We start from the raw sequence: 230686 nt of genomic DNA, 5'->3' as shown, positions 1-230686 counted from the left end.
CCACGGCAACCGCTCGCCGCTTGCCGACCCGCACGCGGTCGGCGTCGTGAGCGGACTGACGCTGGATTCCTCCTTCGACAGCCTGTGCAGGCTCTACTGGCGCACCGCCGTCGGCATCGCGCTCGGCGTGCGCCATGTGCTCGAAGCGTTGAACGAGAACGGCTACCTGATCGACACGCTGCATGTCACCGGCGGCCACACTAAGAATCCGCTGCTGATGGAGCTTTATGCCGATGCCACCGGCTGCACCGTCATCGAGCCGCTGGCCGACGAGGCGGTGCTGCTCGGCACCGGCATGGTGGCGGCGACAGCTGCCGGTCTCTACCCCGACCTGAACGCGGCCTGCGTTGCCATGCAGCAGGGCGGCAAGACGCGTGCCTCGAACCCCGCCGCAGCCCCGCGCTTCGATCGCGACTACCGCATTTTCTTGGAAATGCACCGGCAGCGGCGCGCGCTCGACGCAATAGAATAGCGGACTTTCGCCGCCGGCCCACTCCCGCTGGCTCAATGGCTGGGCGCTCCTCCTGCTTGCCATTATGTCGCGTTTCGTTCACAAGACGACGCAAACGGCGCCCATTTTCGCCGTTTGCCTTGCGGCTTCCGGGCCTTTGTCCCGATGCGCCGCGGTCGGAAGAGCGGAAAATGTCTGTGATCGAAGCCGGCGCTCGCGCGCCGGAAAATCTTTGGCGTCAGGAAATCAGGGCGACGCTGGCGCTCGCCTGGCCGATGGTGCTCACCAATCTCGGCCAGACTGCCATGACCGCCACCGACGTCATGATGATGGGCCGTCTTGGCCCCGATACGCTGGCGGCCGGCGCGCTTGGCTCCAACATCTATTTCATGCCGCTGATCTTCGGGCTCGGCCTGATTTTGGCGACCTCGCCGATGATGGCGACGGAACTCGGTCGCCATCGCCATTCGGTGCGCGACCTGCGCCGCACCGTGCGCCAGGGTCTGTGGCTGGCGATCCTCGTTTCGGTGCCGATCTGGATCTTCCTCTGGCATGGCGAAGAGGTGCTGTTGGCGATGGGCCAGAAGCCGGAGCTGGCGCATCAGGCGGGCGTCTACCTGCATTGGCTGCAATGGGCGGTGCTGCCCTTCTATGGCTATATCGTGCTGCGCTCCTTCATCTCGGCGCTGGAGCGGCCGGGCTGGGCGCTGGCCATCGTCTTCGTCGCCGTCGCCTGCAACGTCTTCTTCAACTGGGTCTTCATGTTCGGCAATCTCGGCGTCCGCTCGATGGGCATTGCCGGATCCGGCCTTGCCACCACCTTATCCAGCACGCTGATGTTTGCCGGCTTGGCGGCGGTGGTGATGCTGGAAAAGAGGTTCCGCCGCTATCGCCTGTTCGGCCGTTTCTGGCGCTCCGACTGGCCCCGCTTCAAGGGTCTGCTTCGGCTTGGCCTGCCGATCGCCGGCATCCTCGCCTTCGAGGTGACGATCTTCAACGCCGCCGCACTCCTGATGGGCCTGATCGATGCGGACTCGCTGGCCGCGCACGCGATCGCCATTCAGATCGCCTCGATCAGCTTCATGGTGCCGCTCGGCCTCAACCAGGCGGTGACCGTGCGTGTCGGTCTCGCCCATGGCGCCGGCAATCCGCACGGCGTGTCGCGCGCCGGCTGGACCGCCTTTGTCATGGGCGTGTCCTTCATGGCGCTGATGGGGCTGGTGATGATCCTGTGCCCGCATCTTTTGATCAGCGCCTTCATCGACCTCGCCGATCCGGCCAATGCCAGGGTGATCACGCTTGCGGGGTCGTTCCTGGCCTTTGCGGCGCTGTTCCAGATCTTCGACGGCGCGCAGGCCGTCGCCGCCGGCATGCTGCGCGGCCTGCACGACACCAAGGTCCCGATGATCTATGCCGCGATCGGCTATTGGGGCATCGGCCTGCCGCTCGGCGTGCTGCTCGCTTTTCGTTTCGGCCTCCAGGGCGTCGGCATCTGGATCGGCCTGTCGTCGGGACTTGCCGTCGTCGCTGCCCTGCTGCTGGTGCGCTGGCTGCGGCGCGACCGCATCGCGCCTGCACTATCCTTCGGGCATTGAGAAACAAACGGCCGCGAGCCAACCCGCAGCCGTTTTCGTCTGGTCAGCTGCCGTCGGACGACATCGCGCCGAGCAGCCTGCGGATGTCGCCGAACCGCGCGATCGCGCCGAACACCAGCGCCGCCACCGCCACGAAGAACACCGACACCGCGGCCATGGTCGGCGTGTAGCCGTAGCGCAGCGCGTTGAAGATCTTGATCGGCAGGGTCTCGGTGGTGAAGCCGATCGTCATGTAGGCGACGATGTATTCGTTGAGCGACAGCACGAAGGCGAAGGCGTAGCCGGAGACGAGGTAAGGCAGGATCAGCGGCAGCACCACGGTCTTCAGCACCTTGCGGTCGTCGGCGCCCATGGTGGCGGCGGCCTCGACCAGCGAGCGGTCGATCGAGGCAAAGCCCAGCGACAGCGTCACCAGCGGCAGCGTCACGAAGAAGATCGCGTGGCTGATGATGGCGGTGAAGAACTGGCCGAACAGACCGACCGTCGCCCAGAAGCTGAGGAACCCGAGCGCCGTGATCACCGGCGGCAGGATGAAGGGCGCCAGCCCGAGCACCTGGAATATGTTCGCCCAGGGCGCGATCCGGCGCCACAGGAACCAGGCGAGCGGCAGCGCGATAGCGACTGCGATCGCCGCCGAGCACACCGCCAGTGTCACCGAATGGATCAGCGCCAGCCGCCATTCCGGATCGGTGAAGATCTGCGCATACCAGGCGAGCGAGAAGCCGACCGGCGGGAAGGTGAGTTCCTGCCGCGAGTTGATCGAGACGCCGGCGACGACGATGAGCGGCGCCGCCAGGAACAGCGCGACGACGGTGAAGTAAAGGCGGCGAAGCCAGGTGGCGGTCATAGCGCGTTCTCCTTGCGTCCGACGAGCAGCGTCATGCCGACCAGCGCCAATGAGATCAGCACCAGGAACACCGCCATCGCCGCCGCGAACGGCATGTTGGACTGGTAGATCGCCTGGTCGGTGATCAGCACCGACAGCGTCCAGTGCTGCGGCCGCCCGAGGATCTGCGGCAGCAGATAGGAGCCGAGCGCGAAAACGAAGACCATGATCAACGTCGCCACGATTGTGTTCCGGAGCGCCGGCGCAACGACGTTGAAGAAGGCCCTCACCGGCGAGGCGCCGAGCGTGCGCGCCGCCTCGAGCAGGGTCGGATCGAGGCGCACCAGCGCCGGGTAGAGCACCAGGATCGTGTAGGGCAGCGCCTGGTAGACCATGCCGGTCAGCACCGCGCCGAAGGTCGGCAGCAGCGCCACCGGCTTGTCCATCAAGCCGATCGCCACGAACAGGTTGGTGATCCCCGCGGTGCGCGAGAACAGCGTCGACCAGGCGAAGCCGATGATGACTTCCGACAGCGACAGCACCGAAAGCAGCCCGACCAGCCACAGGGTCTGCACATGGCGCGGCCGCTTGGTCAGGAGATAGGTGAAGGGAAAGGCGATCGCCACGCAGCAGACGGCGACCAGCACCGCCAGCATCAGCGAGAAACCGAGCACGCCGCCGAAGAAAGCGGACAGGAAGCGCGCGTAGTTGTCGATGACGAAATCCGGCGTGTAGAAGCCCGAGGGATTGCGCCTGAAGAAGCTCACCACGATCATCGTTGAGAACGGGATGACGAAGAAGATGATCAGCATCAGGCCCGGAAAGAACAGCGGCGTGTAGTCGGCTACCGACTTGGGGGTGTCGCGTCTCATGAGCCGAGCACCACGCAGCTTTCGGGCGGCAGCACGACGCCGACCTTGGCGCCGACCGGCACATCGTGACGCTGACGCGGTGTCGTCACCGCGACGATGCTGGTGCCGCCGACATCGATGAAGGTCTCGATCGTGCCGCCGAGATCGCGCACGAAGCTGACCTCGCCGTTGATACCACTGCCGGGCTTGCCCAGATGCACATCCTCCGGCCGGATCGACACCGAGGCTGTGCGCCACCCTGCCGGCATCGTGAGGCCTGGAATGGCGGTGCCGAGGATGGTGGTGCGCCCGGCGCTGTCGACCTCCGCCGGCAGCAGGTTGGTGATGCCGATGAAGTCGGCGACGAAGGCGTCGGCCGGCTTGCGGTAGATCTCGATCGGCGGCGCCGCCTGCAGGATTTTGCCGTGGCCCATGACCACGACGAGGTCGGCCATGGTCATGGCCTCGCGCTGGTCGTGGGTGACGACGATGGTGGTGATGCCGAGCCGCTGCTGCAGCTGGCGCAGTTCCACCTGCATTGCCTCGCGCAGCTTGGCGTCGAGCGCCGACAGCGGCTCGTCGAGCAGGAACAGCTTTGGCGACAGCGCCAATGCCCGGGCGATCGCCACGCGCTGGCGCTGGCCGCCCGACAATTTCGTCACCGGCCGGTCGGCGAAGCCGGGCAGATGGATCAGTGCCAGCAACTCGTCGACGCGCTTGCGCTGCTCGTCCTTGGAAGCGCCGCGGATGCGCAGCGCGTAGGAGATGTTGTCGCCGACCGACAAGTGCGGGAACAGCGCCAGCGACTGGAACACCATGCCGAGATTGCGCTTGTGCGTCGGCAGCGGCGTGATGTCATCGCCGTCGAGCAGGATGGCGCCGCTGGTCGGTTCTTCCAGCCCGGCGATCATGCGCAGCAACGTGGTCTTGCCGCAGCCCGATGGCCCGAGCAGGCACACGAAAGTGCCGTGCGGGACGTTCAGCTGGATATTGTCGACGGCGGCGAAGTTGCCGAATTTCTTGGTGATGCTGTTGATGTTGAGGCCGGACATGGCTCACCCCTCGTTGAACTGCGAGGACCGCCGGACAATGTCCGGCGGCCGGTCAGGTCGATGCTGTCAAGCGGCTCAGCCGACGATCAGCTCTGTCCACTTCTGGTTGATCCAGTCGGCCTTCGAGGTATAGAGGTCGTAGCGCGGGATGATCGGCTCGATGTCCGACGACACCGCGGCGAACTCTTCCGCCGTCAGGTCGAGCACCTCCTTCTTCAAGGTAGGCGTGGTGCCCACCTTGCGCGACATGACGCCTTGCATCGACGGCTCGCTCATGAAGTCGATGAAGGCGTGGGCCTCGTCGACCTTGGTCGAGGCGCGCGACAGCACCCAATTGCCGGAATCCTGGATGCCGCCTTCCTTCGGGAAGGTCGAGCGGACATGGAAGCCGTCGGCGGCGGCCAACCCGGTGACGTCGTGGTAATACTGGCCCATCGGGATCTCGCCCGACTTCAGCGCCTGCTCGAACTGCGCCTCGTCGCGATACCAGAGCCGCACGTTCGGCTTGACTTCGGCCAGCTTCTCGAACGCCTTGTTGAGCCCCTCCTCGGTATCGAGCGCGTTGGTGCCGCCCATGTATGTCTTGGCCGTCACCTCAAGCAGGAACGAGTTGGAGGCGAGCGCCAGCAGCCCGAGCTTGTCCTCATTGGCCTTGTCCCACAGGGCCGCCCACGACGTCGGCGCGTCCTTGTAGACGTCGGTGTTGGTGACCAGCGTGATCCACCAGGCCACCGCGCCGATGCCGGCGACGCGGCCGTCCGGATACTTGTTGACGAAGCGGGGCAACAGGTCGCCAAAGTGCTTGAACTTCGAGGTGTCGAGCGGCGTCCACAATTCGGTCGACTGGCCCTTCAAGGTCGAGGTCTGCGACATCATAGACAGATCCGCCGGCGCCTGGCCTGCCTTGGCCGCCTGCTCGAGCTGCACCAGCCAGGCTTCGCCGGTCGGCTCGGCGACGGATTCGATGGCAATGCCGGTCGCCTTGGTGAAGGCGGGGAAGACATGCTCGTCGAACGACTTCTTGAAGTAGCCGCCATAGACGCCGACCTTCAGCGACTTGTCTTGCGCCCGCAGGATCGCGGGCATGGCGAGCACGCCCGCCGCGGCCACGCCCGCGCCGAGCAGGCCGCGCCGCGTGATGGATTTTTCGATCAGTCCGTTCATCTCTATTCTCCTCTGTTTGTGCCGGTTGTCCGGCGGGTTCCCTCGGTTGCATTCCGCCGTCGGGCGGATCAGTGGGCCGCCGCTCGTTGCTCGAGCGCGCGGGCGTATTGCGTCAGTGGAAAGCACATGACGAAGAAGATCAGCGACACCAGCCCGTACACGGTGAACGGCTCGAATGTCGCGTTGTTGATGGCGTTGGAGGTCCTGACCAGTTCCTCGAAACCGATGATCGAGGTCAGCGCCGTCGACTTGATCAGCTGCACCAGGAAGCCGACGGTCGGCGCCCGCGTGATCGAGAAGGCCTGCGGCAGGATGATCAGCCTGAGTTCCTGCAAATAGTGCAGCCCGAGGCTGGCGCCGGCGTCCCACTGTCCGCGCGGCAGCGCGTCGACGCCGCTCCGCCAAATTTCGGCGAGATAGGCGCTGGCAAAGAAAGTGAGGCCGAGCACCGCCGCCGTCCACGGCTCGATGCGCAGTCCAAGCATCGGCAGGCCGAAGAACATCAGGAACAGCTGCATCAGCAGCGGCGTTCCCTGGAACAGCGCGATATAGCCGGAAGCGATGCGCCGCACCGTTCTGTTCTTGGCGATGCGGAAGAACAGGACCACCAGCCCGACCAGCGCACCGCCGACGAAGGCGGCGAGCGACAACAGCACCGTCCACCGGGCGGCGAGCAGCAGGTTGCGCAATATGTCCCAGAAGGTGAATTCGATCATGACACGCCGGCTCCAAGCGCGCGGCCGCCGCCGGCAACGAGCAGCCGGCGCAGTCCCATCGACAGGCCGAGATAGACCATGGTCACCACCAGGTAGGTCTCGAAGGCACGGAAGGTGCGAGCCTGCAGCATGTCGGCCTCATAGGTCAGCTCTCGCACCGCGATCTGCGAGACGACGGCCGACTCCAGCATCATGATGACGATCTGGCTGGTCAGCGCCGGGTAGATCACCTTGAGCGCCTGCGGCAGCACGATCTTGACGAACACCAGCCGCGGCCTCAGCCCGAGCGCGAGCGCCGCCTCCGTCTGCCCGCGCGGCACGGCGTCGAGCCCGGCGCCGACAATCTCGATCGTGTAGGCCGCCATGTTCAGCGTCATCGCCAGCATGGCAGCCAGGATCGGGTCGAGCCGCACGCCGAGGCTGGGCAGCCCGAAGAAGATGAAGAACAGCTGCACCAGAAATGGCGTGTTGCGCATCACCTCGACATAGACACCGATCGCCTGCCTGAGCAGCCGGGGGCCGTTCCTTTTTCCCGCCGCACCGAGGATGCTGAGGAACGTTCCCGCCAGCGTGGTGACGACGATCAAAAGCACCGTCGTCGCCGCGCCGCGCGCGATCGCGCCTGCCGCACCTGCAAGCCAGCCGAAGTCGAGGCTGTAGCCCATGGCGATGGATCCTGGCTTCCCTTCAAGCAATTCCAGGAAAATTGCGTCGCGGTTTTCCGTCCGGAATTGCGTAAAAAAATAGTTAGAGCGGTTCAGCGTTTCTTTGAAAGCTGAACCGCTCGAAGGCATCAATCCTTGAGGTTGTCGGGATTGAGCGGCGTCTTCAGCCAGGCCTTGGAGCTCTCGTCGAGCTTGCCGTCGGCCAGCATCTTGGCGACCGCGTCGTTGACCGCCTGCTTCAGCCGGTCCTCGTTCTTGTTGAGGCCGATATGCGAGGGCGAGGTCAGCAGCTGAAATTTCTGCTCCGGCTGCAGCGCGTCCTGCTTGGCCAGCACCTGGGCGCCGACGTCGTTGCCGACCACCATCAGCTGCGTCTGGCCGGCGATGAAGGCCTGGATGACCGAATTGTAGTTGTCGAAACGGCGGATGTCGGCGGAAGCCGGGGCCGCTTCGGTCAGCGAGGTGTCTTCCAGCGTGCCGCGGTTGACGGCGATCGACTTCTCGGCGAGGTCTTCCTTGCCTTTGACGGCGAGCGCGGCCGGGCCGATGACGGCGATGTAGTAGGGTGCGTAGGCGGCGGCGAAATCGATCACCTCGGCGCGCTCTTTCGAGTAGCCGACGCTCATCAGTATGTCGACGCGCTTGTCGGTCAGATACGGGATGCGGTTCTGGCCGGTGACGCTGACCAGGTTGAGCTTCACCTTCAGCGAATCGGCGATCGCCTGCGCGACGTCGATGTCATAGCCCTTGATGCTCATGTCGGCGCTGGCCGAGGAGAAGGGCGGAAAGTCCGAGAAGATGCCCACGTTGATAGCGCCGGCCTTGGTGATGTCGTCGACGGCATCGGCCCGCGCCTGCGTGGCGAGGCAGGCGGCCCCGAGCATCATGGCTGCTGCGAAGGCGGATTTCAGTGCGTTGTGAAAAGTCATGGTGGTTCCCCTGCTGGAAGCTTGTTGTTGAATCCGGCCGCCGGCTCCAGCGCGGCGGTCGTATTGGCTAGAGCAATTCCAGGAAAGTGGACCCGGTTCAGGCTTGGCGACTTCGCCATAGCTTCCGTCTGGAATTGCGTGAAAACAAAGAGTTGGTTCAGTCCTTCTTGATCGCCGGGCTGAACACCATCAGGCTCAGGATCTCGAACAGGACCTGGGCGCCGACATGGGCTGTGTTGGTGGTAGCGTCGTACTGCGGCGCCACCTCGACGACGTCGCCGCCGACGATGTTGAGGCCCTTTAGTCCGCGCAGCAGTTCCAGCACCTCGCGCGTCGTCAGCCCGCCGACCTCGGGCGTGCCGGTGCCCGGCGCGAAGGCCGGATCGATGCTGTCGACGTCGAAGGAAACGTAGGTCGGGCCGTCGCCGACTATTTTGCGCGCCTTTTCGATGATGGCGGGAATGCCGAGGCCGGTCACCTCCTCGGCGTGCACGACCGTCATGCCGGACTCGTAGGTGAACTCCCACAGATATTCGGCCGAGCCGCGGATGCCGATCTGGATCGTGCGCGACGGGTCGAGCACGCCGTCCAGCACCGCGTTGCGGAACGGCCCGCCATGGTGGAACTTCGTCATGTCGAACAGGCCGCTGGTATCGCAGTGGGCGTCGATATGGATCATCCCGACCGGAGCGTGCTTGCCCACGGCCTTCAGGATCGGGTGGCTGATCGAGTGATCGCCGCCGACCGAGAGCGGGATGACGCCGGCGTCGACGATCTGGTTCATTCGGCGCTCGATGTCGTCATGGCTGGTCTCCAGCCGGTACCGGCTCTGGAACGGCACGTCGCCGATATCGGCGACCTTCAGCTCATGCGTCGGTGCGCATTCCAGCACATGGTTGTAGGGGCCGATGCGCTCGATGGCGCGCAGCGCCCGCGGCCCGAAGCGCGAGCCCGGTCGGTTGGTGACGCCGAGATCCATCGGCACGCCGATCATCGCCACCTGCAGGTCGCCGAAATCCGGATTGTCGGCAGCCACCTGACGGTAGGGCGCGGCAAGGAAGGTCGGGATGCCCGAATAGGGCGCCAGCCGCGTCCCGCTCTTGTTGAAGATCTTGTCGGCGACCTTGCGGAACTTCGGATCGAACATTTCGCCGCCATGGCTCTCGCCATATTTGCGGCGCAACGCTTCGAGCTTGCCGCGATCGTAACCCATGCTCTGTCCTCCTCTACGACTGATGGATGCCTGTGCGGACCTCGCGGTGCCGACCACCATACGGGTCGGACCGCTGCGCGCAGGCTGCCTGCAGTTTTCACGTCATGAAGCTGTTATGGGCGAAGTGTCGGGCAGCTGCTTTCAAAAATCAATTGATATTGTTAGGGTGATCATTGTGAGAAAATCTCACAACCTTCTGGTGATTGCCGATGCCCAAACGCCTGCCGCCGCTGAACCCGCTGCGCGCCTTCGAGGCGACGGCGCGCCATGCCTCGCTGAGCAAGGCCGCGGGTGAATTGAATGTCACCCACGGCGCCATCAGCCACCAGATCAAGGCGCTCGAGCAGTCGCTCGGCGTCAGCCTGTTCGAGCGGGCCGGCCAGAGGGTCAAGCTGACGCCGCACGGCGCCGAGCTCCTGCCGGCCGTGTCGGCGGCCTTCGACGGCATTGCTGCCGCCACGCAGCGCATGACGAGGCCCGCCAGCGCCGGCACGCTCTCGGTCTCCTGCGTTCCGGCGCTGCTTCTGTTGTGGATGGCGCCGCGGCTGGGCTCCTTCACCGCCCGCTACCCGGACATCCGGCTGACGCTGATGCCGTCCAACGATGCCAGGGACATCCGCGCCCCGCACATCGACGTCTGCGTGCACTATGGCGATGGCAGCTGGACGGATTGCTGGATGCGCAAATGGTCGGGCCTCGAACTGTTTCCCGTGGTCAGCCCGACGCTGATCAACAACCGTCCGATCCGCAGCGTTCGCGACCTCGCCGACCATGTCTTCCTGCATGGCGACGATGGCCGCGAATGGCACACCTGGCTGGCCGCCGCCGATGCGCTCGATCTGGAACGCGGCCGCCGCCATCATCTGGGCGACGCACGCACGGCGGCGGAAGCCGCCGTCCACGGGCACGGCGTAGCGCTGGGGGACTCGGTAACGGCGCGTGCCCTGCTCGCCCGAGGCATGCTCGTCGCACCCTTCACGCTATCGGTGCCGGCGGTCGACGACTTCTACGTCGTCTGCCGCAACGAGATGCGCTTGACGCCGATCGTCCAGCTTTTCATCGACTGGCTGTTTGCCGAGAAGGAACAGGACGAAGGCCGCGCCGATGCGCCGGTCGCCGGCCGCCTGCCCAGCCGCAGGAAACGCCCAGCGCTCAAGGTCATCGGCGCCCGCACATCGTCCTGATCGCTGGACTTGCCCGGTTGCTTTTTGTCGGGCCAGCCCGCAAACCGGGCAGAACTTTCGAAAATTGGATGCTAAGAGGCTTTCGGAGCAGTTCCAGGAAATGTGTTTGGCAGGTTCCCTCCGGGGAATTGCTCAAACAAGAAGCTAGAGCGAACAGCGAAGGCGGCGGCAGGACATGGCAAAGACCGATATAGCGCGGCGCGTCTACAACCACACTTGGAAGCTCGATCCGATCGTCCGCAGCCTGCTGGACACCGACTTCTACAAGCTTCTGATGCTGCAGATGATCTGGGGCATGTACCCCAAGGTCGAAGCCACCTTTTCGCTGATCAACCGCACCACCTCGGTGCGGCTTGCCGACGAGATCGACGAGGGCGAATTGCGCGAGCAGCTCGACCATGCCCGCACCCTGCGCTTTTCCAAGAAGGAGATGATCTGGCTGGGCGGCAACACCTTTTACGGCCGCAAGCAGATATTCGAGCCGGAATTCCTGGCCTGGCTGGAGAACTTCCGGCTGCCGGAATACGAGCTTTCGAAGCGCGACGGCCAGTTCGAGCTCTCCTTCGCCGGCCCCTGGATGTACACGACGCTCTGGGAAATCCCGGCGCTCGCCATCATCAACGAGTTGCGCTCGCGCGCCGCCATGCGCTCCTTCGGCCAGTTCGCGCTCGACGTTCTCTATGCGCGCGCCAAGGCCAAGATGTGGGACAAGACCGAGCGACTGAAAGCCTTGCCGGGCATCCGCATCTCCGACTTCGGCACGCGCCGCCGCCACTCCTTCCTGTGGCAGCGCTGGTGTGTCGAGGCGCTGAAGGAAGGCATCGGCGAAGCATTCACCGGCACCTCCAACGTGCTTTTGGCCATGGACAACGACCTGGAGGCGCTCGGCACCAATGCGCATGAATTGCCGATGGTGTTTGCCGCTCTCGCCAATTCCGAGAAGGAACTGAAAGAATCGCCCTACAAGGTGCTGCAGGATTGGCAGCGCTACTATGGCGGCAATCTATTGATCGTGCTGCCCGACACGTTCGGCACATCTGCGTTCCTGCGCGATGCCCCGGATTGGATCGCCGACTGGACCGGCTTCCGCCCCGACAGCGCGCCGCCGATCGAAGGCGGCGAGAAGATCCTCTCCTGGTGGCGCGAGAAGGGCAGGGACCCGAAACAGAAGCTGCTGATCTTCTCCGACGGTCTCGAGGTCGAGACCATCGAGGAGACCTATCGCCACTTCAAGGGCAAGGTGCGCATGTCCTTCGGCTGGGGCACCAACCTCACCAACGATTTCGAAGGCTGCGCGCCGACCGAGACCAACAGCCTCGACGCCATCTCGCTGGTCTGCAAGGTCAGCGAAGCCAACGGCCGGCCGGCGGTCAAGCTCTCGGACAATCCGGCCAAGGCGACGGGCGACGAGAAGGAGATCAAACGGTATCTCCAGATCTTTGGCGAGAAGGATCGGGTGAGGCAGCTGGTCAAGGTGTGAGACCGCCAGCCAAATGGAAATCTCGCATAGCTTGAGTTCCCGCCCACCCCCCTCTGTCCTGCCGGACATGTCCGGCAGGACAGAGGGGGGTGCGAAGGATCTCGACTCGGCAGATAACTGCCCTTGGACATTCGCAGTAGTCGCTGCCCTCGTCCTCCCCACCCCCGCCTTCGCCCACGCCTCCGACCGCGGCCATGTCCTGCTTCTGCCGACCGGCTATTACATCGCCGGCGGTGCGCTGGCCGTGGCCGTCAGCTTCCTCGCTCTCGCGCTGCTGCCGCCTGCCGCCCTCGACCGCTTCTGGCGCAGACGCCTCGCCTTGTTCGTCTTCGCAGACAGCCCGCGCACGATCGTCAGCCTGCTTTCTTTTGCCGGCTTTGCACTTTTGATCGCTGCCGGCCTGTTCGGCAGTCGTGACCCGCTCTCCAACCCTTTGCCGCTGGTGATCTGGACCCTGCTCTGGGCCGGCTTCACGCTGCTGCAAGGCGTGTTCGGCGACCTCTGGTCATGGCTCAATCCCTGGTACGGACCGTGGCGTGTCGCTGCTCGCCTCTTCCGGCTTTCGGGCGACGGAACACAACAGTTACGCCTGCCGAGATGGTTCGGGGTCTGGCCGGCTTTCGTGCTGTTCTTCGCCTTCGCCTGGTTCGAGCTGATCGATCCGGCGCCCGACGATCCCTCCCGCCTGGCCTCGGCCGCCGGCGCCTACTGGTTGCTCAGCTTCGTCGCCATGCTTGCCTTTGGCTATGGCGACTGGAGCCGGCGCGGCGAATTCCTGACCATCTTCTTTTCCATGGTCGCCCGCTTCGCGCCTGTTCAGCGCGAAGAAGGCCGGCTCAGTCTCTGCTGGCCGGGCGCGAAGCTGCTCGCCGCCGAGCCCTTGCCGCTGAGCGGCATGGCCTTCTTGTTGCTGGCGCTGTCCTCGGTATCCTTCGACGGCCTGTCGAAGACGTTCTTCTGGCTTGGCCTGTTCGGCGTCAATCCGCTGGAGTTTCCCGGTCGCACCGCGCTGATCGGCATCGGCAGCCTCGGCCTGGTGCTCACCTTCGTCCTGCTCGCGGCCGTGTTCGCGCTCGCCGTTCTTCTCGGCCAGCGTCTTGTCGGTGGACGCTCGTTCAAGGAATCTGCCGGTCTGTTGGTGTGGTCGATCGTTCCGATCGCGCTTGCCTATCACATCGCGCATTACCTGACCGCGCTGCTGGTCGACGGCCAATATGCGCTGGTCGCCTTGTCGGATCCGTTCGCGCTCGGCTGGAACCTGTTCGGCACCGCCGACAGGCTGGTCGAGGCCGGCGTCGCCGCCGGCGCCGCGTCGGCCTGGTGGCTGTGGAATGTTCAGGCTGGCGTCATCATTGCCGGCCATGTGCTGGCCGTGCTTGTCGCGCATGGCCTCGCCTGGCGGCTGCATCCGCAGCCCTCGCGCGCCGCGCTCAGCCAGCTTCCGCTGACCCTGTTGATGATCGCCTACACCATCTTCGGCCTATGGCTGCTCGCCACGCCGACAGCGGGCTGAGAGTGTCCTTCGGGAAGCTCGCTTGCCACGTCGGAGCTTTGGTGATTTAGTTTGTACACATGCAATTTTCGTGTCCTCCGACAGAGGAGGATCGCGCCGCCTTATCGCTGGTCAGAACTGAAAAAACAGGGGAACGGACATGGCTGACAAGAACGGATTCTTCGACCTCTCCAAGACAAGGCTTTCCCGCCGCACCGCGCTGAAGGGCATCGCCGCCGGCGCCGGCCTTGCGCTTGCGCCCGGCTTCGTCCGCTATAGCCAGGCGCAGAGCTCGGCGCCGATCAAGATCGGCTTCCAGTCGCACCGCACCGGCATCGGCGCCGCCTACGGCCGTTGGTACGAGAAGACGAGCGCCGCCGCGGTCAAGGCGATCAACGACGCCGGCGGCATAGGCGGCCGCCAGGTCGAGCTGGTGATCGAGGATGACGGCACCGATCCCGCCCGCGGCGCCGAGGTGGTTGCCAAGTTCGCCACCCAGCACAAGACCGACATCGTCTTCGGCACGCTGTTCTCGCATGTCGTGATCGGCTCGGCCCCCGCCGCCGGCGAGAACAAGATCCCCTATTTCGTGGTCAGCGAAGGCCATCATGTCGCCTCGACCAAGCTCAATCGCTACGTCTTCCAGCCCGGCATCACCGATGTGAAGAGCCAGATCCAGTCGATGGCGCCTTGGATCGCCGCCAATGCCGGCAAGAAGGTAACGCAGATATTCCCCGACTTCGCCTTCGGCTACGACCATCGCGACTACCTGCCGCCGGCGTTGAAGGCGCAAGGCGGCGACGTCATCGCGCAGATCGCCATCCCGCCGACGGAGTCGTCCTTCACCAAATACTTCCCGCAGATTCCGGCCGAGACCGAGGTGATCTACCACGTCATGGTCGGCCCGGCCGTGCTCACCTTCGTCAAGGAGCTCGGCGAGTTCTACGGATCGAACCGTCCGCAGCTGTTCGGCTTCATGGACTCGCTCGAGGCGACCGACATCAACAGCCCCGGTCTCGAGTTCCTCGACGGCAGCCATTTCTGGGAGGGCTCGCCGCGCTATGCGCAGCCCGGTGACTCCGCCGCACAGAAGACCTACCGCGCCGCCGTCGGCATCGACGACAACGGCGCCGCCGTCGGTGATCCCAAGGACGTCTCCACCGCTTCGCACATGTTCGGCTGCTGGGAGACGCTCTACGTCGTCAAGAAGGCGATGGAGGACGCCGGCTACAAAGGGCCGGAAGACCGCGCCAAGCTGGTCGAGGCCACCGAAGCGCTGACCGAATTCGCCGAGGGACCGGAGCATCCGCAGGGTCCGAAAACCTTCAACGGCAAGATCCACCAATGCTTCGGCATCCAGAACATCTCCAAGGTCGAGGGCGGCAAGCTCAAGGTGGTGCACAAGACCAAGATCGAGGACGGCCTCTACGAGCCGGAAGGGGATTACACGACGCAGCCGCTGTGAGCGTTGACGTTTCACCGAGCGTGAGCGCCAAGCCACCCCCCTCTGTCCTGCCGGACATCCCGGCAGGGCAGAGGGGGGTGCACTCGGCGCCAGCCTGTGTGTAATCCATGCATTTCGGACCCCATCTCCTCCTTGCCGCGCTCGAAGGCCTCGTCACGTCCGCCGTGCTGGCGCTGACGGCGCTTGGGCTGTCGCTGGTGTTCGGTGTCATGCGCGTCGTCAACGTCGCACATGGCGAGTTCTTCATGCTGGGCGCGGTGCTTGCCTGGGCGATCTCGACGATGATCGCGGGCCATCCGGCGATCGGCTTCGTGGCCGCGCTCGTGATCGCGCCCCTGGTGGTCGGGCTGGTCGCGCTGATCGCCGAACGGCTGGTGCTGCGCCGGCTGAATTATAATCCTGAAGGCACCATCGTCGCCACCATCGGCATGCTCTACATCATCCAGCAGCTGGCGCTGACCTTCTACGGGCCGGAGGCGCGCCCGGTCGAGCCGCCCTTCAGCTATCGCATCCTGCTGCCGTGGTTCGGCTATTCCGGCTACAAGCTGTCGGTGGTTGCCGCCTCCGCGCTGCTGCTCGTCCTGACCTGGCTGGTGCTGACCCGCACCAAAATCGGCTTGGTCATGCGCGCCACCCAGTATGATCGCGAGACGGCGCAGGCCTTCGGCATCCCGGTCGAGCGCGTCTATGCCGGCGTCTTCGCCATCGGCGCCATGCTTGCCGCGACCGCCGCGGTGCTGATCGTGCCGATCAGCCAGGCGCATTACCTGATGGGGCAGGACCCGCTGCTGCTGTCCTTCATCGTCGTCATCATCGGCGGCTTGGGCTCGTTGCGCGGCACCGTGATCGCCGCCATCCTGATCGGCATCTCCGACGGCATCATCTCGGTGTTCTTCTCGCCGACTTTGGCCAAGATCATCGCCACGCTGGTGGTTGCCATGGTGCTGGTGTTCAGGCCGCAAGGGTTGTTCGGGACGACGCCGCGATGACGGAGACTTCGCCGGCAAAAATCTATGCGCTGCATATCGGCGTCATCGCGCTTCTGTTCGTGCTGAATTTCATTCTGCCGGACTACCATCAGGGTCTCTTTGCCCGCATCATGACGCTCGCAGTCTTCGCCACGGGCTATAATCTGCTCTTCGGCTATGTCGGCCTGCTCAGCCTCGGCCACGCCATGTTTTTTTCCGCCGGCCTCTACGGAGCGGGGTTGACCGTTTATCATCTCGGCTGGGGCGTACCGGAAGCCTTCATTGCCGGGATCGCCTGCGGCGCGCTGCTCGCCTTGCTCATCGGCCTGCTTGCGCTGCGCACATCGGGAGTGGCGTTCATGATCGTCACCATGATGTTCGCGCAGATCTTTTATCTGCTGATCCTGTATTTTGCCGCCTGGACCGGCGGCGACCAGGGCCTGGTCATCCAGCAGGCGGCGCGCACGCTGAGCTTCGGCGGCGCCTCGCTCGACCTCACCAACCCCAACGTGCGCTACATGAGCGCGCTGGCGCTGTTCTCGCTCGTGCTGATCGCTTCCCTTGCCGTCGTCCGCTCCCGCTTCGGCCGCGTGCTGGTCGCCATTCGCGAGAATGAGGAGCGCACCAAGATGCTCGGCTACGATACGGTCGCCAACAAGATCGCCGCCGTGGTCTTGTCCGGCACGATCTGCGCTGCCTCCGGCGCGGCCTATGCGCTGCTGTTCGGCTATATCGGCTCGAGTTTCGCCTCGGTGCAATATTCGATCCTGCCGCTGCTGTGGGTGCTGCTCGGCGGCGCCGCGACGGCGCTGGGGCCGCTCGTCGGCACGCTGTTCATGTATTACGTCACCGACATCGCCAGCAGCTTCACCTCAGCCTATCTTTTGATCGTCGGCATCGCGCTCATTCTGCTTGTGCTGTTCTTTCCGAAGGGCATTCTGGGCAGCATTCGCCAACGCTGGCTCGGGTGGTTGCCATGATGCCGCTGCTCACCACCAAGGGGCTGTCGCGCCATTTCGGCGGCCTGCGCGCCGTCGATGGCGTCGATTTCGCCCTGATGCCTGGCGAAATTCGCGCCATCATCGGCCCCAACGGCGCCGGCAAGACCACCTTCGTCAGCCTGCTCAGCGGCCGCATCCAGCCAAGCTCAGGCATGATCCTCTTCGATGGTGCCGATATCACCAGCATGGCGGCCTATCGCAGGGTTCGCCTCGGCGTCGCCTATACGTTCCAGATCACCAGCGTCCTCGCCAACCTCACGGCCTTTGACAATGTCGCGCTGCCGGTGCAGCGCACGCTGACCGACGGCCGCTCGAAGGGCGCGGTCAGGACCGGCGTCATGGCGGCGCTGGAGCGCACGGGGCTTGCTGACCGCGCCGGAACGCTTGCCGGGCACCTATCCTATGGACATCAGCGCTTGCTGGAAGTTGCGATGGGCCTGGCGCTGAAGCCGCGTCTGCTGATCCTGGACGAGCCGACGCAAGGCCTCGCCGACAGCGAGATCGACAATTTCATCGAGCTGGTGCGCGACATCGCCAAGAGCGCGACCGTGCTGCTCATCGAGCACAACATGCCGGTGGTCATGGAGCTTGCCGACCGGATCACGGTTTTCAATTCGGGAAAGATTCTCGCCGAGGGCACGCCGGAGCAGATCCGCGCCAACGCCCAAGTCCAGGATGCCTATCTCGGAGCGACCCATGGCTGATCCGCTCATGGTCGATCCCCTCATGGTCGACCAAGGTCTGCTCTCCATATCCGGGCTCGAATGCTTCTACGGCGAGGTCCAGGTGCTTTACGGCCTCGACCTGGTCCTCAACAAGGGCGAGGTGCTTTGCCTGTTCGGCCGCAACGGCGCCGGCAAGACGACGACGCTGAAGGCGATCATGGGACTGGTGCCGGCGGCGGCCGGCTCGATCAGGCTGGACGGCAAGGAGCTGACCGGGCTTGCCGCGCATGACGTGCCGAAGGCCGGCGTCGCCTATGTGCCGCAGGGCAGGCGGCTGTTCGCCGAGATGAGCGTGGCGGAAAACATCGAGATCGGGTTGATGGCGCGCGGCAAGGGCAAGGCGACGCGCGACAAAGTGCTCGATCTCTTCCCCTTGCTCAGGGAGCGGCTGAAACAGCGTTCCGGCACGCTGTCCGGCGGCGAACAGCAGATGCTTGCCATGGCGCGCGCGCTCTGCCTCGAGCCGCAGGTGCTGCTGCTCGACGAGCCGACCGAAGGGCTGATGCCGTCGATGATCGCCAAGATCCGCGAGACGGTGGCCAAGCTGCGCGGGCTCGGCGTCTCGACGGTCCTGGTCGAGCAGCGCGTCGACGCCGTGCTGTCGGTCGCCGACCGCGTCTGCTTCATCGAGAACGGCCGCAACCGCGAGACGGTCGACGTCGAGGAGCTGCGTGCCGATCCGTCGGCAGTCCGGCGATATGTGGGGGTTGGATAAGGCGTCGAGTTCGCTGTCCGTGCCAAGATTCTTCGAGCGTCGGGCTGCCCTCATGGCCCCTGCCGGGCATTTCTCCCTGTGAACGGTCTGTGAACGGGGAGAAAGAGGCTGGCTGCGGCCTCGGCGCCCATTCTACAGCGTCGGCGATGACAGTGCCCTTCTGTCCGTTCACGGGGAGAAGATGGCGGCAGCCAGATGAGCGGCGGCGCAGGCGGTGGAAGTTGAATAGCTCAGCTCACCCGAAAAACAAAAATCCCGCGATCAAAAAGGCCGGAATCAGCACCAGGCCCGACCAAGCCATGTAGGCGAAGAAGCCGGGCATCTTCACGCCGCTGTGTCGGGCAATGGCGTAGACCATGAAGTTCGGCGCATTGCCGATATAGGTGTTGGCGCCCATGAACACGGCGCCGGCCGAAATTGCGGCGAGCGTCGATGCGGCCTCGGTCATCAGGTGCTGCGCATCGCCGCCGGCCAGCTCGAAGAACACCAGATAGGTCGGCGCGTTGTCGAGGAAGGATGACAGCCCTCCGGTCAGCCAGAAATAGGCGAGGTCATTGGGCTGGCCATCGGCCGACGTGACCAGCGAAACCAGCGGCGCCAGCGCGCCGTCCATCCCGGCCCGCAGGATGGCGATGACCGGCACGATGCAGATGAAGATGCCGGCAAAGAGCTTAGCCACCTCGGCTATAGGCCCCCAGTTGAACCCGTTCGCGGCGCGATACTCCTTGCGCGAGACGGCGAGCGAGACGAAGGCGGTGATCAGGATGATTGCATCGCGCACGACGTTCTGCAGCTCGAGGTGAACGCCGAGGACCGGGATACTAACGCCCGGCTTCCAGCTCGCGGATAGCAGGATCGCGCCGATGACGCCGGCAAGCAGCGGCACATTGGGCAGGCCACGGATGCGCACCTTGGTGTCCGGGGTCGGGTCCTTGATCTTGGGCGCGCCGGCCTCGCGTCGGTGCAAGAGAATGTCGATCGCCAGGAACACCGCGAGCACCAGGCCGCCGACGAACAGCGTGTCGGGCAGAATGTGCACCGTGGTCCAGAAGAAGTCGACGCCGCGCAGGAAGCCGACGAACAGCGGCGGGTCGCCGAGCGGCGTCAGCGAGCCGCCGATGTTGGACACCAGGAAGATGAAGAAGATCACCACATGCGCGTTGAACGGCCGGTTGTCGTTGGCGCGCAGGATCGGCCGGATCAGGATCATCGAGGCGCCGGTCGTGCCGATCACCGAGGCCAGGATCGCGCCGACAAGCAGCAGGCCGGCATTGACCAGCGGCGTGCCGTGAATGTTGCCGGCAACGAGGATGCCGCCGGAAATGGTGAACAGCGCGAACAAAAGGATGATGAAGGAAAGATACTCGGTAAGCACCGTGTGCAGCACCGCCGCGCTTGCCGACGGGAGGCCGAAGGCAAGAGCAAGCGGAACGACGGCAAGTGCGGCCCAGGTGGCGGCGATCTTGCCGTAGTGGTGCTCCCAGAGATGCGCAAACAATAACGGTCCTGTCGCGATCGACAGCAGCAGTCCCGCAAAGGGCAGCGCCCACCAGAGCGACATCGCGGCGCCGGGGAGGTCGTGCGCCTCGGCGGCGAAGGCTGGTTGCGGAAAAACCGTCATGGCCGCGGCAATCGCGCCCGCAGCCAAAGCTCCCGCCATGTCTGTGAAGCTCCCTCGATGCCTCACAGTCGGGTCAGTCCGCCAAATGGTCTTCGAGCATCACGCCGGCATCGCGCATGCGTGAGAGCATCGTATTGACCGACCCGTTGAGATCGATGCCGCGGCAGGCGTCGAGCCGCACGGTCGTCCTGAAGCCCTGCTTCACCGCATCGAGCGCCGAGAAGGCAACGCAGAAGTCGGTGGCAAGGCCTGCCAAAGTGACCGCCTCGATCCCCCGTTCCTTAAGATAGCCGGCGAGGCCCGTCGGCGTCGTATGATCGTTCTCGAAGAAAGCCGAGTAGCTGTCGATTGCCGTGCGAAAACCTTTGCGGATCACCAGCTCGGCCTTGGTCCAGGCGAGGCCTGAATGGAAATCGGAACCGAGGCTGCCCTGGATGCAATGGTCCGGCCAAAGCGTCTGCGGCCCGTAAGGCATTTCGACGGCCTCGAAGGGCTGCTTGCCCGGATGGCTGGAGGCGAAGCTCGAATGGCCGGCCGGGTGCCAGTCCTGCGTCAGCACGACATGCTCGGACCGCCGGATCAGGTCGTTGACTAAGGGCACGATCTCGTCGCCGCCGGCGACCGCCAGCGCGCCGCCGGGACAGAAGTCGTTCTGCAGGTCGATGACGATGAGCGCTTCCTCGGCCATGGGGCTCCCTCTCGTTGGGCTGGGCTCCAGCAAAATGCCGCTGACGCGACCGGAGGCAGAACCTTGATCAGATGGCCGGCGGCGTCAACCTCTAAGGCATAACAAAGCCGTGGCTCTGGATCGGGACAGGTTCTTGCGCCCACATCGCTTTGACAATCGCGGCGAAGTTGATATCATTTGCATACGAATGAATTTGCTCGAGCTGGAGGCCGGCAGGTTCCCTCGGAAAGGCCCCTTTTTGGGAAGGCAAAGCGTGATCCGTTACGCGAAACCCACCACGGTCGACGAGGCGCTCGCTTTGCTTGGCGAGGACAGCTGGCGCATCCTCGCCGGCGGCACGGATTTCTATCCCGCGCAGGGCGCAAAACCTTTTCGCGACAACATCCTCGACATCAACGGACTGGCCGCGCTGCGCGGCATCGTCGAGACCGAAGAGCATTGGCGGATCGGCGCCCGCACCACTTGGACCGATATCGTGCGCCAGCCGCTGCCGCCGGCGTTCGACGCGCTGAAGGCAGCCGCCCGCGAAGTGGGGTCCGTCCAGATCCAGAACGTCGCCTCCGTTGCCGGCAACCTCTGCAACGCCTCGCCCGCGGCGGATGGTGTGCCGGCGTTGATGGTGCTGGATGCCGAGGTCGAGTTGCGATCGGCGCAGCAGACACGGCATCTGCCGCTCGACGGCTTCATCCTCGGCAACCGCCGCACCGCGCTGCACTCCGGCGAGATGGTCACCGCCATTTGTATTCCGAAGCGCTCCGCCGCCGGCGCATCTTCCTTCGTCAAGCTCGGCGCCCGGCGCTATCTCGTCATCTCCATCGCCATGGCTGCGGCTCGGCTCGTGACAGAGGGCGGCGTGGTCGCGGATGCGGCAATCGCCGTGGGTGCCTGTTCGGCCGTCGCCCGCCGTCTGGAGGGCGTCGAGGCGGCCCTGCGCGGCCAAGCCGTCACGCCAGCGCTCGCCGATGCGGCGTTTTCCGCACCGGTCGATGAGCTCTCTCCCATTGCGGATGTGCGCGGCAGCGCCGAGTATCGAGAGCACGCGGCGCGCGAGATCGTGGCCCGTGCTGTGTGTGCCGCCGCCGGCGTCGGTGGCGGCGCCAAGGCGGCGGCATGAGCCTCACCGATTCCAGCATGGAACGTGCCGACATTGCCTTCGAGGTCAACGGCGCTGCGGTCAGCGTGTCTGTGCCGCCTGTGCGGCGGCTGTCGCAGGTCTTGCGCGACGAGTTGCGGCTGACCGGTACCAAGGTCGGCTGCGACGCCGGCGATTGCGGCGCCTGCACCGTGCTGGTCGACGGCAATCCGGTCTGCGCCTGCCTTGTGCCGGCGGCCTCGGTGTCCGGTGCATCAGTCACCACGGTCGAGGGCCTCGCCAATGGCGGGCTCTCCGCGCTGCAGGCGTCGTTCCTCGAACACGGCGCCGCGCAATGCGGCATCTGCACGCCTGGCCTGCTGGTATCCGCAACAGCGCTGCTGCAACGCAATCCCACGCCGAGCGAGGCCGAAACCCAGGACGCGCTCGGCGGCGTGCTCTGCCGCTGCACCGGCTACAGGAAAATCGTCGCGGCGGTGATGGATGCCTGGCAGCATATGAACGGCGTCGACCATCGCTTGCCCGAGGCCGGGCGCGCTGTCGGCGCCTCGCTCATCCGGCTCGACGGCCTGCCCAAGGTTACCGGCGCCGAGAAATTTGGCGGCGACACCTTCCCGGCCGACGCACTGGCCGTTCTCGTGGTCCGCTCCCCGCACTACCATGCCCGCTTCAGTTTCGGCGATATCAAGGCCTGGGCCAAAGCCCATACCGGCGTTGCCGGCGTTTTCACCGCCGCCGACATTGCCGGCAAGAACTGCTTCGGCGTCATCGGTCCCTTTGCCGACCAGCCGGCCCTCGCCGAAGGTTTCGCCCGTTTCCGCGGCGAGGCGGTGGCGCTTGTCGCCGGGGAGCGTGAGGCGATCCTCGATCTCGACCTGACCGATTTCCCGATCGCTTGGACGGAGTTGCCGCATGTCCTGCAGCCCCACGAGGCGAAAGCCGAGCGCGCGGCGCTGATCCACCAGCACAGGCCGGCGAACCTGCTCACATCGGGCTTCGTCGAGCGCGGCGACCCCGACGCAGCGCTTGCCGCCGCCGCCGTCACCGTGTCCGGCGCCATCGAGACCTCGTTTGTCGAGCACGCCTACATCGAGCCGGAAGCCGGCTATGCTTACATGGATGACGACACGCTGGTCGTCGTCGCCTGCACGCAGGCACCCTATATGGATCGTGACGACACCGCCAAGGTGCTCGGCCTTCCTGTCGACAACGTGCGCATCGTGCCGACCGCCACTGGCGGCGGTTTCGGCTCGAAACTCGATGTATCGCTGCAGCCGCTGATCGGCCTGGTGGCGATGAAGACGGGACGCCCGGCGGCGCTCGCCTATACACGCAACGAATCGATGATGTCGACCACCAAGCGCCATCCTGCCGAGATGAAGGCGACCATCGGCGCGGATGCCGAGGGTCGCGTCATCGGCATGATTTTCGAGGGAGACTTCAACACCGGCGCCTATGCGAGTTGGGGACCGACAGTCGCCAACCGCGTGCCGGTGCATGCCTCCGGTCCCTATCTAACGCCGAACTACCGGGCGGAAGGCCGCGCCATCCACACCAACGGCCCGATCGCCGGCGCCTTCCGTGGTTTCGGCGTGCCGCAGGCGACGATCATGCAGGAGACCCTCTATGACGAACTCGCTGACAAGCTCGGCATGGACCGGCTCGATTTTCGCTTGAAAAATTGCCTTCGTAACGGTTCCGAAACAGTCACCGGTCAGCACCTTGCGTCCGGGGTTGGCATCGGCGATTGCCTGGAAGCGCTGCGCCCATGCTGGCAGCGCGCGCTGGCGGAATCGGAAGCCTTCAACGCTGCCAGCACGGCAAGCAAGCGTGGTGTCGGCGTCGCCTCCTGCTGGTATGGCTGCGGCAACACCTCGCTGCCCAATCCCTCGACCATCAAGGTCGGCATTTCGGCTTCCGGTGACGTCGTTTTGCACCAGGGCGCCGTCGATATCGGCCAGGGTTCGAACACGGTGATCGCGCAGATCTGCGCCGACGCGCTCGGGCTGCCGCTGGACAAATTCCGGCTGAAGAGCGCCGACACCGCCATCACGCCCGACGCCGGCAAGACATCCGCCTCGCGCCAGACTTTCGTGACCGGCAAGGCGGCGGAAAAGGCTGGCCGCACGCTGCGCGAAAAGATCCTGCGCTTCGCCAATGTGTCCGGACAGGCGACGATCGCGCTCGAGGGGGCCAGCCTCAATATCCGCGAGGGCGAGGCGACCCGGCGTGTCGATCTGTCGAGCTTGAAGATGGATGCCGACGGGTTGGTGTTCGTCTCTGAGGAGACCTACGACCCGCCGACATTGCCGCTCGACGCCAAGGGCCAGGGCAAGCCCTACGCCGTCTATGGCTATGGCGCGCAGATCGCCGAGCTCGAGGTCGATCTCAAGCTGGGCATCGTCAAGCTGATCAAGATCACCGCCGCCCACGATGTCGGCAAGGCGATCAATCCGCTGCTGGTCGAGGGCCAGATCGAGGGCGGCATCGCGCAAGGCATCGGCATGGCGCTGATGGAGGAATATATCCCCGGCCGCACCGAGAACCTGCACGACTACCTCATCCCGACCATCGGCGACGTGCCGCCGATCGAGCACATACTGGTCGAGGTTCCGGATCCGGAAGGACCCTTCGGCGCCAAGGGCCTGGGCGAGCATGTGCTGATCCCGACGGCGCCGGCGATCCTCAACGCCATCCGCCATGCTGCCGGCGTTCTGGTCACCAAGGTGCCGGCGACGCCGAGCCGCATCCTGGCGGCGATCCGCGAAAAGGAGGCACGCAGATGAGCGAGCTTGCCGAACGTTTCGAAACCCACGATCCCGGCGAGAAGCAGGTGGCGGAAAAGATCCGCTGCGACGCCTGCCCGGTCATGTGCTACATCGCCGACGGCCGCACCGGCGCCTGCGACCGTTACGGCAATGTCGGCGGCCGCATCGTGCGCATGGATCCGCTGACCATTCTCGATCATGCGGCCGAGACCGGCGGCGCGGTCGTGCCTTTCGTTGCCGAGGGCGAAGCCTGGAATGGCGAATTGGTCAACACCGGCCGCCGCTTCGTCACCGCAATAGGCGCCGGCACCACCTATCCGGACTATAAGCCGGCGCCCTTCATCGTCAGCCAGGAGGTCGAAGGCGTCGATCTCGTCACGGTCGTGACCGAAGGCATCTTCTCCTACTGCGGCGTCAAGGTGAAGATCGATACCGACCGCCACATTGGCGACGAGACGGCAACCGTGCGTTCCGAGGGCGAGGCGATCGGCCATGTCACCACCGGCGAATACGGTTCGCAAATGCTGTCGCTGGGCGGCGTCCATCACCTGACCGGCGGCTCGAAAGCCGAGGGCCGCGCCACCTGCGATGCAATGCTCAATCTGTGCAACAGGAAGCCGGTCGAGCTCACCATCGACGGCGGCGCGACGGTCGTTGTCGAGGCGGGCAAGGCGCCGGTCATCGACGGCAAGGTCGAGCACCGCATGCGCGTCGGCTGCGGCTCGGCCACCATCGGCATGTTCGCCACGCAATGGCGCGGGCTGGTCGACGAGGTGGTGGTGGTCGATGACCACATCACCGGGGTCGTCTCCGAGCACCAGGCCGGCAAGGTGTTGGGCTGGCAGGATACGGGGATAAAAATCATCGGCCGCCGCTCGACGCCCGGCCGCTACTTCAAGGTCTCCGAGCCAGGCCTCGGCTGGGGCGGCACCACGATTTCCGATCCGCTGTCGATCCTGGGCGACTGGAATGCCAAGAAAGGCGCCCGTCCCGGCCTGTCGCTGCTCATGGTTTCGACCACCGGCGAGCAGTTCGCGTATTACGAGCTCGACGACCAGCTCAAACCGGTGGAAAGGCCCTTCCCCGAACGGCTGCAGAAATCCGTCGGCCTCATCGAGGACAATTGCGAGCCGGCGCTGTGCACGGTTCTCTTCATCGGCGGCGCCGGCGGCTCGCTGCGCGCCGGTGTCACCGAGAACCCCGTCAACCTGACCCGCTCGGTGCAGGGCCTGAAGACCTATGTCACGGTCGGCGGCGCGCCGGTCTATGTCTGGCCGGGCGGCGGCATCACGCTGATGGTCGACGTCACTCGCGTGCCGGAAGGCGCCTTCGGTTACGTGCCGACGCCGGCGCTGGTGGCGCCGATCGAGTTCACCATGCGCCGCGACGATTATGTCAGGCTTGGCGGCTACGAGAGCGAGATCCGCAGCGTCGAGGACATTCTTGCCAGAGGCGGCGAATACCTCAACCCGCGCCGTGGTGCCGGCGCGCCGGCCGGCAATCCCTGGCCGCCGCTGGCGCAACTGCGCCGCGCCCGGGCCAGCGAGGCCGGGCAATGAACGGCCCGCAGGCGCATTGGCTCGCCGATGGCCGGCGGCTCCATCTCAACCATGGACCGATCGATCTAGTCATCGAGGCCTTCGGCGAGGAGGACGAGCGCAGGGCCGCCTATGGCCAGGCCGTCACCCGCTTCCAGACGATCCTGACCGAGTTGGTCGAGGAGCTCCCCGAACTGCGCCGACCTGCATCTTTGCGGCCGCGCGCTTTCGCCGGACCGACGGCGCTGCGCATGGAGGCTTCCGTGGTGCCCTTGGCAGAAACCTTCATCACGCCGATGGCAGCCGTTGCCGGTTCGGTAGCCGACGAAATTCTGGCCGCGCTGCTTGCCGGCCGCCGCCTCGATCGCGCTTACGTCAACAATGGCGGCGACAGCGCCATCCATCTCGGCCGGACACAGTCGATGATATTGGCAATTGCCGGCACCGGGCACGGCCTTGCCGATCGCATCGCTGTTCGCGCTGAGGATCATGTGCGCGGCGTTGCCACCAGTGGCTGGCGCGGCCGTTCCTTCTCGCTGGGCATTGCCGACGCCGTCACTGTGCTTGCGCGGACCGGCGCCGAGGCGGATGCGGCGGCAACGCTAATCGCCAACGCCGTCGACCTCCCCGGCCATCCGGCGATCCGTCGCGTGCGCGCATGCGATCTAGTGCCCGACAGCGATCTCGGCGAGCGACTGGTGACGCAAGGCGTCGGCGCGCTTTCGCCTCGCGAGGTGACTCGCGCGCTGGACAACGGCCTTGCCGTCGCCGAAGATTTTCGCCGGCGCGGCTTGATTGCCGCATCGGCGCTGTTTCTCGCGGGCCAATCCCGCATCAGTGGCTCAGTGGCGCTGGCCGCGCCCAACAAGCATAAGGTGAAGGAAACTGCTCATGCCTGACTTTCCGATCCGCAAGGTCGCGGTTCTGACCGAGGAGATTTTTCACGACGGCGGGCCGGTGGCCAAGGAGCCACGCCGCCGCGCCGCCGCCCTTGCCGTGGTCAGGAATCCATTCGCCGGGCGTTATGTCGAGGATTTGCAGAGCGCGATGGAGGACCTGAAGCCGCTCGGGCTGCTTTTGACCGACAGACTGATCGCCGCGTTGGGCGGCGACGTGAAGAAGATCGACGGCTACGGCAAGGGCGCCATCGTCGGTTCCGCCGGCGAGCTCGAGCACGGCGCGCTGTGGCACGTGCCGGGCGGCTATGCCATGCGCGAGCGGCTCGGCGACGCCAAGGCGATCGTGCCCTCGGCGAAGAAGGTCGGCGGTTTCGGATCGCGGCTCGACGTGCCGCTCGGGCACATCAACGCCGCCTATGTGCGCAGCCATTTCGACGCGATCGAGGTCGGCATCAGCGACGGCCCGCGTGCCGACGAGATCCTGTTCTGCCTCGCCATGACCTGCGGCCCGCGTATCCATGACCGCATGGGTGGGCTGGCTGCGAGCGACATCAAGGCATGGGACGGACTGCGGTGAGCGGCGAGGACAATCTGCTGCGGCTGGTCGAGGCCGAAGAGCCGGACGAGAACGGCTATCATCTGCAGGATCAGGTCGGCTTCATCCTGCGCAAGGCCCATCAGCGCCATGTCGCCATCTTCGCGGCCCACATCGCCGATCTGACGCCACCGCAATTCGCAGCTTTGGCCAAGCTCCACGACATCGGCGAGACCTCGCAGAACCAGCTCGGCACGCTGATCGCCATGGATGCCGCCACGGTGAAGGGCGTCATCGACCGTTTGAAGGCACGCGGCCTGGTCGAGCTCTCCAAGCACGAGGTCGACAAGAGGCGGCTGCTGGTCAATCTCACGGCCGAGGGTCGCGAGGCGATCGAGCGGCTGATCCCGCTTGCCCGCACCATCACCGAGGAAACGCTGGCGCCGCTCTCGGCCAAGGAAGTCGCGACGTTCCTGAGGCTGCTGGCGAAGCTGGCGTGAACGGATGCCGTGCGCGGAATGCCGCATCCAGGATGTCAGCCCGCAGGACTCGCGCCCGCTAGAGCTTCCGGCGAGGGGTGCAATGCCGGCATCGAACCGGCGGCGCCGAGTTTGGCTTCTATGCCCGCGGTGCGATGCCAGATCACGGCGACGACCAGCATCGCGATGTAGCCGTCGACTTCATAGTGCCAGCCGGTATAGACCGAACCGAACAGGATGAAGATCGCGAATGCCCATCCGGCCACGCCGAGCCAGCGGTTGAGCCGCGCAAGATAGAACGCGTTCAAAGTGGCGATCGCCACATGCATGCTGGGCATGGCGGATATGCCGGTGCCAAGAGCCGGCAGGTCCGCCCTGTAGCTGTCGAGCAGGTAGTCGGAATAGAGCAGCACATGCTGGTTGCCCGGTCGCTGCTTCAACACCTCCACGAGTTCCGCAAAGCGGGTGCCGCCAAGAAACTCATCGTAAAAGATCGGTCCGACGGAGGAAAACAGCGTCGCCAGAAGGGTTCCGACCACCATGGTGACAAGCGCAAGAGCGGTGAGATAGCGCAGGTGCACCAACTGATTGGCGCCTAGCGCCGCAAAGAACAGCAAACCGAACCATTCGACGAACCAGATCTTGGCATAGGCGACCGCCACCAGCATCGCCAAGGTGTCGGAATCGAATGCGTGAGCGATCCGCCATGGCGCTTGGCCGTGCAGGAACTCCCCGATATCGGCCAGAGCCCTGTCGCAATAAAATGGCACGATGTCCGGTATGTTCACCTTCCACGTCGTGAACGCCGCAAGCGACAGAATGAAGATCACAACGACAAGTGCCGCCCGCAGCCCGTTCGAGCGAAACAATCTCACCATGAACCCGACCGGCGCGTCCGGTGACAGGATCACGGCCGCCAGGATGATCATGACGAGGAATGAGAATGATCCCCGGACAGCCAGTTCCGACAAATACATCTGCGCCACGTCGGCGTATGCCGAAGGCCAGGCCAGAGCCGCTCCAAGGACATAAAGCAGGCACAGAGCGAGCAGTCTGCGTGAGACGGTGTCGACTTTTGTGGCGTCCACCGGCCGGCCAGTCTGAGCCGGCACGATGGCATGCCCCGCTACCCCACTGGATAAGTCCATGAACGCCCCCAGCGCTGTTCACCTTTTCATCTATGGGTGCAGAATTAATATCTCCTTATCCGGGTAGCTTGGTTTTGAGGCGCCTTTGGGCAACTGCTTGGTCTCGCGTGAGATAACCGCGAATTCACTTTTCGAGATCAAGGCCCCATTCGTCCCTGACCTGCTCGGCGGTATAGTAGCCAAGCCTGACATCTTCCGCGATCAGCTTCGGATCACGCTCCCGCGGGTCGCCATAGCCGCCGCCGCCTGGCGTGCCGACGCGCACGCGGTCGCCGGCCTTGAGCGCGATGTCTTGTTCTTTGGACAGATGCGGCGGCACATGCGCTTCGCCGCCCCGGAACACCGTCACGCTGTTCGGCGCGCCATCCCTGCCGCCGAGCGCGCCCTGCGGCCCAAAGCGGCCGTGGTCCATGACGAAGGAGGCCCGCGCCTCTCCGCGCAGGATCTCCACCTCATAGGCAAGCCCGAAACCGCCGCGATGCTTGCCCGCTCCGCCGGAACCTTCGCGCAGCGCATAATGCCGGTAGAGCACCGGAAAGGCCTGCTCCATGATCTCTACCGGCGGCGACTTCGAAATGCCGATGGTCGAGCAGCCGTTGCTCAAGCCGTCATGGCCGGCATTGCCGCCATAGCCGCCGCCGGAGATCTGATACATGACGTAGTCGCGCCCGCGCGCCGGGTCGTTGCCGCCGAGCGCGAAGTTGCCGCTGGAGCCGGCGGGCGCGGCCGTCACCTTCTCCGGCAACGCCTGCACCATGGCCGCGAACACGGCTTCCGCGATACGCTGCGAAACCTCGGCCGCGCAGCCCGACACCGGCCGCGGATACTTGGCGTCGAGGAAAGTGCCCTCCGGACGCTTGACGACCAGCGGCTCGAAGGCGCCGGCGCTGATCGGCACTTCCGGGAAGATATGGCGCATGGCGAGGTAAACGGATGACAAGGTCGTCGCCAGCACGCTGTTCATCGGCCCGGCGCAGGGTCTCGACGAACCGGCAAAATCGAAGGTCAGCGTGTCGCCCGTCTTCTCGACGGTCAGATTGATGTTCAGCGGCTCGTTCACCACTCCGTCGGAATCGACGAAGGCCTGCGAGCGGTAGACGCCGTCCGGTATGACCGCGATCGAGGCGCGCATCTGCTCGGCGGCGCGGCGGCGCAGTTCCGCGATCGCCTCGATAACGGTTTCGTCGCCGTAACGATCCAGGATTTCATTGAGTCTGTCCTGGCCGATCAGCAGCGCCGCCGCCTGCGCGCGGATGTCGCCGATGCGCTGGTCCGCGACCCGGATGTTCGAGCAGATGATGGCGTAGATCTCTGGATCGAGCGCGCCCTTCTTGAACAGTTTCACCGGCGGCAGCCGCAGGCCCTCCTGCTCGACCGCCGTGGCCGAAGCCGAGAAGCCGCCCGGCACCGAGCCGCCGATGTCCGGCCAGTGACCGGTGTTGGATAGCCAGCAGAAGATTTTTCCGTCGCGATAGACCGGCATGACGAAGCGCACGTCCATCAGATGCGTGCCGCCGAGATAGGGGTCGTTGACGATGTAGATGTCGCCGGGCTCCGGCGCCAGGCAGCGACCGTCGGCGATCATCTCGATCACCGTCTTGGTCGAATATTGCATGACCCCGACGAACACCGGCAAGCCCTGGCTGCCTTGCGCGACGAGCGAGCCGTCGGCGGCCGAATAGATGCCGTCGGAGCGGTCATTGGCCTCGGCGATGACCGGCGAGAAGGCGGCGCGGGAAAACGTCAAATCCATCTCGTCGCAGACCTGCTGCAGGGCCGCCTGCAGCACCGAAAGCGTGATCGTGTCGAGCTTTGCTGCTTCGACGGCCATTGTTCAGGCCTCGCCGATGTCGATGACGATGTTGCCGTCGGCGTCCGAGCGCGCCCGGTCGCCGGGTTCGAGCACCGTGGTGGCATCCATCTGCTCGAGGATCGCCGGCCCCTCGATGACGGCGTCGAGCGGCAGCTGTTCGCGGGCATAGACCGGTGTTTCGCGCCAGGCGCCGTGATACCAGACCGGCCTGATCTCTCGCCTTGCCTCGTCAAGCGTTGCCGCGCGCCCCGCCGGGTCGATCAGCCGCGACAGGTCGACCTGCGGCCGCACGCCGGTGACCGAGGTGTTGAGATTGACGAGGTTGGCGCGGATTTCCGGCAGTTCGACCTTGAAGCGCGCGAAATAGGCCTTCTCGAACAGCTGCTGCAGTGTCGTCCGCGTCACCGACGACGACGGCAGCGGCACGTTGATGATGTGGGTCTGGCCGACGAACTGCATGTCGGCGGAGTGCGTCACGCGGATCGCATCCGGCTTCACCGCTTCCTTGGCGATCAGCGCCTCGCCTTCGTACCGGTGCCGTTCCAACAATTCGCGAAGCTTTGCTTCGTCGAGACTGCCCACCGGCTGGTTGACCGTGTTGACGAAGTCGTGGCGCAGGTCGGCGACGACGCAGCCGAGCGCGTTGGTGATGCCGGGCCGGGCCGGCACCAGCACTCGTGGCAGACCAAGCTCGCGTGCGAGCGCCGTCGCATGCAGAGGGCCGGCGCCGCCGAAGGCGAACAGCGCGAAATCGCGCGGGTCGTGGCCGCGCGACACCGAAACCATGCGGATGGCGCCAGCCATCTTCATGTTGCCGAGCCTCAGCACGGCGCCCGCCGCCTCGACGCCGGAGAGGCCGGTGGGCTTGCCGATCCTGTCCGCGAAGATTGCAGTCACGCTTTCGACGGTCACCGGATTGTCGACGGCCAACAGCTTGTTCGGCGCCAGCCGGCCGAGCACCAGGTTGGCGTCGGTGATCGTCGGTTCCATGCCGCCGCGTCCGTAGCAGTTCGGCCCGGGATTGGCGCCCGCGCTTTCCGGGCCGATCTGGATCAGCCCGGCCGCATCGACGCGCGCAATCGAACCGCCGCCGGCGCCGACTGTGTGCACCGCCACCATCGGCACGTGGATCGGCATCGCATACTCGATCTCGATCTCGTTCGACACGGCCGGTTCGGCGTTGCGGATCAGTGCCACGTCGGTCGACGTGCCGCCCATGTCGTAGGTGACGAGATTGCCGAAACCGGCGCGCTTGCCGGTGTAGGCAGCGGCAATCACGCCGGAAGCCGGACCGGACATCACCGTCTTCGCCGATTCCCGGGTGACGAAACGGGCCGAAATCATGCCGCCATTGCCGTTCATGATCAGGAAGTCGCGGGCATAGCCCTTGGAGGCCAATTCCGCGCGCAGCCGCTCGACATAGCGTTCCAGGATCGGCTGCACCGAGGCGTTGACCGCGGCGGTCACGCCGCGCTCGAACTCGCGTGCTTCCGACAGCAGTTCATGGCCGCTGGTGATGTGACTATTCGGCCAAAGCTCTGCCGCGATCTCGGCTGCCCGCCGCTCATGCGCGGGATTGGCGTAGGAATGCAGGAAATGGATGACGAGCGATTCGCAGCCGGCGTCTAGAAGCCGCTTCACCGCCTCGCGCATCTGCGTTTCGTCGAGCGGCACACGCACGGCGCCCGAGGCTTCGACCCGCTCCGACACTTCGAGCCGCAGATCGCGTGGGATGACCGGCACGAAGATGCCGGTCATGCCATAGGCTTGCGGCCTCGTGCGCCGGCCAAGCTCGATCACGTCGCGAAAGCCGCGCGTGGTGATCATGCCGGTCCGCGCCAGCCGGCGCTCCAGCACGGCATTGGTGGTGGTCGTCGTGCCGTGCACGATGAGGTCGATGCCATCGACCGGGAAACCGGTGGCGGCCAGCGCCGAGACCACGCCAAAGGCCTGATTTTCCACCGTGGTCGGCGTCTTGGCGATATGCACCTTCCCGCCCGCCTTGCCGTCGATCAAAAGCAGATCGGTAAAGGTGCCGCCGACGTCGACGCCGGCAACGACACTTCCCGCCGACGCCGAAAATTTCTCATTCATCGCCGAAACCCGAAATGCCAGGACTACGGATATGCCTCGGTTTGGAAAGGCGTTTTACGCTGCCATCTTGACCTGAAGATCATTTGTATACTAATAAATTCACGACACAAGAGCTTACCGCTTGGCAGTGTGTGAGGAGCACGTCGGAACCTGACCGTTCGGACGCGCAGGGAAAAGTTTGGCGCCGGGGCCCAGCGTCTGCGCCGGAAGGTTGGGTTTTATGAACACGACATCCGCGGTCAACATCGCCGGCGCCCGCCCGCTGAAGTTCCCGATTCCGGCCAATGTCTATGCCGAGACCGTCGTTTCGGTGAAGCACTACACCGACCGGCTGTTCTCGTTCCGCATCACCCGCCCGCAGTCGCTGCGCTTCCGTTCCGGCGAGTTCGTCATGATCGGCCTGCCCAACGCCGAGAAGCCGATCTTCCGCGCCTATTCGGTCGCGAGCCCCGCCTGGGACGACGAGCTCGAATTCTTCTCGATCAAGGTGCCGGACGGCCCGCTCACCTCCGAACTGCAGAAGATCCAGGTCGGCGACACCGTCATCATGCGCCAGAAGTCGACGGGCACGCTGGTGCTCGACGCGCTGACGCCGGCAAAACGCGTGTTCATGATTTCGACCGGCACCGGCATCGCGCCTTTCGCCAGCCTGCTGCGCGATCCCGACACCTATGAGAAGTTCGACGAGGTCATCCTCACCCACACCTGCCGCGACAATGCCGAGCTCGTCTACGGCCAGGAACTCGTCGCCGCGCTCGAGACCGACCCGCTGATCGGCGAGCTGACCGGCGGTCGCGTCACGCTGTACAATTCCACCACGCGTGAGGAATCCGCGCGCATGGGCCGCATCACCGCGCTGATCGGCTCCGGCAAGTTCTATTCCGATCTCGGCATCGACAAGCTCAATCCCGAGACCGACCGCATCATGATCTGCGGCTCGATGCACATGCTGAAGGACGTCAAGGAACTCGCCGAAAGCCTCGGCTTCCAGGAAGGCTCGCTCAGCCATCCCGCAAGCTTCGTCGTCGAGCGCGCCTTCGTCGGCTGAGGCGCGTCGCAGCCTGTCAACATCGGTGCTTTGACCATACGGTCAAAAATCTGCTGCTTCGGCGGCCTTTTTCCGATATGACCCCTTGAAAGACTCGTGAAGCGTCGCTTCACGAGCTATCTTCCTGCGTGCCGACAGGCACGAAGGCATAAGGCGCGCTAGCGCGCTGAAATGAAAGGGCAGGAGATGAGCAGCACCATCCGCGAGGCCGGCGCCGGCGCGTCCAAGGTCATGCCGCTGCCGGCGCGGACTGCCGCCAACACGCCGCTGCCGCTGGAACACGGTTTTGCCCGCAATCCCGGCATGAAGCTCGATCTCGGCTTCCTGGAGTCGGTGCGCAGCGTCAACCGCTCGGCGCTGGAACGTCGTGTCGCCACGCTGACCAAGCGGCGCTCGATCAAGGCCGACAACCAGGCGGCCTGGCTGCTGCGCGCCATTGCCTGCATGGACCTTACCACGCTGAACTCCAACGACACCGATGAGCGCGTGCGCCGGCTTTGCGCCAAGGCGATCAGCCCGCTGCGCAGGGATATCGTCGAGGGTCTCGGCATTGCCGGCGAAAGCATCCGTCCGGCGGCGGTCTGCGTCTATCATACCTTCGTCGCCACCGCGGTCGATGCGGTACGCGGCACCGGCATCCACGTCGCGGCCGTCTCCACCGCCTTCCCGCACGGGCTCGCGCCGCTCTCGACCCGACTGCAGGAGATCGAGGCCTCGGTGCGCGACGGCGCCGACGAGATCGACGTCGTCATTCCGCGCGGCCTGGTCTACGGCGCCAAATGGCGCGAGTTGTTCAACGAGATTGTTGCCATGCGCGCCGCCTGCGGCGATGCCCACCTCAAGGTCATCCTCGGCACCGGCGACCTCGCCACGCTGCGCAACGTCATGCTGGCCTCGATGGTGGCAATGATGGCAGGCGCCGATTTCATCAAGACTTCCACCGGCAAGGAAAGCGTCAACGCCACGCTTCCCGTCGGCCTGGCCATGGTACGCGCCATCCGTGCCTATTTCGAGGAGACCGGCTATCTCATCGGCTTCAAGCCGGCCGGCGGCATCTCGACCGCCAAGGTGTCGCTCGACTGGCTGGTGCTGATGAAGGAGGAACTCGGCCGGCCGTGGCTCGAGCCGGATCTGTTCCGCTTCGGCGCCTCCAGTCTCCTCACCGACATCGAGCGCCAGCTCGAGCATCACCTGACCGGCCATTATTCGGCCAACCATCGCCACGCGATGGCTTGAACCGGGCTAGCAACCTTGAACGTCGAGTTCCTTCGCGCCCCCCTCTGTCCTGCCGGACATCTCCCCCACTTGTGGGGAGATTGGCTGTCATCGATGATTTCGCCAATCGCCGACATTGCAGGACAGCAGCAGACAGGCGCGAAGGCTGATCTCCCCCCTCGTGGGGGAGATGTCCGGCAGGACAGAGGGGGGCGCGAAGGAACGCCAGCCTTCAAGAAAATCTCCCCTTACGGAGCCGCCGCATGAACATCCTCGAACGCTATCACGCCATGGAATATGGCCCGGCGCCGGAGGCCCGCAACGAGGCGGATGCCTGGCTTGCCGGACGCGATTTCGCAAAAGCGCTGTTCATCGACGGGGCCTGGAAGGCGGCCGCGAGCGGCAAGACCTTCGACACCAGCGAGCCGTCCTCCGGCAAGCTGCTCGCCAAGGTCTCCGACGCCGGCGCTGCCGACATCGATGCCGCGGTTGCCGCCGCCGCCAAGGCGCTGCCGAAGTGGAGCGCCAGTTCGGGCTATCAACGCGGCAAGGTTCTCTACGCCATCGGCCGTGCCATGCAGCGCCACCAGCGGCTGTTCGCGGTGCTGGAATCGATCGACAACGGCAAGCCGATCCGCGAGAGCCGCGACATCGACGTGCCGTTGGCGATCCGCCATTTCATCCATCATGCCGGCTGGGCGCAGACGCTGGAGAAGGATTTTCCCGACCACAAGCCGGTCGGCGTCGTCGGCCAGGTCATTCCATGGAATTTCCCGCTGCTGATGCTGGCCTGGAAGATCGCGCCCGCGCTTGCGGCCGGCTGCACCGTGGTGCTGAAGCCGGCCGAGTTCACGCCGCTCACCGCCATCCTGTTCGCCGAGATCTGCGAGCGGGCAGGGGTGCCGAAGGGCGTCGTCAACATCGTCCAGGGCGGACCGGAGGCGGGTGCCGCCATCGTCAATCATCCCGGCGTTCAGAAGATCGCCTTCACCGGCTCTTCCGAGGTCGGCAAGATCATTCGCAAGGCAACGGCTGGATCGGGCAAGAAGCTGTCGCTGGAACTCGGCGGCAAGTCGGCCTTCATCGTCTTCGAGGATGCCGACCTAGACAGCGCCGTCGAGGGTCTTGTCGACGGCATCTGGTTCAACCAGGGCCAGGTCTGCTGCGCCGGTTCGCGTCTCCTGGTGCAGGAAGGCATCGCCGAGGCCTTCATCGCCAAGGTCAAGGTCAGGATGAGCCGGCTGCGCGTGGGCAGCCCGCTCGACAAGAACACCGATATCGGTCCGCTGGTCGACCGCACCCAGCTCGATCGCGTCAAGGGCCTGATCGCCGAAGGCGCGAAGCAGGGCGCCATCTGCTGGCAGCCGGACGCCGCCCTGCCGTCCTCCGGCTATTATCACCTGCCGACGCTCGCGACTGGCGTTTCGCCGGCTAATATCCTGGCGCAGGAAGAGGTCTTCGGACCGGTGCTGGCGACGATGAGCTTCCGCAACACCGAGGAAGCGATAGAGCTTGCCAACAACACGCGCTACGGTCTTGCCGCGTCCGTGTGGAGCGAGAACGTCAACCTGGCGCTGCATGTCGCGCCGCAACTGAAGGCCGGCGTTGTCTGGGTCAACGGCACCAACATGTTCGACGCCGCCTGCGGCTTCGGCGGCTACCGCGAGAGCGGTTTTGGCCGCGAAGGCGGGCGCGAAGGTATGTTCGAATATCTTGCGGCGAAATTGCCCGTCGGTCCGGTGATCAAGCCGGCGGCGCCGTCCGCCTCACCCGTCGAGCAGGCCGACGGCTCCCTCATCGATCGCACGGCAAAGCTGTTCATTGCCGGCAAGCAGGTGCGGCCGGACGGCAATTACTCGCTTGCCGTCGCCACCGCCAAGGGCAAGCTCGCCGGCGAGGTCGGCCTCGGCAACCGCAAGGACATCCGCGACGCTGTCGCCGCCGCGCGCGCCTGCAAGGCCTGGCCGGAGGCGACGGCCTTCAACCGCAGCCAGGTTCTGTACTATCTCGCCGAAAACCTGTCCGGCCGCGCCGAGGAGTTCGCTGCGCGGCTCGTGCAACTCACCGGCGCCACCGCAAAGGCCGCGCGGGAAGAAGTCGAGCAGTCGATCGAGCGGCTGTTCCTCTATGCCGGGCTGAGCGACAAGTTCGAGGGCCGCGTGCACCAGCCGCCGGCCCGCGCCGTCACGCTGGCGCTGCATGAGCCGGTCGGCGTCATCGGCATCGTCGCGCCGGACAATGCGCCGCTGCTTGGGCTGATCTCGCTGATAGCGCCGGCGCTCGCTATGGGCAACACCGTGGTGGCCGTGCCGTCGGAACGCCATCCGCTGCTTGCCACCGATCTCTACCAGGTGATCGAATATTCCGATCTGCCTGCAGGGGCCATCAACATCGTCACCGGCCGCAGCGCCGAGCTCTGTGGGGTGCTGGCCAAGCATGACGACCTCGACGGGCTCTGGGTCTTCGCCGACGCCGACACCTGCGCCAAGGCGGAGGCCGATTCCATCGGCAACCTCAAGCGCGTCTGGACCGGCAACGGCCGCAGCCTCGACTGGGCTTCCAACGATGCCGCCGGCGAGGTCTTCCTGCGCCGCGCCATCGAGGTCAAGAACGTCTGGGTGCCATACGGCGACTGACTGCGTTCGGCACGTTGGAACAGCTTCGATCTTCCCGTGTATCTCGCCGCGCCACCTGTACGTCCGCTGCGGCTTGCAGTATCGACGGCGGCGGGGCGGTCCAGGCAATCTCACTGAGGAGTAGAAGAAGATGAAACTGCTGCGCTATGGCGAGGTGGGGAGCGAACGTCCCGGCCTGCTCGATCAGGACGGGAAGATCCGCGACCTCTCGGCCCATGTCGCCGATATCGCCGGCACGGCGCTTCATCCGGCCTCGCTCGACATGCTGTCCAAGCTTGACCCGAAATCGCTGCCGGCGGTCTCCGGCAAGCCACGCATCGGCGCCTGCGTTGCCGGCACCGGCAAGTTCATCTGCATCGGCCTCAATTATTCCGACCATGCCGCCGAGACCGGCGCCCAAGTGCCGTCGGAGCCGATCATCTTCATGAAGGCAAGCTCGGCGATCGTCGGGCCGGACGACGACGTGCTTATTCCGCGCGGTTCGGTCAAGACCGATTGGGAAGTGGAGCTCGGCGTGGTCATCGGCAAGACCGCCAAATATGTCAGCGAGGAGAACGCGCTGGACTATGTTGCCGGCTATTGTGTCGCGCACGACGTTTCCGAGCGGGCTTTCCAAGCCGAGCGCAAGGGCCAGTGGACCAAGGGCAAGTCCTGCGACACCTTCGGCCCGATCGGCCCGTGGCTGGTGACCAAGGACGAGGTCGCGGACCCGCAGAACCTCGATATGTGGCTGACCGTCAACGGCAAGACGATGCAGAACGGCTCGACCAAGACCATGGTCTACGGTGTCAGATATCTGGTTTCCTATCTCAGCCAGTTCATGTCGCTGCATCCCGGCGACATCATCTCCACCGGCACCCCGCCCGGCGTCGGCCTCGGCATGAAGCCGCCGGTGTTCCTCAAGGCCGGCGATGTTGTGGAACTCGGCATCGAAGGCATGGGCCAGCAGAAGCAGACGTTCAAGGCGGACGAGTAGGGCGCAGACTTCCCCTTCTCCCCTTGTGGGAGAAGGTGGATCGGCGCGCAGCGCCGAGACGGATGAGGGGTGCTCCAGCGGAGTGCGCCCTCGAAGATTGAAGGATCCCGGGCGCTTAATTCTGCTACGGCGAGATCCTTCCAACACCCCTCATCCGGCCGCTTCGCGGCCACCTTCTCCCGCAAGGGGAGAAGGAGAAGTCGGCGCTACCTCAACACCTTGCCGTCCGCACCGAACCGGTACGTCTTCGCCGGATCCGGCGTCGCATAGAGCGTGGCCCCGGGTTCGGCATTGTAGACGCCGAAGATGCGCACGGTGATCAGCCCGGCCTTCTCGCAGTCGAGGTAAAGATTGGTGTCGGCGCCGAGATGCTCGGCATGCACAACCGTGCCTTTCCAGGCGCCCGACGTCGCATCGACGGTCAGATGTTCCGGCCGCACGCCGATGGTCTTGGCCGTTTCGCCCAATTTGGCGCCGTCGATGAAGTTCATCTTCGGTGAGCCGATGAAACCGGCGACGAATTCGTTGGCCGGCGAATTGTAAAGCTCCATCGGGCTGCCGATCTGCTCGATGCGGCCGGCGCTGAGCACCACGATCTTGTCGGCCAGCGTCATCGCCTCCACCTGGTCGTGGGTGACATAGATCATCGTCGCTTTCAGCCGCCGGTGCAGTTGCGCGATCTCCAGCCTTGTGTTGACGCGCAGCGCTGCGTCGAGGTTGGAGAGCGGCTCGTCGAAGAGGAACAGCTTTGGCTCGCGCACCACGGCGCGTCCGATGGCGACGCGCTGGCGCTGGCCGCCCGACAGTTCTGCAGGCCGACGCTCCAGATAGGGCTCGAGCGACAGCATTGCCGAAGCGATCTTGATGCGGCGCTCGATTTCGGCCGCGGGCGTGCCGGCCTGCTTGAGGCCGAGCGCCATATTGTTCCTCACCGTCAGATGCGGGTAGAGCGCATAGGTCTGGAACACCATGGCGATGCCGCGCTTTGCAGGCGGCGTCACCGAGACGTCGTCGCTGTCGATCAGCACGCGGCCGGAAGTCGAGTCCTCCAGTCCGGCGATCACGCGCAGCAGCGTCGATTTCCCGCAGCCGGAGGGACCGACGAAGACGACGAATTCGCCGTCATTGACCTCGAGGTCGATGCCCTTCAGCACCTCGACCGGCCCGAAGGCCTTCTTCACATTCTCGATCTTCAGCGAGCCCACGGCGTCGTTCCTGTTCTAGAGTTTTACGGCGGCGGCGCTGCGCACGCTTTCGTCGGCGGCAAGGCAGACCGCGAGCGACTTCACCGCGTCGTCCATGTGCCGGGTGAGGTCGAGATCCTCGCGGATGGCCCTGAGCAGGAAGGCCTGTTCGCGGTCGCATAGCTCCTGGTGGCCCGGCTCGCCTTCCATCGACAGCAGCTCGTCCTCTTTGGCGAACCTGCCGTCCGGCCCGGTTGCGGCGCTGTGCAGGCGGATGCTCGAAGTCTTGGTGTGGGTATCGATGTCGTCGGATTTGATACCCTCCTTCATCACGATCGACACGCAGCCCTTGGGCGAAATCACGTCCTTCACGAAGAAGGCGGTCTCCGAGATCATCGGTCCCCAGCCGGCTTCGTACCAGCCGACCGAACCGTCGTCGAACAGCACCTGCAGATGGCCGTAATTGTACATCGAAGGCGCGACCTCGTCGGTCAGCCGCAGGCCCATGCCGCGTACCTCGACCGGTCTGGCGTCGGTGATCTGCAGCATCACGTCGACATAGTGGACGCCGCAGTCGACGATCGGCGACGTCGTCTGCATCAGTTGCTTGTGCGTCTCCCAGCTGTGGCCGGAAGACTGCTGGTTGAGGTTCATGCGGAACACGTAAGGCCCACCGAGCTTGCGCGCCTCGGCGATCAGCCGCATCCAGGACGGATGGTGGCGCAGGATGTAGCCGATCACCAGCTTCCTGCCGTTGGCTTTGGCCGCGTCGACGACGCGCCTTGCGTCCGCCACCGTCGTTGCCAACGGCTTCTCGACGAAGACGTGGCAGCCGGCTTCGAAGGCTCGCACCGCGTAGTCGGCATGGCTGTCCGAATAGGTGGCGATCGCGGCCACGTCCGGCTTCTCGTCGCGCAGCGCGTCCTCGAAGGAGCGCCGGATGCCGTAGCCCGACAGCCCGTCCGGCAGAGGCACGTCGGAGCGGTTGACCAAAGCCGCGATCTCGAAGCCCGGATTGGTGTGATAGGCGAGCGCATGGCTGCGGCCCATATTGCCGAGGCCTGCGACGACGACGCGAAGGGGCTTTTCTGAACTCACTTGACGGCTCCCGAGGTGATGCCGCGGATCAGCTGCCGCGAGAAGATGACGTAGAGGATCAGCACCGGCAGGATCGCCAGCGACAGCGCCGCCAGGATCGCGTTCCAGTTGGTGACGAACTGGCCAAGAAAGAGCTGCGCACCCAGGGTCACCGTCTTGGTCTCTTCCGAAGGCGCCAGGATCAGCGGGAACCACAGATCGTTCCAGATCGGGATCATGGTGAACACGGCGACGGTTGCCATCGACGGGCGCACCAGCGGCAGCACCAGCCGGAAGAAGATCGTGTATTCCGACAGCCCGTCGATCCGGCCCGCATTCTTCAGATCGTCGGACACCTGCTTCATGAATTCCGACAGGATGAAGATGGCGAGCGGCAGCCCCTGCGCCGTGTAGACCAGGATCAGCGACGTCAGCGTGTTGACCAGCCCGCTCGCCACCATCAGCTGTAAAATGGCGACGGTCCCGAGCCGGATCGGGATCATGATGCCAAGCGCCAGGTAGAGTCCCATCATCGTGTTGCCGCGGAAGCGGTATTCCGACAGCGCGAAGGCGGCCATGGCGCCGAACAGCAGCACGAAGAACAGCGACGCGACGGTGACGACGAGGCTGTTCTGGAAATAATGCAGGAAGTCGCCCTGGCCGATCACGGTGGTGTAGCCGATCAGGTCGAAAGTCTTCGGCGTCGGCGGCGTCAGCGGCGCGCCGAAGATGCCCGCGCGGGATTTGAAGGAATTCATGATGACCAGGACCACCGGGAACAGCGCGATCGCCGTATAGGTCAAAAGGACCGCATGGGCGCCGATGGTGCGGGGAAGCGAATGGGTCGCGGTGCTCATTGGAAATCCTCCTGATGAGCTGCTTTCCCAGAGGATGACGCCAAGGCACCCCCCTCTGGCCTGCCGGCCATCTCCCCCTCAAGGGGGGAGATCGGCAGCGTTGAACTTGGCACCTGTTCTGCAGCGCTGAAGGGTTGCGAAAGCGACGACGACATCTGATCTCCCCCCTTGAGGGGGAGATGGCCGGCAGGCCAGAGGGGGGTAGCTAGGCACAACATCTCCAACCCTCAGAACTGATAGCGACGCAGGCGCGTCTGGATGAGGAACAGATAGACGCAGACGCCGGCAAGGATGATCAGAAACATCATCGTGGCGATCGTCGCGCCCATGTTCGGATCGCCGACTTGCAGCTGGAAGCCGAAGAAGGCGCGGTAGAGGAAAGTGCCCAGGATGTCGGTCGAATAGTTCGGCCCGGCAAGCGCCCCTTGCGCCGTATAGATCAGGTCGAAGGCATTGAAATTGCCGACGAAGGTCAGGATCGAGATGATACCGATCGAAGGCAGGATAAGCGGCAGCTTGATTTTCCAGAACTGCGCCATGCCGGTGACGCCGTCGCATTCGGCGGCCTCGATCACCTCGTCGGGGATCGACAGCAGCGCGGCATAGATCAGCATCATCGGGATGCCGACGAACTGCCAGACCGAGACCAGGCTGAGCGCGGTCAGCGCGTATTCTTCCTTGCCCAGCCACGGCGTGAACAGGCTCTTCAGGCCGACGAGGTTGAGCATGTAGGGCGCCACGCCCCACAGCGGCGACAGGATCAGCTTCCAAGCGAAGCCGACGATGACGAAGGACAGGATCGTCGGCACGAAGATCGCCGTGCGATAGAAGGTGGCGTAGCGCAGTCTCGGACTGGAGAGCAGTGCGGCCAAAAGGATACCGATCGGGTTCTGCACCAGCATGTGGATGATGAAGAACCAGACGTTGTTCCTCAGAGCATTCCAAAAGCCCGCGGACCAGTTGGGATCGCCGAACAGCGTGCGGAAGTTTTCCAATCCGACGAATACCTGGGACTGGCTGATGTTGCGGAACAGCGAGAGCTGCAGCGTGCCGAACAGCGGCAGGATCAGGATCGCCGTGTAGACAAGCACCGCCGGCGCCAGAAAGACGCCGATATGCCAGCGGATCGGTCTTTTGGGTCGTATTTCGGCCATGAGTTCGGTCTCCGCCGGCTCTCGGTTCCAGGTCGAATGATGCTCTAGCTGATGCCCCGATGCACGGCCCGATGGTCCCTCGGGGAGGACAAGGCCCGCTAATTGCGGCTTCGTCTTCCCCGCAACGATGAGGGTAAGACCGAGAGGCGGCGCCGACAATCGCTATTATGGGAGGCCGGCCGGGCAGGCGCCCGGCCGGTCCGATGCGAGTTACTTCGCCGGCTTGTACCAGCTATCGAGACCGTCTTGCAGCTTCTTGGCCGCGGCCTCCGGCGTGTCTGTGCCATTAATCACGTTGGCCGATTCAACCCAGGTCTCGTTCTCGAGGTTCGGCGTGCCGCGCCCCAGGATCTGGTAGGTCGAGCGGATCGTCGACTTGCACTTGTCGCGCCAGGAGACGAATTCCTGCGCCAACGGATCTTCCATCTTCACCGGCGTCTTGTTCAGGCTGAAGAAGCCCGGCAGCGCGTTGGCATAGATGGTGGCGAAGTCCGACGAGGCGACCCAGGACAGGAACTTCTTGGCCTCTTCCGGATGCTTCGAGGCCGCATTCAGGCCCATTCCGATGTCGGTATGGTCGGAAATGTAGCACGTGTCGCCTGCCTTCTGTACCGGCGGCGGGAAGGCGCCCATCTTGAATTGCGCCTGGGTGTTGAACAGCGCGATTTCCCACGAGCCGGCCGGGTAGATGGCGGCGCGGCCGAGCGTGAACAGGTTCTGGCTGTCCGGATAGGTCTGTGCCTCGAAGCCGTCGCCGAGATAGGGCTTCCACTTGGCCAGTTCCTTATAGGGCTCGACCCAGTCGGCATCGGTCAGCTTCTGCTCGCCCTTGATCAGCGCCAGGCGCCCTTCTTCGCCCTTCCAGTAGTTCGGGCCGATGTTCTGGTAGCCCATGGTAGCAGCTTCCCAGAGATCCTTGGTGCCCATAGCCATCGGTATATAGGTGCCGTCCGCCTTGATCTTGTCGAGCACGGCGTAGAACTCTTCATTCGTGGTCGGCACCTTGAGGCCGAGCTTGTCGAAGGCATCCTTGTTGTAGATGAATCCGTGGATGACCGAAGCCATCGGCACGCAGAACGTCGCCTTGCCGTCGTCGGTCTGCCAGGCCGCCTTGGCGACGGGCGAGAAATTGTCCATGCCGGGCAGCGACGAGAGGTCGGCGAGGTTGCCCTTCTGGAACAGCACCAGCGACTTGTCGAACGGCCGGCAGGTGATCAGGTCGCCAGCCGAGCCGGCGGTGAGCTTGGCGCCCAGCGCTGCATCGTATTCGGTCGGCGCCGACGGCGCGAACACCACCTTGATGCCGGGGTTCTTGGCTTCGAAGGCCGGGATCAGCTTGTCCTTCCAGATGGTGAGGTCGTCGCCGCGCCAGCTTTCGATGTTGAGCGTCACGTCCTCGGCCAGAGCCATCCCGGTCGTGCCGAGGATGCTCGTGCCGAGCAGAAGGGCCGTCAGTAGTTTGGTCGTCATCTTCAGTCTCCCTGTTGACCTTTTGCAGGTTCGGTTTTGATGAGAACGGAGGCCTAGCGCCCCTTGCTCCCCTCGATCGCGGAAAGCGCCGGCCTGAGCTTCTGGCCGGCTCCTTCCAGTATCTTCTCGGCCGCATCGGCGTTGGCAGCGCCCGCGGCGAGCAGAATGGCAGTCTTGACCACGCCGCCGCTCTCTTCGAGCAGGCGCGCCGCATCGTTGCGGCTGCGCCCGCTGATGGCGGCGACCATGCGCACCGCGCGCTCGCGCAGCTTAATGTTGTCGGCGGTGAGATTGACCATGTAGCCGTCATGGACATGGCCGAGATGGACCGCGGCCAGCGTCGACAGCATGTTGAGCGCGATCTTCTGCGCGGTGCCGGCGCCCATGCGCGTCGAGCCGGCGATCAGTTCCGGCGGCGTTTCGAGCAGGATCGCGACGTCGGCCTGCCCGAACAGCGGCGCGTCCTTGTTGTTGGCGATCGCGATCGTCGCCGCGCCCCGGCGCCGCGCGTCGCCGATGGCCCGGACGGCGTAGGGCGTCGATCCGCTGGCGGAGATGGCAATCAGGCAGTCACCCTCGCCGATGTTGGCGTTTGCCACCGCAGCGGCGGCTTCCTCGGTGTCGTCTTCCGGCCCGCCGGCGAGCGTGCGGAACGCCTCGTCGCCGCCGGCGATCAGGATGGCGATCCGGTCACGCGCGATGCCGAACGTGCCCGGAAGCTCCAGCGCGTCGGCAACGGCCATGAGGCCGGAGCTGCCGGCGGCGGCGTAAGCGAGCCTGCCGCCGCGCTTCAATTGCCTTGCTATGATCTCGGCCGCTTCGGCAAGGGCCGGAATGGCGCCGTGCACGGCCTTGGCGGCCTCGATCTGCGCATTGGCCAGAGACATCAGAATGGCATCAGGGCTCTGGATATCCAGTCCCTCGGCATTCTGGTGGAGCGCTTCGGTGCGCGTCTCGGCCATTTGTTGTCCTCCGACTGAGCGAACAATACCAAAAAAATACCACTTGTCCATATCGATTAACGAATTCCCTGTCGGGAAATCGACTGCTCGGCAAATTATCGCGCGTTATCAATAAAATATGCCTTAATCTTTTTGAAACCGAAATTAACTCTTGGCTATTGGTATTTTATTGGTATTATCCGTTCGGAGGAGAAATCGCGTGACTTTCGTGCTTGGCATCGATGGCGGCGGCACCAGCTGCAGGGCGGCCCTAGCGACCGTGGACGGCGTTGTCGTCGGCCGCGCCAAGAGCGGTGCGGCCAACATCCGCACCGACCTTACCGGCGCGCGCACCAACATCGTCGAGGCGGCGAGGCAGGCTTTCCTTGCCGCGGGCCAGGATCCCGAACTGATCCCGCACACGCCAGCCATTCTCGGCCTTGCCGGCGCCAATGTCGGCACCTACAGGCAGCAGCTGCAAGCGATCCTGCCGTTCAGCAAGAGCCGGGTCGAGACCGATGCCGAGATCGCGCTGGAAGGCGCGGTCGGCTCCGGCGACGGCGCCATGGCCATCCTCGGCACCGGCACCGCCTATATGGCGCGCAAGGGCGGCAAGTCGCGCGCCATCGGCGGCTGGGGCTTCCAGGTCGGCGACCAGGGCAGCGGCGCCCGCATTGGCCGCGACCTGCTCGAGCAGACGCTGCTTGCCTATGACGGCATCCGCCCGGCTTCGCCATTGACGGAGGCGATGCTTGGCGTCTTCCGCAACAATCCCGAGGACGTCGTCGAGTTCACCACCAAGGCCAAGCCCGGCGACTTCGGTGGTTTCGCGCCCAAGGTCTTCGAGCATGCGGCCAAGGGCGATCTCGTCGCCAACTGGATCCTCGACAAGGCGGTTGCCGACGTCGAGGCGTCGCTCGGGGCGCTCGACCTTGCCGGTGATGCGCCGCTCTGCCTGCTTGGCGGCCTGGCACCGCTTTATGCGCCGCGCCTGTCGGCGCGCTACCAGGCGCTGCTGAAAGCCCCGCTCGACGATGCGCTCGGCGGCGCGGTGCAGATGGCCGTGCGCATCTTCGCCCGTGATTCGGAGGCCGTCCAATGAGCGCCGCCGACCAGACCTTCGCCATGCTGCCGGAGGCGCCGCAATGAGCGCCGCCGACCAGATCTTCGCCATGCTGCCGGAGGCGCCGCGATGAGCGCCGCCGACCAGATCTTCGCCATGCTGAAGGAGTCCTCGCAAAGCGGCGCCCCGCTCTACCTGCAACTGCGAAGAAGCATCGAGGAAGCGGTCAATCGCGGCCTGATCGGTCCGGGTGACGCGCTGCCGTCCGAGCGCGACATCGCCAGCAAGGCCGACATCTCGCGCGTCACCGTACGCAAGGCGGTGCAGGATCTCGTCAAGGGCGGCATCCTCGTTCAGCGCCATGGCTCCGGCACCTTCGTCGCGCCGCGCATGGAGCGGGTCGAGCAGTCGCTGTCGCGGCTCACCTCCTTCACCGAGGACATGGCGCGCCGCGGTATGGCGGTACGCTCGGCCTGGCTCGACCGCGGCCTCTACGCGCCCTCTCCGGACGAGATGATGGTGCTCGGCCTGTCGTCGAACGAACTGGTGGCGCGCGTCGCGCGCCTGCGCATCGCCAACGACACGCCGCTGGCGATCGAGCGCGCGGCAATCTCGGCCAGCGTGCTCCCCGACCCTGAAGCGATCGGCTCCTCGCTCTACGCGGCGTTGGAACTGACCGGCAACCGCCCGGTGCGGGCGGTGCAGCGCATCTCCGCCGCCAATCTCGGCGACGAGGACGCGCAGCTCCTGGAAGTGCTGCCGGGGGTTGCCGGCCTGCACATCGAACGTATTTCCTATCTGGCGAGCGGCAAGGTGATCGAATTCACCCGCTCGATCTACCGCGGCGACGCCTATGACTTCGTCGCCGAACTCCGGCTGACCGGGCCGGGCGAGGAGGGCCGGCCATGAGCGCAACCGTCACCCATATGCGGCGCGAGATCGACGAGATCCCCGAAGCCACCGCCCGTCTGCTGGACGGTTCGGCCAAGGTGCTTGCCGAGGCCGGCCGCGCCATTCGCGAGCGCGATCCGCATTTCGTCGTCACCGTCGCGCGCGGCTCGTCGGACCATGCCGCAACCTTCATGAAATACGCGGTCGAGCTGACCGCCGGCCTCGCCGTCGCCTCGGTCGGCCCGTCGATCGCCTCGATTTACGGCGCGAAGCTGAGGCTGGCCGGCTCGGCCTGTCTGGCGATCTCGCAGTCGGGCAAGAGCCCCGACATCGTCGCCATGGCCGAAACGGCAAGGGCCGGCGGCGCCTTGACCGTCGCCATCACCAACACTGCCGATTCGCCGCTGGCGCGCGCTTCCGATTATGCCATCGACATTCTCGCCGGGCCGGAGCGCAGCGTCGCCGCCACCAAGACCTTCGTCAATTCGGCCGTGGCCGGTCTGGCGCTGATGGCGCACGCCACCGGCGATCAGGCGCTGCTTTCGGCACTCGCCCGCCTGCCCGAGCATTTCGGCAAGGCGATCGCCTGCGACTGGATGGCGCTTGCTGGCGCTTTGGAGACGCCGCGCTCGCTGTTCATCCTCGGCCGCGGCCCGTCGGCCGCGATCGCCAACGAGGCGGCGCTGAAATTCAAGGAGACCTGCGCCATGCATGCCGAGGCCTACAGCGCCGCCGAGGTGATGCATGGGCCTTTGGCCTTGGTCGGGCCGGGCTTCCCGGTACTGGCGCTTGCCGCCCGCGACGGCTCCGAGCCGTCGGTTGCCGAGGCCGCCGACAGTCTGGCCGGCAAGGGCGCTGCCGTGTTCGTTACCTCGAACAAGGCGACAAGCGCGCAACTGTTGCCGCATGTCGCGACCGGCCATCCGCTGACCGATCCGCTGACGCTGATCGTGTCCTTTTATGGCTTCGTCGAGAGCTTCGCCCGCCATCGCGGCCTCGACCCGGACACGCCGCGCAACCTGCGCAAGGTGACGGAAACCGTATGAGCGACCGTTTCGCCCTCACTGGCGCCCGCATCTTCGACGGCGCCGATTGGCACGACGATGCCGCCCTTGTCGTCAGGGACGGCCTGATCGAGGCCATTCTGCCCGAGACCGCCATCCCAGCCGGCGCCTTGCGGGTCGAGACCGGCGGCGGCCTGCTGGCTCCCGGCTTCGTCGACATCCAGGTCAATGGCGGCGGCGGCGTCATGCTCAACGACCATCCGGATGTCGCCTCGATCGAAACCATCTGCCGCGCGCATGCGCCTTTCGGCACCACCGCGCTGCTGCCGACATTGATCACCGACACGCCGGCCATAACCGCCGCCGCGGTCGCCGCCGGCGCCGAGGCCGCGCGGAAGAAGGTGCCGGGCTTTCTCGGCCTGCATCTCGAAGGGCCGCATTTGTCCGTCGCCCGCAAGGGCGCGCATGATCCGGCGCTGATCCGGCCGATGACCGATGCCGACGAGGCGGCGCTGATCGCCGCCCGCGAGCGCCTTCCGGTCCTGCTCACCACCATCGCGCCGGAATCGGTCGCGCTTTCCCGCGTCACGGCGCTCGCCGAAGCCGGTCTCATCGTCAGCCTCGGCCATTCCGACACCGGCTACGCCACGGCGATTGCCTTCGCCGAAGCCGGCGCCAAGGTGGTCACCCACCTCTTCAACGCCATGAGCCAGGTCGGCAACCGCGAGCCGGGGCTGGCTGGCGCTGCAATCGAGACAAATAGCCTCTATGCCGGCATCATCGCCGACGGTATTCACGTCCATCCCGCCACGATGATGCTTGCTCTGCGCGCCAAGCAGGGACCCGGCAAGATCCTGCTGGTCACCGATGCCATGGCGACCATCGGTACCGACATGACGTCGTTCACGCTGAACGGCCGCACCATCTACCGCAAGGACGGCAGCCTGCGTCTCGCCGACGGCACGCTGGCCGGCGCCGACCTCGACATGATTTCCGCCGTGCGCTTCGTTCATCGCGTCGTCGGCGTCGATCTCGACGAAGCCCTGCGCATGGCCTCGCTCTATCCGGCCGAGGCGATCGGCCAGGCGCACCGGCTCGGCCGCTTCGCCAACGGCACCGCCGCTGACATTGTCGGCCTGTCGGAAGGGCTGGAGGTCAGGAACGTCTGGATCGGCGGTGAGAAGGCTTTTGGAGCCTGAGCCTATTCCTTCTCATCCTCGGGCTTGACCCGAGGATCCATGCCGTGACCCCAGCCGAAAAATGCAGCGGTGCAGAATTCTGGACCGTCGCCGTGCTTTGAAGTCACGGAATGGATCCTATGGTCTGCGCCGCGTCGCTGCGCTCCTTGCTTCGCCATAGGATGACGAAGCGACAGGCGTTTCGGCCAATATCCGAGGTCTCGACGCGCTAACCGTTAGCCGGCTTTGACCGCCGCATAGATATCCTTGTACGTCTCGCGCAACACGTTTTTCTGCACCTTGCCCATCGTATTGCGCGGCAATTCATCGACGAAGATCACGCGTTTCGGATGCTTGTATTTCGCCAGCCGACCGGCGATGGCGCCGGAAATGTCGGCGGCGCTGACTGCCGATCCCGGCTTGCGCACCACGACCGCTGTGACGCCTTCGCCGAAGTCCGGGTGGGCAACGCCGATCACCGCGCTCTCCGATACCCCGTCGAGCGCGTCGATCTCGCTTTCGACCTCCTTCGGGTAGATGTTGTAGCCGCCCGAGATGATCAGGTCCTTGCCGCGACCGACGATGTGGACATAGCCATCGGCATCGATCAGTCCGAGATCGCCGGTGATGAAGAAGCCGTCGCCGCGAAACTCGGCCTTGGTCTTTCCCGGCATCCGCCAATAGCCGGCAAAGACGTTCGGACCCTTGACCTCGATCATGCCGATCGCGCCTTGCGCGAGCGGACTGCCTGTTTCGGGCTCGGTGATGCGCAGCGAAACGCCCGGCAGCGGAAAACCGACCGTGCCTGCGCGCCGCTCGCCGTCATAGGGGTTGGAGGTGTTCATGTTGGTTTCGGTCATGCCGTAGCGTTCGAGAATGGCGTGGCCGGTGCGCTTGCGCCAAGCCTTGTGCGTCTCGGCAAGCAGCGGCGCCGAGCCGGAGATGAACAGCCGCATGGCCTTGGTCGCATCCTGCGTCAGGCCGGGCTGCTGCAGCAGCCGCACATAGAAGGTCGGCACGCCCATCAGCACGGTCGCGCGGGGTAGAAGCGAGATGATCCGGCCCGGATCGAACTTCTGCTCGAACAGCATCTTGGCGCCGGCCATCAGGAGGACGTTGGTGGCGACGAACAGCCCATGCGTGTGAAAGATCGGCAGCGCATGGATCAGCACGTCGTCGGCGCCGAAACGCCACTGCTCGACCAGCACGCGGGCGTTGGAGGCAAGGTTCTCGTGGCTGAGCATCGCTCCCTTGGAGCGGCCGGTTGTGCCGGATGTGTAGAGGATGGCGGCAAGGTCGTCCGGTCCGCGCGCGACATTGTCGAAGTTCGTCGGCTGCGTCTCGGCGCGGTCCGCAAGCGTGCCCCGTCCATCGTGACCGAGCGTCAGCGTCGCAGCCCCCGCCGAGGCGGCAAGCGGGTCGATGTCGGCCGCTCTTTCCGGGTCGCAGACAACCAGCTGTGGCTCCGCGTCGCGGAAGAAATAGTCGAGCTCAGGCAGCGTATAGGCGGTGTTGAGCGGCAGGAAGACAGCGCCGGCGCGCACGCAGGCGAGATAGAGAAGCGCGGCTTCGGGACTCTTCTCGACCTGGACGGCAACGCGATCGCCAGGCTTCACGCCGGCCTGAACCAGCGCATGCGCCAGTTGCGCCGATCTCGTCAGCATGTCGCCATAAGACATCGAACGACCGTCGTCGGCCTCCATCAGGAGACGATCAGGCGCCGGCATGCGGGCGCGAAAGGCATCGAACAAATGGTTGATCATGATCCATCCTGGCCGTTGGGCTGGCGAAGCATTCGGCGCTCGTCGTCCCTCACGGGCAATATCAGATTTGCCCTTGAACGACAGCCATTTGCGACTGTGGCGCGCCCTGCCGGAGCCGGCCGAGCAAATCGGCCGCTTAGATGGCGGCCTTGTCGGCTGCCGAGCGGATCGCCTCTATGTTTGCCCGATAGGCCTCGACGCTGCCGCCCTTGAAGATCGCCGCGCCCGCCACCAGCACGTCGGCGCCGGCTGCGGTGACCAGCGGCGCCGTGTCCGGCGAGATGCCCCCGTCGATCTCGATGCGGATCGGCCTGTCGCCGATCATCGCCTTCACCCGCTTCACCTTGTCGACGATGGCCGGAATGAAGGCCTGACCGCCGAAGCCTGGGTTGACGCTCATGATCAGGATGAGGTCGAGCCGGTCGAGCACATATTCGATCGCCGATTCCGGCGTTGCCGGGTTGAGCGAGACACCGGCCCTCTTGCCGAGGCCTTTGATGGTCTGCAGCGAGCGGTCGAGATGCGGCCCGGCCTCGGCGTGCACGGTGATGCCGTCGCAACCGGCATCGGCGAAGGCCGCCAGGTATGGGTCGGCCGGCGCGATCATCAGATGGCAGTCGAAGAAGGCCTTGGTGCGGTTGCGGATCGCCTTCACCACCGGCGGCCCGAAGGTGATGTTGGGCACGAAATGGCCGTCCATGACGTCGAGATGAATCCAGTCGGCGCCCGCCGCCACGACGGCTTCGACCTCGTCGCCGAGCTTGGAGAAATCCGACGCCAGCACCGATGGCGCGATCAGGGTCTTCTTGCTCATGCTGTGGCTTCTCCAGGCATCTTTTCCATGCGCCTCCTCGCAGGGCGCCTTGTCTGCGCGTCTGCCTAGACCATCGGCCCGCCAAGGGGAAGCATGTTTGGCAAGCCGATGCCCCGCCGGCTTCTGGTCCGGCGGGGGTGGGCCTGCTACTGGATGTCGTTCGTCGCCGGATCCTGCTGCAGTCGCTGCGGCCGCCTCGGCACCACCTGCTGAAGGATGTTCGGGTTGAGCAGCAGGCCACGCTCGAACTCCAGGCTTGGCCGTCTGCGGATCGGGAAGCAGTCCGGATACTGTCCGGTCGTGCCGGCCGGACAGCGCCGCCTGATGATCGGCTGGCATATGCCGTCGATCATCTGCGAGCCCGGGGCGCATTCAGCGTCTTCAAACCTGCCGCATCTGCCGTCGATCACTTCGGTCCCGCGCGGGCACACGCAGGCGCCGCGCTTGTTGAGGACCTGGCCGCGGATGGAACACGTCTGCGGCTTCTTGACCGGCACGCAGGCTTTGCCCTTCAGCGCCGTCCCCCTCGGGCAGACGCAATCGCCGTCGGCATTGCGCACCTGGCCGCGGATGCGGCACTGGCTCGGCGGCTGCCGGTCGGGCACGCAGGCCTTGGCGACGCGGTCGAGATGCGTGTTGTCCGGGCAGGCGCAGCCGTCCGGTGTCGGCACCGCGCCGCGGATCGAGCATTTCGGCGGGACGACCTGGCACACGCCATTCACCAGTTCGCCACGCCGGCACACACAGTTGCCGTCCTGATCGCGATACTGACCGGGACGCAGCGTGCACGGCGGTTCCTGCGGCTGCTCGCTTGCCACGCACCTGCCGTTCTCCAGTTCGGTGCCGCGCGGACAGACGCAGCGACCATCTGCCGTGCGGATCTGGCCCTTGAGCAGGACACAGCGCTCCGGCACCGGAAGCGGCAGCAGCTTGGGGCCGCCGGAACACTGGCCGTTGCGGAAGCTGGTGCCTTCCGGACAGACGCAGCGCCCGGCCGCATTCAGCACCATGCCGTTCGAGCATTGGGCCTTCACCTCGCGCCTGATGCTGAAGGGATGGCACGCATAGGCCTTGCCGCGATCACCCTGGATCTGGCTCGGCTCAGACAGCACCTCGCCGCCGCCCTGCACCGGCGTGTTCGGAGAAAGCACGCCAACGCAGTTCTGGCCGTTGAGGCTGCCTTGCAGACTGGCGAGGCGTCCGTCATCGGGGAGGGTGACCGTGACCTGGTGCGTATGGCTTTCGCCGGCACCGAGCGTCAGGCTGGCGATGCAGGATGCCGGCAGCGTCGCCGGCTCCGGCGAGCAGCCGAAGGGCGGGTCGATCGAGGTGATCGCAACGCCCTCCAGGCGGCCGAGGCCGTCGATGCCGATCGCATCACCGATGCGAACCGGACCGGAGAAGGCGTTCGGCCCCTCATTCGTGATGGTGATCTCGAACGCGCAAGGCTGGCCCGGCCGGCACTCAGCATCGCCGGTCTTTTCGACGCGCAGCGTTGAACCGCCGCCGCCCTTGTCGCAGGCGCGGCCGATCGGATAGACGATGTCGTCTCCCGGTGCCGGCCCGTAGGAGCCGCGCGCGCAATTCTCGAATTCGCCCCTCGCGGAAACGGTCACGTCGAAATGCCGGCTCGCTCCGGGCGTCATCGCGGCGCCTGGAATCTGGCACGACAGCGTGTTGGCAGGGACCGGACCGCACATCCATTCCGCGCCGTCGGGGTTGACGGTCTGGATCGCGACCGGCGCGCCGCCCGCCACCAGCGTGGCGGCATCGTTGACCCGCACTGGGCCGGTGGGGGCAGCGGTGCCGGCGTTGCTGACGGTGATGCGGCATGAAACGGCGGCCGCGCCGGCGAGCGATCCCTCGCATATCTTGGTGATGTGCAGGCCCGGCTGGCCGTTCGGTCGGCGGATGCGTTCGCTCGCGCAGGCCCGGTTGTTGGTGAGGTCGACCTCACCGGGAATGGCCTTCACCTCGGCGCAGTTCTGCACCGCGTCCAACCGATAGTTTGCCGGCATGACCGCCTTGACCACGATCGACGCCGACGCGCCCGCGGGCAGCGTGATGCCGGCATTGTCGCAGCGGAACTGGCCGGGGCCGTTCGGTCCGCACGTCCAGGGCGGGCTCGGCCCGAAGGTCGAGGAGGTCGGCGCGCCGCCGGGATAGCTGTCGATCACCGTCAGCGGCCCGTTATAGCTGTTGGTGCCGTTGTTGATGATGTCGATCACGAAATAGCAGACACCGTTCGGCGTGCAGACCGGGACCCGGGCGCGCTTCTTCAGGATCAGGTCGACCTTCTTCTCGACCGGAGGCTGGCACTGCGGATCATGGTCGCCGCGGCGGCAGATCGGGATCGAGGCGCAGCCGCGGTCGTTCTGCTGGCTGCCGAACAGCGGCTTGCCGCTGGCGCGGTAGTCGTAGGTGGCGCAGTTGCGCAGCGCGCTACCCTGCCAGCCTCCCGCCGGCTTGAAGCCGAGGCTGAGGTCGACGGAGGCGCCGGGGCTGAGCGTGGTCACCGGATGGGTGCAGGTCATCGGCGTCGTCCCTGGCGCGCAGACCCAGGGCGCGTTCGGGCCCGAGGAGAGCACCGAGCCGGCCGGCAGCGTCACCTCGTCGAGCACGATCTTGCCGTTATAGGGACCGTCGCCGACATTGGTCACCGTGATGGTGAAATCGCAGCCGCCGGCCATCGTGCAGCGCGGAACGTCGGCGTGCTTCTCGACCTTGAGGTCGGGTTCCTTGTCCTTGGGCGGACATCTCTGATCGCTCGGAATGACGATGTCGATCGTCTGGGTGCAGCAGAGCCCCCAGCCCTGCTTCGGGCCGGCATAGGTCTCGATGCCGGTGACGACGAGATGGATGGTCTGGCCAGGCGAGGCGCCGATGATCTTCCAGTTCAGCACGCCACCGCCGGCAGGCACCGGCTGTATGTCGGGAACGATGCTGACGCCGGGCGTCGTCGTCGACACCTGCACCCATTTCCCGCTCATCTCGGGGCCGACCGGCATGTGATAGAGGAAGGCGCCGCCGCCGGGCACGCAATCGACCGTGCCGCGTTCGACCTTGAAGCATTCCTTGGCAGGAGGGGGAGGCGGCGGATTGCACTTGGTTGGGGCGATCTTGACCGAGGTCTTCACGCCGGTGAGGAAGTCATCGTCGTCGGGCTTGTCCGGGTCCTGCGAGGGGATGACGGTTGCCGGACCGCCCCTGAGCGACACCTTGATCTGGCCCTGGTTGTCGACTGCCGACGGCGCAGGAAACACCGCATGGTCTATCTTCGCCTTGATCCGGAAGGTGATGACGCGCTCATGTGCAGCGCCGACGCCGTCGAGGTTGGAAGCGCTGATCCTGAAATTGGAGACGGTCGCGGTGTCGTTCGGATCGGCCGACGTGGCGATCGAAGCGGCAGGCAGCGGCCCTCCCGAAGCGCTTGTGCCGTCGCCCGCGACATCCACACTGACGATCTGGAGGCCATGTGGCAGCTGGTCCTTGAAGTCGAGCCTTGTCGCCTTCAGCAGCGCCGCCACGCTGGGTCTGTCGAAGTCCTTCGGGTCGCCGCGGATGCCGAAGGTCAGGACATATTCGACCTCGTCGCAGCTTCTCTGGCCGCCCGATTTGGTGAAGAAAGGCACGATCCGGCCGAGCTCCGGATTGATGCCGCGCGGTCTGTCGCGTCCGCCAACGGATTCCGGACTGGCCGCCTGACTGGTCGCGGCCGGAGCCTTGTCCTGGGCGAGCGCCGACAATGCCGGCATCATGGCGAACGCGAGACCAGCCGCCATCAGCCAGCGCGCGCCGCGCCTGGCATATGACATGGGTTTCGAGATCGTCTCCATGACGGTTTTCGCGCTGTTCGAGGCGAAGCGGGGAAGGGCGAGAGTCTTCATCGATCCCTCCTCAGCGTTCGCAACTGACGGCCGGCGTTCTGAGCGGCAGCGTCATCTTGCAGCAAGGATAGTAACCGCCCTTGTCCTGGTCCGACTTCTTGTAGAAACACAGCCCGACATTGACGGTGTCGCCCGCATTGTGGCCGATGATGCCGATCCTGTAGGGCTTGCCCGGCGCATGCGACAGGGGTGGCGAGACCACCTCGACGCCAGGCGTCTTGGACAGGGCCTTGATCGAGTCGCCGCCGAAGCCGGCTGTGTCCCGAAGATAGAGATCGGCCGCAAGTCCGCGCGGCGTGCAGAAATAGTGAACATCATCGACGTCCAGGCAGGGAGGCAGGTTGCCGGGCGGCGGGAACTCCGGCGGATAGAAGGGGGGCAGGTAGCCGCCGGGGATTTCCTCATAATAGCCGGCGCGGCCCTCGCAGGGGCGCCACACCCTGACGTCGCCGACATGGCCCTCGACATCCGAATCTTCGAAAAAGCCGTCGAAATCGACGAACCACGAGCCGAAGGGCGGCATGTTCGCCGGCTTGACCTGCGCGTTTGGCGTCACCTGCACGCCATGTACGGCGAAGGGACCGCCGGCGGCGAGCCGCTCGGCAAGCTCGGGATTGTCGCGCAGCCTGTCGCCGGTGTTGACCAGCGTGTCGGTGCAGACGCTCGTGTCGAGATTGCCGTCGGCATCGTAGCCATATTGCAGGTCGACGCCGCCCGCCGACTGCCGGTTGCCCTGCGGGAAGCCGATTGCATATTCCTGCGGTTCTTCGACCCAGACCGATTCCGTCGCCGGATCGTCCGGATCCTCGCGTCCGTAGCGCATGACCTCGCCCTCGCCGGAATCGGCAAAGCGGCTGTAGTCGTAGCGGTTCTCGACCGGCCCGCGCTGAGCGAGATAGATGAAGCCCTTGTTGTCGAAGGCGATGTCGGTGACGGCATAGTCCTTCTCGGCCTTGACCGTCAGTTCCCAGCGAGGGTCGCCGGCGAAGCCTCCGTCGCTGGCGATGCCGACCGACCAGATCTCGGCTTTCTCGCCGACCGAATAGTAGAGCCGGCCGCCATGATAGGTGACGGCCCAGACACGCCGCTCGTCCTGGGTGTAGCCCCAACTGGCAGGATCTTGAGCATCGAAGGCGGCGGACTGGATGTTCATCACGGCGCCGTCGTCGGCGACCGGGGCAAGCCCATGCTTGGGGCGCCCGGCAACGCCATGGTCAAAGCTGTCGATCAGGTTGCCGTCGAGGTCGATGCGATGGATCAGCCCGGTGTCGAGATCCGAGGCGAAGAACTCGCGGTGCGTCGGATCGAAGGAAAGGTTGCCGATGCCGGGGCCGCTGTTGGTTTCGATGTCGGCGAATTTCGACACGGCGCCGGTGATGCCGTCGATCTTCCAGATCGTCCCCGGCCCGCCGCCGCTCTCGGCGCCGAACTGGCCCTCCATGAAAACGGCGCCCGCGGCGCCGTGGCGTTGCCGCTCGGGGCGTCCGTCATCATCGGCGTCGGGCTTCACGATCTGGATGCCGTGCAGCGAGGTCGCGGCCGCATAGAGGTTCGGAATCCCGGACGGCTCGCCGTCGCGCACGCCGTCGTCATAGGTGAGCCCGAACACCTCGCCGATTTGGCCGGCGGTCACCTCGAAAGGCGGCGGGGTGTAGACGAGCTGGCCGGAAGCCCGGCCGCCCAGATGCGAGACATCGAAGATGCGCAACGAGGGACGCGAGGTGTCGATGAAGGTTTCATCGACCGGATCGACGCCAGGCGGCAGGCCGCCCTTTTCGGAATCGGCAGTGTCGAAACCGGGAATGATGGTGCCGGGGAAGCCGGTCACCGCCATCGAGCCCGGATAGATGATTTGCGTTTCCTGGGCTTCGGCCGCGCCACCGAGCCAGAGGCCGGCGGACAGCGCGAGCGCAAGAATTCCGCTGCCTGTCGCGATTGTTCGGCGCAAGCGGGCGCCACGAGAATGCCTGAACGAGCCATGGTCGCAAGACATGGAACTCCCCCCGAAGTCGTCGGAAGAACCATCCGGTTTTGCCGCGCAAATCAGGGCAAGGCGCGGCGTTCCGGCTCGTTCGTCCCTGATAGAATTGTCTGTTTTCCGCCTGTTCACGATACGACGGCTCCCTGGCAGGGTCAACGGAATCAGCCGAAAGCCCAGCGCATCGACCCCGTCGCGCAGACGGTGTTCTGTTCTTCCCCGAGATCTCGGAGGCTCCAGGTTTTGGGTCATGGCGGTCCTTCCCGGTCGCACCGATGCGGCGCATTCCGTCAGTCGCGGGCAGACGCGAAAAGGTTCAATGCAGGGAGATCGATGAGCCGGGAAAGCAGGCGTCGCCGGTTGCGGCGCTCACCAGATCCAGCCGCCCTTGCCGAGCACGGTCACCGCCTCGACGATGCGCGTGAAGCTCGACCGCGCCCGGCCGACCGTGTGCCGGGCCCTCAGATAGCCGTGCACCAGCCCCGGCTCCTCGAGCCAGTAGGCATGTCCGCCGGCGGCGACGACGCGGTCGCGATAGGCCTCGCCGTCGGAGGACAGCGGATCGCATTCGGCGGTGATCAGCACGGTCGGCGGCAGGTAGGCGAAATCGGCATCGGCCAGCGGCGACAGCGTGATGTCGCCCGTGCGGTCCTCACCACCGGTACGGATATGCTTGTAGAACTCGACATCGCGCATGCTCAGCATCGGCGCCTCGGCATGCGTGACATAGGAGCCGCGGGAATGGTCGCCGCCAAGGCTGGGATAGATCAGCGCCTGGCCAAAGGGCTTCTTCTTGTGGCCGCGCGTCGCATGGGCGACAGCCGCACAGAGATTGCCGCCGGCGCTGTCGCCGCAGAGCAGGACGGGACGATCGTAGGTGCTGGCAGCCCACTCGAAGGCGCTCATGGCGTCGTCGAAGGCCGCCGGATGCACATGCTCCGGTGCCAGCCGGTAGTCGACCGATACGACCTCGTAGCCGGTGCGCGCGCAAAGCTCGGCGCAGACGTCGTCATGGCTGTCGAGCCCGCCAAGGATGAAGCCGCCGCCATGGACATAAAGCACCATCGCGGCCCTGTCCGGCGTCGCATTGCGATAGACGCGGACCGGGATGCTGTTGGCCGGCGTGGCGATGGCGGTGGTTTCGGCGCTGACGCCCTGCGGATAGCCGGCAAAGAATTCCCGGCACATCCGGTCGTAGATTTCGCGCTGCTCCGCGATCGTGCAGTCGATCGTGTCAGGCGGATAGTAGGAGTTGGTCCTCTCGATGAAGGCCCAGGTCTCGGCGTCGATGAGGGAGTTGTAGTCGGTCATGCTGGCCGGACCGACTGGCAAGGTTGAGCCCAGGTACCCCCCTCTGTCCTGCCGGAGATCTCCCCCGCAAGGGGGGAGATCGGATGTCGCGTTCGCTTTCGCCAATCGCCAACGTTGCAGGAAGAGCCCGGGCGATGAAACTGCCAATCTCCCCCCATGCGGGGGAGATGTCCGGCAGGACAGAGGGGGGTGTGACGGAACGCCATCGTCTGCGGTCTATCTGCCCTTCCACACCGGGTCGCGCTTCTCTGCAAAGGCGCGAAAACCTTCCAGATTGTCCTCCGAGCCGTAGAGGATATCGACCGTCGGCAGCTGCCGGCGCGTCACCTTGTTCATCGCTTCCTGGAAGGTCAGCGCTTCCGCCACGCGCGCCGTCTCCTTGATCGCCGCGAAGACCAGCGGCGGGCCGCTGGCCAAAAGCCGCGCGACCTCCCAGACGCGGTCTTCGAGCTTTTCCTTGGGCAGCACCTCGTTGACGAGACCCCAGCGATGCGCCTCCGCGACGTCCATCCAGCGGCCGGTGAACAGCAGGTCCATGGCGACATGGTAGGGAATGCGCTTCGGCAGCTTGATCGTCGCCGCATCGGCCAGCGTGCCGGCGCGAATCTCGGGCAGCGCGAAGGAGGAGTGGTCGGAGGCGTAGATGAGGTCGCAGGACAGCGCCAACTCGAAACCGCCGCCCACCGCCATGCCGTTGACGCAGGCGATGACCGGCTTGTTCAAGTCCCGCAGTTCCTGCAGCCCGGCGAAGCCGCCGACGCCATAGTCGCCGTCGACCGCATCGCCGCCCGCCGCCGCTTTCAGGTCCCAGCCGGCGCAGAAGAACTTGTCGCCGGCCGTCTTGACGATGGCAACGCGCAAACCGGGATCGTCCCGGAACGCCTTGAAGGTCTCACCCATCAGCCGCGACGTCTTGAGGTCGATGGCGTTGGCCTTCGGCCTATCGAGCGTGACTTCGAGAATCGTGCCCTCGCGGCGGGCGGTGATGACGTCAGCCATTCTTCTTTTCTCCAAGCACCAGCAGCGCGTCGGCGATCCAGGCGCCCTTGCCTTCGGCGCAGACGATCAGCGGGTTGATGTCGAGTTCCTCGATCTCGCCGGCGTTCTTCTGCACGAAGTCGGCAATGCCGGCGATCGCGTCGATGGCGGCCGCGACATCGGCCTTCGGCCGGCCGCGATAGCCTTCGAGCAATGGATAGAGCTTCAGTCCGCGCAAGGCGGCCTCGATGTCGTCGCGCGTCGCCGGCAGCATCAGGGTGACGCTGTCGCGCAAAAGCTCGACCAGCACACCGCCGGTGCCGAGCGTCATCACCGCGCCGAACATCGGGTCGCGGGTGAAGCCGACGATCAGTTCGGCGACGCCGTCGCGCACCATGCGCTCGGCATAGAGCCCGGTGCCGAGCGGCAGGAGGTCATGCGCGGCGTTGCTGACGGATTCGGCGTCCTTGAGGTTCAGCAGCACCGCGCCGACTTCCGACTTGTGGGTGACGCCCAGCGCCTTCAGCGCGACCGGGAAGCCGAGCGCCATGGACGAGATCACCGCCTCGACCGCGTTGCTCGCGCGCTCGCCCTTCGGCACCGGCAGGCCGGCCTTGATCAGCCGGTCCTTGGCCTCCGCTTCGTCGGGGGTTACATGCCCGCCGTCGGTCGCGCCGGCGGCCGTGGTGTCGACCGGCTGCGCCTCGGGCTCGCGCCAGGCCCAGCCGATGAAGGCTGCCGCCTGGGCGGCGTCCATCGCTTCCGAAATGCCGAAGAGCGGAACCATGCCGCGCGCCATCAGCCCGGCCGTGTATTCCTCCGGCAGGTTCTCGGGCAGCGAGGAGACGATCGCGCCCTGCGCCTTGTTGGTCTTCAGCGCCGCCTCGAAGGCGCGCAGCGTCGCCCACCAGTCGGTATCCGAGCAGCGGTCCGGACGCGGGAAGTCGAGCACCAGCATGTTGAGGTCGAAGCCGCCCGACACCATGGCGGTGAAGGTTGCCGTCATCGCCGGCTCGTTGTTCCAGATGAAGGTGTGGTAGTCGAGTGGATTGGCGACGGCGACAAGCGGCCCGAGCGTCGATTTGACATGGGCGCGATGCTGGCCGGTCAGACCTGGAAAATGCACCCAGCGCCCTTCCGCGGTGTCGGCCATGACCGAAGCTTCGCCGCCCGAGCAGCTCATCGACGACAGCCTGTTGCCGGGCAGGGGCCCGGTGATGTGCAGCAGCTTCAGCGCTTCGATGAAGGCCGGAATGGAATCGACGCGCGCGATGCCGAGTCGCCTCAGAAAGGCGCCCGACGCGGCGTCCGAACCGGCGAGCGACGCGGTGTGCGTCACCGTCGCCTGCCGCGCCTGCTCCGAGCGGCCGACCTTCATGGCGATGATCGGCTTCTTCAACTCGCGCGCTCTCGCTGCCAATCGCTCGAAGCCGGCGACCGAGTCGAAGGCCTCGATGTGCATGCCGAGCGAGGTGACGCGCTCGTCCTCGATCAGGCCGAGCGCCATTTCGGAGAGGCCGGTCTGCGCCTGGTTGCCGGCCGTCATCAGGAAGGCGATCGGCAGCCCGCGCTTCTGCATCGTCATGTTGATGGCGATGTTGGAGGACTGGGTGATGATAGCGACGCCCGTGTCGCCTTCCGGCAGCCGGATGCCGCCATGCTGGTCGGGCCACAAAAGCGCGCCGTCGGCATAGTTGATGAGCCCGTAGCAGTTCGGGCCGATGATCGGCATCTGGCCGGCGGCGGCGACGAGCTCGGCCTGCAGCCGCTCGCCGTCCTCGTCATAGGCCTCGGTCTCGAGAAAGCCGGCGGCAAAGCAGACGGCACCGCCGGCGCCGCGCTCGGCCAGGGCCTTGACGACCTCGATGGTGAGATGCCGGTTGACGCCGACGAAGGCGGCATCGGGCGCGCCCGGCAGATCGGCGACCGAGCGGTAGGCCTTGCGGCCCGCGACCTCGTCCTTTGTCGGATGCACGGGCCAGACCTCGCCGGCAAAGCCCATCTTGATCGATTGCGCCACCACGATGGCGGCCTGCGCTCCGCCGAACACGGCGATCGATTTCGGGCGCAGGAGACGTTCGAGTTTATGCATGGCCATCTTTTCGTTTGAGCGTGATTTTTTCCAAAAACCGGGTCCGGCTTTTGCTGATCATGCTCTAAGCGCCGAACGGACGCAGCAGCGCCCGCGAAATAATATGTCGCTGAATCTCCGAAGTGCCCTCCCAGATGCGCTCGACGCGCGCGTCGCGCCAGATCCGCTCCAGCGGCAGGTCGTCCATCAGCCCCATGCCGCCATGGATCTGGATCGCCTCATCGGCAACGAAGGCCAGCATCTCGGTGGCCTTCAGCTTGGCCATCGCCATGTCCTGATCGGTGACGGTGCCCTGATCGTACTTCCAGCCGGCTTCGAACACCATCAGGTCGGCCGCCTTCAATTCCGTCGCCATGTCGGCGAGCTTGAATGAAACGCCCTGGAACTTGCCGATCTGCTGGCCGAACTGCTGGCGTTGCGCGGCATACTCGATGGCGTGCGAAAGCGCGCGCTCGGCGCGGCCGAGGCAGGTGGCGCCGACCTGCAGGCGCGTCGCGCCGAGCCAGGAGTTCGCGACCTCGAAGCCTTTATGCACTTCGCCCAGAACCTGACTCGCCGGCAGCCGGCAGTCGTCGAATTCGAGGATGGCGTTGGTGTAGCCTCGATGCGAGACGTTGCGGTAGCCGTCGCGCACCGAAAAACCCTTGGTGCCCTTGTCGACGAAGAAGGCGGTGATCTTCTTGCGCTTGCCGCGCGGCGAATCCTCTTCGCCGGAAGCCATGAACACGATCGCGAAGTCGGCAATGTCGGCGTGACTGATGAAATGTTTCGTGCCGTTGAGCACCCAGTCGTCGCCGTCCTGCACGGCGGTCGCCTTCATGCCGCGCAGGTCGGAGCCGGCGCCGGGCTCCGTCATCGCCAGGCAGTCCCACTTCTCGCCGCGGATGCAGGGGAAGAGATATTTCTCGCGCTGCTCCGGCGTGCCGGCGAGCAGGATGTTGGAGGGACGCGCGACACAAGTCCAGTGCAGCGCGTAGTTGGCGCGGCCGAGCTCCTTCTCGTAGAGCAGCCAGCTGACCGTATCCAACCCCGCGCCGCCGACGTCGGCCGGCATGTTGGCGGCATAGAGCCCGGCCTCGATCGCCTTGGCCTTCAGCTCGTCAATCAGCTCGCGGCGCAGCACGCCGGTGCGCTCGACCTCGCGCTCATGCGGGTAAAGCTCATTCTCGACGAACGCGCGCGTCGTCTCGACGATGAGTTTTTGCTCTTCCGAAAGCCCGAAATGCATCGCCTCAGCCCTTCTTCTTGCCGACTTTCTTCGACTTTTCGGCCTTCACCGGCTTGGCCGCTTTTGCCTTTTCGGCAGCCCTGGAAACAGGCTTCTTCGCCGCCAGCCTGGCGAGCTGCCTGGTATAGCCCTTGTGCAGCGCGCCGGCGCCCCAGCCCTTGCCCTTGTTCTGCTTCGACAGCGCGTCCATGATCGCGACCAGATTGTCGTCGCGGATCTTTTCCAGCTCCCGGATCGACAGGCCATTCGCCTGCTCGTCCGACTGCGTTGCGATAAGGTCGACCAACTCGTCGTTGAACTCCGGCACGTCCATCAGCTTGGTCCATGGCCATTTCAGGCAGGGTCCGAACTGCGCCATGAAGTGGCGCATGCCGGCCTCGCCGCCGGCGACGCGATAGACCTGGAACATGCCCATCTGCGCCCACCGCAGGCCGAAGGAATAGCGCATGATATCGTCGAGTTCCTCGACGGTGCAGATGCCATCCTTGACCAGCCATAGCGCCTCGCGCCAGCAGGCTTCCAGAAGGCGGTCGCCGACAAACGCTTCGATCTCCTTGCGCACCACCACCGGCTTCATGCCGATCGAGGCGTAGAGTTCCTTGGCGACCTCGATTGCTTCCGGGAAGGTTTGCTGGCCGCCGACGATCTCGACCAATGGCAGCAGATAGACCGGGTTGAACGGATGCCCGACGACCAGCCGCTCCGGATGCTTCTTCATCGCCACCTGCATGTCGGTCGGCTTGATGCCGGAGGTGGACGAGCCGACGATGGCGTTCGCCGGCGCATGCAGGTCGATCTCGGCCAGCACCTTGTGCTTGAGGTCGAGCCGCTCCGGCACGCTCTCCTGGATGAAATCGGCGTCCGCGACCGCCTCGGCGATCGTCTTGGCAAAGGTGAGCCTGCCTTCCTTCGGCAGGCCGCCGGGCAGCATCTGCTTGTAGGCGCGTCGCGCGCCCTTCATCACCTCGCCGACCTTGCGCGATGCCTCGGGATCAGGATCGAAGATCGACACGTCGATACCGTTCAGGAGCAGCCGCGCCACCCACCCGGCGCCGATGACGCCGCCGCCGATGGCGGCCGCCTTGTTGATGATGCTCATGCTCAGGCTCCGGTTCTTGTCTTGGCTGTTTCGGGATCGGTGAGCGGCACGCGCTCGCCCGCGCGGATCACCGCAGGGTCGTAGGCCTTGCGCGCGAAGACTTCGAGCACGAAGGGCCGGAAGAAGTCTATCGGCAGCGTCTGGTAGTCGGGATCGAAGCTCGACTGGTCCCAGCGCTCGCAGAACTGGTCGCAATCGTCGAAATAGAGATGGCCGGCAAAGCGGTCGCGGGCATGCCGGTTGCCGCCGAGATGATGCGCGTAATAGAGGCGTTGGAAATCGCCGTGCTTTTCCACCACCCAGGTGCATTGCTCGCGCACGAAGGGCTTCAGGATCGTGGCGGCATATTCGTCATGATTATAGGGCGCGTAGATATCGCCGATGTCGTGCAGCAGCGCCGAAACGATCCAATCGGTATCGGCGCCGTCGCGCCAGGCGCGCGTCGCCGCCTGCAGCGAATGGCCGAGCCGGGTGATCTTGTAGCCCGACAGGCCCTCGTCGAGCTGCACAAGGGCATCGAGCAGCCGGTCGCCAGTCCTGGCGGCATAGTCGATCTCGTGGGCGGTCAGGAATTCGTAGTCTTCCCTGTCGCCGTCCTTCATCGCGGTGAACTTTACGGTACCCATATCGACACCCGACACCCGTTGTTCAATCTTGTTGGAGCATGATCTTTTCCGAACCGAAGGTCAGCGAAGCAAAAACCCGCTCCCACTTTTCGGGATAATGCTCATGCCGCGATCGGCGCCCGCTTGGTGAGGTTGAGCTTCTTGCGCACTTCGTCCGGACCAAGCACCCGCGCGCCGAGATTCGAAACGATGCTCACCGCCCGTTCGACGAGCTGCGCGTTCGTCGCAAGCACGCCCTTGTCGAGCCAGAGATTGTCCTCGAGCCCGACGCGGACGTTGCCGCCGGCGAGCACCGCCGCCGCCACATAGGCCATCTGGTTGCGACCGATCGAGAAAGCCGACCAGTTCCAGGTCGAGGGCACGTTGTTGACCATCGCCATGAAGGTGTTGAGGTCGTCCGGCGCGCCCCACGGCACGCCCATACAGAGCTGCACCAGAGCATCCGGCTTCAGCACCTGTTCTTCGACGAGTTGCTTGGCGAGCCACAGATGGCCGGTGTCGAAGGCCTCGATCTCGGGCTTCACGCCCATCGCCGTCATCATGCCGCCCATGGCGCGCAACATGCCGGGCGGGTTGGTCATGACATAGTCGGCCTCGGCGAAGTTCATGGTGCCGCAATCGAGCGTGCAGATCTCCGGCAGGCACTGGCGCACATGCTCGACACGGTTGGAGGCACCCCCCATGTCGGTGCCTTTTTCGTTGAGCGGCAGCGGACTCTCCGGCGAGCCGAACACCATGTCGCCGCCCATGCCGGCGGTGAGGTTGAGCACCACGTCGACGTCGGCCTCGCGTATGCGCTCGGTCACCTCGCGGTAGAGATGCACGTCGCGCCTGGGCTTGCCGGTCTCCGGGTCGCGCACATGGCAGTGGACGATCGCTGCACCAGCCTTGGCAGCCTCGATCGCCGAATCGGCGATCTGCTTGGGCGAGCGCGGCACATTCGGGCTGCGGTCCTGCGTGCCGCCGGAGCCGGTCACGGCACAAGTAATGAAGACCTCACGGTTCATCGCGAGCGGCATGGTCTTTCCTCCCAAATTCATATCAGACACCAACAATGCCCGACTTGCCGGAAACTGTTTTGCGTTTTACGAAGGCATCATGATAAAAAGCGAAAAGCCGACGATCTTTCGCCCCGAGCACGAGACGTTGAAAGTGACGTTCCTGGTGTTCTCTGGGGCTTCGATCATGTGCGTCGCCTCGGCCGTCGACCCGCTGCGCGCCGCAAACCGCATCTCCGGCGATACGCTATTCGACTTCAAGCTGGTCTCGGTCACCGGCGAGGCGCCGGTCACCACCTGCGGTCTGCCGGTGGCGGTCAGTGGCCGCTTCGACGCCGCCGAGCCAACCGACATGCTGGTCGTCGTCGCCGGTTTCGGCACGCAGAACTATGCCACGTCGGCGCTGATAGCCGGACTGCGCCGCGCCGCTCGTGCGGCGCGCGCCTGCGGCGGCGTCGAGGCCGGCACATGGCTGGTGGCGCGCGCCGGACTGCTCGAAGGGCGCAGCGCCACCACGCATTGGGAGGACATGGAGGATTTTTCCGCCGCGTTCCCCGGTGTCGACGTGCGGCCGGACCGCTATGTCATCGACGGGCCGGTCTTCACCTCCGGCGGCGCCTCGCCGACCTTCGACCTGATGCTGCATCTGGTGCGCACAAGGCTCGGCATGGCGGCCGCGCTCGATGTGGCGAGCGTCTTCATCTACGACCAGGCGCGGGCCGCGACCGACGCGCAGCCGCTGGTCTCGCTCGGCCGGCTCGACGGCTACGACCCGCGGCTCGCCCAGGCGATCCGCCTGATGGAAGCGCATGTCGACCAGCCGCTGACCATCGACGCGGTGGCGAAGCGGGCCGGCGTCACGGCACGCACGCTGGAGAGCATTTTTCGCAAGTCGATCGGCGAGACACCCGGCGCCTATTATCTGCGGCTGCGCCTCAGCGCCGCCCGCCGCCTGGTGGTCGACACGCGCATAGCGATGGCCGACATTGCCGGCCGTACCGGCTTTTCGTCCGCCGCGGCATTTTCCAGGGCTTTCTCCAGGACCTTCGGCGAAGCGCCGGTCAGGTTGCGGCGTGGCTAATGCATGTCGCCCAAAAGTGCGCAGCGGTTTTGGGGACACGACATGCATCAACCTAATGCATGTCGCCCAAAAGTGCGCAGCGGTTTTGGGGACACGACATGCATCAACCTAATGCGATGTCGCCCAAAGTGCGCAGCGGTTTTGGGGACACGACATGCATCAACCTAATGCATGTCGCCTAAAAGTGCGCAGCGGGCAACGACATGCATCGAACAAAGACTTCAAAGCGCTTCGCTCTCAGCGCGGCGCGCTTTTGAGTATCCAGTCGGCCGCGGCGGCAAGGTCGTCGACCACGGCCGTAGGCGCCGGCTCGAAACGCGTCTCATCATTCACGCGATACTTACCCGTCCGCACAAGCAGCGCGGCGCCAAGTCCGGCGCGCCGGGCGCCTGCGACATCGCTTTCGGCATCGTCGCCGACCATGACCGCATCGGCCGGCGGGCAGTTCAAGCCGGCGAGCGCCGAGAGGAAGAAATCCGGCGACGGCTTGCCCAGCACGACCGGGCTGCGGCCGCTGGCGAATTCGAGCGCCGCCACGAAGGCCCCTGCGTCGAGGCTGAGCTGGCCGTCGGTATCCTTGAAGGTGCGGTTGGTGGCCAAAGCCACGAAATCGGCGCCGGCAATGAGTTCGCGGAAGGCGCGGTTGAGGCTGGCATGGTCGAAGACCTCGCCGGCATCGCCGACGACGACAGCGCGGCCGCTGCCGTCTCCCACTTCGGAAAATTCGGCTTCCAGGTCGGGATGGACGAGCAGATGCGGCCGCCTGTCATGCATGCGCAGCCAGTCGACGGCCGCACGCGCCGGCGTCAGCAATTCCGCGTCCTCAACCGCAATACCCATGCCGGCGAGCTGCGCGATGATCGCGTTGCGGGCAGAGCGTGTCGTGTTGCTGACGAAGCGGAGAGGCAAGCCTGCCTTGCGCAGACGCTCGATCGCGGCCACGGCCCCCGGGATCGGAGCGTCGCCATCGTAGACGACACCCAGAAGATCCAGAAGCACCGCGCGTATCATGTCTGAAGGATGGAGAAACAGTCTCCGTTCGTCAAACCACGGAAGAATCAGACTACTGAAGAATCAGTCACGGAAGGCATCAGGCCGCGTCGCGATTGTCGCGCACAATGCGCGAGCGCATGCTCTTGGCCAGTGCTGTTTCGAGCCGCACGGCGACCGCGCGATCCCATTCATTCGTTTTGCGGGCGCCGTCCTTCGAATGCGGCAGCGCCATCAGCCGATCGATGATCGAACCGGCCTCGCCTGGCGAGAGCAGGGCGTCGATTTCGCGTTCGTGCTGCATGTGTTCGCCTCCTTCTATCCTTCCCGCCACATGTGCACACTATACGAATTCCGTGACGGCTGTTTGAAGGCAAGAGCGGGGCGATTGGAGGGCGGCGCGGGGCAAAACCTTGTCGTGGAGTCTTGCCCGGCGCAAAAAGGCAATTGCAGCCAGCCGCGCCCCGCGAATTGATGCGGGGACAGGCCATGAGCTGATTCGTCAGACGTAACGGTTGACGATGTTTTCCAGAAGCTCCTGGCGGCCGGAGCGCGGCTGCGGTTCGATCTTCTTCTTGACCACGCGCTCGGCGATGTCCTCCAGCGTGCGCTTGCCCGAGAGCATGGCCTTGCCTTCGGCCGTGTTCCAGCCGGCGTAGCGCTCGGCGAGCGGGCCGGACAGCGCCTTGTCCTCGATCATTCTTGTTGCCGCCTTGAGGCCGCGCGCGCAGGCGTCCATGCCGCCGATATGGGCGATCAGCAGATCCTGTGGATCGAGCGACTGGCGGCGCAGCTTGGCGTCGAAATTGGTGCCGCCGGTCTTGAAGCCGCCGCCTTGCAGGATCTGGTAGTAGGCCAGCGCCATTTCCGGCACATTGTTGGGGAACTGGTCGGTGTCCCAGCCCGACTGGTAGTCGTTGCGGTTCATGTCGATCGAGCCGAAGATGCCGAGCGCATTGGCCACCGCCAGCTCATGCTCGAAGGAATGGCCCGCCAGGATCGCGTGGCCCTGCTCGATATTGACCTTGACCTCCTTCTCCAGCCCGAACCGCTTGAGGAAGCCGTAAACAGTGGCGACGTCATAGTCGTACTGGTGTTTGGTCGGCTCCTGCGGCTTCGGCTCGATCAGGATCGTGCCCTTGAATCCTATTTTGTGCTTGTAGTCGACGACGAGGCTGAGGAAGCGGCCGGCCTGTTCCTGCTCGCGCGCCAAATCGGTGTTGAGCAGCGTCTCATAGCCCTCGCGTCCGCCCCACAGCACATAGTTCTCGCCTTTCAGCTTCTTGGTGACGTCGATGCATTTCTTCACCGTCGCCGCCGCATAGGCGAAAACGTCCGGATCGGGATTGGTGGCCGCTCCCGCCATGAAGCGGCGATGCGAGAACAGGTTCGCCGTGCCCCAGAGCAGCTTGACTCCAGTCTGCTTCATCTTGGCCGAAAAGTAGTCGGCGATCTCGTCGAGGCGCGCCGCGCTCTCGGAGAAGTCCTTCCCCTCGGGGCGAATATCGGCATCGTGGAAGCAGAAATAGGGCACGCCGAGCAGTGAGAACATCTCGAAGGCGACGTCGGCCTTGAGCTTGGCCAGTTCCATCGTGTCGACGCCGCCGGGTTTGGCGAACCAGGGCCGATCGAAAGTCTGCCCGCCGAAGGGGTCGCCGCCCTGCGCGGCGAAGGAGTGCCAGTAGGCGACGGCGAAACGCAGATGGTCTTCCAGCCGTTTGCCGGCCACGACCTCGTCAGGATTGTAGAACCGGTAGGCCAGCGGATTGGTCGAATCCGGCCCCTCATAGTTGATCTTCTCGATGTCGCCGAAAAAGCCGCTGCTCATGGTTTCTTCCTCTCCAGATGGTTCGCCCGATTACCTCAGGCGTAATTGGTTCAAGTAAGCGGGACGCCTCAGCTGATCTCCCCCCTTGAGAGGGAGATGCCCGGCAGGGCAAAGCGGGGTGCCTCGCGCCTCCCCATTCGACTACAGGGCCTCGCGCCCGCTCACGCCGTTGCCGCCCGGATCGCTGGATAAAGCGCGCGGTAGCGCTGATAGGCGTCGGCAAAGGCGCCGCCAAGGCCGGCCTCCGGCTCGATGGTGGCATCGGTCGCCGGCGCGGTGCAGACGGCAAGCGGATCGGCGCCCGTCGCGGCGATCAGGCCGAGCCGCGCCGCGCCGAAGGCGGCGCCGAAATCGCCGTCGGCCGGAATGTCGACCGGCAGCTGCAGCGCCGTGGCGATCGCCTTCAGCCAGTAGCGCGAGCGCGAGCCGCCGCCGATCGCGGTCACCCTGGTCAGCGTCGTGCCGGCCGTCCTCAGCGCTTCGAGACTGTCGCGGAAGGCGAAGGCGACGCCTTCGAGCACCGCCTGCGTCAGCACGGCCCGGCTCGATTGATGCGCCAGCCCGGCAAAGGATCCGCGAATGGCGGAATCATTGTGCGGCGTCCGCTCGCCCGAAAGATAGGGCAGGAAGGTGACGCCCGTCGGCGCCCTCAGCGTGTCGCCGAGTTCTCCGGTCAGGTCGCCGGCGCTCTTTCCGGTGATCTCCGACAGCCAGTTGAGGGAATCGGTGGCCGACAGGATGACACCCATCTGATGCCAGGTGTCGGGCAGCGCATGACAGAAGGTGTGCACCGCGCTTTCCGGATTCGGCAGGTAGGATGCGTTGGCGGCGAAGAGCACGCCTGAGGTGCCGAGCGACACGAAGGCGTGGCCGGCGCCGACTGTGCCCATGCCGCAGGCCGACGCTGCATTGTCGCCGGCGCCCCCGGCAACCGGGATGCCCGCCGCAATACCCCATTTCGACGCGAGTTCACCGCGCAGGCCGCCGGCCTGGTCCGTGCCTTCCACCAGCGACGGCATCTGCCTTTCGTCGAGCGATGTTGCTGTAAGCAGGTCGGAAGACCAGCGCCGCTTGCCGACTTCGAGCCACGACGTGCCGGCCGAATCCGACATCTCCGAAATATGCTCGCCAGTCAGCCAGAGCCGCAGATAATCCTTGGGCAACAGCACCTTGGCCACCTGGGCGAAGAGCGCCGGCTCGTTGTTCTTCACCCAGGCCAGCTTCGGCGCGGTGAAGCCCGGGAAGACGATGTTGCCGGTGAGCGTGCGGAAACGCGGATCGGCATCGAGCGCGGCCGCCTCGACATGGCTGCGCGTGTCGTTCCACAGGATGCAAGGGCGCAGCACCTTGTCGCCAGCATCGAGCAGGGTGGCGCCATGCATCTGGCCGGAAAGGCCGATGCCTTTGATCGTGGCGAGTTCCTTTGGGTGGGAGGCCTTCAGCTCGGCGATCGCGGTCTCGCAAGCCTCGAGCCAGTGCGCCGGGTCCTGCTCGGACCAGCCTGGATGCGGCCGCGAGACGTCGAGCGAGCCATGGCCGGAACCGATCACCTTTTGCCCGGCATCGATCAGCAGCGCCTTGACGCCCGATGTGCCCAGGTCGAGGCCGAGATACATGCTGTCCTCCTACTGCCTTTAATTTTTTCGGATCTCGAAAAAATCTGGCCAGCCAGTTCTTATGCCAAGATCCGTCTCGGGTCAATTCTCCGACAAATCGGCCGTTGTGTCTGGCTCTCGATAAGAACGAAAAGCGGGATTCGGCACCCCGGCCAGGCCCGGCCGAACGCCTCCATCGCCACGCCTCATCCTTGTGGTTGCGATTCGCTGATCGGGATCCGGCCGCCGCCCGGCCTCAATTTCCCGAGCGCATCGCCACCGTGGCGACGCCGGCGCCGACCAGCAGCGTCCCGCCGGTTCGGTTGAAGATGCGAATCGCCTTCGGATTGCGCACGATGACGCGCGCCCTCGATGCGATCAGCGCATAGCCGAAGGCATTGCTGAAGGCGAGCGCCAGGAAGGTCGTCTCGAAGATCAGCATCTGCGCCCAGAAATCGGCATTCCGGTCGACGAACTGCGGCAGGAAGGCGACGAAAAAGGTGATGCTCTTCGGGTTGAGCGCGGTGACCAGCCAGGCATGCGCCATCATCTTGGCCGCCGACACGGCGTCGGTGCGCGGCTCGGCTTTGAGCGCGCCGCCGGCGCGGAACAGCTTGATGCCGAGATAGATCAGATAGCCCGCGCCGATCACCTTCAGCACCGTGAACACCGTGGCTGACGCGGCCAGCAGCGCGCCGATGCCGAGCATCGACAGCGTCATCGCGGTGAAGTCGCCGAGCGCGACTCCGACCGCCATCGGCAGCGCGGTGCGCCAACCCTGGCCGAGCGCATAGGAGACGACAAGCAGGATCGTCGGCCCCGGGATGACGAGAAGAATGCTGGAGGCGAGGGCAAAGGCAGCCCAGTTTTCGAAGGACATTTCCCTACTCCTTGAGCGCAAAGAACAGGATAAATCCTGGGCTTGGCACGATTGTAAAGAGGCTTATGGAGAAAATCTGTCGCGCCGGCTTGGGCACTCAGGCCAAAGGCCTAGTAGCCGGTTAGGGTTAAGTCCGGTTCGAGGATTTTCACGCTTTTTCAACCATGACTGACGAAAATGCCTGCCATTCGGCCGGACCGTGCTTCCCGCCGACAGCGTAGGGTTTGGTGCATGCGCGCGTTGCCGCAGAATGAGCCGCCGCCTTCGAACGGCGGCACAATCGAGACCGAAGTTCAGCTGTCCCGCCGCGCCATGCTTTCCGGCGCCGGCGCGATGGCGTTGCTCGGCATGGCCGGCTGCAGCACCACCGATACGCTGCAGCTGCCGCAATTCCAGCTCGACGATACCACCACAAGTTCCGTTCCGATGCGCCCGGCGATCAGCGTCGACAGGAACATTACCGGCTCGGACGTCATGTATGCCTCGCTCACGGACGGCGGTTTCGAGGTGCCGGCCGTGCCGTGGCAGAAGGTCAAGCCGGAGTTCCGCCGCCAGATCGTCGTCGACAAGACCGGCGAGGCGCCCGGCACCATCGTCGTCCATCTGCAGGAGCGCATGCTCTACCTGGTCCAGCCGGGCGGCGACGCGATCCGCTACGGCGTCGGCATCGGCAAGGACGGTTTCCGCTGGTCGGGCCGCGCCAACATCCAGTACGGCAAGGAATGGCCGGTCTGGACGCCGCCGCCTGAAATGGTCAAGCGCAAGCCCGAGCTGGTGAAATGGCAGGGCGGCCAGCCCGGCGGCCTGACCAATCCGCTCGGCGCCCGCGCGCTCTACATCTACCAGAACGGCAAGGACACCGGCTATCGCATCCATGGTTCGCCCGAATGGTGGAGCATCGGCCAGGCGATGTCGTCGGGCTGCGTGCGCCTGATCAACCAGGACATCATCGACCTCTACAATCGCGTGTCCAAGAAGAACCCGGTCGTCGTCGTCTGATCCACGCCGCCTGTCTTCTTTTCCGACGCGTGCCGTTATCCCAAAACCGCTGCGCATTTTTGGGCGGCACGCATGAGCTTCTTCCGTTGCGCGATGCAGCAAGACAGGCCAAGGTGCTTTGGAAAACCTTCGCCTAGGGAGACATAAAGCATGGCCGGAACTTTCGTCATCGCGCAGGGCGGCGGCCCGACCGCCGTCATCAACCAGACGGTCGTCGGCGCGACGCTGGAAATCCGCAAGCGCCACCCCGGCGCCAAGGTGCTGGGCTCGATCCATGGCGTGCGCGGCATCCGCGACGGCAACTACGTCGACCTCTCCGCCATTCCGGAGGACCGACTGCAGCTGATCGCCGGCACGCCGAGCGCCGCGCTCGGCTCGACCCGCGATAAGCCCGACGCCGCCTATTGCGAGCTCGTTCTCAACGGCTTGAAGAAGGCCGGCGCCGATGCCTTCATCTATATTGGCGGCAACGACACCTCGGGCACGCAGCAGATCCTGACCGATGCTGCCGGCGGCAAGATCGCCTTCGTGCATGCGCCGAAGACCATCGACAACGACCTCGAGGAAAACGATCACACGCCGGGCTTCATCTCGGCGGCCGAGTTCGTGGCCGGCGCTTTCCTCTCGGTCGATCTCGATTTCCGCGCGCTGCCCGGCATCTATGTCGGCATCGTGATGGGCCGGCATGCCGGCTTCCTGACCGCCGCCGCGGCCGCCTGGCAGCTCGACCCCGACAGCGGTCCGCATCTGGTTTATGTACCGGAGCGCGCCTTCTCCGCCGAGCGGTTCATCGACGACGTGCGCAAGACGCTCGATCGCCACAAGCGCTGCATCGTCGCCGTGTCTGAAGGCGTCAGCACCGCCGACGGCAAGGCGCTGGTCGAGAGCCTGGTGCCGCCGGAGAAGCTCGAGCGCGACCAGCACGGCAACGTCAAGCTGTCGGGCAGCGATCTGCCGGCCGCGCTCGAACGCGCGCTCGCCGAAGGCCTGCCCGGCAAGCGGGCGCGTGTCGACGCGCTGGGCTACATGCCGCGCGGCTATGTCGGCGCGATCAGCGCCGTAGACGCCAGGGAGGCCTTCGACGCCGGCGCCTTCGCGGTTGCCGTCGCTGAGGAAGGCGGCGGCTCCGTGGCGCTGCAGTATGACGGATCAAAGACGGTGCTGAAGAAGGTGCCGCTGAAGGCCGTCGCCGGCAAGACGCGGCACATGCCGGATGATTTCATGAAGCCGGACGAGAATCAGCTCTCCGAGGCCGGCATGGCCTATCTGAGGCGGCTGGTGCCGGAGAAATACAAGGTCGGCAAGCCCTTCGTCTGATGGGCGACCTTGTGGTTGGCGACTGGTTCGGCAAGGCCGTCGTCGATGCCGCGACGACGATGCTGACCGAGCCCTTCGTGCATGATTTCGTGCGCGCCAACATTTGGCACGTCAAAGGCCGCGACGCCGATCTCCTGGTCGACACCGGCATGGGCATCTGCCCGCTGGCGCCTCACATCGAGACGCCGGCAGGCAAGCCGCTGATCGTCGTCGCCACCCACATCCATCTCGACCATGTCGGCTCGCTGCACGAATTTCCGCTGAGGATGGGGCCCAAGATGAGCGCGGCGCAGTTCGACGGCATGGATGACGCCGTCACCTACGCCTACATGTTCCACACTCTCGACAGTGCCGTATCGCTACTGCCGGCGCCGGATTGGAAGGCGGCCGACTACCGGATTTTGCCGGCGCCGCTGACGCGCGCGCTCGATGAGGGCGACATCGTCGATCTCGGCGACCGCAAATTCCGCGTGCTGCATCTTCCCGGACATTCGCCGGATTCGATCGCGCTGTTCGACGAGGCCGACGGCCTGTTCTTTGCCGGCGATGCCATCTATGACGGCATGCTGATCGACGATCTGCCGGATTCCGACCGCGCCGCCTACTGCCGTAGCATGCAGCGCCTGCTCGAACTCCCCATCCGGGTCGGTCATGGCGGCCATGGCCCGAGTTTCGACCGCGCCAGGATGCGCGAGATCGCCTCTGCCTATCTGCGCCGCAGGCAGCGGTTCATGAGCGCTTCCGGGATTAAATCTTCGTAAGGTCACGCCGAAACCCTAATTCGGGCCATTCCGGACCCTACATGCTTGGCGGTCGATCAGGCCGGCCGCCTGCATGGCGAGACGGGCATTCCCGGTCCTCGACACGCCGACGGCTGCCTCGAGAATCCCGCGGCGCAACGTCAACTCTCGCCCGGACAGAACGACCATGTCACCATCAAGCATTCTTCGCAGACATCGCGTCGCCGCCCTGCTGGGCGCTGCGCTGATCATTTCGCCCGTTGTCGTCACCTTCGCGCAAAGCGGCGGCAACGCCGGTCTCAGCAACGCGGCTGCGACGACCCAGACGCCCGTCCCCGGCATCACGGCTCCGAACGGCTCCTTCGCGCCGATCATTGCCACAACCAAGCCGGCGGTCGTCACGGTCACCACGGTCATGAAGGCGCAGCCCGAAGCGATGGGCGAGGGCTCGCCCTTCGACGGCAATTCGCCCTTTGACCAGTATTTTCAGCAATTCTTCGGCGATCAGGGCATGCCAATGCCGAAGACGCCGCCGCAGCAATCGCAGCGCGCCGAAGCCTTGGGCTCCGGCTTCATCGTCAGCTCCGACGGCATCATCGTCACCAACAACCATGTCGTCGACGGCGCGACCTCGATCAAGGTGACGCTCGACGACGGCACCGAGCTTCCCGCCAAGCTGGTCGGCCATGACGCCAAGAACGACCTGGCGGTGCTGAAGATCAAGGCGGACAAGCCATTGCCGACAGTGAAGTGGGGCGATTCCGACAAGCTGATGACCGGCGACCAGGTGCTGGCCATCGGCAATCCGTTCGGCATCGGCACCACGGTCACCGCCGGCATCGTCTCGGCGCGCGGGCGCGATCTGCACAGCGGGCCTTTCGACGACTTCATCCAGATCGACGCGCCGATCAACCACGGCAATTCCGGCGGTCCGCTGGTCGATGTGAGCGGCCGTGTCATCGGCATCAACACCGCCATCTATTCGCCCAATGGCGGCAGCGTCGGCGTCGGCTTTGCCATCCCCTCGGATCAGGCCGAAAAGGTCGTCGCCAAGCTGATGAAGGGCGGCGACATCGAGTATGGCTATCTCGGGGTCCAGATCCAGCCGGTGACGCAGGACGTCGCCAGCGCGATCGGTCTCGATCATCCCGGCGGCGCGCTGGTCTCGGCGGTCACCGACGGGTCGCCGGCGGCCAAAGCGGGCATCGAGACCGGGGACGTCATCACCGGCTTCGCCGGCCAGGAGATCAAGGACCCCAAGGACCTGTCACGCGCCGTCGCCGATGTCTCTCCCGACGTCAAGGAAACGGTGAACGTCTGGCGCAACGGCAAGGTGATGCAGATCTCCGCCGATGTCGGCCGCAACACCGAGGACCAGAAGACGGCGTCCAATGGCGACAGCGGCAAGCCGTCGGCCGAACAGGGCCTGCGCGTGCCTTCGCTCGGCCTTGGCCTGACCGATCTTACGCCCGATATCCGCGAGCAGCTCAACCTGGCCGACAATCAGCGAGGAGCCGTGGTCGAACGCGTCGACCGCACGCCGGTGAAGAGCGCCAGGCAGGCAAACCAGGCGATCGCGGAAGCCGGAAAGTCGGGCAGAAGGTCCGTGCTGCTGCTGGTCGACCGCGGCGACGCGCAGATCTTCATCGCCGTTCCTTTCGCAGCAGGCTGACGCGAGCAGGCCTGCCGGTGCGGCCGGCAGGTCACCCAATGTGGCGCTGGCCGAATGCTCTCGGCTTGCCCGCCATCGTGCCTGGACGCGGCCTCAAGGCGGCGCAAGGTATCCAAAAGTGACTATTAGCACATTCTAAAATCGAACCGAACGGTTCGTTTCTGTTGACGGAGCGTGCAGGACGGGTGAACACCGGCGGTGCGACTCCGCCGGTGAGCCAAACCGCGAACTTGACCAACGGATTGAAACAAAAGCGAAAATTGGAATTGGTGGGAGGCGCAGGTACAATTTCAAGATGTGGATTCTTGGTCCAGCCGGAACAACTTCGTGATTGGAATTGGCCATTCGGCTGACCCACATCGGGGCTGTCCGAACGACGCGAATTCATTCCCAAGACACGCCGCTAGACGGACGGAAATAATGATACTGGAGTACCAAAAATGAAAAAGATTGTTCTCGCTGCCGCCGCCCTTCTGGCAATTTCCGGCAGCGCCGTCGCCGGCAGCGACAATTACGGTTCCAAGGGTGCCGATCAGCAGGCTGTCGCCGTCGACAGCTCCTACACCGCTTCGATCAGGAAGTCCGAGCCCGCCGCCCAGCAGGGTGTGACCCAGGGCGCCGATCGCAACCTCTTCGGCAACAACTGACGGCGATTTTTCGGACAGCTGGCGGCTTTGCCCGCTGCTGTCGATTGAAGAAATTCAGGAGTAGCAAAATGAAGAAGATTGTTCTTGCCACGGCCGCCCTTCTGGCCGTTTCCAGCGCGGCCTTCGCGGCCAGCGACAACTACGGCGCCAAGGGCGCCGATCAGCCGGCCGCCACGGTCGACACCACGCGCACCTCGTCGGTCGGTTCCGACTCGCCGGTCTACAAGCTGCTGAACACGTCTGGCGACGTGCATAAGTCGGCCCAGCAGGGCAGCGACCGCAATCTCTTCGGCCGCTGACCGACCCTGGACAGTGCACCAATCGGAGCGGCGGGCCTGGCTCGCCGCTCTTTGTTTTAGCCGGACAGGATGCGGCTCCCGCCGCAATCGGCGACGTCAGGCCGCCTTCGCCTCAGGCCGATGCAGCGTGAAGGAATGGCCGTCTGCGTCGAAGATGTGCAGGTCGCCGGCGCTCGCGTTCAGCCGCAGCGTCTCGCCCCGCTTGACCTCGACATTGCCGGGCAGCTTGGCTACCAGCGGCAGGTCGGCACGGCCGATATCGACATAGACGAGCTGAACCTCGCCGAGCTGCTCGATATAGTCGACCTTGCCCTCGAACAGATAATCGGTGCCGGTCGCGATCGCGAGATCCTCCGGCCGCACGCCGAAGCTCACCGCCGTGCCACTCGCCGAGGCGGGCGTGGCGATCGGCACCGTCGCCTTGCGCTCGCCGACATGGCTGACCAGGGTCGGGTTGCCGGCTCTCTCGATCTTCGCCGGCAGGATGTTCATCGCCGGCGAGCCGATGAACTGGGCGACGAACAGATTGCCCGGGCATTTGTAGAGCTCCATCGGCGTACCGACCTGCTCGATGCGGCCCTCCTTCAACACCACGATCCGGTCCGCCAGCGTCATCGCCTCGACCTGGTCGTGGGTGACGTAGATCATCGTCGTGTTGGGCATCGATTCCTTGAGCTTGGCGATCTCGATGCGGGTGGCGACGCGCAGTGCGGCGTCGAGGTTCGACAGCGGCTCGTCGAACAGGAACACCTTCGGATTGCGCACGATCGCGCGGCCGATGGCGACGCGCTGACGCTGGCCGCCCGACATCGCCTTGGGCAGCCGGTCGAGATATTTGGTGAGCTGCAGGATTTCGGCGGCTTGGCGCACCCGCTTGTCGATCTCGGCCTTGCTCTCCTTTCCGATTTTCATCGAGAAGGCCATGTTGTCGTAGACCGTCATATGCGGATAGAGCGCATAGGATTGAAACACCATCGCGATGCCGCGCTTCGACGGCGGCACGTCGTTCACCACCTCGCCGTCGATCTGCAGCACGCCCGAGGTGATCTCCTCGAGCCCGGCAATCGATCGCAGCAGGGTCGACTTGCCGCAGCCCGACGGTCCGACGAAGACGATGAACTCGCCCGATTTGATGTCGAGGTCGATGCCGTGGAGAATGTGGATGTTGCCGTAGGATTTCTGCACCTGGTTCAGCGTGACATCGGCCATGATTTCGTCCTCCCAGTTGTCTGTTGCAAACTCAGTCGATACGCCCGAACCAGGCGCCATAGCCGCCGAGGCGGATGGGCCCTGAGCCAGTCTGTCCCGAAAAGCCGTGTCCCGACAAGGGCTTCAGCGTGGCTTTGCCGAGATCGACCTCGGCAGGCTTGCTGCCGAGGTTGAAGACGCAGGCGATGCGCTCATTGCCCTCGCGGCGGGTGAAGGCAACGGTGTCGCCATCGCTTGCGATGAACTCCATGTCGCCCTTGGCAAGCGCCGGGTGCTGGCGCCGGAAGGCAAGAAAGCGCCGGTAATGCTCGAGCAGCGAGTTCGGGTCGCCCTGCTGCACGTTGACCGCTTGCGACAGGTGCTTGTCCGGCACTGGCAGCCAGGGCTTTGCGCCCGAGAAACCGGCGTTCTTTGCGGTTGCATCCCACACCATCGGCGTGCGGCAGCCGTCGCGACCCTTGAATTCCGGCCAGAAGCGAATGCCGTAGGGATCCTGCAGGTCTTCGAATTGAAGTTCCGCCTCGCCGAGGCCGAGCTCTTCGCCCTGGTAGATGCAGACCGATCCGCGCAGCGACATCAACAGCGCCGAGATCACCTTGAGATAGGCGGTCGGATCGGCCTCGTCGGCAGCCCAGCGCGATGCCGGACGCATAACGTCATGGTTGGAGAAGGCCCAGCACGACCAGCCGTCGGTGGCGACCTTGCCGAAGGCTTCCAGCACCGTGCGCACCTTGGCGGCGCTGATCTTCTCGGGCGCCAGGAAGTCGAATGAATAGCACATGTGCACGCGCTTGCCGCCGGCCGTATACGCGGCGACCACTTCCAGTCCGCGCTGGGAGTCGCCGACCTCACCGACGGCGGCCTGGGCCGGATATTGCTCGAGCAGCGCGCGGAACCGCTCGAGGAAGCCGAGATTCTCCGGCCGGCTCTTGTCGTAGATATGGTCCTGGTAGTTGTAAGGGTTTACCGCCGGCGCCGTCTGGTCGTTGCGCTCTTCCGGCGGCAGCGGCGGATTGTCCTCCAGTCCCTGGCTGTGGAAATAGAAGTTGATGGTGTCGAGCCGGAAGCCGTCGACGCCGCGCTCGAGCCAGAAGCGGGTGACGTCGAGCAGCGCGTCCTGGACTTCGGCGTTGTGGAAGTTGAGGTCCGGCTGCTCGGCCAGGAAATTGTGCATGTAATATTGCTGGCGGCTGGTGTCCCACTGCCAGGCCGAGCCGCCGAAGATCGACAGCCAGTTGGTGGGCGGCGTGCCGTCGGGCTTCGCGTCGGCCCAGACATACCAGTCGGCCTTGGGGTTGCCGCGGCTCGAGCGGCTTTCCTTGAACCACGGATGGATGTCGGCGGTGTGCGACAGCACCTCGTCGATCATCACCTTGAGGCCGAGCCGGTGGGCTTCCGCCACCAGCGCACCGAAATCGGCGAGCGTGCCGAACATCGGATCGACGTCGCAATAATCCGACACGTCGTAGCCGAAATCCCGCATCGGCGATTTGAAGAAGGGCGAGATCCAGATGGCGTCGACGCCGAGCGAGGCGATGTAGGGCAGCCGCCGCACAATGCCTTTCAGGTCGCCGATGCCGTCGTCGTTGGAGTCCTGATAGGAGCGCGGGTAGATCTGGTAGATCACCGCCCCCCGCCACCAGTCGCGGTCGACAGCGGGGTCTGGTCTCGAAGTCGCCTTCAAAGCCGATTGCATTGTCTCAACCTCCTTTCACCGAGCCAGCAAGCAGCCCGCGCACGAAATAGCGCTGCAGCGAGAAGAACACGATCAGCGGCACGATGATGGTCACGAAGGCCGAGGTCGTGAGGATTTCCCAATTGCCGCCGCGCGAACCGAGCAGCGCATTGAGCTTCGCCGTCAGCACGATCTGGTCGGGTGCCGTGCCGAGGAAAACCATCGCCACCAGCAGATCGTTCCATACCCACAGGAATTGGAAGATGGCGAATGAAGCGAGCACCGGGAACGACAGCGGCAGCACGATCTTGACGAAGATCTCGAAATCGCTGGCGCCGTCGATGCGGGCCGATTCCATGATCTCGCGGGGCAGACCCGCGATATAGCTGCGCAAGAGGTAGATGGCGAAGGGCAGGCCGAAGCCGGTATGGGCCAGCCAGATGCCGAGATAGGTCTTCGACGGCACGCCGAAGAAGGCGCCGACGCCGTTATAGAGCTTGAGCAGCGGGATCAGCGACATCTGCAGCGGCACCACCAGCAGGCCGATGATGACGGCGATCAGCAGCGCGCGGCCCGGAAAGCGCATCCAGGCCAGCGCGTAAGCCGCGAAGGCCGCAATCAGGATCGGAATCACGGTCGCGGGGATGGTGACCGTCAGCGAGTTCATGAACGAGCGGCCGATGCCTTCCGAAAACAGCACGGCGTCATAATTGTCGGTGGTGAATTTCGGCGGCGCCGAAGAGGCGAAATAGACGCGCTGGCCGCGCTCGCCCTCGAAGGCTTTCGGCGAGGCAAGCACGAAACCGCCGTCGGCGTTCACCTGCAACGTCACGCCCTCGCCGAGATCGGCCGCCGTGCCGGCGGCGTATTGCGTCGGCGCTGCCGCCTTGACGCCGAAGGCGCTGATGTCGCGCTTGGGGCCGTCGCCGAAGATGTTGCCTTCGATGACATACTTGCCGTCCTTCTGCACCTGCGCCGAGGCGGCCGGCAGGCGGCCGGCCTCGGTCTGGCTGGAACTGGCGAAGGAATTCCACCAACCCGAGGCGATGATCTGGTCCTTGTCGCGCAGCGACGAAACAAGGATCCCGAGCGTCGGGATGGTCCAGATCACGACGAAGACGAGGACCGCGATGTGGACGCCGAAGCGGCTGGCGAAGGACTTTCCGGTCTTGGCGGACATCTTAGTGCCCTCCCGTCTCTTTGTTGGCCTGGCGGATGTTCCAGACCATGATCGGAATGACCGCGATCATGATGATGATGGCGATCGTGGCGCCGCGGCCGAAATCGCCGCCGCCGCGGAACATCCAGTCGAACATCAGATTGGCCAGCACCTGGCTGTTCCATTGGCCGTTGGTCATCGTCAGCACGATGTCGAACACCTTGAGCACCAGGATGGTGATGGTGGTCCAGACGACAGCGATGGTGCCCCAGATCTGCGGCACCATGATCTTCCAGAAGATCTGGAACGGATTGGCGCCGTCGATCACCGCGGCCTCCAGCGTCTCTTCCGGAATGCCGCGCAGCGCTGACGACAGGATCACCATGGCGAAGCCGGTCTGGATCCAGATCAGGATGATCATCAGGAAGAAGTTGTTCCAGAACGGCAGTGAGATCCAGACCTGCGGCTGGCCGCCGAAATACTGGATGATCGCGTTGAGCAGGCCGATCTGGACCTGCCCCTCGCCGCGATACTCGTAGATGAACTTCCAGATCACGCTGGCGCCGACGAAGGAGATGGCGAGAGGCAGGAAGATCAGGCTCTTGGCGATCGTACCCCACCAGATCTTGTCGGTGAGCACGGCAATGATCAGCCCGAGAAAGGTACAGGCCGCCGGCACCACCGCCAGCCACAGCACGTTGTTCAGGATGGAGTTGCGGAAATCGTGATCGCCGAACGCCCATTCGTAGTTGGCGAGGCCGACGAAGTTGGCGCCGCTGCGGTCGAGGAAGGAGAGCCGCAACGTCTCGATCACCGGATAGATCAGGTAGATGGTCAGGATGATCATCGCCGGGCCGACGAACAGCCACGGCCGCACCAGCCCCTGCCGGCGCAGATTGTCGACCGCCGCGGTGCCCGAGACCCCGCGCGAGGGGAAGATGATGTCGAGCAGTTTGTTGGCGCCCCAGAAATAGGCGACACAGCCGCCGACGCCGATGATGATGACGAATATGGCCGAGAAAATCTGAGCCGCCATGGGTCCCTCTCCCTGCGCATGATCGGCCGGGCCGAAGCAGCCCTGGCGATAAGGATGCGCCGATTCAGTTTATTCGGAACGAGCGAACGCAAACCGGTCCGGCGTCCATTGCCGGTCGGATCCGGGCCGTAGCCCGGATCCAGTAGGAGGATCAGGAAGGTCTAGCGTCAGGTCGCCACCGGCGGCCTACTTGATAGCATCCCAGCTCTTCTGGATGTCGGTGGCGACGTCCTGGGCGGACTTGCCGCCGACCAGGTCGATCATGCCGGTCCAGAAGGAGCCCGCGCCGATCTTGCCGGGCATCAGGTCCGAGCCGTCGAAGCGGAAGGTCGAGGCGTTGGCCAGGATATCGCCCTGCTTTTTCAGCGCGTCGCTGGCATAGGCTTCCTTGTTGACCGCCTTGAACGGCGTCACGAAGCCGCCCTGCGCCATCCAGATCTCATGCGCCAGCGGCATCTTCAGGAATTCGATGAAGGCGCGCGCCGCCTTGGAGTCCTTGGTGATCATGGCCAGCGTTCCGGCGCCGAGCACGGGCGTGCCGAGATCGGGCTTGGAGGCATAGGGCGGGAAGTAGAAGAAGTCCGCGTCCTGACCGAGCTTGGTGCCTTCCGGGAAGAAGGTCGGGATGAACGAGGCCTGGTGATGCAGGTAGCATTTCGGCGGCACCGCGAAGAGGCCCTTCGGGCTGTCGCGGAAGTCGGTCGCCGCGACCGCCTTGGCGCCGCCGTCGACCATCTTGTCGTCCGTGGCGATCTTGCCGAAAATGTCGATGGCATTGACCACGGCCGGATCGTTGAAGGGGATCTCGTTCTTCACCCACTTGTCGTAGACATCGGGGGTCTGCGTGCGCAGCATGATGTCTTCGACCCAGTCGGTCGCCGGCCAGCCGGTGGCGCCGCCCGAACCGAGACCGATGCACCACGGCTTGCCGCCGTCGGCGATGATCTTCTTCTCGAGGTCGGCGAGTTCTTCCTGCGTCTTCGGCACCTTGTAGCCGGCTTCCTCGAAATTGTCCGGCGAGTACCAGACCAACGATTTCACGTCGGCTTTGTAAGGGAAGGCGAAGAAGCCGGGCTTGCCGTCCTTGTCCTTGAACGTGCCGAGGTCGACCCAGGACTGGCCGGCGCCGTAATTGTCCTTGATCCACTTGGCGGTGTCGTCGCCGAGCGGCGTCAGCAGGCCCTTGGAGGCCAGGTCCTGGATGAGGCCGGGCTGCGGCAGAACGGCGATATTGGGAGGGCTGCCGGCCTGGGTGTCGATGACGATCTGCTGTTCGTAATTTTCGGACGAGGAATATTTGATCTCGGCGCCGGTGGCCTCCTGGAAATATTCGAGAACGGTGCGCACCAAGGTCTCGTCTTCGCCGCGCCACGGCCCGAAGATCGTCAGCGTTTCGCCCTTGAGGTCGACTTTCTTGAGGTCGTCGTAATTTGCCCAGTGGAAGCGCGGGTCCTCGCCCGGCTTGAACTTCAGCTCGGCATGCGCCGGCAGGCTGAGGGCGAGTGCGGCGAACGCGGCACCCAAGAGAAGCATCTTCTTCATCGCTGTTCCTCCCAGTGGTCATGAATGGTTCGGACAAAACCTCCATTTCGTCCGCCGACGCCCGCGGAAACTGTGACTCAGCGAGAGGAGAACCGCAACCTTTCGAAGAGCCTTCCAAAGCGCTTTGGCTTTTTTGATCTCGCCATTGAATCGACCGGAAGTCAAGGGGTCGCGGACATTAATCGATTTAAATTTCATCGCGGAGAGTACGAAAGTGCAGTGCAGCATGCTTTTTTGGCGGTGCAGCAGCAATTTCGGCTTCAAACGGGTCCACCCGGCCCCTATGGTCGAAAAGTCCAGCAGCGTCGTGGGGCTGTCATTGGATTGATTCAAATTGAAAGCGCTTTGAGGTGTCGGGGGCCTCCGTGAACCTGAAGCAACTCGCCCATATGCTGTCGCTCTCGCAGACCACGGTGAGCCGGGCGCTGAACGGCTATCCAGAAGTCAACGAGGAAACGCGGCGCCGGGTGATGGATGCCGCCAAGCGCCATGGCTACCGGCCGAACCCCAGCGCGCGCCGGCTGGCCACCGGCAAGTCGGGCATGATCGGCTACGTGCTGCCCACCGGCAATGCGGTCGACATCGATCCGCATTTCGTCGAGTTCCTGTCCGGCCTAGGCGACTATGCCCGCTCGCATGAGCTCGACCTCGTGCTCTCGCCGGCTGATGCCGACGACCAGGAGACCACCTACCGCCGCATCGTCGCCAACCGCCAGGTCGACGCCGTCTATATTTCATCGCCGCGTCCGGCCGATCGGCGGCTGGCGCTGGTCAACACGCTGGGTATCCCGTTCCTCGTTCATGGCCGCAGCGAGGGCCTTGATTTCAACTATCCTTATCTCGACATCGACAATGAGGGCGCCTTCCATGAGGCGGCAAGGCTTCTCGTCCAGCTCGGCCACAAGCGGCTGGCGCTGATCAACGGCGACGACCGTGAGACCTTCGCCATTCACCGCGAGCGCGGCGTGCGCCGGGCGCTGGCCGCGAGCGGGCTCGCGTTTGGCGAGCGCCACATCTGTTCCGCGACCATGACCGAGGAGAACGGCTACCGCGCCGCCCGCCGCCTGCTCGAGCAGGGCGAGCCGCCGACTGCGATCGTCTGCTCCAGCCTGATCATGGCGCTGGGCGTGGTGCGTGCCGTGCGCGACCTCGGCCTGACCATTCCGGGCGACCTGTCGCTGGTCGCCCACGACGACGTTTTCCCCTGGCTGCGGCCGGAGAATTTTCCGGTGCCGCTGTCGACGACGCGCTCCTCGATCCGGCTCGCCGGCGCGCGCGTCGCCGAACGCCTGGCGGCACGGATATCGGGGCTGGAGGAGGGGGCGCGCGGTGAGGTCTGGCCTGTCGATCTGGTGGTGCGAGGATCGGTCGCCGGCGCGCCGGGTTAGTGAGGGCGGCGGCGAAGATCATGGCCTTGAGTTCTTCAAGGGCCGGTCGAAGGCGCTGACCGTTGATGCATTTGACCCGCGGGGATCGCCGAAGCGCCGTTGCTTTTTTGGAACGCGGGGCATTGGTGAGGGTTTTCCGCTTTATAGTCGAATGAGTTCGGCATCATGCCGACAACCGGGACTTGGGAGGAAGATCGAAGCAAAGGTGACAACGCTATGCGTGTGCTGGTTCGAGTTGCGGCTATTGTCATCGTACTAGTGGCACTGCTGTATCTGGGATTGTGGTATTCGACCGGCGACTCGGGTTTTCTGCTTATCCTCGGCGGCACGCCAGCCCAATAGCTCCCCCGCACCCCGAAGCGTCGAGCGCCGACGCTTCGGGTCTGGGATCCTCGACCAATCGAAGAAAGCGCCTGCCCAGCCGGCACGAACCGCCGGTCAACGAAGGGGAGGCTCACATCCAGCCGACTTGCGCACTAATCAATGTGCAGATTGCGAATGCTCGCCGCCCGGCCGCGAGATATCGCGCAAAGCGTCTCCAGTCTCTGCAGTTTTGCCATTTGTCGCCAGATCGCCAATGGAAACGATGCCGACGAGCCGCTTGTCTCGATTGAGGACGGGGAGTCGGCGCACTTGCAAGTCGCCCATGTTTTCGAGCACACGCTCGACATCATCGTCATCAAAGCAGTATTTGACCTCCGGGCTCATCACATCCCCTACCTTGGCGTCAGGTCCTTTACCCGCCGCCACCCCACGGATGGCGATATCGCGATCGGTTATCATGCCGACCAGCCGATCACCGTCGGCCACGGGGACGGCCCCCGCGTCAAGCCTTTCCATCATCTGCGCCACGTCGCGAATTGACTGTTCGGGATTGGCAATCGTTACATCCTTTGTCATGCAACTGCGGATCTTCATTGTTCTCTCCCAGGTACGAAACCCTCCGCCGGATCGGTATTTGACCAGGAACTAATTGTTCGGCGGTAGCGTTCCATCACAAACTGGGTCTCCTGGTTCATCGCGACGAGCGAGCTATTATCCGGCGTCGACTCGCCGCCGCCGCTCGGTGGAGGCGGGTGCCAAAATCGCAAAAAGCACCGAACGACCGACTAGCTACTGACTTGGCATGAAACCGCAGCTTTCGCCGAAGTTGTGCAGGAAAGGGATCTGTCCGATGCCGAAATCAACGAAACAGGAAAAAGCACGGAAACCAATACCAGATAACCCCAATCCAAAGGACAAGCCGCCGAGGGACACGCGTGAAAACCCAGCCCCGAACCCAGATGGTCCCAGCGAACTACCTGATGCGAGCATGCGAGAAGAGGTCGAGGCCGTCAGTCCGAAGCGCCAGTGACCAACGGTGGTGCCGGTGCGCGTCGCCGAACGGCTGGCGGCGCGCATATCGGGGCTGGAGGAAGGGTCGCGGGGCGAGGTCTGGCCGGTCAATCTGGTGGCGAGGGGATCGGTGGCGGGGGCGCCGGTATAAAGTCAGATACGCCGGGCCGTCCTGGATTCCTTGCGAACGATAGCGTGCCAGTGCACATTGCCTCATGCATATGGCCGGACGCTACATCCTGCTCATCTCGGCAGCGCTCGCTCCCAGCGCTTTCCCAACATTTTCCGTTGCGGAGGAGGCCTCGCCTCCCATCCTTGCATCACCAACCACCCGCCTGATAGGCATCACCGCCACGGGGCCGCAAGCCGATTTGGATCGATTGCAGGCATTAACCCGGAAAAGCAGCTTTCCGAGCAAGCAAATGAACTCGCCCGAAGGATGGGAACTCTTTGTCGTATTTCCAGCAGGCAGCGATCCCTCTGCCGTTGCGGCTTTCCTCGATCGGTTGCGAAGCAGTGAGTTTGCGACGCTTCAGTTTGGGGCCGCAACCGCGCCTTTGGACCAGTGACCCAAACCGGCAAACGGTCCGTCTGACAACGCTACTTCGCCGCCTCAGCCGCCTTCGTGTCGATCAGCCCATAGCCGAAATCATTGTCGCGTCCCTTCGGCCCGAGATCCTTCGCGGTGGCGGCGAGCGCCTTCTCGATCTCGTCGGCCGACCGGTTGGGCGCGGCATGCATCAGGTTGGCGATGGCGCCGGACACGATCGCTGCCGCGAAGGAAGTGCCGGTCACCACCTCGGAGCCGGCGCCGCTCGGCGCCACCATCTCCACGCCCGGCGCCGAGATGAAGACATAAGGGCCGCGATTGGCCTGCGGCATCAGCCCGTCCTTGGCGTCGGTGGCGGTCACCGCGATGACGCCGTCGAAGGCGCCTGGATAGCCGTACGGCGCCTTCGGCCCGTTGTTGCCCGCGGCCGCCACCAGCACCATGCCGAGCGCGCGCGCGTTGCGGCAGGCGGTGCCCAGCAGGTCGTTCTTCGGGCCGACGAAGCTCATATTGATGATGCTCACATCCTGCTCGGCCGCCCAATCGAGCGCCGAAAGGATGACGTCCATGGTCGACTTGCCGCCTTCGAAGGCGCGCGCGTGAAAAATCCTGGCGCCCGGCGCCATGCCCTCCAGCGCGCCGACGCCGGCAATCAGCCCGTCGACCGAGGTGCCGTGGTCGCGCTTCTCGATCGGCACGTTGGGCATCGCGTCGAACTGCCCGGCGATGACCCCGGCCAGCGCCGGATTGCTGTCGTCGATGCCGGTGTCGATGACGGCGATGCGGACATTCTCCCCGCTCGCCTGCTTTGAATCGAGCGCGATGCGCTCGAAGGCATAATTCACGATGCCGGCCGCCTGCTGCAGCGAATAGATATGGTTGGGTTCGCGCCGCTGCGTGCGCCCGTCGGCGGCAAGCTGCGCCAACACCACGCCGACCGGTCGCCCGTCGGTAATGCCGAATCGCACCAGCGTTGAGCCGAGCAGCCGCGACTGGCGCTGCGAACGCACCTGCAGGCCGAAGGCGGTGGCGATCTGCTGCACCGCGCCGGCATCGCCGTTCACCGTCACCAGCACCTCGTCGGGCACGAACTCGCCGGACACGGCGCGCGGCGGCGCGGCCAGATTGAGACCGGTGGGCACTGTGACCGGCCCGCTTGGCGGGGACGCGGGTGGCAGCGCGTCCGTCGCGCCGCCCGGCTGCTGGGTTCCGCCCGGCGGGCCTGACGGCGCCGCACTCGCCGGCGGGTTTGGAAACAGATCGACGATCAGCGCCGGGATGAACACCGCGCCCCCGACAGCGCCGCCCTTACTGGTGCCGCCATTCTTGGCGCCACCGTCCTTGTCACAGTCCGCGCCCGCTGCGGTGCCCCGGTCGAGGCAGTCGACTTGTGTCTGGGTGAGCTTTGAATCATTGGTCTGCGCAAAGGCGGGCGCGGCGACGAATGCCGTCGCCGCAAGGATTGCCGCATGCAGAATGACCGCCTTAGCCGCCATCGGCCGGTTTCCTTCCCTGCACCACAGCCTCCGCGAAAGGCTGGGCGGCAATAAGGCCGACGAGCTTCTCGTAATCGGCTGCGCTGCTGGCCGGAATGGTCAGGTGGAACACGCCGTCGGCAGTCGGTCCGCCGGCGATCTTCAGCCCGTTCTGGCCAAGGAAGGCGGCGATCTCCGACATCTTGGCGTCCGCCTTGAACTTGACCAGCGCGAAGGGCAGCTTCGCCAGATCGTCCTGGGCGCCGGCGATCTCGAAATCATTGCCCTTGCCGCCCGGCTGCTCGAAGGACTGTACCAGGACAAGCGCCAGCAGCGCCGCGGCCGCGGCCCAGGCGACGCCGGCGGGCATTGCCGTCACCCGGCCGAAGACCTTGGCGAGCCAGGACTGGCCGGCAGGTGCGCGGGCCGGACCGGCTTCGGCGTCGAGCGCCCGGGCGAAACGCGAGAGCGCATCGGCGGGAGGGCGGAGCGCTTCGTTGGCGGCCGCGGTGCCGGAGAACTCTGCTTCCGCCTCGCCAAGCGCGGCAAGGGCGGCGGGATCCGTGGCCAGCCATTCCTCGACGGCCTCCAGCTCGGCGCCTTCCAGAGAGCCGTTCAGATAGAACGGCAGCAGCGTCTCCATCTCGTCGCGGCGCGACATCTTTTCAGCGGCGCTCATGGCCACCCCCTGTCGTAACCGGCGGCCTTCAAGGCCTCGCCGAGTTTCTTGCGGGCGTAGAACATCCTGGTCTTGACTGTCGCCACCGGAATGCTGAGCACCTCGCCGATCTCGGTCACCGACTGTCCGTGGTAGTAGGCAAGGTCGATCACCGTGCGGTGCTCTTCCGGCAGGGCGTTGACGAAGCGGCGCAAGGCGGCGGCCTTGTCTTCCTTCATGGTGACGACCTCCGGCGTATCGGCGCTGTCGGGAACCTGCGCCGCGTCATCGTCGTCGATCCAGTCTTCCTTCTTCTTGCGCAGCATCGACAGCGCCTTGAAGCGGGCGATGCCGAGCAGCCATGTCGAGACTTCGGAGCGGCCTTCGAAGCCGGGCGCCTGGCGCCACAGCTCGAGGAAGACCTCGTTGGTGATATCGTCGGCCATCATTTCCGATCCCGTCTGCCGCGCCACGAAGCGGTAGATCCGCGCGTGGTGACGCATGAACAGGAGCCGCACGGCAGCCCGGTCGCCCTTCGCGACCCGGTCTACGAGCGCGCGATCGGTTTCGGTCGCCGCATTCATGGCCGGTCGAGCCGCCTGGCTCCTCGTGGCTGTGTCGCTGATTGGATCAAAAAGGTTCATCCTCCGCCAAGGAATTTCCGGAAGCTAGCCGAAGAGCAGGGAGGTTGCCAGAGTGTCTCTCTTCTTCCCGTCACTATACGCGGAGAAGGTGCCGGCAGGCGGATGAGGGGCGGCTCCAGCGTTCCTGTCTACGCATCGACGCTGGCGCTGCCCTCACCCTCTCCCCGTATGGACGGGGAGAGGGCGCGCCGACGCTACCTTCATTCCAAAAACACCTTCGCCTTCATCGTCGGCGGTATCGCCACGCCGAGCCGGCGCAGCACCGTCGGCGCCAATTGCAACTGGTCGAGCAGCGTATCGGCTTCCGGTCCTTTCGCCGGGCCGAAATAATAAAGCGCGAAATCCTGCATCTCGTCGTCGTGACCGCCGTGGTGGCCGCGGTTCGTCTGGCCGTGGTCGGCGGTGACGATCACCTCGTAGCCGGCCCGCCGCCAGCCGGGCAGGAAGGCGGCAAGCATGCCGTCCGCCGCGTAGCAGGCATGGTCCATCTCGTGGCAGTCATGGCCGAAGCGATGGCCCATCGAGTCCAGCGTGCAACTGTGCAGGATTCCGTAATCGATGCCGTAACGCCTGGTCAGCATGGTCAGCGTCGCGAACAGGTCGACGTCGCTCGGCGTCATCTGGTTCTTCAGATTGTAGCCGGTCATGGTGTGGAAGCGGCCATGCGTGATCGGGCCGCCCGGCTCGTCATATTCCATGTCCTCGACCAGGTCGAAAGGACAGGAACGGAAGAACTCCGACCAGTAGGAATGGGCGACGGCGCCAGTCTTGCCGCCGGCCTTGCTGACCTCGGAGAAGATATCGGGCTGCTCGACCCGGAACCGGTTCTCGTTGGACAGAATGCCGTGCACTTGCGGCGAAACACCGGTGTGGATCGAGGCGTAGCAGCAGGCCGAGGTCGACGGCAGCACCGAGCGCATCCTCCACACCTGCGCCTCGCCCGACTGCACCCAGCCTTCCAGATTGCCCATCAGCCGGCGCCAGTTCCGGTAGGGCACGCCGTCGAGGATGACGAGCAGCAGTCGGGATTTGAGCGCCACGGGCTGCTCCATGCGGGCTTGCGAGAGGGCTGCGTCTGGGCCGAATGATCAGGTCCAAACGCTGAGAAAGACCTGGGCCCTAGTTGCCGGCGCTCGCCATGCGCCGCCCCGAGATGGCCTTCTCGAGCCAGCCAATCTCCATCTCCGGAACGGAGGACAGAAGGAGGTCCGTATATGCATCGAAGGGCGGCGTCAGCACCTTGCTCTTCGAGCCATAGCGGACCACCTCACCGCGATACATCACCGCGATGGAGTCGGCGATCGACTTCACCGTCGCCAGATCGTGGGTGATGAAGAGATAGGCGACCTTCTCGACCTGCTGCAGGTTGAGCAAGAGTTTGAGGATGCCGTTGGCGACCAGCGGGTCGAGTGCCGACGTCACCTCGTCGCAGATGATCAGCTTCGGCTTGGCCGCCAGCGAGCGGGCGATGCAGACGCGCTGCTTCTGGCCGCCGGAAAGCTCGGCCGGGTAGCGGTCGACGAAACCCTTGCCCATCTCGATCTGGTCGAGCAGTTCGGTTACGCGCTTGTCGCGCTCGCGGCCCTTGATGCCGAAGTAGAACTCCAGCGGCCGGCCGATGATGGTGCCCACCGTCTGGCGCGGGTTCATCGCCACGTCCGCCATCTGGTAGATCATCTGCAGCTGGCGCAAATCTTCCTTCGGCCTGTCGGCCAGCCGGTTGCCGAGCGTGCGGCCGTCGAACACGACGCTGCCCTGCTCGGGCGGCAGCAGGCCGGTTATGGCGCGCGCCAGCGTTGACTTGCCTGAGCCGCTCTCGCCGACCACCGCCAGCGTCTGGCCGGGAAAGATATCGACGGAAACATTCTTCAGCACCTTGATGTGGCCGCCGCCATAGGCAGCCGTCACGTTCTTCACCGACAGCATCGGCGCGTTGCCCGGCTGCTGCTCGTCATGCTTGATCTCATGCACCGAGACCAGCGCGTTGGTGTATTCCTGCCGCGGCTCCTTGATGATCTGGCGGGTGCCGCCCCATTCGACCAGCCGGCCGTGACGCAGCACCATGATCTCGTCGGCCACCTGCGCGACCACCGCGAGGTCGTGGGTGATGTAGAGCGCCGCCACATGGGTGTCGCGGATGGCATCCTTGATCGCCGCCAGCACGTCGATCTGCGTCGTCACGTCCAGCGCCGTGGTCGGCTCGTCGAAGACGATCAAGTCCGGCTCCGAGCACAGCGCCATCGCCGTCATCACGCGCTGCAGCTGCCCGCCCGAGACCTGGTGCGGGAAGCGCTGGCCGATCGTTTCGGGATTGGGCAGGCTGAGCTTCTTGAACAGGGCCACGGCACGCTTCTCCGCTTCGGCCCGCGTCGCCGTGCCGTGCAGAAGCGCCGCTTCCACCACCTGGTCCATCAGCCGGTGCGCCGGATTGAAGGCGGCGGCCGCCGATTGCGCGACATAGCAGACCTCGCGCCCGCGCAGCTTGCGGAAGCCTTCCTTGCCACCCTTCATGATGTCGCGGCCGTTGAGGATCACCTCGCCGCCGGTGATGCGCACGCCGCCGCGGCCATAGCCCATGGACGACAGGCCGATGGTCGACTTGCCGGCGCCGGATTCGCCGATCAGGCCGAGCACCTTGCCCTTTTCCAGCGTCAGCGAAACGTCGTGGACGAGCGTGATGGTCTTCGGCGCCTCGCCGGGCGGATAGACCGTCGCTTCGATGCGCAGATTGCGGATATCGAGCAGAAGGCCTGACTTCGCTTTGCCGTCAGCCATCAGCCGCGCCCTCCCTTCAGGCTCGTCGTGCGGTTGAGCACCCAGTCGGCCACGAGATTGACCGAGATCGCCAGCGCCGCGATCGCCGCGGCCGGGATCAGCGCGGCCGGAATGCCAAACACGATGCCGTCCTTGTTCTCCTTCACCATGCCGCCCCAATCGGCATCCGGCGGCTGCACGCCGAGGCCGAGGAAGGAAAGCGTCGACAAGAACAGCACCGCATAAATGAAACGCAGCCCCAGCTCCGAGACGAGCGGCGATAATGCGTTGGGCAGGATCTCGCGGAAGATGATCCAGCCGCTGCCTTCACCGCGCAGCTTGGCGGCCTCGACATAATCCATGACGTTGATGTCGACGGCGACTGCGCGCGAAAGGCGATAGACGCGGGTGGAGTCGAGAACGCCCATCACCAGGATCAGCGTCACCAGATTGGTTGGCAGCACCGAGAGCACCACCAGGCCCATGATCAGTGTCGGGATCGACATCAGGAGGTCGACGAGGCGCGACAGGATCGTGTCGAACCAGCCGCCGAACACCGCGGCCGAAAAGCCAAGGATGGCGCCGACCGAGAAGGACAGCGCGGTGGCCAGCACCGCGATGAACAGCGTGATGCGGGCGCCGTAGATCATGCGCGACAGCAGGTCACGGCCGAGATTGTCGGTGCCCAGCCAGTGGGCCGACGACATCGGCCCCCAGACGTCGCCAATGATCTCGGCATTGCCGTGCGGCGCGATCCAGGGCGCAAAGACCGCCATAAGCACGAATAGCGTTGTTAGCACGACGCCGACAAGAGCGGGGATGGGGATGCGTCTGATATCGAGCATATCGGTCGCCCCCTACTTCGGATGCCTGAGACGCGGATTGGCGACGATCGCCGCAATGTCCGCAATGATGTTGAGGCTGATGTAGACCGCGGCAAAGATCAGCCCGACCGCTTGCACGACCGGCACGTCGCGCTTGGTGACGTGATCGACGAGATACTGGCCCATGCCCGGATAGACGAAGATCACCTCGACCACGACGACGCCGACGACGAGATAGGCAAGGTTGAGCATGACGACGTTGATGATCGGCGCGATGGCGTTCGGGAAGGCATGCTTGCGGATGACGGCAAAGGCGGAAAGACCCTTGAGCTCGGCCGTCTCGACATAAGCCGATTGCATGACGTTCAGGATCGCAGCGCGCGTCATGCGCATCATATGGGCAAGCACCACCAGCGTCAGCGCCGAGGCCGGCAGCGCGATCGCCTGTATGCGCTCGCCGAGCGGCATTCCTTCATAGACGGTGGAGATGGCGGGGAACCACTGGTGCTGAACCGCGAAGTAGAACACCAGCAGATAGCCGATGAAGAATTCCGGGAACGAAGTCGAGGCGAGCGCCAGCCCGGAGATCAGCTTGTCGACCCAGCCATTACGGAAGCGCACCGCGATCAGTCCCAGCGTGATGGCCAGCGGCACGGCGACGATCGCCGCCCAGAACGCCAGGAACAGCGTGTTCCACAGCCGGTCCTTGATCGACGTCGCTATGTCCTGCCCGCTCGACATGGCTGTGCCGAGGTCGCCGGTGAGCACGCCGCCCAGCCAGTGAAAGTAGCGGATATAGGCAGGCTGGTTAAGCCCGAGCTGCTCGCGCAGGTTGGCGAGCGACTCCGGCGTCGCCGATTGTCCGAGGATGGCTTGCGCGACGTCGCCGGGCAGGATCTGGGTGCCGGCGAAGATCAGGACCGAAACGGCCAGCAGAAGGAGGATGCCCAGCGCAATGCGCTGGGCCACCAGTTTCACGATGGGCGAGGACATCTCCGCAAGGCCAGGCTCAGGCTTCGAGCCAGCACTTTGCCAGAGCGTAGCCGTTGCTCAGTTCCTGATGCGGATCGTCGACCCAGCCGCCCACCTTGGGGCCGGTCGCGTCGATGAACTGGTTGAACATCGGCAGGATCAGACCGCCTTCGTCGCGCACCATGACGGCCATGTCGTGGTACATCGCCTTGCGCTTTGCCTCGTCGAGCTCGGCGCGCGCCGCCAGCACCATCTTGTCGAAATCCGGGCGCTTGAAGCGGGTGTCGTTCCAGTCGGCGCTCGACAGATAGGCTGTCGAGTACATCTGGTCCTGCGTCGAGCGGCCGCCCCAGTAGGAGGCGCAGAAGGGCTGCTTGTTCCACACCTCGTTCCAGTAGCCGTCGCCGGGCTCGCGCTTGATCTCGAGCTTGATGCCGGCCTTGGCCGCGCTCTGCTGATAGAGCTGCGAGGCATCGACGGCCCCGGGGAAGGCGACGTCCGACGTCCTGAGAAGAATCGAACCGTCATGGCCCGACTTCTTGTAGTGGAACTTGGCCTTGTCGGGATCGTACTTGCGCTGCTCGATCTCTGTGAACAGCGGGTAAGACGCATTGATGGGGAAGTCGTTGCCGAGCGATCCATAGCCGCGCAGCACCTTGTTCAGCATCTCCTCGCGGTCGATCGCCAGCTTCAGCGCCATCCTGAGGTCGTTGTTGTCGAACGGCGCCGTGTTGCAGTGCATGATGAACACGTAGTGGCCGGGACCGGAGTGGTTGCGGATGGTGACGCCCGGCACGCGCTTGATCAGGTCGACGATCTTCGGCTCGACGCGGTTGATCATGTTGACCTGGCCGCCCTGCAGGGCCGCCGTGCGCGCCGTCGCGTCGTTGATGACGACGACTTCGATCTGGTCGGCGTGGCCCATCTTGTCGCCCTGCCAGTAGTTGGCGAAGCGCTCGCCGACATGGCGCACGCCGGGCTCGTTGACCTTGACCTTGTACGGACCGGCGCTGATACCCGCATCGGGCTTGTCCTTGCCGCCGTTCGGCTGGACGATCAGGTGATAGTCGCTGAGCAAATAGGGAAGATCGGCATTGGCCTCCTTCAGCGTCAGCACGACTTCCTTGCCGTTGGCCTTGATGGTCTCGATGCCCTTCATGTAGCCCAGCGCGCCGGACTTCGACTTCTCGTCGGAATGGCGCTCCAGCGTCGCTGCGACGTCCTGCGCGGTCACGGTCTTGCCGTTGTGGAATTCGACGCCGTCGCGGATCTTCAGTGTCCACACCTTGGCGTCGTCGGACGAGCCGATCTCCTCGGCGATGCGGTTCTCGAGCTTGCCGTCGGGCGACAGCTCGACGATCATTTCGCCCCAGCATTTGCCGAAGGCGAACGGCACCTGCGTCATCATCAGCGCCGGATCGAGGCTGTTGGTGGACTCGCCGCCGACGAGGCCGGCCTTCAGCGTGCCGCCCTTGACGGGACCGGCGGCGCGAGCCGCGCTCGAAAGCAGCGAATTGGCGAAGGGCGCGCTGATGCCGAGGGCGGCGGCGCGGCCGAGAAAGTCACGGCGGCTGAGCTTGCCGGCAGCGACGCGACGGCTGAGATAGTCGAGTTCATTGGACATGTTTTGGTTCCTCACTCTGATGGTTCGACCATGCGGTCGTTTCTTGTTCTTGTGAGGATAATGACCGCAACGGAAAGCTGTAACAAGACCGAATGCGACATACCGTGGCGTAAATGGCGCGTCGCAATTGGACTAACTTTGCCAGCGCTCAGACGAGGGCGCGGGGAATCGTCTGCTCGAAGTCGCGCTCGAAAACCAAAGTTTCTCCCTCATAGGCCTCGATTCTGGCCTTGAGCATGAAATTTTGCGCGTTCGCGCGCATCTCGGCAAAGGTCTCGGTCCGCACCCACCATTCATTTCGCGACAACGTTTGCGTCCAATGGGTGCTTCCCGTCGCCGACAGCGGATCGTCGGGATGGATCGTCCAGATCTCCCGGACGATGCTGCCATGGACCAGTCCATGTTCCAGGTCGCGCACCTCGCCGAAATCGTCGGTTATGGCGAGCGTGACCACACCGGTCTTTTCGTTGCGCTCGACACGGCGCTCGGAATTGGTCGGCCTGAGCGTTTCCGTTGCCCAGGGCGTGGCGCCTTCCGGGTCGGCGAAGGAGGTCTCGTCGCCTTTCGCCAGCGGGCGCAGCGGCAGCTTGAGTGTCGCCTTCGAAAGCTCGAGACGCACCGGCTCGGGCGATGGCCAGATCATGGGCCAGTAGGCATTGGAAACCGCGATCCTCAGCCGGTGGCCGGCCGGCATCCGGTAGGCGCACTGGTCGAGCACGACGCGCGCCGAGACGGTCTCGCCCGGTACCAGCGCTTCCGGGAATTCATGCGAGTTGCGATGCGTGAGGTTGAGCACGCCATAGGAGATCAGTTCCGAGGCGCCGTCGGGATGGACGTCGCAGAGCCGGACCGCGATGTTCGCCTGACGGCGATCGGAGGCGACCCGGACTTCAAGCTCCGGCGCGCCGACGATGTCGATCGCCGCCTCGAGTTCCGGCTGATCGAAGCACACCGACAATGCGTCGTCGGAACGCTGGTCGCCCGGCAGTTCCGGCCCGAAGGTGAACGGAAAATATTCGCCGCCGGCGAGCCCGCAGGTCTGCGGGGACGCCAAAATCGAAGGTCTGGTACCCTCCGGGATGAGCTCGACCGCCTCGACCTTGATGATGGGCGACGGCCACTCCTGTTCCGCAATCCAGCGGCCCGGCCGCTTCGGGTGCCACCGGGCGGGCCGAACGCTGTCCATCACATAGGCGCGGTAGTCGGGGTCGTGCTCGACGCCGGTCTCCTCGCCCTTCAACCAGCGGTCCCACCAGCGCAGCGCCTCCTGCAGGAAGCCGATGGCCGGCTTGGGGGCCGCGTAGTGCGGGTATTTGTGGATCCAGGGGCCGACGATGCCTTTGACCGGCGACTGGATGTTGGTGACCAAGTGCGAGATCGTGTTGCGGTAGCCGTCATGCCAGCCCCCGATCGACAGCACCGCCGCATGGACGGCCGAAAAATCCTCGCAGATCGAGCCGCGTTTCCAATAATCATCGCGATGCTGGTGGCTGAGCCATAGCGGCCCCAGGAACGGCTGGTTCTCCAGCCGGTTAAGCCAAAGATCGCGCCAGCGGTTGCCGCCGGCAATCAGCGGATCCGGCGGCCGCGACGAATAGGAAAGCATCGTCGAGGCCCAGCCGAAATTCTCCAGCAGCAGGCAGCCGCCCTTGTAGTGGATGTCGTCGGCATAGCGGTCCACCGTCGAGCACAGGCTGATCACCGCCTTGAGCGCCGCCGGCTGCTTCGCCGCCACTTGCAGGCAGTTGAAGCCGCCCCAGGAGATGCCCATCATGCCGATATTGCCGTTGCACCAAGGCTGCGCGGCCGCCCAAGCGATGACGTCGCAGGCGTCCTGCAGTTCCTGCTCGGAATATTCGTCGTCCATCAGCCCTTCGGAATCGCCGTTGCCGCGCATGTCGACGCGGATCGAGGCGTAGCCGTGGCCGGCGAAATAGGGATGGGTCAGTTGATCGCGCAGGATCGTTCCGTCGCGCTTGCGGTAGGGCAGGTGCTCGAGGATCGCCGGCACCGGATCGTCGGCCGCATCCTGCGGCATCCAGACCCGCGCCGATAGCCGGCAGCCATCCGGCATGACGATGCCCATATCGGGAAATTCGACGACCTTGCGGGGGAATTCAGTGACGGTTTTCATGGCAAGCACATGGTGGAGCCGCCGGCGCCGCGTCATGGGCCAGCCGGCGAAATCGGCTGGTCAACTCAGTTCCTGGTCAACTCTCAGTTCAACGGAATATCGTTCTCGCTCTTGCTCGCCTGATAGGTGCCGGAGAGTTCGTCATAGCGTGCCGAGATCTGGCCGATACGCGCCTCCAGCCGCTTGCGATCGGCTTCGGGCAAAGCGCGCACCAGCCTGCGGATCGAAAAACTCTTCCAGTAGGCGTTCTCCGCATTGTAGCCGCCGGGATCGAGGGTGAAGACCTCCTTCAGGATCTTCAAATCATGCGGGATGGCGAAGCTGTCGCGCGAATCCTCATGGCTGAAGAGATAGTAGAAATTGTCGAAGCCGGTCCAGGTGATCGCCGACAGGCAGAGCGAGCAGGGCTCGTGCGTGGCGATGAAAAGCGCATCCTTGGTGTCGACACGCTCGGCCCTCGGCATTTCGTAGAAGCGCTTCAGGCAATGCACCTCGCCATGCCAGAGCGGGTTTTCGATCTCATTGTTGGTTTCGGCGAGCACCAGCGAGCGATCGCTTTTTCGGAGGATCGCGGCGCCGAAGAGCTTGTTGCCGTGGGCAACGCCTTCGGCCGTCCTCGGCACGATGTCGAGCTCGATCACGTCGAGCAGGCGGTCGATCAGCGAAATGTCGGTCATGGGAAATCGGAGGCTTTCAGGGAAGGTGGATTTCGTAAGGGTGCGAGAAGTGAAACTCTTCGAGATTGGACCCCTCGCCGCCACGGTCCACGATCAGGAAATCCTGCTCCTCGCCGATCGGCGTCAGCACGCCGTGCCAGAGGTTGCGGCGATAGTTGATGCCCTGTCCGGGCGCGGTGATGAATGCATGCGGTTCGCCCGGTCCGTCCTTGGTGTCACGGCACACGACAACCAGGAACGGGCGCGGTGACAATGGAATGAAAGCCTGGCTGCCCAGCGGATGGCGCTCGACCATGGTCAGCTTCAGCGGCAACTCGTAAGGCGTGCCGCGCACCATAGAGATCAGCACGCGCGCATTCGGCCCGGCAGCCTCGGCCGTGGCGAGGTCGTGATAGCGCATCGCCTTGCCGCCATTGATCGGGTAGCGGTCGTCGCCCCCCATGTCGATGACGTCGCCGAACGGCGCGAAGTTTTCGCGCGTCAGCGGCCGGGCGACGATACGGGTCACCGCCCGCGGCCCCCAAGGGCGGCGCCGCCAAGCTTGGCGTGGCGGTTGACGTCCTTGTAGAGCAGGTAGCGGAAATTGCCGGGACCGCCGGCATAGCAGGCCTGCGGGCAGAAGGCGCGCAGCCACATGAAGTCGCCGGCCTCGACCTCGACCCAGTCCTGGTTGAGGCGGTAGACGGCCTTGCCTTCGAGCACGTAGAGCCCGTGCTCCATCACATGCGTCTCGGCAAAGGGGATCACCGCGCCTGGCTTGAGCGTCACGATGGTGACGTGCATGTCGTGGCGCATGTCGGCCGGGTCGACGAAGCGCGTCGTCGCCCAGCGGCCCTCCGTGCCGGGCATCGGACTCGGCGTCACCTCTTGGTCGCTGCTGAAGAAGGCTTCCGGTGTGTCGAGGCCATCGACGGCTTCATAGGCCTTGCGGATCCAGTGGAAGCGAACGGCAGTGGTGCTCTCGTTGCGCACCGTCCAGCCGCTTGCCGGCGGCAGGAAGGCGAAGCCGCCGGGGGCAAGCACGTGCGTATTACCGTCAAGCGAAACGCTGAGCTCGCCCTCGACCACGAACAGCACGCCCTCGGCGCCGGTATCGAGTTCCGGCCGGTCACTGCCGCCGCCGGGCAGCACTTCGACGATGTATTGCGAAAACGTCTCGGCAAAGCCGGAGAGCGGCCGCGCGATGATCCAGGCTCTGGTCTGGTCCCAGAACGGCAGCGGGCTGGTGACGATATCCTGCATCACGCCCTTTGGGATGACCGCATAGGCCTCGGTGAAGACAGCGCGTCCCGTCAAAAGCTCGTTCTGACCGGGATGGCCGCCATGCGGTGCATAGTAGGTTCGCTCGGCCACTTTCATCATATCCATGTGTTGAAACCTATTGTGGAAGCATGTCTCTCAGCCGAAGCAGCGCGATGCGCTCGACCTGTTTGCAGGCGGTGTCGAACTCCACACCGCGGCCATTGCCGATCCGTGCCTCGAACTCGGCCAGGATCTCGTCCTTGCTCTTGCCCTTGACCGCTATGATGAACGGGAAGCCGAAGGTGGTGACGTAGGCGGCGTTGAGTTTCGTGAACAGCTCGCGCTCCTTGTCGGTCAGCGCGTCGAGCCCGGCGGAGGCCTGTTCTCTGGCCGATTCCGGCGTCAGCCGCCTGGCCTTCGCCAGCTTGCCGGCAAGGTCCGGATGCGCATTGAGCACGGAAAGGCGCTCGGCTTCGGTAGCGGCGCGGAAGACGCGGCAGAGCGCATTGTGCAGGCCGCCGGCGCTGTCATGCGCCGGACCGAGCTCCAGCTCGTAGGCGCGCTCGGCGATCCACGGCGAATGTTCGAACACCCCGCCGAAGGCGTGCACGAAGGCCTCGAACTGCATCCGCGACGGACGCAGAACCGGCGCCTGGTAAGGATGCGTCTCGCGCCAGTGGCGCGCGATGTCGATGCGCCGGGTCAGCCAAACCTTATCGTGCGACCTCACATAGTCGACGAAGCGCTTCAGCGCTGCGGCGCGGCCCGGACGTCCGACCAGCCGGCAATGCAGGCCGATATTCATCATGCGCGGCCGACCCGCCTTGCCCTCGGCATAGAGCGTGTCGAAGCTATCCTTCAGATAAGCGAAGAACTGGTCGCCCGAATTGAAGCCTTGAGGCGTTGCAAAGCGCATGTCGTTGGCGTCGAGCGTGTAGGGAATGATGAGCTGAGGCTTTTCCAGCCCTTCGCGGTCGAACCAGTAGGGGAGCTCGTCGTCATAGGTATCGGAGACGTAGTCGAAACCGCCCTCTTCCGCCACGAGCCGCACTGTGTTGACCGAGGTGCGGCCGGTGTACCAGCCGGTCGGCCGCGTCCCGGTGACTTCGGAATGCAGCCGGATCGTCTCTTCGAGATCCCGCCGTTCCTCCTCCGCGCTATGGTCGCGATAGTCGATCCATTTCAGCCCGTGCGAGGCGATCTCCCACTCGGCCTCCTGCATCGCCGCCACCTGGTCGGGCGAGCGCGCGAGTGCGGTCGCGACGCCGTAACAGGTCACCGGTACCTGCGCTTCGGTGAACAGCCGGTAGAGCCGCCAGAAGCCGGCCCGCGCGCCGTATTCGTAGATCGATTCCATGTTCCAGTGGCGCTGGCCGGGCCAGGGCGCGGCACCGACGATCTCCGACAGGAAAGCTTCCGAGGCCTTGTCGCCATGCACAACGCAGTTCTCGCCGCCTTCCTCGTAATTGACGACGAACTGCACCGCGACATGCGCGCCGCGCGGCCATTTCGGGTCCGGCGGGTTGGCTCCGTAGCCGCGCATGTCCCTGTCGTAACGCATTGTCGCTCCTGCCCGGTGGTTGCACTGAAGATATCGAAAGCAGTGCTGGGACATTCCCTCGAAAATTTTTGAAAGTGCTTTTTGCCACGCTCCGCTCGACCGGGACTTATGCATCGCCTTTAATGGGCGCACAATTGATCTGAAAACATTCGACCGCACCGGCCAATCGGTCGTACTGGAAATGGGAGGCGGCCAGTGGCAGAAACGTCGAAAGCCGATGGCGGTCGCCTGACGACCCATGTGCTGGACACCGCGACCGGCAGGCCGGCAAAAGGCCTGTCGATCGAGCTTTTTCGCATCGAGCGCCAGGCCCGCACCCATCTCAAGACCGTCACCACCAATGATGACGGTCGCTGCGATACGCCGTTGCTTGCCGGCGCCGAGTTCCGCACCGGCGAGTACGAACTGGTCTTTGCCGCCGGCGATTATCTGCGCCGCCAAGGGACGAGCCTGCCGGAGCCGGCCTTTCTCGACACCGTGCCGATCCGCTTCGGCATGGCCGAGGAGCGCCACTATCATGTGCCGCTGCTGATCTCGCCTTATGGCTATTCGACCTACCGCGGGAGCTGAGACATGGCCAAGCCCAAGACCCGCAGCGAGATACGCTTCATCCTCAACGGCACCGACATTGCGCTGGCCGATGTCGCGCCCGACGCCACCTTGCTCGACTGGCTGCGGCTCGACCGCTCGCTGCGCGGCACCAAGGAAGGCTGTGCCGAGGGCGACTGCGGCGCCTGCACCGTGCTGGTCGGCAAGCTTTCCGCCGGCAGGCTGGTCTATGAAGGCGTCAATGCCTGCATCCGCTTTCTCGGCTCGCTCGACGGCACCCATGTCGTCACCGTCGAGCATCTGCGCGGCAACGCGGAAAAATTGCATCCCGTGCAGCAGGCGATGGTCGATTTCCACGGCTCGCAATGCGGCTTCTGCACCCCCGGCTTCGTCATGTCGCTCTATGCGCTGTGGATGCGCTCGCCCGAACCGTCGGACGCCGCAATAGAAAAGGCGCTGCAGGGCAATCTCTGCCGCTGCACCGGCTACGAGGCAATCATGCGCGCCGCGCGCGCCATCTCCAGCTACGGCAAGGCGGCCAAGGACCCGCTGGCGATGGAGCGCAAGGCGATCACTGCAAGGCTGCAGGCGATGCGCGACGGCGCCCGCGTCGAGATCGGCACGGGCAAGGCACGGCTCATCGTGCCGGCCGATGCCGATGATCTCGCCGGCCTTCTCGACAAGGAGCCGGGGGCGACGCTCGTTGCCGGCTCGACCGATGTCGGCCTGTGGGTCACCAAGCACATGCGCGACATCTCGCCGGTGATCTTCATCGGCGGTCTCGAGGGGCTTGGCACCATCGCCGAGGACAAGGCCGTGATCTCGATCGGCGCCGGCGTCACCTACACGGAAGCTTTCGCGACGCTGTCGAAGCGCATCCCGGCGCTCGGGCCGCTGTTCGACCGCATCGGCGGCGACCAGGTGCGCAACATGGGCACCATCGGCGGCAACATCGCCAACGGCTCGCCGATCGGGGACACGCCGCCGCCGCTCATCGCGCTTGGCGCGCGCCTGACGCTTCGCCGCGGCAAGAAGCGGCGCACGATCCCGCTGGAAGACTACTTCATCGCCTATGGCAAGCAGGATCGGCGTCCCGGCGAGTTCGTCGAGGCGGTTCATGTGCCGGTGCCCGCGAAGGGAACCAAGTTCGCCGTCTACAAGATCACCAAGCGCCGCGACGAGGACATCACTGCCGCCCTTGGCGCCTTCTATCTGACCCTGGCCAAGGACGGCAGCGTGGCCGATATCCGCATCGCCTATGGCGGCATGGCCGCGACGCCGAAGCGGGCCTTCGCCGTCGAAAAGACGCTGATTGGCAAGCCGTGGACGGAGGCTTCGGTTGAGGCCGCGATGGCCGAATACGCCAACGACTTCACGCCGCTTACCGACATGCGGGCAAGCGCCGAATACCGGGCGCTGGCGGCCAAGAATCTCCTCTTGCGCTTCTTTGTCGAGACCACCGGCACCAGGGCGCCGTTCCAGGTCTCACGCTACGAGGCTGCCTGATGACCAAGCACGTTCCCAACCTCAAGGCCCAAAAGATTTCGGGCGGTGTCGCCAGCGACCAGCGTCACGATTCAGCGCACAAGCATGTCAGCGGCACGGCACTCTATGTCGACGACATGCCGGAACCGGCCGGCACGCTGCATGGCTGCCTTGGCCTGTCCACGGCAACGCATGCGACGATCATCAAAATGGATCTGTCGGCGGTGCGCAGTGCTCCCGGCGTCGTCGATGTGCTGACGGCAAAGGACGTGCCGGGAGAAAACGACATCTCGCCGACCGGTCGCCACGACGAACCGGTGCTTGCCGAAGGCAAGGTGCAGTTCTTTGGTCAGCCGATCTTCTGCGTCATCGCCGAGACGCGCGAGCAGGCGCGCCGCGCCACCCGGCTGGCCAGGGTTGAATACAAGCAATTGCCTTTCGTCACCGACATCGGCGCGCTCGACCCCGTGAAGGACAGGCTGGTGACGCCGCCGCTGACGCTGAGGCGCGGCGACGCGGCGGCGGCGATCAAGGCGGCACCCCGCAAGCTCAAAGGCAAGATGCGCGTCGGCGGCCAGGAGCATTTCTATCTCGAAGGCCATATCGCCATGGCCGTCCCTGGCGAGGACCAGGACGTCACCATCTATTCCTCGACCCAGCATCCGAGCGAAGTCCAGCATATGGTGAGTCATGCGCTCGGCGTGCCGAGCAACGCTGTCATGGTCGAGATTCGCCGCATGGGCGGCGGATTCGGCGGCAAGGAAACGCAGGGCAACCAGTTCGCGGCGCTCGCCGCAATTGCCGCCAAGCGCCATCACCGCGCGGTCAAGATCCGGCCGGACCGCGACGACGACATGACCGCGACCGGCAAGCGCCACGATTTCCTCATCGACTATGAAGTCGGCTTCGACGACGACGGCAATATCCTCGGCGTCGACTTCATGTTCGCGGCGCGCTGCGGCTTCTCTGCGGACCTGTCCGGCCCGGTGACCGATCGGGCGCTGTTCCACTGCGACAACACATATTTCTGGCCGAACGTGCATGCGCAGTCGGCACCGCTCTACACGAACACCGTGTCCAACACCGCCTTCCGCGGCTTCGGCGGCCCGCAAGGCATGGTCGGCGCCGAGCGCGTGATCGACGAAGTGGCTTTCGCCGTCGGCAAGGATCCGCTCGAGATTCGCAAGAAGAATTTTTACGGCACCAATGACCGCAACCTCACGCCCTACCACCAGACGGTCGAGGATAACGTCATCCAGCGCGTCATCGCCGAGCTGGAGGCGAGTTCCGACTATGCGCGGCGGCGGCGCGAGATCAGTGCCTTCAACAACAACAGCCGCTTCATCAAGCGTGGACTGGCGCTCACCCCGGTCAAGTTCGGCATCTCCTTTACCGCCACGCACTACAACCAGGCCGGCGCGCTGGTGCATGTCTACACCGACGGTTCGGTGCATCTGAACCATGGCGGCACCGAGATGGGGCAGGGCCTCTACCTCAAGGTGGCCCAGGTCGTGGCGGAAGAGTTCCAGATCGACCTCGACCAGGTGAAGATCACTGCCACCACGACGGGCAAGGTGCCGAACACCTCCGCCACCGCGGCTTCCTCGGGCTCCGACCTCAACGGCATGGCGGCGCAGAACGCCGCGCGCCAGATCAAGGACCGGCTGGCCAATTTCGCTTCGGAAAAATACCAGGTGCCGCGCGACCAGGTGCTGTTCCTGCCCAATAGGGTGCGCATCGGCAACCAGGAGATTCCCTTCGGCGACCTGGTCAGGCAGGCCTACATGGCCCGCATTCAGCTTTCGGCGGCAGGCTTCTACAAGACGCCGAAGATCCACTGGAACCGCGACAAGGGCGAAGGGCGCCCCTTCTACTACTTCGCCTACGGCGCCTCCTGTTCGGAGGTGTCGGTCGACACGCTGACCGGCGAATATGTGGTGGAGCGCACCGACATCCTGCACGAGACCGGCCGCTCGCTGAACCGCGCCATCGACCTCGGCCAGATCGAGGGCGGCTTCATCCAGGGCATGGGCTGGCTGACCACCGAGGAGTTGTGGTGGGACGAGAAGGGCCGGCTGCGCACCCATGCCCCGTCGACCTACAAGATCCCGCTCGCCTCCGACCGGCCGAAGATCTTCAACGTCACGCTTGCCGACTGGTCCGAGGCGAAGGAGCCGACCGTGCACCGCTCCAAGGCGGTCGGTGAGCCGCCTTTCCCGCTGGGCATGTCAGTGCTGCACGCGCTGTCGGATGCGGTGGCGAGCGTGGCCGACCACAGGATTTGTCCGTGCCTCGACGCGCCGGCGACGCCGGAACGGGTGCTGATGACGATTGAAAGGCTGAAGCGGGAAGCGGCAAAGCCGGCCTGAAAGGTGCAATTCGGGTCGAAAAATCCTATATTTCGGCCCTGGAACCGCGAACGATGAACTCGAACTTGCAAAGTCTGAAGCAATTTCTCAGCCGCGCCGGCCATGTCGCGCATGTCGAGGTCGCGGCGACGAAGGGCTCGACGCCGCGCGAGACCGGCGCTTTCATGCTCGTCTCGGCATCGGCGACCTTCGGCACCATCGGCGGCGGCCAGCTCGAATATATGGCGATCGACAAGGCGCGGCAGCTTCTCTCCCCCGTTGAGGAGGAGATGGCCGCAAAGCGGCCAGCAGGGGTGCTCTCACAAGGCTCCCAAAGGGCGCCGAGCACTGCGCGGGCGACCGCACCCGTCGGCTCCGCCGCCACCCTCCCCGCGAAGGAGAGGGCAGCCCGTATCGAGGTGGACGAAGTCTGCGCCACGCTCGACGTGCCGCTCGGGCCGGAGATCGGCCAGTGCTGCGGCGGACGGGTCGAGGTGTTGATCCGCCTGGTCGACACTGCGCTCCAACAAGAGCTGGTCCGCGACGCCGAGGCCGAGGAAGCGCATCTGCCGCATGTTTATATCTTCGGCGGCGGCCATGTCGGCCAGGCGCTGGCCGCCTCGCTGGCGCTGCTGCCGATCCACACCATCGTCGTCGAGACGCGCGCCGAGGCGCTGGAGGGAATGCCGCAAACTGTCGAGACCAGGCTTACTCCAATGCCCGAATCCGTCGTGCGCGAGGCGCCGGCGGGCTCGGCCTTCGCCGTCCTCACGCATGACCATGCACTCGATTTCCTGATCGTGGCCGAGGCGCTGAAGCGCGACGATGCCGCCTATGTCGGCATGATCGGCTCGAAGACCAAGAAGGCGACATTCAAGAGCTGGTTCCTGAAATCCGCCGATGGCAGGGAGGCCGAGTTCAGCCGTCTCGTCTCCCCGATCGGCGGCAGTGCCGTCAAGGACAAGCGCCCGCCGGTGATTGCGGCGCTCGCCGCCGCCGAAATCATGACGGCGCTGGTGTCGCGCGCAGCACAAATGTCGGTGCCGAAGGTCTCGGAGAAGGTGATGGCCGGCTGAAGCCAGCCGGCCACTGTCAAAAGACCTATTCCCTTTCCTGCGTATGCGCTTCGAGGAACCACAGCAATTTGTCGAGCGACCGCGAATAGGCCGTGAAGATGTCGGCGGTGTCGCGATCGCCGGCGTCGTCCGCCTCGTCGATCGCCTCACGGGTCAGCTTGGCCGCCGTAGCATAACGGTCGATCAGCGCCGTCAGATGATCCTTGGTCTTGTGGATGTCGATCGGGTAGGGCTTCAGCTGCGTTGCCCTGGCCACCTCCTGCGAGGTGCCGTGCGCGGTGCCGCCGAGTTGCACGGCGCGCTCGGCAATGATGTCGACATGGCCGTCGATCTCTTCGCGGAATTCGTCCAGCATCTCATGGATGGCGATGAACTGCGGCCCCTTGACGTTCCAATGTGCCTGCTTGGTGATCAGCGCAAGGTCGATGGCGTCGGCAAGCCTGGCGTTGAGAAGATCGATCGATTCCTTCCTGGCATCGGATCTGAGGTCGTTCTTGGTGACGATGGCGTCCATGGTCGGCTCCTGTCGCGGATGCTTCACTTTGGATGAAAGCTGAGGACTGGTCTCGAAGGCGGCCTTGCGCGCCGCCAACCGCGAAAACGGCAAAGGGTCGAATTTCGTTCCGCCTGCGAAGACCACATTGTTGTGGCGCCGAGATATGAGCGAAGCTCACAGCTGCTCGTCGCTTTCTTCGTTTCCCAAACCGGCCTGGAACGTGTTTTCTGCGCGCCTGGCGAACAGGAGGCGAGCAACATGGACGTATTGCGCATAGCGGCATTTTCGGACGGCAGCACCGGCGGCAATCCAGCCGGCGTGTTGATCGGTGGAGTGCTGCCCGACGCCGCTGTAATGCAGCGTGTCGCAGCCGAGGTCGGCTTTTCAGAAACCGCCTTTGCCGCCCCTCAGGCCGACGGCTGGCGCGTGCGCTATTTTTCGCCGGAATCGGAAGTTCCCTTCTGCGGCCACGCCACCATCGCACTGGGGGCGGCACTTGTCCGGCAGCATGGCGACGGCGTCTTCCACTTGAGCCTCAACCAGGCCAGCATCACGGTGGAAGGGTTCCGCGACGGCGTCAACTTTGCCGCCGCCCTGCAGTCGCCGCCGACACGCAGCCGGCCGGCCCCGCCGGAACTGGTCGCTGAGATGCTTGCGCTGTTCGGCTATCAGGCAGGCGATCTCGATCCGGCGATCCCGCCGGCGCTCATCCACGGCGGCGCCGACCATTTCGTCCTGGCGCTGAAGTCGCGCGAGCGGCTCGCCGCCATGGCCTATGATCTGAAGCAGGGCCAGGCCTTGATGCGGCGCGAAGGGCTGGTCACCATCATGATGGCCCATGCCGAGACGCCGCGCCTCTTTCACACGCGCAATCCGTTCGCCTCCGGTGGGGTCTATGAGGATCCGGCCACGGGCGCGTCCACCGCCGCTTTTGCCGGCTATCTGCGCGACCTCGGCTGGCCGCATGGAGGTGCGATAGACGTCGTCCAGGGCGAGGACATGGGCATGCGCTCACGGCTTCATGCCGACATCCCGCCGATGCCGGGCAGCTCGATCAGGGTGTCCGGAACGGCTCGCCTGATGGACGCCGGCTAGATTGCAACTGCGCCGTCACCTGCCGGCCAGCCTCATTTGCCGGCAAGAATGTCCTTGATCAGCCGTTGGCAGCGATCGGCCATGAAGTCGAGCAGCAGGCGAACCTTCGGGTCCTGCAGCTTCTTGTGCGGGTAGACGGCGGCGAACTGCACTGGTGTCGGCGGCGTCTTGGCCAGGATAACCTTCAGCCGCTGGTCGCGGATGAACGGCTCGACCTCGAAGCGCGGCTTGTTGATGATGCCGCGCCCCGACAGCGCCCAGCCGGTCAGCACGTCGCCGTCGTCGGTGTCGTAGGGGCCGTGCACCTCGAATTTCTGCGGGCCGGTCGGCATCTGCAGCGTCCAGACATACTCACGGGCGCCGGCATAGCGCAGCATCAGGCAGTCGTGCTTCTTGCCGATCAGTTCCTGCGGCTCGACCGGCTCGCTGCGCGCCTCCAGATATTTCGGCGCCGCCACCAGCACCCGCTCGCATTCCATGATGCCGCGCATCCGGAGGCTGGAATCCTCGATGATGCCGAGACGGAAGGCGACGTCGATGCCCTCCTTCATGATGTCGACATTGTGGTCGGAGAGCCTCAGGCGCACCTCGATATCGGGGTATTTGTCGTGGAAGTCCGGAATGCCGGAGGCAATCAGCCGTCGCCCGAGGCCAAGCGGCGCCGTCACCTTGATGGTACCGCGCGGCTGGCCCGACAGCGCCGAGACGGCAGCTTCCGCTTCGGTGATCGCGTCCAGCACCTGCTTGGCGCCGGTATAGAACACCGTGCCGTGCTCGGTCGGCATCAACTGCCTCGTCGTGCGGTTGAACAGCCGCACGCCGAGATGCTTTTCCAGTTCCTTGATGCGGTTGGAGGCCACCGCCGGCGAAATGCGCATGTCGCGCCCCGCCGCCGACAGATTGCCGAGCTCGACGACGCGGACGAAGACGGCGATGTTGTCGAGATAGGCCATGCGGCTTTTGTGGCTCTCAAACGACTGCGCGAAGCAAGCCTATTATTTTCCAAATTTTTTTGAAAGTCATCGCGGACCTCGCCTCTTTTCGTTTCGGCGCCAGCCCGTAAAGTCATCGCTCGGCAGGGACGAGTTCCCCAAGGGCGACACGATGCTGGATTTTGCGATTTTCTGGGACTGGCTGAGCTTCGCCGTCCGCTGGCTGCATGTCATCACCGGCATCGCCTGGATCGGCTCGTCCTTCTATTTCGTCGCCCTCGATCTCGGGCTGCGCCAGCGTCCCGGGCTGCCCGCCGGCGCTTTCGGCGAGGAATGGCAGGTCCATGGCGGCGGCTTCTACCACATCCAGAAATACCTGGTGGCGCCGGCCGAGATGCCGGAGCATCTGACCTGGTTCAAATGGGAATCCTACGCCACCTGGCTGTCGGGCTTCGCCATGCTCTGCGTGGTCTACTATGCCGGCGCCGACCTCTTCCTGATCGATCCCAACGTGCTCAACATCTCGGTGCCGGTGGGCATCCTGCTGTCGCTGGCCACCATCGGTATCGGCTGGATCGTCTATGACCTGCTCTGCCGTTCGCCGCTGGGAAAAAGCGACACCGGCCTGATGCTGGTGCTCTACGGCGTGCTGGTGTTCATCGCCTGGGGGCTGACGCATCTCTTCACCGGCCGCGCCGCCTTCCTGCATCTCGGCGCCATCACCGCCACGATCATGTCGGCCAATGTCTTCATGGTCATCATCCCGAACCAGAAGATCGTCGTCGCCGACCTGATCGCGGGTCGCAAGCCGGATCCGAAATACGGCAAGATCGCCAAGCAGCGCTCGCTGCACAACAACTACCTGACCCTGCCGGTTCTGTTCCTGATGCTGTCGAACCACTATCCGCTGGCGTTCGGGACCGAGTTCAACTGGATCATCGCCTCGCTGGTTTTCATCATCGGCGTGCTGATCCGGCATTATTTCAACACCGTGCACGCCCGCAAGGGCAACCCGACCTGGACCTGGCTTGGGGCAGCCGTGCTGTTCATGATCATCATCTGGCTGTCGACCGTGCCGAAGGTGCTGACCGGCGAGCCGAAGGCCTCCGCCGCCTCCGCTGCCGGCCAGATCTACATCGCCTCGGCGCATTTCCCGGCCGTGCGCGACACCGTGCTCGGCCGCTGCTCGATGTGCCATACCGAAGAACCGGTCTACGAGGGCATCTACCATGCGCCGAAGGGCGTGCTGCTCGACACCGATGCGCGCATCGCAGAACACGCCCGCGAAATCTACCTGCAGGCCGGCCGCGCTCATGCGATGCCGCCCGCCAACGTCACCCAGATAACCGATCAGGAACGGGCCCTACTGGTGGCTTGGTTCGAAGACGCGGGAAAGTAGAGCATGACTTCGAAACTCCTGCGCGGCCGCACGCTCTCCTTCCTGCGCTGGCCCGAAACCATCGACGACCATTCCGCCTGGCGCTACGAGGAGGATGGCGGGCTGCTGATCGATGACGGCAAGATCATCGCCGCCGGCCCCTATGCCGAGGTCGCGAAGCGGGCCGGCGCCGGCGCCGAGACCATCGACCATCGCCCGCATCTCATCCTGCCAGGCTTCATCGACGCCCATGTGCATGTCCCGCAGATGCAGGTCATTGCCTCTTATGGCGCCGAGTTGCTGGACTGGCTGAACAAATACACCTTCCCGGAAGAGACGAAATTCCAGAACGCGCAGCATGGCCGCCGCATCGCGCGGCTGTTCCTCGACGAGATGCTGCGCCAGGGCACGACGACGGTCGCCGCCTATTGCTCGGTGCACAAATCGTCCGCCGAAGCCTTCTTTTCCGAGTCGCATGACCGCAACATGCTCAACATCGCCGGTAAGGTGATGATGGACCGCAACGCGCCGGACGGCGTGCTCGACACGCCGCAGGCCGGCTACGACGACACCAAGGCGCTGATCGACGAGTGGCACGGCAAGGGCCGCCAGCTCTATGCCGTCACCCCGCGCTTCGCCATCACGTCCACGCCCGAGCAGATGGAGATGGCCGGCGCGCTTTGCCGCGAGCATCCCGACCTGCACATGCAGACGCATCTGTCGGAGAACCACGCCGAGATCGCCTTCACCCAGGAACTCTATCCCTGGTCGCGCGACTACACCGACATCTACGAGCATTACGGCCTGCTGGGCAGGAGAAGCCTCTTCGGCCACTGCATCCACCTCTCCGAACGCGAGGCGGACGCGCTGTCGCAGTCGGGCTCGGTGGCGGTGTTCTGCCCGACCTCCAATCTTTTCCTGGGGTCCGGCCTGTTCGATTACCAACGCTATCGCAGTCGCGAAAAGCCGCTCAGGATCGCCGCCGCAACGGATGTCGGCGGTGGCACCAATTATTCGATGCTGCGCACCATGGATGAAGGCTACAAGGTGATTGCGCTGAACGGCGAGAAGCTGAACCCGTTCCAGTCCTTCTGGCAGCTCACGCGCGGCAATGCCGAAGCGCTGTCGGTTGCCGACAAGATCGGCACGCTCGATGAGGGCACCGATGCCGACATCGCCGTGCTCGACGCCCGTGCCACGCCGGCGATGCGGCTGCGGATGGAGACCGTGGAGACGCTGGCCGAGGAGCTGTTCCTGCTGCAGACGCTCGGCGACGACCGCGCGGTGCGCGAGGTCTATGTGGCCGGCCGGCCGGCGAAGAGCACCCTCGCGGCATAGCGTCATCCCTGCGTTCAGCCGCTTGACCCGGCGTCAGCCATCGGTCAAAGCGTGCCTCGACATTGACAGGGGAACGATATGGCTGTCGCCGACGACATCGCTCTGATCAAGAAGCAGGAGGCGACGCTGGTCTTCCCGGCCTTCGACGAGGCCGTGGCCTTCGAGATCGGCTCGGCGATCAGGGAGCGGGCGCTGAAGGAACACCTGCCGATCATCGTCGACATCAGGACCTTCGACCGTCCCCTTTTCTACGCTGCGATGCCGGGTTCCAACGCCTCCAATCCGGACTGGGCGCGGCGCAAGATCAATGTCGTGAAGCGCTACCTCAGAAGCACTTACCGCATGGTGCTGGAGCAGCAGCGGCCCGACCGCACATTCAAGGTCGGCGAGGGCCTGGACATTGCCGACTATGTGCTCGCCGGCGGCGGCTTTCCTGTCACCGTCAAGGGCGCCGGCGTCATCGGCGTCATCGCCGTCTCCGGCCTTCCTGAACGGCAGGATCACGGCGTCGTGGTTGATGCGCTCTGCGCCCATCTGGGCATCGATGCGGACGGGCTTGCGCTGCCTCCGGAGGAAAAATGACCGATCCCAAAGCCTTCCTCACCGCGATCTTCGAGGCCGCGGTCGCCGCCGCCGATCCGGAAAAGACGATCCGCAACCATTTGCCGGCGAAACCAAAGGGCCGCACCATCGTCATCGGCGCCGGCAAGGGCTCGGCGCAGATGGCGGCGGCTTTCGAGAAGGTCTGGGACGGCCCGATCGACGGGCTGGTCGTCACCCGCTACGGCTATGCCGCCAAGTGCGAGCGCATCGAGATCATCGAGGCGGCGCATCCGGTGCCGGATGCCGCCGGCCTCGAGGCCTCGCGCCGCCTGCTTGAGAAGGTGCGCGGCCTGACCGCGGACGACCTCGTCGTGGCGCTGATCTCGGGCGGCGGCTCGGCGCTGCTGCCGTCGCCGGCACCCGGCCTGACCCTTGCCGACGAGATCGCGGTCAACGAGGCGCTGCTTGCATCCGGCGCGCCGATCGCGGCGATGAATACCATTCGCAAGCACGTCTCGACCATCAAGGGTGGCCGACTTGCCGCCGCCGCCCATCCGGCCAGGGTGGTGTCGCTGGTCGTGTCCGACATTCCCGGCGACAATCCGGCCCTTGTCGCTTCCGGTCCGACCGTTCCTGACGCCGCCAGCCGCGAGGATGCGCTGGCGGCGATCGCCGCCTATGGCATGAAGCTCCCGGCCTCGGTCATGGCGCATATCAATTCGCCGGCCGCCGACGCGCCGCGCCCTGATGATCCGCGCTTTGCAGCGAATGAGGTGCATCTGACCGCGTCGGCTGGCGTGTCGCTCGAAGCAGCGGCGGCTGAGGCCAGGCGGCAAGGTATCGAGGCCGTCATCCTGTCGGATTCGATCGAGGGCGAGGCGCGCGAGGTCGGCGGCGTCCATGCCGCCATCGCCCGTGAGGTGGCGTCGCGCGATCGTCCCTTCGCCAAGCCGGTGCTGATCCTGTCGGGCGGCGAGACGACGGTCACTTTGCGGGCCAAAGGCAAGGGTGGCCGCAATTCGGAATTCCTGCTCGCCTTCGCCATCGGCATCAGTGGCGTGGACGGCATCCATGCCTTGGCGGCCGACACCGACGGCATCGATGGCTCCGAGGACAATGCCGGCGCTTTTGCCGACGGCTCGACGGTATCGCGCATGCGCGCCGCCGGCGTCGACGCCAAGGCGATGCTTGCCGGCAACAATGCCTGGACGGCGTTCAATGCGGTTGGCGACTTGTTCGTGCCCGGTCCGACCGGAACGAATGTCAACGATTTGAGGGCAATTCTCGTCCGGTAGCACCGAGGCCCACAGAACGTCGTCATCCACGGGCGAAGCAGGAGCGCAGCTCCGTCGCGGAGACCCGAGGATCCATGCCGTGACCTTGATCGAAGGATGCGGCGGAGCAGAATTCTGCACCATTGCAAGACGCCGAAGTAACGGAATGGATCCTCGGGTCTGCGCCGCGTCGCTTCGCTCCTTGCTCCGCCCGTGGATGACGAGGCGATAGGCGTTTCGCCCAATTTCAAGGCCGCGCGACCTCCGTACAGCGGGATCTTCTCGAACCCTTCTTTGGGTGCGCAGAACGACGATCAAGCAGCCATCAGTTGCTTCACCTTTCGCATATCCTTCAGGAAGCGTTCGCGCTCGGCCTCCTTGTCCTCACGCTCGCGGATGCGCAGGATGAAGGAGGGGTGGATGGTGATGAAGACGCGCAAGGCATCCTCGCGCTCGATGACGTCGCCGCGCATCTTGGTGATCGGCACCGCCTTGCCGAGCAGCGACTGCGCCGCGGTCGCGCCAAGCGCCACCACCAGGGTCGGCTTGACGAGATCGAGCTCCTTGTCCAGCCACCAGCGGCAGGCTTGGATCTCGCCGGCATTGGGCTTGGAATGGATGCGCCGCTTGCCGCGCGGCTCGAACTTGAAATGCTTGACCGCATTGGTCACATAGACCTTGCGGCGATCGATCTCGGCATCGTCCAGAATGCTGTCGAACACCTTGCCCGCCGGCCCGACAAAAGGCTTGCCGGCAAGATCCTCTTGGTCGCCCGGCTGCTCGCCGACGAAAATCACTTCCGCATTCTCAGGTCCCTCGCCGAACACCGTCTGCGTGGCATCCCGCCACAGCGGGCAGCGGCGACACCCCATTGCCTCCTCGCGCAGCTCCGCAATGTCTGTGCCCTCGGGCCCGACCACGTCGGCTGGTTCCGGCGTCGGCCAATGCCTGGCTTTGACCTTGGCATGGTGCGGTGCTGGCGTGGTTGGCATCCGGGCGATCATGGCTGACGCGGCTCTGTCCGCTCCTGCTATCAGATTTGGAATGAGCGAGGCCTGGGGAAGGTTCCGCCAATATTTCTTCGGCATCGCCTTCATATCGAGGCGGGCTGGGTTGAAGATGCTTTCGAAAAAGGTCCGCCGAAGCGCCTGACAGGCTGCCTGATCGGCTCACACCTCGTGCAGGTAAAGGTGGTAGTCGAGCTCGCTGACGGTGCGCGCGACGCGCAGATATTCCGCCTGCTTGATCGCCACGAAGGTGCGGTGGAGGTCCGGGCCGAGCGCCGATTTCAGGAAATCGGAGGTTCTGGCCGCCTCGATCGCCGCGCGCCAGTCGACCGGCATGGTCGATCTCTCCGAAGCCTGCTCATAGCCGTTGCCGGTCGTTTCCGGGCCGGGGTCCAACCGCTCGTCCAGCCCTTTGACGATGCCGGCCAGCACCGTCGCCGCGACCAGATATGGATTGGCGTCGACGCCTGACGGCCGGTGCTCGATGCGGCGGTTCTTGGCATCGCCGGCCGGTACGCGCAGCGCCACCGAGCGGTTGTTCGCGCCCCAACTCGGCGCCACCGGCGCATAGGATTGCGAGACGAAGCGCCGCCATGAATTGGCATGCGGCGCAAACACCAGCATCGATTCTGCCATTGTGTGGATCAGGCCGCCAAGCGCGTTCAGCAGGCTTGGCGACCATTTCTCGCCGTCAGCCTCGGTGAACACGTTCCGGCCGGCATCGTCCTGCAGCGAGACATGAAAATGCATGCCCGAGCCGGCATAGGTCTCGATCGGCTTGGCCATGAAGCAGGCGGTCACGCCGTGCCGGCGCGCCTGTGCCCTCACCAGCCGCTTCAGCATGACCAGGTCGTCGGCCGCCCGCATCACGTCCTTGCGGTAATTGAGCGTCAGCTCGTACTGGCCCGGCGCATACTCGGAAATCACCGTCTCGGCTGGAATGCCTTGCGCCTTTGCGGCGGCGTAGATGTCGGAGAACAGCGGCTCCATGCCATGCAGATGATCGACCGAATAAACTTCCGTCTTGGCCGAGCGGCGGCCGTCCAGCACGGCGCGCGCCGCCTGCACCTTGCCGTCGGCGTCGCGGTCGTTGGCGAGGAGGAAAAATTCCAGCTCGAAGGCGCCGGCCGGGCGCAGGCCTCTTGCGGCGAGCAAATCCACCTGTCTCGCCAAGATCAGCCGCGGGTCGGAGGTCATCGGCTGGCCGTCGAGATGGTACATCGACATCAGCACCTGGCCGCGCGGCGGATTGGTCCCATGCAGCGGCACCAGCGTGCCGGGGATCGGCCACGCCCTGAGATCGCCGTCGCCGGTGTCCCAGATCAGGCCGGTGTCGTGGACATCCTCACCGGTGATGTCGAGGCCGAGGATCGAGATCGGCATATGTCGCCCGTTCTCGAAAATCCCCATCAACTCGTGGCGGCGCACGATCTTGCCGCGGCCGATGCCGTTGGCATCGGTGAGCACGATGTCGAAGCCCTCGATCTCGGGATGAGCATCGAGAAAGGCTTTCGCCTCGGCGGGCGTCGAGCCTGAAGGCGAGATAGCAACTGCGTTCGGATTGTCCATGGCCGCTTGTCTCACGCCGTAAGCCTTGCCGCAACCGCGGCGAAAGCGGCGACCAGCCGGCTCACCTGCGCCGCCGTCGTCGCCGGCGAGATCAGCATCATATTGTGGAACGGCGCGATCAGCACGCCGCGATTGACCAGCGCGACATGGATGGCGGCCTCGAGTTCCGGTGCATGCGCCTTCTCCGCCTCGCCGCCATTCCGCAGCGGGCCGGGCGCGCAGACGAACTCGACGCGGGCGCCGACGCGCGCAACGTGCCAGGGCAAATGATAGCGGTCGATGACGGCGCTCAGCCCCGCGTCGAGGCGGCGCGCCAGCCGGTCCATATGCGCATAGGCTGCCTCGGTCATCACCTCTTCCAGCGTCGCGCGCATCGCCGCGAATTGCAGCGGGTTTGCCGACAGCGTCGTGCCCATGCCGGAATATCCCGGCTCCTTCGTGCGGCTGTAGGCGCCGTAGCGGGTGGCAACCTCTTCGGTCATGCCCCAGATGCTTGCGGGCACGCCGCCGGCCACCGGCTTGCCGAGCACGAAGAGGTCGGGTTCCAGGCCGTATTTGCCGCTGTAGCCGCCGGGCCCGGTGGAGATGGTGTGAGTCTCGTCGATCAAGAGCAGCGTGCCGGCCGCGCGGGTGAGGCGCCGCAGCGCTTCGTGAAAACCGGGCTCCGGCAGCACCATGCAGGAATTGGTCAGCACCGGCTCGGTGATGACGCAGGCGACGTCGCGGTCGGCAAGTGCGGCTTCCAGCGCCGCGACATCGTTGAACTCGACGATCTTGGTGGCCCGCGTCAGATCGCGGAATTCGCCGGCAAGGCCTGGCCGGTTCACCGCTCTGCCGTCGATCAGCCGCACCATCGTCTCGTCGACCGAGCCGTGATAGCAGCCGTTGAAGACCAGGATCTTCTCGCGGCTTGTCACCGCGCGGGCAACGCGCAGCGCGAACCGATTGGCGTCGGTGGCGGTGGTGGCAATCTGCCAGAAAGGCAGGCCGAAGCTCTGCCGCAGCAGCGGCCCGATGGCAAGCGCATCCTCGCTGGGCAGCATATAGGTCAGGCCGCGTGCGGACTGCCGGCGGATGGCGCGGGCGACCGGAGCGGGCGAATGGCCGAGCATCGAGCCGGTGTCGCCGAGGCAGAAATCGTCGAGCCTGTTGCCGTCGATATCGCTGATGGTGGCGCCCCTGGCGCCGTCGACCAGGATCGGGAACGGCGTCGGCCAGTCGCTCATCCAATGCATCGGCACGCCGCCGAGGAAGCCGGCGATGCCGTTGCCGAGCTTGGCCTCGGACTTCGGCCGTGCCTTGCGGAAAGCGGCCGCTTCCGTCTCGCGCAGTTCGGCGATGCGGGCAGCAGCGATGCCGCCGATGGTAGCGCCTGTATCCGATGCGTGCATGAAATCCCCTCCGTGCGGCGCGGCACTCTGCCAACCGGCCGGCAAATCCGCAATTGGCCGCGTAGGGGGGGCACATTGGGTCAGGGAGTAGGGGAGTAGGGGAGTAGGGGAGTGGGGAGTAGGGCAGTAGGGCAGTAGGGCAGTAGGGCAGTAGGGCAGTAAGGCAGTAAGGCAGTAAGGCAGTAAGGCAGTAAGGCAGTAAGGCAGTAGGTGTCTTTTCCCTACTCCCCTACTCCCTTAAGCAGTGATGTCTATCACGCCGCAGTCGCCCGCGACGCTGCCGAAGACGATGCGGCGCTCTTCCTTGTCCCACGCCATCGCGGTGATGGCGCCCTTGCCTGGACGGCGCAGCAGCACCTCCTTGGCGTCCGCGAAGCGCGCCGCGATCACCATGCCGTCCTCATAGCCGATGGCAACCACCTCTTGGCTGGGATGACAGGCAACGCAGGTCACCATCGAGTTGCCGCGCGTGCCGAGTTCCAGCGGCGCCTTGCCCATCGGACCGTCCTTGCTTGCGAACGGCCAGACGATCGCCGCCGGCGCGCCCGAGCTTGCCAGCCATTTTCCTTTGACACTCCAGGACAGGCTTTTCACCTTGCCGGGATAGCCGCTCATGCGCATGTGCTTGCCGTCGGCAAGCTTCCAGCCATGCAGCGCGTTCTCCTGCATGGTGGTGATCAAGAAGGCGCCGTCCGGCGAGAAGCTGATGCCGGTATGGGCGCCCGCCCATTCAAGCTCGACCGGCTTGCCCGCAGCCGCCGGGAAATGCAGCGTCGCGCCATTGTAGCGGGCCACGCCGAAACGCATGCCCTTTGGCGAGAAGGCAAGCCCCTCCACCGAGCGCGGATGCGCGAATTCCTTAGTCTTGCCGTCAGCGAAGCGCACGAAAGCGATCTTGCCCGAGGCATAGGCGATCGCGCCTTGCGGCCCGGCGGCGACGCTGGTGATCCACTTCCTGCCGGCGCTGGCGAGCTCTGTCGCCGCGCCGCCTGCCTTGACCGCAAACACCCTGCCGTCTTCGCCGCCGGTGATCAGCCGGTCATTGGCCGCGTCGTGGACCGCGGCAAGCAATCCGTCATTGGACTGAACCGTCTTATGCCCGTTGTCGAGCCGGTGAATCGTCCCGTCGGCCAAAGCGAAATGCGGCACGTCGTTCAGGAAAACGGCGGCGACGCAATGGCCTTCGAGATCAAGCGGGGCGACTGTGGGCATGCGAACTGATCCATTCGAGATTTATGATCAGCACCGTGCGGGCAACGCTAGCGCACCCAGATGCGGCCTGGCCCTCTCCCACAAGGGGAGAAGGAAGAAAGCGCAGCGCTACCGTCTCAAAGTCGGGAAATCAAGCCGCCTGGCAGGCCTCGAAACTCTTCCTTAGCCGCTCTTCGTCGAGATCGCGGCCGATGAAGACCAGGCGGCTCTCGTGCTTCTCGCCATCCTTCCAGGCGCGCTGGTGGTCGCCCTCGAGGATCATGTGCACGCCCTGCAAAACATAGCGCTCGTCGTCGCCCTTGAGCGCGATAATGCCTTTCAGCCGCAGGATGTTCGGCCCTTCCATCTGGGTCACCTTCTCGATCCAGGGGAAGAACTTCTTCGGGTCCATCTCGCCGCCGCGCAGCGACACCGACTTCACCGTCACGTCATGGATGTCCGATGGATGGGCGTGATCGTGGTGGTCATGCCCGTCATGATGGTGGTGATGGTGGTCGTGATCGCAATCCGGGCCGCATTCATGGTCGTGATCATGCGCCTCGAGGAAATGCGGATCGTTCTCGAGCGCGCGCGACAGGTCGAAGGCGCCGCGGTCGAGCACCTCGTCCAGCGCCACGCCGGCGCGGGTGGTGCGATGGATCCGGGCCGCCGGATTGATGGCGCGGATCGTCGCCTCGACCCTTTCGAGCTCTTCCGCATTAACGAGATCGGTCTTGTTCAGCACCACGACGTCGGCAAAGGCGATCTGGTCCTCGGCCTCCTTGGAGTCTTTCAGCCGGAGCGGCAAATGCTTGGCATCGACCAGCGCCACCACCGCGTCGAGCTTGGTCTTGGAGCGCACGTCGTCATCCATGAAGAAGGTCTGGGCCACCGGCACCGGATCGGCAAGGCCGGTGGTCTCGACCACAATGGCGTCGAAGCGGCCGGGCCGACGCATCAGGCCCTCGACGACGCGGATCAGGTCGCCGCGCACCGTGCAGCACACGCAGCCATTGTTCATCTCGTAGATTTCCTCGTCGGATTCGACGATCAGGTCGTTGTCGATGCCGATCTCGCCGAACTCGTTGACGATGACGGCGTAACGCTTGCCGTGGTTCTCCGACAGGATGCGGTTGAGCAGCGTCGTCTTGCCGGCGCCAAGATAGCCGGTCAGCACCGTTACGGGGATCTGCGTCTGTGCGTCGCTCATGTCTTGCCTCGAAAGTCTGGACCTGGAAAACTGCGGTCTCGAAAAGGGGGATTGTCGGCTCCATATAGGACGTGTGCCACGCTTTTGCACGCAGCAAACGATGGATCAGGCAACCCGTCAGAAAGGCGCCAAATGAACGACGAGTCGTCGTCCTTGTCGTTGAACCGCCGTCAGGCACTCGGCCTCATCGCCGTGACCGCCGGCGGCGGGGTATTCCTGTCATCCACAGCGCGCTCCGCGCAGAATTCGCCCTATGCCGGACTTGCCTTGTTCGACGCCGGCGCCGGCGTCTGCGCCATCATGCCAGAGGTGACCGAAGGGCCGTTCTATTTCGACCCGAAGCTCGAGCGCTCCGACATCACCGAGGGAAGGAGCGGCATCGGCCTCGCTGTCCGGCTGCAGGTGGTCGATGCCAGCTGCCGGCCGCTTGTCGGTGCTCGGGTCGACATCTGGCATTGCGACGCCCAGGGCCACTATTCCGGCTATCCCGGCCAAGGCGACGGCCAGGATGTCGATACCTCGGGACAGACCTTTCTGCGCGGTTGGCAGAAGACCGGCGAAGGCGGCGTCGTGTCGTTCGCCACGATCTATCCCGGCTGGTACCGCGGCCGCACCGTCCATATCCACTTCAAGGTGTTTCCGGACGACCGCTCGGTTATGACCGGCCAGATGTTCTTTCCCGATGCGCTCAGCGACCGCGTCTTTTCCACCGTCCCGCCCTACACCGAGCGCGCCGGCAAACGCGATACCTCCAATGCGCGGGACAGCATAGCAAGACGAGCGGGAACCCTGTCGCAGGCCGCCCTGCGTGAGGCGGCGGACGCCTACCAGGCGCTCCTGGTTGTCGCGGTGAAGGCCGGCTGAGCGACTCCATTCGTCCTTTGTCGCGCCCGCCTGAGAGTCTCCAGCCGGGAAAGTCGTTTGTCATCTAACTGAAATAAACATCTGGCATAGCCACGGCGAGCACGGAAATGCTTGCCGGCAAAGCGTTTGCAAGCCGGACTCGTCAAATCGTCATTTGCCTGCCGCTGGACAGCCTCTATGCTGGCCGGACCGGTTCGGCCGAAGAGGGAATGACCATGGCCAAGGCGGACAAGGCAGCGACAATGAGCCGGCTGCATTCGGCGGCGCGGCTGGCGCGAACGGCGCTGGCGGCGCGGCTCCTGGCGCATGGCTTCTACGCCGGCCAGGACCAGATCATGCTGGCGCTCGATCGTGAGGACGGCCAGACTCCGGGCAATCTGGCCGGGCGGCTGGGCGTTCGTCCGCCGACCATCACCAAGACCATCAACAGGCTGCAGGCACAGGGTTTCCTGGACAAGCGCGCCTCCAACGCGGATGCTCGGCAGGCCCATATCTTTCTGACCGATACCGGCCGCGAAACCATCCGCGCCATCGAGAAGTCGGTTAAGAAGACCGAGAAGCAGGCGCTGAGGGGCCTCGACAAGAAGGACCAGAAGGCGCTGTTCAAGCTGCTTGCCCGTATCGAGGCCAATCTCTCGAACGAAGACCTCGTGCTGATCGACGACGACGCCGAGTTGGATGATTGATGCGCCACGCGTAAGGCGCGACGCGCAAGCGTCGTCGCGGTGCAGTGCGCCAGCGTTGCCCCCAAAAGAGCGACGCGTAAGCGTCGTCTCGTGCGACATAGGCGAACGCGCAGCGTCGTCGCTTCACGCTCTACCCAAGCATCGGCGGCTTAGCGGAAAGGACGACGACGCTGCGGGTCGCGCCTAAGAGCTATCACCGGCCTCTTGCGGTTCGGCGACGACACTGCGCGTCGCGCTTCGCACCAGCCCTCCCCAGCGTCCCGGCGTCACTCCGAACGCCTTCTTGAAATGCCGGTTGAAATGGCTCTGGTCGCTGAAGCCGGCCGCCGCAGCTATTTCGGCCAGCGGCTCTCCCGCTTCGATCATGCGCCGGGCCCGCTGCAGTCTTCGCATCAGGAGAAAGCGATGCGGGCTGGTCGAATAGGTCGCGCGGAAATGTCGTGACAGCGCGTAGCGGTCGAGGCCGGTGACGGCCTCCAACTCGTCGGAACGGACCGACCGCTCGGCATTCTCTTCCAGATAGTGGCGCGCAAGGGCGGCGGCGCGCCATGCCGTCTTGCCCGTCGATCTTGCCGGCTGTCCGGCGTGACGCTGCAGATGCTGTGCCAACTGCGCAATGAAATCGGCGACAAACAGCTCGTCGAGTTCCTCGCCGAGCGGCGCCAAGGCTGAAAGCAGCGTGTCGCGCAGCGCCGGGTCGCTCACCACGGCGTCGCGGACGAAAGGCAGCGGCGCGCCGCCGAGGCAATCGAGCAGCAGCGACGGCTCCAGATAGAGGATCCTGTAGCGCAGCCCGTCTTCGGTTCCGGCGCCGCCGTCGTGCAGTTCGTCGGGATGCAGCACGATGACTTGGCCGGGCAGGCTGTGTTGCAGCGCGCCGCGATAGTGGAAGCGCTGTACGCCATCGAGCGTCACGCCGATGGCGTAGGTGTCGTGGCGGTGCAGGTCGAAGGCGTTGCCATGAAAGTGTGCCTCGATGCGCTCGAGGCCGGTAGCGCCGGGCGCCGAAACGATCCGGTCGCCCCGGGTGATCACATCCGCGCACGAACGTTCAAGACCTTGCTGCGCCTCACCGCCTAGACCGCGCTCCATCGCCTGCTCATCAAGGTCCATCCTGGAGAAACATTTTGGTGTTCGATACGAAATTTGCAATCGTGCTCAGGGAAGACCTCGCCGTCTGGCAGAAGCTCAACGTCACCGCTTTCTTGACCAGCGGCATCGTCGCGCAATGTCCTCAGATCATCGGCGAGCCCTATCGCGACCGCGTCGGCAACCTTTTCAATCCGCTCTCGATCCAGCCCGTCATCGTGCTCTCGGCCGACGGGCCGACGCTCGGCACCATCCATCGCCGGACCCTGGAGCGCGGCGTGACGGCGTCCGCCTATGTCGAGGAGATGTTCGCGACCGGCCATGATGCGGCCAACCGCGCCGTCTTCGCCGAGTTCGCGCCGGATGACGCCAAAGTGGTCGGCATTGCGCTGCGTGCCGAAAAGAGGCTGGTCGACAAGATCACCAAGGGCGCCCGCATGCATGCCTGATTGACCGCGAGACTGAGCCTGTCCTGAGCGCTTGTTGGGCCAGTCGCTTTTGGCTTGCCGCCCAGCGGCGATTGCCGCAAAAGGCGGGCATCTACCTTAGCTCGGCCCGATCTTGAACGTTCCCAAAAGCCACGACGAAAGCGCAACGCCGCCGGCGGCGATGCTGTTGATGCTGTGCGTCTATGTCTGCTTCACCTTCCTCGACACCTCAAGCAAGTATCTGGTGCTCGCCGGTGTCTCGGCGCTGATCGTCGCCTGGGCCCGCTTCACCGTCCATGTCCTGATTGTCGGCCTCTTTCTGCGCGGCTGGCGCGAGCCGTCGCGCTTCCGCGCCGACAACCTGCCGGCTCACATCCTGCGCGGCTTGCTCTTGTTCGGCTCGACGATTTTCAACGTTTTGGCGCTGCGCACGCTGCAACTGGCCGAAACCACGTCGATCTACTTCTTCGGCCCGATGGTGATCACGGCACTTGCGGGACCGCTGCTGGGAAAATGGGCGGGCTGGCGGCGCTGGCTGGCAATCCTCACCGGCTTAGCCGGCGTTCTCATCATTACCCGGCCGGGCGTCGGCGTGTTCGGCGTCGGGCATCTGTTCGCGCTCGGATCGATGCTGTCGAACAGCTTCTACGTCATCATGACCCGGCGCATGTCGTCGACGGAGACCCCGGAAAGCCTGATCCTGTTCTCGGCGCTGGCGCCGGCGGTGCTGCTCCTGCCGACCTTGCCCTTTTCGCTGTCGCTGCCGCAGGATGGCTGGCACTGGTTCATCCTGATGATGCTTGGCGTCTTCGGCGCCGGCGGCCACTGGCTGCTGGTGCAGGCCTACCGCCTGGCGACCACCACGGCGCTGGCGCCTTATCCTTATTCTCAGATGGTGTGGATGATCATTTCGGGTTGGCTCATCTTCCACCAGTTTCCCGACCGCTGGACGTTGCTGGGGGCCGCCATCATCGTCGCCAGCGGCCTCTATATCATCCATCGCGAGCATCGGTTGCGTCTGCGCAATTCAGCCTCCGTCGATACCGAAGCCGAGACCCTGGCAAAAAAACTTTGATTTGCCCTGGATCGATGGCATAAGGCCCCCTTTAAACAGTTTAAAAGTCCGGGGGACTGAGGGCTGGCACAGAAGATCAAGCTTTCTACGATCGCGGATGCGCTCGGCGTGTCCACGGCAACGGTATCGCTGGCGCTGCGCGACAGCCCATTGGTCGCTGGCACCACGCGCGAGCGCATCAAGGAACATGCCCGCGCCATCGGCTATATTTACAACCGCCGCGCCGCCAGCCTGCGCACCTCGCGCTCCGGCATTGTCGGCGTCGTGGTGCACGACATCATGAATCCGTTCTTTGCCGAAATCCTGCGCTCGATCGAAAGCGAGCTCGATCGCAGCCGCCAGACTTTCATTCTTTCGAACCATTATGACCAACTGGAAAAGCAGCGCACCTTCATTGATACGCTGCTGCAACTCGGCGCCGACGGGGTCATCATGTCGCCGGCCATCGGCACGCCGGCCGAAGACATCATCATGGCCGAGGAAAACGGCCTGCCGGCCGTGCTGATCGCGCGCACCGTCGCTGGAGCGGACGTGCCGGTGTTTCGCGGCGATGACGCCTATGGCACCGCCCTGGCCACCAATCACCTGATCTCGCTAGGCCACAAGCGTATCGCCATGATCGGCGGCACGGACCAGACCTCGACCGGCCGCGACCGCTACCAGGGCTATGTCAACGCCATGGAAGCGGCCGGGCTGGAAGTCAAGCCGTCCTGGCGCATTCCCGGGCCGCGCACCAAGCAGGCAGGCTTCGAGGCCGCCGGGCAGTTCCTGGCGCTCAAGGACAAGCCGACCGCAGCCTGCTGTTGGAACGATCTCGTCGCCATCGGACTGATGAACGGCATTGCGCGGGCAGGGCTCGTGCCGGGCGTCGACATCTCGGTCACCGGTTATGACGATCTCGAAGAGGCCGCAATCGCGACTCCGGCGCTGACAACGGTCTGGAATGGCCAGCGCGAGGTCGGCCGCCGCGCCGCCAGCGCGCTGCTCGACAAGCTGAACGGGCAAGCCGTGCGGCCCTCGCAGGAACTGATCAAGCCGGAGCTGCACGTGCGCCAGTCCACCGGCAAACCGATGGAGCGCCAATGACAAGAGCCGAAGCAAAATTCCCGGTCGCCATCCTGGTGCCGGGTCCTTTCCACGAACATGCCCGCGGCCGGATAGAGCAAGCCTTCCAATGCGTGCGTATCGAGCGCGCCGATCCGTCGCTGCTCTCCGAGGAAATGCGCCAGACGGTGCGCGGCATCGCCTCCTACGGCGGCATCGATGCTGCGATGATCGACGCGCTGCCCAATCTTGAAATCATCGCCAATTTTGGCGTCGGCTATGATTCGGTTGACGCCGGCCATGCGGCCGCGCGCGGCGTGATGGTCACCAACACGCCGGACGTCCTGACCGAGGAGGTGGCGGACACCGCGATCGGCCTGTTGATCAACACCGTGCGAGAACTCTACAACGCCGAGAAATGGCTGCGCGACGGCGGCTGGATGAACAAGGGCGACTACCGCCTGAGCCGGCTGACCTTGCGAGGCAGGCGCATCGGCATCTTCGGCATGGGCCGCATCGGCCTTGCCGTCGCCCGGCGCCTTGAGGCCTTCGGCCTGCCGATCGCCTACCACAACCGCCGCAAGGTGGAGGGCTTGTCCTATGAATATCACTCGACGTTGATGAGCCTTGCCGAGGCGGTCGACACGCTGATCTGCGTGGCGCCGGGCGGCGCCTCGACGGAGAAGGCCATCAATGCCGATATCCTCTTGGCGCTCGGCTCGAACGGCGTTCTCGTCAATATCGGCCGCGGCAGCGTGGTGGACGAGGCGGCGCTTGCCGCTGCCCTTGCCAACGGCACCATCGCCGCCGCTGGGCTCGATGTCTTTGCCGACGAACCGAACGTGCCGCAGGCCCTGCTCGACGCCCCCAACACATCCCTGCTGCCGCATGTCGGCTCGGCGTCGCACCACACGCGCCGCGCCATGGCCGATCTCTGTGTCGACAATCTGATTGCCTGGTTCGGTGAGCGACGAGCGCTGACCCCGGTGCCCGAGACCGTCAACGTCAAGGCGCGTCCCTGACGAGCCGGTGGCGACATTCTTAACCCACGCTTAACTCTTTGAAATCATTCTCCATACTTGGTTAACAAGTGGAGAATCAGGGTGAAGTTGCTGGTGGGCTTGGTTGCGTCCTTTGCGATGTTTGGGAGCACTCAGTTCCTGCCCGGCGGCAATGGCCAGACCACGGCCCCGGAAGCCGCGCCGTCAGGCATTTACCACCTGACTGCCAATGGCGAGGAAACCTGCGCCGTCGAGCGCGGCGCCGAGGTGTCGGCCGGCCTGTCGCGGCTGACCGTCGCTCCGAACTGCCGTGTATTGATGCCGGGCATCGAACAAGTGAAATTCTGGCGCGAGCAGGCGGACGGCTCGGTCGCTTTCAGCGAGAACGGCGTCGACCCGATCGTCACCTTCGGCGTTGCCGATGGCGATGGCTACGAATCCTACGCGCCCGCGACGCCGCTGCTGGCGCTTCGCAGCGATGAATAGTCTTTGAATTACTCGGCTGCGTCTATTCCGCCGCCGCTCGCGAGCCGGCCTTCGCCGAGGCATGCAGGCGCACCGCGTCGCCAAAGGCGCGGAAGATCTTGGCCGACGCGCTGTCGGACTTCACCCAATATTCGGGGTGCCACTGAACGCCGACCGCGAAAGCGCGGGAGTCCTTGACCGAGACGGCCTCGATCGTCCCGTCGCCGGCGAGCGCCTCGACTTGCAGCCTTGAACCGAGCAGCTCGATGCCCTGCCGGTGCACGGAATTCACCGTGATGTCGCCAACGCCGAAAACACTGGCCAGGCAGCTTCCCGGCTCGATCGAAACGGTCTGGCGGATGGCGAAGCGCTCGTCCTGATTGTCGCTCGCCGGCGCGCGGTGGTCGAGCGAGCCTTCGCGCTCTTGGATCTCCGTGGCCAGCGTGCCGCCCAGCGCCACATTCAGTTCCTGGATGCCGCGGCAGATGGCAAGCAGTGGCACGCCGCGCTCGATGGCCTTGCGAATCAGCGGCAGCGTCGTGGCGTCGCGCGCGGGATCGTAAGGACCGTTCCGTTCGTTCGGATCGCCGCCATAGAGCGAAGGATGCACATTGGACTTCGAACCGGTGATCATGACGCCGTCGACGGAAGACAGCAGTTCGTCGAGATCGAGCTGATCGCCGAAGGAAGGCACCACGAGCGGGAAGACGCCTGCGCCGGCGATCGCCGCCTCGAGATATTGCTGCGGGGCGGCATGCCAGGTGTAGTTGTCGAACTGGCGGACATCGGACGAGACGGCAACGAGCGGCTGCTGCATTTTGGACGCGGTTCCCAGAGCTAAGGAATTACTCTGCCTATTAAATAGGCGATCCGAGGGCACTTTGCCATGGCAAGTTCGCCTCTGCGGATGGGCCACGGCGGACTGGCGTTAGACTATGGTTGCAGCCTGCCCGCGATGCTGGACTCGACATCTCGCCCGTGTATTGTTCGCGCAGCCGATCAGGACAGCGAGGATGTCCGCGCGTCGGTGTGTTGATCCAAAACGGAGGAAACTGCATGGATCGTCGTTCATTCATCCGCAAGGCCGGTGCGTCCGGCGTCGGTGTCGCGGCGGCGGCCGCGGCGCTTGCCACGCCGGCCATAGCCCAGTCCAATCCGAAAGTGACGTGGCGGCTGGCATCGTCCTTCCCGAAATCGCTCGACACGATCTATGGCGGCGCCGAAGTCTTCTCCAAGATGCTGTCGGAAGCGACCGACGGCAATTTCCAGGTTCAGGTCTTCGCCTCCGGCGAACTGGTGCCGGGCCTGCAGGCGGCGGACGCCACCGCTGCAGGTACCGTCGAGGCCTGCCACACGGTGGCTTACTATTACTGGGGCAAGGACCCAACCTGGGCGCTGGGTGCTGCGGTGCCGTTCTCGCTCAACGCGCGCGGCATGAACGCCTGGCACTACCATGGCGGCGGCATCGACCTCTTCAACGAGTTCCTGGCCACGCAAGGGCTTTTCGGTCTGCCCGGCGGCAACACCGGGGTGCAGATGGGCGGCTGGTTCCGCAAGCAGATCAATACCGTCGCCGACCTTTCCGGCCTCAAGATGCGCATCGGGGGCTTTGCCGGCAAAGTGGTGCAGAAGCTCGGCGTCGTGCCGCAGCAGATCGCCGGCGGCGACATCTATCCGGCGCTGGAAAAGGGCACGATCGACGCCGCCGAATGGGTCGGTCCCTATGATGACGAGAAGCTCGGCTTCTACAAGGTCGCGCCCTATTACTACTATCCCGGCTGGTGGGAAGGCGGCCCGACCGTGCACCTGATGTTCAACAAGGCCAAATACGAGGAGCTTTCGCCGGCCTACAAGGCGCTGGTCCGCGCCGCCGCTCAGGCAACCGACGCTGACATGCTGCAGAAGTATGACTTCGTGAACCCGCCCGCGGTGAGGCGGCTGGTGGCCGCCGGAGCCAAGCTGCAGCCGTTCAGCCAGGAGATCATGGCCGCCTGCTTCGAGAAGGCGAACGAGGTCTACGCCGAGATGGAGGCCTCGAACGTGCCGTTCAAGAAGATCTGGGACTCCATCAAGGGCTTCCGCAAGGAGCACTATCTCTGGGCTCAGGTCGCCGAATACAACTACGACACCTTCATGATGGTGCAGCAGCGCAACGGCAAGCTGTAAGAGGCGATTAGCCCCTTCTCCCCGTCACCTACGGGGAGAAGGTCCCGGCAGAGGGGCGGCGCAGGCTTCGGCGATTAATCGCCATGGACGGCCGAAAATTCAACCTCGTGCCTCCGGCATTGGCGCCAGGCTCTACGTCAGTCCCGGCCGGGCAGCACCAGCACCTTGACCTCGCCCGAGGCGGCCGGGTTGGAGATCACCGCCGGAGCGTCTTCGAGACCGACCTGTCTCGATATCAGTTTGTCGATCTCGATCGCGCCCGAGGCGACGAGGTCGGCCGCGCGCCGGTGCGTGAAAGGATTGATGAAGGAGCCCAGCACCTTCAGTTCGCGGAACAGGACATCGAAGGGTTCGAAGGCAACCTTCTGCCCTTGAGGCATCACGCCGACGATCACCACAGTGCCGCCCGGCTTCGCCAGCCGCATGGATTGCTCGACCGTGTCGGGAACGCCGGCGCATTCGAGCACCACGTCGACGCCGCCAGGAACCACGCCGCCGGGTCCGGCGATGGTCTCGACGGGATCGGCGGAACTTGGATCGACCGTTGCCGTGGCGCCGAGTTCTTCGGCGAGCGCGCGGCGGGAGGCCTGCCTGGTCGACAGGATGACGGTCGCCGCGCCGGCGAGCTTCGCCAGTTGCACGGTGAGCAAGCCGATGACGCCGCCGCCGAGCACGACCACCGAGGCGCCCGGCCGGATGCCGGCGAGGTCGACGCCATGCAGGCAGCAGGCCAGCGGCTCGCAGAAGGCGCCGTGCGTCGGCTTGAGGCTGGCGGGCAGCAGGAAGGCCTGGCTTTGCGGCATCACGACATAGTCGGCGAAGCCGCCGTCGCGGTGGATGCCGATCGCCCGGAGATTGCTGCACAGATTGACCCGGCCGGCCCGGCAGTGGCTGCAGCGCCCGCAGGAAATGTTGGGATCGCCGGTGACGCGGTCGCCGATCGAGATGCCGGCAACATCTGGCCCGACGGCCTCGACGATGCCGCAGAATTCGTGCCCGAGCGTCACCGGCGGCTTCGATGGAAATTCGCCATGCAGAAGATGCCTGTCGGTGCCGCAGACGCCGCAGGCTTCGATCCGCACCAGCACATCGTCCGGTCCCGGAGCGGGCTTCTCCACCTCGCGCATTGCGATGCTGCCGATGGCTTCGAGCCGGACTGCTCTCATGATCGCATCACCTCAGAATTTTGGCGGCTGCGAAAGGTCCGGCGCAGGCGCGGCCGGCTTGGCTGGGGCCGTATCGCCGAAATTCGGCGGCTGCGAGAGATCGGGCGTGCCGGGCGCGGCGGGAGCGGCCGGCGTCGCGCCTCCATTCGCAGGCGCCGCGCCAGTGTCGGCCGGCGGCGCACCGAGCGGTGTCAGTCCCGGCATACCCGGCAGCTGGATGTCGATCGTGCTCGGCTCGACGGCAGCGCCCTTGTAGCGCATCACCATTTGCGGGAAGGCGATGGTGAGCGCGATCATGATCACCTGGATGCAGACGAAGGGCACCGCGCCCCAGTAGATCTGGCCAGTCGTGACCGGCGCGATTTTCTTGCCGGTGATGCGGTCGAGATAAGGCACGCGTGCCGCCACCGAGCGCAGGTAGAACAGCGCGAAGCCGAAGGGCGGATGCATGAAGCTGGTCTGCATGTTGACGCCGAGCAGCACGCCGAACCAGATCAGGTCGATGCCGAGCTTTTCGGCGGCGGGCGCGAGCAGCGGCACGATGATGAAGGCGAGCTCGAAGAAATCGAGGAAGAAGGCGAGCACGAACACCAGGACGTTGACGCCGATCAGGAAGCCGATCTCGCCGCCGGGCAGGGAGATTAGCAGGTGCTCTACCCATTTCTGTCCATTGACGCCGTAGAAGGTGAGCGAGAAGACCCGCGCGCCGATCAGGATGAACAGCACGAAGGAGGACAGCCGCGTCGTCGAGGCCAGCGCCTGCCTGATGACGTCCATGCTCAGGCGACCTTTGAACGCCGCCATGATGAGCGCGCCGACAGCACCCATTGCGCCGCCTTCGGTCGGCGTGGCGATGCCGAGGAAGATGGTGCCGAGCACCAGGAAGATCAGCGCCAGCGGCGGGATCAGCACGATTACCACCTGCTGCGCCAGCTTCGACATCATGTGGATGTTGAGGCGCTGGTCGGCGATCGCCACGATGTAGATCACGACGACGCCGACTGTGGCGCCGAGGATGTCGGCATTGTTGCCATGTGTCGGCGCGAGGTAGCGATAGGCGGCATAGGAGATCGCACCCGCGACCAGCAAGGCGACAATGAGCGAGATCACGCCGTGGCCGAGCGTGCGCGCCTCAACAGGCAGCGCCGGCATCGAATTCGGCCGGACGATCGACATGATCAGGATGTAGAGCATGTAGATGCCGGTCAGCACCAGGCCGGGGATCAGGGCGCCCGCATACATGTCGCCGACCGAGCGGCCGAGCTGGTCGGCAAGCACGATCAGCACCAGCGAGGGCGGGATGATCTGGGCAAGCGTGCCGGAGGCCGCGATCACGCCTGAGGCGAGCCGCCGGTCATAGCCGTAGCGCAGCATGATCGGCAGTGAGATCAGGCCCATGGCGATGACGGAGGCCGCCACCACGCCGGTCGTGGCGGCAAGCAGCGCGCCGACGAAGATCACCGCATAGGCAAGGCCGCCGCGGATCGGCCCGAACAATTGGCCGATGGTGTCGAGCAGGTCCTCGGCCATGCCGGATCGTTCCAGCACGATGCCCATGAAGGTGAAGAAGGGAATCGCCAGCAATGTCTCGTTCGACATGACCCGGTTGCCGTAGAAATTCTCCGGCAATGCGTAGAGAAGTGGCCAGGCAAGATTGATCGATCCGCCCGAATAGGGCGACAAGAGCACACCGATGAAGAAGAACAGGAGGCCGTTGGCGGCGAGCGAGAAGGCGACCGGGTAGCCGATCAAAAGGAAGATGATCAGCGAGGCGAACATGATCGGCGCCATGTTCTGCGCGATGAACTCGATCATGAGCGCACCTCGCCGGCCAGCGCCTTGGCTTCTTCGGCAAGCGCCTCGGCTTCGATCTTGGCCTGGTCGTGCGCGGATATGAATGGATTGGGATCGTCCATGTCGCCCCGCATGATGGCGATCTTCTTGATGATCTCGGAGATGCCCTGCAGCGCCAGCAGGAAGAAGCCGGCGAGCAGGATGGCTTTTGCCGGCCATACGATCAGGCCGCCTGCATTGGTCGACATCTCGCCGCTGCGGAACGACAGCGACACGTAAGGCACGAAATAGATCACCATCAGGACCACGAACGGCATCAGGAAGAACAGGTGGCCGAGAAGGTCGATCCAGTGCTGCACGCGGCGGGAAAACATGCCGTAGACGATGTCGATGCGGATATGGTCGTTCTGCTTGAGCGTGTAGGCGGCCGCCAGCATGAAGGCGGCGCCGAACAGGTACCATTGCAGCTCCAGCCAGGCGTTGGAGGAGGTGTCGAGCACTTTGCGGATGATGGCGTTTCCGGCGCTCACCAGGATCGCGAGCAGGATCAGCCACGACACCCATCGTCCGATGAACTCGTTCAGGCGGTCGATGGTCCTGGATAGAGCGAGCAGCCCTGCCATGCATTTCCTCCCTCGTGCCGGAGATGCGCCCTATTTTCCCCTTGGGGTGGCACCATCTGGTCCAACGGTATGCAGCGCGTGGTCCGGATGGTCAACAACGCAATGGTCGAGCGGCTGCGCCATCCAGCGCGCACCGCGCCAAACAGGCGGCCTCAGGGCACGCCATGCAACCAAAGTCTGATTGTGAATCAGGCGACCTTCGTTTGGTCGCGGCCGGCGCCGATCAGCACCAGCATGGCGACGAGGAACAGATACATCCACGCATCGCGCCATTCGAGCGGGAAATAGCCGGCCCAAAGCGATTCGGCCATGCCGAAGGCAGCCGCGCCGAGCGCCGCCCTGAGCGGCGAGAGATAGCCGCCGACCGCCGTGATGAACAGGATCTTCAGCCCGTAGACCAGGCCGGTGCCGAAGCTGATGTTGCCGTAATAGAGGCCGGCGAGCACGCCGGCCAGGGCCGCGCACAAGCCGCCGTAAAGCACCGCGCGGCGGAACACCGCGGTGACGTCGATGCCGCACATGGCAGCCGCCCTCGGGTCGTCCGACACGGCGCGCCAGGCGCGTCCGTAGCGCGAATGGGCGAAACCCCACGCCGCCAGCGCCACGATGGCCAGCACGCCGGCACAGTCGAGCAGTTGGATGAGCGTCAGCGTCACCTTGAAGCCAGCCTCCTCGGCGAAGACGACCGGCTGGGCCAGCATCGGCGGCAGCCACAGATCATGGGTGTCGGCGGCGATGCGGCTCGCTTCGGACAGGAACAAAAGGATGCCGAGCGTCGTCACCACGATGGCATTGGGTGAGCGGTCGGCGAGCTTTTCGAAGACGCTGCGCGACAGGATCTGGCTGATCAGCGCCGCATAAAGCAGGGCGGCAACGATGCCGAGCGCGACGGAGGCGAAGAGTGTCAGCCACAGCGCCTGGTAACCAAAGGCGGCGGTCAGGATCATCGTATGTCCGCAAAAGGCAAACAGCGCGCCATAGGCGAGATTGGTGCGGTGCAGGATGCCGTTGGTCAGCACATAGCCGAAGGCGAGCAGCGCATAGAGCGCGCCCGAATGCAGCCCGTTCAGCACCTGCTGGAGGAAGTAAAGCATGCAGCATCCTCGGGACCGCGCGATCCGGCCCCGATGGGAGCGTTGCATTCGGAATCTAACTTGTCAAATAGGTTTTATCGGTTAGATTTCCACCATGACTGTATCCTGGACCCCGCATCGCTTCACCGGCGGCATTCTCGCGCTCGACGCGGCGAACACGGTGGTGCTGCGCAACGATCCGCAAAAGACTTTCGACCGTTTCGACGATCCGGCCGAGATCGTACGTTTCGCCCAGGCGGCCAGCGGCTTTCGCGCCGCCGAGCTCGGCGGGCGGCGATTGGAAGCGGGCGCGCCCGACCGGATTGCACCGCTCGTGCTGTCGATCCGCGAGGCTACCGACCGACTGTTCCGCCATGCCGTTGCGCAAGGGGCCATTGCCACCGTCGATCTGCCGGCTTTCCTGTCGGCCTGCGCCGCGGGGCTGGCCGGCAGCTCGACCGAGGTCGGCGCGCCCGGGCGGCCATTCGGTGATCCGGCGACGCCGATTGCATTCGAGGCGGCGCTCGCCGTCTCGGCGCTGTCGCTGCTGCGTGACGAGACGGTGGCCAGGCTCAGGATCTGTCCCAACTGCAGCTGGCTGTTCGTCGATCGCAGCCGCAACTCCAGCCGCCTCTGGTGCGACATGAAGGTGTGCGGCAACAGACAGAAGGCAAATCGCCATTATCGCCGCCGCACGGTGGCCAGGGAGGCAGGCAATGTCTAGAAAGTTCGTCCGTTCGGTGGTTGTCGGCACGGCCTTGCTTGCGGCGACGGTGCTCGGCGCTTGCCGCGATTCCGGCAAGGAGCAGCTCTTCGCCATTTCCGGCAAGCTGTTCGAGTTCAACTACCGGCTTGGCATCGCCACCTATGTCATAACCCTCAACCCGCTGCGGCCGATGGGCGAGGGCCAGGTCGCAGTGGTTAGCTTCCAGAACCCGGCCGGCGGTGACCCGATCATCGTCAACCAGAAGATCTGGCCGAAGCTGCCGCATGTCACGCTCACCAGCCCGCCGCTGACATGCGTGGTGAAGGACAAGCCTTATTCGGTCTCGATCCGCATCGAGGATGCCAATGGCAAGCTGCTGCAGAGTTTCGAGACCACGCTGACCTCCTCGATGGATCAATCGGTGCTGCCCGACAGGCCACTTGTGATCGGCCCGGTCTACGAGCTCAACAAGGACATGGTCGGCCATCCCGACGGCAAGTTGCCCGACGAGCCGAAGCCTGACTGCCCCAAGCCTGCCTGAGGCCGCGGCCCCTGGAATTTTCTTGCTTGCGCGTGGCGTCGGCCTTGTCGTTCTGTGCTCCCACGAGCCCCGAGCGGACCGCTTGTTGCGTCTGGCTTGGCCCCTGCGATTTCGTTTGACCTCTCTAGCAAGCGGAGAAAGACTGCGGCATGGCACTCCGAGGAAGGCCGCGTGATTCCGCGCGCCTCCGCGAAGGAAATACCTGATGACGCTGCATGACGTCGCGCTCGACGACAAGTTCGACCTTGGCAAGGAGCGCATCTTCCTGTCCGGCGCGCAAGCCGTCATCCGCATGCTGTTGATGCAGCGCGAGCGCGACCGCCGCGCCGGCCTCAACACCGCGGGCTTCGTCTCAGGCTATCGCGGTTCGCCGCTCGGCGGCCTCGACATGCAGCTTTGGAGGGCCAAGAAGCAGCTTGCGCAGGCTGATATCGTCTTCCAGCCGGGGCTCAACGAGGAACTCGCCGCCACCGCCTGCTGGGGATCGCAGCAGACCGAATTGCTCGGCGAGGGCACGCATGACGGCGTCTTCTCGGTCTGGTACGGAAAAGGGCCGGGCGTCGACCGTTCCGGCGACGTGTTCCGCCACGCCAACCTCGCCGGCTCCTCCAAGCATGGCGGCGTGCTCGCCCTGATGGGCGACGATCACATGGCCGAATCCTCGACCAACGCGCACGCCACAGAATTCCTGTTCGTCGATACCATGGTGCCGATCCTCAACCCGGCCGGTGTCCAGGAGATCATCGACTACGGCCTCTACGGCTTTGCCATGTCGCGTTTCGCCGGCACCTGGGCGGCGATCAAATGCGTCAAGGACAACATCGAATCGACCGCCTCGGTCGACGCCTCGCTGGAGCGGCTGAACATCGTCGTTCCTCACTTTGACATGCCGCCCGGCGGTCTCAACATCCGCCACGAGATCGACATGCTCGGGCAGGAGGAGCGGCTGCACGAACATAAGCGCGCCGCCGCTTCCGCCTTCATCCATGCCAACGGGCTGAACCGCATCGTCTATTCCGGCGGCCGCAATCCGAAGCTTGGCGTCATCACCATCGGCAAGAGCTATCTCGATGTCCGCCAGGCGCTGGACGACATCGGCGTCGACGAACAGGCCGCCAACCGCATCGGCATCCGCCTGTTCAAGGTCGGCTGCCCATGGCCGCTCGATCTCCAGCACATTGCCGACTTCGCGCGCGGCCTCGACACCATCGTCGTCGTCGAGGAGAAGCGCTCGCTGATCGAGCTGCAGCTGCGCGAAAATCTCTATGGCACTGCCATGCAGCCGGTCATCATCGGCAAGAAGGACGAGCGTGGCGACTGGCTGTTCCCGGCCAAGGGCGCGCTCGATCCCAACGAGATCGCGATTGCGCTCGGCGAGCGCATCCTGCGCACCGTCGGTCGCTCGGAGGAGATCGCCGCACGTGTGGCGAAACTGCGCCAGTTCCAGGCCATGCTCGCCGACACCGTCGACATCGGCTCGCGCACGCCGTTCTTCTGTTCCGGCTGTCCGCACAATTCCTCGACCAAGGTGCCCGAAGGCTCGCTCGCCGCCGCCGGCATCGGCTGCCATTTCATGGCGCTTTGGATGGACAGGAACACAGTCGGCTTCACGGCGATGGGCGGCGAGGGCGCGCAATGGGTGGGCCAGGCGCCGTTCTCGAAGCGCGGCCACATCTTCCAGAACCTTGGCGACGGCACCTACAACCATTCCGGCCTGCTGGCGATCCGCTTCGCGCTGTCGAGCGGTGCCAACATCACCTACAAGATCCTCTATAACGACGCCGTCGCCATGACCGGCGGCCAGCCGCACGAGGGCGGCCTGACCGTCGACATGATCGCCAGGCAGGTGCGCGCCGAAGGCGTCGGCCGCATCGCCGTCGTTACCGACGAACCGGGCAAATATGCCGGCACGGCCGACTTTCCGACCGGCATCACCATCCACCACCGCGACGACCTCGATCTTGTCCAACGCGAGCTGCGCGATGTCAGCGGCGTCTCGGTGCTCATCTACGACCAGACCTGCGCCGCCGAGAAGCGCCGTCGCCGCAAGCGCGGCACCTTCCCCGACCCCGACCGCCGCGTCTTCATCAACGAACTGGTCTGCGAGGGCTGCGGCGATTGCGGCGTGCAGTCCAATTGCGTCTCGATCCAGCCTGTCGAAACCGAATTCGGCCGCAAGCGCAGGATCGACCAGTCGAGCTGCAACAAGGATTTTTCCTGTCTCAACGGCTTCTGCCCGTCCTTCGTCACGGTGCATGGCGGCAAGATCAGGAAGGCCGAGGGTGTCGCCGGCAGCAACGATCCGCTCGCCGGCGTCCCCGCTCCGGCCGAGTTTGCGCTTCACGAGCAGGGCTGGGCGGCGATCATCGACGGGGTCGGCGGCACTGGTGTCGTCACCATAGGCGCGGTGCTCGGCATGGCTGCCCACCTCGAAGGCAAGGGCTGCGGCATGATCGACATGGCGGGCCTTGCCCAGAAGGGTGGCTCAGTGTTCACCCATGTCCGCATTGCCCGCACCCCGGAGGACATCCACGCCATCCGCGTTTCGGCCGGCAAGGCGGATCTCGTGCTCGGTTGCGACCTCGTCGTGTCCGGGGCCAAGAAAGTGCTCGCGGCGGTGCGCGAGGGCCACACGATGTTCCTCGCCAACACCGCCGAGATCATGCCCGGCGAATTCACCCGTTCCGCCGATTTCTCGCTGCCGGTCGAGCGCCTGAAGAAGGCGATCCGCGCGGCGGCCGGCGAGGAAAAGTCGCACTTCTTCGACGCCACCCGCACCGCTGCCGTGCTGTTCGGCAATTCGCTCGGGGCCAACATGTTCATGCTGGGCTTCGCGTTCCAGCATGGCGGGCTGCCGCTGTCGGCCCAAGCCATTGAAAGAGCAATAGAATTGAACGGCGAAGCGGTCGCGATGAATGTCGCCGCCTTCCGCTGGGGTCGTCGCGCCGCGCATCAGCCGGACTATGTGCGCGGCCTGGTCAGCCAGTCAGGCAAGACCGCGCCGGCGGCTGCCGAGACGCTGGACGCCATGATCGCCCGGCGCGTCGCTTTCCTCACCGCCTACCAGAATGCCGCCTACGGCAAGCGCTATGCCGAGAGGATCGCGGCGCTGCGCAAAGCCGAGGCGAAGGCGGTGCCGGGCTCGACCGCCGTCACCGCGGCCGCGGCGAAGAACCTGTTCAAGCTGATGGCCGTCAAGGACGAGTACGAGGTGGCGCGGCTCTACTCCGACGGCTCCTTCGCCGCCGATCTCGCCAGGCAGTTCCAGAGCTATGACAAGCTCGAGTTCCACCTGGCGCCTCCAATTCTCGGCCGCCGCGGCAATGACGGCAGCCCGAGGAAATCGAGCTTCGGTCCGTGGATGATGAAGGGCTTCCGCCTGCTGGCGGCGATGAAGGGCTTGCGTGGAACGACCTTCGACGTCTTCGGCCGAACCGCCGAGCGGCGCATGGAACGGCAGCTGCTGGCGCAGTACGAGGCCGATCTTGGCCTGATCGCCGCATCGCTGGCGCCGGGCAGGATCGAAGCCGCCGCTGCGCTTGCCTCCGTGCCTGCGCTCGTCCGCGGCTACGGCCATGTCCGGCAGGCCAGTGCCGAGGTGGCGGCAGCCGAGCGTTCCAGGCTGCTGGAGCGTCTGCAAAAAACGCCTGAAAGCCCGGAATTGCAGGCTGCGGAATGATCGATACGGCTTATTTACCTGAAGCTAAAATTCCCAACCCTGCATTGCGGAAACCCGCTTGACTGCGGGGGCAAAAAAGCTCCCTCTAAACCTTTCTTAAGGCGGATATGACACTCCTTGGCTCCCAAGGGTTGGGATTCAGGCGTGAATCTGCGAAGAAAAAACGAGATCCCGGTCGACGTCTACATCCCGTTCGTGGAAACCCTGTTTCGCGACGGTCTGACGCTATCTATCGGATTCTTCGCCCAGACCTTGCTGGTCTTCCTGGTTTACTGGAAGACCAAGGAGCCCACCTACATCGCTGTTGCCGCAGGACTGCTGACGGTGGCTTTCCTTCGCCTGCGAAACATCAGCAAATACCGCAATGCGCCCTCGCCGAAGAACTGGGAAGAAGCCCGCCGCCGTGAGAACGACTACATTCTCTACGGTTCGATGCATGGCTTGATGTTGGGTGCCTTCTGTTTTGTTGGCATCTATTTGGCGCATGACAATTTCGCGGAGATCTCCGCCGTCTGCGTGACCCTGGCTTCAGCCACATCGATCGCCGGCCGCAATTATGGCTCTCCCCGCATGGTCATGATCTTCATCATGACGATGACCTGGCCGATTTCGCTGGGCTTCATCCTGCGCGGGGACCCATACCATTTCATTCTTGGTCTCCTATCGGCGCCTTTCTTGTTCGCCATCAAGCGCTTCGCGGACATGGTCCGCGAGGTGCTTTTTGCTGCGCTGTCGGAGGAAAAGAAGGCCAGTCGCATAGCCCAGCGCTTCAATCGCGCGCTCAACACCATGTCGCATGGCCTGGTCATGCTGGGGCCTGACGGACGCGTTGCGGTGGCCAATGCCGAGGCGGCGCATCTGATGTCGCTGAGATCGGCGGATGCCCTGCTGGGGCGATCGATCCATGGCCTGCTGATGCGCGGCGTGGCCGGCGGCATGCTGGCGCCGAAGGACTGCCGCTACATCGAGGCGCAGCTGACGCGCGCTTTGCGCGAAGGGCGCGACCGCAAGGTGCTGGTCTCGCTGGCCAACGGCCAGCACTACGAGTTCTCGGCGCGCGAAGGCAGCCAGGAACTCGGCGTGATCACCTTCGAGGACGTGACGGCCCGTGTCGAGGCGGAGGAAAAGATCCGCTTCATGGCGCGCTATGACAACCTCACCGGCCTGCCGAACCGCGCCTATTTCCACGAGCTGGTCGGCGAGGCGATGGCCTCCGGCGATCGCGACCGGCTCTGCGGCCTCGCCGTGCTCGACCTGGACGACTTCAAGAGCGTCAACGACACGCTTGGCCATCCGGTCGGCGACGGGCTGATCTACGCTGTGGCCGAACGGCTCTCGGCGATCGCAGGATCCGGCATCAATGTCAGCCGCTTTGGCGGCGACGAGTTCATGATCTATTTCGATCGTATCGAGGACGAAAGCCACCTCAACAACCTGCTGGACGAGATTTTCGCCGACCTGCAGGGCGAGGTCGACGTCGCCGGCCACGGCCTGCGCATCCAGGCCAGCGGCGGCGCGGTGCTGTCGACGGTCAGGGACACCGATGTCGACGCCATGATCGTCAAAGCCGACCTTGCCCTCTACAAGGCCAAGGAGCTTGGCAAGAACAGTTGGCGGCTGTTCGAGGCATCGATGGATGCCGCCTTCCGCAATCGCCAGCTGATGAAGGCCGATCTGCGCGCTGCCATTGAAAACAAGGGACTGCGGGTCGTCTACCAGCCCATCGTGGCGATGAGCTCGATGCGCATCGCAAGCTGCGAAGCGCTCTGCCGCTGGGATCACCCCGACCTCGGGCCGATTTCACCCGGCATCTTCATCCCGCTGGCCGAGGAGATGGGCATTATCTCCGAGATAAGTAGCTTCGTGCTCCAGGCGGCCTGCGCGGAATGCGCGAAGTGGCCGGCGCAAACCAGCGTTTCCGTCAACCTCTCGGCCAGGGATTTCCGCAACCGCGACGTCGTGCACAAAGTGCGGGATGCGCTGGTGACCTCGGGCCTTTCGCCCCAGCGCCTCGAGATCGAGGTCACCGAGACGGCGCTGCTCGACGACAAGTCGCTGACAAGACAGTATATCGAGGAGTTGAAGCAGCTGGGCGTGCGCATTGCGCTTGACGACTTCGGCACCGGCTATTCGAGCCTCAGCTATCTGCACAAGCTGCCGCTCGACAAGATCAAGATCGACCGCTCTTTTCTCATCGACGTTACCCAGAACATCCGATCGCTGGAGTTGCTGCGCGGCATCGTCAGTCTGTCGCGGCCGCTCGGCCTCGCGGTGACGGTCGAAGGCGTAGAAACCTTCGAACAACTCAAGATCTTGGCGCTGGAGGTCAAACCGGATTTGGTGCAGGGTTTCCTGTTCGGCTCGGCGCTGAGCGCATCCGGTATCGAGACGATGTCGACCACAGTCTGGCCTTTCGCCAAGGACATCGAGACAGCCGGAAAAGCGGCACGCCGCTAGATTTGCGCCAAAGCGCGGCATTTTATTGCAATTTTACCGAATATTAACCTTAACCCTCGGTAAACGACCTCTGTCTCATTTTCATCTTTACATCCTGCCGCCCTGTCGTAGGGTTGCAACGCGGCGGCAGTTTACGGGGACAGTGCATGGATGCGCAGATGAGTGCGCTTCGCCAACGTGCGAGCGCAAGCGAAGTAGATGCGTCTTACAACACATCGAGTTTCGCCCGTCATGTCGCAACAATCCTGGAGCGGACCGAGTATCGCCGTTGCGACAAGGGCGAAGACCTCGAAGACATATATAGGTTGCGCTACAAATCCTACCGCATGAGCGATATGGTGCCGGAAAATCCCGCCCACATCGTTCATGACGATCTCGACGAAGCAGAGAACTGCTCCAAATTTGGCATCTACATAGACGGAACTTTGGTAAGCACGCTGCGCATTCACCATGCCTGCAGCGCGACGCCGCAATCGCCTTCGACGACGGTCTATGGCGACATATTGCGGCCAATGCTCGCGGCCGGCGCGCATTTCGTCGACCCGAGCCGCTTCGCTGCTGATCCGGACTGGTCGCGCGTATACCCACAAATTCCTTACCTGACGCTCAGACTTGCCGGCATGGCGTGCTTCTATTTCGATGCGCCTTACTGCCTCTCTACCATCCGGCCGGAACATGCCGGATTCTACCGCCGCATCTATTGTTCGGAACAGATCGGCGAGCTCCGAGACTACCCGGGCCTGAATTATCAAGTCGTGCTCTATCGCGCCAATGTCGCGGCCATTCGCGAACGCTCCTTCTCGCGCTTCCCTTTCTTCCGTTCGACGCCGATGGAGCAGCGCATGCTGTTCGACACTCCCAATGCCGGCGAACTCGCGCCACTGACCATCCTGCCGACGGCAAAATACTTCCACGAGGCGGCCTGAGACCTCACGGCTGAGTGATGGCCCCAGCGGAGCTTTCCGGCGCGATCCGCGTTTGGGGGCGGGGCAACTTGCCTTGCAGGCAGCAATCCTCGAAAGGACACCGACATGACCATCCATTCGCTCGCGCTCACGCCGCTGATCTCGCTGATTGCCGGCGTGCTCATCCTGGTGATGCCGCGCCTGCTCAACTACATCGTCGCGCTCTACCTGATCGTCGTCGGCTTGCTCGGGCTTTTCCCGCATCTCGCGGCCTGAAAGACCGAGGAATCGCGGCGCATAACGCCGGTCGCCGTCCTCTCCCCAATTTCAACTTTCGTTTGACGCTGTTGTCGCCTGCTGTGCGGCAATAGCGCCATTGCTCTCCGTTCGGCTTTTCGCTATGTGCCTCGAAGATATCTTCGAAGGGGTACTCCTAATGGCCGAACACACGCCGACCGGTCCTGTCGAACTGGGCGCGAAGATGGACTATGCCGAGCACGACCGCACCTACGCGGCCTTCCTGGCGCTCGCCAAATACGGCTCGCTCGTCTGCGTCGCCCTGCTCGTGGCGATGGCCTTCGGCTTCTTCGTTGGCGGCTTCTTCTCGGCGACCATCCTGTTCATGCTGATCATGGCCGCCGGCGCCTTCATTCTGCGATAGATTTCCAAAGCCCATTGCCAATGACGTCCCGCCGGGAAACCCGGCGCACGCCTTGCGCAAACAGGTTCCAGCCGAAAGGATCATGCGGTGGGACAGACGGTATTCATCCCTCGTGAGGTTGACCCGAACGAGCCGCGCGTCGCGGCTTCGCCTGAGACGGTGAAGCGCCTGGTGGGCCTCGGCTTCGATGTGGTCGTCGAGAAGGGCGCCGGCCTCGGTTCGCGCATCGTCGATCAGGATTTTGCCGCTGTCGGCGGCACGATCGGAACGGCCGCCGACGCCAAGAAGGCCGACGTGGTCCTGAAAGTGCGCCGGCCGACCGACGGCGAGCTGACGGGCTATAAGTCGGGCGCTGCCGTCATCGCCATCATGGATCCCTATGGCAACGATGCGGCGCTTGCCGCGATGGCCAGGGCCGGCATCACCGCCTTTTCCATGGAGTTCATGCCCCGCATCACCCGCGCGCAGGTGATGGACGTGTTGTCCTCGCAGGCCAATCTCGCCGGCTACCAGGCAGTGGTCGATGCGGCCGCCGAATATGACCGCGCGCTGCCGATGATGATGACGGCGGCGGGCACCGTGCCGGCGGCCAAGACCTTCATCATGGGCGTCGGCGTCGCCGGCCTGCAGGCGATCGCCACCGCGCGCCGGCTCGGCGCCGTGGTCACCGCCACCGACGTGCGTCCTGCTGTGAAGGAGCAGGTGCAGTCGCTCGGCGCGAAATTCCTGGCGGTCGAGGACGAGGAGTTCAAGGCGGCCGAGACGGCGGGCGGCTACGCCAAGGAAATGTCGAAGGAATACCAGGCCAAGCAGGCGGCGCTGACCGCCGAGCACATCGCCAAGCAAGACATCGTCATCACCACGGCGCTGATCCCCGGCCGTCCGGCGCCGAAGCTGGTCTCGGCCGCCATGGTCGCCTCGATGAAGCCGGGCTCGGTGATCGTCGACCTTGCGGTGGAGCGCGGCGGCAATGTCGAGGGCGCGGAGGCCGGCAAGGTCGTGACGACAGAAAACGGCGTCAAGATCGTCGGCCATCTCAACGTGCCCGGCCGCGTCGCAGCGTCCGCCTCGCTGCTCTATGCCAAGAACCTCTATGCCTTCCTCGAAACGATGGTCGACAAGGCGACGAAGGAGCTTGCCATCAAGCGCGACGACGAACTGGTCAAGGCGACCATGCTGACCGACGGCGGCAAGGTCGTGCATCCGAACTTCGCCAGGGCGGTCGAGGCGCCGCGCACCGAACCGGCCGCGATCCCGGCCACGACCATCGTCGCCGACGCCTCCGAGAAGCCAGCTGCTAGGAAGACAACGGCGAAGAAGTCTGCCGCCAAGCCAAAAGGGACAGCGTGATGGAACAGCTGCAGAAAGCCCTCGACCAGCTCGATCAGGCCACCGCCGCCGTTCGCCTTGCGGTCCAGGATCTGGCCAACGCCCCCGCCGCCGCGGACGCTGCCGGCGGTGCCGCGCATGCTCTCTCCGGCGGCGTCATCGATCCCTTCGTCTTCCGCTTCGCCATCTTCGTGCTGGCGATCTTCGTCGGCTATTACGTCGTGTGGTCGGTGACGCCGGCGCTGCACACGCCACTGATGGCCGTCACCAACGCCATCTCCTCGGTGATCGTCGTCGGCGCATTGCTTGCCATCGGCATTGCTGCCTCCGGCCTTGCAGCGGGCTTCGGCTTCGTCGCGCTGGTGCTGGTCTCGGTCAACATCTTCGGCGGCTTCCTCGTCACCCAGCGCATGCTCGCCATGTACAAGAAGAAGGATAAGTGACGTGACCGTCAATCTCGCTTCCTTCCTCTATCTGGTCTCCGGCATCCTGTTCATTCTGGCGCTGCGCGGTCTGTCGCATCCGACCACCAGCCGTCAGGGCAATCTCTACGGCATGATCGGCATGGGCATTGCCATCGCCACCACGCTGGCGCTTGCGACCCCATCCGCCGGCCGTTTCGGCCTGATCGTGTTGGGCCTCGCCATCGGCGGCGGCATCGGCGCCGTCACCGCGCGCCGCATCGCCATGACCTCGATGCCGCAGCTGGTCGCAGCCTTCCACTCGCTCGTCGGTTTCGCCGCCGTCATGGTGGCCGCCGCCGCCATCTACGCGCCGGAAAGCTTCGGCATCGGCACCGCAGGCGACATCCATGCGCAGGCGCTTGTCGAGATGAGCCTCGGTGTCGCCATCGGCGCCATCACCTTCACCGGCTCGGTCATCGCCTTCCTGAAGCTCGACGGCCGCATGTCCGGCAAGCCGATCATGATCGGCGGTCGCCACCTCATCAACATCGCGCTCGGCGTCGCCCTGGTGGTGCTGATCGTGCTTTTGGTCACCACCGAATCCAAGCTCATCTTCTGGCTGATCGTCGCCGCCTCGCTGGTGCTCGGCGTGCTCTTGATCATCCCGATCGGCGGCGCCGACATGCCGGTCGTGGTGTCGATGCTGAACTCCTATTCCGGCTGGGCGGCAGCGGCGCTCGGCTTCACGCTCGGCAACCTCGCGCTGATCATCACCGGCGCGCTGGTCGGCTCTTCCGGTGCGATCCTGTCCTACATCATGTGCAAGGGCATGAACCGCTCCTTCATCTCGGTCATCCTGGGCGGCTTCGGCGGCGAGACCGCTGCGGCAGCCGACGACGGCATCGAGCGCACCGTCAAGCAGGGCTCGGCCGACGACGCCGCCTACCTGATGATGAACGCGCAAAAGGTCATCATCGTGCCCGGCTACGGCATGGCGGTCGCCCAGGCACAGCACGCGCTGCGCGAGATGGCCGATAAGCTCAAGGCCAACGGCGTCGAGGTCAAATACGCTATTCACCCGGTCGCCGGCCGCATGCCCGGCCATATGAACGTGCTCTTGGCCGAAGCCAATGTGCCTTATGACGAGGTGTTCGAGCTGGAGGACATCAACTCCGAGTTCGCACAGGCGGACGTTGCCTACGTCATCGGTGCCAACGACGTCACCAACCCGTCCGCGCGCGATGACAAGAGCAGCCCCATCTACGGCATGCCGATCCTCGATGTCGACAAGGCCCGCACCTGCCTGTTCGTCAAGCGCTCGCTCGGCTCCGGCTATGCCGGCATCGATAACACGCTGTTCTACAAGGACGGCACCATGATGCTGCTCGGCGACGCCAAGAAGATGACGGAAGAAATCGTCAAGGCCTTCGATCACTGATCGGCCGCAACCTTCTGCAGAAGGTTGTCGGCCATGCATCAAATTCCAAAGCTCGGCCGATGCCGGGCTTCTTACGTTCCGAGACCGCCGGCGGGATGCGCCAGTCGCGCGCCGAACTCCGCTTTTCACCCCGGCTTGTTGATCATCGGAGCTTCGCCGACTACCCGACGATGATCACCTTGCCGGTGATGGCTCCTTCCACGCTTCTTGCATAGGCAAGCCCCACCCGTTTCGACGAAACCGGCTCATGGCCAGGGAACCATTCGCCATATCTCGGCACGGACACATCAAGAAGTCCGGGGCTTACGGCATTGATGCGCAGACCGCGCGGCATCTCGATCGCCGCGCCGAGGACAAAGGCTCCGAGGGCGCCATTCGCGGTTGCTGCCGCCGTTCCCATGCGAATGGGATCGCGGTCGAGCACTCCGCTTGTCAAAGTGAATGAGCCTCCGTCGCTTACGGCAGCCAACCCTGCCAGCACCAAATTGACCTGTCCCATGACCTTATCGCGCAGGCCCAGCATGAAGGTCTCTTCGGTGTATTCGCCAAGCGCTCCGAAATGGACATTGCCAGCGGTCGAGATGACGGCGTCCACCTGGGCGCATTTGGCGTACATGGCCTCGACCGATGCGCGGTCGGCTATGTCGACCTGAATGTCGCCGCTCGTCCGTCCTGCCTTGATGACCTCGTGCCGGCAGCCCAACTCGCTGCAGACCGCTTTCCCGATATCGCCTCCGGCGCCCACGACGATAATTCTCATGACACTGCCTCTGTCATCTCGTCATACCGTCTGAGCTTGTAGGCAAGCAGCTCGGCACAGCGATCCAACCCAGCACGCCGCATATCCAAGTGCTGAGCGTGGTCGAGAAGAACCGCCTTGCGTTCGGACAGGGTTTCGTCACCCCTCCGATAGAGCTGCGCGAAATATCGCATCCGCTCCATCGGCATTCCCGTCTCGCGCAGCGAGGACAGTAGTATGAGCCAGTCGACATTCTCGGCCGAGAAGTCACGCCTTCCGTCCCGCCTTCGGGCGATCTTTGGAAGCAAGCCCAATTTCTCGTAGTAGCGGATGGTGTCGATAGTCAGCCCGCTCGCAGAAGCCGCCTCAGAGATAAGCATATGTCGCCCATAGCCTGCAGATCTTGCGTCAGGCTACCAAGCTGGAGCAGCTCCAGGTCAAGCGGGAATTTTCACCGCAAACGCCTCGGGCTGAACAGAGCGAGGCGTGCTTCAGTTTCGTTCGGCGACATTTATATGAGCATAGGCAACGATTTCGATACGAGCGCCGGGGATGACGAGCTTGCTCAAAAGAGTCGCGCGCTGCGGATAGGGTTTCGAAAAGTAACGCGCGTAAACCTCGTTCATTCCCGCGAAGTCTTCTGCGTAGGGCATGTAGACGAGGACTTGCACGACATCGTCGAGTGAGCCGCCTGCCGCCTCAACAGCGCTCCGCAGATGATTTAAGGTAATCTCGGTCTGCTTCTTGATGTCGCCGGTTTCGAAGCTGCCATCTGGGTACACCGGCAACAGAGTTGCGTAGAGTATACCATCGGCCAATATGACCCATTCCAAGGGCCGGCCGACATCCGGCAGGCCAATGTCGATAACGCGCTTCATATCGCGGGTCCCAAGCTGGTTCGCCTCCGCCAAAGCGCGTCAGGCTCAACGCATTCAGCCGACACGCTTCGAATGCCTGGATCCTGGTCAGATATCCAGATTGGCCACCGACAGCGCATTGTCCTGGATGAACTCGCGCCGCGGTTCGACCTCGTCGCCCATCAGCCGCGAGAACAGGGAGTCGGCATCGGTGGCGTCGGCGACCTTGACCTGCAGCAGCGAGCGCACATTCGGGTCGAGCGTGGTTTCCCAGAGCTGCTCGGCGTTCATCTCGCCAAGGCCCTTGTAGCGCTGCATGGTCAGGCCCTTGCGGCCGGTCGCGAACACCGCGTTGAGCAGCGCCAGCGGGCCCGAAATGATCTCGGAGAGCTCTTTGCGGCGCAGCACCGGCGGTTCGCTGTAGATCTCGGCCAAGCGCGAGGCATAACGATCGAGCTGGCGCGCATCGGCCGAATTGATCAGCCCGGCGTCGAGCTGCACGTATTCCTTGACGCCCCGCACCATGCGTTCGAACACATAGCCGCCGGCGCCGTCGTTGGAAGTCGACAGATGCCCGGTCCAGCCGCGCTCGGTCTCCTCGGCGATGAGATCAAGCCGCCTGGCAACGCGTTCGGCCATGGCATTGGCGCGCCCCAGATCGGCAAGCACGTCGGCGTTGAGCGCGCCGGCGATCGCCGCCTGCTCGACAACGCTGCGGTTGTAGCGCGTATGCAGCCCGTTGATCAGGTGCCGCACCGCAAGCGCGTCGTCGATGGCGCCCCGCAGGTCCTGTCCGGTCCGCACCTCGCCGGAAGCCAGCGTCAGCGAAGCCTCTTCCAGTCCGGAGTCGATCAGATATTCCTCATAGGCCCCTTCGTCCTTGAGGTATTGCGAGCTCTTGCCCCGCGTCACTTTGTAGAGCGGCGGCTGGGCGATGTAGAGATGGCCGCGCTCGATCAGCTCCGGCATCTGCCGGAAGAAGAAGGTGAGCAGCAGCGTGCGGATGTGGGCGCCGTCGACGTCGGCGTCGGTCATCAGGATGATCTTGTGATAGCGCAGCTTGTCGGCGTTGAACTCGTCCTTGCCGATCGAGGTGCCGAGCGCGGTGATAAGCGTGCCGATCATGTCGGACGACAGCATACGGTCGAAACGGGCGCGCTCGACGTTGAGGATCTTGCCGCGCAGCGGCAGGATGGCCTGGTTCTGGCGCGAGCGTCCGCCCTTGGCCGAGCCGCCGGCCGAATCGCCCTCGACGATGAAGATTTCCGACTTCGCCGGGTCGCGCTCCTGGCAGTCGGCAAGCTTGCCGGGCAGCGAGGTGACGCCGAGCGTGCTCTTGCGGGTTATGTCGCGCGCCTTGCGCGCGGCCTCGCGCGCCGCGGCCGCCTGAATCACCTTCTCGACCACCACCTTGCCCTCGGCCGGATGCTCTTCCAGCCAAGTGCCGAGCGCCTCGTTGACCAGGCTTTCGACGACCGGACGAACCTCGGACGAGACCAGCTTGTCCTTGGTCTGTGAGGAAAACTTCGGGTCGGGAACTTTCACCGACAGCACCGCGGTCAAGCCTTCGCGGCAGTCGTCGCCGGTCAGTGAGACCTTTTCCTTCTTGGTCTGGCCGGAAGACTCGCCATAGCCAGTGATCTGCCGCGTCAGCGCCGCGCGGAAGCCGGCCAGATGCGTGCCGCCGTCGCGCTGCGGGATGTTGTTGGTGAACGCCAGCACATTCTCGTGGTAGCTGTCGTTCCACCACATCGCCACCTCGACGGTGATCCCGTCGCGCTCGGCACGGATCGCGATCGGCTTGTCGATCAGCGGCTTCTTCACGCGGTCGAGATATTTGACGAATTCCTCGAGGCCGCCGTCATAATGCAGCTCGTGGCGCACGAGGTCGGCATGGCGGGCGTCGCTCAGCACGATGCGCACGCCGGAATTGAGGAAGGCGAGTTCGCGCAGCCGATGCTCCAGCGTGCTGTAGTCGAACTCGATCATGCTGAAGGTGTCGGCCGACGGGAAGAAGGTGATCTCGCTGCCGCTGCGGCCCTCATAGGTGCCGGGCCGCCTTTCCTGCTCGTAGCTACCCGTCACCTTCAGCGGTGCATCGGCGTTGCCGTGCGTGAAGCCCATCTCGAAGATCTCGCCGTTGCGGCGGATCTTGAGCTTCAGCCAGGCCGAGAGCGCATTGACCACCGAAACGCCGACGCCGTGCAAGCCGCCCGAGACCTTGTAGGAGTTCTGGTCGAATTTGCCGCCGGCGTGCAGTTGCGTCATGATGACTTCGGCTGCCGAGACGCCCTCGCTGGGATGGATATCGGTGGGAATCCCGCGGCCATTGTCGATAACGGTCACTGAACCGTCGGGGTTGAGCGTCACCGAAACGAGATCGGCGTGGCCGGCCAGCGCCTCGTCGATGGCGTTGTCCACCACCTCATAGACCATGTGGTGCAGGCCCGATCCGTCGTCCGTGTCGCCGATATACATGCCCGGGCGCTTCCGGACGGCATCCAACCCCTTCAAAACCTTGATGGAATCGGCGCCGTACTCGGCTTCCGCGCCGCTGGCGCCTTCGGTCTGGTCGCTCATGAAAACCTGTCTGATTGATGCTGCTGGCTCGGCGCAGAAAAATGACCCCGAATCGCGCCGTTTTGATGTCCTAGATATAGGCGCAAATGGCGGGTTTTCCAAGGTTTGCGGGCATTTTGACGGCTTGGCGAGCAGCCTCTCCCGGACCTTGTCGCAACATCACGCGGTACTGCTGCGAAGGAGTCCCTTTGACTCTAACCACCTCCGGCCCGGGACCGTAAGAAAGACGTCGAACATTTCCGTACCACAGCGAGGACAATCGACGAGTTCTGAAAATGGTGGGCCGACGGTCGGGCCCAAACCTGACCTTTCGTATTTGAGGCCCAATCTTGTTGTCAAATAGTCGGAACAAACCGGCTTTTCATCGGGGTCAGCACTGCATATCACGCCAAGAGCGTGCCCATACTTATGAAGATGACCACAGCCTATGTTGTCAAATTCCAAGCCCATTCCGTAAGCCTCCCGCAACATCCACCAAAGGCTCACGCTCGCCAAGCCCCCAGCTACATTAGCCCCTCCCCCGACATCGCTGTGGTAACCAGGAAACCAGACCTGCCCAAAGGTCTCTTGGTTGCCCGTATTTTCGAATAGTATCGGCCTAAACGACCAGCGCCTCTCGTGGATAGCCATTGCGTGGCGAAAATGCTTGATTCCGGGCTCCAGCTGGGGCCGATTAAGATGACTAGAGCCGTCTTTTAGTACATATATCTGATTGCCTGGCACACAATCAAACAGGCCGAGAAAATATACCTCGGCACGTGGGAGGGTACATGGCTTTGCCACGGAGACCCGCCATTTCCTAAATTCTTCTTCGATGTTGCCTTGCCATCCTTTCAGGCCATGTCTGACGATCATTCCAGCAAGATGCCGCGCGGCGAACGCACCCCTACTAAAGCCAAAGATGTAAATCTTGTCGCCGTCTTCATGGTTACCTGCCACCCATTTCCATGCCTCTCTGGCGGTTTGAAAGACACCCTTTCCGGTAGCCCCAAACACCCACCTTCCGAGAGTCCCTGCATGCTCGCCCACGCCATGGAAATAGTTCTTTGCTTGATCTCTTTTTGACAGAGACTGGTATATCGCATCGATGTTTGTGCCACTGCCGCTTTGGCTTGCTGCATTATTCCATGTGCCATCGATACACACGATAATTCTCTTACCCATGAATCCTCCCAAGTCAGGAATGAGTTCTAGGTTAATCCAGTTTTTGTTTATCTAGAAGACATCCAATAGTAGTTTTTGCGCCCCACACCAACTTGGACACAGATAGTCGACCCCCGAGTGGTTGAGGCGCAACCGACGGCCATGATTGCACAACTGTGTATCACCGGATAAGAGACATTCTGTCTGAAGGTAGAGATACATCGATGTCCGATGACACCATCAGCAGTCTAATCGAAATTGCCGCTGGTATCGTCGCCGCTCTACGTCCAGAAGAATCCAGTGCCAGTGACTGGGCTGCCCCGATCTGATTTACCATCGAGTTGGGAGATTCCGACTGACGCGGCGGCAATAGAAGCTGCGGTCGAGAAGCATGACAACGATCCTACCGCTCCTGCCAACCTATTGCGCTCGGCGCCCTTGCGGTTCGGTCACATGGACGGCCGCCTTGCAGCGCACTACATTCGCGGTGCCAGCGGAGCATGCCATGGACACCAAACCTGTCCCCTTCGTGCCGCCCGCGCCGAGGCCGCGCACCTCGCCGCCCTCGACGCTGGAGATGATGCGCATCGTTTACCGCAACCCGCTCGAGCTGTGGGGCGAGCCGACCTACAACGAGCCCTGGATCTCGGTGACTGGCATCGGCGGGCCGCTGGTCATCGCCAACCATCCCGGCCTCATCCGGCACGTGCTGGTCGACAATGCCAGGAATTACAAGATGGCGACGGTGCGCCAGATGATCCTGCGCCCGATCCTGCGTGACGGGTTGCTGACCGCAGAGGGGGAGGTGTGGAAGCGTTCGCGCAAGGCGATGGCGCCGGTCTTCACGCCCCGCCACATCTTCGGCTTTGCCGAGCCGATGCTGAAACGCACGGTGGAGTTCGTCAGCCGCTACGAGGCCGGCGGCACGTTCGACATCGCCCATGACATGACGCTGCTGACCTTCGACATCCTGGCCGAGACGCTGTTTTCCGGCGAGATTGCCGGCGAGCCAGGCAGCTTCGCCAAGGAGATCGACCGGCTGTTCGAGACCATGGGCCGGGTCGACCCGCTCGACCTTTTGCGCGCGCCGGAGTGGCTGCCGCGTCTCACCCGCATCCGCGGCCGCAAGACCATGACCTATTTCCGCAACATCGTCGCCAGCACGGTCAGGATGCGTGAAGAGCGCATGCGGCGCGATCCCGACGGCGTGCCGCAGGATTTCCTGACGCTCCTGCTGAGAGCCGAGGGGCCGGACGGGCTGACGCGCGCGGAAGTCGAGGACAACATCATCACCTTCATCGGCGCGGGCCACGAGACCACGGCGCGCGCGCTCGGCTGGACGCTCTATTGCCTCGCCGAGGCGCTCTGGGAGCGCGACAGGGTCGAGCGCGAGATCGACGCGGTGTTGGCAAGGGAGCCCGATCCGACGAAATGGCTGGACGCCATGCCATTCACCCGTGCCGCCTTCGAGGAGGCGCTGCGGCTCTATCCGCCGGCCCCCTCGATCAACCGCGAGCCGATCGAGCCGGAGACCTGGAACGGCCTCACCATCCCGAAATACGCCGCCGTGCTGGTGATGCCCTGGGTCGTGCACCGCCACCGCAAGCTATGGGACAGGCCGGACGCCTTCATGCCGGAGCGCTTCCATCCGGACAACCGCGACCGAATCGACCGCTTCCAGTATCTGCCGTTCGGCGCCGGCCCGCGTGTCTGCATCGGCGCCAGCTTCGCCATACAGGAGGCGATCATTGCGTTGGCGATCCTGTTGTCGCGCTTCCGCTTCGACGTCACATCCGAAACCCGGCCCTGGCCGGTGCAGAAGCTGACCACGCAGCCGCAGGGTGGCCTGCCGATGCTGGTTTCGCGCCGCGCCTGAGCCGAGCAATTCCAGGAAAAACGTGAAGCGGTATTCCGTCTCCGGAATTACCGGTCGGCTATCGGCTTGCGCTGCTGGAACTGGCCGGCCGCACGGAAGCGCCAGAGATAGCTGGGCAGGATCGCTGCAATCGACTGCGATTGGATCCCGAGGCCGCCGAGCGTCCTGTTCGCCTTGGCGGCGGATTCGGAAACGACATTGTGCTCGCGCAGCTGCAGCACCTGGTCCTTGGTCAAGAGCGGATTGGGAAGCAGGCCGAGGATCGAGGCCTGGATGTTCGCCATCCACCACGGCACCGGCACCAGCATCCGCCGGCGCTCGATTACGCTCAGCATCTCCTCCATGCATTGCTTGAAGGTCAGCACCTGCGGCCCGCCAAGCTCGTAGATCTGGCCGCCCTTGACCTTGCCCTCGACCGAGCGCGCCACTGCCTCGGCGACATCGCCGACATAGACCGGCTGGAACCTGGTCTGTCCGCCGCCGATCAGCGGCAGCACCGGCGAGTAGCGCGCCATGTTGGCGAAGCGGTTGAAGAAGCTGTCCTCCGGCCCGAAATTGATCGACGGCCGGAAGATCACCGCATCTTCGACCGTTTCCAGCACGGCCTTCTCGCCGAGCGCCTTGGTGCGTGCGTAGCTCGACGGCGAGTTTGCGTCTGCGCCGAGCGCCGAGATATGGGTGAGGCCGGCGCCGACCGAGCGTGCGGCTTCCGCCACGGCGCGCGCGCCGAAATCATGCACGGTGTTGAACTTCTGCCGGCCGGTCTCATGCAGAATGGCGACCAGATTGATCACATGATCGGCGCCCTGCACGGCACGGTCGACCGACCAGCGCACGCGCACATTGGCCTGCACCGGCTGGATCTGGCCGACATTGCCGAGCGGCTGCAGGTGCCCGGCAAGGTCTGGCCGCCGGCAGGCGACGCGGATGCGATAGCCGCGCTTGGCCAGCGCGCGCACCACATGGCGGCCGACAAAGCCCGAGCCGCCAAACACGACGATCAGCTTCGGGGTCTGCAGGATTTCGGTCATGGCTGGCTCCGCGCAAAAGCTTGGCTGAAGCCGCTTCTTAGTCGGTTTCGCGTCAAAGGCAAAGAGCGACCGGGGGTCACCGCGGCTTTGTTTTTGTCCGTGCCCGGAAGGCGGTTTGCCGCCTGCTATGAGGAAAACAGAAAACCCCGCCGCAGCGGGGTTTTCCGGGCAACGCTCGCGCCGAAACAGGACCAACGAGGCGGCCTGACCTGAGACGGCATCAAGGCGGCGTGAAGCAAGCACGCCCGCCCGCGGCCCTGGACGCCCGGCGCGGCGCCACCAACCGCAAGCCGCAACCCACGCCCACCCCGTGCGGCTCGCGTTGTGAGGTGCCGAAAATGGGTCGCAATGGGACAGGAAAAGGTTCAGCGGCTGCGCGAAGAAACGCCCAGCTTTTTGCTGTCTGTCGTCTCGATCAGGCCGAATAGCGCTCAGCGAACTCGGAAATGCGCTGCACCACTGCCTTCGGCACGTCGACGCCGCGCGCCGTCGCTTTCTCCGCTGCCTCGGCGCGGGCGCGGCCGGGGATGTGCACGCCGTAGCGCCGTCGCAGCCGGTCGAGCTGGTCCCGCATGCGGCGCTCGAAATCCGGATCGAGCAGCTTGGGTTCCACCGCGAGCACGAACAAACCGGTTCCTGGGCTGTCTGGCCCGCCGGTGAACCACGGCGCGTCGACCGACCAGTTGGCGCCGGAAATACCCGCCGCCAGCACCTCGACCATCAATGCGATGTTGGCGCCGCGCTGGCCGCCGAAAGCGAGCATCGCGCCTTTCATCGCCGCCGCCGGATCGGTGGTCGGATTGCCGCTCGCATCCAGCGCCCATCCCTCGGGGATTTTCCTGCCTTCCTCGGCCGCCTTGCGGATGTTGACGAAGGCGGTGGCGCTCGACGACTGGTCGATGAGGAGCGGCGGCCCGTCGGCGGCGGGGGCGGCAAAGGACATCGGATTGGTGCAGTAGACCGGCTTGACGGAGCCCGAGCCTGCCAGCACGGCCGGCCCGTTGGTGGCGGCGAAGGAAACCAGTCCTTGCCCGGCCAGGCGTCCGGTGAAATAGCCGAGCGCGCCGCAGGTATAGGCGTTCTTCTGCGAGAAGATGGCGACGCCGAACAGCCTTGCCGCCTTGGCGAGATCGCCGATCGTGCGGTCGAAGCCGGTATGAGCGAGCCCGCCGCGGGCGTCGGAGAGATAGACCGCGAGCGCCGGCCGCGTGACGACCGGATCGGCATTGCCGTCGATGCGGCCGGCCTCGATCGCTTCCAGATAGTCGATGAAATGGGCGAGCCCGACCGCGGTGAGCCCTTCGGCCTCCGCAGCGATGATCGAAGCGACCAGCGACTGGGCAACCTCCTCATTTGCCCCAGCGCCGAGCGCCGCCATCCGGCACAGTCCTGTTGCCTGGTCGAGACTGAGTTGCATGGTGCCTCTGGTGAATGGTGAATAGTCAATGGTGAATGGGGACAGTGAGAAGCCATAGCTAAGGCGAACCGAAGGCCTATTCACTATTTTTCCATTCACCATTCACCATTCACTACCCGATCTTAACGGGAATCCGCGCCTCGATCCTGCTGAAGGCGAAGACGAGAATGCCGGTGATCGCCATATAGATCAACGCCAGGAGCAGCAAGGGCTCGTAGGTCAGGTAGGTGTCCTGCCGCACCTTGGAGGATACGGCGAAGATGTCGATGACGCTGATCGTCGCCACCAGCGGCGTCGACTTCAGCTGCAGCACGGTTTCGCCGGTCAGCGTCGGCAGCGCGCGGTAAAAGGCCTGCGGCAGCCAGATGCGGCGGAAGATCTTCCAGCGGCTCATCCCGAAGGCGCGGGCCGCCTCGAGCTGCCCTTTCGGCACGCCGGCGAAGGCCCCGCGCATCACCTCGCCCTCATAGCCGGCGAAGGAAAACGTCAGCGCCACGACGGCATAGGGCCAGGCTTGTCGCAGATATGTCCACATCCAGGACTCGCGGATCCAGGGATATTGCGGAAACAGCGAACCGAGCCCGTAATAGAGCAGCCACAGCTGCAACAGCAGCGGTGTTCCCCGGATGATGGTGCAGAAGACTCTGGCCGGCGCAGCGAGCCAGAACGGCCCCCCGGCCTGCGCCAGGCCGAGCGGCACGGCCAGCAGGAAGCCCAGCGCGCAGGTGACGGCGAGGATCCACAGCGCCCGCCAGATGCCGATGAGCCCCAATTGCCAATATTGCGGCAGCCAGTCCCAGCGCATGAAGAAGGCCGCACTAAACACCATTGCCAGCGCTATCAGGATCAGCACGACGCGGTGCGGTTGAAGCCACAGCGACGCGCGCGCCGCCACATTGATCACGGCGGCTTCACCAGCCATCAGCGCGCCTCCTTGACAGAGGGCATGCCGCGCCGCGACCAGGCTTCGACACGGCCGATGATCAGGTTCGAGAACAGCGTCAGCGCGAGATAGAGCGCGCCTGCCGCGACATAGAAGATCAGATAGGCCTTGGTCACGCCGGCGGCCTGCCGGGTTTCGAGCGTCAGCTCGTTGAAGCCCACGACCGCGAGCAGGGCGGTGTCCTTGGTGGCGATCAGCCAAAGATTGGCAAGGCCGGGTATGGCGAAGGGCAGCATCGCCGGCAGCGTTATGCGCCTCAGCATCAGACCCGGAGACATGCCGTAGGCGCGGGCCGCCTCGATCTGTCCCTGCGGGATCGCCAGGATGGCGCCACGGATGACTTCCGTCGAATAGGCGCCCTGGACAAAGCCGAGGACGAAAATGCCCGCCGCCAGCCCGCTGATGTCGATGCGCTGGTAGCCGATCGCCTCCAGCACCTGATTGATGAGGTCGGTGCCGGCATAATAGAGCAGCAGGATCAGCACCAGCTCCGGCACGGCGCGCACCACGGTCGTGTAGACGGCCAGGAGATCGCGCGTCACCGGGCCGCCATAGAGCTTGCCATAGGCGCCGCTGGTGCCGATCAACAGGCCGAGGCAGGTGGCGCCGATGGCGATCTCGACGGAGTGGAGCAGGCCGCGCAAGAGGTTGCCGCCCCAGCCGGGCGGCACGGGCGACAGGAGTTCGATGATGCCGGCCGCCGAGGCCGGAAGAAAGGCGTCGATCAGCTTCGCCCCCGGATTGCTGGCAAGCCGCTCAGGCAACGCCTGGCGGCGAGCATGCGTGGGAAGGAAGGGGCATGGCGCTGGCGCCATGCCCCTTGTTCATGGGGCAAAAGTCAGTTCGACTGCGAAGGCCCGCCATAGATGTCGAAATCGAAATATTTCTTCGTGATTTCGTCATATTTGCCGTTGGCACGAATGGCCTTGATGCCGGCGTTGATCTTTTCCTTCAACGCCGTGTCCTCCTTGCGCACGCCGGCGCCGATGCCTGGCCCCAGCACCTCGTCGTCCGGCGCGACCATGCCCTTCATATCGCAGCAGGCCTTGCCCTGGTCGCTCTTGAGGTATTCCGTCATCGCGATGGAATCGGCCTGAACCGCGTCGAGACGGCCGGCGGCGAGATCCTGGTTGGCCTCGTCCTGGGTCTGGTACTCCTTGATCTCCTGCGCCCCGGTGAAGTGCTTCTTGGCGTAGGCCGCGTGGGTGGTCGACACCTGGACCCCGATGACCTTGCCTTTGAGGTCGTCCGGCGTGGACCCGAATTTCTGGTCTTTCGGGCCGATGATCGCCGGCAGCGTGTTGTAATACTTGTCCGAGAAGTCGATCGTTTTCTTGCGTTCTTCTGTGATTGTCATCGAGGCGACGATAAGGTCGATCTTCTTGGTGGTCAGTGCGGGAATGATGCCGTCCCAGGCAACCGGCGTGATCACGCAGTCGAGCTTTTCCTCGGCGCAGACGGCGTCGATGAACTCGATTTCCCAGCCGACCCACTTGCCCGAGGCGTCGGGCGAGGTGAAGGGTGGATAGGGTTCGGCGGCGACGCCGACCTTGACGGGGTCGGCTTTGGCGACCCCCATCGCTGCGACGCCGAACAGCAGCGCCGCGGCGAAAGTCTTGAGAACAGTCTTCATTTCACAACTCCCAGTTTGTTGTTGTTCCCGGTTTTCGCTCCGCTTCTCGCCGGCGCTAGCCGACGTTGCGGAGGAATTGCTTGAGCCTTTCGGATTTGGGCGCGCCGAACAGCTGTTCCGGCGGACCTTCTTCCTCGACCAGCCCGTTGTAGAGGTAGACGACATGCGTCGCGACCTCGCGGGCAAACTTCATTTCATGGGTTACCAGAACCATGGTGCGCCCCTCGCGCGCCAGATCGCCGATCACCTTCAGCACCTCGCCGACCAATTCCGGGTCGAGCGCCGATGTCGGCTCGTCGAACAGCATCACGCGCGGATTGATTGCCAGCGCGCGGGCAATCGCGGCGCGCTGCTGCTGGCCGCCCGACAGGAAGGCCGGATAGACATCGCGCTTTTCGGCGAGCCCGACGCGGGCGAGCAGCTTCTCGGCCTGGGCGATCGCCTCGTCGCGCTTGACGCCGAGCACATGCACCGGAACCTCGATCACGTTCTCGATCAGCGTCATGTGGCTCCACAGGTTGAAGTTCTGGAACACCATGCCGAGCCTGGAGCGGATGCGCTCGATCTGCCTGCGGTCGGCCGGCACCGTGTGGCCGTAGCTGTCGGCCTTGAGCTTGATCTCCTCGCCATTGACCCGGATGATGCCGCTGGTGGGGTTTTCCAGACAGTTGATGCAGCGCAGCAGTGTCGACTTGCCGGACCCGGAGCCACCGATGATGGCGATCACCTCGCCGTCGCGCGCCGACAGCGAGACGCCCTTCAGAACATGCAACTGGCCGAATTTCTTGTGCAGGTTCTCGACATGGATGGCTTCGGCTGCACTGTTCTGCGCCTTACCGGATGAGACTGCGGCAGCTTCCACCGCGCTCACCGGAAGACCTCAATTTGGGCGAGGGCAGCTCGTCGAACGTCCATCCGGCTAATCAACATACGCTCTACTGCCCCGCTTTGGATTTCAGCATGGACCCGACGGCGCGAGCCCGTCAATCTCGCTCATTACGGCACTTGCGGCCTTGTTGCGCAAGTGTATAAATAGCCCTTCATGAAATTTTCTCGTGTTTTTTCATCCTAAAAGGGCATCGATGAGCGCTTTCGGATCACAGTCCATGGCGGCGCCGCTGCGGCGCGTGCTGATGCGGTCGGCGGCCAACGCCATGCGCGACGCCGACAGAACTGCCTGGCATTATGGCCCGGGGTTCAACCCGGCCAAAGCAGTGTCGCAGCACACGGTCCTTGCTGAACTGGTGGCGGCTTCCGGCGCCGAAATCGAATGGATCGAGGACAAGGCCGACGGCCTTTCGGATTCGGTGTTCACGCACGACCCGTCGCTGATGACCGACCGCGGCGCGCTGATCCTGTCCATGGGCAAGTCATTGCGCGCCAGGGAGCCATCGCTGCATGAGGAAACCTACAGAAGACTAGGCATTCCGATCCTCGGCCGCATCGAGGCTCCTGGCCAGGTCGAAGGCGGCGATTGTGTATGGGTTGATGGCCGCACGCTGGCGATCGGGCGCGGCGTCCGCTCCAACCAGGAAGGCATCCAACAGGTTTCCAACCTGCTGACGCCGCTGGGCATTTCCGTCTACGGCTTTGATCTGCCGCTGTGGCAGGGCGAAGAGGCATGCCTGCATCTGATGTCGGTAATCAGCCCGCTGGCCGACGACCTGGCATTGGTCTATTCACCGCTTTTGCCGGCTCCCTTCTACCAGATGCTCAAGGCGCGCGGCATCCGTCTGGTCGAAGGCGATGCCGAAGAGTTCGCCGCTTCCAACGGCCTCAGCCTGAACGTGCTGCCCACCAGCCCGCTCAAGGTTATCGCCGTTGCAGGTTTTCCCAAGACCAAAGCCGCGATGGAAGCTGCCGGCTGCACGGTTGAGATCTTCGAGGCGGATGCGCTCTGCATCGCCTGCGAAGGCGGGCCGACATGCCTGACGCGGCCGATCCTGCGCCAATGAATGGCCGCCGCAAGTTCCGTCGCGAAGGCGAGGAGCGGCGGCGGCAGGATTTGATCGAGGCGACTCTGGACAGCGTGGCGGAATATGGCCTGCAGGGCGCCACCTTACGCACCATCGCATTGCGTGCTGGCGTCACCGCCGGGCTGATCCGGCACTATTTTCCCGGCAAGGAAGAATTGCTGCAGGAGGCCTACACGACGCTGGTCGGCCGCATGACCGAGCAGGCGAAACGAGCATTGGTCATGGAAGATGCCTCGCCGCGCCAACGCCTTGCGGCTTTCGTCACCGCCAACCTCAACCCGCCGATCATCGACTCGCGGGTGTTTTCGCTCTGGGCAACCTTCCTTGGCCGCGCCAATGCGGATCCGACCCTGGCTCGTGCCCACCGCGAAGGCTACCTTGGCTTTCGCAATGAGGTGGAAGCGGTTGTGGCCGAAGTGCTTGCCGCCGAACGGCGCAAGACGGACGCAGGCCAGTTGCGCCATCATGCGATCGCCATCAATGCGATCATCGACGGGCTCTGGATCGAAGGTTGCCTGGCCGGCGAGATGTTCTCGCCCGGCGAATTGGCGGCGATTGGCATCAAGGCTGTGGAGGTCGAACTCGGCCTCTCGCCTCTGGAGCAATCCCAGGAAAAGTGAGAAACGGTTTTCCGTCTGGAATTGCGCAAGAAACAAAGAGATAGAGCGGATCACTGTTTCCGCTAAACAGTGATCCGCTCTAAGGGGAGATATCCAATGACCACGCTCGGCGAAGCGCTCATCACCTTGCTCGAGGCGCATGGCGTCGACATCGTCTTTGGCATTCCCGGCGTTCACACGGTCGAGCTCTATCGCGGGCTGGCGCGCTCGAAGATCCGCCATGTGACGCCCCGCCACGAGCAGGGTGCCGGCTTCATGGCAGACGGCTACGCGCGGGCCAGCGGCCGGCCGGGCGTCGCTTTCGTCATCACCGGTCCGGGTCTGACCAACACCATCACCGCCATGGGGCAGGCGCGCGCCGATTCCGTGCCGATGCTGGTGATCTCGGGGGTCAACGCTACCAACACGCTGGGCAAGGGACTTGGATACCTGCATGAACTGCCCGACCAGCGCGGCATGATGGAAAAGGTGGCGCTGTTTTCGGAACGCGTCACCGAGGCCGGGCAGTTGCCCGGTGCGCTCGCCCGCGCCTTCGCGCTGTTTTCCTCTTCACGCCCGGGACCGGTCCATATCGAGATCCCGACCGATGTCATGGCGACGCCGGCGAACGCAATCTCGGCCGTGCTCGGCAATGCAGCCCCGCCCGCTCCTGCGGCAAGCGCGATCGCGGAGGCGGCGCGGCTTGCAAAGCAGGCCCGCCGTCCGCTTATCCTCGCCGGCGGCGGCGCGAAGAAGGCCGATGCGGCGCTCACGCTTGTCGCCGAGACGCTCGGGGCGCCGGTGGTCGAGACCACCAATGCGCGCGGCCTGCTGCACAATCATCCGCTCTGCGTCCCCGCAAGCCCCAGCCTGAAGGCGGTGCGGGCGCTGATGGCCGACGCCGACCTGGTGATCGCCGCGGGGACGGAGTTCGGCCAGACAGACTATGACGGCTACGGCGACGGCGGCTTCGTGCTGCCGCCCAACCTGATCCGCATCGACATCGGCGCCGATCAGCTCGCTCGCCGCCCTGCGACCGTCGCGATCCAGGCCGATTGCGCCGAGGCACTTCGTGCCCTGCAAGCCGAGCTCGGCGCGGGCGACGTCGCCGTGAAGGACGGCGAGGCCCGTGCTGCCGCAGCGCGTGCGGCTGCATTGGCCGAGCTGAGGCCGGCCCATGTGGCGCAGATGCGAGCCGTGGAAGCGATCCGCGACGCCCTGCCGGGCGCCATTATCGTCGGCGATTCGACGCAGCCGATCTATGCCGCCAATCTCTATTACGACCATGACCGGCCAGGCGGCTGGTTCAATGCCGCGACGGGGTTCGGCGCGTTGGGCTATGGTCCGCCGGCGGCGATCGGCGCCGCGCTTGCGGTTCCCGAGGCGCCGGTCGTCTGCCTGACCGGCGATGGCGGCTTCCAGTTCACCTTGCCGGAACTGGGCGCCGCGCTCGATGCAGGCGCGCCGGTGATCTTCGTCGTCTGGAACAATCGCGGCTATCGCGAGATCGAGACGTCGATGCTCGACGTCGGCGTCGAGCCGGTCGGCGTGTCGCCGGCGCCGCCGGATTTCTGCAAGCTCGCCGAAGCCTATGGCGTAGAGGCCGAGCGGCTGCCGGACGTCGGCGATCTTCCCGGGGCGCTGAGGCGAGCCCGAGCCGCCGCAAAGCCGCGTGTGGTCGAGATCAGGGTGGACTGACGACATGGCGCCACGCACGCACGATTTTTCGGAGAGTTCGTTTTTCAGCGAAGCGCCGTTCAATGATCCGCTGAAGCGCCCCTATCTTGCGCCGCTGCGTTGGGCGGCGTCTTCGCAGGTGCTGCCATGGTCGTTGCGCGCGTGCGCCGCCAAGACCTGCGCGACCTTGGCCCGGCGCCGGGACTGGCGCGCACGCAGCGCTGCGGTCGATCATTCGAAGTGGTGCTCCACCAGCACGCCGTCCAGCAGTCTCGGTCCGATCTGGCAGTATTGGGCGCAAGGCGTCGACGACGCGCCACCGGTGGTCAAGGCCTGCCTGCATTCCGTACAGCTCCACAAGGGCGGGCGCGAACTCGTCATCCTCGACGACAGGACCGTTGGCGACTACATCGATCTGCCCGGCCATGTCTGGGACAAGCGACGGCGCGGCCTGATGAACCGCCAGCATTTTTCCAACTTCATCCGGCTGAGCCTGCTCGCCCGCCACGGCGGCACATGGCTCGACGCGACGATCCTGCTCAGGCAACCCGTTCCGGCGCAGATCGAAGACGAAGAGTTCTACATCCTGCGCGAAACCAGTCGCGCCCCGCGGCTCGTGGAAACGTGGTTCATCCACGCCCGCAAGGGGCATCCGCTTGTCGAAACCGTGCTGCACAACCTCGCCGACTATTGGAAGACGCATGACAGGCTTCTTCAATATTTCATGTTTCCGCATCACATGGAGGCCGCCCTTCTCCTGCATCGCCGGCTGCGGTGTGACTTCCTGCGCATGCCCCAGGTAGGAGCCGACCGGCCGCATGGACTGCAAAGGGCGCTCCTCGAGCCGTTCGACGAGGCGGTCCACCGCGAGATCTACGACGGCTTCTGGCTGCACAAGCTCACGCACAAGTTCCAGCGGCCGGCGATCGGGGGACGACTGCTCTGGGACGCCATCATCGATGGCTGGCCTCACACCGCATGAGCTTCACATCGGCCCGGCGCCAAGCCGAAGCATGCAAAGACGCGACGCCTGCCATGTCGATATTTCAATTGAGTGACAGCGCGAAAGGCGCGACGGTCTATCCTGGGGCGGAATGACCAAGAAGAAGCAAAAAGAAGCGACAGGAGCGGTCGAAGTATGACGGAAACGCTGAATGGCAGGCATGTCGTGGTGACCGGCGGCACCGGTGCCCTTGGTGGCGCGGTTGTCGGCAGGTTGCTGGAGCAAGGCGCCATCTGCCATGTGCCCAACGCCCATGCAGCCGCTCCGCCGAACTTCCCCTACTCCGCCCATGCGAGCGTCCATCTGGCGCACAATGTCGACCTGTCGGATTCCGCCAAGGTCGAGGCTTTCTACCATCAGCTCCCCGACCTTTGGGCTTCGATCCATCTCGCCGGCGGGTTCACCATGGCGCCGGTGGAGAAGATCGAATCGGCATCCTTTGCCGAGATGATGGACACCAACGCCCGCACGACCTTCCTCTGCAGCCGGGCGGCGGTGCGCTCGATGCTGACATCGGGAACCGCGGGCCGCATCGTCAACGTCAGCGCGCGCGCCGGGCTCGATCCGAGACGTGGTTCCGGCATGGTCGCCTATGCGGCCAGCAAGGCAGCCGTGGCCGCGATGACGGTCGCGATGGCCGAGGAACTGAAGCACAAAGGCATCCTGGTCAATGCCGTGGCACCGTCGACGCTCGACACCCCGGCCAACCGAGCGGACATGCCAGATGCCGATTTCGCCAAATGGGTGAGTCTCGAAGCCGTCGCCGAGGCGATCGCCTATCTCGCCTCGCCCGCCAACCAGGCGATGAGCGGCACGCTGGTGCCGCTCTACGGCAGGGCCTGATCGGATACCGCCGACGCGGGGCAGGCGGCTTGGGAACCGTCCGGATTGCGGTAGCTGTAGATTCGCAGCGGCGATGAAGGATCGGTGGGGCACTCCCTCAACCATGCCGGCGGCTTGCCTTCGATCAGCGCTGCCGCGAATGGATAGTTGGTTTCCAGTTTCGGCAATGGCGGACCTCGCCAGGCGCAAACCGCTATATGCGTCGCCCTGGACGCATCCAGATACATGCGCGGGTCGGCGGTCGACGGATCAAGGAAACGATAGCTCCGCTCGATACCCTTTGCCGACGGATGGTTGGGGATCGTCACCACCCTGGGACCTGTGGCGAGGGCGACGAGATGGCCTCCGATCAGCGGTGGCGAGAGGACGATGGCGCCGGCGGGCCACCCCGGCTGCGGTTCCAGACGGCTGAGATCGCAGCTGTCGGCCACCTCTCCAGCGGGAATGGCTGCCTGGGACGTTCGCACCGACAGGTGGTATAGCGCAATTGCCGCCGACAGGATCAGGCCGGGCAGGATCAGGGCGTATTTGCGCGATGCCACGGCGACATCAGGTGTCAGGGAGCGTGCCAGTCGCGAGTCTGCCGGCAGGAACTTCGCCACCGCGAAAACCAGGCCGATGCTGGAAAAGAGGGGAACATAGCGAAAGTAGCGCAGATAGCCGATCCCCAGCACCAGGGCGAGCATCGAGAACAAGGCGAGGATGACGCGCGGCCGGGTTCGGCTTTCGGCGTCGAGGCAGATGACGGCCGGGGCAAGCGCGCCCACAAGTATCAGCACTGCGGCGGAGAATGTCCACGACAGAAAGCGCGGATGCCGAAACAGGCTCATTTCCTGAAGGATTCTGTTGAGCATGTTGTCGCGCACATAGGCGTCGATCGAGGCATAGGGGCCATGCAGGCATTGCGGGAACAGCATCGTCAGCGTCGCCACGCTAGCGGCCGCGAACACCGCCAGGATCGTGGCCCGCATTGCCCACCTGCTGCGCCGGCCGGCCAGCAACGGTGAAACGGCAAAGGAAAGCCCGGCGGCGACCAGCGCCGTCGCATATGGCGCCGAATAGGTGTCGCACTTGACCGCGGCATAGGCCGAAGGCGGTTGGACTGCGGCGAGCAGCGCGATTGCTCCCATCGCCAAGCTCAGGCCGAAACCGGTGAGCCTGGCTGCGCCCTGTTCACGGTCCGTGATCCAGTCAAAGGCGTAGACGGCCATCAACAGCGCATAGAAAGGCGCGAATTCGGCGCTGATCGCGAACGCCAGGGCTGTGAGCAGCCCGTTGATCAACGGAGCAGCGCGTTTCTGCGACAGCAGCAGCACCAACGCAGCCAGTAGAAGCAATATTTGCAGATTGTGATAGTCGATGCGCTCTGGGGCGTATTCGCAGAACGTGCTCGAGGCCAGGATCAGCCCCAGCGGCAAGGCAACGGCCGGACTGCCGATGTCCACGGCAATCATCAGCCGCCTGTAGAGATACAAGGCGGGCGCAAACAGCAGCACCGGCACGACAAAGCTTGCCGCCGCCAACGCCGGCTCGGCGCCCAAAAACGGCGCGAGCAGCCACGCGAAGGCGGCATAGGGCAAGTCCACGATCCACGGCCAATGCGAGATATAGGGCTCCGGCTGGACAATGCCGGGCAGGGTCCGGTCGAAGATATTTCCCGTCTCAAGGAAGGTGCGGACTTCATAGAGTTTGATGTAGTCGTCCATATCGCCATCGAGCCTGAAGCCCAATGATCGGAGGGCGATCATCACCAATGCCGTTGCACAGTAGCAGAACAGGGCCGGCGACTTGCCGTAGAGATGCAGCACCCGCGAAGATGGCGTAGCGGGACGATAGTCGCCCATGTCCATGGAAGCCCTTCCCTTCGGGCCCAAGGCAATACGCCAGGAAGTTTATCTTGCCGTAAAGAAAAACCCCGCCGGATCGCTCCGGCGGGGTTTTCTTTGGCCTTGCGAAGTGGAGCTTAGTTGCCCTGCTTCTTCAGCGCCGCGCCCAGGATGTCGCCAAGCGAGGCACCGGAGTCGGTCGAGCCGTACTGGGCGACTGCTTCCTTCTCCTCGGCGATTTCCAGCGCCTTGATGGAGACCTGCAGCTTGCGGGTCTTCTTGTCGAAGGCGATGACGCGGGCATCGACCTTCTGGCCGACGGTGAAGCGCTCGGGGCGCTGCTCGTCGCGGTCGCGGCTGAGGTCGGAGCGCTTGATGAAGGTCTCGAGGCCGCTGTCGACCAGCCGCACGTCCAGACCGCCGTCCTTGACGCCGATGACCTCGCAGGTGACGACGGCGTTCTTGCGCAGCTCACCGCTGCTTGCCGCCTCACCGACGGTGTCCCTGGCCAGCTGCTTGATGCCGAGCGAGATGCGCTCCTTCTCGATGTCGACGTCGAGCACCTGCGCCTTGACCATGTCGCCGCGATTGTACTCCTCGATCACCTGCTCGCCCGGACGGGTCCAGTCGAGGTCGGAGAGGTGGACCATGCCGTCCACATCGCCTTCGAGGCCGATGAACAGGCCGAACTCGGTCTTGTTCTTGACCTCGCCCTCGACCTGGCTGCCAACCGGATGGTTGCGCGCGAACGCTTCCCACGGGTTCTCCAGCGTCTGCTTGAGACCGAGCGAGATGCGGCGCTTGGCCGGATCGACCTCGAGCACCACCACGTCGACTTCCTGGGTCGTCGACAGGATCTTGCCGGGATGCACGTTCTTCTTCGTCCACGACATTTCCGAAACGTGGATGAGGCCCTCGATGCCCGGCTCCAGCTCGACGAACGCGCCGTAGTCGGTGATGTTGGTGACGGTGCCCTTAATCTTCTTGCCGATCGGGAACTTGGTGCCGATCTCCGACCACGGATCGCTCTCGAGCTGCTTCATGCCGAGCGAGATGCGGTGGGTTTCCTGGTTGATGCGGATGATCTGCACCTTGACCGTCTGGCCGATGTTAAGGATCTCGGTCGGATGGTTGACGCGGCGCCATGCCATGTCGGTGACATGCAGCAGGCCGTCGATGCCGCCGAGGTCGACGAACGCACCGTAGTCGGTGATGTTCTTGACCACGCCTTCGACCACCTGGCCCTCTTCGAGGTTCTGCACGATTTCCGAACGCTGTTCGGCGCGGCTCTCCTCGAGCACGGTGCGGCGCGACACCACGATGTTGCCGCGGCGGCGATCCATCTTGAGGATCTCGAAGGGCTGCGGGTTGTGCATCAGCGGCGAGACGTCGCGGATCGGGCGGATATCGACCTGGCTGCGCGGCAGGAACGCCACGGCGCCGTCGAGGTCGACGGTGAAGCCGCCCTTGACCTGGTTGAAGATGACGCCTTCGACGCGCTCACCCTTGGTGAACTTCTCCTCCAGGCGCACCCAGCTCTCCTCGCGGCGCGCCTTCTCGCGCGACAGCATGGCTTCGCCAAGCGCGTTCTCGATGCGCTCGACATAGACTTCGACGGTGTCGCCGACCTTGAGGGAGGACTCCTTGCCCTTGGCGCCGAATTCCTTCAGCGGCACGCGGCCTTCGACCTTGAGGCCGACATCGATGATGGCCATGTCCTTTTCGATCGCGGTGATCGTGCCCCGGACAACCTGGCCCTCGCCGGAATGGCCGGCGGTGAATGATTCTTCGAGCATGCTCGCGAAATCATCGCGAGAGGGATTTGCAGCAGACATTGTTTCTCCTGAAGTGCCCCGCATCTCGAGCGGGACGGGCGCCGTGGGTTAGCATTGCGTGAGCCTGCCGGCGTTCCGGGCTAAGAGCCCTTGGCCGCTCAAAGCGGCAAGTCCGGCGCATGAAGAATGCTGGCAGGCTGGTTCGTGCCCGATATGGGTATCTTTTGCGCCGCCGACAATCGGCAGCGATGGGAAACCCGGCTCAGGCCTTGTTTCTCTTGGCCAGGACGTCGTCGATGATCGCCATGGCCGCCAGGAACGCGGCCTCTATAGCCATTTCGGACGTATCAAGCAAGTGCGCGTCTGGGGCGGGCTTGAGTGGCGAGTCGGCTCGGCCCATGTCGCGTTCGTCGCGGCGCTCGATGTCGGCCAGGATCGTGGCGAAATCGGCTCTGCCGCCCATGCTCTCGATCTCGGCCAGCCGGCGTTGCGCCCGCACCGCAGCACTTGCCGTCACATAGAGCTTGATGTCGGCGTCGGGACACACGACCGTGCCGATGTCGCGGCCGTCGAGCACGGCGCCTGGGGGCGCCTTGGCGAAGGCGCGCTGCTTGTCGACCAGGATGCGCCGCACAGTGGGAATGACCGCGACCTTGGAAGCCGCTTCGCCCACCGCGTGCGCCGAAAGCACCGTGCGGTCGAGATTCGAGAGGTCCACCTGCCGTGCCGCGGTTTCGGCCGCCGAGACATTGTCGAGCGGCAGGCCGAGCTCGAGCAGCTTGTGGGCAACCGCGCGATAGGTGAGACCGGTGTCGAGCAGATTCAGCCGGTAGTGGTCGGAGAGCCGCCGGGCCAGCGTGCCCTTGCCGGCGCCGGCCGGGCCGTCGATGGCGATGGTGAAGGTTGCGCTCATTGGCCGCCCATGAGGCGCGATGAACAAGACGAGCGCCGCTGTCCCGCCAGCATTTCAGTTTGGTTCCAGCCCATCTCCCGTCACTCGATCTCCGCGCCCAGCCCCTTCATCAATCCCATGAACTCCGGAAAACTCGTCGCGATCATGTTGGCGTCGTCGATGGTCACCGGCTTTTCGGTCGCCAGTCCCATCACCAGAAAACTCATGGCGATGCGGTGGTCGAGATGCGTCTTCACCGCCGTGTCCAGCCCGTTGGGATGAGCGCCCAGTCCCTTGCCGCCCGGCTTGCCGCGCACGGCGAGCGAGGCCTCGCCTTCGGTGCAGTCGACGCCGTTGAGCTTGAGCCCATTGGCGACCGCCGACAGCCGGTCGGATTCCTTGACCCGAAGCTCCTCCAGCCCCTGCATCAGCGTCTCGCCCTCGGCGAAGCTGGCGGCGACGGCCAGCACCGGATACTCGTCGATCATCGACGGCGCCCGCTCCGCCGGCACAGCGACGCCCTTCAATTTCGAGGAACGCACGCGCAGGTCGGCGACATCCTCGCCGCCGGCATTGCGCGGGTTGAGTATGTCGATGCGGCCGCCCATTTCCTGCAGCGTCAGCAGCAGGCCGGTGCGCGTCGGGTTCATCAGCACGTTTTCGATCACAATATCGGAGCCCGGCACGATGAGCGCCGCAACCAGCGGAAAGCCGGCGGAGGAGGGGTCGCCCGGTACGGCGATGGTCTGGCCCGTAAGCTTGCCCTGTCCCTCGATGAAGATGTGGCGCACGCCGCGCTCATCGGTCTCGACCGTCAGGTTCGCGCCGAAGCCTTTCAGCATCTTTTCGGTGTGGTCGCGCGTCATCACCGGCTCGATGACGGTGGTGATGCCCGCCGTATTGAGGCCGGCGAGCAGCACCGCCGACTTCACCTGGGCGGACGCCATCGGCACGCGGTAGGTGATGGGCGCGGCGTGCTTGGGGCCGCGCAGCGTGATCGGCATGCGGTCGCCCGGCGAGGCCTTCAGCACCTGCACGCCCATCTGGCGCAGCGGTTCCAGCACGCGGGCCATCGGCCGGCCGGAGAGCGATGCGTCGCCGATGAAGGTCGTCTCCATGTCATAGGTGCCGACCAGGCCCATGGTGAGGCGCGAGCCGGTGCCGGCATTGCCGAAATCGAGCGGCCCTTCGGGCTGAAGCAGCGCGCCGTTGCCGGTGCCGCGGATCACCCACTCGTCGCCCTTCTTTTCGATGTGCGCGCCCATCGCCTTCATCGCAGCGCCGGTGCGCATCACGTCCTCGCCTTCGAGCAGGCCGGTGATGCGCGTCTCTCCGGAAGCGAGGCCGCCGAACATGAAGGAACGATGCGAGATCGACTTGTCGCCCGGCACCCGGGCCACGCCGGCAAGGGCAGGGGATTTGCGGGCCGTGGCCGGCTTCGGAGCGGCAGCGTGAGACATGATTTCTTCCAAGCAAGATGCCGGCGGGCCGGCTCAATTCGTCATGTTGCGGCGGTCTCGTATCACGGCGCGCGGCGATGGTCATCCCCTCGCGCAGGCCTTCGAATGCAAGGTTTTGCGATGCCGGCTTTTGGCTTTGACAGCGCCGTAAACTGCGGTTAAGGGGACCATTCTTTTTTTGACGAGGCTTGCCGTGGCAAAACCCGAACTTGGCACCAAACGCATCGACCCCGAAACGGGTCGGAAATTCTACGACCTGAACAAAGATCCCATCGTCTCTCCCTATACTGGCAAGAGCTATCCGCGTTCCTATTTCGAGGAAGGCAAGATTTCCGCCATCGAGGAAGATGAGGATGTCGCCGACAAGGAAGTGGACGAGAACGAGGAGGAAGGCGCCGAGCTCGTCTCGCTGGAAGATGCGGACGACGAAACCAAGGGCGGCGGCGACGATCTTCCCGATCTCGGCGACGACGAGGATGTCGACCTCGGTGACGATGACGACGACACCTTCCTTGCCGATGAGGAGGAAGAGGACGACGACGTTTCCGATATGATCGGCGTCGGCGACGACGAGGACGAGGTCTGAGTTTCAGCCTCTGCGCGATCGATTGCCGGCCATTTCGGCCTGTGACGAAAAAGCGGCTTACAAGGCTTGATCTTGACCGAAGGCGGCGCTAGAAGCCGCCAGCACTAAACGACGGCGCGGTTCCCATCTGCGCCGGATCTCTTCGCCGGAAACGGCGCCGGCCGACTGCCGGGAGTGGGGCCATAGCTCAGTTGGGAGAGCGCTTGAATGGCATTCAAGAGGTCGTCGGTTCGATTCCGATTGGCTCCACCAGTCATCCTTCCGGATTAATGTTTCTTTGATGTCCACGAATGCGGCTCGCATCCGTGGGCAAAAACTACCGAACCTCGCCGCCAGTGCAGTGGGTGATCACACCAGCGCCATCAGGCGGTAGCCTTCGAGGACGGCGGCGTGAATGTTGCGGCTGGCGACCGCATCGCCGATCCGGTAAAGCTGGAATCTTCCCTCGGGGTTTCTTGAAACGGTCTGAGGCATGGCCGCCACAAGAGATTTATGGTCCACCTCGCCGCGGTTGATGGAGTGGTCTTTGAGGCCGAAATAGAGTTCGTCCAGCGGTGTCGTGCCGTACTCCACCACAACGTGGTCGGCTTCCTTCTCAATCCGCCGCTTCGCATATTCGTCCTCGAAGATTGCCGCAATCTTGTTGCCCCTGCGTTCGAGCCGTTCCAGGCGCAGGTTGAGGGTGATCCTGGCGTTGGCGGCGTTCAAGGCCCGGAGATAGACCGGATAGTTCGTCGCGCCGATATCCGGCGCCAACGTCCGCTCAGGCGTCACAAGCTCCAGATCGACGCCGGTCGCGGCGATGAACTCCGCTATGGTCATGCCCTGGTGAGAACCGTTGCTGTCGCAGATGAGCACCGATCCCGTCGGCGTGACGGCGCCGCTGAGCACGTCCCAGCTTGTCGTTGCGAGATCCTCGCCACCGCTCAGCAGTTCGAGATTGGGTATGCCGCCGGTCGCGGTGACGACGTAATCCGGTTGTTCCGCCAGAACGTCGTCCACGCCTGCATAGTGATCGTATTTGATTTGCACCCCGAGCCTTGCGCACTCTTCCAGCCGCCAGTCGATGATCCCCATGATCTCGCGTCGGCGCTTTAGGGCGGCTGTAAGCACTACCTGACCACCGGCCTTGGAACCCGCCTCGAAGACCACGACCTCGTGGCCTCGCTCGGCGGCGACGCGTGCCGCCTCCAGGCCACCGGGACCCGCACCGACAACCACGACCTTCTTCCGGCCGTTGGAGCTTCGGCCGACGGTGTGCGAGAGGGTTTCCTCACGCCCGGTTGCGGCGTTGTGGATGCAGACAGCCTGCCCGGAATAGATGGAGTCGATGCAGTAACCCATGCCGACGCAGGGCCGGATCTGATGCTCGCGTCCCTCGATGAGCTTGTTCGCGATATGCGGGTCCGCCATGTGCGCGCGTGTCATCGCAACCATATCCAGCTTCCCGCTCGCAATGGCATGGCGCGCCGTTGCGACGTCCTGGATCCGGGCGGCGTGGAAGGTCGGCAGGTTGATCTGCGAGCGCACGTAACCGGCGAAATCGAGATGGGGCGCCGACGGCGATCCCATCGTCGGAATGACCCGGCTCAATCCCTCGTCAGTGGCAGCCCGGCCGCGAATGACGTTGATGAAGTCGATCATGCCGTCTGCATTCAACCTGCGGGCGATCTCCACCCCTTCATCCGCCGAGAGGCCCTTTTCCCATTGCTCGTCGCAGACCATTCGCACGCCAACGACGAATTCACGTCCGATCCTGTCGCGGATTGCCGACAGGATGTCGCGCACCAGCCTCATGCGGTTGTCCAGCGAGCCGCCATACTCATCCTCGCGCTTGTTGGTTCCTTTCGACCATGACTGGGCGATGATGTGCGAGGCGCACTCCAGTTCGAGCCCATCCAGCCCGGCGTCTCTGACGCGCTCCGCGGCGTCCGCGAACGACTTGACGAGCCGTTCGATATCCCAATCCTCCATGGCCTTGGGAAAGCTGCGGTGCGCTGGCTCCGGAATGGAGGACGGAGCAATCATGGGCAGCCAGTCAGCTTTGTTCCAATTCGTCCGGGCGCCCAGATGCGTCATCTGGATCATGACGGCTGCGCCGTGCTCGTGAACGTCGTCGGCCAATTCGCGGAGCCATTTCACGCAATCGTCCCTGTGGAGTTGGATGTTCCCGAATGCCTGGGGACTGTCGATGTCGACCACCGAAGAGCCGCCGATCATCGTCAGGGCGATGCCGCCCTTCGCCTTCTCGGCGTGGTAGAGGCGGTAGCGATCTTTCGGCAGGCCTTCTTGCGTATAAGCCGGCTCATGGGCGGTCGACATGAGTCGGTTGCGAAGCGTCAGGTGCTTGAGCTGCAAGGGCTGAAGAAGCGGATCAGTTGACACTCTGGAATCTCTCTGATCGGATTGTTGGCAGGAGCGCTCGAATGGTGGCCTTCGATCACATCAAAATTCCGTCGCGGCCGGGTTGGGTAAAGAGCAATTAGATTCATGGACGTATGAGCCACGACCGCCGCACGATCCGCCATTCAGTCCCTTCGCTGCACGGTTTGATTTTGTTCGAGGCGGCAGCGCGCCATCTCAATTTTTCCACCGCCGCCAGCGAGCTCTCGATAACCCAGCCTGCGGTCAGTCATGGCATCAGGCAGCTGGAAGTGACGCTCGGCCATCCATTGTTCGTGCGCGAGCACCGTACGCTCAGCCTTACCACCCAGGGCCTGCGCCTGTACGCGGCGGTGGCAAGCGGCTTTGGCACCATTTCCGAGACGCTCGCGGAGATTTCCGGTTCGGCGCATCGCGACAAGATCGTTGCCAGCGCTTCCACGGTTCTCGCCACCGAATGGCTGCTTCCGAAGCTGGCGGGGCTTCGGCAGGAGCATCCCAATCTGCAGATCGAGATCCGGTGTCTTGATCGCGACCCGGAGCTCGCATCGTCCGGGATCGATATTCACATTCGACTGGGCGACGGCAACTGGCCTTTTTGCAGCAGCACCCAGTTGTGGGCCGAGCAGATTGTTCCGGTGTGCAGCCCGGCGTTTCTCGAACGTCACGGACCGTTCGGGTCTGTCGCGGAATTGCTGTCGCATCCGCTCATCCACTATGTCGACCCTTACCGATTGAGGATTGGCTGGGCCGAATGGTTGCGAGCTCTTGAATTGCCGGTGCCGGCGAATTTGCCCGTCGCACTGGAGGTCAACGATTCGCTCTTTGCCCAAAAAGCGGCCGAGATGGGCGAGGGGATTTCGCTGGGCTGGCGACCGATCGTCGACCATGCGCTTGCTGCCGGACGGCTTGCCATTGCTTTTCCCCGGACGTTGGAAACGGGTCGTCACCACTATGCCGTGATCGCTTCGGGTCCTGGAATCAGAAGAGCCGTAGCGCAGTTCAGGGATTGGCTTTCGGCAAGATCTTCCGCCTGAAGCCAGGCCGGCATCGCGCCGGAGCGGATGCTCGCCAAACACTTTCCGTGACGGTGGGGGCGTTGCTGAACCGGCGGCCGTTGGTGCGCCCACGCTCATACATGCATGAATCGAATTGCCCTTTACCGGGCCGACGGCGGTCGGAATGCTGGTCCGAGCGACGCTTGTTTTCGAAATCGTGCATACCCTCAAAACGGCCGAACATCGTCGAGGGGAACGGTTTCACCTGGACAAGCGCAAGCACGCCATTCGTGCCTAGACCGCACGCCAAGCCTGGATGATGCAATGACCGCTCTCGACATTCCCGCAAGCCGCCGTCGCGGCGGGCGCTCTTCAGTTATTGCCGCACGGAGCGGCCACCAGCCAAAACCCGTGGCGGCCGGCACTTTCGTCGAACAGCCGCCAGCGGCCCCCAAACGAAACTGCTATCTGTTTTTCATCGCGTCTGACGTCGGCGAAACTTGAGTTTCGCGACCGAGGGATGCTATACAATTGAAGTACACTATGCGCGATATGCGCAGCTAAGCGTTGTTGTTGTTACATTTCGCAATTGGGTTGGTCTCGATTGGCTCCGGCACACAGACTTTCTTCTCTGACGCTTGGTTTTGCGACATTCGCGCTCGTTGCCTGCCAATCGGCCTCCGAGACACCACCACCTCCTCCGTCCCAACCTCCGTTGGCTGCCGTTGCGGCCCCGGCTTCCCCGGATACGGCGGTGCTGGATCAATCCTTGACGGTCACTCCTCCCGGCAAGGGCGTTCCGGCCAAGTATGCCGCGTTTTCAGGCATATGGGCCGGACGGCTGGATGGATTGTATGAAGGCAAGCTCGCCGTGCTGACGGTGTCTCCAGGCGGGCAGGCGACGGTAAGCTACGCCTGGGGCGACGTGGCCGAGAACAAGCCGGGGGTCGCCGACGGCGCCGGCAGAATTGTCGGGAACACATTGAAGCTCGGGCGCCTTCCGAACGGCGCCGACGCCACCTTCACCATGCTGCCCGATGGAACTTTGGCCGCCACCTATGCGCTTGCCGGCCAGACTTTTAAGGGCCAGTTCGCAAAGCAATAGGCAGAACTCTCCTGATGCAGGCGGACCAGAATTGTGCAGCGGTTCTGGGACAACGGCAAAAGCGCGCCGTCTGAATCCGTGTCAGCGCGACGCGCTTTGGCGCATGGCCCCCTCGGTTTGTCGGTCATGGTTCAGCACGCTCGCCGGGCTTCGCTTTACTGTCGAGCGAACTTCCGCCGGCCACAGGACGAATCCGCATGATCCAATTGCCTTTTGCGCTTGCCGAGTATCGAAGCAGGCTTGCCGCCATCCGCGCCGAGATGGCGCAGCGCGGTCTCGATCTGCTGATCGTCAATGACGTTGCCAACCAGCACTACATCACCGGTTACGACGGCTGGTCGTTCTATACGCCGCAGGTGGTCCTGGTGCCGCTTGGCGACGAGGAGCCGGTCTGGATCGGCCGGGCCATGGACGCGGCGGGCGGGCTGCTGACGGCCTGGATGAAGCCGGAGAATGTCGTCGGCTTCCCTGAAGACCATGTCCAGCGCCCGGACCGCCATCCGATGGACTGGATTGCCGGCTGGATCGACAAGAAGGGCTGGGGGCGCGGCAATATCGGCATCGAGCTCGAGGCCTATTACTATTCGCCGAAAGCCCATGCCCGCCTGACCGCCGGCCTGCCCAACGCGATGTTCCACGACGCCGACCTCCTGGTGAACTGGATCCGCAGTGTCAAGTCGGAGGCCGAGATCGCCTACCTGCGCAAGGCCGCGCGCCTGGCCGAGGCGGCGGTCAGTGCGGCCTATGAGGTGATTGCGCCGGGCGTCCGCGAATGCGACGCCATCGCCAAGATCCAGGCGGCACAAATAGCCGGCTCGCCGGACTTCGCCGGCGACATCACCGCTTTGCCGCCGACCATCCTTGGCGGCGAGAACGCCTCGGCCCCGCACATCATGTGGAGCGACCGCCGCTTCGGCGAGAACGAAACCGTCGCGCTGGAACTCGCCGGTGTCGTGCGCCGCTACGCCGCCGGTCTCGCGCGCACGCTTCAGCTGGGCGCCATGCCCGCCAAGGTCGGCGACACGGGCAAGGCCGTGCTGGAAGGGATGGACGCCGTGCTCGCCGCGATCAAGCCCGGCGCGGTGGCGGAAGACGTCGAGGCAAGCTGGCGCAAGGTCATCCAGCGCTACGACCTGAAGAAGGAGTCGCGCATCGGCTATTCGATCGGCGCCGCCTATCCGCCCGACTGGGGCGAGCACACGATCAGCCTGCGCCAGGGCGACAAGACCATCCTGAAGCCTGGCAACGTGCTTCATTCCATTCTCGGCATGTGGATGGACGGCTGGGGCATCGAAATCAGCGAAACGATCTTCGTCACTGCCAATGGCTGCGAGACGCTGACCAGCTTCCCGCGAGAAATCCATGTCAAGCGCTGAAGCCGGCAATGGCTTGATGGACCCCGCTCTGGAGCGCCGGATGATCGAGATCCGGCGCCATCTCCACCGCAACCCGGAGCTCTCCAACGAAGAGCGCGAGACGCAGGCCTATCTCAAGCATGCGCTGGAGGAAGCCGGATTGCATGGCGTGAGGCCGGTGGCCGGCTTCGGTCTCGCCGTGGAGATCGTCGGCACGGCGGCGCCTTCGAACCGCAAGGTGGTGATCCGGGCCGACATCGATGCGCTGCCGATCACGGAAGCCTCCGGCGTGCCGTTCAGCTCCGAGCGTCCAGGCGTCATGCATGCCTGCGGCCATGACGCCCACGCGGCAATGGGCTATGCTGCCGCCGCTATGCTGGAGCGCCAGAAGCAGTCCTTCAGCGGCACGGTGAGGATCATCTTCCAGCCTGCCGAGGAGGCGGAGCCGCTGGGTGGTCGGCGCGTCGTGGCGGAAGGGCTGCTCGACGATATCGACGCCGCGATCGGCATCCATGTCGATCCTTACACCACGACGGGCAAGATCGCGGTGGGCCCGGGGCCGTATACCCTCGCCTGCGACACGTTCGACATCAGGGTGACCGGGAGTTCCGCGCACGCGGCCAAGCCGTCGGAGGGCGTCGACGCCATCGCCGTCGCCTGCTCGATCGTGACGGAGCTGCAGAAGGTCGTCTCGCGCGAGATCGATCCCTACGATCCGCTGGTCGTCTCCATCACCGGCATCGAGGGCGGCGGCGCCTATAATGTGATCGCGGCCGAGGCCAGGTTGAAAGGCACGATCCGCAGCGGCCACGAGGCGACCCGCCAGTATGCTTGGAGGAGGCTGCGCCAGATCGTCGAGGGCGTGGCGGCATGTCATAACGCCAGCGCCGAGGTGAACCTGCAGCGCGGTGAGCCGCCGGTGATCAACGACCCCGACATGGTCGAGATCATCCGCAAGGCTGGCGCCGATCTGCTGGGACAAGAGGGCGTGGTCGGCGCGCCGGGCTGGACCGCCGCGGACGATTTTGCTTTCTACAGCGAGAAGTGCCCGTCGGTCTATTTCCGGCTCGGCATCCGTAACGAGGAAGCCGGCGCGGTCTATCCGCTCCATCATCCGCGCTTTCGCGTCGACGAGGCGGCGCTCTCCATTGGGGCTACCCTGCTTTCCGCCGCCCCCGCGACTTCCTGCGGCCGCCTCATGAATCGAGTTTCGTCCAGCCTCACCTGATCGCTTCAACCTGTGCCGGGTGAAGGCGAATCGGCTATGCCTCTGCAATGCAGGAGACGTCCCTCTACGCCCCGGTGAAGCGCTTCCTCGAGAGCCTCGACTTCACCGTCAAGGGCGAGATCGGCGGCTGCGACGTCGTTGGGCTGCGCGGTGGTGAGCCGCCGGTGGTGGTCATCTGCGAGCTGAAGCTGCAGTTCAATCTCGAGCTCGTGCTACAGGGCGTCGATCGCGCGGCGGCCTGCGACGAGGTCTGGCTCGCTGCTCGCATGTCGGCGCGCGGCAAAGGTCGCGAGCACGACCGCCGTTTTCGCGCGCTTTGCCGGCGGCTCGGCTTCGGCCTGCTTGGTGTCGGCGGCAAGGGCGAGGTCGAGCTGCTGCTCAGCCCCGCAGCCCTGCCGCCACGGCGCGATCCGCGACGGCGCCGGGCGCTCGCGTCTGGTCGAGGAGCATCAGCGCCGCAAGGGCGATCCGGCTACCGGCGGCAGCACGCGAAAGCCGATCATGACCGCTTACCGGCAGGAAGCGATCGCCTGCGCCGCCGCCATGGCCGACGGCCCCAAACGGCCGCGCGATCTGAAAAGCATTTCAACACGCGCGGCCAGCATCCTGCTGCACAATTATTATGGCTGGTTCGCCAGGGCCGAGCGCGGCATCTACGCGCTGACCGAAGCCGGCCACGCCGCCATCCAATCACATCGGGTCCTTGAAGGCTCGCTGCAGGTCGCTCCGTATCAGGCCGACCAGCTCGGCGTGAAGGTCGGCGCGTGACCGGCTGCCGCCGTCGGCGCAGATCGGGTCGACTTCACCGGATTCCTTCAGCAGTTCGGCGCCGCCCGGCTTGCATTCCTGCAGGAAGCTGAAGTGGATTGCGCCCTTGACGGTGGCATAGGTCCCGCGCGGCGTCAGCGCCGCCAATTTATCGGCAATCACCCCGTCGGGGATCGTGTCGGCGCTGCCCAGATTGATGAAATCCATCGGGATCGTGACCGCCTTCAGGCTTTCGGCATCGTAAGCCAGGGCAAGGCCGGGATCGATCAGCACGGCCGATTTGACGCGGGGGTCGAGGTTTGATTGATCGAAGCGTGTCTTGTCGATCGTCCGCAGGTCGAGCTTGTCGACATGCACGACCACGTCGTTGAGATAGCCGATGCCGCCGGCATACCAGGCGCAGTCCCATTTCTTGTATTCGTCGCAATATTGGGCATAGGCGTCGAGGCTGGCGCGGGCGCCGGCAATCTCCATCGCCGCCGCGCCGCCGAGCGAGAAGCCAAGGACACCGATCTTGCCGCTGTCGACGGCGCTGCTCCAGGTCGGGTCGGTCGTCATCGTGTCGATCACCGCGGAAAGGTCCTGCGTGCGTTCCCACACCTTGGGCGTGTTGACTGGGGTCGAGTCACCGCTGGTCGTGCCGGGGTGATTGGGACCGGCGACTATAAAGCCCGCCCTGGCGAGTTCCGTTGCCAGCCAGGCCATTCCCTGGACACGGCCGCCCGACCCGTGCGACAGCACGACGAGTGGAAAGCGTCCTTTGACGAGCGGCGCATTCTTCAGGGCCGGCACGCCCTTGAATACCTTGTTGTCGCCCAGCAGAACGGCTTCGCCGCCGGCCTCGGCCGGATACCAGACAAACACCTGGAGGTCGCGGCCGCGTTCTGGCGCGGCCACGAAGATTTCGCGCATGCCGATCTCGGCAGCCTGGCTGGCTGCGGAGAACGCGACTGTAAGCACTACCGCGGAAAGCAAACGGGAGAGTGTCATGAAAACCTCGCTCGGTTGAAAAGACCGGCGATGATTTGCCGATAATGTCCCTAAGCTGCGTCCTCGATCGCGATCGAGGTCGTTCTCGATCGCGATCTGGGCCATTATCCGTGCCTCCCGATTTGTCTCGAGACTGCCGTGATTTTCGTTCCTCTGCCCTTCGTCGTCGCCCTGCTGCTGCTGATCCTGCTTGTCAGGATCCTGCAGGGCGAGCAGTCGTCGCAAGCCAACCGTCCATTCCTGGCCCTTGTGGGGTTGTGCGCTGTGCAATCTATCCTCGTCGGCTTGCGCTGGGGCTATGATGTCCTGGATTTGCGCTTTTTGATGCCTGTGGTGGCGAGCTGCCTGCCGCCGCTGGTCCTGGCGAGCTTTCGCAGCTTGATCCATCACGATGCGGCGGAAGCGGACGGTGTCCGCTGGCTTCATGCCGCACCCCCGGTGGTCATCGTCGGGCTGTTGCTGCTGGCTCCCGCGTTGATAGATGCTGCCTTGATCGTGATCTTCGTGGGCTACGCATTGGCTGTGCTCAGCCTTGGCCGCGCCGGCCCGGACGCGCTGGACGAGGCACGCTTCGACGGCGCAATAGCCGCGCATCGCGCGCTCGTCATCGCAGCCGCATCGCTTTGTCTGTCGGCCCTGTTCGATTTGGTGGTGCTCCTGGATTTCGAATGGAGCAGGGGCAAGAACGCGGCCTTCCTGGTCAGCAATGCGAACCTTCTCGGTCTCTTTCTCTTCGGTATCACTGCCATTGTCGCTGCCCGCGCACGGGCAACTCCGATGCCTCCCATCGAAACTGAGGCCGCATCCATCGCCGCGCAGGATCGCGAGGTCCTCGACCGCATAGACAAGCTGCTGGTCGAGCAGAAACTCTCGCGCGACGAAAACCTGACCTTGTCGCGCCTGGCGCGGCGCGCTGGCGTTCCGGCCCGCCGCATATCCGGCGCGGTCAACCGGCTCGCCGGCAAGAACGTTTCGCAATACATCAACGATTTCCGCGTCGCCGAAGCCTGTCGGCTGCTGCACGAAACCGACCTGTCCGTGACGGCTGCGATGCTGGAATCCGGCTTCCAGACCAAATCGAATTTCAACCGCGAGTTCCGGCGCGTTACCGCGCTCAGCCCAGCCAACTGGCGCGAGAAGGCGCGGTCGGCGGCGACCTGACCGGTTCAGCCGTGACCGATCTGAACTTCACGGTCACTACATCAGGTGACGACTCCAGAAAAAATGATTGACTCATGTCGTAGTGCGTGCAGAAATTGGTTGGACCATTGAACCACTTTAGGTTTTGGCGTGACCGATCTCCTGCCGCCCATCCAGACCACGGCCCGCGACGACGCGGTGCTCAAGGCGTTGGCGGGCTTCGTCAGGCAGGAGGCCCTTGGCCCGGGTGAAAAGCTGCCGACCGAGCGCATCCTGGCGGAGCGTCTCAAGGTCAGCCGCAACACGGTGCGCGAAGCGCTCACCCGCTGGGAAGGGTTGGGCCTGGTTGAGCGGCGGCAGGGCAGCGGTACCTATCTCAAGGCGGCCGTCTCGCCCGATATGTTGCACATGCCGCTGACATTGGCCGGCGGCAATGATTTCGCCGGCCTGATGTCCACGCTGGAGATCCGCCGCGCGCTGGAGGCCGAGGCCGCCGCCCTTTGCGCCGTCCGCGCCGGCAAGGCCGAGATCGCAGAGATCGAACGCAAGCTCGACATCATGGAAGAGGCCTTCCACACCCGCGCCGGCATGTCGTCGGAGGAGGACTGGGAATTCCATCAGGCGGTCTTCCGTGCCTCGGGAAATCCGCTGTTCGAGCAGATCATCGCCGCCATGTACGAGATGTTCCACCGCTTCTGGGAACATCCGCTCGGCGTGCGCGACTTCGGCCATGCCAGCTTTCCCTATCACCGCACCATCTTCGACTGCATCGCCGCGCACGATCCGGACGGGGCCCGCGACGAGGCGCTGAAGCTCATCGCCACCGTCGAGGACGACCTGAAGCGCGGCGCCGCCAACCTCAAACTTTCGGACCGCAGATGAACGAGCACCCGACCGGTTTCGACCCGGCTTCTCTGGCCAGCGACTATCTCGGCGAGGCCGCCACGCTTCTCGCCCATGACGATCCGTTTCCCGGCGGGGCGGTGGTGCCGCCGATCTACCAGACGTCTCTGTTCACCTTCGACAGCTATGCCGACATGGCCGACACCTTCGCCGGCCGTCGCCGCCAGCCGATCTATTCGCGCGGCGACAATCCGACGGTGATGGAGTTCGAGGCGCGTGTCGCGGCGCTCGAAGGCGCCGAGGCCGCGCGCGGCTTCTCAAGCGGCATGGCGGCCATCAGCGCCACGGTGCTCGCCTTCGTCGGCGCCGGCCAGCGCATGGTTGCCGTACGTAACTGCTACGGCGATGCCTACCGGCTGTTCGAACGGCTGTTCCCGCGCTTGCAGATCAAGGTCGACTATGTCGACGGTTCCGATCCCGACGCCGTGGCGGCGGCGCTTCCCGGCGCCAAGCTGCTCTATCTCGAAAGTCCGACCTCGATGATGTTCGAGTTGCAGGACATCGCCCATCTGACGCGGCTGGCGAAGGAACAGGGCATCGTCACCACCCTCGACAATTCATGGGCCACGCCTGTCTTCCAGAAGCCGATCTCGCACGGTGTCGATCTGGTGCTGCATTCGGCTTCGAAGTACCTCGGCGGCCACAGCGACACCGTTGCCGGCGTGGTGGCCGGCTCGGCCGCGCATATCAGGCACATCAACGAGCAGACCTATTCCTCGCTCGGCGGCAAGCTGTCGCCTTTCGAGGGCTGGCTCTTGCTGCGCGGGCTGCGCACGCTGCCGCTCAGACTGCCGCATCATATGAAGAGCGGGCTCATGCTGGCCGAGCGGCTGAAAGCACATGGCAAGGTTGAGCGGGTCAACCACCCTGCCTATTCCAACCATCCCGGCAAGCAGACACTTGCCGGCTATGCCGGGCTGTTCTCCTTCGAGGTCGCCGAGGATGTCGACATTCCGGCTTTCGTCGATGCGCTCAGGCTGTTCCGCATCGGCGTCAGCTGGGGCGGCCACGAAAGCCTGGTCGTGCCGGCAAAGGCTTCGCTCGAGCAGACGCCGGGTCTCAATTCGATGGCGCGCTTCGGCGTCAGCCCCCGAACCATCCGCTTCAATGTCGGGTTGGAGAATGTCGAGGACCTCTGGACGGACATCGCCCAGGCCTTCGACAAGGCAAGAAGATAACCAGAGTACAAAATGGGAGTTTCGAACATGAAAAGACTGACATTCATGCTTGCCGCCGTTGCCGGCCTGGCGATCTCCGCCGGGGCCGCGCTGGCCGACACCACCATTAAGATAGTCGAGGTCATCACCAGTCCGCCGCGCACCGAATTCCTGAAGAAGCAGATCGCCGAGTTCGAGCAGGCCAATCCCGGCATCAAGGTCGAGCTCGTCTCGCTGCCCTGGGGCCAGGCGTTCGAGAAGTTTCTCACCATGGTCCAGGCCGGCGACACGCCCGACGTGGTCGAGATGCCGGAACGTTGGATGGGCCTCTACGCCAACAACGGCCAGCTCGAGGATCTCGGCCCCTACATGGCCAAATGGGACGACGCCAAGACGCTCGGCGACCGCGCCAAGCAATTCGGCTCTACCGTCAACAACACGCAGTTCATGATCCCCTACGGCTACTATGTGAACGCGCTGTTCTGGAACAAGAAGCTGTTCAAGGAAGCGGGTCTCGACCGTCCGCCGGCAACGCTCGACGAGTTCGTCGAGTTCTCCAAGAAGATCTCCGCCATCCCCGGCAAATACGGCTACTGCCTGCGCGGCGGCCCCGGCGCCTTCAACGGCATGCACATGTTCATGAACATCGCCGACGGCAAGGGCGGCTATTTCACCGAGGACGGCACCTCGACCATCAACGACGAGGGCTCGGTCAAGGGCCTGCAGATGCTGGCCGACATGTACAAGAACGGCCTGGCGCCGAAGGATTCCGTGAGCTGGGGCTTCAACGAGACGGTGACCGGTTTCTATTCCGGCACCTGCGCCATGCTCAACCAGGATCCCGACGCGCTGCTGGGCATCGCCGACAAGATGAGCGCCGACGACTTCGCCGTGGCGCCGTTGCCGGTCGGACCGAGCGGCAAGTCCTACCCGACCTTGGGCTATGCAGGTTGGGCTATGTTCGCCAACTCCCAGCACAAGGAAGAGAGCTGGAAGCTGATGGCGACGCTTCTGTCGCCCAAGGACAATCTGGAATGGGCAAAGGAAGTCGGGGTCGTCCCGATCCACAACGGCGCCGACCAGGACGCTCACTTCAAGACCGAGCAGTTCAAGGGCTGGTTCACCGAGCTGAGCGACAGCTCCAAATATGAAATGGTGACGCCGCCGACGCATCTGGAAAACCTCGGCAACTTCGTCGACCAGGTGGCGATCAAGAACTTCCAGGAAGTGCTGCTCGGCCAGAAGCCCGCCAAGCAGGTGGCCGACGAATGGGCGGCGTTCCTGACCAAGGAGCAGCAGGCCTGGCTGGCGAAAAATAAGAAGTGACGCCCACTCTGCCTTCTCCCCGTTCAACGGGGAGAGGTGTCACGAAGTGACGGATGAGGGGCAGCGCCGAGTTCCGAGAAGCTGGCTCCGCCCCTCATCTGCCTGCCGGCATCTTCTGCCCGTGAACGGGGAGAAGGGCGCTGTCGTCTGCGCCGGCACCCACTACTTACCGCGAGCACCGCATGACCTACGCCGTGTCCGAAATCCGATCCGCCGCCAGGCCGCGCAACAAGCGGCTGAGCAAGGCGGCGATCGAGCCTTGGCTCTATCTGTCGCCGGCAATCGTCCTGCTGGTCGTGGTGCTCCTGGTGCCGCTGATCATCGGCATCGGCTATTCGTTCCGTAAGTTCTCTGCCTTCAAATCGGAATATGTCGGCCTCGGTCAGTATGAGGCGATGCTCTCCGACGCCGTGCTCGGCCAGGCGCTGGTCAACACGCTGTGGTGGACGGTCGCCAGCCTGTTCTTCCAGTTCTTCCTCGGGCTCGGCCTGGCGCTGCTGCTCGACAAGCCGTTCCATGGCCGCAGGATAGTGCAGGCGGTGGTGTTCCTGCCCTGGGCGGTGCCCTCCTTTCTGTCGGGCCTCACCTGGGCGTGGCTGTTCAACCCGATCATTGGGCCGCTGCCGCACTGGCTCTTCGCGCTCGGGCTGAAGGCCGAGCCGACCAATGTGCTGTCCGATCCCGCCACCGCCATGTGGGGGCCGATCGTCGCCAACATCTGGTTCGGCATTCCCTTCTTCGCCATTACGCTGCTGGCGGCGCTGAAGTCGATCCCGTCCGAATTGCACGAGGCCGCCGCCATCGACGGCGCCTCGCCCTGGCAGCGCTTCACCAAGGTGACGCTGCCTTTCCTGGCTCCGACCATCGTCATCACCGTCATGCTGCGCACCATCTGGATCGCCACCTTCGCCGACCTCATCTTTGTCATGACCGAGGGCGGACCGGCGGGCTCGACCAGCACGGTGCCGGTCTACATCTATGTCAGCGCCTTCAAATCGCTGGATAAGGGCTATGCCTCGGCGGTCGCGGTGCTGCTGCTGGTGCTGCTGATTGCTTATGCGATCGGCTTGATCGCCATCCGCCGCACGTTGGTGAGGCACGTCTGATGATCGCCGGACGCTCCACCTCCTCGCGCATTGCCGGCGGCATCGGTCTCTACGGCGCGATTGCCGCCTACGTGATCTTCGCGCTGTTCCCGATCTTCTGGACGCTGAAGATCTCGGTGACGCCGGAGCGGCTGCTCTACTCCGAAGGCATCACCTTCTGGCCGTCTGAGATGACGCTGCGCAACTTCGACACCGTGCTCGAAGCCTCCGACTTCCCGCGCTATTTCCTGAACAGCGTCATCGTCTCGGTATCGACGGCGGCACTGGTCACCGTCATCGCCACGCTGGCTGGCTACGCCATGTCGCGCTTCGCCTTCCGTGGCAAGGCTACCTTGGCCATCCTGCTGCTGCTGACCCAGACCTTCCCGCTCGTCATGGTCATTCCGCCGATCTATCGTATCATGGGCGATCTCGGCCTCACCAACAGCCTGACCGGCCTGATCATCATCTACACCGCCTTCAACACCGCCTTCGCCACCTTCCTCATGCAGTCCTTCTTCGACGGCATTCCGAAGGATCTGGAGGAGGCGGCGATGATCGACGGCTGCACGCGTGCCCAGGCGATGCGCCGGGTGATCGTCCCGTTGACTTTGCCCGGCATGGGCGCGACGCTCGGCTTCGTCTTCACCGCCGCCTGGAGCGAGTTGCTGTTCGCGCTGATGCTGATCTCCAGCGATGAGCAGAAGACCTTTGCCGTCGGCCTGCTCACCTTCATCGGCAAATTCGCCGTCGACTGGGGGCAGATGATGGCCGCCTCGATCCTGGCGCTGATCCCGGTCTGCATCTTCTTCGCCTTCCTGCAACGCTATCTCGTCACCGGCCTCACCGCCGGCGCGGTCAAAGGATAAAAGATGGCTTCCGTCACCCTGCAACATGTCGAGAAGGATTACGGCGCGCTGCGCATCCTGCACGGCGTCGATCTCGAGATCGCTGACGGCGAGTTCGTCGTCCTCGTCGGTCCGTCCGGCTGCGGCAAGTCCACGCTGCTGCGCATGATTGCCGGGCTTGAGGAGGTCACCGGCGGCGAGATCCGCATTGGTGAGCGCCTGGTCAACGACGTCGCGCCGAAAGACCGCGACATCGCCATGGTGTTCCAGTCCTACGCGCTCTATCCGCACATGGACGTCTCCTCGAACATGGGCTTCAGCCTGATGCTGAAGAAGGCCGAGAAGACCATGATCGATGGCAGGGTCGGCGCCGCGGCCAAGCGTCTGGGCCTGGATAGCTTCCTCGGCCGCCTCCCGCGCCAGCTCTCCGGCGGCCAGCGCCAGCGCGTCGCCATGGGCCGCGCCATCGTGCGCGACCCGAAAGTGTTCCTGTTCGACGAGCCGCTGTCGAACCTCGACGCCAAGCTGCGCGTCCACATGCGCGCCGAGATCAAGGCGCTGCACCAGCAGCTCAAGACCACCTCGGTCTATGTCACCCACGACCAGGTCGAGGCGATGACCATGGCCGACCGTATCGTCGTCATGCATGACGGCTATGTGCAGCAGGTCGGCCACCCGCTGGAGCTCTACGACCGCCCGGCCAATGCCTTTGTCGCCGGCTTCATCGGCTCGCCGGGGATGAACTTCCTGCCGGCCAAGGTCGCCAAGGGCGGCAAGGTCGATGCGGTGCTGGCCGACGGCCACAAGCTCAGGCTGCCGGACGGCCTGCCATTGACGGATGGCGATGCGCTGACCGTCGGGCTGCGGCCCGAGCATATCAAGCTGATCGACGACGGCGCCCTGAAGGCCGAGGTCGAGGTGGTCGAGCCACTGGGCCTCTCGACGCAGTTCTATGTCAGGCTGGCCAATCAGCAGGTCTGCGTCTTCGTCATGGGCCGCAGCAATGTCAGGCCGGGCGACACCGTGCGGCTGTCAGCCGATCCGGCCGCGCTGCATCTGTTCGACCCGGAAAGCGGCGCTCGCATCGGATAGGTCAGCGCCAGCGGAAGGCGTCGAGAGTGTAATCGGGCCACGCGCCAAGCTCTCGGTACAGTCCGGCCAGATCGCCGCTATCGGCCAATATCCCGGACAAGACCAGCACGGTCGCCACGCCTGCACCGGCCCCGCCTGCGATGTCGTGCTCGATGCTGTCGCCGACGCAGACAATGTTGTCGCGCGCCGGATTTCCGGCCGTCCCCAGCGCCGCTTCAAAGATCGCCGGGTAAGGCTTGCCGATGCGGCTGACGCTGCCGCCGAGGCGCTCATAGAGGCCGGCGATCTCGCCGGCGCCGAAACGCGGGCCAACCGCGGTCAGCATGATCCGGTCGGGATTGGTGCAGAAGCACGGCACCCGCCGCGCTGCGGCCGGGCCAAGCAGCGCGCTGTAATGATCGAGATCGTAGCGATCGCCCTCGCTGGCCGAGAGCAGCACCAGCTCCGCGTCGTCGCCGCTGTCGGTTACGGTCAGGGGGAGGCCTTCGATTGCCGAACGGTCGCCGTCGCGGCTGACCAGCAGGCATCTTGTGCCGGGCTTCAAGGCGCCCGAGCCCACCATGCCCTTGAACCTTCGCCAGGCCACCTCGCCGGACGACACGAAATGGTCCCAGCTCCCGGCCTCGAAGCCGAGCTTGAGCAGCCGCCGCTCGTTGGGCGCCGCCCGCTTGCCGGAATTCGAGATCAGCACCACCGCCTTGCCGGCGCGCTTCAGCGCCGACAAGGCTTCGACCGCGCCGGGATAAGGCTCTCTGCCGTCATGCAGCACGCCGAACTGGTCGAGCAGGAAGACCCCGTAGCGTTCGGCCAGCGCTGCGATCCCGTCGAGATGTTTGGCCTGTTTCGCGCTCAAAGCAGCCCCGCTTCCTTTGCGCCCATCAGGGCCAGCCGCGCGGTGCCGGCGGCGGCTTCGTTTGAGAGCGCGGGCAGGAAATCGACTCCGAGCTTGCGCCGTCGGATCGCGGTCCAGGCGGCATTTGCGGCGCCCCCGCCGACGCTGCGCACCGAGGTGAGCTTCGGCGCGCCGAGTTCGGCAAGCCTCCGATAGCCGAGCGCCTCGATGGCCGCGATGCCTTCCAGCATCGCCTTGAGATAGTCGGCGTCGGATGCCGGCCTCGGCAGCAGGCGCGGCTGCAGCGAAGGATCGGCAATTGGGAAACGCTCGCCGGGTACCCCGAGCGGATAGTAGTCGAGGCCGGTCTGGGTTGCGGGATCGATCGCGGCGCTGAGCTCGACGATGCGGTCCAGCGTGAAATGCTGGGCAAGAACCTTGCCTCCGGTGTTCGAGGCGCCCCCCGCTAGCCAGGCGTCGCCCAGCCGATGGCTGTAGATGCCATAGCGCGGCGCAAAGATCGGCCGGCCGGACAGGATCTTGATGGTCAGCGACGATCCGAGCGCGGTGACACCCTCGCCCACGCCTGTGGCGCCCGTCGCCAGGAATGAGGCGCAGCCATCCGTGGTGCCGGCAACAATCGCCACCTCGCGCGGCAGCCCGAACAGGTCGGCGGCGGCCGTAAGGGTGCCGGTGACGCTGCCCGGCCTGACGACCGCGGGCAGCAGCGCCATGCGCATGCCGGTCGCCGCGATCCAGTCTGGCCAGCGTCGCGCCTCGGCGTCATAGCCGGTCTTCAGGCTGTTGTTCTCGTCGCTGACGTCGAAACGGCCTGAGAATTGCCCGGCGATCCAGTCGCCCTGGTGAAGCACGGCATGGACGCCGGGCAGCCGCTGGAACCAGAGCGCCTTGGCGAGGCCCGATGTCGCCCCATGCGCGGCGCTTGTTTCCGGCGCCCAACGGGCGATCGCGGCGAGGACCGCGTCGTCCGGAACCCTGTCGTTGTACATCAGCGGCTCGGCCAGCGGCAGCCCGGCGCCGTCGACCGGCAGCAGGGTGCCAGACGTGCCGTCGACGGCGATCGCGCGCACCGCCGCGCGGTCAATGCCGGAGAGCAGCTCCTTCAGCGTCGCCTCGACCGCGGCCCACCAGACGGCGGGATCGCGCCCGTTCGCGCCGAAGCGTTCGAGCGGTGCTGCGGCATGCGCTGCTATTGAAAAATCCGGCCGCATCGCGACAGCCCGCGACCCGGAGGTGCCGACGTCGATGCCTATGGCAAGCGGCGCCATGCGCCTAGCCCGCCGCGTTGAGTTTCTGGCGATACTGCTCGGCATCCCAGTTGATCAGTTCGTCATTCTCGGCGGCGGTGAGGTAATTCAGCCGCGCCGTGATGTCGATCCGGACAGTCACGTCGGCAAGGCAGCGCTGCATGGCGTCCGCGCCCGAGCTGGCGTCGCCGCGCATCAGCACGCCGGCGCCGGGAAAGAGGACCGCGACCGGGTCTTCGCCCAGCCGCGCGGCGACATCGGCAACCTGCTCGCCGGGTCTTGCCAGCACCGAGCCCTGGCCGAGGAAGATGACATGGTCCGGATAGAGGCTGCCGGCTTCGGCCATGCGGCAGCTGTCCACGTCGAGCGCCACCGCATGCGCCTCGGCATCTGCCGGCAATCTGTAGCCGCTGTCTCCGGCAAGCGCCGTCAGGGCCTCGACATCCGGTCTCGCCATCACTCGCGCCGGGCGCGCCAGAAGCGACCTGACCCGATGCAGCAGACGCTCCGCCTCGGCCACGGTCTCGGCGGCCACGACCAGCCCGTGATTGCCGAGGATCAGCACGTCGACTCCGGGCCGGAGCCGTTCGGCAATGCCCTGGGCAAGCGGCAGGCCCGGCCGGCGATAGGGAACATAGGCCCATTCGATGCCCTCGAGACGCCGCGCGGCCTCGCTTTCACAATCGGCCTGGACCGCGAGCGAGATGGTATCCACGCAATGGACATGCAGCACGACCCGCTGCGGCATCAACGCGTGCACCGTGGTCTCGATCGACGGGCGCAGCCCGCGCGGATTGAGCGCATCGATGGCGAAGGCCTGCGGCTTGTCCGCGGCCGGATCGTGCCGTTTGACGGCCTCGATCAGCGGCGTCATCGCCACCGGCACCATGATGTCGTCGGATAGGGCATCCTTCAGCCAGGTTCCGGAAGCCTTGATCCACAGCGTATCGCCGGCTTTCAGCGAAGTGTTGCCGCCGGCCGCCTGGGTCAGATGCGGATTGCTGCCGATCCTTGCCGAAAGCGCCCGCAAGGCGGCCAGTTCCTGCGCGTCAGCTTCAGTCGCCATGGCGCTTGTCCTCCGATGGCTTGATCGGGTCCGGCATCATCTCCCGTCGGGGAGCGTTCGGCGCTGATATCGCAGATGCGAGCGACTTACGTCAACAGTGATCTAGTATCGTCAAAATAACTTGCATTCCGCCTGGTGTTGAGTAAGTTGCGCCAATTGCCGTGGAAAATGGCATCTCGGGAGGGAAAGACTTGAGCGACTCCGGCCGCCAGCGTCAGATCGTCGAGCTGTTGCGCGACCGCCCCTTCGCGTCGGTGCGCGAACTGCAGGAGCGTCTTGGAGTGTCGGCCGCGACGGTCAGGCGCGACATCGACAAGATCGACGAGGCCGGCGAGGCGCGGAAGGTCTACGGCGGCATATCGGCTCTCGACGGCGCGGCCCACGCCAGCGTCGCCTATGCCAGGCCCTATGACGAGAACCGGGATCTGGCGGTCGACGCCAAGCGGCAGATCGCCGCCGTCGCCGCGACCATGGTGCGCGACGGCGATGCCGTCATCGTCCATGGCGGCTCGACCTGCTTCCAGCTTGGCGTCAGGCTTGCCGAGCGCAATATCCGCCTCTTCACCAATTCCATGCCGCTCGCGGCCTATCTCTGCGATCACGGCCACTGCAGCCTCACCATCGCCGGCGGCGACCTGCACCGCGAACCCGGCATCATCCATTCGCTCACCCAATCGGTGCCTTTCTACGCTTCGAAATTCTTCCTCGGCGCGCAGGGTCTCGGTCATGAAGGCGTGCTGGAATCGCATCCTCTCCTGGTGCGCTCGATCGTCGATCTCAGCCTCTGCGCTGACCAGATCGTGGTGTTGGCCGACAGCCGCAAGCTGTCGATCCACGCCCGCAATGTCGCGCTGCCGCTGTCGCGCATCGGCACGCTGGTGACCGACGACGGTCTTTCCGATGCCGACGCGCGCATGCTGGAGGACGCCGGCGTCGCGGTGCGCATCGCGCCGTCCTCGGGAGCCGTCCAGTGAAGGTGGCGGTGCTTGATTTCGGCAAGACCAATTCGAAGCTGTTCGTCTTCGGACAGGACGGGCACATCCTCGACGAGCGGCGCACCAGGCCCGACTGGATACGCAAAGATGGTTTCAGCGTGCTCGACGAGGCGGCGCTTCATGACTGGGCGCTCGCTGCGGTCAACGAGGCCGTCGACGGCCATGGCATCGAAGCCCTGATGGTGTCCGGCCATGGCTGCACGTTCGCCCTGGTCGACGAAATGGCGCTGACGCATCCGATCCTCGACTACGAGCAGGAACCGCCGGCCGAAATCGCCGCGCGGATCGATCGTCGCATTCCCGATTTCGCCGAGACCTTCTCGCCGCGCCTGCCGCTCGGCTTCAACTACGGCCGTCACATGCTGTGGCTGCAGGAGGTTGAGCCCGGCGCCTTCGCGGCGGCGACGTCGATCCTCGGCTATTCGCAATATTGGAGCTGGCGCTTCGGCGGCCGCGCCGTTTCGGAAGTGTCCTATCTCGGCTGCCATTCGCATCTGTGGGCGCCGCGTCGGCGCGACTTCTCCTCGCTGGTCGACGCCGAAGGATGGCGCGGCCGGATGCCGGCCTTCGCCCGTGCCGGCGCGGTCATCGGGGAGCGGCGTTTCGGCAAGGCCGGCAAGTCCGTCGCCATCCACAACGGCGTCCATGACAGCAACGCCGCGCTCCATGTCCATCGGCGGCAGGAACTCGGGCCGCTCACCGTGGTGTCGACCGGCACTTGGGTGATCGTCCTCAACCCGGACTGCCCGCTCGAGGCGCTCGACCGCGACCGCGACATGCTGGTCAATGTCGATGTAGACGGCGGCCCGGTGCCCACCATCCGTTTCATGGGCGGGCGCGAGTTCGCGGCCATCAGCGGCAACTGGCAAGGCACCATTGCTCCGGCTTCCATACAGCAGGCAATCGATGCCGGCGTCATGGCCCTGCCGAGCTTTGCCCCGGGCGGCCCGATGCCCGGCCGGGCAGGTGAAATCATAGGCAGCGTTTCCCATGGCGAGGAACGCGCGGCCATGGCGCTGCTCTATGTCGCGCTGATGGTCGACCTCTCGCTCGACATGATCCGTTCGCTGGGCGCGGTCATCGTCGATGGCGGCCTCAATGCGGGCGGCCTGCTCGCCGGTCTTTTGGCCGCGCTGCGCCCCGGCCAATCTTTCCTGCAGGGCTCCACGCTGGAAGGCAGTGCCACCGGTGCGGCCGCGCTCGCCTTCGAGAGCGTCGGCCGCGAATTCGCCGCCGAGAAGCCGCAGCCGGCGCGTGCTGCGAGCTTCCGGGGTCTGACCGGCTACCGTGACCAATGGCGCGGCCTCATTGCCGAGCGCGGCGTCGCCCGGTCGGCGGGAGGTGCGCGATGAGCTCCGCCGCCCATGTCGAGGCGACGCAGAGGCCGGTCTTGGAGATGCGTCACATCTCCAAGACCTTCGGCCCTATCCGCGCACTGCAGGATGTGTCGCTCGCCGTGAACGCCGGCGAACTGCACGCGCTGATGGGCGAGAACGGCGCCGGCAAGTCGACGCTGATGAAGGTGCTGTCCGGCGCCTACCGGCCCGATGCCGGCGGCGAGATCCTCATCGACGGCGCGCCGATTGCCACCGGCGATCCGATCAAGGCCCGCGCCCACGGCATTGCCGTCATCTACCAGGAACTATCGCTGGCGCCGAACCTCACCGTCGCGCAGAACATCTTCCTCGGCAACGAGCCGCGCAGGTTCGGCATCGTCGACCGCGATCGGTGCAACCGGCGTGCCCGGGACATCATCGGCCGGCTTGGTGTTTCCTTCTCGGCGCGCGCCCTGGTCTCCAGCCTGTCGCTCGGCGAGCGTCAGCTGGTCGAGATCGCCCGCGCGCTGTCGACCAGCGCCCGCATCATCGTCATGGACGAGCCGACCACCTCGCTGACCTCGCGCGAGACCGAAAGGCTGTTCGAAGTCATTGCCGCGCTCAAGGCACAAGGGATCGCCATCATTTACATCAGCCATCGCATGGAGGAGGTCTACCAGCTCGCCGACCGCGTCAGCGTGCTGCGCGACAGCGGCTATGTCGGCACTCTGGAGCGCGCCGATCTCAACGCTTCGCGCCTTGTCTCGATGATGGTCGGCCGCGACCTCTCGGCCTTCTACAAGAAGGATCATCGCCCGCCGGACAGCAAGCGCAAGGTGGCGCTGTCGGTGCGCGGCATGTCGGACGGCAGGCTGTTGAAGGACTGCTCGTTCGACCTCTATCACGGCGAGGTGCTGGCGCTTGCCGGGCTGGTCGGCTCCGGCCGCACCGAGCTCGCCAGACTGATTTTCGGCGCCGACCGGCGCAGCGCGGGCGAGCTGAAGCTCGACTGCAAGCCGCTCGCCATCGCCTCGCCGCGCGAGGCGCTCGAGGCCGGCATCGCCTATCTCACTGAGGACCGCAAGGAGCTCGGCCTGTTCCTCGACATGTCGATTTCCGACAACATCAACATGGGCGTGCTCCCCAGGGATGCGCGCGCCGGCGGCTTCCGCGATTTCGCCGCCGCCGACCGGCGCGCCGCCAAGGCGGTCGCCGACCTGTCGATCCGCACGAGGTCGGCGCAGGCCAATGCCGGCTCGCTGTCGGGCGGCAACCAGCAAAAGGTGCTGCTCGCCCGCCTGCTGGAAACCGAGCCGAAGGTCGTCATTCTCGACGAGCCGACGCGCGGCGTCGATGTCGGCGCCAAGTCGGAGATCTACCGGCTGATCGACAATCTCGCCAGCAGGGGCATCGCCATCCTGATGATCTCCAGCGAATTGCCGGAAGTGATCGGCGTCGCCGACCGCGTGCTGGTGATGCGCGACGGCGCCATCGTCGGCGAGGTGACGGCGTCGGCCGGCGAGCCACTTCGTCAGGAAGCGATCATGGAACTTGCGACGGGAGCGGCCCAGGAAGGACCGAAGCGATGACCGACAGCACATCGGCAGCGACGACAGCGGACCAGGCGGCGCTCAGGAGTCGGCGGTTGCGCACGGCCTTCGCCGCGCTCGGCATGCTGCCCGTGCTGGTGCTGCTTGCGGCCGCCTTCCAGCTGATCAACCCGCGTTTCCTCACCGGCACCAACCTGCTGATCGTTAGCCAGCAATCGTCGATCAACATCGTGCTCGCCGCCGGCATGACCTTCGTTATTCTCACCGGCGGCATCGACCTCTCCGTCGGCTCCGTCCTGGCCGCGTCGGCGATGGTGGCAGTGCTGGTGTCGCTGGTGCCGGATTGGGGCATGCTCGGCATTCCCGCCGCCATCCTGGTCGGCCTCGGCTTCGGCGTCATCAATGGGCTGCTCGTCGCCTATGTCAGGCTGCCGCCCTTCATCGTCACGCTGGGCTCGCTCACCGCGGTGCGCGGCCTCGCCCGGTTGCTCGGCGAGGACACCACCGTGTTCAATTCCGACCTGCCGTTCGACTTCATCGGCAATGGCTCGCTGCTCGGCATTCCGTGGCTGGTCATCATCGCGCTGACGGTGGTGGTGCTGTCCTGGATGGTGCTCAAGCGCACGGTGCTCGGCACCTGGATCTATGCCGTGGGTGGCAATGCCGAGGCGGCGCGCCTCACCGGCATCAAGGTGCCGCTCGTGCTGCTCTTCGTCTATGGGGTCTCCGGCCTGCTTGCCGGCCTCGGCGGCGTGATGTCGGCGGCCCGACTTTATGCCGCCAACGGTCTGCAGCTCGGCCAATCCTACGAGCTCGATGCCATCGCTGCCGTAATCCTCGGCGGCACCAGCTTCGTCGGCGGCGTCGGCTCGATCTGGGGCACGCTGATCGGCGGCCTGATCATCGCGGTGCTCTCCAACGGACTCATTTTGGCCGGTGTCTCCGACATCTGGCAGTACATCATCAAGGGATTGGTCATCATCGTGGCGGTCGCCCTCGACCGTTACCGGCTCCAGGCCGGCGCAAGAACGTGATTGACCTTGGTCGCCGGCTCGGACGAGCCGGATTGTTTGTAACGCACCGTGAGAGGCGCGGCGCAATCGGAGGAAGCAAGTAAATGAAGACCATCGCCAAACTGCTCTGCGGCGCAGCCATCGCGGCGCTCGCCGTCGCGCCGGCATCGGCCAAGGACCTCAACAAGGTCGGCATCTCGGTCGGCCTGCTCGGCAATCCCTTCTTCGTCGCCACCATCAAGGGCATCGAGGACGCGGCCAAGAAGATCAATCCCAAGGTCGAGGTGACGTCGGTATCGGCGGACTACGATCTCAACAAGCAGGTCTCGCAGATCGATTCCTTCATCGCCGCCGGCGTCGACGTGATCATGCTCAACGCGGTCGACGCCAAGGCGATCGCGCCTGCCGTCAAGAAGGCGCAGGCGGCCGGCATCGTGGTCGCTGCCTTTGACGTTTCGGCACCGGGCGCCGACGTCACCGTGATGACCAACAACGTCAAGGCGGGCGAGGAAGCTTGCCAGTATCTGGTCGACCACACCGGCGGCAAGGGCGACTACGTCATCCTCAACGGCCCGGCATCGTCCTCGATCCTGGAGCGCGTCAAGGGCTGCAAGGATGTTCTCTCGCAGCATCCGGACATCAAGATCCTGTCCGACGACCAGAACGCCGAAGGCTCCCGCGACGGCGGCCTGAAGGTGTTCCAGTCGCTGCTCACCCGCTTCGACAAGATCGACGCGGTGTTCGCCATCAACGATCCGACGGCCATCGGCGCTCAGCTCGCGGCCAAGCAGCTCAACCGCTCGGAATTCATCTTCACCGCGGTCGACGGCGCTCCCGACATCGAGAAGGAGTTCGCCTCCGGCACCTCGATGATCAAGGCGTCCGCCTCGCAGGATCCCTATGTGATGGCCGGTCAGTCGCTGCAGATGGCGGCAGACGTGCTTGCCGGCAAGAAGCCGGCCGAGCCCGTGGTCCTGCTCGACCCGAAGCTGATCACCGCCGAGAACCTTAAGGACTACAAGGGCTGGACCGCGGCCCGCTAGCGCTGCCAAAGGCTGGCGCGGCCGGGTCGACCCGGCCGCGCCTCATCCCCGCAGACGGAGACGAACATGTCGCGCATTGGTATCCATTCTTTCGTCTGGTCGGCGAGCTCGGCGCAGAAAGACCTCGAGCGCACGCTGGCCAACACAAAGGAAGCCGGCTTCGACCTGATCGAGTTCTCCTATCTCGACCCGGCCGACGTCGATATCGCCAAGCTGGCCAAAAGCATCGCCGATCATCGTCTGGGAGTTGCGATCAGCATCGGCCTGCCCGCAGATGGCGACATTTCAAGCCCCGACAAGACGGTCGCCGCGCGCGGCGTCGAAATCCTGAACCGCACCATCGCGCTCACGCGCGATCTCGGCGGCCGCAAGGTCGGCGGCATTCTTTCGGCCAGCCACGGTTTGCAGACAGAGCCGCCCACGCGCGAGCAGTGGAACCGCAGCGCTGCGACCCTCGCCGAGGTCGCGGAGACCGCCAAGACAGCCGGCGTCACGCTCAACCTCGAAATTGTCAACCGCTTCGAGAGCAACCTGCTCAACACCGCCGCGCAGGGGCTTGCCTTCATCGAGGACACCGGCTCCGACAACATCTTCCTGCATCTCGATACATTCCACATGAACATTGAGGAGGCAGATGCCGGGCTGGCCATCCGTCATGCCGCGAAGAAGATCGGCTATGTCCATATCGGCGAGAGCCATCGCGGTTTCCTCGGCACCGGCAGCATCGATTTCGCCGCGATCTTCGATGCGCTGACGGCGATCGGCTATAGGGACGACCTCAGCTTCGAATCCTTCTCTTCCGAGATCGTCGACGAGAACCTGTCGAGGAAGACGGCGATCTGGCGCAATCTGTGGACCGACAACATGGAGCTAGCCCGCCATGCGCGCCGGTTCATCGACGTCGGCATGGAGACCGCCCGGCACAAGGCCGAACTCGTCCGGGCATCGCAAAAGCCCTGACGCTTCGATGCTGCCGAGAGGTGAATTGCGGTGTTCGGCAGCCGCGCTCTGCTAGACTCCCGTTGATTCGTCTCGACAGGGAACGGCATGAGCAAGGCTCTCGGCACATTCGCATTGGTTACGGTTCTGAGCGCCTTGCTGATGGCGCTTTCGCTGGCGGTCGCCCGCCATGGTTATCCATACGGCGCCTTCGGCATGAAACGCCTCGACGGCATCGCCGAGGCGGGATCCTTCCTGGCGATCGCGGCGATTTATTTCTTCAGCGCGCTGCTGATGATGATCCTGCCTATCCGCGCCGCCGGCATTGTGCTCACTCATGCCGCCGACGCGATCTTCTGGGCGACGATCGTGCTGTTTTCGACCATCGTCGGCTCGCTTCTCGCCCGCTGGGCATTCGGCCAGCACGACGCGGTCTGGACGCTGGTCAACTGGCGCTTCCTGTTCGTCGCGGCGATCGCAGGTGCGCATCTCACCATGAATGAGCTTCGCCGCAACATCCTGCTCAGAAGCCTGTTCTTCGTCATCTTCGCCGCGGCCACGCTGGCCTGCCTGTTCTGGTCCTTTTCCATCTGAGGCGCCGCGTGTTGCCCAAGGCCTGCGCGGCGGTTTTCGGCAACGGCATGCATTCAGCGGGACGCGCCTTGGTCGTGACAGGTCGTCGCGGTCGCGCTTGATGGACTTCCACCGCTTCGCGCCTACGTTTATCGAAGGTCTCGGGTAGACCTTTTCGCAGGCAGTGCTATATCAATTGTCTGACAAATGACGGTCGCGTCGCCGTCCAGCCAGTCTCGAAGGAATCAACATGACCGTGCTCCGCAAGAACCTTATCGACGGCGAGTGGCTGGGCGAAGCCGGCTCGCGCAACATCAACCCGTCGAACACCGACGATGTGGTCGGCGAGTACGCCTCGGCCGGACCGGAGGAGGCGAAGCAGGCCATCGCAGCTGCCAAGGCCGCGTTCCCGGCATGGTCGCGCTCCGGCCCGCTGGCCCGCCACGCCGTGCTGAAGAAAGCCTCCGATGAAATCCTGGCGCGCAAGGATGAGATCGGCCGGTCGCTGGCGCGCGAGGAAGGCAAGACGCTGGCCGAAGGCGTCGGCGAGACCATCCGCGCTGCCCAGATATTCGACTTCTTCGCCGGCGAGACGCTGCGCCTGTCGGGTGAGCTCGTGCCGAGCGTCAGGCCGGGCGTCGGCGTCGAGATGACCCGCGAAGGCGTCGGCGTCGTCGGCATCATCACGCCGTGGAACTTCCCGATCGCCATCCCCGCCTGGAAGATCGCGCCGGCGCTCGCCTACGGCAACACCATCGTGTTCAAGCCGGCCGACCTGGTTCCCGAGAGCGCCTGGACGATCGTCGATATCCTGCATCGGGCCGGCTTGCCCAAGGGCGTGCTCAACCTCGTCATGGGCAAGGGCTCGGTGGTCGGCCAGGCCATGCTCGACAGCCCGGATGTCAACGCTATCAGCTTCACCGGCTCGGTCGGCACCGGCAAGCGGGTGGCGGCCGCCAGCGTCGAGCACATGCGCAAGTTCCAGCTCGAAATGGGCGGCAAGAACCCGCTCGTCGTGCTCGACGACGCCGACCTCGCGGTCGCCGTCGACTGCGCAATCAACGGCGCCTATTTCTCGACCGGCCAGCGCTGCACGGCATCCTCGCGCCTTGTCGTCACCGAGGGCATTCACGACCGTTTCGTCGACGCGCTCAAGGAGCGTATGGACAAGCTGGTCATTGGCGACGCGCTGGACGCCAAGACCCAGATCGGTCCCGTCGTCGACCAGAGCCAGCTCAAGCAGGACGAGGATTATATCGCCATCGGCCGCCAGGAAGGCGCCGAACTCGCCTTCGGCGGCGAGCGGCTGGAACGCGAGACGCCCGGCTTCTATCTCAGGCCGGCGCTCTTCCTCGGCGCCACCAATGCCATGCGCATCTCGCGCGAGGAGATCTTCGGCCCGGTCGCCAACGTCATTCGCGTCAAGGACTACGACGAGGCGCTGACTGTGGCCAACGACACGCCTTTCGGCCTGACCTCCGGAATCTGCACGACCAGCCTGAAGCACGCGACCCACTTCAAGCGCAATTCGGAGGCCGGCATGGTGATGGTCAACCTGCCGACGGCCGGCGTCGACTTCCACGTGCCGTTCGGCGGCCGCAAGGGCTCCAGCTACGGCCCGCGCGAGCAGGGCCGTTACGCCATGGAGTTCTACACCACGGTGAAGACGGCCTACACCTTCGCCGGCTAACGGATCAGCGTAATGCTGTCGGGCTTTGGCGGCATGACATGGCTCAACCCGCCGCCGCACCACGTGTTCGGCGACGGGACGCTCCATGTCCGCACCGGCAAGGAAACCGATTTCTGGCGCGAAACCTTCTATGGTTTCCGCCGCGACAGCGGCCACTTTCTCTGCCGGCCGGCCGAAGGCGATTTCAGCGCCGAGCTCACGGTGAAAGGCGAGTACAGGGTCCTTTACGATCAGGCCGGCCTCATGGTCCGCCTGAGCGAAACGCACTGGATCAAGGCCGGCATCGAATACTCGGACGGCCTGGCCTATGTCTCCGTCGTGGTCACCAACGACAATTCCGACTGGTCGCTGGTCAGCATTCCCGGCGGTCCCGACGGCGTCCGCATCCGCCTGACCCGCCACGCGGAGGCGGTGCGGGTTCAGTACCTCGATGCGGCGGACGCCCACTGGAAGCCGGTGCGGCTTGCCTATTTTCCACCCTCGAGGACCATCGATGTCGGCGTGATGTGCTGCTCGCCGCAGCGCGAAGGGTTCGAAGTCACGTTCTCCGAGTTTTCGGTCGGTCCACCGATCTCCAAGAACCTGCACGGCTAGGAAATTTCAGGAAAAACGTGAAGCGGTTTTCCGCCCGAAATTGCGTTATCCAGGAAAATTGCGCAGCGGTTTCCTGGAACTTCAATACGTTGCACGACCGCCCGAGATGTCGAAGACCGCGCCAGTCGTGAAGGAACATTCCTCCGACGCGATCCACGTGATCAGCGCCGCGACTTCGGCGACTTCGCCGAACCGTGCCATAGGTATCTTGGACAGCATGAAGTCGATGTGCTGCTGCGTCATCTGCTGGAAGATCGCGGTTCGCACCGCCGCCGGCGTCACGCAGTTCACCGTTACATTGGTCTTGGCCAGTTCTTTGCCCAGCGATTTCGTAAACCCGATCACCGCCGCTTTGGACGTGCTGTAGGCCGAAGCGTTGGGGTTTCCTTCCTTGCCGGCGATCGAGGCGATGTTGACGATCCTGCCATAGTTGCGCTCGATCATGTGCGGAACGAGGGCCTTGTTGCAGTGGAAGACGCCGTTGAGATTGATGTCGATGACCCGGCGCCAGTCCTCCAGCGGATAGTCCCATGCGGTCAGATTCGGCCCGGTGATCGCCGCGCTGGTGACGAGGATGTCGACGGCTCCGAGGCGCGCGATCGTCTCCCGTGCCGCGCCGTCGACCGCGGCTGCATCGGCGACGTCGACGACGGCGGCCTCCAGCCCGCCTGCTCTTGCCTCTTCGACAAGGGCCGGATCGCGATCCCACACCGAGACGCGGCCGCCTTCCTCGACGATCCGTTGCGCCACCGCCAAGCCGATGCCCGAGGCACCGCCTGTGATGATCGCCCTCCGTCCGGCAAAGCGTCCCGCGAAACCCGGCATGGCTATTCCTCCCTGATGGGCGGCGACTGTGGAGTCAACGGCGGACGAGTTCAAGGCCGCATCTGACCATCGAATGGGATATTGATGAACCTGGAGGTTTCAGACGTTCTTGATTGACTTCCAGTGGCTGAGCCGCTCCGCGATCAGGTCCACGCGCCGCTGGTTGTCCGGTCCGTCCAGGATGGTCAGATCTTCCGGATCGGCGCGCAGGTAGGTACCGGAGGTTCGCGCGTCCATCTTCGGGTCTTTACCCGAACGCGTCGTGAAGTAGCCGGACGCGCGATCGACAGACTCCAGTTTTATCTCGCCTGTTCCGTACAATTGGGTTGCGTTCACGTCCATCGGACGTTCCCCGTTCCAATAGTAGAAGATGCCGGAAGGGTCCTTTCTCTCCTTCGACGCTTCGCTCCAGTACCTGGCCGACAGAGCGCCGTTCTCCTGCCACGAACGACCGGCCAGCTCCAGCGAGCCGGAGCGGTCTCGCGAGACCCGCAGAAGGCTTACGGCGGAAGGTTCCTTTGTGGTCCGCTCCGACAGCGAAAATTGCCACCAGAAGCCTTGTATGCCGGCAAGGCGGCCCTCGGCCTCGATGGCGTTCCGCAGTTTCTGGTTGATCGCTCTCATCTCCGCGGCGGTCATTGCTTCGCCGTAACGCACCGACGTCAGGCCGAGGAGGTCGGTGGGCAGCTTGGCGCCATTGGCATGCAGGATAAAGGTACGGCGCATTCCCAGCACGCCACCGAACAGTCCGGCTTCGAACACCACATTGTCTCGCGGAGAAGCTTGGGCGGGTACCGCGGCAGGCGATGCCGGCAGGCTTGCGCTTGTCCAGTCGTCTTGGGCAAACACAAACGCGGCGAAGTCTACCTCGCGAGTAAGCTCGATCAGCCGTTCCAGCGTGGTCGTCCCGGGATTGAAGGAGGTCGTCCAGGGTTCGACATCGGCGATGTCCCCAAGCCCTCGTTCCAGCGCTTGCAGCAGCTTTTTCTGCTTCCCCGAAGAGCCCAAGAAGATTCGCGGCTTGGCCATTTGTTTCCCTCCAATCGCAAACCGGAGCGCGAAGCCTGCGCCGCCGATCCTTCACCACTGTATTCTTGATCCCACCAGCAGCATCAAGCAATGCAATAGAGTTCGCCGCACTCCGGGGCCATTGCAACGCTCCTGCCCCATTCCGGCCGTTTCGTTGTGCAACACAGCATCTCGGCGTTCCTTTTGCCACGAGCACATTTCCCGGTTGAGCCGCCGGCGATAGCGCGATAGGTTATGTTGCAGTGCACAATGAATGGGGGGCAACCGCCAGCTTGCGCCCTCGTTCGAGGCCCAACGGACAAAGATCCGGCATGAAAATTCCGAAATCCATTCTGATCGACCCGGACGCAAACAAGGCCTACGCGGCATTCGCCGTTGCGGTTTCTGTCTTCGCCTTCGCCTATTCGAGCAATTTCGGCCAGATCCTCATCCTGGCCTATTATGCGGTCTGGCTGCCGCTCCTCTTCGTCGACTACCGGCGCTTTACCTGGAATCTGTCGAGCGCCTGGCTGCCGATCCTTTTCGCGGTCTATGTCTGCATGTCGGTCTTCTGGTCGCAGGCGGCCGGCACCAGCGCGCGGGCGGCGGTGCAGTATTCCTCCCACATTCTCTGCGCCTTCGTCGCCGCTCGCACCATCAGCGTCCGTACGCTTGTGCTCGGTTCGCTGATCGGAATTTTCTTCGTGCTGCTCTACTCACTGAAAGTCGGCGCTTACGCGCTCGACATCATGGACGGCACCTTCAATTTTGTCGGCGCCTTCGGATCCAAGAACCAGGTAGGCTTCTTCTCTTCGCTCGGCATTTTTTTCAGCCTCGTTTTCCTTGCCTTCTACCGGCGCAACTGGATGAGCTTCTTCTGGACCGCTCCGCTCATTCTCCTGTCGGTCTATATGCTTGCGATCGCCCACTCGGCGACCTCCGTCGCGTCGTTGCCGGCGGTGATCGGCATCGTCGCATTGCTAGCCATGAGCAAGGTCCTCTCGCGCCGCTACCGCCGCGTCTTGTTCGTGGTCGGCGCCGGCGCGCTGGTCGCCGGCATTACGGCTGCCTTGAACCTTGGCCTGCTGGATTTCGTGCTCGGCCTGTTCGGCAAGGATTCGACGCTCACCGGCCGCACCTATCTTTGGGAGCAGGGCTGGCAGGCGGCGCAGCAACGCCCGCTGCTCGGCTATGGCTATGCCGCCTACTGGGTCCAGGGTTTCGCCGATCCGGAACGGTTGTGGGCTGAGTTCTACATCACGACCCGCACCGGCTTCCATTTCCACAACACCTATATTGAAACCCTGGTCGAGCTTGGCTTCATCGGCGTCACCATGCTGGCATTTGTCATCCTGCGCGCCTTCTATGGTCATGTGTCGAAGGTGGTGTTCGGTGACTGGAATGCCGATTCGGTGGTGCTTGCCGGCGCGATCGGGCTGATGCTGATCCGCTCCTTCTTCGAGGTCGAACTCCTCGGCCCCTATTTCACGGCCTCCTTCATTGTCTATTACGGCCTGTTCAAGCTTGCGCCGATGCCGGTCATCCGGCGCCGGCGGATGCATGTTCCTGTGCAGGAGGAAAAGGCCGCCAACGGCCGCATGCCTGCGGCTGTCTGAGCAGCGGCTTTCGTTCTGATGCATGTCGGTCACAAGTGTGCAGCGGTTCGGAGACAACGACATGCATCAAACAAATGCTTAAAGCGCGTCGCCTGGATCCGTTTCAGCGTGACGCACTTTAGGCCACCGCTCGCGAGCGCTGCATCTGCCGCTGCAGGAAGCGCCGCACCGGCTCGTCATAGAGACGTGTGGCGATGTCGGCGATGACGATGACCGCACCGGCCATGACGATGCCGAACCAGGGATGGTGCGCGAACGGGTCGACCGCCACCGCCTTGCCGGCTCCGGCGATGATCATCAGCATTGGCGTGTGGATGATGTAGATCGGGTAGGAAATCCGTCCCAGCCAGCCATAGAAGCCAGACAGCAGCGAAGCGGTAGGCCCCAGGGCGCCAGTGACGACCATCACCGGGAACACCAGCACGATGCAGGCGAGGTCGTAGGCGACGCGCGTGCCGCCAGCTGGTGCGATGGCAAAGACCGCCAGCGTGAGCAGGATAGCGGCCTCGACCCAGAAGCCGCGCCTCAGGAAGCCGAGACTGCCCTGGAAGCGCCCCATCGACCGGCACAGAAGCACGCTCAGGAAGAACGAGAACGTCACGCGCGGCAGCCCGCTGATGATGGTCTTGCCGGTCATGCCGAAGTCGAGCGTGCCGGCCACTACAGAGGCGACGATCAGCAGCACCAGGCTGACGGCGATCAATGCCGTCAGGACACGTTTCGACAGCAGGAAGAAGATTGCGACATAGGCGATGTTGACGATCAGCTCGAAGAACAGCGACCACGAAGCAGGATTGAGCGGGAAGATCGTGTGATAGGCCTCGCCGACCAGCGGGATGAAGAACATTCCGGTCGTCAGTTGCAAGCCGATCTCTGACATCGGCACATACTCGCCCGGCATCAGCCGGTTCTTCACCATCAGATAGAAGAAGCCGAGCAGCGTGCCGGCGAGGTAGAGCGGGTAGAGGCGGATCAGGCGTATGGCAACGAAGGCGCCGAAGCCCATGCCGTTCTCGATCTTGCGGTCATAGGCATGCGCAATGACGAAGCCGCTGAGCAGGAAGAACAGGTCGACCGCCAGATAGCTCGACGGCAGCACCTTGCCGTCCGCAAGGAACGGCGAGAAATGATAGAGCATCACGCTGATCGCCGCCACGCCGCGGATGGCATCGAGATTGAGATAGACGTGACGCGGGGCGGCGGGCTGCATTCCAGGCCTTTGGCGCTCTAACAAATCGTCGCCCGCGCTCCTCGCGCAAGCGACCTTCTCCTTCGTCCTCCCCTCCTTCGCCCGCCCTCCTGCGCAGGGCGACGGCAACCTGGCTACTGGCTGGCCGTCGGCGCCAGCTTCACCTTGATCACGTCGCCCGGCAGCACCGGCGTGTCTTCCTTGGCGTCTATTTCGCTGGTCTTGCCGTCGGCAACCCGCACCAACGAGTAAAGCAGGGCCGGTTCTTCGCTGCCGGTGATGGCGGCCGTGGTGGCGGGGTCCGATGCCTGGGCGATCAGGCCCTTCTGCATGCTTGCCCTCAGCGTCGCTTCGTTCAGGTCGGCTTCGGCCTGCTGCCGGCTGGCGGCCAGGTTGGAGTTAAGCGTGTTGCGGGCATCGATCGCGTCCTGCTCGGCCTTGCTGATCGACTGCTTGGCGGTCAGGACAGCCGTCTCATAGTCCAGGATCTTGCCCTGCAGGTCGGCCACCGACTGTTTCGAATCGAGCAGCCGCGCATTGGCGACCAAGCCCTTCTGCGCCAGCGGCCCGATGCTGGTGAGCTGCTGCTGCGCGAGATCCACCTGCTGCTGCTGGTTGACGATCTTCTTCTGCAGCGATTCGACTTCGCCTTGCAGAACCGCTTTCAGGTCGTCGAGCGCGTCCAGCTTCAGCTTCAGCGCCTTCTGGTCAGCCGTCAGGATCTGCATTTCGTCGGCGACGATCGCCGGCACTCTCGGATCGCCCTCGACCTCCTTCGGCACGTCGAAGCTCGCCTTGCCGGCGAGGTCCGCATCGATGCGGGCGCGCTTGATGAGCAGCCGCAGCCGCTGGTCGTCATAGATATCGAAACTGCCCTTGGCGGTGACCAGGTCCTTGGCGACCTGCGGACCAAAGTCGACATTGCGTCGGATCCCGCCGGCGATGCTGAGCGCCTTCAGCACCGTCAGGTCCGGCACATAGGGGAACTGGCCGGGGTTCTGCACTTCCCCCGAGATGTAGAACGGCCTGAACTGCGCCATTTCGACCGAGGCTTCCGGCTTGTCGGACAGCGCCAGCTTGCGCTGCAGCGACAGGCCGATCGCCGCCGCGATTTCCGACGTCGTCTTGCCGGCCGCCTGTATGTCGCCGACGAACGGCACTGACAGCGTTCCGCCCGGGCCGACGGAGTAGTCGCCGTTGATCGCCGACCAGTCGCGGAACGTGCCGTCGACCGTCTGCCACTCGGCGACGCGGATGTTGAGCTTGTCTTGCGGCCCGAGGCGATATTCCCCGGCCGCCGCCATCTGCGGCGTCAGCAGAGACATCGCAAGCGCCGCAGCCGCGAATCGGCTGGGCGCCTTGGAAAGAATTCCGAAGGGATGGTTTTTCAAATGAACGCTTCCGATCCGTGTTGGCCCCATCCGCCCGATGAGATCAATGCCGGATGCCTGCCCCGAAGCAGCGGAGCAGGCCCGTCGGTCAATAGCTGCCGCGCGACATCCACACGGCAGGCACGGTCTTTACGATGATGCGAATGTCCTCGACCATCGACCAGTTCTCGACATAGTGGCGATCGAACGCGACGCGGCTGTCATAGGACACGTCGTTGCGGCCGCTCACCTGCCAAAGGCCGGTCAGGCCCGGCCGGGACTTCAGGTAATAGACCGCGGCGCTGCCGTAGATCTCCAGCTCGTCGCGCACGACAGGGCGCGGTCCGACCAGGCTCATGTCGCCCTGCAGGATGTTGATGATCTGCGGCAGTTCATCGAGGCTGAGCTTGCGCAGCACCTGGCCGACACGCGTCACGCGCGGATCGTTCTTCAGCTTGCGCGTCGCGAGCCATTCCGCTTTGGCATCCGGGTTGGCGGCCAGATGCGCGGCCAGCACCCGCTCGCCATCCTGCACCATGGTGCGGAATTTCAGGCAGGCGAAAATCCTTCCGCCGCGGCCGATTCGCTTATGGCCATAAAAGATCGGGCCCCGGTCGGAAAGCTTGACCAGCAGGGCGACCATCAGGAACAGCGGGCTGAGCAGGACCAGGCCGGCCAGAGAACCGACGATATCGAAACTGCGTTTGAGCAGGCCGCCGATAGGGGGTGGAAAATCAATGCCGGCATGCGAAAAGCCCGCATTGGCCGACTTGGCGACGTCCCTCATGCAAAAAGCTCCATACGTTGAACGGATGGTTTACCGCACGATATCAAAAAAATGTTGCAGCGCAACACACAATTTCCCATCCGGATGAAATGTTCACGTCATGAATTGACTAAATAATAAACCTGCCTTGCCCATATTTTGGCCTTTGTGGCACGTTTATGACAAGGTCTGAGAAAATCAGGAAAATGAAGTGCCGATTTTGGGCGATTTTTGGACAGTGCATTCTTCGCTGCAGACGATTCGCGGTTGCATAGCCTGAGAATCACTCGCGCAGGTAAGTTTTTCCGGTAAAATACTGGTTAACGTTGTAAGTTTTACTATCATGGATTTGGCTATCCTGAATACGCGGCAGCACAGGAGTGTGCGTCGCAGCATGGCGGAGTCGATCGCGCGAAATCATTGGAAATCTCCTGCAATCGGCATTGCTGCCGACCTGTCGCCTTAATAGAGTCGCAAATGGTTTCCGTCATAGTTTGCGTGGGACAGCAAGGCCGTAAGCAACCGGCCGAATTGGGCAGCCGGAAGAGCATCTCTTTGGCGAAACGGGGAGTTACGCGGGTTGGGTAAGTCGCAGCTTTTGCATATTCGGTTCGGGTGACGGACCGACGCCATGTCTCTGCCGAAATTCATGATCGGAATGACGTTCGCTCTGGCGATCGTCATCGGCTGGTCGTACGTGGGCGGTGCGTCGGCCGGTACTATCGTGGTGAGGACCATCATCGGTGGCCTTGTCATTCAGGCAGGCTATATCCTGCTGGTCTATGCCATGATCGCCAGGAGCACGCCGACGCCCGCCGACAAGGTGCGCGGCGCCGAACGGAGGCTCGTCCTGGACGAACCGGCCAAAGCCGAGAAGCCCTAGAGCAATTTCAGGAAAAGTGTGAATCGGTTTTCCGCCCGAAATTGCGTTAAAACATAAGGAGATAGGGCATTCACCGTTTCCCTGAAACGGTGAGATGCTCTAGGCGCCAGGCGCAGCCTCCACTGATGGCCTGGTAGGTTTCGGTGCCGGCCCGCTCTCGGCGCCGGTGGCGGCTTGGCGGTCGGTCCGCTCGCCCCAAAGCATCCTGGCCAGCCGGCTGTCGGATTCGGCTTTCAGCTGCCGATACTGACCGACTTCGACGACGCTGCCGTTGTCGATCGCCACGACCCAGTCGGCGAAGGCAATCATCGACGGCCGGTGGGCGATGGTCAGGATTGTCATCTGGCCGCGCAGCCCGTCGATCGATTCGGCGATCAGCGACTGATTCTGCCAGTCGAGCGCGCTCGTCGCCTCGTCGAGGATGAGCAGCGACGGCTTGCGCAGCAGCGCCCGCGCCAGCGCTATCCGCTGGCGTTCGCCGCCGGAGAGCCTGACGCCGCGATCGCCCACCACCGTCTCCAGCCCGCGTTCGAGCCGCCCGATGAAGTCCGCCGCATGCGCCCTGCGCAATGCCGCCCAGAGTTCGTCGTCGCTGGCACGCGCCGACGCCAGCCGAAGATTGGCAGCGATCGTGTCATGCAGCAGGAAGACATCCTGCGGCACGTAGGCGACCTGTTCGCGCCAGGCTCTGCGGTTCTCCGTCGTAATCTCGGTGCCGTCGGCCAGGATCATTCCCTCCGTCGGCTCGAGCAGGCCGAGCAGCATGTCGGCGATTGTGCTCTTGCCAGATCCGGACGGGCCGATCAGCGCCGTCACCTTACCGGCCGGGAGGCTGAAGCTAATGCCCTTCACCACCGGTTTGCTGTCGCCGTAGGCGAACGAAACGCCGCGCAGCTCGAGGCCGCTGTCGAGCGACAGCCCTGCGCCTGGTGCGGCTCCGCCATCCTGCGGCTCGCGCTCGGCATCGAAATGTGCCTGCAGGCTTTGCATGGATGCGTAGGCCGGCAGGTTGATCAGCAACTGCTGCGCCTGCGTCTGGATGTCCATGAAGCGCGGCGCTATCCGCATGAACACCAGAAGCAGCACGACGATGTCGGCCAGCGACAGGCGGACGCGGACAAGCGCGACGTAGATGAACAGGCTGAGGCCGATCACGCATGTCACCTGGAACAAGGCGGTGGCAACGGTGCTGTTGCGGGCATAGGCGATGTTGTCGGTCTTCATCCGGTCCAGAGTTGCGCGCAGCTCGGCGAAATAACTGGCCTCGACGTTCAGGCTCTTCGCCACCTTGATGCCCCCCAGGAACTCGGAGACCGTGCGGTACTGATCCTGCCGGCGGCTGGTCAGCATCCGTCCGTAAGCGCTGGCGCGCGCGCGAAATGGCTGCAGCGCGATGAACAGCAGGATACCGATGAGAATGGCGAAGCAGGTCATCACCCGCGAGATGAACAGCGACACCAGGAGATAGCCGCTAAGCAGCAGTGCGGTCTGCGCCAGCATCAGCAGGGAGAAGGCCGCCGCCTGCACGCGGTCGATGTCTCCGGTGAGCGCGTGATCGAGATCGGAGCTCCGCATGCGGATGAAGACGCCCCAGCGTGCCCTGCCGATACTTTCGAACAGGTTCAACCGCACACGATTGACGAAGTCGTAGAGCAGCCGCGCCATGTAGAGCGACTTGTAGCGGTTGAACATCGCCTGCAGCGCGACAAGTCCGACCAGCAGACACAGCACCGTCGCGAGCGAGAGCGTTCCCTCCGGCGTCAGCCATCGCAAGACGGGAATGTCGGGCATTCGCACTGCGAAGTCCCGGTCCGCATTGCCGATCAGATGCAGCAGCGGAATGAGCAGCAGGATCGAGATGCCTTCGGTCAGGCTGCCGAGGATCAGGAAGATCAGAGCCGTTGCGGTGCGCCGGCCGCCGATCTCAGCCACGACGGCGCCGAGACCGGCGACATCCCGAAAAACCGACAGGCGCAGCTTCGGAGGCCAGGCCATGCCCTTGCTCACCCCTTCCTCGCGCCGGCCGCCACATCGCTTTCGATCAGAGCGACGGCCTCTTCGAGTCGCTCGAGGCCGGTCGGCACTCCGAGACGACGGATCCCGATGGTGCCGGCGAGCTGGGCGCAGTGGTGCAGATGAGTGGACGCAAGATCGCCGCCCAGCGCCAGCCGGCCGAACCGCGTCACATAGGAGAATTTGATCACCGCCGGCAGCGCGCCGGCGCTCGGCAGCTGCGAGATCTCCGCCCTTTCACCCCGCTGCAGGATATAGATCCGGGCCGCCGGAACCGGGGCTGACGAAAATCCTTCGCGCAAGCGATGCTGTGTCTTTTCGATCTGCGGATGCACCGGCGGCCGCACCTCTGCCTGGCCGATCCGGATAGCGTCGGCAGCCTCTGCGGCGAGCTTCAGTTGCGGAAAGCCCGGCAGGATCATCGGCCGTCCCGGGCTGGACAGATCCAGCGCCACCACATCGTCGCTCAGCAGCCGGTGGCCGGTGCGGATCATCGCGCCTGCCGTGGTCGACTTGCCGGCGCCCTTGTCGCCCATGAAGATCACGCCGCCGTCGCCGACGGCGATAGCGCTGGCGTGCAGGATGAGCAGGCCGCGCTGGTGCAGCAGCAGCGCCAGCACGGGCCCGAGCAGCGGAAAGGCAAGCAGCGGATCATCAATGCCTGGCGCAGGGTCGACGTCGATCCTGGCGGCATCGGTAATCATGAAGCTGCCGACGGCCGGCCACGAGAGATACTGGCGCGTCGGCCCGAATCGGAAAGCGAACCCACCTTCTGCGTCAGGCCTGGCAACGTCGACCGGGCCGACCGCAATCACGATATCGGGCGCCGCCGGCGGCGTCGGTTCGAGCTCCGGCAGCGCCATCTCCGAACCGATCGTCAGCCCATAGGCCTTGTAGAAGCGGCGGACTCGCGCGCGCTGCCCGCTGCCGCGCGCGGCATCCTGCGCGGTCGTGGCGGTGAGAGCAGCGGTCGAGGCGGTCATGCAACGTTTCCGCTGTTTTGGATTTGGCGCAGCCAGAGCGACAGCGAGGTCGAGCGCCAGACATATTGCACGTCGCGCGGCGAGGCCCGCTCGGGCTGCCGCAGCAGGCGCGCATAGGCCGCGGTGACCTCAGGCAGATTGACGTAGGGTGCGATGCGGCCGCCGTCGCACACCAGCACCTTGTCGAGAAGCTCACGATGGTTCCCGAGCATGCCGTTCACCAGATTGGCGGTGAAGTCGATCTTGTCGCGCCGCCATTGCACCACCGGCGGCAGCACGCCCTCCATGGCCCGGCGCAGCACGTAGCGGCCGAAGCCGTTGCGCAGTTTTTCCTCGCCGGGCAGCGCGAGGCAGAACTCGACCAGCGGCTTGTCCCAGAACGGGTAGCGCGGTTCGACGCCGAAATTGGCCGCCGCCTTGTCGAGCACCTCGAAAGCGTGCGGCACCAGGCCGCTGGACAGGATCCAGCGATGCGTGAGCGCCTCGTTGGCGCTGACGCCGGCGGGCATGGCGCCGGCGCGGTGGAAACGGTCGGCAAGATCGGTGCGCCGGGCAAGGTCCGGATTGACCAGTCTGCCCCACGCCGGCTCGCGCGGCTGCGGCGGCCTCCCCAGCAGCCTCGCCAGCGCTCTGTTCGATCGGCCTTTCAGCTTCGCAATCCGCCGCGCCGGGCCGTATCTGGCCAGGAATTTGCAGTACATGGCGAGCATGCCCTCGCCATAGGTGGCGGAGGCGCCACGCAGTTCCCGCCACAGCTCCGTCCATCTGCCGGCATCGGCGAGTTCGTGCAGCAGGCCATGGCCCTGCGAAACGACCTCGTCGCCGCCATGGCCGTCGAGAAGCACCTTGACGCCCTTGGAGCCGGCGGTGCGATAAATGCTGCGGGTCAAGGACAGGCCGGGCGCCAAAAACGTTCCCTCCTGCTCTTCCAGGATACGTTCGAATTCGGCGAAGGGCGCATAGTCGCCAACGCCAATCAGCGTGCCGTCGACCGGGCGCTGGTCCAGCACGGCGTCGATGAACGGCTTCTCGTCCATCGGCGAGCCCTTTTCGAAGACCAGCGAGAAGGTCCGGAGCCCTGGCTTGCGTTCCGCCGCGACGCAGGCGATCGAGGACGAATCGAGGCCGCCGCTCAGCATCGCGCCGACGGCCGGCGTGCCCCGCATTCGGTTCTGCACCGACCGCGAGAAAAGATGCGCGAACTCTTCCGCCGCATCCGCGCGGGGCGGCCTTGGCGAGGCTTGGAGCTGCCAGTAGCAGCGCAGCGTCAGTCGGCCCTCCATCGCCGTGAGGCTGTGGCGCGCCGGCAGGCGGAAGATGTCGGCATAATGCGTCGATTGCGGGTCATCGGGCAGACCGGCCAGGAAGCCGGAAATCTGATGCTCGCTGAGACCTGTCCCGACACCCTCCAGGGCAAGGATGGGGCCGATTTCGGAGGCAAACGCGAAGCGCTCGCCGCTTGAATGGTAGTAGAACGGTTTGACGCCGAAATGATCACGCGCGCAAAACAACGCCCGGCGCTCGCCGTCCCAGATGGCGAAGGCGAAATCGCCCTGCAGATGGCTGGGGCAATCCTCGCCCCAGCGCAAATAGGCCTGCATCACCAGCATGGTGTCACCGGTCGAGCCATCGCCAAGGCCGAGCCGCGCCGCCAGCTCGTCCCTGTTGTCCAGCCGGCAATCGGCGGTGACGGCGAGCTTGCCCGCGGCCATCGTCAGCGGGCCGGGACCTGGCTCGTCCGTCGTGTTGAACCAGGCGTTGCCAAGCGCCACGCCTGCATCGGTCCACCATGAGCTGCCGTCCCGCGCGCGATGGTGCAGGCGGGCCAGCATCCGCTGGATATCGGCCGCCACCGCCGACCTGTCGTCCCGCCTCAGCAGAATTCCGGCCAGCCCGCTCATCGTTATTGCCCGTGGTCGGCGAGATGCGCAAACCCGGCGATCGAGCCGCCAAGCACGATCTGGTTGCTGCTGATCAGCCACGCATGCGCCCTGAACTCGGCGCCCGTATCGCGCTCGATACCGATGCGGATATTAGAGGCGCTGCCCTGGCGGGCCAGCAGGTATTGTCCGGCCAGGGCCTGGGTGAGGCAGCTGGCGCCGGGCACGATCCGTGCGGCGGCGACGACGCCCCAGGCGACGCGCCTTAGGTCGGCGACGCTGGCCGCCCCCCGCGCGTCCAGCCGGATCACCAGATCGCGGATGCGGTTGTAGGAAGACACCGTCAAGCCGATCCGCACCGCCGCGACCACGGCAAGGCAGTGCGCCAGGAACAGCATTTCGGGCCGGCTCAGCGTGCGGAGCCTAGACCAGTTCCTCATGATGGAGCCTCGCAAGCCCTGCTTCGGTCAGTCCCTTCAGCAGGCCCTCGACATCCGCCCGGCAGCGTTCGACGTCGACGTCATAGCGCGTCAGCACCGCATTGCGGATATCCAGGATGGAGCGCGGCTCCTGGATCAATTCCCAGATGTAGGCTCCAACGCTGTTCAGGCTGTAGTAGATGTTGGATTTCAGGTTGAGCAGCGCCAGCCCGTTGCCGAACTCGCAGGCCACCGCATCCCCGGTCGCGCTCACGAGATCATGGTCCGATGGGTTCCAGTGCATCCTAAAACCTCGCTCGTTGAACGCTGTTATGTCGTCAGACCGAAACCGCGACCATCGGTTGCCGTCGAGGAGCCGGGGCAGAAAACCGGGGACTCCCCGGAGTTCCAGAAAACTGCGCCCGGAGCCCCAACGTCGCACCCCGGGCGCAAGCAGCTCAGGAGAACGTGAGCTGGTCGAACGGCGTGTGCGCGGGAAATGCCGCGTCGAGCGCCGTCGTGCCAGCGCCGCCCTGGGTGATGGTTTCGATCGAACCATGAACCGTCAGGCTGGGAGTCTCGTACTCCTGCTTCTCCACATTCTGTTCCATTTTAGTCTCCAACTCCGACTGGAAGCGGGTTTTGACTGTCGCCAGCACATCGCTATGCTGCAGCGCGATTGCTGCACGGCAGCATTTATGAGTCAAGTCTGATTGATCATTTATCCGTCAACTATCGATTGCATTCGCTCTGGGACGGCGACCGATCCGTTCATATTCTTATCCCAGGCCTGCGCCAGTCGGCAGTTCAGGGCCCCGCATTGGCAGTGGGGCCAATTAGCTGATTTAACTAATGTAATCCTTTTGAGCGGCCTGGCTTGATTACATGCGCGAGAAGAATTGCTGCTGAGCCGGGTCAGCCCGCCGGCCTGTTTTCAAATGTGATCGCGCTACGGGTAATTTTGAACGCGGCGGTTGCAAAAGACGGGTGTGGCGACGGAATGACTGGACGGCCGGGCCGTTTTTTACGATGCTTCTTCGCAGTTGCGATATTGCATTTTTGTTGCGGAGACTAGGACAGGCATGGCCGTCCAGGATGAATCGTATGAAAGGCTCCGCGTCGCCGGCTGCGCCGACGAAGTCGCTTTTGTGCAGGCCTGCCTGAGGCTGTTCTTCACGCCTGGGGCCGGCCCCGCAGGCAGTGCCGAAATGCCGGCTCCGGCCATTTCGGCGACGCGCGTCGCCGACGTCGCCAGGCTCAACAAGGTGGCTGTGTTCGTGCTCAAGGCGCTCGCGCGCGCTCCGGCTGCCGCGACGCCGCCGGAGCTCCCTGCCTGGCTCGATCGCTATCGCCGGCGCACCGTTTCGATGAACGCGGCATGCATCGGCGATTCGATAGCCATCCACCAGGTGCTGCGCGAACGGCAGGTCGACTTTGTCTTCCTCAAAGGTCCGTTTCAGCAGCAGTTGCTCTATGGCGATCATTTCATGAAACCGTCAGGCGATGTCGACATATTGGTGCCGCCGGCCGGCTTTATCGCAGCCCGGCAAGCGCTTCGATCGGCGGGCTATGAAATCGCGGGCAAGTCGCGCTCGATCTGGTGGGTGCGTTTCCTTGGCGAGCAGCACATGGTGCGCCATGATGGGGCGCGGCCGTCGACGGTGGACCTTCACCATCGGCTGCAGCAGCCGGGCTCGCCGAGCCCGCGCGACACCGACGGCTTCCTGCGCCGCAGGCGCCAGGTGGAGGTCGCAGGCGCCTCCATGCCGGTCATCTCGGCCTGCGACACCTTGCTGTTGTCCTGCATCAGCGTCGCCAAGGCGTTCTTCAATCGCGAGCCCTGCGCGGGCTATGTCTGCGATGTCCGCGCCAGCGCCAGCCGACTGAGCGAGGCTGAACAACAGGAAGTGCTCGACCATGCGGCCGCGCAGGGTCTGACCGACACGTTGTTGCTGGGCCTGCGCGCAGCCGATGTGCTGCTCGGCGCCGCCGACACGCTGCTCTCGGACCGCGCTAAGCGAATACTGGCGCGCATCGACAATGCCGACCTCTTCCACATGGTGATCGCGCCTTGGCTGGCATCGCTGCGCTGGCCGCAGCGGCGAACGATGCTGTGGGAGCTCTGCGGCCGCGAGCCGGTCCGCTACCTGGCCGAGGCAGGCTGGGCCGCCTCTGCCGACCTCAGCCGCCGCATTTTTGAGCGGCCCGCCGCCGAACCGACGCGAGGCCGCTGATGGCTATTGATCTCTTGCATTGTTCCCGGGCGGGATTGGCAGTCACACATGCAGATTGAAAGGTGAATTCATGCCTGTGACGACCCCCAGGGTCTGCGTCATCATCGCTGCCCGCAACGCGGCGCGGACCATACCGGTCGCCATCGCTTCGGCGCTGCGCGAAGCGGAAGTGGCGGAGGTCGTGGTGGTGGACGATGCGTCCACCGACGATACGCAAGCTGCGGCGAGCGCCGCCGACGATGGCAGCGGTCGGCTCTCGGTCATCCGTCTCGACGTCAACCGAGGGCCTTCCTTTGCCCGCAACGCTGCGATCAAGGCTTCCCGATCGCCCTACATCAGCATCCTCGATGCCGACGACTTCTTTCTCGAGGGACGCTTTCGCCGGCTGTTCGCCGCTGCCGACTGGGATTTTGCGGCCGACAACATCATGCTGATCAGGGACGACGCCGCGACCGACGTTGCCGGGCTTGCCGCGCCGCCCTTTGCGGCTGATCCGGAATTTCTCGACTTCGAGCGGTTCGTTGACGGCAACATCTCGCGGCGCCGGGTCCTGCGCGGCGAACTGGGCTTCCTCAAGCCGGTGATCAGTCGGGCCTTTCTCGACCGCCATGGGCTGAGCTACGACGAGAACCTGCGGCTCGGCGAGGACTACGAGCTCTATGCTCGCGCTGTCGCCTGCGGCGCGCGCTTCAAGGTCATCAAGTCCTGCGGCTACGGCGCGATCGTCCGCGCCGATTCGCTGAGCGGCCGCCACAGGACGCAGGATCTGCAGCGCCTCGCGGATGCAGACCTGGCGCTGCTTGCGATCCGCGACCTGCCGGAAGCCTCGAAGGCCGCGCTGCGGCGGCACGAACGCCATGTGCGCGACAAATATCGGCTGCGCAATTTCCTCGACGTGAAGGCCGAGCGCGGACTGGCGTCGGCTGCCGCCTACGCTTTCGCAAGCCAATCGAATTTGGTTCCGATCGTTCGCGGGGTCGCCGCCGACAAGCTCGATGCGCTGTTCCGCAAGGCCGGCATCGTTCGCAGCCAGCCCGTGCCGGCGATGCGTTTCCTGCTGGCGGCGACCGGCGCCGCAACGGCCGCCGCGGCAAGGGAATAACCACACCGCCGCGACCGTGCCATCGCAAAAAAAGCCGCGTTTCGAAACTACAAGGTTGCCTACTCGCCCCGAGGATGGCAGTCTATGTTGCGGTGCAGCAATTGCGAAGGGCCGATCGGATGGCTTCGATTTTTGGCTTCAGAACCAGGAACCCGGGGCGCGACCGGCAGACTGATCTGCAGCGTTTCGACCGTCTGGCGAAGATGTTCGACCAAATCAGTGCTGAGATCGAGGCGGAGAAGACTGGACTGGAGAATCGTTATCGGTCGACGGCGACCAACGCCGCCTTCCTGATGGAAGCAATGGAAAACGGTTCGGCCTCGTCAAGCAAGTCCTCGGATGTCAACACGATGACGGACACGATCCTGAATTATGAGCGGCGCATAGCCGAACTGGCGCGCCAGAACGGCCTGATGAAGGAGCTGCGCCATTCGCTGGACGCGATTGTGGATGAGAGTTCGCCGGCCGGTTCGGCAAGGACGGCGGGAAGAGGTTGACTGTGCAGCAGGCGCCGTGATCGGTGCGAGGCAAAAGGAGATCATAGGGCGGAGGATCAAAAGCGGCTCGCTCGACGCGAGCCACGGACGTCTTTGGGTTGGGGCGGACAGCACAAAGGTTAGTTGGTTATGAACGCAGATCCGAACAACACCTCCACTGCGGTGGTTTCCGATATGGCGCGCGCCCGATCGAATGGGCCGAGCAACCTGCGGCGCGGGCTCTTCAGCGCGCTCTTCGCCGTGGCGGCCACTTTTGCCGCATTCCTGCATCCGGCGCGTGCCCAGGACATGACGAGCGCGCCATCCTTCGTCGACAATTTCACCAATCTTGACCGCTCGCGCTGGTATGTGTCCGACGGCTGGTCGAATGGCGCTCACCAGAACTGCATCTGGTCCAAGGACCTGGTTCAGCTTTCCGACGGCGCGCTGTCGCTCGGATTCGAGAAGCGCAAGCTGAAGGACCGCGAGTTTGCCTGCGCCGAGATTCAGACCAAGCAGCGCTACGGCTATGGCGTCTATGAGGCGCGCATGAAGACCGACATCGGTTCGGGCCTCAACGCAGCCTTCTTCACCTATATCGGCCCGCAGGACAAACAGCCGTGGGACGAGATCGACTTCGAGGTTCTCACCAAGGATCCCTCCAAGGTCCAGGTGAACAGCTACATCCAGGGCAAGCCGAAGAACGGCAAGCTCGTGGACGTCGAAGGCGGCGCCGACAAGGGCTTCAACGATTATGCCTTCATCTGGGAGAAGGATCGGCTGCGCTGGTACGTCAATGGCAAGCTCGTCCATGAGGTGACCAATCCGGATGAACTGCCGACCCATCCGCAGAAAATCTTCTTCAGCCTCTGGGGCAGCGACAAGCTGGCCAACTGGATGGGACCCTTCGCGGATCCGGGCCGCAAGCTGACCATGCAGGTTAAGCGTGTGGCTTTCACGGCGCTGGGCCAGCCATGCCAGTTCCCGGAATCGCTGGCATGCACCATAACTAACAGCAACTAGGTCCGCGACGGCCCTGGGGGACACCCGAACCCGGTCCGGGCCGCAGGCGGCCCGGCCATCAACAGGAACAGAACCGAATGAACTTGACGGTGTTTGGAATTGGCTATGTCGGTCTCGTCCAGGCCGCGGTGCTCGCTGAGGTCGGGCACGAAGTGGTCTGCGTCGACATCGACGAGGCGAAGGTGGAACGGCTCAACCAGGGCCTCATCCCGATTTTCGAGCCCGGCCTCGAAAGCCTTGTCAAGGAGAACCACGCCGCCGGCCGCATCCGTTTCACCACCGACGCCGCCGCCGCGGTCAAGCACGGCCAGATCCAGATGATCGCGGTCGGCACGCCGCCCGGCGAGGATGGCTCGGCCGACCTGAAATATGTGCTCGCGGTGGCCGAGGCCATCGGCAAGGCGATGGAGGCGCCCAAGATCATTGTCGGCAAATCGACCGTGCCGGTCGGCACCTGCGAGAAGATCAAGGCCAGGATCGCCGAAACGCTGAAGGCGCGCGGGCGCGAGGACCTGACCTTCGACGTCGCCTCGAACCCGGAATTCCTTAAGGAAGGGTCGGCGGTCGCCGACTGCATGAAGCCGGACCGCATCATCGTCGGCACGTCGAGCGAGGACACCGAGGCGGTGATGCGCGAGCTCTACGCGCCGTTCAACCGCAACCACGAGAAGATGATCGTGATGGATGTGCGCAGCGCCGAGTTCACCAAATACGCGGCCAACTGCATGCTGGCGACCAAGATCAGCTTCATGAACGAGATGGCCAATCTCGCCGAGCAGCTCGGTGCCGACATCGAGGAGGTGCGCAAGGGCATCGGCAGCGACCCGCGCATCGGCTACCATTTCATCTATCCGGGCCTCGGCTATGGCGGCTCCTGCTTTCCCAAGGACGTGCGCGCGCTGATCAAGACCGCCGAAAGCGTCAAATTCGACGCCAAGCTGCTGCGCGCCGTCGAGGATCGCAACAATGCTCAGAAGTCGGTGCTGTTCGACAAGGTCGACCGCTACTTCCAGGGCAGCCTGAAGGGCAAGACCTTTGCCGTCTGGGGCCTCGCCTTCAAGCCGAACACCGACGACATGCGCGAGGCGCCGTCGCGCACCTTGATGGAAGCGCTGTGGAACGCCGGGGCCAAGGTTCAGGCCTATGATCCGGAGGCGATGCAGGAATGCCAGGCCCTCTATGGCCTGCGCGACGATCTCCTATTATGCGGCACCAAGGAGGCGGCTCTGCGCGGCGCCGACGCGCTGCTGATCTGCACCGAGTGGAAGAGCTTCCGGGCGCCGTCCTTCGACGCGCTCAAGAATGCGCTGACGACGCCGGTCATCTTCGACGGCCGCAATCTCTACGACCCGAAGGTGATCGCGCGCTACGGCATCGAATATCACTCGATCGGCAGGATAGCGGCATGACGGCGTCCACGGCTACCTGCCCGCCGGGCGGCTCCGCGGAACGACGACGGGGCCGACCGTGACCGTGCGCGTTTTTGAAAAGGGCTCGATCTGATGGTGCTGGACGTTCGGCCCGAACAAATCGCCAATGAACATTTCGATCTCGTCGTTGTCGGCTCCGGTTTCGGCTCGGCCTTCTTCCTGCATGAGTTCGGCAAGCGGCGCAAAGCCCGCGTGCTGGTGCTGGAATGGGGCCGCCACAACACGCATGAATGGCAGCTCGACCAGAACGCCAACACCGACATTGACGACGAGAGCACCTATAAGACCGACAATGCCGACAAGCCCTGGAACTATACGATCGGCCTTGGCGGCGGCACCAACTGCTGGTTCGCGCAGACACCGCGCTTCCACCCCAACGACTTCAAGCTGAAGAGCACCTATGGGGTCGGCAACGACTGGCCGATCTCGTATGACGAGCTGGAACCGTACTACTGCGACGCCGAGGAGGTCATGTCGATCTCCGGCGATCCCGACATGGCCCGCATGCTGCCGCGCTCGCGGCCTTTCCCGCAGCCGCCGCACCGCATGTCGACGCCAGACCGGATGATGAAGGCGGCTCAGCCCGGTCAACACTTCGTCATGCCGACCGCCCGCGCTCGCGTGGCGACGGCGCAGCGCACCTCATGCTGCGCCAATTTGAGATGCTGGCTGTGCCCGGTCGATGCCAAGTTCACCGTCAACAACGGCCTCATGCATGTCTTCGAGCATCCCGACGTGTCGGTCTGCCTCGGCGCCGAAGTACGCCGGCTCGATTATTCGGGCGGCTCAGTGCGATCGGTCGCCTTCATGCGCGACGGCAAGGAATATTCTGTCAGCGCCGACCTGTTCATCCTCGGCGCGAACGCCATCCAGAGCCCGGCGATCATGCTGCGCTCCGGGCTCGGCGGCGAGTTCGTCGGCCTCGGCCTGCATGAATCCTACGGCTGGAACTATGAGGTCTATCTCGACGGCGTCGACAATTTCGACGGCAGCACCATCACCACCGGCCTGAATTTCGGCCTCTATGACGGTCCGCATCGCGCCGAGCACGCGGCGGCGCTGGTCTATTTCGAAAACCGGTGGCAGCATGGCATGCGCGCCGAGAAGGAACGGCTGCGGCAGGTGCTGCCGCTGGTCATCGTCACCGAAAACCTGCTCGATCCGGAAAACCGCGTGATCCTCGACAAGGACGAGAACGCCTTCGTCAGCTTCAAAGGCGCGTCCGATTACGCCGTCAACGGCATGGCCAAGGCGCTCGAAAGATTGCCGGCGCTGCTCGCGCCGCTGCCGGTGGAAAAGATCTTCGATCGCGGCATCCGGCCGACCGAATCGCATGTGCAGGGCACGTTGCGCATGGGCACCGGCCCGGCCGATTCCGTGGTCGATCGCGACATGATCCATCACCAGCTGAGGAACCTCGTCGTTGTCGGCACCAGCACCTATCCGAGTTGTTCCTGCGCCAATCCCAGCCTGACCGCCGCGGCACTGTCCCTGCGCGCGGCGAGCCGGCTGGCGTGAAGGAGGGATCGATGAAGATAACGCGACGCACGGCACTGGCCATCGTTGCCGGCGGGGTTGCCTCGACCGGCATCGCGGCCGCTGCGGTTTCTTCCTTTTCGGACGAGGACCTGGTCCGCGTCACGCTCGAGAAATACTTCGGGCCGCTCAACATGCGCATCGAGCATCTGCAGCAGTTCGTGCTGGAATTCCGCAACCGCAATCCCTGGGTCTTTCCCAGCGCCAAGCTGGCGGACGCGATGACGCTTCTGGAGACCGTCAGGCTCGACAAGGCGCGCGAATTCCTGCCCAGCCGCAAGCAGCAGGATGTCGGGAATTTCGAGCGCTGGGTGATCGCCGAGTTCCACATGCTGACCGACTATGCCTGGCGCGGCTCGCCGGGCGACCCGATCCGCTTCACCGGCTGGCATCCATGCACCAACCCCTTCGCCAATCTCGAGCAGCAGAATGCCTGAAACCGCCGGCGGACATGCTCACCCGCAAGCCAAGGAAAATGGCCAAGAAGAATGTGACAAGGAGCCGAGCTCATGAAAGTTCTCTTCGCAGGCGGTAGCGGTTATGCCCCCCAGTTCAGCGGCGGCGTTCAGTCCAGCACCCATCATCTTGCCGAGCAACTGATCGAGCACGGCCATGAGGCATCGGTGCTCGCCGCTTTGTTCGGCCAGGGCATGTTCGGCTATAAGGCGCGCGCCAAGATGAAGCTGCTCGGCCAGCGCGCCGTCATCGACAATTTCCCCGGCTACCCGGTGGTGCGGGCCTGGTTTCCCTGGGAAGCGGCGGCGTTCGCCGTCAAGAAGCTGCAGCCGGACGTCGCCGTGGTGCAGTGTCACAAGTCGGTCCCGATGGGCAAGGCGCTGCAGGCCGAAGGCGTGCCGCTGGTCGTCTATCTGAGAAACGTGGAGTTCCACGAACTGGGCGGCGACCTGCGCGAGCTGAACTCGGCGTTCTACATCGCCAATTCCGAATTCACCGCACGAACCTACAAGCGCGAGTTCGGCATCGAATCGACGGTCATCCCGCCGACCATCAATCCCGCCGCCTACAGCACGCCGACGACTGGCGAGTACATCACGTTCATCAACCCGTATGAGGAAAAAGGCTTCGAGCTTGCCGTGCGCATCGCCGCGGCATGCCCGGAAATACCCTTCCTCTTCGTCGAGAGCTGGAAGCTCGAGGACGATCATCGCGCCAGCATCGGACGGACGATCGCGCCCTTCTCCAACATCAAGCTGGAAAATCGCACCGACGACATGAAGACCCTCTACGGCCGCACCAAGATCCTGCTTGCGCCGAGCAAGTGGGAAGAGGCGTGGGGCCGCGTCGCCTCGGAGGCTCATTGCAGCGGCATTCCCGTCGTCGGCTCGCGCCGGGGCGGCCTGCCGGAGGCGATCGGCTCCGGTGGCGTGGTTCTGGACTATGACGCGCCGCTCAACGATTGGGTCGCGGCGATCAAGCGGCTGTGGAACGATCGCGAGCAATATGAACGGGTCTCGGAAGCGGCGCACGCCTTCTCGCAGCGCCCGGAACTCGATCCCGAGCGTCAGTTCGCCACTTTCTTCACCCTGCTCGACAGCGCCGCCAGGCAGCGCGCCCGTCGCGCCGCCTAACCCGGTCCGTAAGCTTATGCTTACGCGGTGCGTTTGACGCGGCTTTTCAGCATCTCGTAGCCGCGTTCGCCGAGCAGGGCGCGCGCTGCTGCCTTGGCGACCTTCTTGCGTCCCTCTGGCGAATTGGTCTCCCTGAGTCGTGCAGGCAGGTTACGCGCCCTCTGCTCCAGGGCAGGCAGTGACAGCGCGTCGGGAAAGCTCACGATGTTGGTTTCGACGCACAGCACCGGCTTGCCCGACAGCTTGGCGATCTTGAGCGCCTGTTGGTGCTCGCTCTCGATGAACAGAATGGCATTCGACTTGCGGTAGAACTCGGCCTTGAAGCTGCCATGGGCGCCCAGCCGCTGCCGTTCGGCCTTGCTCGGCAAATCGAGCATGATGAGTTGATCATATTTGATCTCGTGCCTGGCGAGCCAGGCTTCGGTCAATTTGCGGTATTTCTCCAGCCGGCTCGTCACCAGCCAGCCGATCTTGCGGGTCGGGCCGAGCAGCGGCCGCGCCTCGCCGAGGAATTTCTCGTAAGCCGGGCCATCGTCATTCTCTTCCTCGGTCGGATCGAGGCAAAGCACGCCGTCGATGTCCACGCAGCACTGCTCGAGGAAGATGTGATGCATGAAATTCCATTGGAACATCCTGGGATGCGGCACGACCTCGAAGACGATGTCGGTCTCCTCGTGCTGCGGCAGCAGCCCGAACACCGCGGCGAAGACGAAATTGCCCTTGATGCCGGCGGCTTCGATCTTGTCGCGCGCGTCGCGCATGGCGTTGCCGCCGCTGACACTGTCGTCGATCACCAGGATCCTGCGCATCTCCGCGGCCTGCCGGTCGAGCGCAGCGCGCCGCTTGGTGATTCCCGACGTGTAGATCCTGCCGGCGAGGAAGCTGTCGAGGTCGGTCATCGGAATGTTCGCCGTCAGGCTGACCAGCGTGGCGGCGAGGACGCCGCTTCGCGGCACGCCGACCACCAGGTCGATATCGCGCGGCAGCCGGTGCAGGTTGCGCATGATCGCGTCGTTCATGTCTGAGATCGATCGGTAGTTCATGGCGTTGCCTTACCCTCAAAAGTCAGTGGTTGCGCCGGCGGCCGAGATGCGGTTGCAATTGGCCGCACTAGGTCATTTCGCCCCGCTGGGTGCCGCGGAAAAGCCGCGCGCCGGGATCAGCTTCACGGCCTCGCGAAGTGCCTCGCGGCCGGCGCCGAAGGCCGACGCGACAACGATGGTGATGGCGTAGGAAAGCACCGCGCCACCGGCGAGCGCGACGATGGGCTGCGGCGGCAGCATCGGCTTGGCCAGCCAGACCAGAGCCAGGGCCAGATGCGCGCCGAGCACGAACGGCGTCGCCGCATGCAGCACATGGCTGGCGCGCAGCGGCCCGGTCCTGCCGACATAGAGCCACAGGAAAGGGGTCCTCAGATATTCGCTGATGGCATAGACGATCGCCACCCCGAGCGCGCCGTAGGGCAGGCCGATGGCGAAGGCCAGCACCGAGGTCACCGCCGTCACGATGCCCCAGCGCATGAAGTCGCCCGAGCGGCCCTGGCTGACGAACAGCCATCCCGCCGGATTGTTGAGCGGCTGCAGCAGGCCCGCGAAGCCCAGCGCCACGAAGATATCGGCGCTCGCCCGCCACTGTTCGCCGAGCACGAACGGAATGAGCCTGTCCGACATGGCGGTTGCGAAGGCAACACCCGGCAGCGCCACCAGGAGGATCAGCGGCATGACCCGCAGATAGGCGCTGCGGTAGCGGTCGGGCTCGTCCTTGAGCCGGGAAAGCGCCGGCACCATGACCTTCGACAGCGGATTGGTGATCTGGCTGAGGGGGAACAGCAGCAGCTTGTAGGCGCGGTCGTAGAGGCCGAGCTGCGCCTCGCCCCAGAATTTGCCGATCAGCACATTGTCGAGGTTGCGGGCAAAGAAATTGGCGAAGTTGAACCCGGTGATTCCGGCGCCGAAATGAATCATTTGGCCGATGCCTTCGACCTTGCGCGGCAGGCCGGGGCGCCAGCGTGAGAACGCCCAATAGCAGAGCGTTGGCAACACGGCGCCGGTCAGCGTGCCTGCGAAAAGCGCCCAGTAGGAGCGATCGATGAACGTCCAGCCGATCGAGACGGCGAGGCCGCAGACGGCGCTGGCGACATCGATGACGGCGAGCCGCGTGAATTCCATGCGCCGCGTCAGCAGCGCCAGATGCTGCGCGCCGAGGCCGTAGGCCATGATCTGCAGGCCGAAGGCGGCGACCAGCCCAGCCACGCGTGGCTCGCCATAGAAGCCGGCCACCAGTGGCGCGGCTCCGGCAAGCACGCAGGCCAGCACCGCGCTCACCGCCGTGTTTATCCAGAACAGCGTGTTGACTTCCTCATGCCGGATCCCCGTCTTCTGGATCGTCGCCTGGGTCAGGCCGAAATCCTGGAACAGCGCGATGAAGGCGAGCACCGGAGCGCACATCGCCACGACGCCGAAATCCTGCGGCGACAGCAGTCGCGACAGCACGATGACAGAAACGATCTGGGTCGCCACCCGCACGCCTTGCGCCATCGCGGTGACGATGGCGCCGCGCCCGACCGATTTGCGCAATGAGCCCTCGGGCGGATCGAATGCACTGGTTTCCAAATTCAGGATCCCTGTTTTGCGCCGGTCCGACATGATCGTGACCGGCGCCCGCCGCCATGGGCAAACTACCGCAAGTCGTTTTTGCAGCGCAACAAAAATCGTTGGATCTTTGCTACGCTGCACCAAAAATGTTGCGATGCAGCAAAAGCTGTACTAGCATCCCGAATGGGTGGCGGGCCCAACGGCGGTCGAGTTATATGCTGCATGTCTTGTACCTTGTGCATGACGTCTCCGACCCGGCAGTGCGCCGCAGGGTCAAAATGCTCAAGGCAGGCGGTGCCAGGATCACCCTGGCGGGCTTCCGCCGCACCACCACTCCGGTCGCCGACATCGAGGGGACCGCGCCGATCGATCTCGGTCCCACGCGCGACGCCCGCTTTGCGCAACGCATCGGCGCGGTGGCCAAGGCTGCGATGTCGATCGGCGCCAAGCTTGCCGCCGTGCCGCGGCCCGATCTCATCATCGCGCGCAACCTCGAGATGCTGGCGCTTGCTCGCCGCGCCAACGGAGCTTTCGGCGCGAGTATTCCGACCGTCTATGAATGCCTGGACATCCATCGGCTGGTGCTGCGCAACGATCTGGTCGGCAAGTTGCTGCGCGGCGCCGAACGCCATCTCGCCCGCGACGTCAAGCTGCTGGTGACCAGTTCCCCGGCCTTCATCGCCAATTACTTCGAGCTGTTCGGGCAAATCGCCGCACCGGTCGAACTGATCGAGAACAAACACTTCGACGTCACGCCATCGCCACCGCACGATCCCTCCCAGGCCGGTGCCGCGATGGAGCCGCCATGGCGAATCGGCTGGTTCGGCGCACTGCGATGCCGGCGCTCGCTGGAGCTGCTGGCCGCGTTCACCCGCCGTCAAAACGGACGTTTCGAAGTCGTGCTGAGAGGACGCCCGGCACTGTCGGAGTTTCCGGATTTCCACGGCTTCGTCGAGGCCGAACCCTGGCTTTCCTTTCGCGGCGCCTACCGCAATCCTGAGGATATGGCGGCCATCTACCGGGAGGTGCATTTCTCCTGGGCGATCGATTTCTTCGAGCAGGGCCAGAATTCCGAATGGCTGCTTCCCAACCGCCTCTACGAGGGCTGCCGTTTCGGCGCCGTGCCCATCTCGATGGCTGCCACCGAAACCGGTCGCTTCCTCAAGCGGCAGGACATCGGAGTGCTTCTGTCCGAGGCAACGCCGGGGGGCATCGAGGCCACGCTGGGAGGGATGGACCAGGAGCGCTTCGGCGGGCTGCGGTCCCGCGTTCTTGCCCGCAATCCCAGAACCTGGAGCTACGACCGCAGCGATTGCCTGGCCTTCGTCGAAAAGTTGCGACGTCTGGTCACCGTTTCCGCGGCCTTCCCGAGCGAGGCGCTGGCATAGCATGGCCAAAGAACGCATGAGTGCAGAAGATGGAACGAAGTCGATGACGCAGAAGGCAACGCCGGCATCGACGCTGATCGTCATTCCGTGCCTCAACGAGGCAGACCATATCGGTGCGCTGCTCGCGCAACTGCAACCGTCTGCGGCTAGGCTGGGCGCCAGGATCGTCGTGGCCGACGGTGGCAGCAACGACGGCACGCAGGGCATCGTCGAGAAGGTGGCGGCCGAGGACGCGCGGGTTGTCCTGCTCCCCAATCCGAAGCGCATCCAGAGCGCGGCCATCAACCTTGCCGTGGCGACATTCGGCGCGGGCGCGGATTTTCTCATCCGCATCGATGCGCATGGCGGCTATCCTGCCGACTACTGCGACAGGCTGGTCGAGGAGGCGCTCGCTACGGGTGCCGATTCGGTTGTCGTCTCAATGCTGACCAGCGGCACCGGAGCGGTGCAGAAGGCGGTGGCTGCCGCGCAGAACTCCAAGCTCGGCACCGGCGGTTCGAAGCATCGTCACATGTCGGACGGCGAATGGGTCGACCACGGCCATCATGCGCTGATGCGCATCGCCGCCTTCCAGGCGGTGGGCGGCTATGACGAGAGCTTCAGCCACAACGAGGACGCCGAACTCGACCACCGCCTTCGCCAGGCGGGCCACCGCATCTGGATGAGCGGCAGCACGCACATGATCTACTACCCGCGCGCGACGCTGAAAGGCCTCTACTTCCAGTATCTCGGCTATGGCCGTGGCCGCGCCAAGAACGTGCTGAAGCACCGCATGGTGCCGAAGGTGCGGCAGATGATTCCGCTGCTGGTGGCTCCCGTCGTTCTATTGGCGTTCTTCTCCTTGGTGCATTGGCTCGCAGTGGTGCCTTTCGTGATCTGGGCGGCCGTATGCCTCGCCTACGGCGTGCTGACGGCTGTCCGCCAGCGCAACCCGGGCATAGCGCTCGCCGGTGTTTCGGCAATGGTCATGCATTTGGGTTGGTCGGTCGGCTTCTGGCAGCAACTGCTCGGGTCCCGAGCGCGGCGCGGGGTGGCGTGATGGCGACTCGCTCGATCGATATCTGCATCTGCACCTTCCGCCGGCCCGAACTGGCCGACACGCTGCGCTCCATCGCCGCGCTGGAGAAGCCCGCGGGCTTCGAGATCGGCGTCGTCGTCGCCGACAATGACGACCAGCCGACGGCGCAGCCACTGGTCAAGGCGCTGGCGCAGGAGTTGAAGCTGCCGATCCGCTATTGCCATGCGCCGGCGCGCAACATCTCGGTCGCGCGCAATGCCTGCCTCGATGCCAGCGTAGCGGACTTCGTTGCTTTCATTGACGACGACGAGACGGCGTCGCCGTGCTGGCTCGCAGAACTCGCCCGAATCGCGGCGGTGACCGGCGCGGCGGCCGTGCTTGGGCCGGTTCGCGCCAGCTATCGCCCAGACGCGCCCGACTGGATGCGAAACGGCGATTTCCACTCGACCTTTCCGGTCTGGGTGCGCGGCGAGATCCGCACCGGCTACACCTGCAATGTCCTGCTCAGAACGACCCACGAAAGCCTGCGCAACCGCCGCTTCAGCCTCGCACGCGGCCAGACCGGCGGCGAGGATACCGAGTTCTTCGATCACATGGTCAAAGCCGGCGGGCGCATCGCCTTTGCCCCGCAGGCCGTGGTCGAGGAGGTGGTGCCGCGCTCGAGGGCCGCCTTCGACTGGCTGCGCCGCCGTCGTTTCCGCTTTGGCCAGACGCATGGCCACCTCATCGGGCGCAACACGAGCGGTCTGCGCCGGGTCGGTCAGATCGGCCTCGCATCGGCCAAGGCCGCATATTGCTTCGGCATGGCCGTTTTGACCGCCGTCAGCCCGGTGCGCCGGAACCGCAGCGTGCTGCGCGGCATTATGCACGTTGGTGTCGTCAGCGGTTTGGCTGGCGTCCGCGAAATCCGCCAATACGGCATGACCCCGCAGGAAGGGGACAAGCGTGCAGCCTGACGTGAGCTTCGTTATCGCCGCCTACAATGCTGAGGCCACGCTCGATCGGGCGATCGCCAGCGCGATGGCGCAGCGCGGCGTCTCCGTCGAGGTCATCGTCGTCGACGACCGGTCGCGCGACCGCACGCTGGAGGTGGCGCGCGCCTATCCCGAGGAAATCGTCAAAGTGGTCGCGCTTCCCGCCAATCGCGGCCCGGGCGGCGCCAGGAATGCCGGCATCGACGTGGCGCGCGGCCGCTGGGTGGCGGTGCTGGATTCCGACGACGCCGTCCTGTCCGGCCGGATTGCGGCAATGATCGCAAGGGCAGAGCACGCCGGCGCTGAGATCGCGGTCGACAACGTTCAGGTGGTGCGCGAGGACGGCACGCCTGACGACACCATGTTCCCTGCCGGCTATCTGGAAGGGCTGCGGGAGATATCGCTCGCGGATTACATAGCCGGCAATCTCGTCTTCGAGTCCCGTTTCAACCTCGGCTATCTGAAGCCGATCTTCCAGCGCCGTTTCCTCCACGAGAATCGGTTGCGCTACGACGAGCAACTGCGCATCGGCGAAGACTACATCCTCTTGGCAAGCGCGCTGGCGAGAGGTGGCCGCTGCGTGGTCGAGCCGACCACTGGCTATATCTACCACATCCGCACCGGCTCGATCTCGCGCGT

202 protein-coding genes, 1 tRNA gene and 3 pseudogenes (2 of these 206 only partly in view) are annotated in these 230686 nt (G+C 64.5%); 105 read left to right on the top strand and 101 right to left on the bottom strand.

The window, feature by feature from the left end; all coding sequences use genetic code 11:
* Positions 1–472: the 3' portion of an FGGY-family carbohydrate kinase gene (locus EJ074_RS14760; RefSeq protein ID WP_095805071.1), read on the top strand. Its footprint begins 1115 nt before the window's first position; only the last 472 of its 1587 coding nucleotides appear in the window; its start codon lies off the left edge, out of view; its stop codon occupies positions 470–472.
* 170 nt (positions 473–642) lie between these two features.
* Positions 643–2046, top strand: a complete 1404-nt coding sequence (locus tag EJ074_RS14755; RefSeq protein ID WP_095805070.1) for an MATE family efflux transporter — start codon at positions 643–645, stop codon at positions 2044–2046.
* Between the two features lie 43 nt (positions 2047–2089).
* On the opposite strand, the gene EJ074_RS14750 is transcribed toward EJ074_RS14755, so the two are convergent.
* From EJ074_RS14750 to speB, 8 genes are all read right to left on the bottom strand, one after another.
* A complete protein-coding gene (locus EJ074_RS14750; RefSeq protein WP_095805069.1) occupies positions 2090–2893 on the bottom strand; it encodes an ABC transporter permease in 804 nt (267 codons plus the stop codon).
* Entirely contained in the window at positions 2890–3744 is an 855-nt protein-coding gene (locus EJ074_RS14745) for an ABC transporter permease (protein WP_095805068.1), read from the bottom strand. Before EJ074_RS14745 ends, EJ074_RS14750 begins: the two co-directional genes overlap by 4 nt.
* Positions 3741–4775: an ABC transporter ATP-binding protein gene (locus EJ074_RS14740; RefSeq protein ID WP_095805067.1), complete on the bottom strand. Its 1035-nt coding sequence runs from the start codon at positions 4773–4775 to the stop codon at positions 3741–3743. Before EJ074_RS14740 ends, EJ074_RS14745 begins: the two co-directional genes overlap by 4 nt.
* Positions 4776–4850: 75 nt before the next feature.
* Entirely contained in the window at positions 4851–5930 is a 1080-nt protein-coding gene (locus tag EJ074_RS14735; protein ID WP_095805418.1) for an extracellular solute-binding protein, read from the bottom strand.
* 77 nt (positions 5931–6007) lie between these two features.
* Entirely contained in the window at positions 6008–6655 is a 648-nt protein-coding gene (locus EJ074_RS14730; protein WP_095805066.1) for an amino acid ABC transporter permease, read from the bottom strand.
* Entirely contained in the window at positions 6652–7320 is a 669-nt protein-coding gene (locus EJ074_RS14725; RefSeq protein WP_095805417.1) for an amino acid ABC transporter permease, read from the bottom strand. The genes EJ074_RS14730 and EJ074_RS14725 overlap by 4 nt, the downstream gene beginning before the upstream one ends.
* A gap of 128 nt (positions 7321–7448) precedes the next feature.
* Complete coding sequence (locus EJ074_RS14720) at positions 7449–8249, bottom strand: transporter substrate-binding domain-containing protein (protein WP_095805065.1); 801 nt, start codon at positions 8247–8249, stop codon at positions 7449–7451.
* Positions 8250–8406: 157 nt separating this feature from the next.
* Positions 8407–9462, bottom strand: coding sequence for an agmatinase (gene speB, locus EJ074_RS14715; RefSeq protein WP_095805064.1), 1056 nt, complete (start codon positions 9460–9462; stop codon positions 8407–8409).
* 209 nt (positions 9463–9671) lie between these two features.
* Here speB and gcvA point away from each other — a divergent pair, with 209 nt between their 5' ends.
* The 8 genes from gcvA (at position 9672) to EJ074_RS14675 (ending at position 18492) form a co-directional block, all read left to right on the top strand.
* On the top strand, positions 9672–10646 hold the full coding sequence (gcvA, locus tag EJ074_RS14710; RefSeq protein WP_095805063.1) for a transcriptional regulator GcvA: 975 nt from the start codon (positions 9672–9674) through the stop codon (positions 10644–10646).
* 175 nt (positions 10647–10821) lie between these two features.
* Positions 10822–12126 carry a nicotinate phosphoribosyltransferase gene (pncB, locus tag EJ074_RS14705; protein ID WP_095805062.1) on the top strand — a complete coding sequence of 435 codons (1305 nt, stop codon included), beginning with the start codon at positions 10822–10824 and terminating at the stop codon, positions 12124–12126.
* 67 nt (positions 12127–12193) lie between these two features.
* The gene (locus tag EJ074_RS14700) at positions 12194–13639 is read left to right on the top strand and encodes a hypothetical protein (protein ID WP_095805061.1); all 1446 of its coding nucleotides are present in this window, start codon (positions 12194–12196) and stop codon (positions 13637–13639) included.
* A 139-nt stretch (positions 13640–13778) separates the two neighbouring features.
* Positions 13779–15083, top strand: coding sequence for an ABC transporter substrate-binding protein (locus EJ074_RS14695; RefSeq protein ID WP_095805060.1), 1305 nt, complete (start codon positions 13779–13781; stop codon positions 15081–15083).
* A 107-nt stretch (positions 15084–15190) separates the two neighbouring features.
* Positions 15191–16072, top strand: a complete 882-nt coding sequence (locus EJ074_RS14690; RefSeq protein ID WP_129553550.1) for a branched-chain amino acid ABC transporter permease — start codon at positions 15191–15193, stop codon at positions 16070–16072.
* Positions 16069–17031: a branched-chain amino acid ABC transporter permease gene (locus EJ074_RS14685; protein WP_095805058.1), complete on the top strand. Its 963-nt coding sequence runs from the start codon at positions 16069–16071 to the stop codon at positions 17029–17031. The genes EJ074_RS14690 and EJ074_RS14685 overlap by 4 nt, the downstream gene beginning before the upstream one ends.
* Positions 17028–17756 carry an ABC transporter ATP-binding protein gene (locus EJ074_RS14680; RefSeq protein WP_095805057.1) on the top strand — a complete coding sequence of 243 codons (729 nt, stop codon included), beginning with the start codon at positions 17028–17030 and terminating at the stop codon, positions 17754–17756. Before EJ074_RS14685 ends, EJ074_RS14680 begins: the two co-directional genes overlap by 4 nt.
* Positions 17749–18492, top strand: a complete 744-nt coding sequence (locus EJ074_RS14675) for an ABC transporter ATP-binding protein (protein ID WP_245420302.1) — start codon at positions 17749–17751, stop codon at positions 18490–18492. The genes EJ074_RS14680 and EJ074_RS14675 overlap by 8 nt, the downstream gene beginning before the upstream one ends.
* 235 nt (positions 18493–18727) lie before the next feature.
* Here EJ074_RS14675 and EJ074_RS14670 read toward each other — a convergent pair whose 3' ends face one another.
* A complete protein-coding gene (locus tag EJ074_RS14670) occupies positions 18728–20152 on the bottom strand; it encodes a sodium:proton antiporter (protein ID WP_176478335.1) in 1425 nt (474 codons plus the stop codon).
* A 34-nt stretch (positions 20153–20186) separates the two neighbouring features.
* Positions 20187–20801 (bottom strand): bifunctional nicotinamidase/pyrazinamidase, encoded by a 615-nt coding sequence (pncA, locus tag EJ074_RS14665; RefSeq protein ID WP_095805055.1) that lies wholly within the window; start codon positions 20799–20801, stop codon positions 20187–20189.
* 253 nt (positions 20802–21054) lie between these two features.
* Here pncA and EJ074_RS14660 point away from each other — a divergent pair, with 253 nt between their 5' ends.
* Genes EJ074_RS14660 through EJ074_RS14635 form a run of 6 tightly spaced genes read left to right on the top strand, consistent with a single transcriptional unit; the run spans position 21055 to position 28134 of the window.
* The gene (locus EJ074_RS14660; RefSeq protein WP_095805415.1) at positions 21055–21915 is read left to right on the top strand and encodes a xanthine dehydrogenase family protein subunit M; all 861 of its coding nucleotides are present in this window, start codon (positions 21055–21057) and stop codon (positions 21913–21915) included.
* The gene (locus EJ074_RS14655) at positions 21912–24680 is read left to right on the top strand and encodes a molybdopterin-dependent oxidoreductase (RefSeq protein WP_129553549.1); all 2769 of its coding nucleotides are present in this window, start codon (positions 21912–21914) and stop codon (positions 24678–24680) included. Before EJ074_RS14660 ends, EJ074_RS14655 begins: the two co-directional genes overlap by 4 nt.
* On the top strand, positions 24677–26221 hold the full coding sequence (locus EJ074_RS14650) for a 6-hydroxynicotinate reductase (RefSeq protein ID WP_095805054.1): 1545 nt from the start codon (positions 24677–24679) through the stop codon (positions 26219–26221). The genes EJ074_RS14655 and EJ074_RS14650 overlap by 4 nt, the downstream gene beginning before the upstream one ends.
* On the top strand, positions 26218–27099 hold the full coding sequence (locus EJ074_RS14645; RefSeq protein WP_095805053.1) for a hypothetical protein: 882 nt from the start codon (positions 26218–26220) through the stop codon (positions 27097–27099). The genes EJ074_RS14650 and EJ074_RS14645 overlap by 4 nt, the downstream gene beginning before the upstream one ends.
* Positions 27092–27676 (top strand): amino acid synthesis family protein, encoded by a 585-nt coding sequence (locus tag EJ074_RS14640; RefSeq protein WP_129553548.1) that lies wholly within the window; start codon positions 27092–27094, stop codon positions 27674–27676. The genes EJ074_RS14645 and EJ074_RS14640 overlap by 8 nt, the downstream gene beginning before the upstream one ends.
* On the top strand, positions 27673–28134 hold the full coding sequence (locus tag EJ074_RS14635) for a MarR family transcriptional regulator (RefSeq protein ID WP_095805051.1): 462 nt from the start codon (positions 27673–27675) through the stop codon (positions 28132–28134). The genes EJ074_RS14640 and EJ074_RS14635 overlap by 4 nt, the downstream gene beginning before the upstream one ends.
* A 35-nt stretch (positions 28135–28169) precedes the next feature.
* On the opposite strand, the gene EJ074_RS14630 is transcribed toward EJ074_RS14635, so the two are convergent.
* The 3 genes from EJ074_RS14630 to EJ074_RS14620 form a co-directional block, all read right to left on the bottom strand.
* The gene (locus EJ074_RS14630) at positions 28170–29261 is read right to left on the bottom strand and encodes a phosphatase PAP2 family protein (protein ID WP_095805050.1); all 1092 of its coding nucleotides are present in this window, start codon (positions 29259–29261) and stop codon (positions 28170–28172) included.
* A 124-nt stretch (positions 29262–29385) separates the two neighbouring features.
* A complete protein-coding gene (locus EJ074_RS14625; RefSeq protein ID WP_095805049.1) occupies positions 29386–31092 on the bottom strand; it encodes a hydantoinase B/oxoprolinase family protein in 1707 nt (568 codons plus the stop codon).
* Positions 31093–31095: 3 nt separating this feature from the next.
* The gene (locus EJ074_RS14620) at positions 31096–33168 is read right to left on the bottom strand and encodes a hydantoinase/oxoprolinase family protein (RefSeq protein WP_095805048.1); all 2073 of its coding nucleotides are present in this window, start codon (positions 33166–33168) and stop codon (positions 31096–31098) included.
* Between the two features lie 220 nt (positions 33169–33388).
* On the opposite strand from EJ074_RS14620, the gene EJ074_RS14615 reads away from it, so the two are divergent.
* The 4 genes from EJ074_RS14615 to EJ074_RS14600 all read left to right on the top strand — a co-directional run bounded on the left by EJ074_RS14615 (position 33389) and on the right by EJ074_RS14600 (position 39043).
* Positions 33389–34216 carry a ferredoxin--NADP reductase gene (locus EJ074_RS14615; RefSeq protein ID WP_095805047.1) on the top strand — a complete coding sequence of 276 codons (828 nt, stop codon included), beginning with the start codon at positions 33389–33391 and terminating at the stop codon, positions 34214–34216.
* A 186-nt stretch (positions 34217–34402) separates the two neighbouring features.
* Positions 34403–35452 carry a deoxyribose-phosphate aldolase gene (gene deoC, locus EJ074_RS14610; protein WP_095805413.1) on the top strand — a complete coding sequence of 350 codons (1050 nt, stop codon included), beginning with the start codon at positions 34403–34405 and terminating at the stop codon, positions 35450–35452.
* A gap of 242 nt (positions 35453–35694) precedes the next feature.
* Complete coding sequence (locus tag EJ074_RS14605) at positions 35695–38067, top strand: aldehyde dehydrogenase family protein (protein WP_095805046.1); 2373 nt, start codon at positions 35695–35697, stop codon at positions 38065–38067.
* Positions 38068–38197: 130 nt separating this feature from the next.
* A complete protein-coding gene (locus tag EJ074_RS14600; RefSeq protein ID WP_095805045.1) occupies positions 38198–39043 on the top strand; it encodes a fumarylacetoacetate hydrolase family protein in 846 nt (281 codons plus the stop codon).
* 206 nt (positions 39044–39249) lie between these two features.
* Here the strand turns inward: EJ074_RS14600 and EJ074_RS14595 are convergent, their stop codons facing one another.
* From EJ074_RS14595 to EJ074_RS14570, 6 genes are all read right to left on the bottom strand, one after another.
* Positions 39250–40248: an ABC transporter ATP-binding protein gene (locus EJ074_RS14595; protein ID WP_095805044.1), complete on the bottom strand. Its 999-nt coding sequence runs from the start codon at positions 40246–40248 to the stop codon at positions 39250–39252.
* A 15-nt stretch (positions 40249–40263) separates the two neighbouring features.
* Positions 40264–41325, bottom strand: coding sequence for a Gfo/Idh/MocA family oxidoreductase (locus tag EJ074_RS14590; protein ID WP_095805043.1), 1062 nt, complete (start codon positions 41323–41325; stop codon positions 40264–40266).
* Positions 41322–42161 (bottom strand): carbohydrate ABC transporter permease, encoded by an 840-nt coding sequence (locus tag EJ074_RS14585; RefSeq protein WP_095805042.1) that lies wholly within the window; start codon positions 42159–42161, stop codon positions 41322–41324. Before EJ074_RS14585 ends, EJ074_RS14590 begins: the two co-directional genes overlap by 4 nt.
* A 227-nt stretch (positions 42162–42388) precedes the next feature.
* Positions 42389–43315: a sugar ABC transporter permease gene (locus EJ074_RS14580; RefSeq protein WP_095805041.1), complete on the bottom strand. Its 927-nt coding sequence runs from the start codon at positions 43313–43315 to the stop codon at positions 42389–42391.
* Between the two features lie 210 nt (positions 43316–43525).
* Positions 43526–44785 (bottom strand): ABC transporter substrate-binding protein, encoded by a 1260-nt coding sequence (locus EJ074_RS14575; protein WP_095805040.1) that lies wholly within the window; start codon positions 44783–44785, stop codon positions 43526–43528.
* A gap of 53 nt (positions 44786–44838) precedes the next feature.
* Complete coding sequence (locus EJ074_RS14570) at positions 44839–45747, bottom strand: N-acetylmuramic acid 6-phosphate etherase (protein WP_095805039.1); 909 nt, start codon at positions 45745–45747, stop codon at positions 44839–44841.
* 199 nt (positions 45748–45946) lie between these two features.
* Here EJ074_RS14570 and EJ074_RS14565 point away from each other — a divergent pair, with 199 nt between their 5' ends.
* The 4 genes from EJ074_RS14565 (at position 45947) to nagA (ending at position 49883) form a co-directional block, all read left to right on the top strand.
* On the top strand, positions 45947–46828 hold the full coding sequence (locus tag EJ074_RS14565) for an N-acetylglucosamine kinase (RefSeq protein ID WP_095805038.1): 882 nt from the start codon (positions 45947–45949) through the stop codon (positions 46826–46828).
* 90 nt (positions 46829–46918) lie between these two features.
* On the top strand, positions 46919–47698 hold the full coding sequence (locus EJ074_RS14560) for a GntR family transcriptional regulator (protein WP_095805037.1): 780 nt from the start codon (positions 46919–46921) through the stop codon (positions 47696–47698).
* Positions 47695–48726 carry an SIS domain-containing protein gene (locus tag EJ074_RS14555; protein WP_095805036.1) on the top strand — a complete coding sequence of 344 codons (1032 nt, stop codon included), beginning with the start codon at positions 47695–47697 and terminating at the stop codon, positions 48724–48726. Before EJ074_RS14560 ends, EJ074_RS14555 begins: the two co-directional genes overlap by 4 nt.
* Complete coding sequence (nagA, locus tag EJ074_RS14550; RefSeq protein ID WP_095805035.1) at positions 48723–49883, top strand: N-acetylglucosamine-6-phosphate deacetylase; 1161 nt, start codon at positions 48723–48725, stop codon at positions 49881–49883. Before EJ074_RS14555 ends, nagA begins: the two co-directional genes overlap by 4 nt.
* Positions 49884–50098: 215 nt before the next feature.
* Here the strand turns inward: nagA and EJ074_RS14540 are convergent, their stop codons facing one another.
* The 11 genes from EJ074_RS14540 to EJ074_RS14490 all read right to left on the bottom strand — a co-directional run bounded on the left by EJ074_RS14540 (position 50099) and on the right by EJ074_RS14490 (position 66657).
* Positions 50099–51625, bottom strand: a complete 1527-nt coding sequence (locus EJ074_RS14540; protein WP_095805034.1) for a malonyl-CoA synthase — start codon at positions 51623–51625, stop codon at positions 50099–50101.
* A gap of 136 nt (positions 51626–51761) precedes the next feature.
* The gene (rpe, locus tag EJ074_RS14535; protein WP_095805033.1) at positions 51762–52439 is read right to left on the bottom strand and encodes a ribulose-phosphate 3-epimerase; all 678 of its coding nucleotides are present in this window, start codon (positions 52437–52439) and stop codon (positions 51762–51764) included.
* Between the two features lie 146 nt (positions 52440–52585).
* Positions 52586–56326 carry a hypothetical protein gene (locus EJ074_RS14530; protein ID WP_129553547.1) on the bottom strand — a complete coding sequence of 1247 codons (3741 nt, stop codon included), beginning with the start codon at positions 56324–56326 and terminating at the stop codon, positions 52586–52588.
* Between the two features lie 10 nt (positions 56327–56336).
* A complete protein-coding gene (locus EJ074_RS14525; protein WP_165349938.1) occupies positions 56337–58556 on the bottom strand; it encodes a hypothetical protein in 2220 nt (739 codons plus the stop codon).
* 117 nt (positions 58557–58673) lie between these two features.
* Positions 58674–59615 carry an alpha/beta hydrolase gene (locus EJ074_RS14520; protein ID WP_095805030.1) on the bottom strand — a complete coding sequence of 314 codons (942 nt, stop codon included), beginning with the start codon at positions 59613–59615 and terminating at the stop codon, positions 58674–58676.
* A 216-nt stretch (positions 59616–59831) separates the two neighbouring features.
* Positions 59832–60614, bottom strand: a complete 783-nt coding sequence (locus tag EJ074_RS14515; protein ID WP_095805028.1) for a carnitinyl-CoA dehydratase — start codon at positions 60612–60614, stop codon at positions 59832–59834.
* Positions 60607–62685 carry an acetate--CoA ligase family protein gene (locus tag EJ074_RS14510; protein ID WP_095805412.1) on the bottom strand — a complete coding sequence of 693 codons (2079 nt, stop codon included), beginning with the start codon at positions 62683–62685 and terminating at the stop codon, positions 60607–60609. The genes EJ074_RS14515 and EJ074_RS14510 overlap by 8 nt, the downstream gene beginning before the upstream one ends.
* A gap of 64 nt (positions 62686–62749) precedes the next feature.
* Positions 62750–63913, bottom strand: a complete 1164-nt coding sequence (locus tag EJ074_RS14505) for an acyl-CoA dehydrogenase (protein WP_095805027.1) — start codon at positions 63911–63913, stop codon at positions 62750–62752.
* A gap of 4 nt (positions 63914–63917) precedes the next feature.
* A complete protein-coding gene (locus EJ074_RS14500) occupies positions 63918–65012 on the bottom strand; it encodes a carnitine 3-dehydrogenase (RefSeq protein ID WP_095805026.1) in 1095 nt (364 codons plus the stop codon).
* Positions 65013–65014: 2 nt separating this feature from the next.
* Positions 65015–65638, bottom strand: coding sequence for an HD domain-containing protein (locus EJ074_RS14495; protein ID WP_095805025.1), 624 nt, complete (start codon positions 65636–65638; stop codon positions 65015–65017).
* Positions 65639–65739: 101 nt separating this feature from the next.
* Positions 65740–66657, bottom strand: coding sequence for a 3-keto-5-aminohexanoate cleavage protein (locus EJ074_RS14490; protein ID WP_095805024.1), 918 nt, complete (start codon positions 66655–66657; stop codon positions 65740–65742).
* Between the two features lie 79 nt (positions 66658–66736).
* Here EJ074_RS14490 and EJ074_RS14485 point away from each other — a divergent pair, with 79 nt between their 5' ends.
* Positions 66737–67717, top strand: coding sequence for a GlxA family transcriptional regulator (locus EJ074_RS14485; RefSeq protein ID WP_095805411.1), 981 nt, complete (start codon positions 66737–66739; stop codon positions 67715–67717).
* Between the two features lie 237 nt (positions 67718–67954).
* Here EJ074_RS14485 and EJ074_RS14480 read toward each other — a convergent pair whose 3' ends face one another.
* From EJ074_RS14480 to EJ074_RS14460, 5 genes are all read right to left on the bottom strand, one after another.
* Positions 67955–68716: a TIGR01458 family HAD-type hydrolase gene (locus tag EJ074_RS14480; RefSeq protein ID WP_348627014.1), complete on the bottom strand. Its 762-nt coding sequence runs from the start codon at positions 68714–68716 to the stop codon at positions 67955–67957.
* A gap of 91 nt (positions 68717–68807) precedes the next feature.
* Complete coding sequence (locus EJ074_RS14475) at positions 68808–69011, bottom strand: hypothetical protein (protein ID WP_095805022.1); 204 nt, start codon at positions 69009–69011, stop codon at positions 68808–68810.
* A gap of 198 nt (positions 69012–69209) precedes the next feature.
* Positions 69210–70535, bottom strand: a complete 1326-nt coding sequence (xylA, locus tag EJ074_RS14470; RefSeq protein WP_095805021.1) for a xylose isomerase — start codon at positions 70533–70535, stop codon at positions 69210–69212.
* A 161-nt stretch (positions 70536–70696) separates the two neighbouring features.
* Positions 70697–72151, bottom strand: coding sequence for a xylulokinase (gene xylB / locus EJ074_RS14465; protein ID WP_095805020.1), 1455 nt, complete (start codon positions 72149–72151; stop codon positions 70697–70699).
* A gap of 235 nt (positions 72152–72386) precedes the next feature.
* The gene (locus EJ074_RS14460; protein ID WP_095805019.1) at positions 72387–73010 is read right to left on the bottom strand and encodes a LysE family translocator; all 624 of its coding nucleotides are present in this window, start codon (positions 73008–73010) and stop codon (positions 72387–72389) included.
* A 231-nt stretch (positions 73011–73241) separates the two neighbouring features.
* On the opposite strand from EJ074_RS14460, the gene EJ074_RS14455 reads away from it, so the two are divergent.
* The 6 genes from EJ074_RS14455 (at position 73242) to EJ074_RS14430 (ending at position 78684) form a co-directional block, all read left to right on the top strand.
* Positions 73242–74009, top strand: coding sequence for a L,D-transpeptidase (locus tag EJ074_RS14455; protein WP_095805018.1), 768 nt, complete (start codon positions 73242–73244; stop codon positions 74007–74009).
* 150 nt (positions 74010–74159) lie between these two features.
* On the top strand, positions 74160–75326 hold the full coding sequence (locus EJ074_RS14450; RefSeq protein ID WP_095805017.1) for a diphosphate--fructose-6-phosphate 1-phosphotransferase: 1167 nt from the start codon (positions 74160–74162) through the stop codon (positions 75324–75326).
* On the top strand, positions 75326–76087 hold the full coding sequence (locus EJ074_RS14445) for an MBL fold metallo-hydrolase (RefSeq protein ID WP_095805016.1): 762 nt from the start codon (positions 75326–75328) through the stop codon (positions 76085–76087). The genes EJ074_RS14450 and EJ074_RS14445 overlap by 1 nt, the downstream gene beginning before the upstream one ends.
* Before the next feature lie 166 nt (positions 76088–76253).
* Positions 76254–77738 (top strand): DegQ family serine endoprotease, encoded by a 1485-nt coding sequence (locus tag EJ074_RS14440; RefSeq protein ID WP_129553546.1) that lies wholly within the window; start codon positions 76254–76256, stop codon positions 77736–77738.
* 440 nt (positions 77739–78178) lie between these two features.
* On the top strand, positions 78179–78385 hold the full coding sequence (locus tag EJ074_RS14435; protein ID WP_095805014.1) for a DUF680 domain-containing protein: 207 nt from the start codon (positions 78179–78181) through the stop codon (positions 78383–78385).
* 68 nt (positions 78386–78453) lie between these two features.
* Positions 78454–78684: a DUF680 domain-containing protein gene (locus EJ074_RS14430; protein WP_095805013.1), complete on the top strand. Its 231-nt coding sequence runs from the start codon at positions 78454–78456 to the stop codon at positions 78682–78684.
* 96 nt (positions 78685–78780) lie between these two features.
* On the opposite strand, the gene ugpC (EJ074_RS14425) is transcribed toward EJ074_RS14430, so the two are convergent.
* The 5 genes from ugpC (EJ074_RS14425) to EJ074_RS14405 form a co-directional block, all read right to left on the bottom strand.
* Positions 78781–79893: a sn-glycerol-3-phosphate ABC transporter ATP-binding protein UgpC gene (gene ugpC / locus EJ074_RS14425; protein ID WP_129553545.1), complete on the bottom strand. Its 1113-nt coding sequence runs from the start codon at positions 79891–79893 to the stop codon at positions 78781–78783.
* Positions 79894–79924: 31 nt separating this feature from the next.
* Complete coding sequence (locus EJ074_RS14420) at positions 79925–81589, bottom strand: alpha-glucosidase family protein (protein WP_129553544.1); 1665 nt, start codon at positions 81587–81589, stop codon at positions 79925–79927.
* 4 nt (positions 81590–81593) lie between these two features.
* Positions 81594–82748 (bottom strand): carbohydrate ABC transporter permease, encoded by a 1155-nt coding sequence (locus EJ074_RS14415; RefSeq protein ID WP_095805010.1) that lies wholly within the window; start codon positions 82746–82748, stop codon positions 81594–81596.
* Position 82749: 1 nt separating this feature from the next.
* Positions 82750–83763, bottom strand: a complete 1014-nt coding sequence (locus EJ074_RS14410) for a sugar ABC transporter permease (RefSeq protein ID WP_095805009.1) — start codon at positions 83761–83763, stop codon at positions 82750–82752.
* A 186-nt stretch (positions 83764–83949) separates the two neighbouring features.
* Positions 83950–85305 (bottom strand): ABC transporter substrate-binding protein, encoded by a 1356-nt coding sequence (locus tag EJ074_RS14405; protein WP_095805008.1) that lies wholly within the window; start codon positions 85303–85305, stop codon positions 83950–83952.
* 365 nt (positions 85306–85670) lie between these two features.
* Between EJ074_RS14405 and EJ074_RS14400 the strand changes: the two genes are divergently transcribed.
* On the top strand, positions 85671–86693 hold the full coding sequence (locus tag EJ074_RS14400; protein WP_095805007.1) for a substrate-binding domain-containing protein: 1023 nt from the start codon (positions 85671–85673) through the stop codon (positions 86691–86693).
* 480 nt (positions 86694–87173) lie between these two features.
* Here the strand turns inward: EJ074_RS14400 and EJ074_RS14395 are convergent, their stop codons facing one another.
* Positions 87174–87611: a CBS domain-containing protein gene (locus tag EJ074_RS14395; protein WP_129553543.1), complete on the bottom strand. Its 438-nt coding sequence runs from the start codon at positions 87609–87611 to the stop codon at positions 87174–87176.
* 454 nt (positions 87612–88065) lie between these two features.
* Here EJ074_RS14395 and EJ074_RS30750 point away from each other — a divergent pair.
* Both EJ074_RS30750 and EJ074_RS14385 read left to right on the top strand, forming a co-directional pair.
* Positions 88066–88179 (top strand): annotated as a pseudogene (locus tag EJ074_RS30750) (transcriptional regulator); the annotation flags it as partial.
* A 64-nt stretch (positions 88180–88243) separates the two neighbouring features.
* The gene (locus tag EJ074_RS14385) at positions 88244–88597 is read left to right on the top strand and encodes a hypothetical protein (RefSeq protein WP_095805005.1); all 354 of its coding nucleotides are present in this window, start codon (positions 88244–88246) and stop codon (positions 88595–88597) included.
* Positions 88598–88628: 31 nt separating this feature from the next.
* On the opposite strand, the gene EJ074_RS14380 is transcribed toward EJ074_RS14385, so the two are convergent.
* From EJ074_RS14380 to puuE, 13 genes are all read right to left on the bottom strand, one after another.
* Positions 88629–90074 (bottom strand): S8 family serine peptidase, encoded by a 1446-nt coding sequence (locus tag EJ074_RS14380; RefSeq protein WP_095805004.1) that lies wholly within the window; start codon positions 90072–90074, stop codon positions 88629–88631.
* The gene (locus tag EJ074_RS14375) at positions 90064–90732 is read right to left on the bottom strand and encodes an anti-sigma factor (protein ID WP_095805003.1); all 669 of its coding nucleotides are present in this window, start codon (positions 90730–90732) and stop codon (positions 90064–90066) included. Before EJ074_RS14375 ends, EJ074_RS14380 begins: the two co-directional genes overlap by 11 nt.
* Positions 90729–91295 (bottom strand): sigma-70 family RNA polymerase sigma factor, encoded by a 567-nt coding sequence (locus EJ074_RS14370; RefSeq protein WP_095805410.1) that lies wholly within the window; start codon positions 91293–91295, stop codon positions 90729–90731. Before EJ074_RS14370 ends, EJ074_RS14375 begins: the two co-directional genes overlap by 4 nt.
* Positions 91296–91555: 260 nt before the next feature.
* The gene (locus EJ074_RS14365; protein ID WP_095805409.1) at positions 91556–92395 is read right to left on the bottom strand and encodes an alkaline phosphatase family protein; all 840 of its coding nucleotides are present in this window, start codon (positions 92393–92395) and stop codon (positions 91556–91558) included.
* A 79-nt stretch (positions 92396–92474) separates the two neighbouring features.
* Positions 92475–94130: an ABC transporter ATP-binding protein gene (locus tag EJ074_RS14360; RefSeq protein WP_095805002.1), complete on the bottom strand. Its 1656-nt coding sequence runs from the start codon at positions 94128–94130 to the stop codon at positions 92475–92477.
* Positions 94130–94954, bottom strand: a complete 825-nt coding sequence (locus EJ074_RS14355; RefSeq protein WP_129553542.1) for an ABC transporter permease — start codon at positions 94952–94954, stop codon at positions 94130–94132. Before EJ074_RS14355 ends, EJ074_RS14360 begins: the two co-directional genes overlap by 1 nt.
* A gap of 12 nt (positions 94955–94966) precedes the next feature.
* Positions 94967–95926 (bottom strand): ABC transporter permease, encoded by a 960-nt coding sequence (locus EJ074_RS14350; RefSeq protein WP_095805000.1) that lies wholly within the window; start codon positions 95924–95926, stop codon positions 94967–94969.
* A gap of 16 nt (positions 95927–95942) precedes the next feature.
* Entirely contained in the window at positions 95943–97529 is a 1587-nt protein-coding gene (locus EJ074_RS14345) for an ABC transporter substrate-binding protein (protein WP_095804999.1), read from the bottom strand.
* 148 nt (positions 97530–97677) lie between these two features.
* A complete protein-coding gene (locus EJ074_RS14340; RefSeq protein WP_129553541.1) occupies positions 97678–99663 on the bottom strand; it encodes a CocE/NonD family hydrolase in 1986 nt (661 codons plus the stop codon).
* An 83-nt stretch (positions 99664–99746) separates the two neighbouring features.
* A complete protein-coding gene (locus tag EJ074_RS14335; protein ID WP_095804998.1) occupies positions 99747–100340 on the bottom strand; it encodes a nucleoside deaminase in 594 nt (197 codons plus the stop codon).
* Positions 100341–100356: 16 nt separating this feature from the next.
* Positions 100357–100848, bottom strand: a complete 492-nt coding sequence (locus EJ074_RS14330; RefSeq protein ID WP_095804997.1) for an ureidoglycolate lyase — start codon at positions 100846–100848, stop codon at positions 100357–100359.
* The gene (locus EJ074_RS14325; RefSeq protein ID WP_095804996.1) at positions 100845–101708 is read right to left on the bottom strand and encodes a bifunctional allantoicase/(S)-ureidoglycine aminohydrolase; all 864 of its coding nucleotides are present in this window, start codon (positions 101706–101708) and stop codon (positions 100845–100847) included. The genes EJ074_RS14330 and EJ074_RS14325 overlap by 4 nt, the downstream gene beginning before the upstream one ends.
* Before the next feature lie 10 nt (positions 101709–101718).
* A complete protein-coding gene (gene puuE / locus EJ074_RS14320) occupies positions 101719–103143 on the bottom strand; it encodes an allantoinase PuuE (protein ID WP_095804995.1) in 1425 nt (474 codons plus the stop codon).
* Positions 103144–103338: 195 nt separating this feature from the next.
* Between puuE and uraH the strand changes: the two genes are divergently transcribed.
* Genes uraH through xdhC form a run of 4 tightly spaced genes read left to right on the top strand, consistent with a single transcriptional unit; the run spans position 103339 to position 108601 of the window.
* Positions 103339–103713, top strand: coding sequence for a hydroxyisourate hydrolase (gene uraH / locus EJ074_RS14315; protein ID WP_095804994.1), 375 nt, complete (start codon positions 103339–103341; stop codon positions 103711–103713).
* Positions 103714–103716: 3 nt separating this feature from the next.
* On the top strand, positions 103717–105198 hold the full coding sequence (xdhA, locus tag EJ074_RS14310) for a xanthine dehydrogenase small subunit (RefSeq protein WP_095804993.1): 1482 nt from the start codon (positions 103717–103719) through the stop codon (positions 105196–105198).
* Entirely contained in the window at positions 105198–107546 is a 2349-nt protein-coding gene (xdhB, locus tag EJ074_RS14305) for a xanthine dehydrogenase molybdopterin binding subunit (protein WP_129553540.1), read from the top strand. The genes xdhA and xdhB overlap by 1 nt, the downstream gene beginning before the upstream one ends.
* A 53-nt stretch (positions 107547–107599) precedes the next feature.
* Positions 107600–108601, top strand: a complete 1002-nt coding sequence (gene xdhC, locus EJ074_RS14300) for a xanthine dehydrogenase accessory protein XdhC (RefSeq protein WP_095804991.1) — start codon at positions 107600–107602, stop codon at positions 108599–108601.
* A gap of 25 nt (positions 108602–108626) precedes the next feature.
* Here the strand turns inward: xdhC and dps are convergent, their stop codons facing one another.
* Positions 108627–109115: a DNA starvation/stationary phase protection protein Dps gene (gene dps / locus EJ074_RS14295; RefSeq protein ID WP_095805407.1), complete on the bottom strand. Its 489-nt coding sequence runs from the start codon at positions 109113–109115 to the stop codon at positions 108627–108629.
* A 240-nt stretch (positions 109116–109355) separates the two neighbouring features.
* Here dps and EJ074_RS14290 point away from each other — a divergent pair, with 240 nt between their 5' ends.
* Positions 109356–110192, top strand: a complete 837-nt coding sequence (locus EJ074_RS14290; RefSeq protein ID WP_129553539.1) for a PhzF family phenazine biosynthesis protein — start codon at positions 109356–109358, stop codon at positions 110190–110192.
* A gap of 32 nt (positions 110193–110224) precedes the next feature.
* Here the strand turns inward: EJ074_RS14290 and EJ074_RS14285 are convergent, their stop codons facing one another.
* Positions 110225–111145 carry a LysR family transcriptional regulator gene (locus tag EJ074_RS14285; RefSeq protein WP_095804990.1) on the bottom strand — a complete coding sequence of 307 codons (921 nt, stop codon included), beginning with the start codon at positions 111143–111145 and terminating at the stop codon, positions 110225–110227.
* 151 nt (positions 111146–111296) lie between these two features.
* Between EJ074_RS14285 and EJ074_RS14280 the strand changes: the two genes are divergently transcribed.
* From EJ074_RS14280 to EJ074_RS14265, 4 genes are all read left to right on the top strand, one after another.
* Positions 111297–112523 (top strand): urate hydroxylase PuuD, encoded by a 1227-nt coding sequence (locus EJ074_RS14280; protein ID WP_095805405.1) that lies wholly within the window; start codon positions 111297–111299, stop codon positions 112521–112523.
* Positions 112524–112526: 3 nt separating this feature from the next.
* Positions 112527–113840, top strand: a complete 1314-nt coding sequence (gene guaD / locus EJ074_RS14275; RefSeq protein ID WP_129553538.1) for a guanine deaminase — start codon at positions 112527–112529, stop codon at positions 113838–113840.
* Positions 113841–113918: 78 nt separating this feature from the next.
* Positions 113919–114422: a heme-degrading domain-containing protein gene (locus tag EJ074_RS14270; protein WP_095804988.1), complete on the top strand. Its 504-nt coding sequence runs from the start codon at positions 113919–113921 to the stop codon at positions 114420–114422.
* Positions 114419–115678: a glycerate kinase gene (locus EJ074_RS14265; RefSeq protein ID WP_095804987.1), complete on the top strand. Its 1260-nt coding sequence runs from the start codon at positions 114419–114421 to the stop codon at positions 115676–115678. The genes EJ074_RS14270 and EJ074_RS14265 overlap by 4 nt, the downstream gene beginning before the upstream one ends.
* Positions 115679–115971: 293 nt before the next feature.
* Here the strand turns inward: EJ074_RS14265 and EJ074_RS14260 are convergent, their stop codons facing one another.
* From EJ074_RS14260 to EJ074_RS14240, 5 genes are all read right to left on the bottom strand, one after another.
* Complete coding sequence (locus EJ074_RS14260; protein ID WP_245420301.1) at positions 115972–116649, bottom strand: UdgX family uracil-DNA binding protein; 678 nt, start codon at positions 116647–116649, stop codon at positions 115972–115974.
* A 177-nt stretch (positions 116650–116826) separates the two neighbouring features.
* Positions 116827–118233 carry a glutamine synthetase family protein gene (locus EJ074_RS14255; RefSeq protein WP_095804985.1) on the bottom strand — a complete coding sequence of 469 codons (1407 nt, stop codon included), beginning with the start codon at positions 118231–118233 and terminating at the stop codon, positions 116827–116829.
* A gap of 11 nt (positions 118234–118244) precedes the next feature.
* Positions 118245–119624: an aspartate aminotransferase family protein gene (locus EJ074_RS14250; RefSeq protein ID WP_095804984.1), complete on the bottom strand. Its 1380-nt coding sequence runs from the start codon at positions 119622–119624 to the stop codon at positions 118245–118247.
* A gap of 237 nt (positions 119625–119861) precedes the next feature.
* A complete protein-coding gene (locus tag EJ074_RS14245; protein WP_095806775.1) occupies positions 119862–120836 on the bottom strand; it encodes a WD40 repeat domain-containing protein in 975 nt (324 codons plus the stop codon).
* Between the two features lie 130 nt (positions 120837–120966).
* The gene (locus EJ074_RS14240) at positions 120967–122025 is read right to left on the bottom strand and encodes a GTP-binding protein (protein WP_095806774.1); all 1059 of its coding nucleotides are present in this window, start codon (positions 122023–122025) and stop codon (positions 120967–120969) included.
* 132 nt (positions 122026–122157) lie between these two features.
* Here EJ074_RS14240 and EJ074_RS14235 point away from each other — a divergent pair, with 132 nt between their 5' ends.
* Both EJ074_RS14235 and EJ074_RS14230 read left to right on the top strand, forming a co-directional pair.
* Positions 122158–122889, top strand: coding sequence for an intradiol ring-cleavage dioxygenase (locus tag EJ074_RS14235; protein ID WP_095806773.1), 732 nt, complete (start codon positions 122158–122160; stop codon positions 122887–122889).
* Between the two features lie 215 nt (positions 122890–123104).
* The gene (locus tag EJ074_RS14230) at positions 123105–123575 is read left to right on the top strand and encodes a MarR family transcriptional regulator (RefSeq protein WP_095806802.1); all 471 of its coding nucleotides are present in this window, start codon (positions 123105–123107) and stop codon (positions 123573–123575) included.
* Between the two features lie 183 nt (positions 123576–123758).
* Here the strand turns inward: EJ074_RS14230 and EJ074_RS14225 are convergent, their stop codons facing one another.
* Positions 123759–124667: an AraC family transcriptional regulator gene (locus EJ074_RS14225; protein ID WP_095806801.1), complete on the bottom strand. Its 909-nt coding sequence runs from the start codon at positions 124665–124667 to the stop codon at positions 123759–123761.
* 38 nt (positions 124668–124705) lie between these two features.
* Between EJ074_RS14225 and EJ074_RS14220 the strand changes: the two genes are divergently transcribed.
* The 5 genes from EJ074_RS14220 (at position 124706) to EJ074_RS14200 (ending at position 128698) form a co-directional block, all read left to right on the top strand.
* On the top strand, positions 124706–125113 hold the full coding sequence (locus tag EJ074_RS14220; protein ID WP_095806772.1) for a DUF2000 family protein: 408 nt from the start codon (positions 124706–124708) through the stop codon (positions 125111–125113).
* A gap of 169 nt (positions 125114–125282) precedes the next feature.
* Positions 125283–126167, top strand: a complete 885-nt coding sequence (locus EJ074_RS14215) for a DMT family transporter (protein ID WP_165350080.1) — start codon at positions 125283–125285, stop codon at positions 126165–126167.
* A gap of 63 nt (positions 126168–126230) precedes the next feature.
* Positions 126231–127253, top strand: coding sequence for a LacI family DNA-binding transcriptional regulator (locus tag EJ074_RS14210; protein WP_129553536.1), 1023 nt, complete (start codon positions 126231–126233; stop codon positions 127251–127253).
* Positions 127250–128233 (top strand): 2-hydroxyacid dehydrogenase, encoded by a 984-nt coding sequence (locus tag EJ074_RS14205; protein WP_095806769.1) that lies wholly within the window; start codon positions 127250–127252, stop codon positions 128231–128233. Before EJ074_RS14210 ends, EJ074_RS14205 begins: the two co-directional genes overlap by 4 nt.
* Before the next feature lie 81 nt (positions 128234–128314).
* Positions 128315–128698 carry a hypothetical protein gene (locus EJ074_RS14200; protein WP_165349935.1) on the top strand — a complete coding sequence of 128 codons (384 nt, stop codon included), beginning with the start codon at positions 128315–128317 and terminating at the stop codon, positions 128696–128698.
* 22 nt (positions 128699–128720) lie between these two features.
* On the opposite strand, the gene EJ074_RS14195 is transcribed toward EJ074_RS14200, so the two are convergent.
* Positions 128721–129494, bottom strand: a complete 774-nt coding sequence (locus tag EJ074_RS14195; RefSeq protein ID WP_095806768.1) for a gamma-glutamyl-gamma-aminobutyrate hydrolase family protein — start codon at positions 129492–129494, stop codon at positions 128721–128723.
* A gap of 239 nt (positions 129495–129733) precedes the next feature.
* Between EJ074_RS14195 and EJ074_RS14190 the strand changes: the two genes are divergently transcribed.
* Positions 129734–130843: a TRAP transporter substrate-binding protein gene (locus tag EJ074_RS14190; protein WP_095806767.1), complete on the top strand. Its 1110-nt coding sequence runs from the start codon at positions 129734–129736 to the stop codon at positions 130841–130843.
* Positions 130844–130980: 137 nt separating this feature from the next.
* Here the strand turns inward: EJ074_RS14190 and EJ074_RS14185 are convergent, their stop codons facing one another.
* From EJ074_RS14185 to EJ074_RS14170, 4 genes are all read right to left on the bottom strand, one after another.
* Entirely contained in the window at positions 130981–132009 is a 1029-nt protein-coding gene (locus tag EJ074_RS14185; protein ID WP_095806766.1) for a zinc-dependent alcohol dehydrogenase family protein, read from the bottom strand.
* A 12-nt stretch (positions 132010–132021) separates the two neighbouring features.
* A complete protein-coding gene (locus EJ074_RS14180; protein ID WP_165349934.1) occupies positions 132022–133824 on the bottom strand; it encodes a TRAP transporter large permease subunit in 1803 nt (600 codons plus the stop codon).
* Positions 133821–134426: a TRAP transporter small permease subunit gene (locus EJ074_RS14175; protein ID WP_095806765.1), complete on the bottom strand. Its 606-nt coding sequence runs from the start codon at positions 134424–134426 to the stop codon at positions 133821–133823. The genes EJ074_RS14180 and EJ074_RS14175 overlap by 4 nt, the downstream gene beginning before the upstream one ends.
* A gap of 188 nt (positions 134427–134614) precedes the next feature.
* Entirely contained in the window at positions 134615–135520 is a 906-nt protein-coding gene (locus EJ074_RS14170; protein WP_095806764.1) for a branched-chain amino acid ABC transporter permease, read from the bottom strand.
* Between the two features lie 94 nt (positions 135521–135614).
* Here EJ074_RS14170 and EJ074_RS14165 point away from each other — a divergent pair, with 94 nt between their 5' ends.
* From EJ074_RS14165 to EJ074_RS14120, 10 genes and pseudogenes are all read left to right on the top strand, one after another.
* A complete protein-coding gene (locus EJ074_RS14165) occupies positions 135615–136223 on the top strand; it encodes a CGNR zinc finger domain-containing protein (protein WP_095806763.1) in 609 nt (202 codons plus the stop codon).
* The gene (locus EJ074_RS14160) at positions 136216–136746 is read left to right on the top strand and encodes a hypothetical protein (RefSeq protein WP_095806762.1); all 531 of its coding nucleotides are present in this window, start codon (positions 136216–136218) and stop codon (positions 136744–136746) included. Before EJ074_RS14165 ends, EJ074_RS14160 begins: the two co-directional genes overlap by 8 nt.
* Before the next feature lie 196 nt (positions 136747–136942).
* Positions 136943–140425 (top strand): annotated as a pseudogene (locus tag EJ074_RS14155) (indolepyruvate ferredoxin oxidoreductase family protein); the annotation flags it as partial.
* A gap of 144 nt (positions 140426–140569) precedes the next feature.
* Entirely contained in the window at positions 140570–142882 is a 2313-nt protein-coding gene (locus EJ074_RS14150; RefSeq protein ID WP_095806760.1) for an EAL domain-containing protein, read from the top strand.
* A gap of 158 nt (positions 142883–143040) precedes the next feature.
* Positions 143041–143808: a hypothetical protein gene (locus EJ074_RS14145; RefSeq protein WP_245420375.1), complete on the top strand. Its 768-nt coding sequence runs from the start codon at positions 143041–143043 to the stop codon at positions 143806–143808.
* A 105-nt stretch (positions 143809–143913) separates the two neighbouring features.
* Positions 143914–144063 (top strand): DUF3096 domain-containing protein, encoded by a 150-nt coding sequence (locus tag EJ074_RS14140; RefSeq protein ID WP_095806758.1) that lies wholly within the window; start codon positions 143914–143916, stop codon positions 144061–144063.
* Positions 144064–144223: 160 nt separating this feature from the next.
* The gene (locus EJ074_RS14135; RefSeq protein WP_095806798.1) at positions 144224–144448 is read left to right on the top strand and encodes an aa3-type cytochrome c oxidase subunit IV; all 225 of its coding nucleotides are present in this window, start codon (positions 144224–144226) and stop codon (positions 144446–144448) included.
* Positions 144449–144535: 87 nt separating this feature from the next.
* On the top strand, positions 144536–145798 hold the full coding sequence (locus EJ074_RS14130) for a Re/Si-specific NAD(P)(+) transhydrogenase subunit alpha (RefSeq protein WP_095806757.1): 1263 nt from the start codon (positions 144536–144538) through the stop codon (positions 145796–145798).
* Positions 145798–146220 carry a proton-translocating transhydrogenase family protein gene (locus EJ074_RS14125; RefSeq protein ID WP_095806756.1) on the top strand — a complete coding sequence of 141 codons (423 nt, stop codon included), beginning with the start codon at positions 145798–145800 and terminating at the stop codon, positions 146218–146220. The genes EJ074_RS14130 and EJ074_RS14125 overlap by 1 nt, the downstream gene beginning before the upstream one ends.
* A gap of 1 nt (position 146221) precedes the next feature.
* Positions 146222–147619 (top strand): NAD(P)(+) transhydrogenase (Re/Si-specific) subunit beta, encoded by a 1398-nt coding sequence (locus EJ074_RS14120; RefSeq protein WP_095806755.1) that lies wholly within the window; start codon positions 146222–146224, stop codon positions 147617–147619.
* 160 nt (positions 147620–147779) lie between these two features.
* Here EJ074_RS14120 and EJ074_RS14115 read toward each other — a convergent pair whose 3' ends face one another.
* The 5 genes from EJ074_RS14115 to EJ074_RS14095 all read right to left on the bottom strand — a co-directional run bounded on the left by EJ074_RS14115 (position 147780) and on the right by EJ074_RS14095 (position 152959).
* A complete protein-coding gene (locus tag EJ074_RS14115) occupies positions 147780–148379 on the bottom strand; it encodes a short chain dehydrogenase (protein WP_095806754.1) in 600 nt (199 codons plus the stop codon).
* On the bottom strand, positions 148376–148738 hold the full coding sequence (locus tag EJ074_RS14110) for a MerR family transcriptional regulator (RefSeq protein ID WP_095806753.1): 363 nt from the start codon (positions 148736–148738) through the stop codon (positions 148376–148378). The genes EJ074_RS14115 and EJ074_RS14110 overlap by 4 nt, the downstream gene beginning before the upstream one ends.
* Before the next feature lie 111 nt (positions 148739–148849).
* A complete protein-coding gene (locus tag EJ074_RS14105; protein ID WP_095806752.1) occupies positions 148850–149236 on the bottom strand; it encodes a RidA family protein in 387 nt (128 codons plus the stop codon).
* 87 nt (positions 149237–149323) lie between these two features.
* The gene (gene gyrB, locus EJ074_RS14100; RefSeq protein WP_095806751.1) at positions 149324–151795 is read right to left on the bottom strand and encodes a DNA topoisomerase (ATP-hydrolyzing) subunit B; all 2472 of its coding nucleotides are present in this window, start codon (positions 151793–151795) and stop codon (positions 149324–149326) included.
* A gap of 159 nt (positions 151796–151954) precedes the next feature.
* On the bottom strand, positions 151955–152959 hold the full coding sequence (locus tag EJ074_RS14095) for a DUF2235 domain-containing protein (protein WP_095806750.1): 1005 nt from the start codon (positions 152957–152959) through the stop codon (positions 151955–151957).
* A 484-nt stretch (positions 152960–153443) separates the two neighbouring features.
* Between EJ074_RS14095 and EJ074_RS14090 the strand changes: the two genes are divergently transcribed.
* Positions 153444–154814 (top strand): cytochrome P450, encoded by a 1371-nt coding sequence (locus EJ074_RS14090; RefSeq protein ID WP_129553535.1) that lies wholly within the window; start codon positions 153444–153446, stop codon positions 154812–154814.
* Positions 154815–154861: 47 nt separating this feature from the next.
* On the opposite strand, the gene EJ074_RS14085 is transcribed toward EJ074_RS14090, so the two are convergent.
* The 6 genes from EJ074_RS14085 to EJ074_RS14060 form a co-directional block, all read right to left on the bottom strand.
* Positions 154862–155845, bottom strand: coding sequence for a complex I NDUFA9 subunit family protein (locus EJ074_RS14085; RefSeq protein ID WP_095806748.1), 984 nt, complete (start codon positions 155843–155845; stop codon positions 154862–154864).
* 415 nt (positions 155846–156260) lie between these two features.
* Entirely contained in the window at positions 156261–157262 is a 1002-nt protein-coding gene (locus EJ074_RS14080) for an Ldh family oxidoreductase (protein ID WP_095806747.1), read from the bottom strand.
* Positions 157263–157374: 112 nt separating this feature from the next.
* On the bottom strand, positions 157375–158184 hold the full coding sequence (locus EJ074_RS14075) for an ABC transporter permease (protein ID WP_095806746.1): 810 nt from the start codon (positions 158182–158184) through the stop codon (positions 157375–157377).
* Positions 158184–158849 carry an ABC transporter permease gene (locus EJ074_RS14070; protein ID WP_165350079.1) on the bottom strand — a complete coding sequence of 222 codons (666 nt, stop codon included), beginning with the start codon at positions 158847–158849 and terminating at the stop codon, positions 158184–158186. The genes EJ074_RS14075 and EJ074_RS14070 overlap by 1 nt, the downstream gene beginning before the upstream one ends.
* A 194-nt stretch (positions 158850–159043) precedes the next feature.
* Complete coding sequence (locus EJ074_RS14065; protein ID WP_095806744.1) at positions 159044–159838, bottom strand: transporter substrate-binding domain-containing protein; 795 nt, start codon at positions 159836–159838, stop codon at positions 159044–159046.
* Between the two features lie 55 nt (positions 159839–159893).
* On the bottom strand, positions 159894–160709 hold the full coding sequence (locus EJ074_RS14060) for an ABC transporter ATP-binding protein (protein ID WP_095806743.1): 816 nt from the start codon (positions 160707–160709) through the stop codon (positions 159894–159896).
* Positions 160710–160920: 211 nt separating this feature from the next.
* Here EJ074_RS14060 and EJ074_RS14055 point away from each other — a divergent pair, with 211 nt between their 5' ends.
* The 5 genes from EJ074_RS14055 to EJ074_RS14035 all read left to right on the top strand — a co-directional run bounded on the left by EJ074_RS14055 (position 160921) and on the right by EJ074_RS14035 (position 165936).
* On the top strand, positions 160921–161793 hold the full coding sequence (locus EJ074_RS14055; protein ID WP_095806742.1) for a dimethylarginine dimethylaminohydrolase family protein: 873 nt from the start codon (positions 160921–160923) through the stop codon (positions 161791–161793).
* The gene (locus tag EJ074_RS14050) at positions 161763–162434 is read left to right on the top strand and encodes a TetR family transcriptional regulator C-terminal domain-containing protein (RefSeq protein ID WP_095806741.1); all 672 of its coding nucleotides are present in this window, start codon (positions 161763–161765) and stop codon (positions 162432–162434) included. Before EJ074_RS14055 ends, EJ074_RS14050 begins: the two co-directional genes overlap by 31 nt.
* A gap of 96 nt (positions 162435–162530) precedes the next feature.
* On the top strand, positions 162531–164111 hold the full coding sequence (locus tag EJ074_RS14045) for a 5-guanidino-2-oxopentanoate decarboxylase (RefSeq protein WP_095806740.1): 1581 nt from the start codon (positions 162531–162533) through the stop codon (positions 164109–164111).
* Between the two features lie 4 nt (positions 164112–164115).
* Positions 164116–165072 (top strand): capsular polysaccharide synthesis protein, encoded by a 957-nt coding sequence (locus EJ074_RS14040; RefSeq protein ID WP_095806739.1) that lies wholly within the window; start codon positions 164116–164118, stop codon positions 165070–165072.
* Between the two features lie 156 nt (positions 165073–165228).
* Positions 165229–165936 (top strand): SDR family NAD(P)-dependent oxidoreductase, encoded by a 708-nt coding sequence (locus EJ074_RS14035; RefSeq protein WP_095806738.1) that lies wholly within the window; start codon positions 165229–165231, stop codon positions 165934–165936.
* On the opposite strand, the gene EJ074_RS14030 is transcribed toward EJ074_RS14035, so the two are convergent.
* The 4 genes from EJ074_RS14030 to aroA form a co-directional block, all read right to left on the bottom strand.
* Complete coding sequence (locus tag EJ074_RS14030; RefSeq protein WP_129553534.1) at positions 165921–167786, bottom strand: hypothetical protein; 1866 nt, start codon at positions 167784–167786, stop codon at positions 165921–165923. The genes EJ074_RS14035 and EJ074_RS14030 overlap by 16 nt on opposite strands.
* 113 nt (positions 167787–167899) lie before the next feature.
* The gene (gene rpsA, locus EJ074_RS14025) at positions 167900–169597 is read right to left on the bottom strand and encodes a 30S ribosomal protein S1 (RefSeq protein ID WP_095806736.1); all 1698 of its coding nucleotides are present in this window, start codon (positions 169595–169597) and stop codon (positions 167900–167902) included.
* A 202-nt stretch (positions 169598–169799) separates the two neighbouring features.
* The gene (cmk, locus tag EJ074_RS14020; RefSeq protein WP_095806735.1) at positions 169800–170450 is read right to left on the bottom strand and encodes a (d)CMP kinase; all 651 of its coding nucleotides are present in this window, start codon (positions 170448–170450) and stop codon (positions 169800–169802) included.
* Between the two features lie 80 nt (positions 170451–170530).
* Entirely contained in the window at positions 170531–171889 is a 1359-nt protein-coding gene (gene aroA, locus EJ074_RS14015) for a 3-phosphoshikimate 1-carboxyvinyltransferase (protein ID WP_095806734.1), read from the bottom strand.
* Positions 171890–172082: 193 nt separating this feature from the next.
* On the opposite strand from aroA, the gene EJ074_RS14010 reads away from it, so the two are divergent.
* Positions 172083–172475, top strand: a complete 393-nt coding sequence (locus EJ074_RS14010; RefSeq protein ID WP_095806797.1) for a TIGR02300 family protein — start codon at positions 172083–172085, stop codon at positions 172473–172475.
* A gap of 176 nt (positions 172476–172651) precedes the next feature.
* Positions 172652–172727, top strand: a tRNA-Ala gene (locus EJ074_RS14005).
* Between the two features lie 96 nt (positions 172728–172823).
* Here EJ074_RS14005 and EJ074_RS14000 read toward each other — a convergent pair.
* Positions 172824–174860 carry an NADH:flavin oxidoreductase gene (locus tag EJ074_RS14000; protein ID WP_095806733.1) on the bottom strand — a complete coding sequence of 679 codons (2037 nt, stop codon included), beginning with the start codon at positions 174858–174860 and terminating at the stop codon, positions 172824–172826.
* Between the two features lie 113 nt (positions 174861–174973).
* Here EJ074_RS14000 and EJ074_RS13995 point away from each other — a divergent pair, with 113 nt between their 5' ends.
* The 6 genes and pseudogenes from EJ074_RS13995 to EJ074_RS13970 all read left to right on the top strand — a co-directional run bounded on the left by EJ074_RS13995 (position 174974) and on the right by EJ074_RS13970 (position 180311).
* Positions 174974–175894: a LysR substrate-binding domain-containing protein gene (locus EJ074_RS13995; RefSeq protein ID WP_095806732.1), complete on the top strand. Its 921-nt coding sequence runs from the start codon at positions 174974–174976 to the stop codon at positions 175892–175894.
* A 285-nt stretch (positions 175895–176179) separates the two neighbouring features.
* Positions 176180–176359, top strand: coding sequence for a hypothetical protein (locus EJ074_RS13990; RefSeq protein ID WP_129553533.1), 180 nt, complete (start codon positions 176180–176182; stop codon positions 176357–176359).
* A gap of 265 nt (positions 176360–176624) precedes the next feature.
* Positions 176625–176960 carry a hypothetical protein gene (locus EJ074_RS13985; protein WP_245420374.1) on the top strand — a complete coding sequence of 112 codons (336 nt, stop codon included), beginning with the start codon at positions 176625–176627 and terminating at the stop codon, positions 176958–176960.
* A 197-nt stretch (positions 176961–177157) separates the two neighbouring features.
* The gene (locus EJ074_RS13980) at positions 177158–178336 is read left to right on the top strand and encodes a M24 family metallopeptidase (protein WP_095806731.1); all 1179 of its coding nucleotides are present in this window, start codon (positions 177158–177160) and stop codon (positions 178334–178336) included.
* Positions 178323–179543 (top strand): amidohydrolase, encoded by a 1221-nt coding sequence (locus EJ074_RS13975; protein WP_245454852.1) that lies wholly within the window; start codon positions 178323–178325, stop codon positions 179541–179543. Before EJ074_RS13980 ends, EJ074_RS13975 begins: the two co-directional genes overlap by 14 nt.
* Before the next feature lie 47 nt (positions 179544–179590).
* Positions 179591–180311: pseudogene (locus tag EJ074_RS13970) on the top strand (DUF2161 family putative PD-(D/E)XK-type phosphodiesterase).
* Here EJ074_RS13970 and EJ074_RS13965 read toward each other — a convergent pair.
* On the bottom strand, positions 180234–181301 hold the full coding sequence (locus tag EJ074_RS13965; protein WP_095806729.1) for an alpha/beta hydrolase: 1068 nt from the start codon (positions 181299–181301) through the stop codon (positions 180234–180236). The pseudogene EJ074_RS13970 and the gene EJ074_RS13965 overlap by 78 nt on opposite strands.
* Positions 181302–181439: 138 nt before the next feature.
* Between EJ074_RS13965 and EJ074_RS13960 the strand changes: the two genes are divergently transcribed.
* The 7 genes from EJ074_RS13960 to ugpC (EJ074_RS13930) all read left to right on the top strand — a co-directional run bounded on the left by EJ074_RS13960 (position 181440) and on the right by ugpC (EJ074_RS13930) (position 188852).
* Complete coding sequence (locus tag EJ074_RS13960; RefSeq protein ID WP_095806728.1) at positions 181440–182462, top strand: AraC family transcriptional regulator; 1023 nt, start codon at positions 181440–181442, stop codon at positions 182460–182462.
* A 129-nt stretch (positions 182463–182591) separates the two neighbouring features.
* Positions 182592–183323, top strand: a complete 732-nt coding sequence (locus tag EJ074_RS13955; RefSeq protein WP_095806727.1) for a FadR/GntR family transcriptional regulator — start codon at positions 182592–182594, stop codon at positions 183321–183323.
* Positions 183320–184522 carry a PLP-dependent transferase gene (locus tag EJ074_RS13950; protein WP_095806726.1) on the top strand — a complete coding sequence of 401 codons (1203 nt, stop codon included), beginning with the start codon at positions 183320–183322 and terminating at the stop codon, positions 184520–184522. Before EJ074_RS13955 ends, EJ074_RS13950 begins: the two co-directional genes overlap by 4 nt.
* Positions 184523–184549: 27 nt before the next feature.
* On the top strand, positions 184550–185827 hold the full coding sequence (locus tag EJ074_RS13945) for a sugar ABC transporter substrate-binding protein (RefSeq protein ID WP_129553532.1): 1278 nt from the start codon (positions 184550–184552) through the stop codon (positions 185825–185827).
* Positions 185828–186009: 182 nt separating this feature from the next.
* Positions 186010–186933 (top strand): sugar ABC transporter permease, encoded by a 924-nt coding sequence (locus EJ074_RS13940; RefSeq protein ID WP_095806724.1) that lies wholly within the window; start codon positions 186010–186012, stop codon positions 186931–186933.
* On the top strand, positions 186933–187781 hold the full coding sequence (locus tag EJ074_RS13935; RefSeq protein ID WP_095806723.1) for a carbohydrate ABC transporter permease: 849 nt from the start codon (positions 186933–186935) through the stop codon (positions 187779–187781). Before EJ074_RS13940 ends, EJ074_RS13935 begins: the two co-directional genes overlap by 1 nt.
* Before the next feature lie 3 nt (positions 187782–187784).
* Positions 187785–188852: a sn-glycerol-3-phosphate ABC transporter ATP-binding protein UgpC gene (gene ugpC / locus EJ074_RS13930; RefSeq protein ID WP_095806722.1), complete on the top strand. Its 1068-nt coding sequence runs from the start codon at positions 187785–187787 to the stop codon at positions 188850–188852.
* Between the two features lies 1 nt (position 188853).
* Here ugpC (EJ074_RS13930) and EJ074_RS13925 read toward each other — a convergent pair whose 3' ends face one another.
* Genes EJ074_RS13925 through EJ074_RS13915 form a run of 3 tightly spaced genes read right to left on the bottom strand, consistent with a single transcriptional unit; the run spans position 188854 to position 192018 of the window.
* On the bottom strand, positions 188854–189705 hold the full coding sequence (locus EJ074_RS13925; RefSeq protein WP_095806721.1) for a TIGR01459 family HAD-type hydrolase: 852 nt from the start codon (positions 189703–189705) through the stop codon (positions 188854–188856).
* Positions 189702–190973: an FGGY-family carbohydrate kinase gene (locus tag EJ074_RS13920; protein WP_095806720.1), complete on the bottom strand. Its 1272-nt coding sequence runs from the start codon at positions 190971–190973 to the stop codon at positions 189702–189704. Before EJ074_RS13920 ends, EJ074_RS13925 begins: the two co-directional genes overlap by 4 nt.
* A 4-nt stretch (positions 190974–190977) precedes the next feature.
* Positions 190978–192018, bottom strand: a complete 1041-nt coding sequence (locus EJ074_RS13915; RefSeq protein ID WP_095806719.1) for a class II aldolase/adducin family protein — start codon at positions 192016–192018, stop codon at positions 190978–190980.
* A gap of 191 nt (positions 192019–192209) precedes the next feature.
* On the opposite strand from EJ074_RS13915, the gene EJ074_RS13910 reads away from it, so the two are divergent.
* The 9 genes from EJ074_RS13910 (at position 192210) to EJ074_RS13870 (ending at position 201731) form a co-directional block, all read left to right on the top strand.
* A complete protein-coding gene (locus EJ074_RS13910) occupies positions 192210–192992 on the top strand; it encodes a DeoR/GlpR family DNA-binding transcription regulator (RefSeq protein ID WP_095806718.1) in 783 nt (260 codons plus the stop codon).
* A complete protein-coding gene (locus EJ074_RS13905) occupies positions 192989–194365 on the top strand; it encodes a carbohydrate kinase (protein ID WP_095806717.1) in 1377 nt (458 codons plus the stop codon). Before EJ074_RS13910 ends, EJ074_RS13905 begins: the two co-directional genes overlap by 4 nt.
* Positions 194362–195918 (top strand): sugar ABC transporter ATP-binding protein, encoded by a 1557-nt coding sequence (locus EJ074_RS13900; RefSeq protein WP_095806716.1) that lies wholly within the window; start codon positions 194362–194364, stop codon positions 195916–195918. The genes EJ074_RS13905 and EJ074_RS13900 overlap by 4 nt, the downstream gene beginning before the upstream one ends.
* Positions 195915–196913: a ribose ABC transporter permease gene (locus EJ074_RS13895; protein WP_129553531.1), complete on the top strand. Its 999-nt coding sequence runs from the start codon at positions 195915–195917 to the stop codon at positions 196911–196913. The genes EJ074_RS13900 and EJ074_RS13895 overlap by 4 nt, the downstream gene beginning before the upstream one ends.
* Before the next feature lie 83 nt (positions 196914–196996).
* Complete coding sequence (locus EJ074_RS13890; protein ID WP_095806714.1) at positions 196997–197935, top strand: ABC transporter substrate-binding protein; 939 nt, start codon at positions 196997–196999, stop codon at positions 197933–197935.
* A gap of 66 nt (positions 197936–198001) precedes the next feature.
* Complete coding sequence (locus EJ074_RS13885) at positions 198002–198895, top strand: sugar phosphate isomerase/epimerase (protein ID WP_095806713.1); 894 nt, start codon at positions 198002–198004, stop codon at positions 198893–198895.
* 87 nt (positions 198896–198982) lie between these two features.
* Positions 198983–199468, top strand: a complete 486-nt coding sequence (locus tag EJ074_RS13880; RefSeq protein WP_095806712.1) for a hypothetical protein — start codon at positions 198983–198985, stop codon at positions 199466–199468.
* Between the two features lie 229 nt (positions 199469–199697).
* Entirely contained in the window at positions 199698–201137 is a 1440-nt protein-coding gene (locus EJ074_RS13875; protein WP_095806711.1) for an aldehyde dehydrogenase family protein, read from the top strand.
* Between the two features lie 12 nt (positions 201138–201149).
* On the top strand, positions 201150–201731 hold the full coding sequence (locus EJ074_RS13870; RefSeq protein ID WP_095806710.1) for a DUF1349 domain-containing protein: 582 nt from the start codon (positions 201150–201152) through the stop codon (positions 201729–201731).
* 81 nt (positions 201732–201812) lie between these two features.
* Here EJ074_RS13870 and EJ074_RS13865 read toward each other — a convergent pair whose 3' ends face one another.
* Both EJ074_RS13865 and EJ074_RS13860 read right to left on the bottom strand, forming a co-directional pair.
* Positions 201813–202556: an SDR family NAD(P)-dependent oxidoreductase gene (locus tag EJ074_RS13865; protein ID WP_095806709.1), complete on the bottom strand. Its 744-nt coding sequence runs from the start codon at positions 202554–202556 to the stop codon at positions 201813–201815.
* A 99-nt stretch (positions 202557–202655) separates the two neighbouring features.
* Positions 202656–203585, bottom strand: a complete 930-nt coding sequence (locus EJ074_RS13860; RefSeq protein ID WP_095806708.1) for a TIR domain-containing protein — start codon at positions 203583–203585, stop codon at positions 202656–202658.
* Positions 203586–203896: 311 nt separating this feature from the next.
* Here EJ074_RS13860 and EJ074_RS13855 point away from each other — a divergent pair, with 311 nt between their 5' ends.
* A complete protein-coding gene (locus EJ074_RS13855) occupies positions 203897–205180 on the top strand; it encodes an O-antigen ligase (RefSeq protein ID WP_095806707.1) in 1284 nt (427 codons plus the stop codon).
* Positions 205181–205298: 118 nt separating this feature from the next.
* Here EJ074_RS13855 and EJ074_RS13850 read toward each other — a convergent pair whose 3' ends face one another.
* The 4 genes from EJ074_RS13850 to EJ074_RS29690 all read right to left on the bottom strand — a co-directional run bounded on the left by EJ074_RS13850 (position 205299) and on the right by EJ074_RS29690 (position 208926).
* The gene (locus EJ074_RS13850) at positions 205299–206390 is read right to left on the bottom strand and encodes an acyltransferase (protein ID WP_129553530.1); all 1092 of its coding nucleotides are present in this window, start codon (positions 206388–206390) and stop codon (positions 205299–205301) included.
* 113 nt (positions 206391–206503) lie between these two features.
* Positions 206504–207694 (bottom strand): polysaccharide biosynthesis/export family protein, encoded by a 1191-nt coding sequence (locus EJ074_RS13845; RefSeq protein ID WP_245420372.1) that lies wholly within the window; start codon positions 207692–207694, stop codon positions 206504–206506.
* 154 nt (positions 207695–207848) lie between these two features.
* Entirely contained in the window at positions 207849–208526 is a 678-nt protein-coding gene (locus EJ074_RS13840) for a sugar transferase (protein WP_095806704.1), read from the bottom strand.
* Positions 208527–208788: 262 nt separating this feature from the next.
* On the bottom strand, positions 208789–208926 hold the full coding sequence (locus EJ074_RS29690) for a hypothetical protein (protein ID WP_165349933.1): 138 nt from the start codon (positions 208924–208926) through the stop codon (positions 208789–208791).
* A 210-nt stretch (positions 208927–209136) separates the two neighbouring features.
* On the opposite strand from EJ074_RS29690, the gene EJ074_RS13835 reads away from it, so the two are divergent.
* On the top strand, positions 209137–209388 hold the full coding sequence (locus EJ074_RS13835) for an exopolysaccharide production repressor exox (RefSeq protein WP_129553529.1): 252 nt from the start codon (positions 209137–209139) through the stop codon (positions 209386–209388).
* A 99-nt stretch (positions 209389–209487) separates the two neighbouring features.
* Here EJ074_RS13835 and EJ074_RS13830 read toward each other — a convergent pair whose 3' ends face one another.
* The 6 genes from EJ074_RS13830 to EJ074_RS13805 all read right to left on the bottom strand — a co-directional run bounded on the left by EJ074_RS13830 (position 209488) and on the right by EJ074_RS13805 (position 215294).
* A complete protein-coding gene (locus EJ074_RS13830; protein WP_129553528.1) occupies positions 209488–211383 on the bottom strand; it encodes an ABC transporter ATP-binding protein in 1896 nt (631 codons plus the stop codon).
* 8 nt (positions 211384–211391) lie between these two features.
* Positions 211392–212384 carry a serine kinase gene (locus EJ074_RS13825; RefSeq protein ID WP_129553527.1) on the bottom strand — a complete coding sequence of 331 codons (993 nt, stop codon included), beginning with the start codon at positions 212382–212384 and terminating at the stop codon, positions 211392–211394.
* Entirely contained in the window at positions 212381–214285 is a 1905-nt protein-coding gene (locus EJ074_RS13820) for a lasso peptide isopeptide bond-forming cyclase (RefSeq protein WP_129553526.1), read from the bottom strand. The genes EJ074_RS13825 and EJ074_RS13820 overlap by 4 nt, the downstream gene beginning before the upstream one ends.
* A 2-nt stretch (positions 214286–214287) precedes the next feature.
* Positions 214288–214704, bottom strand: a complete 417-nt coding sequence (locus EJ074_RS13815) for a lasso peptide biosynthesis B2 protein (RefSeq protein WP_129553525.1) — start codon at positions 214702–214704, stop codon at positions 214288–214290.
* Entirely contained in the window at positions 214688–214957 is a 270-nt protein-coding gene (locus EJ074_RS13810) for a PqqD family protein (RefSeq protein WP_245420371.1), read from the bottom strand. Before EJ074_RS13810 ends, EJ074_RS13815 begins: the two co-directional genes overlap by 17 nt.
* A 184-nt stretch (positions 214958–215141) precedes the next feature.
* Entirely contained in the window at positions 215142–215294 is a 153-nt protein-coding gene (locus EJ074_RS13805; protein ID WP_095806793.1) for a lasso peptide, read from the bottom strand.
* A 471-nt stretch (positions 215295–215765) separates the two neighbouring features.
* Here EJ074_RS13805 and EJ074_RS13800 point away from each other — a divergent pair, with 471 nt between their 5' ends.
* The 8 genes from EJ074_RS13800 (at position 215766) to EJ074_RS13765 (ending at position 224073) form a co-directional block, all read left to right on the top strand.
* Positions 215766–216917, top strand: a complete 1152-nt coding sequence (locus EJ074_RS13800) for a nucleotidyltransferase family protein (protein ID WP_129553524.1) — start codon at positions 215766–215768, stop codon at positions 216915–216917.
* 70 nt (positions 216918–216987) lie between these two features.
* Positions 216988–218019, top strand: coding sequence for a glycosyltransferase family 2 protein (locus tag EJ074_RS13795; protein ID WP_095806697.1), 1032 nt, complete (start codon positions 216988–216990; stop codon positions 218017–218019).
* A 119-nt stretch (positions 218020–218138) separates the two neighbouring features.
* Positions 218139–218516 (top strand): hypothetical protein, encoded by a 378-nt coding sequence (locus tag EJ074_RS13790; RefSeq protein ID WP_095806696.1) that lies wholly within the window; start codon positions 218139–218141, stop codon positions 218514–218516.
* Positions 218517–218645: 129 nt separating this feature from the next.
* Positions 218646–219518 (top strand): glycoside hydrolase family 16 protein, encoded by an 873-nt coding sequence (locus tag EJ074_RS13785; RefSeq protein ID WP_129553523.1) that lies wholly within the window; start codon positions 218646–218648, stop codon positions 219516–219518.
* A 77-nt stretch (positions 219519–219595) separates the two neighbouring features.
* Complete coding sequence (locus EJ074_RS13780) at positions 219596–220927, top strand: UDP-glucose/GDP-mannose dehydrogenase family protein (RefSeq protein WP_095806694.1); 1332 nt, start codon at positions 219596–219598, stop codon at positions 220925–220927.
* 93 nt (positions 220928–221020) lie between these two features.
* The gene (locus tag EJ074_RS13775; RefSeq protein ID WP_095806693.1) at positions 221021–222466 is read left to right on the top strand and encodes a GMC family oxidoreductase; all 1446 of its coding nucleotides are present in this window, start codon (positions 221021–221023) and stop codon (positions 222464–222466) included.
* 11 nt (positions 222467–222477) lie between these two features.
* Positions 222478–222921, top strand: a complete 444-nt coding sequence (locus EJ074_RS13770) for a hypothetical protein (RefSeq protein WP_095806692.1) — start codon at positions 222478–222480, stop codon at positions 222919–222921.
* Between the two features lie 72 nt (positions 222922–222993).
* Complete coding sequence (locus EJ074_RS13765) at positions 222994–224073, top strand: glycosyltransferase (protein WP_095806691.1); 1080 nt, start codon at positions 222994–222996, stop codon at positions 224071–224073.
* A gap of 20 nt (positions 224074–224093) precedes the next feature.
* On the opposite strand, the gene EJ074_RS13760 is transcribed toward EJ074_RS13765, so the two are convergent.
* Together EJ074_RS13760 and EJ074_RS13755 are read right to left on the bottom strand one after the other, a co-directional pair.
* Positions 224094–225116, bottom strand: a complete 1023-nt coding sequence (locus EJ074_RS13760) for a phosphoribosyltransferase (protein WP_095806690.1) — start codon at positions 225114–225116, stop codon at positions 224094–224096.
* A 72-nt stretch (positions 225117–225188) separates the two neighbouring features.
* Positions 225189–226685 carry a lipopolysaccharide biosynthesis protein gene (locus EJ074_RS13755; RefSeq protein ID WP_095806792.1) on the bottom strand — a complete coding sequence of 499 codons (1497 nt, stop codon included), beginning with the start codon at positions 226683–226685 and terminating at the stop codon, positions 225189–225191.
* Between the two features lie 197 nt (positions 226686–226882).
* Here EJ074_RS13755 and EJ074_RS13750 point away from each other — a divergent pair, with 197 nt between their 5' ends.
* The 4 genes in view from EJ074_RS13750 to EJ074_RS13735 are tightly spaced (at most 43 nt apart) and all read left to right on the top strand, a layout consistent with a single transcriptional unit that may run on beyond the window.
* Complete coding sequence (locus EJ074_RS13750) at positions 226883–228055, top strand: glycosyl transferase family 1 (protein ID WP_245420370.1); 1173 nt, start codon at positions 226883–226885, stop codon at positions 228053–228055.
* Between the two features lie 43 nt (positions 228056–228098).
* The gene (locus EJ074_RS13745) at positions 228099–229094 is read left to right on the top strand and encodes a glycosyltransferase family 2 protein (RefSeq protein WP_095806791.1); all 996 of its coding nucleotides are present in this window, start codon (positions 228099–228101) and stop codon (positions 229092–229094) included.
* On the top strand, positions 229094–230029 hold the full coding sequence (locus tag EJ074_RS13740) for a glycosyltransferase family A protein (RefSeq protein WP_095806688.1): 936 nt from the start codon (positions 229094–229096) through the stop codon (positions 230027–230029). Before EJ074_RS13745 ends, EJ074_RS13740 begins: the two co-directional genes overlap by 1 nt.
* Positions 230019–230686, top strand: the 5' portion of a protein-coding gene (locus EJ074_RS13735; RefSeq protein WP_095806687.1) for a glycosyltransferase family 2 protein. 283 nt of this gene lie beyond the right edge of the window; only the first 668 of its 951 coding nucleotides appear in the window; it begins with the start codon at positions 230019–230021; its stop codon lies beyond the right edge, outside the window. Before EJ074_RS13740 ends, EJ074_RS13735 begins: the two co-directional genes overlap by 11 nt.

Origin of the sequence: Mesorhizobium sp. M3A.F.Ca.ET.080.04.2.1 (genome assembly GCF_003952525.1) — a bacterium.
Taxonomy (GTDB): Bacteria; Pseudomonadota; Alphaproteobacteria; order Rhizobiales; family Rhizobiaceae; genus Mesorhizobium.
The sequence above is the reverse complement of the archived record's forward strand: the minus strand, read 5'-3'. Positions and strand labels throughout refer to the sequence as shown.

Coding starts and splice junctions, on each gene's coding strand:
- EJ074_RS14475 (WP_095805022.1), bottom strand. CDS start 69,011: ATGCAGCACGAACGCGAAATCGACGCCCTGCTCTCGCCAGGCGAGGCC.
- EJ074_RS14645 (WP_095805053.1), top strand. CDS start 26,218: ATGAACGGCCCGCAGGCGCATTGGCTCGCCGATGGCCGGCGGCTCCAT.
- EJ074_RS14240 (WP_095806774.1), bottom strand. CDS start 122,025: ATGAGCGACGCACAGACGCAGATCCCCGTAACGGTGCTGACCGGCTAT.
- EJ074_RS14375 (WP_095805003.1), bottom strand. CDS start 90,732: ATGAGCGCCGCTGAAAAGATGTCGCGCCGCGACGAGATGGAGACGCTG.
- EJ074_RS14510 (WP_095805412.1), bottom strand. CDS start 62,685: ATGCATAAACTCGAACGTCTCCTGCGCCCGAAATCGATCGCCGTGTTC.
- EJ074_RS14490 (WP_095805024.1), bottom strand. CDS start 66,657: ATGCCGCTCGCGATGAACCGTGAGGTCTTCATTACTTGTGCCGTGACC.
- dps (WP_095805407.1), bottom strand. CDS start 109,115: ATGGACGCCATCGTCACCAAGAACGACCTCAGATCCGATGCCAGGAAG.
- EJ074_RS13830 (WP_129553528.1), bottom strand. CDS start 211,383: ATGGCCTGGCCTCCGAAGCTGCGCCTGTCGGTTTTTCGGGATGTCGCC.
- EJ074_RS14520 (WP_095805030.1), bottom strand. CDS start 59,615: ATGACCGACTACAACTCCCTCATCGACGCCGAGACCTGGGCCTTCATC.
- EJ074_RS14370 (WP_095805410.1), bottom strand. CDS start 91,295: ATGAATGCGGCGACCGAAACCGATCGCGCGCTCGTAGACCGGGTCGCG.
- EJ074_RS14380 (WP_095805004.1), bottom strand. CDS start 90,074: ATGGCGGCTAAGGCGGTCATTCTGCATGCGGCAATCCTTGCGGCGACG.
- EJ074_RS13820 (WP_129553526.1), bottom strand. CDS start 214,285: ATGAGCGGGCTGGCCGGAATTCTGCTGAGGCGGGACGACAGGTCGGCG.
- EJ074_RS14415 (WP_095805010.1), bottom strand. CDS start 82,748: ATGTCCGCCAAGACCGGAAAGTCCTTCGCCAGCCGCTTCGGCGTCCAC.
- EJ074_RS14405 (WP_095805008.1), bottom strand. CDS start 85,305: ATGAAGAAGATGCTTCTCTTGGGTGCCGCGTTCGCCGCACTCGCCCTC.
- xylB (WP_095805020.1), bottom strand. CDS start 72,151: ATGTATCTCGGCCTCGACCTGGGCACATCGGGCGTCAAGGCGCTGCTG.
- EJ074_RS13785 (WP_129553523.1), top strand. CDS start 218,646: ATGAACGCAGATCCGAACAACACCTCCACTGCGGTGGTTTCCGATATG.
- EJ074_RS13825 (WP_129553527.1), bottom strand. CDS start 212,384: ATGACCGCCTCGACCGCTGCTCTCACCGCCACGACCGCGCAGGATGCC.
- EJ074_RS13865 (WP_095806709.1), bottom strand. CDS start 202,556: ATGCCGGGTTTCGCGGGACGCTTTGCCGGACGGAGGGCGATCATCACA.
- puuE (WP_095804995.1), bottom strand. CDS start 103,143: ATGCGTTACGACAGGGACATGCGCGGCTACGGAGCCAACCCGCCGGAC.
- EJ074_RS14055 (WP_095806742.1), top strand. CDS start 160,921: ATGAGCGCTTTCGGATCACAGTCCATGGCGGCGCCGCTGCGGCGCGTG.
- EJ074_RS14215 (WP_165350080.1), top strand. CDS start 125,283: ATGCTGTGCGTCTATGTCTGCTTCACCTTCCTCGACACCTCAAGCAAG.
- EJ074_RS14270 (WP_095804988.1), top strand. CDS start 113,919: ATGGCTGTCGCCGACGACATCGCTCTGATCAAGAAGCAGGAGGCGACG.
- EJ074_RS14065 (WP_095806744.1), bottom strand. CDS start 159,838: ATGAAGACTGTTCTCAAGACTTTCGCCGCGGCGCTGCTGTTCGGCGTC.
- EJ074_RS13975 (WP_245454852.1), top strand. CDS start 178,323: ATGTCAAGCGCTGAAGCCGGCAATGGCTTGATGGACCCCGCTCTGGAG.
- EJ074_RS14260 (WP_245420301.1), bottom strand. CDS start 116,649: ATGCCAACCACGCCAGCACCGCACCATGCCAAGGTCAAAGCCAGGCAT.
- EJ074_RS13880 (WP_095806712.1), top strand. CDS start 198,983: ATGAGCAAGGCTCTCGGCACATTCGCATTGGTTACGGTTCTGAGCGCC.
- EJ074_RS14555 (WP_095805036.1), top strand. CDS start 47,695: ATGAGCGCAACCGTCACCCATATGCGGCGCGAGATCGACGAGATCCCC.
- EJ074_RS14110 (WP_095806753.1), bottom strand. CDS start 148,738: ATGCTTATCTCTGAGGCGGCTTCTGCGAGCGGGCTGACTATCGACACC.
- EJ074_RS14125 (WP_095806756.1), top strand. CDS start 145,798: ATGGAACAGCTGCAGAAAGCCCTCGACCAGCTCGATCAGGCCACCGCC.
- EJ074_RS14725 (WP_095805417.1), bottom strand. CDS start 7,320: ATGGGCTACAGCCTCGACTTCGGCTGGCTTGCAGGTGCGGCAGGCGCG.
- EJ074_RS14655 (WP_129553549.1), top strand. CDS start 21,912: ATGAGCCTCACCGATTCCAGCATGGAACGTGCCGACATTGCCTTCGAG.
- EJ074_RS14340 (WP_129553541.1), bottom strand. CDS start 99,663: ATGAAAACCGTCACTGAATTCCCCCGCAAGGTCGTCGAATTTCCCGAT.
- speB (WP_095805064.1), bottom strand. CDS start 9,462: ATGGGTTACGATCGCGGCAAGCTCGAAGCGTTGCGCCGCAAATATGGC.
- xdhC (WP_095804991.1), top strand. CDS start 107,600: ATGAACTCGAACTTGCAAAGTCTGAAGCAATTTCTCAGCCGCGCCGGC.
- EJ074_RS14035 (WP_095806738.1), top strand. CDS start 165,229: ATGACGGAAACGCTGAATGGCAGGCATGTCGTGGTGACCGGCGGCACC.
- EJ074_RS13835 (WP_129553529.1), top strand. CDS start 209,137: ATGTCTCTGCCGAAATTCATGATCGGAATGACGTTCGCTCTGGCGATC.
- EJ074_RS14625 (WP_095805049.1), bottom strand. CDS start 31,092: ATGGCCGTCGAAGCAGCAAAGCTCGACACGATCACGCTTTCGGTGCTG.
- EJ074_RS13855 (WP_095806707.1), top strand. CDS start 203,897: ATGAAAATTCCGAAATCCATTCTGATCGACCCGGACGCAAACAAGGCC.
- gyrB (WP_095806751.1), bottom strand. CDS start 151,795: ATGAGCGACCAGACCGAAGGCGCCAGCGGCGCGGAAGCCGAGTACGGC.
- EJ074_RS14235 (WP_095806773.1), top strand. CDS start 122,158: ATGAACGACGAGTCGTCGTCCTTGTCGTTGAACCGCCGTCAGGCACTC.
- EJ074_RS14050 (WP_095806741.1), top strand. CDS start 161,763: ATGCCTGACGCGGCCGATCCTGCGCCAATGAATGGCCGCCGCAAGTTC.
- EJ074_RS14325 (WP_095804996.1), bottom strand. CDS start 101,708: ATGGATATGATGAAAGTGGCCGAGCGAACCTACTATGCACCGCATGGC.
- ugpC (WP_129553545.1), bottom strand. CDS start 79,893: ATGGCCGATGTCACGCTGAACCAGGTGCAGAAATCCTACGGCAACATC.
- EJ074_RS14395 (WP_129553543.1), bottom strand. CDS start 87,611: ATGAAGATCCGCAGTTGCATGACAAAGGATGTAACGATTGCCAATCCC.
- EJ074_RS13980 (WP_095806731.1), top strand. CDS start 177,158: ATGATCCAATTGCCTTTTGCGCTTGCCGAGTATCGAAGCAGGCTTGCC.
- xdhA (WP_095804993.1), top strand. CDS start 103,717: ATGGCCAAGCCCAAGACCCGCAGCGAGATACGCTTCATCCTCAACGGC.
- EJ074_RS14430 (WP_095805013.1), top strand. CDS start 78,454: ATGAAGAAGATTGTTCTTGCCACGGCCGCCCTTCTGGCCGTTTCCAGC.
- EJ074_RS14075 (WP_095806746.1), bottom strand. CDS start 158,184: ATGGCTGGTGAAGCCGCCGTGATCAATGTGGCGGCGCGCGCGTCGCTG.
- EJ074_RS13915 (WP_095806719.1), bottom strand. CDS start 192,018: ATGGCGACTGAAGCTGACGCGCAGGAACTGGCCGCCTTGCGGGCGCTT.
- EJ074_RS13800 (WP_129553524.1), top strand. CDS start 215,766: ATGGCCGTCCAGGATGAATCGTATGAAAGGCTCCGCGTCGCCGGCTGC.
- xylA (WP_095805021.1), bottom strand. CDS start 70,535: ATGAGCAGCGGCTTTTTCGGCGACATCGAGAAGATCAACTATGAGGGG.
- EJ074_RS13870 (WP_095806710.1), top strand. CDS start 201,150: ATGCTGTCGGGCTTTGGCGGCATGACATGGCTCAACCCGCCGCCGCAC.
- EJ074_RS14485 (WP_095805411.1), top strand. CDS start 66,737: ATGATAAAAAGCGAAAAGCCGACGATCTTTCGCCCCGAGCACGAGACG.
- EJ074_RS14600 (WP_095805045.1), top strand. CDS start 38,198: ATGAAACTGCTGCGCTATGGCGAGGTGGGGAGCGAACGTCCCGGCCTG.
- EJ074_RS13920 (WP_095806720.1), bottom strand. CDS start 190,973: ATGGCGCCGCTTGCCATAGGCATCGACGTCGGCACCTCCGGGTCGCGG.
- EJ074_RS14165 (WP_095806763.1), top strand. CDS start 135,615: ATGACTGTATCCTGGACCCCGCATCGCTTCACCGGCGGCATTCTCGCG.
- EJ074_RS14135 (WP_095806798.1), top strand. CDS start 144,224: ATGGCCGAACACACGCCGACCGGTCCTGTCGAACTGGGCGCGAAGATG.
- EJ074_RS14720 (WP_095805065.1), bottom strand. CDS start 8,249: ATGACTTTTCACAACGCACTGAAATCCGCCTTCGCAGCAGCCATGATG.
- EJ074_RS13770 (WP_095806692.1), top strand. CDS start 222,478: ATGAAGATAACGCGACGCACGGCACTGGCCATCGTTGCCGGCGGGGTT.
- EJ074_RS13945 (WP_129553532.1), top strand. CDS start 184,550: ATGAAAAGACTGACATTCATGCTTGCCGCCGTTGCCGGCCTGGCGATC.
- EJ074_RS14385 (WP_095805005.1), top strand. CDS start 88,244: ATGCATATGGCCGGACGCTACATCCTGCTCATCTCGGCAGCGCTCGCT.
- pncA (WP_095805055.1), bottom strand. CDS start 20,801: ATGGCCGAGGAAGCGCTCATCGTCATCGACCTGCAGAACGACTTCTGT.
- EJ074_RS14450 (WP_095805017.1), top strand. CDS start 74,160: ATGGCCGGAACTTTCGTCATCGCGCAGGGCGGCGGCCCGACCGCCGTC.
- guaD (WP_129553538.1), top strand. CDS start 112,527: ATGACTTCGAAACTCCTGCGCGGCCGCACGCTCTCCTTCCTGCGCTGG.
- EJ074_RS14640 (WP_129553548.1), top strand. CDS start 27,092: ATGCCTGACTTTCCGATCCGCAAGGTCGCGGTTCTGACCGAGGAGATT.
- EJ074_RS14460 (WP_095805019.1), bottom strand. CDS start 73,010: ATGTCCTTCGAAAACTGGGCTGCCTTTGCCCTCGCCTCCAGCATTCTT.
- EJ074_RS14205 (WP_095806769.1), top strand. CDS start 127,250: ATGACAAGAGCCGAAGCAAAATTCCCGGTCGCCATCCTGGTGCCGGGT.
- EJ074_RS13860 (WP_095806708.1), bottom strand. CDS start 203,585: ATGGCCAAGCCGCGAATCTTCTTGGGCTCTTCGGGGAAGCAGAAAAAG.
- EJ074_RS14500 (WP_095805026.1), bottom strand. CDS start 65,012: ATGAGCATCATCAACAAGGCGGCCGCCATCGGCGGCGGCGTCATCGGC.
- EJ074_RS14105 (WP_095806752.1), bottom strand. CDS start 149,236: ATGAAGCGCGTTATCGACATTGGCCTGCCGGATGTCGGCCGGCCCTTG.
- EJ074_RS14515 (WP_095805028.1), bottom strand. CDS start 60,614: ATGGCTGACGTCATCACCGCCCGCCGCGAGGGCACGATTCTCGAAGTC.
- EJ074_RS14445 (WP_095805016.1), top strand. CDS start 75,326: ATGGGCGACCTTGTGGTTGGCGACTGGTTCGGCAAGGCCGTCGTCGAT.
- EJ074_RS14160 (WP_095806762.1), top strand. CDS start 136,216: ATGTCTAGAAAGTTCGTCCGTTCGGTGGTTGTCGGCACGGCCTTGCTT.
- EJ074_RS14435 (WP_095805014.1), top strand. CDS start 78,179: ATGAAAAAGATTGTTCTCGCTGCCGCCGCCCTTCTGGCAATTTCCGGC.
- EJ074_RS14420 (WP_129553544.1), bottom strand. CDS start 81,589: ATGCAATCGGCTTTGAAGGCGACTTCGAGACCAGACCCCGCTGTCGAC.
- EJ074_RS13990 (WP_129553533.1), top strand. CDS start 176,180: ATGACCGCTCTCGACATTCCCGCAAGCCGCCGTCGCGGCGGGCGCTCT.
- deoC (WP_095805413.1), top strand. CDS start 34,403: ATGAGCAGCACCATCCGCGAGGCCGGCGCCGGCGCGTCCAAGGTCATG.
- EJ074_RS14265 (WP_095804987.1), top strand. CDS start 114,419: ATGACCGATCCCAAAGCCTTCCTCACCGCGATCTTCGAGGCCGCGGTC.
- EJ074_RS13740 (WP_095806688.1), top strand. CDS start 229,094: ATGGCGACTCGCTCGATCGATATCTGCATCTGCACCTTCCGCCGGCCC.
- EJ074_RS14285 (WP_095804990.1), bottom strand. CDS start 111,145: ATGGCCTATCTCGACAACATCGCCGTCTTCGTCCGCGTCGTCGAGCTC.
- EJ074_RS13775 (WP_095806693.1), top strand. CDS start 221,021: ATGGTGCTGGACGTTCGGCCCGAACAAATCGCCAATGAACATTTCGAT.
- EJ074_RS13965 (WP_095806729.1), bottom strand. CDS start 181,301: ATGACACTCTCCCGTTTGCTTTCCGCGGTAGTGCTTACAGTCGCGTTC.
- EJ074_RS14230 (WP_095806802.1), top strand. CDS start 123,105: ATGGCCAAGGCGGACAAGGCAGCGACAATGAGCCGGCTGCATTCGGCG.
- EJ074_RS13850 (WP_129553530.1), bottom strand. CDS start 206,390: ATGCAGCCCGCCGCCCCGCGTCACGTCTATCTCAATCTCGATGCCATC.
- EJ074_RS14440 (WP_129553546.1), top strand. CDS start 76,254: ATGTCACCATCAAGCATTCTTCGCAGACATCGCGTCGCCGCCCTGCTG.
- EJ074_RS14570 (WP_095805039.1), bottom strand. CDS start 45,747: ATGGCCGAGACGCGCACCGAAGCGCTCCACCAGAATGCCGAGGGACTG.
- EJ074_RS14750 (WP_095805069.1), bottom strand. CDS start 2,893: ATGACCGCCACCTGGCTTCGCCGCCTTTACTTCACCGTCGTCGCGCTG.
- EJ074_RS14085 (WP_095806748.1), bottom strand. CDS start 155,845: ATGACCGAAATCCTGCAGACCCCGAAGCTGATCGTCGTGTTTGGCGGC.
- EJ074_RS29690 (WP_165349933.1), bottom strand. CDS start 208,926: ATGATTTCGCGCGATCGACTCCGCCATGCTGCGACGCACACTCCTGTG.
- EJ074_RS14195 (WP_095806768.1), bottom strand. CDS start 129,494: ATGCAGCAGCCGCTCGTTGCCGTCTCGTCCGATGTCCGCCAGTTCGAC.
- EJ074_RS14730 (WP_095805066.1), bottom strand. CDS start 6,655: ATGATCGAATTCACCTTCTGGGACATATTGCGCAACCTGCTGCTCGCC.
- EJ074_RS14530 (WP_129553547.1), bottom strand. CDS start 56,326: ATGAAGACTCTCGCCCTTCCCCGCTTCGCCTCGAACAGCGCGAAAACC.
- EJ074_RS14350 (WP_095805000.1), bottom strand. CDS start 95,926: ATGTCCTCGCCCATCGTGAAACTGGTGGCCCAGCGCATTGCGCTGGGC.
- EJ074_RS14685 (WP_095805058.1), top strand. CDS start 16,069: ATGACGGAGACTTCGCCGGCAAAAATCTATGCGCTGCATATCGGCGTC.
- EJ074_RS13885 (WP_095806713.1), top strand. CDS start 198,002: ATGTCGCGCATTGGTATCCATTCTTTCGTCTGGTCGGCGAGCTCGGCG.
- EJ074_RS14355 (WP_129553542.1), bottom strand. CDS start 94,954: ATGCTCGATATCAGACGCATCCCCATCCCCGCTCTTGTCGGCGTCGTG.
- EJ074_RS14410 (WP_095805009.1), bottom strand. CDS start 83,763: ATGGCGGCTCAGATTTTCTCGGCCATATTCGTCATCATCATCGGCGTC.
- EJ074_RS13845 (WP_245420372.1), bottom strand. CDS start 207,694: ATGTCTCTGCTGACGCCGCAGATGGCGGCGGCCGGGGAATATCGCCTC.
- EJ074_RS14670 (WP_176478335.1), bottom strand. CDS start 20,152: ATGGCGGGAGCTTTGGCTGCGGGCGCGATTGCCGCGGCCATGACGGTT.
- aroA (WP_095806734.1), bottom strand. CDS start 171,889: ATGTCTCACGCTGCCGCTCCGAAGCCGGCCACGGCCCGCAAATCCCCT.
- EJ074_RS14605 (WP_095805046.1), top strand. CDS start 35,695: ATGAACATCCTCGAACGCTATCACGCCATGGAATATGGCCCGGCGCCG.
- cmk (WP_095806735.1), bottom strand. CDS start 170,450: ATGAGCGCAACCTTCACCATCGCCATCGACGGCCCGGCCGGCGCCGGC.
- EJ074_RS14290 (WP_129553539.1), top strand. CDS start 109,356: ATGGACGTATTGCGCATAGCGGCATTTTCGGACGGCAGCACCGGCGGC.
- EJ074_RS14225 (WP_095806801.1), bottom strand. CDS start 124,667: ATGGAGCGCGGTCTAGGCGGTGAGGCGCAGCAAGGTCTTGAACGTTCG.
- EJ074_RS14335 (WP_095804998.1), bottom strand. CDS start 100,340: ATGACCGACATTTCGCTGATCGACCGCCTGCTCGACGTGATCGAGCTC.
- EJ074_RS14540 (WP_095805034.1), bottom strand. CDS start 51,625: ATGATCAACCATTTGTTCGATGCCTTTCGCGCCCGCATGCCGGCGCCT.
- EJ074_RS14040 (WP_095806739.1), top strand. CDS start 164,116: ATGGCGCCACGCACGCACGATTTTTCGGAGAGTTCGTTTTTCAGCGAA.
- EJ074_RS14630 (WP_095805050.1), bottom strand. CDS start 29,261: ATGGACTTATCCAGTGGGGTAGCGGGGCATGCCATCGTGCCGGCTCAG.
- EJ074_RS14525 (WP_165349938.1), bottom strand. CDS start 58,556: ATGACCCAAAACCTGGAGCCTCCGAGATCTCGGGGAAGAACAGAACAC.
- EJ074_RS14740 (WP_095805067.1), bottom strand. CDS start 4,775: ATGTCCGGCCTCAACATCAACAGCATCACCAAGAAATTCGGCAACTTC.
- EJ074_RS14140 (WP_095806758.1), top strand. CDS start 143,914: ATGACCATCCATTCGCTCGCGCTCACGCCGCTGATCTCGCTGATTGCC.
- EJ074_RS14700 (WP_095805061.1), top strand. CDS start 12,194: ATGTCCGGCAGGACAGAGGGGGGTGCGAAGGATCTCGACTCGGCAGAT.
- EJ074_RS14580 (WP_095805041.1), bottom strand. CDS start 43,315: ATGGCCGAAATACGACCCAAAAGACCGATCCGCTGGCATATCGGCGTC.
- EJ074_RS14615 (WP_095805047.1), top strand. CDS start 33,389: ATGAACACGACATCCGCGGTCAACATCGCCGGCGCCCGCCCGCTGAAG.
- EJ074_RS14255 (WP_095804985.1), bottom strand. CDS start 118,233: ATGGACAATCCGAACGCAGTTGCTATCTCGCCTTCAGGCTCGACGCCC.
- EJ074_RS13745 (WP_095806791.1), top strand. CDS start 228,099: ATGACGCAGAAGGCAACGCCGGCATCGACGCTGATCGTCATTCCGTGC.
- EJ074_RS13935 (WP_095806723.1), top strand. CDS start 186,933: ATGATCGCCGGACGCTCCACCTCCTCGCGCATTGCCGGCGGCATCGGT.
- gcvA (WP_095805063.1), top strand. CDS start 9,672: ATGCCCAAACGCCTGCCGCCGCTGAACCCGCTGCGCGCCTTCGAGGCG.
- EJ074_RS13760 (WP_095806690.1), bottom strand. CDS start 225,116: ATGAACTACCGATCGATCTCAGACATGAACGACGCGATCATGCGCAAC.
- nagA (WP_095805035.1), top strand. CDS start 48,723: ATGAGCGACCGTTTCGCCCTCACTGGCGCCCGCATCTTCGACGGCGCC.
- EJ074_RS14190 (WP_095806767.1), top strand. CDS start 129,734: ATGGATCGTCGTTCATTCATCCGCAAGGCCGGTGCGTCCGGCGTCGGT.
- rpe (WP_095805033.1), bottom strand. CDS start 52,439: ATGAGCAAGAAGACCCTGATCGCGCCATCGGTGCTGGCGTCGGATTTC.
- EJ074_RS14650 (WP_095805054.1), top strand. CDS start 24,677: ATGAGCGAGCTTGCCGAACGTTTCGAAACCCACGATCCCGGCGAGAAG.
- EJ074_RS14690 (WP_129553550.1), top strand. CDS start 15,191: ATGCATTTCGGACCCCATCTCCTCCTTGCCGCGCTCGAAGGCCTCGTC.
- EJ074_RS13950 (WP_095806726.1), top strand. CDS start 183,320: ATGAACGAGCACCCGACCGGTTTCGACCCGGCTTCTCTGGCCAGCGAC.
- EJ074_RS14245 (WP_095806775.1), bottom strand. CDS start 120,836: ATGCCCACAGTCGCCCCGCTTGATCTCGAAGGCCATTGCGTCGCCGCC.
- rpsA (WP_095806736.1), bottom strand. CDS start 169,597: ATGTCTGCTGCAAATCCCTCTCGCGATGATTTCGCGAGCATGCTCGAA.
- EJ074_RS13995 (WP_095806732.1), top strand. CDS start 174,974: ATGAGCCACGACCGCCGCACGATCCGCCATTCAGTCCCTTCGCTGCAC.
- EJ074_RS14680 (WP_095805057.1), top strand. CDS start 17,028: ATGATGCCGCTGCTCACCACCAAGGGGCTGTCGCGCCATTTCGGCGGC.
- EJ074_RS14755 (WP_095805070.1), top strand. CDS start 643: ATGTCTGTGATCGAAGCCGGCGCTCGCGCGCCGGAAAATCTTTGGCGT.
- EJ074_RS13815 (WP_129553525.1), bottom strand. CDS start 214,704: ATGAGGAACTGGTCTAGGCTCCGCACGCTGAGCCGGCCCGAAATGCTG.
- EJ074_RS13875 (WP_095806711.1), top strand. CDS start 199,698: ATGACCGTGCTCCGCAAGAACCTTATCGACGGCGAGTGGCTGGGCGAA.
- EJ074_RS13750 (WP_245420370.1), top strand. CDS start 226,883: ATGCTGCATGTCTTGTACCTTGTGCATGACGTCTCCGACCCGGCAGTG.
- EJ074_RS14620 (WP_095805048.1), bottom strand. CDS start 33,168: ATGAATGAGAAATTTTCGGCGTCGGCGGGAAGTGTCGTTGCCGGCGTC.
- EJ074_RS14745 (WP_095805068.1), bottom strand. CDS start 3,744: ATGAGACGCGACACCCCCAAGTCGGTAGCCGACTACACGCCGCTGTTC.
- EJ074_RS13900 (WP_095806716.1), top strand. CDS start 194,362: ATGAGCTCCGCCGCCCATGTCGAGGCGACGCAGAGGCCGGTCTTGGAG.
- EJ074_RS14115 (WP_095806754.1), bottom strand. CDS start 148,379: ATGAGAATTATCGTCGTGGGCGCCGGAGGCGATATCGGGAAAGCGGTC.
- EJ074_RS14170 (WP_095806764.1), bottom strand. CDS start 135,520: ATGCTTTACTTCCTCCAGCAGGTGCTGAACGGGCTGCATTCGGGCGCG.
- EJ074_RS14455 (WP_095805018.1), top strand. CDS start 73,242: ATGCGCGCGTTGCCGCAGAATGAGCCGCCGCCTTCGAACGGCGGCACA.
- EJ074_RS14250 (WP_095804984.1), bottom strand. CDS start 119,624: ATGCACGCATCGGATACAGGCGCTACCATCGGCGGCATCGCTGCTGCC.
- EJ074_RS14280 (WP_095805405.1), top strand. CDS start 111,297: ATGCTGGATTTTGCGATTTTCTGGGACTGGCTGAGCTTCGCCGTCCGC.
- EJ074_RS14175 (WP_095806765.1), bottom strand. CDS start 134,426: ATGGCAGGGCTGCTCGCTCTATCCAGGACCATCGACCGCCTGAACGAG.
- EJ074_RS14145 (WP_245420375.1), top strand. CDS start 143,041: ATGAGTGCGCTTCGCCAACGTGCGAGCGCAAGCGAAGTAGATGCGTCT.
- EJ074_RS14180 (WP_165349934.1), bottom strand. CDS start 133,824: ATGATCGAGTTCATCGCGCAGAACATGGCGCCGATCATGTTCGCCTCG.
- EJ074_RS13765 (WP_095806691.1), top strand. CDS start 222,994: ATGAAAGTTCTCTTCGCAGGCGGTAGCGGTTATGCCCCCCAGTTCAGC.
- EJ074_RS13790 (WP_095806696.1), top strand. CDS start 218,139: ATGGCTTCGATTTTTGGCTTCAGAACCAGGAACCCGGGGCGCGACCGG.
- EJ074_RS14090 (WP_129553535.1), top strand. CDS start 153,444: ATGGACACCAAACCTGTCCCCTTCGTGCCGCCCGCGCCGAGGCCGCGC.
- EJ074_RS14185 (WP_095806766.1), bottom strand. CDS start 132,009: ATGAGAGCAGTCCGGCTCGAAGCCATCGGCAGCATCGCAATGCGCGAG.
- EJ074_RS14030 (WP_129553534.1), bottom strand. CDS start 167,786: ATGGACATGGGCGACTATCGTCCCGCTACGCCATCTTCGCGGGTGCTG.
- EJ074_RS14585 (WP_095805042.1), bottom strand. CDS start 42,161: ATGAGCACCGCGACCCATTCGCTTCCCCGCACCATCGGCGCCCATGCG.
- EJ074_RS14505 (WP_095805027.1), bottom strand. CDS start 63,913: ATGCATTTCGGGCTTTCGGAAGAGCAAAAACTCATCGTCGAGACGACG.
- EJ074_RS13940 (WP_095806724.1), top strand. CDS start 186,010: ATGACCTACGCCGTGTCCGAAATCCGATCCGCCGCCAGGCCGCGCAAC.
- EJ074_RS13840 (WP_095806704.1), bottom strand. CDS start 208,526: ATGAGGGACGTCGCCAAGTCGGCCAATGCGGGCTTTTCGCATGCCGGC.
- EJ074_RS14695 (WP_095805060.1), top strand. CDS start 13,779: ATGGCTGACAAGAACGGATTCTTCGACCTCTCCAAGACAAGGCTTTCC.
- EJ074_RS14495 (WP_095805025.1), bottom strand. CDS start 65,638: ATGGGTACCGTAAAGTTCACCGCGATGAAGGACGGCGACAGGGAAGAC.
- xdhB (WP_129553540.1), top strand. CDS start 105,198: ATGACCAAGCACGTTCCCAACCTCAAGGCCCAAAAGATTTCGGGCGGT.
- EJ074_RS14675 (WP_245420302.1), top strand. CDS start 17,749: ATGGCTGATCCGCTCATGGTCGATCCCCTCATGGTCGACCAAGGTCTG.
- ugpC (WP_095806722.1), top strand. CDS start 187,785: ATGGCTTCCGTCACCCTGCAACATGTCGAGAAGGATTACGGCGCGCTG.
- EJ074_RS14080 (WP_095806747.1), bottom strand. CDS start 157,262: ATGCAACTCAGTCTCGACCAGGCAACAGGACTGTGCCGGATGGCGGCG.
- EJ074_RS14360 (WP_095805002.1), bottom strand. CDS start 94,130: ATGGCTGACGGCAAAGCGAAGTCAGGCCTTCTGCTCGATATCCGCAAT.
- EJ074_RS14045 (WP_095806740.1), top strand. CDS start 162,531: ATGACCACGCTCGGCGAAGCGCTCATCACCTTGCTCGAGGCGCATGGC.
- EJ074_RS13795 (WP_095806697.1), top strand. CDS start 216,988: ATGCCTGTGACGACCCCCAGGGTCTGCGTCATCATCGCTGCCCGCAAC.
- EJ074_RS14095 (WP_095806750.1), bottom strand. CDS start 152,959: ATGGGTAAGAGAATTATCGTGTGTATCGATGGCACATGGAATAATGCA.
- EJ074_RS13780 (WP_095806694.1), top strand. CDS start 219,596: ATGAACTTGACGGTGTTTGGAATTGGCTATGTCGGTCTCGTCCAGGCC.
- EJ074_RS14345 (WP_095804999.1), bottom strand. CDS start 97,529: ATGTCCAATGAACTCGACTATCTCAGCCGTCGCGTCGCTGCCGGCAAG.
- pncB (WP_095805062.1), top strand. CDS start 10,822: ATGGCAAAGACCGATATAGCGCGGCGCGTCTACAACCACACTTGGAAG.
- EJ074_RS13890 (WP_095806714.1), top strand. CDS start 196,997: ATGAAGACCATCGCCAAACTGCTCTGCGGCGCAGCCATCGCGGCGCTC.
- EJ074_RS14575 (WP_095805040.1), bottom strand. CDS start 44,785: ATGACGACCAAACTACTGACGGCCCTTCTGCTCGGCACGAGCATCCTC.
- EJ074_RS13805 (WP_095806793.1), bottom strand. CDS start 215,294: ATGGAACAGAATGTGGAGAAGCAGGAGTACGAGACTCCCAGCCTGACG.
- EJ074_RS14560 (WP_095805037.1), top strand. CDS start 46,919: ATGAGCGCCGCCGACCAGATCTTCGCCATGCTGAAGGAGTCCTCGCAA.
- EJ074_RS13895 (WP_129553531.1), top strand. CDS start 195,915: ATGACCGACAGCACATCGGCAGCGACGACAGCGGACCAGGCGGCGCTC.